Raw genomic sequence first — 225,387 nt, forward strand, 5'->3', positions numbered from 1 at the left:
TGAGGTCTCCCACCCTGTGAGGGGGTAAGGCTCCCGGTAGACGACCGGGTTGATAGGCCGGGTGTGGAAGCACGGTAACGTGTGGAGCTGACCGGTACTAATAGGCCGAGGACTTGACCACAAAGCATACTTTCTAGTTTTTGCTCGCGTCCACTAGGCAATTCTGAGGCAGCAAACGGTGGTTTGTTGTTTCGTGGGGTTACGGCGGTTATGGCGGGAAGGAAACACCCGGTTACATTCCGAACCCGGAAGTTAAGCTTCTCTGCGCCGATGGTACTGCACTCGGGAGGGTGTGGGAGAGTAGGTCACCGCCGGACAATCTTTGTGGAGGGGGTTCCGACGCCAAGCGCGTCGGGACCCCCTCTTTTTGTGTTGGGCCACCTCCGCGGCCAGGCCGCGTCGAAGGCGCTTTTTAAACGCTCAAACGCTCAACTGGTAGTCCGGTGGAGCGACGCCTTGAGTGGCATCTGCGGCATCCGCGACGGATAAGGGACCCGGGTGTGGTGGCGCGGGTCCCTTACGGCTGGTTCCGGGCGTTACTTGGGCAGGACCAGGAGAGCGTCGCCGATGCCGCGTTCAGAGCCGTCAGAGGGCCGGTTGACGACCTTGTTATCGACCACCATCGCCGTCGAGCCGCCCCCGTCCAGGTTGATGGCCTGCTTGGCGCCGAGCCAGCGCATGAACTGGGCTGCCTCCACGAAGTTCGCGCCGACGGTCACTCCGGGCTGCCGGCCGTCGATGGCGGCCAGAATGAGGCTGCCGTTCCTGGTGGTGCCGAGGAGCGTGCGCGGGTGGCGGCGGAGGATCATGTTCATCGAGTCATGGCCGTCACGCTTGGCGGTGATCCTGACCTCGCCGTTGCGCACCAGCCCGACGCCGCCCGCGATGACGTTCAGCTCGGGGGTCAGCTTGAGTGCCTTGTCGGTGCGCAGGTCGACGACCTTGGTGTCGATCTTCACCTTCCAGCCCTGCCAGGCATGCTCGTTGAGCCAGTCGGCGCCCACGCCGTTGCCGTGCAGCACCCGCATGCCCTTGGTGATCTTTTTGCCGGAGGCTCGCAGGCCGACGACCACGCCGTCGGCGTCGATCACGGCGTCGGTGCCGCCGGTGGGGGTCTTGGCGCCGTACTCCTCCGTGTAGAGGATCAGCTCGTCGGTGGCGGCGGCCTGGTTGACGCCGTTGACCTCGCTCTTCTCGCCGTCCTGCGAGATCGCGGTCACGGTCGTCCTCAGCTCGGTGATCTTGGCGGACCTGCCTCTGAGCACCACGGCCGAGCGGCCGGGGATGGCCTCGCTCAGGAGCTTGCCGTTCACCACGGACGCGCCGACGGGCTCGCCGCGCAGCGCCTTGGCGGTGTGGATGTTGAAGAAGCCGCCGTTGACGCCGACCAGCGCCTTGGCTGCCTTGGCCATCGACGAGACGGTTTCGCGCTTGGCCACGCTCTTGCCGAGCGAGGCCACGTACGAGCCGCGGAAGGTCTTTCTGTCGATCATGACGACTTTGACGTTCCAGGGGCCCGTGGTCTTGAGGCCGTCGTCGCCGAGGTAGTCGACCTTGACCTTCAGGTCGGCCTTCTTGAGTTGCTTGGCGGTCTTCTCGGCCTTCTTCTTGTCCTTGAAGGACCAGAGGCCGACCCGCACCATGTACACGGTCTGCGAGGGGGCGTCGGCGACGCCGGGCCTGATCACCTTCTGCAGGCTGGGGGTTTCTCCGGCGGCCTCCACCTCGGCCGCCTTGGCCTCGGCGGTAGGGAGGGTCCCGTAGTCGCGGCCTGACGGCATCAGCACGGTCACGGTGTAACCGTCGGTCGACGTGCCCGCCCGCACGTCGTACAGGTCGATGCCCTGTGCCACGGTCGTCATCTTCTTGGTCGCCGCGGGCCGGGTGCCCAGCGGGAACTTGGCCGACGGAAACCTGACCGACGCCTGCTCGGCCGCGACGGACACGACCGGCAGCGTGGTGAGGGTGAGTGCCGCGGCTATGGCCAGGCCGCCGGCAAGGGTGCGTCGAGACATGAATTCTCCAGAGGGCGGTAAAAGGACCGCACCATCCTGACGAGATCAAGGTCTCTAAGGGAGGCGAACACGCGAAAGAAGTGGAGAGGTTACGAGATCGACACCATCAGTGGATACAATTCGGATATGACACAGAGCGGCATGTGGTGGTGGCCCGTAGACGGCCACTGATTCCCCATGTCCGGGCCGTCTCGAGACGGCCCGGTTAACGTGCGGGTTCTCTCCGGGACGGCATAAATCCCAAAGGAGAGACACCATGAAAGACGTCGTGCTCACGGGTGACCGTCCGACGGGGCCGCTGCACCTGGGCCACTATTTCGGTTCGCTGGCCAATCGCGTCCGGCTGCAGGACGTCCATCCCATGTACGTCCTGATCGCCGACTATCAGGTGATCACCGACCGCGACCTGCCCGGCCGGATCCAGCGGAACATCACCGAGCTGCTGCTCGACTACCTGGCGGTCGGGCTCGACCCGGCCAAGGTCACGATCTTCCGGCACAGCGCGGTCCCCGAGCTGAACCAGTTGCTGCTGCCGTTCCTCAGCCTGGTTTCGGTGGCGGAGCTGCAGCGCAACCCCACGGTGAAGGACGAGATCGCGCACAGCTCCCAGCGGGCGGTCAGCGGCCTGATGTTCACCTATCCGGTGCACCAGGCGGCCGACATCCTGTTCTGCAAGGGCACGTTGGTGCCCGTCGGCAAGGACCAGCTTCCGCACGTGGAGATGACGCGGCTGGTGGCGCGCCGCTTCAACGAGCGGTACGGCGAGGTGTTCCCCCTGCCCGAGGCCATGATGGGGGAGCATCCGCTGCTGAGAGGCCTCGACGGCGGCAAGATGAGCAAAAGCCGGGGCAACGCGATCACCCTGTCGGCCACCGAGGACGAGACGGCCGCTCTCATCCGCAAGGCCCGCACCGACTCCGACCGGCTGATCACGTTCGACGAGACGCACCGCCCCGAGGTGGCGAATCTGCTCACGCTGGCGGCCCTCTGCCTGGGCCGGTCACCGCAGGACGTCGCGGAGGAGATCGGGTACGGTGGCGCCGCCGCGCTCAAACGCCTGGTCACGGAGGCGGTCAACGAGTTCCTGTGCCCGATCAGGAAGCGCAGGAAGGAGCACTCGGAGCAAGACGTGCGGCAGATCCTGGCCGACGGTGACGAGCGGGCGCGCGAACGGGCGGTCGTCACCCTCGACGAGGTGCGGGCCGCGATGGGGTTCTAGCGACGTGGAGCGGTGCCGCCCTCGACGGCGATCGTGGCGCGGCCCGACAGCACGACGAAGATCTTGTCGGTCTCCACGTCCGTCACCACGCCGGATGTGATGTCCCAGATGCCGCGGCCCCCGCCGAGCTCCAGTGAGGAGGCGGCGGGTGCGCCCGCCACGATCCGGCCGGGATCGAGCTCGTCCGGGGTCAGGCGCACGTCGTGGACGGGCACCGAGAAGGCTCCCGCGGTGGCGAGCATGCGGCCGAGATCGGCCAGATCGGGCATCAGCACATCAGACATATCGCCCATTCCAGCGCATCGGGAGGGTCACCGGCTCTCCCGGCGGAAGGACTCCAGGGCCAGCAGGGCCACATGGAGGGAAAGGCAGGACTCGACGTCGTCCAGATCGGTGTCCAGGATGCGTTCGAGGCGGCGCAGGCGGTCGTAGAAGGCGGGCCTGGACAGATGGGCCTTCTGTGCGGCGACCGCCTTGTTCCTGCCCGCGTCGAGATAGATGCGCAGGATGCGGGTGAGATCGCCGCCCCGCTGAGCGTCGTGGGCCAGCAGCGGGCCCAGCTCCCGCTCTGCGAACGTCTGCAGCCTCGCGTCGTCGCGCAGCAGGTGGAGCAGGCCGCGCAGGCGCAGGTCGGGCAGCCGGTAGAAGGCTCGGCCGTCCGGCTGGCGGACCGCCACGTCGGCCACCTGCTCGGCTTCGAGAAAGCTGCGGCGTACGTCCCTGATGGACTCCACCAGCGAGCCCGCCGCCAGCACGAACGCCGAGCCGGGCCGCCACAGCCCGCGCAGCCGGTCGGCCAGCGCGGTCAGCGCCGCCTCGGCCTCGGCACGCGGCGGCAGCGGCATCAGGACCCCGACGCGCTCCTGGTCGAGCGCTCCCACGAGAGCGGGCAGGCGCGCGTCGCGGCAGGCGGCGGCGGTCGCCTCGGCCAGCTCGCCGAGCAGCGCCTGGCCGTCCAGCGCCTGGTCCACCGGGTCGGTCGGCCTGATGACCACGCTGACCAGCTTGCGCCCGGTGAGCGGCACGCCGACCGCGCGGGCGCGGGCGGCGGCCTCTTCGGGATCGGCGTAGGCGTGGGTGAGGATGCCGGTGATGATCGTGCCATGCGCCTGGCGTTCGAGCGACTCCTGGTGGCGCTCCAGCAGGCGGCCCAGGGCGAGCGTGGTGGCGGCGCGCTCGGCCAGCACCATGTCGCGCGGGCTCGGCGAGGAGTCGCAGATGAGGATCAGCCGCCCCCAGTCCTGCCCGCGCGCGCCGACCGTGGTGACCAGCCATCCCGAGGCGGCGTCGTACGCGGTGCGTTCGGCCGGGGCCACCGCCCTGGACCGGCTCTCCCACCCCGCCAGCAGGGCGCCCGTGTCGCGGCCGGCGGACTCGCAGGCCAGCACCTGGTGGGCGAGGTTCTCCAGCAGCACGGGCCGGCCGGACAGCCTGGCCACCTGGGCCAGCACCTCGGCGGGCGAGGCGCCTTCGACCGACAGCTCGGTGAAGACCTCGTGCAGCTGCTCGGAGGCCCGCAGCTCCTCCAGCTGGATGTCGATGATCCGGGCGTGCACGGACTCGGTGATCTGGACGAACGGCGTCTCGCGGGTCAGCACGACGACCGGCAGGCCGTGCTCCTCGGCGGTCTTGACCACGGCGCGGGGCAACTCGCGGACGAACTTGCGGCCCAGCTCCACGATCAGGCCCGAGGCGCCCACAGAGGAGAGCTCGCCGATGTAGTCGGCGAGCTTCTCCGGGTCGTCGGGGAGCGCGACGCCTGTGGTGAGGACGAGCTCCCCGCCGCGCAGGAGATGAGCGATGTCGGCGATCTCACCGACGTGCACCCACCGCACCTTGGTGTCGAGCCGGTCGGCGCCCGCGACCACGCGCGGGTTGCCCCGGCGCACGGTCTCCAGGGCGAGGACGTCGGCGATGGTGGGCAACACGGGGCAGAGCCTAGCTGATCAGCCTGTAAGAACGGGTAAAGGGGGATTTACACTGTGAGTTCTTGTCATGGCGTCAGGTCCTCCTCGCGGAACTCGTGGCGAGGCTGGCGTACCCGCAGCTCAACCCGCCGGATCTTGCCGGAGATGGTCTTCGGCAGCTCGTCGAACTCCAGCCGCCGCACCCGCTTGAACGGCGCCAGCTCCCGGCGGCAGTGCTCGAAGATCGCCCGTGCGGTCGTCTCGTCCGGTTCGAAGCCGGGCGCGAGCGTCACGTAGGCCTTCGGCACGGCCAGCCGCACCGGGTCGGGGGCGGGGACCACGGCGGCCTCCGCCACGGCGGCGTGCTCCAGCAGAACGCTCTCCAGCTCGAACGGCGAGATGCGGTAGTCGGAGGCCTTGAAGACATCGTCGGTGCGGCCGACGTAGGTGATGTAGCCGTCCTGGTCGCGGGTGGCGACGTCGCCGGTGTGGTAGAAACCGTCGCGCATGGCTTCACTGGATCCACCGACATATCCGGACATGAGGCCTAGGGGGTGGCGATCGTCCAGCGGCAGGCAGATCTCACCGTCGTCTCCCTGCTCGCCCGAGACCGGGTCGATGAGCACCACCTCGTAGCCCGGCAGCGGCCGCCCCATCGAGCCAGGCCTGACCGGGTCGTCCGGCGCGTTGCCGATCTGCGCGGTGGTCTCGGTCTGCCCGTAGCCGTCCCTGATGGTGATGCCCCACGCCTTGGCCACCTGGTCGATGATCTCCGGGTTGAGCGGCTCGCCGGCGGCCACGGCCGTGCGCAGCGGCAGCCGCCAGGCCGCGAGGTCCTCCTGGATGAGCATCCGCCACACGGTCGGGGGCGCGCAGAACGTGGTGACCTGCTCGTCCCGCAGCACCTCCAGCAGGGCGCGGGCGGAGAAGCGCTGGTAGTCGTGGATCAGCACGGTGGCGCCGGCGTTCCAGGGGGCGAACACGTTGCTCCACGCGTGCTTGGCCCAGCCTGGGGACGACACGTTGAGGTGCACGTCGCCCGGCCGCAGGCCGATCCAGAACATGGTCGACAGGTGCCCGGCGGGATAGGAGGCGTGCGTGTGCTCGACCAGCTTCGGTTGCGAGGTCGTGCCGGAGGTGAAGTAGAGCAGGAGCGTGTCCTGTGCCCGGGTGGGCCCGTCGGGGACGAAGTGCTCGGGCGCTTCGTACGACTCGTGGTAGGCCAGCCAGGTGTAGGCGTCACCGACGGCGATCTTCGTGTATTCGCCGCCCGTGAACTTGCCCGCGTCGGCGGCGTTGGCGATCACGTGGGCGACGCCGCCGCGCTCGATGCGCTCCGTGATGTCCTTCGCGGTCAGCAGCGTGGTGGCGGGAATGATGACCGCGCCCAGCTTCGTGGCCGCCAGCAGCGACTCCCACAGCTCGGCCTGGTTGCCCAGCATGAGCAGGATCCGGTCGCCGCGCCGCACGCCCTGCTGGTGCAGCCAGTTGGCGACCTGGTTGGAGCGGGCCGACAACTCCGCGAAGGTGTAGGAGGCGCTGCTCGCGCCGACGATCTTCAGCGCGACGGCGCCGGGTGTCTCCGCGGCCAGCACCCCGTCGAACCAGTCGAGCGCCCAGTTGAACTCCGACGGCTCCGGCCAGCGGAAGTCGCGGCGCGCGGTGTCGGGGTCGGAGCCGAGAAGGAAGTCACGGGCGGCGCGGAAATCGCTCATGTCTCGGATCCTGCTACGTCGCCAGCCGCCGCTCAAGGCCGTCGAGCATCGACACGAGCCCGAAGTCGAAACTCATCTCCCGCATCGCCATCGGGTCGTCGTAGTCGTCCATGTTGATGCGCTCCAGCATGTCGGGGTGACCTGCGGCGGCCCTGGCGACCGCGGCGCGCATCTCGTCGGGGTCGTACTGGGCGCCCATCGTGGCGTTCCAGGCGGTCTCGGGGATCGTCATGCCGAACACGTAGGCGGTCAGCGTGGCGTTGGCGAAGTCGATGGCCGGCCCGGTGAACCCGGCCGCCTTGAACATCTTGCGCATGCGGTCGGCGACCTCCATCGCGTGCGGGCCGAGCGCGGGCAGGCGGCCGATGAGGTCGGCCGACCACGGGTGGCGCAGGACCACCTGGCGCATGCCGTGGGCCAGGGCCGAGGCGGAGTCGCGCCAGCCCACCCGGTCGGGATCGGGGACGGTCATCTCACCCCACACCTCGTCGTAGGCCAGCTCCAGCAGCTCGTCCTTGGTGGCGACGTACCAGTAGAGGCTGGTGGCGCCGGCGCTGAGCTTGGCGCCGAGCTTGCGCATGCTCAGCCCGCTGAGCCCCTCCTGGTCGAGCATCTCCACGGCGGCTCTGACGATCTCCTCCCGGCTGCGACCGGGAGTGGTCGCCTTGCGCGGCTCGCGGAGCCATACGGAGGTGAACTGCTTGCCGGTCATGCGCCCATGATAAAAGCACTCGCACACTGTACGAGGTTTGTCGTACGGTGTGCGAGTGAACTCGAACGCTGTACGAGACCCCCGTCGATGGTGGACTCTCGTCGTCCTGTGCCTCTCGCTGCTGGTGCTGACCGTGGACGGCACCGTGCTCAACCTGGCGATCCCGTCGCTGATCGAGGAGCTCGGCGCCACGTACTCCGACATCCAGTGGATTCTGGATGCCTACGTGCTCGTCTTCGCGGGCCTGCTGCTGACCGCGGGCAGCCTGTCCGACCGGTACGGGCGCAGAAGGTTCCTGGTCATCGGCCTGGCCTTCTTCGGCGGGGCGTCGCTGCTCGCGGTGCTGGCCAGCGAGCCGTGGCAGGTGATCGGCGCGCGGGCCCTGATGGGCGTCGGCGGATCGATCCTGATGCCCTCGACGCTGTCCATCCTCATGACCGTCTTCGCCGAGGACGAGCGGCGCAAGGCCATGGCCATCTGGGGCAGCGTCGCCATGCTCGGCGTGATCGCGGGGCCGACGCTGGGCGGCTTCATGCTGGAGCACTACTGGTGGGGCTCGGTCTTCCTGCTGAACATCCCGATCGCGGCGGTGGCCATCATCGCCGCCTACGTCCTGATGCCGGAGACCCGCAGCGGCGGGCGGAAGATCGATCCGGTCGGTGTGGTGCTGTCGATCGCCGGCCTGACCGCGGGCGTCTACGTCATCATCGAACGCGAGTGGAACCCGCTGATCATCGCCCTCGCCGTGGTCGCCCTGGCCGCCTTCGTGTTCTGGGAGCGCCGCTCCGAGCACCCGATGTTGCCGCTGGCGCTGTTCAGGAACCGCAACTTCGGCGGCGCCTCCTTCTCGATCCTGCTCATGTCGTTCGGCGCCGGCGCGGTCATGCTGATGCTGACGCAGTACCTGCAGTTCGTGCTGGGCTACGGCGAACTGCGGGCCGGGCTCGCGATGCTGCCGCAGGCCGCCGCCGCGGTGCTGTTCAACGGGATCGGCGCGGGGCTCGGGAAGAAGGTGAGCAACCGGATGCTGGTCTCGGGCGGTCTGCTCGTCATGGCCGCCGGCTTCGTGGTGATGGCGAGCACCACCGGCTACCTGCCGCTGATGTGCGCCCTCGTGCTGATGGGCGCGGGTGGAGGGCTGGCCGGGCCGTCGGCGTACGCGTCGCTGATGGGGGCGATCCCGCTGGAGCACGCCGGTGTCGGATCGGCGCTCAACGACACCGTCCAGCAGGTGGGCCTCGCCCTGAGCATCGCCGTCCTGGGCAGCGTGCTGGCCGGGGTGTTCACCTCGTCCATGCCCGACGGCGTGCCCGCGGCGGCTCGAGAGTCGATCGGCGAGGCGTTCAGGCTCGGCATGGTGGAGCCCGCCAGGGAGGCGTTCACCACCGCGATGCACGTCGGGTCGTGGGTGGGGGCCGGGTTCACCGTGGCCGCCGCGCTGCTCGCGTTCACGGTCTTGCGGCCCGCCGCCGGCCCGGCCTCCGACGCCGTCGAGGCACGCGAGCCCGCCGCCGAAGGGGTCTAGCGGAAACGCGACTCCCCGGCGATTTTCGGACAGAAGAGACAGGCCCGCTGGATGTCAGGGCCTGGCCTTCGGTGGCGCCGCGGCAGGAATTTCTTCGGCCCCGCCAAAGGAGAAAATCGGACAATATGTACGAACTCAACGCAATGATGCCTTTACATGCGGTTGACTATCATGACTAAACGGGAATACTGGTTTACCCGTTGACCGTCGTTCGACTGAGACCGAGGGTGCCATGTCGCTTGGCCTCGCCCTACCCCAGGCAGAGCCGCACCAGGCACGCAGTCGTGCCGACGTCGCGGAGAGGCGGGGTCCACACCGACATGGTCCATGCCGGACGTCGTGCTGATTCCGCCACGCGCCGCTAGCAGATTCTTCGGCGGTTGACATTTTCCGCCGGCTCTCCTCGACCTCAGGACTTGTCATGCCGCCAGACTCCTTCAGCGTCCCGATAACGCTCATCGCCCTTGGCCTCCTCATCGCCCTCGTGGGCGTCGTGCTCCTCCACCTGCGCGTACGCCGCGATCTCGCCCAGGCCCGCGGGCAGCTCGGTCAGGCCCGGCAGGAACACCGGCACCGGACGCACGAGACCAGCGCCGGCCAGCAGCGGCTGGCCCGGGCGGAGCGCCAGATCCAGGAGAGCGCGGAGCAGCTGCGCGAGGCGCGCGCGCAGCACGAACTCGTGCGCGCCGAGACCGAGCACCTGATCACGAGGCGGATTCCCGCCCTGCTGTCCCACCTGCGTACCCCCCACGTGGTCGTGCCCGGCGTGCAGGAGCCGGCACTCGCCGGCACCGACGTCGACAGGCAGCACAGCGCCCTGCTCGACGCGTTCGCCCGCGGCCTCAGAGAGGAAGGCGAGCGCATCGACGAAGCGGCCCAGGCGGTCATCAGAGGCGCGATGTCCCGCGTGCAGACCCAGGCGCTGCGCGGCCAGGACCTGCTCGCCGGCGTGCAACAGCGCTACAGCGGCGACGAGCACACCGCACTCCTGCGCGAGGTGCTGGGACTGGACATGTTCAACGAACTGATCATCCGTCGCGTGCAGGTGACCGGCATCGCGTGCGGCGCCACGCCCGGCCTGTCGCGTGACGACACGTATCTGGTGGACCTGGTGGTGGGCGCCATCTCCCGGGTGGAGAACTTCGAGCAGCGCATCGAAGGCCCGGCCAACCACCTGCGCCGCCGGATCGGGGTCGCCGCCCGCGCCGCGGAGTCGATCCTGTTCATCACCGCCGAGCTGCTGGCCAACGCGGTCCACCACTCCTACGGCACGCTCAAGGTGACCATCGCCGTGCACGAGACCAACAGCGGCGCCGCCATCGTCATCGACGACGCCGGTGTCGGCCTCAACGAGGAGCAGTACGCCCGCGCCACCCGCCTGCTGAGCGGCACCCAGCCGATCCGCCTGGTCGACCTCGGCAACCCTCCCCGAACCGGCTGGGCCGCCATCGGCCGCCAGGCCGCGCACTACGGCCTGCAGGTCACGGTCAAGAAGAGCGCCTTCGGCGGCGTACAGGCCGTGCTGACCGTCCCCGCCGCCCTGCTGGTGGAGATGCCGGAGAACACCCGGCCGTCGGTGCTGGCGCCCGAGCCGGTCCGCGCGTCGGTCCCGGCCGGCCAGCATGAGCCCCTGCCGGCGGCGTCGCGGCTGGAACCGGTCGGCTCCCCCGCGGGAACCGACTTCGTGACCGCGCCGCAACAACGGTCGGCGGAGGACCTGGCGCCGCTCCCGCAGCGCCGCCGCCAGCCGCCGCACGCCACGTCCGGCTCCGGGCGCGGTGGAGGCGGCTCCCAGGGCCATGAAAGCCGCACGCTCACCACCCCGGAGGAAGCCCAGAAGCGGTGGGGAGACTTCCAGATCGGAGCCGAAGCGGGCCGCCGTGAGGCGTATCCGACCGAGCCGCACGACGCCACCGAAGGGAATTGACCGTTCCATGGACGCTCACAGCGCTTCAAGCCGTGTTCCGACCAAGGGTCGCGCGTTGTCCCTCGACGTGTCCTGGGTCCTGTCACCTCTCCTGGCACTGCCCGGAGTCACGCGAGGTGTGGTGCTGAGCCGTGACGGGCTGATCCTCGGCGGCTCGGCCGATGTGACGACCGAGAGCGGCGAGCGCGCCGCCGCCATGACGAGCTCCGTCCTGGGGGCCGCCCGCGCCCTGTGCGAGGGCCTCAGCGGCGGCACCGACGAGGGGGTGGAGGACATCGTCATCTCCGCCGGCAGCGGCTACTACTACATCGCCCCGGCCGGCGACCGCGCCGCCATCGTGGTCGCCGCCACCGGAGCGGTCAACATCGGCGCGCTGGCCTACGAGGTGCAACTGCAGGTGCAGAAGCTGATCAAGGCCCTCGACGAAGCCAGCGCGGCCAGGGTGCCGGGCGTCCGGACGTGACCTCCGGACGGCAAAGGCGGCGGGTCGTCCCGGACTACATGGCCGCCGCGAGGCTGACCGTGCCCGAACACATCGATGTCGAGCGCACGACCCTGGTCTACATCGCACCCGACGCCGCCACCAACGGGCTGGACCCACCCGGGTCCCATCTGCTGGCCCTGCTGCAGGACGGGCCGCTGTCGGTGTACGAGTGCGCCGCGCACCTCGGCCTCCCGTACTGCGTGGTGCGGTTGCTGGTCGCCGGACTGGTCGGCAGCGGAACGCTGCTGGCCCGCAATCCGCCGGTGGCCACCAGCCTGCCCGACATCGAGATCTTGGAGTTGGTACTCAGTGGCCTCCGCGCTCTCTGACAGCCGTGTCAGTGCCGAGCACATCCCGGTCAAGCTGGTCATCGCAGGGCCGTTCGGCGTGGGCAAGACGACCATCGTCAGCGCGCTCTCGGAGATCAAACCCCTCAACACGGAGGAGGTGCTCACCCAGGCGGGCACGCTGGTGGACGACCTCACCGGCGTGAACGAGAAGACCACCACGACCACCGCGATCGACTTTGGGCGCCTCACCCTGCCCGGGGCCGTGCTCTACCTGTTCGGGGCGCCGGGACAGACCCGCTTCCAGGTCCTGTGGGACGAGCTCGTACGCGGCGCGCTCGGGGTCCTGGTGCTGGCGGACACCCGCCGGATCGACGAGAGCTTCGCCGTTCTCGACCTGGTGGAGAGCGCGGGCATCCGTTACGCGGTGGCCGTCAACCATTTCCCCGACTCGCCGGACTACCCGTTGGAGTCCGTGCGCAAGGCGCTCGACCTGGACCCGCGCACGCCGCTGATGGTGTGCGACGCCCGCGACCCCGCCTCCGCCCGTGCCTCGCTGATCGCACTGGTGGAGCACGTCAGAGAGCTGGTGTTGTCATGACCCTGCGCTACATGCCCGACGCCGGGCGCCTGTACGGGCCCGAGTACGCCAGAGACCCGCAGGCGATCTACGCCCAGCTGCGCGTGCGGCACGGCGCGGTCGCGCCCGTGGAGATAGCCCCGAGCATCGAGGCCCACCTGGTGATCGGTTACCGGGCCGCCCTGGACGTGCTCACCAACGTCGGCGGCGTTTGGAGCAAGAACTCCAGCGCCTGGCAGGAACGGCTCCCCGACACCCCGGAGGCCGCGGGGGCGATCGCCATGCTCGGCCGCCGGCCGAACGCGCTGTTCTCCGACGGCGCCGAGCACGCCCGCTACCGGAAGGTCATCTCCGACTGCTTCGAGCAGATCCAGCCGCACAAGCTGCGCCAGATGGTGAGCGAGGTGTCGGACTCGCTCATCAGCCAGTTCGCCGCGAAGGGCGAGGCCGACCTGGTCGCCGACTTCGCCCGGCTCATCCCGGTCCGCATCTTCAACCGGCTCTTCGGGCGGCCGGACGCGGACAGCGCCGGTCTGACCCAGGCCCTGTCGGACATGATGGAGGCCGACGGCGAGACGGGCGCGCGGGGCAGCGACGCGTTCGGCCGCTACATCGGCGAGCTGATCCAGACCAAGCACGCCCAGCGGGGCGAGGACCTGACCTCCTGGCTCATCGACCATCCGGCCGCGCTGCAGCCCGAGGAGCTGGGGGAGACCCTCGTGCTGGTGATGGCCGCCGCCTACGAGCCCACGGCCAATCTGATCTCCAACACGATCTCCCGGATGGTCAGCGACGACCGCTACTTCAGCTCGCTCACCAACGGCGCGCTCAGCACGTACGACGCCCTCATGGAGGCCCTGCGCGCCGAGCCCGCGATGTCGAACTACGGCCCGTACTTCGTGCGCCAGCCCGTGCACTTCCACGGCACCTGGATCCAGCCGGCCGAACTGGTCCTCGTCTCCTACGCCGCGGCCAACACCGAGCCCACCAACGTTCCCGAGGAGCTGCGCTCCGACGGCGGCGCGTACCTGGGCTTCGGCGCCGGGGCGCACCGCTGCCCGGCCAGCGACCCGGCCGTGCTCATCGCCATGACCGCGATCGAACGCCTGACCTCTCACCTGTGCGACCTCGAACTGACCGTGCCCCGCGAGGAGCTGCCGTGGCGCCCCGGCCCGTTCCATCGCGCGCTGGCGCACCTGCCGGTGAGCTTCACCCCGATCCGCCCCGACCAACCAGGAGATTCTCCGTGGGCAATGCAGCCCCTGTCGTCCTCGACCCCTTCGGCACCGACCTCTCCGGCGAGGTCCGTCGACTACGTGACCTCGGCCCCCTGGTCCTCGTAGAGCTCACCGGAGGCATCCCTGCCTGGGCGGTCACCCGGCACGACCTGCTCAAGCAGCTGATCCTCGATCCGCTGGTGAGCAAGGACAAGCGGCACTGGCGGTTGCTGCCCCAGGCGATGGAAGAGCCCGGCTGGAGGTGGATCATGACCTGGATCGGCGTGTCGAACATGCTCAGCGCCTATGGCGAGGAGCACCGGCGGCTGCGCAAGCTGATCGCCCCGAGCTTCACCGCGCGCCGTACCAAGGCCATGCAGCCGATCGTCGATGGCCTCGTCGCGGAGCTGCTGGACGCCATGGCCGCGCAGCCGCCGGGCCGCCCCGTCGACCTCCGCAGCGCCTACGCCCACCCGCTGCCGATGCGGGTGATCTGTGAGCTGTTCGGCGTCCCCGCGCACATGCGGGCGGAAATGGCCCAGATCATGGAAGCCATCATGGACACCACCCTCACGCCGGAGCAGGCGGAGGCCACGGCCGTCCAGATCGGCACCGTGCTCCCCGGCCTGGTCGCCTACAAGCGGGAGCACCCGGGCGACGACCTGACCACCGAGCTGATCAACGTTCGTGACAGCGGCGACTCGCTCAGCGACGACGAGTTGCGCGACACCCTGCTGCTCCTCATCGCGGCCGGGCACGAGACCACCGTCAACCTGATCGGCAACGCGGTGCACGCCCTGCTCACCCATCCGGACCACCTCAGGCGGGTCCTGTCGGGAGAGATCTCCTGGGAGGCGGTGATCGAGGAGACGCTGCGCTGGTCGCCGTCGATCGCCAACCTGCCGCTGCGGTTCGCCATCGAGCCGATCGAGATCGGCGGGGTACGGATCGAGGCGGGCGACGCGATCATCACCAGCTACATGGCGGCCGGGCACGACCCCGACCAGCACGGCCCGGACGCCGACCGGTTCGACCCGACCAAGGACCACGGTGAGCACCTGGCGTTCGGCATCGGCGTGCACCGCTGCATCGGGGCGCCGCTCGCCCGCCAGGAGGCGCTCGCCGCCCTGCCCGCGCTGTTCGCCCGGTTCCCGGACCTCCGCCTGGCCGTGCACGAGAGCGAGGTGCCCCACGTCCCGTCCTTCATCGCGCACGGCTGGGGCAGCCTGCCGCTCCTGCTGGGCCGCTGACGCGCGCGGAGGCAGGGGCCGGCCCGCTCCTGCCTCCATCACCTGCCCGCGGTTGCACTGTGTAACTCGATTCACTCCTACGCCGACACTCTGGAGATAGGAGGATGAGGGCGAAAAAGGAATACTCGGGAGCATGTCGGAGCTTCTCGCGCGCCATCGGGCAGTGATGCCTGCCTGGCTGGCGCTCAACTACACCGAGCCCATCGAGATCGTCAGCGGCAAGGGCAACCGCGTCATCGACGGCGACGGCAAGAGCTATCTCGACTTCTTCGCCGGCATCCTGACCAACATGATCGGGTACGACGTGCCCGAAGTGCGCGAAGCCGTCGAACGCCAGCTCGCCACGGGCGTGGTGCACACCAGCACCGCCTACCTGCTGCGCGGCCAGGTCGAGCTGGCCGAGAAGATCGCGCGGCTCTCCGGCATTCCCGACGCCAAGGTCTTCTTCACCAACTCCGGCACCGAGGCCAACGAGACCGCCCTCCTGCTGGCCACGTACGCGCGCAAGAGTGACCAGGTGTTCGCGATGCGCCAGAGCTACCACGGGCGCAGCTTCGGCGCGATCAGCGTCACCGCCAACCGGGCGTGGAAGAACAACTCGCTCTCCCCGCTCAACGTGCACTTCCTGCACGGCACCGACCGGCACCTCACCCAGTTCGCGGGCCTGTCGGACGCCGACTACGTCAAGGCGTGCGTCGACGACCTGCGCCACGTGCTGGCCACCTCCGTCTCCACCGACGTGGCCGCGCTGATCGCCGAGCCGATCCAGGGCGTGGGCGGGTTCACGATGGCCCCGGACGGGCTGTTCGCCGCGTACAAGGAGGTGCTCGACGAGCAGGGCATCCTGTTCGTCTCGGACGAGGTGCAGACCGGGTGGGGCCGCACCGGCAGCGCGTTCTTCGGCATCCAGAACCACGGCGTCACCCCCGACATGCTCACGTTCGCCAAGGGGCTGGGCAACGGCTTCGCCGTCGGCGGCGTCGTGGCGCGCGGCGACCTGATGGACGCTCCGCACGCGGTCGGCCTGTCGACGTTCGGCGGCAACCCGATCTCCATGGCCGCCGCCAACGCCACTCTCGACTTCGTGCTCGACCACGACCTGCAGGCCAACGCGGCGCGTACCGGCGCCATCATCATCAAGGGCCTCAAGGAGGCGGCCGAGCGGCTGCCCGTGGTCAAGGAGGTGCGGGGCAAGGGCCTGATGTTCGCCGTCGAGCTCGAAAGCCCCGCGCAGGCGTCGCGCTTCATGGAGGAGACCAAGAAGGCGGGCCTGCTGGCGGGCAAGGGCGGTTTGTACGGCAACGCCATCCGCATGGCGCCGCCCCTCACCCTCACGGTGGACGAGGCCGTCGAAGGGCTCGGCATCATCGTCACCGCACTGGAAACCATCAACGCGGAGGCAGCAGCTCAGTGAAGTCGGTCAAGCACTGGATCAACGGGGCGCTCGCGGACGGCGACGACCGTACCGCCGAGCTCTTCGACCCCGCCACCGGCGAGGTCAGCGGGCACGTGGCGCTGGCGTCGGCGGCCGACGTGGACACGGCCGTGGCGGCCGCCACGGCCGCGTTCCCCGCCTGGCGGGACGCGTCCCTGATGAAGCGGTCGCAGGTGTTGTTCCGCTTCCGCGAGCTCATGTACGCCCACCGCGACGAGCTGGCGGCGCTGATCTCGTCCGAGCACGGCAAGGTGCACTCCGACGCGCTCGGCGAGGTGGCGAGGGGCCTGGAGGTCGTGGAGTTCGCCTGCGGCATCCCGCACCTGCTCAAGGGCGGCTTCTCCGAGGGCGTCTCGACCCGGGTCGACTCCTACTCGATCCGCCAGCCGCTGGGCGTGGTGGCCGGGATCACGCCGTTCAACTTCCCCGCCATGGTGCCGATGTGGATGTACCCGATCGCGATCGCGTGCGGGAACACGTTCGTGCTCAAGCCGTCGGAGAAGGACCCCTCGGCGTCGCTGCTGATGGCCCGGCTCTGGCAGGAGGCGGGGCTGCCCGACGGCGCGTTCAACGTCGTGCAGGGCGACAAGGTCGCCGTGGACCGCCTGCTGGAGCACCCCGGCGTGCGCGGCGTCTCCTTCGTCGGCTCCACCCCGATCGCGCGCCACGTCTACGAGACGGGCACCGCGCACGGCAAGCGGGTGCAGGCGCTCGGCGGCGCCAAGAACCACATGCTCGTGCTCCCCGACGCCGACCTCGACCTGGTGGCCGACTCGGCGGTGTCGGCCGGGTTCGGCTCGGCGGGGGAACGCTGCATGGCGATCTCGGTCGTGCTGGCGGTCGACCCGGTCGGCGACGAGCTGGTGGAGAAGATCGTCGAACGGGTCGGCCGGCTGGTGATCGGCCCAGGCGACGACCCGAGGTCGCAGATGGGGCCGCTGGTCACCGAGGCGCACCGCGACAAGGTCGCCTCCTACCTCGACCTGGGGGTCGAGGAGGGCGCCAAGCTGGTCGTCGACGGCCGCGAGACGGCGGTGCTCGGCGGCGGCAAGGCCGCTGAGACACCCGGCTTCTGGCTCGGCCCGACGGTGCTCGACCACGTGCCTCCTGGCTCGCGTACGCACCACGACGAGATCTTCGGCCCGGTGTTGTCGATCGTGCGCGTCGGCTCGTACGAGGAGGGCCTGGAGCTGATCAACGGCGGCGAGTACGGCAACGGCACCGCGATCTTCACCAACGACGGCGGCGCCGCCCGGCGTTTCCAGAACGAGGTCGAGGTCGGCATGGTCGGCATCAACGTGCCCATCCCGGTGCCGATGGCCTTCTACAGCTTCGGCGGCTGGAAGTCCTCGCTGTTCGGCGACACGCACGTGCACGGCACCGAGGGCGTGCACTTCTACACCCGCGGCAAGGTCGTCACGTCCCGCTGGCTCGACCCGTCGCACGGCGGCGTGAACCTGGGCTTCCCCACGAACGGGTAACCCGCGATTCCGGACGGGAGGGATGCGCGTCCCTCCCGTCCCGCTCCCCGGTAAGCTCCCAGCAGACGGACAAGGGGGGACATCGTGGATCGTCGTCGCACTTATGCCTTGGCGATCGCCGCATCGGCGCTGGTCGTCGGCATGGGAGCGGCGAGGCCCACACCGGCGCCGAGCTCCTCGACGAGTCCGACCGCCAGCCCCACTGCCAGCCCGACGGCGACGCAGAGCGACGGCACGCTGCAGATCCTCACCTACCGGGGCTACGCCGAGTACGGCGGCACCAGCCCCAAGGTCAACTGGACGGGCGCGTTCGAGAAGGAGACCGGCTGCCGGATCGCCAAGCTCGACACCGTGCAGACCTCCGAGGAGATGGCCGAGAAGGTCACCCAGCGGCCCTACGACGTGATCTCCGCCGGGCCGGTGCTGGCGGCCGACCTGATCGCGAAGAAGCAGGTGCAGGCCGTCGATCCGGCCAAGGTCGCCGGGTACGACGACATCGACGAGCGCTTCCGCGACATGTCCACCGTGTCGGGCAAGGTCTACGGTGTGCCCTACCTGTGGGGATACCACGAGTTCATCTACGACTCGGGCCGGGTCGAGGGCGGCGACCTCGGGCAGGTGTTCGCCTCCGAGCGGGTCGCGCTCAGGGACACCCCGCTGACGATCGCCGACGCGGCCATGGCCGGTGACACGGCGGATGAGCCGTACGAGCTGACCGAGAAGCAGCTCGACGCGACGATGACGATGCTGGAACGCAACAAGGACCGGGTCTACTGGCGTAACCCGATCGACCTGGTCAAGGGGTTCGCCACCGGGTCCCTCGACTACGCCCAGGCCACCCCCTACTACCGGATGTTGCTGCAGAAGGCGGGAAAGCCGATCAAGGCCGTGCACACCCGCGAGACCACCGGATGGGTCGATTCCTGGATGCTCGGTGCGAACGTGCCCGACACCACCTGCGCCTACCGGTGGCTCAACTGGGTGACCGCGCCCGACGCGCAGCGCGACGCCGCCGCGTGGGTGGGGCTGGCGCCGGCCAACGACAAGGCGTGCAAGGGGCGGGCCAGGCAGATGTGCGAGGCCTACGGCGCCGGCGAGGACAAGAAGCTCGACCGCATCGCCTTCGCGGTACGGCCGCCGGCTTGCGGGGAATGTACGGACTATGACGCCTGGACCGAACGGTGGCGCGAGCTGGCCGAGTGAGGAGCGCAGGCGCCGGACCTGACCTGCCGTGCCGCGGGCGCGCCCCCTCCCCCGCTGGGCGTGACCTGCAGAGACGCCCTGGGCCTTCCCCCTCTGTCCCGGGGCGTCTCGCTGCCCGGCGACTGTTCAGGGGGACGGGAAGGCCACGACGGTGGCCGCGGGCGCGGGCAGGAGCGCTTCGGCGCAGTCGCCGCAGGCCAGGACGGGAGCGTCGTCGGGCAGCCGGCCGACCCTCATGCGCGGCCGAGGCCAGCGTTTGTGGCAGACGACGCAGGCGTCGCCGTCACGCTGAGCCCAGGTCAGTCCCTCAGGGTCGAATGTCACCATGCTCCGTGCCGCCGTTTTGGTGGAACCCCAGTTCATTACGCTTCCCGCAGCCATCGCCCATCCGTATACCGGAACCGTTATAACCCTGACCGCGGCTGTGATCGTCTAGCGGAGCGTCAAGTCAGAGTGATTTCTCTACCCGGTTGACGGCCGTTACACCAACAAATCGGGCATCCAGGAGCAAGCCGGATGCCCGATTCGGAAGGATTTGTTCTAAAGTTCGGCGATCGCCTTCTCCAGGATGCCGAGCCCCTCCTCGAGCAGGTGCTCGGGAATGACCAGCGGCGGCAGGAAGCGCAGCACGTTGCCGTACGTGCCCGCCGTGAGCACCAGCAGGCCCTCGGCGTGGCAGCGCCGGACGATCCCCTGGACGGCGGCCGGGTTCGGCTCCTTGGTGCCCGGCTCGACCAGCTCGATGGCGATCATCGCGCCTCGTCCGCGCACGTCGCCGATCACGTCGAAGCGCTCCTGGAGCGCCCTGAGCCGGGGCAGCATGATGTCGCCGATGCGGCGGGCCCTGGCGACCAGATCCTCCTCCTCGATGGTTTCCAGGACGCCCAGGGTGGCCTCGCAGGCGAGCGGGTTGCCGCCGTACGTGCCGCCGAGCCCGCCGGCGTGCACCTTGTCCATGATCTCCGCGCGCCCGGTCACGCCCGCCAGCGGCAGGCCGCCCGCGATGCCCTTGGCGGTGGTGATGATGTCGGGCACGATGCCCTCGTCCTCGCACGCGAACAGCGTGCCGGTGCGCGCGAACCCGGTCTGCACCTCGTCGGCCACGAACAGGATGCCGTTGGCCTTGCAGAACTCCGCGATGCGCGGCAGGAAACCCCTGGCGGGAACGATGAAGCCGCCCTCGCCCGCGATCGGCTCGATCACCACGGCGGCCACGTTGCCCGGGCCGACCTGCTTGGTGATCATGTCGATGGCCTGCTCGGCGGCCTCCTCGGCGCAGCTGTCCGGCCCGGACGGCCAGCGGAACGGGTACGCCAGCGGCACCCGGTAGACCTCAGGCGCGAACGGGCCGAACCCCTCCTTGTACGGCATGTTCTTGGCCGTCAGCGTCATCGTGAGCAGCGTGCGGCCGTGGTAACCGTGGTCGAACACCACGACGGCCGGTCTGCCGGTGGCGTGCCGGGCGATCTTGACGGCGTTCTCGACGGCCTCGGCGCCGGAGCTCACCAGCACGGTGCGCTTGTCGTGGTCGCCGGGGGTCAGCTCGTTGAGCTTCTCGCACACCCGCACGTACGACTCGTACGGGGTGACCATGAAACAGGTGTGGGTGAAGTCGGCGACCTGCCGCTGGACGCGTTCGACGACCTTGGGCGCGGCGTTGCCCACGCTGGTCACGGCGATGCCGGAGCCGAAGTCGATCAGCGAGTTCCCGTCGGCGTCCTGGAGCACGCCGCCGCCCGCGCGAGTGACGAAGACGGGCAGCGTCGTGCCGATGCCGGGCGGGACCGCGGCCTGCTTGCGGGCCAGCAACTCCTGCGACTTGGGGCCTGGGATCGCGGTCACGACGCGTCGCTCCTGGGGAATGCTCATGCCCCGACGCTACGGCGGCCTCTCACCTGCGCCGATATGTCGATATGTCAAACTGAAGGCGGTCGTATTCGCCAGAATGGACAAAAGCAACATGCCGCCTTCACTGCGGACCGTGGTGCGCCGCATGCACCTCCGGCCCCTCGCCGGCGCCACCCGCCCGCCCTCCGGCCGCGCACCCTCCGGCCGGCCGTCCTCCGGGCGGTCCGGCGCGGGTGCGCTGGACGTGCCGGTGCGGTGGGTGGCGGTCAGCGAGCTTGCGGACCCGACTCCGTACCTGGAGGGCGGGGAACTGCTGCTCACGACGGGGATGCGGATGGCGGGCGACCTATCCGGATATGTTGCCCGACTGGTCGCTCGGGGCGTGGCCGGCCTCGGCTTCGGCGTCGGGGTCTCGCACGAGGAGGTGCCCGCCGCCCTGATCGCCGCCGCGGAGGAGCACGGGCTGCCCCTGCTGGAGGTGCCGCGCGAGACCCCGTTCATCGCCGTCGGCAAGGCCGTCAGCGAGCTGCTGGCCGCCGAGCAGTACGAGGAGATCACCCGCGCCTTCGACGCCCAGGGACGGCTCACGCGGGCCGCGGTGCAACCGGAGGGCATGCACGCGGTCATCGACCGGCTCGCCAGGGAGGTCGGCGGCTGGGCCGCGCTGCTGGACGAGTCGGGCGAGGTACGGCACGCCACGCGCGGTGCCAGGACGGGCGCGGTGAGCGCCGAGCTCGGCCGCCTCCGCGGCACCCGCCACCAGGAGCCGTCCGCCACCCTCCAGCCGCCCGCCGGGTTTCCCGCCAGCCTGGCTCTGTCGGGGCCGGGCGAACACATCGTGGTGCAGCCGGTGGGCGGCGGGGTGCGGCCGCGCGGGTTCCTCGCCGTGGGGGCGGAGGGGGCGTACTCGCCCATCACCCACACGGTGATCAACGCGGCGGGCTCCCTGCTCACGCTGGCCATGGAGCAGGGCAGGTCCCAGCTGGAGGCCGAGCGCCGGGTGCACGCCGCGGTGCTGCGGTTGCTGCTGGAGGGCGCCAAGCAACAGGCGCGTGTGGTGGTGGAGCCGCTCGGCCGTCGGTTGCCAGAGGAGCCGCTGGTGGTGCTCGCGACGGGTCCCGAGGCTCTGGACGTGCTGGAGACGCACGCCTTCGCGGTCCTGCACGACGGCACGGACACGGGGGAGGGGGTGCGACGGCCAGGCGGGAGCCGCTCCCAGGCCCGGTCGGCACGCACCCGGGCGAAGGGGCAGATGGCCATCGCGCTGGTAGCGGCCGGAGGTGCGGACAGCGGTGTGGCCGGCGGTGCAGACGGCGGTGTGGACGGCCGGGCGGAAGGTTCGGCGGAGGGTCCGGGCGGTTCGGCGGGGGACGTCGCGGTGCGCACGGCGGAGAGGGTGGCCATGGAGGCCGACGTGCCCGTGGGGGTCAGCCTGCCTTGCGGTGATGACCCGGCGGCCCTGCGAAGCGCGCTCGACCAGGCGAGACGGGCTCTTGAGGCGGCCGAGGCAGGCTCAGGACCCGTCAGCGCCGGTAGGACCGGCGGCGGGGGTGGTTCGGAGGCCGGCGAAGGGGGCCGGGGACCGGGGACAGGGAGGGGGCGGGTGGTGCGGTTCGCGGAGCTGGCCGGGCAGGGCGTGCTCGGGCTGCTCGACCAGGCGGACGCCCAGGCGTTCTCCGCCGCGCTGCTGGCTCCGCTCGCCGGCTACGGCTCCCGGGCCGGCCTCGTCGAGTCCCTGCGCGCGTACCTGGAGAACAACGGCCACTGGGACGCGGCGGCGCAGCGGCTCGGCGTGCACCGGCACACGCTGCGCTACCGCATGAAACGCGTGGCCGAGCTGCTCGGCCGCGACCTCGACGATCCGGGCGTCCGCGCCGAGCTGTGGTTCGCGCTCGAAGCGGCCCGCCGTTGAGCCGGCGCCGGAGCCCGGCCGCCGTTGGGTGCTGGCGGCGGGGCCGGGCCGGTCAGGCCTGCTTGTCGACCTGGTAACAGCAGATGGTGGCCATGGTGACCGCCTCGAACGTGCGCCCGTCGCGCAGATGTCCGGCGCGCTCCAGGCTGATCGCCCCCTGGGCCGCCGCCCACAGCGCGTCCGCGATCTTGCGGGGCTGGGTCGGGACGAGGTAGCCGGCGGAGATGCAGTCGGCGATCACGCGGTCGAGGATGTTGAGTGCGGCGCGGGCGAGGGTCCTCGCGCGCTCGCTCGGTTCGAAGCCGGGGATCGCCCGCTCGAACATCAGGCTGTAGTAGCCGGGCTCGGACAGGCACGCCTGACGGTAGGCGGGCCCGAGAGCGGTCAGGTGCTCGAACGGGCTGCGTCGCTGCGGCACCGACTCCAGGTAGCGGCGGAAGCGCTCGAACCCCTCCAGATAGAGCGCCTCCGCCAGGCCCTCCCGGTTGCCGAACATCGTGTAGATGACGGTCGTCGTGCACCCTGCCTCCGCGGCGATCCTGCGCATGGTGAGGCTGTCGGGGCCATCGGTCTCGAGCAGGTTGACGGCCACGTCGAGGAGGTGGGAGCGGAGTTCGTCGTGGCTGGCGCGCTCGCCCTTGAGGTAAGCACCCTGGAGCCCCAACGGCGCCGAGGTCATGAGACCTCCTCAGCGGCCAAGGAGCTATGCGTCCTTGTGACCTCACGGTGTTCGGTCACGGGGCCCACGCCTTTCTGATCGGGGGCCCACCACGCTGTAGACCCGCATCCGATGACTTAGCCAGAGCGACGATTGCTCAAACCACTCCGCATGGTAAACATCCCGAATTGGGTCTAGTTCCGTTACATCATGGGTATACAACAGAGCTTGTACTTAACGGTGGGGTCCCGCGAGAGTCTTGTGCACCGTGGTGTAATCCCCGAACGTCCGCTTCGCATAACGTCTGAACTATGGACGTGCGTACCTTCTGGCTGGCCGGCCGCCCAGCGACCGGGGACTCCGAGCTCACTGTCACCAACCCCCACGACGGCCGCGAGGTCGGCAGGCATTCCGTGCCCACGGACGCGCAGGTCGAGGAGGCCGTCGCCGCGGCGCACGCGGTCGCGGACCAGGCCGCCGCGCTGCCCGTGCACGTGCGGGCCGAGGCGCTGGCCCACGTCTCGCGGCGCATCGAGGAGCGGGCCGACGAGATCGCCCGCCTGATCACCGCCGAGAACGGCAAGCCGATCTTCTGGGCGCGCGGCGAGGTCACGAGGGCCGTCGCCACGTTCCGCTTCGCCGCCGAGGAGACCCGCCGCTGGTCCGGCGAGGCGCAACGGCTCGACACCGAGCCGGCCGCGGCCGGGCGCCTGGCGTACGTGTCGCGGGTCCCGTACGGGCCCGTGCTGGCGATCACCCCGTTCAACTTCCCGCTGAACCTCGTCGCGCACAAGGTCGCCCCGGCCGTCGCCGTCGGCGCCCCCGTCATCGTCAAGCCCGCGCCCGCCACGCCGCTGTCATCGCTGTTGCTGGGCGAGATCCTGGCCGAGACCGACCTGCCCGCGGGCATGTTCTCGGTGCTGCCGGTCCCGAACGAGCGCGCCGCCGGCCTGGTGCAGGACGCGCGGCTGCCCGTGGTGTCGTTCACCGGCTCGGCGCCCGTCGGGTACGCCATCGCCGACCAGGTGCCGCGCAAGCACGTCACGCTGGAACTGGGCGGCAACGCGGCGGCCGTCGTGCTGGCCGACGCCGACCTCGACTGGGCGGCGCGGCGCATCGCCCTCTACTCCAACTACCAGGGCGGTCAGAGCTGCATCGCCGTGCAGCGGGTGATCGTGGAGCAGCCGGTGTACGACGCGTTCGTGGAGCGCCTGGTCCCGGCGGTCAAGGGGCTCGTCACCGGCGACCCCGCGGACGAGAAGACCCAGGTGGGCCCGCTCGTCTCCGAGGCCGCCGCCGAGCGCGTGGAGCAGTGGGTCGACGAGGCCGTAGCGGCCGGCGCCGAGGTGCTCGCGGGCGGCGTCCGCGAAGGGACGTCGTACGCCCCGACGGTATTGGCCGGCGTGCCCCACGACGCCAAGGTGGCCCGCGAGGAGGTCTTCGGGCCCGTCATGATCCTCCAGCCCGCCGCCTCCGCCGACGAGGCCTACGCGATGGTCAACGACTCCGCGTACGGCCTGCAGGCCGGGGTGTTCACGCGGTCGCTGGACGCCGCCTTCCTGGCCAACCGGGAGCTGAAGGTGGGCGGCGTGATCATCGGCGACGTGCCGTCGTACCGGGCCGACCAGATGCCGTACGGCGGGGTCAAGGACTCGGGCATCGGGCGTGAGGGGTTGCGCTCGGCGATGACGGACTACACGTACGAGAAGGTCATGGTGCTCACCGGGCTGCCACTCTGAGGGCCCGGGAAAAGGCGTTGCTCCGCCTGTCCGCACCCTGGTAGACGTGGCCGGTCAACTAATAGGGAGATCTCATGCTGACCGGAGACCGCGTGCGCCTGCGCGCCCTCGAACCCGCTGACAGCGAAGCCCTGTGGCGGTGGTATCACGATCCGGAGGTGGGACGGTGGATGGACGCCTCGCCGCCCATCTCCCTCGCCCAGAACATGGAGAAGGGCGCCAACCGGCCGCGCAACACCTTCGAGCAGATGGTGCTCGGCATCGAGACGCTCGACGGCGGGCGGCTGATCGGTTATGTCGCGCTCGGTGACACCGACTTCATCCAGGGCGAGGCCACCCTGCAGAGCATCGCCATCGGTGACCGTGATCACCAGGGAGGCGGTTACGCGACGGACGCGCTGCGCCTGATCTGCAGGTACGCCTTCGAGGAGATGGGTCTGCACCGGGTGATGCTCTGGGTGGTGGCCGACAACACGGCGGCGGTGCGGGCGTACACCAGGGTGGGGTTCGTCGAGGAGGGGCGGCGGCGCGAGTCGTTCCGCACCAGGGGGAAGCGGCACGACTTCCTCATGATGGGGCTGCTGGAGTCGGAGCTGAAATGAGCCGGCACGCCGGTCAGGCGCGTCCCGCCATGGTGTAGAGGGCCTTGGCGGCGTCGCCGAGGTAGGGGCCGTACATCGTGCGCTGGTCGTCGCTGTACTTGAAGCTGCTCAGCGAGGTGATCGTGCCCCTGCCGGTGGCGGCGTCGAACGAGGTCATCCAGGGGCCGCCGCTGGAGCCCGCGGTCATGGCGCAGCCGAGGCCCTGGTCGCGGGTCTGCTTGTGCGGGTCGTCCCGCAGCCGTCCCGCGCAGTAGACCAGGTGGCCGCCGTTGTACGGCGGGTCGGCGGGATAGCCGAAGCCGAACGCCTGGCCGCCGCGCGGCGCGTTGAAGGCGATCTCCTGGGTGCCGACCACGTCGGCCACGTGCCTGCCGCGTGACGTGGTCAGGGCGACCATGCCGACGTCGTAGTTGTCGTCGCCGCTGCGCGCCCACGGGCCGGCGACGAACATGCGGCGGGCGGCGTACTGCCCGAACGGCCCCCGCCCGCCGGCCCCGTAGCCCGGCACGAACGTCCAGTTCGCCGCCCACTCGCCGGCGCCGTCCTTGACGCAGTGGCCGGCGGTGACCACGAGGTCCTTGTTGCCGCTTTTGACCGTGCTGGCCGAGCAGACGAAGTCCGCGCCGGCCACGGTCAGGAACACGCGGCCCGTCGTCCTGGCGACGAGGCCGCCGGAAGCCCAGCGGGTGCCGACGGTGCTGGCGCTCGGTGCGGCGGCCGCGTGGTGGCGACGCACGACGGTGCCGGCCGTGCGGCCGGGAACGGCCTGACCGGCGGCCTGGCCGGTGAGGGCGGGCAGCGCCCGCCCGCCGGTCGGGCCGCTCAGCAGGCCCTTGTCGCGCGTGACGAGGCCGAGCAGCCCGATCGGCAGGGCCCTGGCCATGCGCTGCGGCGTCCAGTAGTCGAGCACGCGCTGCTGGTCGGCGGGCGTGCGCGCGGCCACGTGCTCGACGATCCCGCTCGGCCGCGCCTCGGAGGCCGGCCCAATGATGGACCCAGCGATGGACCCAGTGATGGACCTGCTGATGGACCCGGTGACGGGAGCGGTGACGGGGGGTGCGGCCTGCTGCGGTGCCGGGGCCGCGCCGACGAGCGCGGAGCCGATCAGCCCTGCGAGGAGCGGGGCCCCCGCGAGCATGGGGGTGCTCAGGGTCATGCCCCCCGAGTCTGCACCACGAGATGTGTTCTTGTGACTACTTTCGGTGAGTTGCTCAGAGGGCGTTGGTGTTTTGTGCCGCCTGGTAGACGGCCTGAGCCTCATTTCCGAAATATGGGCCGAACATCCAGTTCGGGGCGAAGTTGTATTTGAAGCTGTTGACCGAATTCTGCGTGCCGAGGCCGGTCGACTCGTTGAAGGTCAACATCCACGGACCGCCGCTCGAACCGCCGGTCATGTTGCAGGTCAGGCCGTGGTCCTTCGACATCGAGAAGTCGTCGAAGGTCCGGCCGCTGCAGTGGATGAGCTTCGAACCGTCGTACGGCGCCGCCGCCGGGTAGCCGAAGGCGTACATCTGCTGCCGTCTGGGCTGGTTGAAGGCCACGCCCTGGCCGCCCACGACGTCCACCAGCGTCTTGCCCTCCAGCGGCGCGACCACCGCGGCGGCGATGTCGAAGTTGATGTCCTCGCGGGCGTTCCACTGGGGTGTGGTCAGCAGCCGGGTGGCGGCCCAGGTGCCGAAGGGGCGCTTGCCGTTGTCGTAGCCGGGCACGAAGACCCAGTTGGTGTGGAAGGCGCCGTTCATCTTCACGCAGTGGCCGGCGGTCAGCACCACGCTCTTGTTCGCGCTGGTCACGGCCGAGCCCGAGCATGAGGCGTTGCGCCCCGCCGTGGTGAAGAAGACCCGGCCCGTGGTCTTCACGACGGCGCCGCCGCGCGTCCAGGGCGTGCCCGACGACCTGGACGCCTGCAACGCGGCGCCGTTCTTCCGCGCGCCGCTGGGCGGGGCGGTCCACGGGGTGCCTTCGCCGGGCTCCGCCATGGTCTTCTTCGCCCCGGCCTTGGGCCCGGGCGCGTTCAGCGGCGTGGCGGCCTCCATGCGCCGCTCCGTCCAGTACGTCAGGACCTGGCGCCGCTCGGACGCCGAATCCGCCGCCGCCTTCTGCGCGGGCGCGGGCTCCGGCCGCACCCGTACGTGGGCCTGCGCCCCGCTCGCCGGGAGCAGGGCGGCGCTTCCCGCGGCGAGGGCCAGGGCGGAAATCAGAGCAACTTTGCGGTGCATTACGTACCTCCCGAAACCGAACGTGAGCTTCGGAAGGTAGTGGCATCGATATCCCGTTTTCTCAAGATTTGCGCGATCCGATATGGCGATATTCCGGCACGAATCAACTGTGTTATCTCGCGTCACATAAGTAAGGCACTTTGCGGCTGATCGGGGTCTCGTGCCCGAGTACGCCGCGCAGCGGGGACAATGGACGGGTGCATGAACAGACCCTCCGCTCCGTCGTCGTGCTCGGCTCCACCGGCTCGGTCGGCACCCAGGCACTCGACGTCATCGCCGCCGACCCCGGCGGCTTCACGGTTTCAGGGCTGGCGGCGGGGGGTGGCAAAGTCGACCTGCTGGCCAGGCAGGCGGCCGAGTTCGGCGTCGAGGTCGTGGCGGTGGCCGACGCCTCGGCCGTGCCGGCGCTGAAGGAGGCGCTGGCCGCGCACGGCGCGCGGCCCACGGTGCTCGCAGGCCCCGAAGGCGTCGCCGAGGTGGCGGCGTGGCCGTGCGACACCGTGCTCAACGGCATCACCGGCGCGCTCGGCCTGACCTCCACGCTGGTCGCACTCGAGTCGGGCAGGACGCTCGCGCTGGCCAACAAGGAGTCCCTCATCATCGGCGGGCCCCTGGTCAAGCGGCTGGCCAAGCCGGGGCAGATCCTGCCGGTCGACTCCGAGCACTCGGCGCTGCAGCAGTGCCTGTGGGCCTCGGGCCCGGAGGGCTACGACCCCGCGCAGGTCAAGCAGCTCGTGGTCACCGCCAGCGGCGGGCCGTTCCGCGGGATGAAGCGCGCCGAGATGGCCGACGTAACCCCCGAGATGGCGCTGGCCCACCCGACCTGGTCGATGGGGCCGGTCATCACGATCAACTCCGCCACCCTGGTCAACAAGGGGCTGGAGGTCATCGAGGCGCACCTGCTGTTCGACCTCGGCTTCGACCGCATCGAGGTCGTGGTGCACCCGCAGTCGATCATCCACTCCATGGTCGAATACGTCGACGGCTCCACCATCGCCCAGGCCAGCCCGCCCGACATGCGGCTGCCCATCGCGCTGGCGCTCGGCCACCCGCACCGCATCCCCGGCGCGGCCCGGCCCATCGACTGGACCAGAGCGCACACGTGGACGTTCGAGCCGCTTGACGACGAGGCGTTCCCCTCCGTCGCGCTCGCCAGGCACGTCGGCGGCGCGGGCGGCACCGCGCCGGCCGTCTACAACGCCGCCAACGAAGCCTGCCTCGACGCGTTCATGCGCGGCGACCTGCCGTTCCCGGCGATCGTCGACACCGTCGCCCGGGTCGTCGAGGAGCACGACGTCACCCCGGCCGGCTCCGTCGACGAGGTGCTGGCGGCCGACGCCTGGGCCCGGGCCCGTGCGGCCGAACTCACAGCGGGGCAGTCCCGCTGACTACCTAGACTGAAAGCGTCGTCACAGTAAGGGTTGAAATGTCATCTGTAGCTCTCGGCATTCCGGCGGTGCGTCCCAAGCCGCTCGCCGAACGCCGCCACTCCCGCCAGCTCATGGTCGGCAGCGTGCCGGTGGGCGGCGACGCCCCCGTCTCGGTGCAGTCGATGACGACCACGGTGACCGCCGACGTCAACGCCACGCTGCAGCAGATCGCCGAGCTGACGGCCTCCGGCTGCCAGATCGTGCGTGTCGCGGTGCCGTCCCAGGACGACGCCGACGCGCTGCCCGTCATCGCCAGGAAGTCGCAGATCCCCGTCATCGCCGACATCCACTTCCAGCCGAAATACGTGTTCGCGGCCATCGAGGCGGGCTGCGCGGCCGTGCGCGTCAACCCGGGCAACATCAAGAAGTTCGACGACAAGGTCGGGGAGATCGCCAAGGCCGCGGCCGAGCACGGCGTGCCGATCAGGATCGGCGTCAACGCCGGTTCCCTCGACCCGCGGCTGCTGCAGAAATACGGCAAGGCCACGCCCGAGGCGCTGGTGGAGTCGGCCCTGTGGGAGTGCTCGCTGTTCGAGGAGCACGGGTTCAGAGACATCAAGATCTCGGTCAAGCACAACGACCCGGTCGTGATGATCAACGCGTACCGCCTGCTGGCCGCCCAGTGCGACTACCCGCTGCACCTGGGCGTCACGGAGGCGGGGCCGGCCTTCCAGGGCACGATCAAGTCCGCGGTCGCCTTCGGCGCGCTGCTGGCCGAGGGCATCGGCGACACGATCCGGGTGTCCCTGTCCGCGCCGCCGGTCGAAGAGGTCAAGGTGGGCGCCCAGATCCTGGAGTCGCTCGGGCTGCGCGAGCGCGGCCTCGAGATCGTGTCCTGCCCGTCGTGCGGGCGGGCCCAGGTCGACGTCTACACGCTGGCCGACCAGGTGCAGGCCGGGCTGGAGGGCATGAAGGTCCCGCTGCGGGTGGCCGTCATGGGCTGCGTCGTCAACGGGCCGGGAGAGGCCCGCGAGGCCGACCTCGGGGTGGCCTCAGGCAACGGCAAGGGCCAGATCTTCGTCAAGGGTGAGGTCATCAAGACCGTGCCCGAGTCGCAGATCGTCGAGACCCTGATCGAGGAGGCCATGCGGCTGGCCGAGGAGATGGGCGTCGAGATCGATCTCGACGACGACGCCGGCCCTCAGGTCACGGTCGGCTGACCTGCCCTTAGACGCACACGGAGACCCCGGGCCCGCCATCGGCCCGGGGTCTCCGGCGTCCGCGGGCCGCATGCCGCCCTTCACTCTTTGCAACCGATCCATTACATGATGGCAAGCATTTGCCCATACCCAGCGTCATGGCCCGGTCACGTACGGGAGCATCGCAAGGCCTATGACATGGGAGGGGACCGGGTGAAACGGGTAGTCGGGATTGTCGCCGGAACGGCGGTGCTCGTCGCCGGAATCGTCAGCGCGGACGGGGTGGCGGTGGCCAGCGGAGCGAGAGGCGCGCCGGCCGCGCCGATCGCGCCGGCCGCGCCGGACTGGGGGCCGTGTCCCCAGGTGTCGGGGAAGCCGGCGCCGGCCGGCCTGGAGTGCGCCACCGTGCGCGTGCCGCTCGACTACCGCGAGCCGCTCGGACATTCGATCAAGGTGGCGATCAACCGGATCAAGGCCAAGACGTCGCGGGACGCCGACCACCTGGGCACGCTCCTGGTGAACCCGGGCGGTCCTGGCGCGTCCGGCCGCAACCTCACCTCGTACGTCGCCAGGAACCTGCCAGGCGACCTGCGCGACCGCTACGACATCGTGGGCTTCGACCCCCGTGGCGTCGGCGCGAGCGAGCCGGCGATGCACTGCGTCGACCCCGACGCCTACTACAAGGCGCCGCGGCCGGACGCCGTGCCGCGCGGGCGGGCCGAGGAGCGGGTGCTGCTCAGCCGGGCGGCCTCGTACGCGAACGCGTGCGGCAACCGCTGGGCCTGGTTGCTGCCGCACCTCACCACCGAGAACTCCGCCAGGGACATGGACGCCATCCGCGCCGCCCTCGGCGAGCGGAAGATCAGCTACTTCGGCTACTCGTACGGCACCTACCTCGGCGCCGTCTACGCCACGCTCTTCCCGCAGCGGGTCAAGCGGCTGGTCCTGGACAGCGTCGTCGACCCCAACGCGGTGTGGTACGAGGCCAACCTCAGGCAGAACGGCGCATTCGAACGCCGCCACCGCCTCTTCCTCGGCTGGGTCGCCGAGCACAACTCCGTCTACACGCTCGGCGCCACCACGAAGCAGACGTCGTTCGCCTACTACGCGATGCGTGACAGGCTGCGGGATCGCCCGGCAGGCGGTGTCGTGGGGCCGAGCGAGCTCGACGACACGTTCACCATCACCGGCTACAGCGACAAGCTCTGGCCCGCGTTCGCCGCGGCCTGGTCCGCCTACGTCCGGAAGGGCGAGGTGAAGGGCCTGGTAGACCTCTACGACAAGCACGGCAAGGTCGACGCGGCGGACGAGAACAGCTACGCCGTCTACCTGGGCGTCCAGTGCCGCGACGCCCGCTGGCCGCGCGACTGGGACAGGTGGCGGGCCGACATGACCAGGTCGCACCGCAACGCGCCGTTCCTGACCTGGCCGAACGCGTGGTACAACGCCCCATGCGCGTTCTGGCACGTGCGCGGGGGTGAGCCGGTCAAGGTGCACGGGTCGCCGAAGTTGCCGCCGATCCTCATCCTGCAGTCCCGTGACGACGCCGCGACACCCTACCGGGGGGCGCTGACGGTGCACCGCCTCTTCCCGCGCTCCCGCCTGGTGGTCGAGCAGGGGGGCAACCACGGCGTGTCCCTGGGGGGCAACCAGTGCGTGGACGGGCACCTGGCCGCGTACCTGAGAGACGGCTCGCTGCCGGCGCGGGACGCCGGGTGCCGCGCGCTGCCCGAGCCGAACGCGTCCGCCCGCATGGCCGCGAACCCGCCGGAGCGGCACGATCTGCTGAGCGCTCTCGGGCTGCTGGGGCTGCTCGGCGGAGGATGACGTCAAGAATCGGTTACCGCGGGCATCACCCAATGAGCTAATCGGTAACCCTTCGCGTAGTCTGACCGTGTGATGCTGCGAACATCGGCGTCGCGCGTGCTCGATGACAGCGACCGGGACGAAGTCCTCGCCATGCTTGACTCCGACCCGGTCGCCAACGTCTTCGTCTCCTCCCGGGTGCGGGCCGTCGGACTCAATCCGGCGAGGCTGGGCGGGCAGATGTGGGGATTCGGGCCGCGCGGTGGCCTCGTGTCACTCTGTTACGCCGGGGCCAACATGGTGCCGGTCAACGCCGGTCCTGAGGCCGTGCACGCGTTCGCCGACCGCGCCCGCAAGCAGGGGCGCCGGTGTTCGTCCATCGTGGGTCCCGCCGACGCTGTCTCCTTGTTGTGGGAGCGGCTGGAGCCGCACTGGGGCCGGGCCCGCGCGATCCGCTGGGCGCAACCGGTCATGGCCACCTCGCACAGGGCGCCGGTGCCCGCCGACCCGCTCGTCCGCAGGGTGCGGCCGGAAGAGTTCGACATCCTGCTGCCCGCGTGCGTGGCCATGTTCACCGAAGAGGTCGGGGTGTCGCCGAACATCGGCGACGGCGGCGCCCTCTACCGCACCAGGGTCGCCGAGCTCATCAGGATCGGCCGCTCCTACGCCCGCATCGAGGACGGGCGGGTGGTGTTCAAGGCGGAGATCGGGGCGGTCACGCCGCACGCCTGCCAGATCCAGGGGGTCTGGGTCGCCCCCGAGCTGAGGGGGAGGGGCCACGCCGTGGCGGGCATGGCCGCGACGGTGGAGGCCGCCCTGAGCTGCTTCGCCCCCGTGGTCACGCTCTACGTCAACGACTACAACCGGTCGGCGCGCGCGGTCTATCGCAAGGTCGGCTTCCACGAGGTCGACACCTTCATGTCGGTGCTGTTCTAGCACGCGGGAGCCCGCCCCCGGTCAGAGGCGAACGAGCTTGTCGAAGAGCCTGGCCAGCTCGGTGTCAGGGTCGCTCGTGAGCCCCGCGTGCACCGGCCCGGCCTGCACGATCGTGCTGCGCGGGGCCGTCAGCCAGCGGAACCTGCCGCCGAGCGACTCGCCCTCCAGCGGACCGGCCTCCTCGCCGCAGGCCAGCTCGTACGCGCTCAGCGCCCGGCGTACGCCGTCGAGGTCGGCGCCGGGATCGACGGCCCTCAGCCGGACGGCGTCGAGCTCGACCCGCGCGCACAGGTAGGCGCGCGGCTGGCAGTAGAGCAGCACGCCCGCGTTGATCAGCTCGCCCCGCTCGACCCTGGGCACGACGCGGATCACCGCGTATTCGTAGACGTCCCTGGTCACCGGCCGCCTCCCCGCCAGAACTCGCCGACGGACCCCGGCCCCTGCCTGGGCGCCCTCTGCTCGGAGCGCACCAGCCAGTCGTGCGGCTCGCGCGCCCGCCGGAGCAGGTGATCGGCATAGGCCTCGCGGACGGCGCCGGCCGAGCCGAACCCGGGCTCGCCGTCGAGAAATTCGCCGGGCACCAGCGCCGTCACGGCCTCCAGCAGCTCGGGAGTGATCTTCGCGGCCAGCTCGGCGCCCGCCGCCGCGACGTCGCGGGCGAACGGCGCGAGCACGTGGTCGCCGGCGTCGAACGGTCGCCGCGGGTCGGCCGTCTTCCAGTTGTGGTGGAACCAGAGCGCCGCGCCGTGGTCGATCAGCCAGGTGTCGCCGTGCCAGACCAGCAGGTTGGGGTTGCGCCAGCTCCGGTCGATGTTGTGGATGAGGCCGTCGAACCACACCACCCTCGACGCGAACACCGGATCGGCCGACCAGGCCAGCGGGTCGAACCCGAGCGCGCCCGGCAGGAAGTCGACCGCCAGGTTGAGGCCGGTGCTGGCCTTGAGGAGGTCCTGCACCTCCTCGTCCGGCTCTCTGACGCCGAGCTGGGGGTCGAGGTCGATGAGCTTGAGCTCGGGTGTCCGCAGGCCCAGCCGGCGGCCCAGCTCGGCCGCGATGATCTCGGCGACGAGCACCCGCCGGCCCTGGCCCGCCTCGCGGAACTTCACGACGTAGGTGCCCAGGTCGTCGGCCTCGACGACGCCCGGCAGCGACCCGCCCTCGCGCAGCGGGGTCACGTAGCGCGTGGCCGCGATCCTTTCCAGCACGAGACGAGGCTATCGCCCTGCTCTGCCGCTTCGGGCCGGGCGGGTCAGAGCTTGGCGATGACCTCCTCGGCGAAGCGCTCCATGGTGGCGATCTTGAGCTCCAGGGTGTCCTCGCCGTACCGGGCCTTCTCTTCCGGAGTGGCCAGCCACCAGGGCGCGGCCAGCGTTCCCGTCACGCCCTTGGCGGCGAAGCGCCGGTACGTGCCCGCGTCCGGCAGCACCGCGAGCGGCGCGATGACGTCGAACGGCTGCCCGCTCCTGCCGTTGGCGTCGAGCTGCCGGCGGAGCGTGTCGAGCACGGGGTCGAGCTGCTCCTCGGTGTAGATGCGGTTGCCGATCCAGCCGTCGCCCAGCCGCGCCGCCCGGCGCAGGGCGGCCTCGCTGTCACCGCCCACGTGGACGGGGATGCGCCCGGCGGGGACCGGGCAGATCGACAGGGCGGGCAGGCTGTCCAGGGTGACGGTCTCGCCCGCCCACAACGAGCGCAGCACGGGCAGCATCTCGTCCAGCCGCCGCCCCCGCGTGTGGAAGTCCTGGCCGGTCGCGACGAACTCCTCCTTGCACCAGCCCACCCCCACCCCGAACGTCACCCGCCCCCGCGACAACACCGCCGCCGTGGACACCTGCTTGGCCACGGTGAACAGGTCGCGGACCGGGGCGATGTAGACGTTGGGGGCGAACCGCAGCGACGTGGTCACCGCCGCCATGGCACCGATCGTCACCCACACGTCCGGCCAGTGCGTCCGCGCGTTCCAGCGCGGCCGCCCCGACTTCGAGTACGGGTACGGCGTCTCGAAGTCGGCGTAGAAGAGATGGTCGGAGAGCGTCAGCGTGTCGAAGCCGCACCGTTCGGCGGCCCGCGCGAGCTCCACGAACTGGTCCGTGTCGGAGAACGAGGCCCCCAGCCACATCTTCATCGGAACTCCGGGGCGACCTTGGTGGCGAACATCTCCAGGTTGCGCTTGACCGTGTCGAGCGGCAGCACGCCCTGCTGGCCCTGCATGTAGAGGCCGAACCACTCCAGGTCAGGCATCCGGTCGAGCATGCGCTGGATGCCGCGCTTGACGTCGTCGGGGGTGCCGAAGAGCGCCATCTCCACGTCGTTCATGCGCCTGGCGTCGCCCTTCTCGGGGGAGATGGGCTGGTGTTTCTCGTCCTCCTTCTTCCGCAGCACCTCGAGGTAGCCGAACGGGCCGAAGAAGGCGGCGAAGTCCTTGGGGATGCTGCGGCCGAAGGTGTTGATGGCCTCCTCGGTGGTGTCGGCGATGCCGACGATCTTGAGGATGCCGGTGTGCTCGCCCAGCTTGTAGTGGCGGCCCTGCTTGGCGGACTCCTCCTGGTAGAGCCTGGCCTTCTGGGCGTGGTCGTCGGGGTTGGGGGTGAACATCCACGGCATGATGTCCTCCTGGGCGGCCCTGATGACCGACCGGTCGGAGATCGTGAACGGCTGCCACAGCTCGGGGTGCGGGTTCTGGTACGGCCTGGGGCAGACGGAGACGGCCCGCACCGTGCCGTCGTCGGCGAGCTCTCCGGGCGCGCCGAACGTCCTGGTCCACTCCTGCGCCGGCCAGCCCTCGATGCCCTCGTACGGGAAGGGCACCTGGTAGTCCAGCACGTCGGACTTGTAGCGCAGCGTTTCCTGCGTCCACGCCAGCTTCATGATCTTCAGCACCTCGCCGAAGACGTCGAAGTTGCGGGTGTCGGAGGCCGAGCCGTCCGAGCGGGCGGCGGCGGCGTGCCAGCGCTGGCCCAGCACGTTCATCCAGCGGTTCTGGTAGCCGCGGGCAACGCCGAGGCGCAGCCGTCCCTTGCAGAACTGGTCGAGCAGCGCCACGTCCTCGGCGGCTCTGATCGGGTCCCAGGCGGGCAGGACCAGGCCGAGCGGCGCCAGCAGGATGCGCTCGGTCCTGGCGGCCAGGTCGGTGAGGAACATGAGCGGGTTGACCGAGAACTCCATGCCCTCCGAGTGGAAATGGTGCTCGGTCATCATCAGCGCGTCGAACCCGACCTGGTCGGCGTGGACGGCTATCTCCCGCACCTCGTGCAGCAATCTCTGGTACGACTCCGTGTCACGCCCGATGGGCCGCCTGGCCTTGGCGTTGTCCTCGGCCGCGTAACCAGAGCCGGGAATCTGCGGATTCAGGAAGATAGAGAACTTCACCGTTGGGCCTCTCTCCGCGGATGGTCTTCTGCAAGGTACTCTGGAAATCTTAACCGAGCAATCGCTTGGTCACGACGGGAGGTCGCCATGAGGCTCGGGGTCACGATGTTCGCGACGGACCTGGCCATGCCGGTCCCCGACCTGGCCAGAGCGGCGGAGGAACGCGGCTTCTCCTCGCTCTACCTGCCCGAGCACACCCACATCCCCGTCTCGCGCCGCACCCCTCCCGCGGGCGGGCAGCGGGAACTGCCCGAGGAGTACAAGCGCACCCTCGACCCCCTCGTCGCCCTCTCCTTCGCCGCCGCCGCGACCGAGCGGCTGCGCCTGGGCACCGGCATCCTGCTCGCCGCCCAGCGCGACCCCATCGTGACCGCCAAGGCCGTCGCCACCCTCGACCACCTTTCCGGCGGGCGCGTGGTGGTCGGCGTCGGGTTCGGCTGGAACGTCGAGGAGATCGAGAACCACGGAGTCCCGTACGGCCGCCGCCGCGAGGTCGCCAGGCGCAACGTGCTGGCGATGCGGGCCCTGTGGCGCGACGAGGTGGCCGCGTTCGACGGGTTCGAGCCGTCCTGGTCCTGGCCCAAGCCGGTGCGGATCCCGCCCGTGTACGTGGGCGGCGCCGCCGGGCCGAAGGTGTTCGCGCACGTCGCCGAGTACGCCGACGGCTGGATGCCGATCGGCGGCCACGGGATCAAGGCGGCGCTGCCCGCGCTGCGCGAAGCGTGCGAAAAGGCCGGGCGGCCGATGGCCGAAGTGATACCGTTCGGGACACGGCCGACGAAGGAGAAGCTCGACTACTTCGCCGGTCTCGGCATCGAGGAAGCCGTGGCCGCACTGCCGAGCGGGTTCGCGGACGAGGTGCTGCGCTTTCTTGATCAGTACGCGGCCCTTCACTGATGACGGGCATAATGGCGGTATATGTCCGAGCTTCGTGCCGATGATCCGCGGCGACTTGGGCCGTACCGGCTGGCACGCAGGCTCGGCCAGGGCGGCCAGGGCGTCGTGTACCTCGGCGAATCTCCGCAAGGCGCCAAAGTCGCGATCAAGCTCCTGCGTGCCAGCCTGTCGAGCGCCCCCGACGTGCGGCGCAGGTTCCTCGGCGAGGTCGAGGCCGTGCGCCGGGTGGCGGCCTTCTGCACGGCCCAGCTGATCGAGGCCGACCTCGAAGGCGACCGGCCCTACCTGGTCAGCGAGTATGTCGAAGGCCCCTCGCTGCGCGAGCACATCGTCGCGGAGGGGCCCCGCCAGGGCGGCTCGCTCGACCGCCTGGCCATCGGCACCGCCACCGCCCTCGGCGCCATCCACCGCGCCGGAGTCGTGCACCGCGACTTCAAGCCGGGCAACGTGCTGCTCGGGCTCGACGGGCCGCGCGTGATCGACTTCGGCGTGTCCAGGCTCGTGAACACCGAGGCGACCACCGGCCACATCCCCGTGGGCACCCCGGCCTACATGGCGCCCGAGCGCATCCACGGAGAGCCCGCGGGGCCGCCCGCCGACCTGTGGGCGTGGGGGCTGACCGTCGCGTACACCGCCAGCGGCCGGCACGCGTTCACGGCGGAGACGCACCGGGAGGTGCTGGCCAGGATCCTGTACGGCAAGCCGGACCTCGGACCGCTGCGCGGGCCGCTGCGCGAGATCGTGCAGGCGTGCCTGGCCCCCGAGCCCGGGGACCGGCCGAGCGCCGAGGAGGTGCTGCTGCGGCTCCTGGGGCAGCAGGCGGCCGGCGAGCAGGACGTGCTGACGTCCGGCGCCATGGCCGCCGTCGCCGCCGCCGAGCAGGACGAGATCGTGATCACCGACCCTGACCCGACGACGAGCTTCCCCGTCGTACGCGTCCGCGAGACGGCCCCCACCTCCGGTGCGGCCGGGCCGGGAAGGACCGGAAGCACGTCCGGAGGCGCGGGCCGGGAGAGCGGCGGAAGCACGGCCGGCGAGGGCGCGGACGGTGACGGGCCGCTCCCAGGGACGCGGCCCGCGCGGAGGCGGGTGCGGCTCTGGCAGGCCGTCGTGGCGGTGACCGGGCTCGCCATGGGGGTGGCCGGGTTCGTGTTCTGGCTGCGCGGCGCCCAGGGTCCCGGCCTCGAAGGCACGTGGACCGGCTCGGCCGAGCACTTCACCGCCGAGCGCGTCTTCCCCATCGAACTGCACATGCACTCCGGCGGCGGTGCCATGCGATGGGGAGCGGATCTGCACTGTTCCGGACGGATCGGGCAGACCGGCACCCAGCTGGTGTTCACCCTCGATCAGGTTCAGGGCGAGGAGTGTTATTCGGGGACACTGCGGATGCTCCCGACCGCCGACACTAACCAGATGGCCATCAAGGTCACCCGCCACGGTGAGGACGACGTTACGTATTCGGGCAAGGTCGCCCGCACCTCCTGACCTGCTGTATCACGGTCAGGCAGCGATTGGCCTGCGCACGGTTGACTGCGGGCGGCCCGTTGCCTTCAGTAGGAAGCAGGCGGCGAGGGGAGGGTGCCCGTGCCAACGGCACAGCCGCTCAGGACGGGGGACCCGCAGCGGCTCGGGGAGTACACGCTCTCCGGGCGCCTGGGCGAGGGCGGTCAGGGTGCGGTGTTCCTCGGCACGAGGGGCGGGGAAAGATACGCGGTCAAGCTGCTGCATGGGCCGGTCGGCGACGAGCGGGGGGCGTTCCTGCGGGAAGTCGAGTTGGCCAAGCACGTGGCGCGGTTCTGCACGGCGCAGGTGGTCGACGCCGGGTTCGACGAGGGCCGGCCGTACATCGTGAGCGAATATGTCGAGGGGCCCTCGCTGCAGCGGGAGGTCGCGCTCACGGGGCCGCGGCGGGGCGGCGCACTGGAGCGGCTCGCGGTCGGCACCGCGACCGCGCTCGCGGCGATCCACCGGGCCGGGATCGTGCACCGCGACTTCAAGCCCCAGAACGTGCTGCTCGGCCCCGACGGGCCGCGCGTGATCGACTTCGGCCTGGCCAAGGCGCTGGACGCGGCGGCCACGGTGAGCGGCAGGGGCGTGGGGACACCTGCATACATGGCGCCCGAGCAGATCACCGCGTCGGCGGTCACCGGGGCGGCGGACGTGTTCTCGTGGGGCGCGACGATGTGCTTCGCGGCCAACGCGAGCGCGCCGTTCGGGCAGGACTCCGTCGCGCCGGTGCTGCACCGCATCCTGACCGCGGCGCCCGAACTCGGGCTGCTGGACGGCCACTTGCGCACGCTGGTGGAGTCGTGCCTGGACAAGGACGCCCGCAACCGGCCGACCAGCAGGGACCTGCTGCTCGCGCTGCTGGGTGACGCGGGCGCCGTGCCGGACGGCGTGCTGAGCTCGCCACCCGGCCCCATCCTGCGGGCCGTGCCGCCGCTGATCTCCGAGCCGCGACCCCCGATGGCCGAGCCTGAGGAGACGGGGGCGTCCGGCGGTTACGTGCTGCCCGAGTCGCGGGAGCCCGCGGGGTCCGGGTCCGCTCGTGGAGAGCCCGGCAGGGAGCAGGGCGCGTCCGGAGCTCCCGCCTCGGTGGATCTCCCCGCAGGGGCGGGTGGCGGGTCCGGGGCCACCGGGTGGGGGCGGGTGGGGCGCCCGCCCGAGACGTCGGGGCCCGGTCCTGGCACGCAGCTGACCCAGCCCCCGAGACGGGGCTGGCCGAGGGCCGCCGTCGCCGTCTGCGCGGCGCTCACGGTGACCGCCGCCGTGCTGCTCACGGTGCTCATCCCCACGTTCGACGACCAGCGGGGTGCGCAGGCGGGACCGCGGCTGCGCGACACGTACCCGCCCGTGATCACGCAGTCGCCGATCGGCGAGTCCACCCCGATCAGGACCAGGAAGGAGACGCAGGAGCAGCGCGAGCCCACCGCGAAGCCACCCCCGGTGACCCGCCCGGTCACCGTGCCGGTGCCTTCCCTGGTCGGGATGAGCAAGGGCGCGGCGACCAAGGCACTCAAGAAGGCCGGGCTGGCACTGGGCACGGTCACCGAGGCCGACTCGCCGGAGAAGATCGGCCAGGTGCTCGGCAGCGAGCCCGCCTCCGGCGCGGAGGCGGCCAAGGGCAGCAAGGTCGCGCTCCAGGTGTCGAAGGGGGTGGCGGTGCCCGCGGTCACGGGCGAGCCGCGCCGGGCCGCCGAGAACGCCCTGACCGGCGCGGGCCTCGAGGTCGGCACGATCAGCCACACCTGCTCCGCCCAGCCCGGCGGCCGGGTGCTCGGCAGCGACCCCGAAGCGGGCAGCCGCGTCTCCGGTGGCACCTCGGTGAACCTCACCCTGTCCCGCCACGGCACGGCTGTGCCGCCCGTCGTCGGCCGGACCAGGGTGGACGGGCGGGCGGCCCTGGAGGCCGCCGGCTTCAGGGTGCGCCAGCGCGGGCAGGTGGTGGAGGACGAGTCGCGGGCGGGCACGATCCTGCGCCAGAGCGTCCAGGCGGGCACCTGCGCCAAGCCGGGAGCCACGGTCGTGATCATCGTCGGCGTGGCCGGCCAGTCAGGCCCTCCCGACCCCGGCGACGAGCAGCCTTCGCCGACCCCGAGCGGCCAGGTCCCCGGCGAGTGACCGCCCGGGCGCCTCGCACGGACCTGTGCGTGCCGCGCCGTTCCCGGGGCAGGTGCAGCTCATGAAAAAGTTGTTCATGTTCTTCGCCGCGAAGTGGCTGACCCGGACGCCGCTCGCACTCGCCGTGCTAGGGCTGGGCTGGCTCCTGAGCCGGCGCCGCAGGCAGCGGCAGGAGGGCGCCCGGCCGCCGGAGCGGGGGCAGGCGGTTCATCGCCAGGTTCCGCGACTTCAGTAGATTCGGTGCGAACAAATGTGGACTTCCTGCTAAGGACATCGCACGCGATCCGGGGCAGCCTTGTCGGCACCGCCAGGGGAGGCATGGCACGTACTTCTTCTGGTCGGCGTCCGCGTCGTTGGTCACGGAAGGAGTTGTCATGAAGGGACTCATGCGGCGGGCGGGTGAGCGGCTCGTCGGGGCGGTCTTGCCGAGCGTGGAAGCCGGCGCCTGTGTGGCGGAACACGGCCAGTGCTGCAAGAAGGGCTACCGCTTCAACTGCATGGGCAGCTGCACCAGCAAGTCGTCCACCTGCAAGTGAACGCGTAATCACCCCGGCGGGGGACGCTGCCGCGTGCCCCGCCGCCGTGTCCACCCGGAGGGGCTGAGGTGCTTGACCTGTTCGCCCGCGCGTTACTCGCCGTTGTCTTCTCTGCGGCGGTCGTGGGGAAGGTGCGTTCCAGGCAAGGGCTGGCCGGGTTCCGTGACCTGGTCGCGGCGGTCGGGCCGCGGTGGCTGCCCGCCGGTCCGGTCGCCGGCGTGGTGGTGATGGGGGAGGCCGGCACCGTGGTGCTGCTGGCTGTCCCCGGCATGCGGCCGGCCGGCTACGCCATGGCGGCCGTGCTTCTCGTGATGTTCTGCGCTGGGATCGCGCGTGCGGTCCTGTCCAGGCAGCCGGTGCGTTGTCAGTGTTTCGGCGCGGGTGGCGGCCTGCTCGGGCCGCGGCATCTGGTCCGCAACGGTCTGCTGGTGGCCGTCGCCGTGGCAGGCGCGTTCGCCGGCGGCGTGCCCGCGTCCGCTCCGGGCGCGCTGGTCGCCGTGGTCGCCGGAGCGTTCGCCGGTCTGCTCACGATCCGCTGGGAGGATGTCGCGTTCCTCCTCGTTCCCGCAGGGAGAAACCGTTGACCGTGCTCGCCACCGCTGTCGTGCTGCTCGCTGCCGTGGTCGCGGTGCACCTGCTGTTCACCTTCGGGCTGGTGGCCAGGGTCCGCGAACTGCAGGAGCACGGCGGCGCGCCCGCTCGCCACACGAGCGTGCCGAGGCCCGGCACGGTCGTCGGCCCGTTCTCGGTGACCGGCGTGGACGGCGTCCCGATCTCCGAGGCCGATCTGGACGGCCCGGTCCAGGTCGGGTTCTTCCAGGTCGGTTGCGGGCCGTGCCGGATGTTGTCGGACGCGCTGGTCGCCGCTCCGCCGGAGGCGCGGTTCGTGTCCATGGTGCAAGGTGATCCGGATGCTCCTGAGGCGACGGAGCGGTTGGTCGCCAAGCTCGGCGTGCTGGGCCGGGTCGCGCTCATCGGGGTCGACGATCCCGTGCTGAGCGCGTTCGAGATCGTCGCGTTCCCGACGTTGCTGCACACGCACAGCGGCGTGGTGACCGCGTCCGGCACCCGGCTCGACGACTTCGCGCAGGCCACCGGCGCTCCGGCGAAGGTGGCATGACCCGGTCCGCCGCCCGTGCCGGCGTGGTGGCGCTCGCGTTGCCGTTCCGGTCCGCGCCGGTGACCGCCACCACCGCGCTGGGACTGACCGTGCTCGCGGGTGCCGCGCCCGCGAGCGCGGCATGGCTGACGATGCTGCTGGTCAACGAGCTCACCACGGGTACAGCGAACGCGGGCCGGGTGGTGTTCCTCGCCATCGCTTCGGCGCTCGCGGGAGGGCTGGCCATCGCTCTTCTGTATCTCGCCGGGTATCTCGGCGAGGTGGTCCAGCACCGGGTCACGCTGACCGTGGAGAGCCGGCTGTTCCAGCGGGTCGCCGCCCTGCCAGGGCTGCGACATCTCGAGGATCCCGCGTTCCACGACCGGTTGCGGCTCGCCGAGCAGGCCGCGCAGGAAGCGCCCGGCACGGTCTCGCAGTTCGCGCAAGAGCTGGTCCGCTCGGTGGTGCTGCTCACCAGCTTCGCGGGTGTGCTGCTGGCTGTGTGGCCGCCGATGACCCTGCTGCTGCTCGTGTCGGTGTTGACCGCCGTGCTCGCCAGGCTGGCGACCGCGCGGCGCGAGGCGGCCACCGAGGAGGCGTGGGTGGCCACGGACCGGCGCCGCCTGTTCTACCGGGCGCTGCTCACCGATGTGCGTGCCGCCAAGGAGATCAGGTTGTTCGGCATCGGCACGCTGCTGCACACCAGGATGATCGACTCGCTGGCGGCGGTCACGCACGCACGGCTGTCCGTGGCACGCCGCGGCGCACTGGCGCAGAGCGGGCTCGCGCTGCTCGGCGCCGCCGTCACCGGGATGGGCACGGTCGTGGTCGCCACGAACGTCGCCACCGGTGGCTCGCCGGTCGGCGACCTGGTGCTGTTCCTCGGTGCGGTGGCCGGCGTGCAGGCCGGGCTGTCCGGCGTGGTGCTCCAACTCGGCGAGGCCGTCCGCGCGGCGCGGCTGTTCGTGCACTACCTCGACGTCCTCGACACCGGTGACGACCTGCCGGACGGCACGGGCACGCCACCTCCGTCGGCGACCATCGAGGTGCGCGACGTCTGGTTCCGGTACGGCGAGGAAGGCCCGTGGGTGCTGCGCGGGGTGACCCTGACCGTTCCCGCCGGCGCCGCTGTGGGACTCGTCGGCGTCAACGGGGCGGGCAAGAGCACGCTGGTGAAACTGCTGTGCCGGTTCTACGACCCGCAGCGCGGCGCGATCACCTGGGGTGGTGTGGACATCCGCGAGCTGGACGTCGCGGCACTGCGCGCGCGGATCGGCGTGGTGTTCCAGGATTTCATGACCTACGACCTGACCGCGGCCGAGAACATCGGCATCGGGCAGGTCCAGCACCTCGGCGACCGGCCACGGATCGCCGCGGCCGCGCGGGCGGCAGGCGCCGACGACACCGTGGCGGCCCTGCCCAGCGGCTACGACACCGTCCTTTCCCGGACGCACACCGACGACGACGGCGAGCGGGCCGGCGTGACGCTGTCCGGCGGGCAGTGGCAGCGGATGGCCCTGGCCCGCTGCCTGATGCGCACCGACGCCGAGCTGATCGTGCTGGACGAGCCCACCTCGGGACTGGACGCCGAGGGCGAGCACCGTGTGCACACCACCGTGCGCCGGCACGCGCGGGGCCGTACCAGGCTGCTGATCTCCCACCGCATGTCCGCGCTACGCGGCGCCGACCTGATCGTCACCCTCGTCGACGGCCGGGTCGCCGAGCAGGGCAGCCACGACCAGCTGATGGACGCGGACGGCGAGTACGCCCGGCTGTTCCGCCTCCAGGCCGGCGGCTACCAGGACGCGAGGGTGCCATGATCGGCTGGATCAGAGTGACCGTGCGCGGCACCAGCATGGCGCCGACCCTGCACGACGGCCAGCACCTGCTCGCACGCCGGCTACGCCGCGACCCCCGGCGCAACGACATCATCGTCTTCCGGGTCGCGGACGAGCGCCTGCCGCACCGGATCAAGCGGGTCGCCGCCATCGCCGGCGACCCGCTGCCCGACTGGCTTGCCCCCTCGATGCCGGATGTGCCGCACGTGCCGGCCGGGCATGTCGCGGTGGCCGGGGACAACCCACGCTCCCAGGACTCCCGCCAGCTGGGGCTGGTCGACTGCCGCGACATCATCGGCACCGTCCCCTTCCCGGGCGGTGGCATGCTCACTTGAGCGCCCCTGCCGTCAGCCCCGCGACGATGCGGCGCTGGAAGAACAGCACCAGCAGCACCAGCGGGATCGTCACGAGCACGCCCGCCGCCATCTGCGTGCCGAACGGGGTGTCGAACTTGGCCGCGCCCGTGAACTGGGCGATCCGGACCGTGGCCGTCTGGCGGGACTGGTCGTTGACCATGGTGACGGCGATGATGAACTCGTTCCAGGTCGCGATGAAGGCCAGGATCGCCGTGGTGAAGACCCCCGGCGCCGCCAGGGGGAGGATGACGCGGCGGAAGGCGGCGAAGGCGGTGCAGCCGTCGATCATGGCGGCCTGCTCCAGCTCGTACGGCAGCTGCCGGAAGAACGTCGTCAGGTTCCAGATGGTCAGCGGCAGGGCGAAGGACATCGACGGGACGATCATCGCCTGGTAGGTGTTGATCCAGCCGATCGTCGTGAACAACTTGAGCAGCGGCACGATCAGCAGCGCGCCGGGGAACATGGACACGGCGATCACGAGGGCCAGGATGACGTTCTTGCCGCGGAAGGCCAGCCGGGCCAGCGCGTACGCGGCCATGGTGCCGACCAGGAGGGTGACCGCCGTGGTGGTGCCCGCGACGACGAGGCTGTTGACCAGCGACCGGCCGAAGCCCATGCCCTCGGCGAAGACCGCGTCGTAGCTCTCCAGCGACCACGGGGCGGGCAGCGGAGACTTGTCGTGGATGTCGGCGGTGCGGCGGAAACTCGACACCACCATCCAGTAGAACGGCACCAGGCAGTACAGCGCGATGCCGGTCATCGCGGCCCTACGCCACATGGCGGGCCGCCTTCCTGCGCGAGCGCACGTCGCTCAGCAGGTCGGCTCCGAGCAGCCTGACGAACACGAACGCGATCACCGCGATGTAGGCGAACAACGCCGTCCCGTACGCCGACGCGGGCCCGTAGTGCACCCGTGTCGCCTCGTCCCAGATGAGCCCCGACAACGTCTCCACCGACTGCTTGCGCGGTCCGACCAGCACGTACGGCAGGTCGAAGATGCGCAGCGCGTCCATCAGCCGGAACAGCACGGCCACCAGCAGGGCGGGTCTGACCAGGGGCAACGTGATCCGCCAGAACGTCTGCGAGGGGGTGGCGCCGTCGACCTTGGCGGCCTCGTACACGCTGGACGGGATGATCTGCAGCCCGGCCAGCACGAGCAGGCCGACGAAGGGGGCGGTCTTCCAGGTGTCGGCGACGATCACGGCGAGCTTGGCCCAGGGGCCGTCCGCGGTCCAGAGGATGTCGGTGCCGAGCAGGGCGTTCGCCACCCCGTCCGCCTGGAAGATCCACTTCCACATCAGGCCCGCGACCGCGGTCGGGACCGCCCATGGGATGAGGATGCTGGCCCGCAGGAACGCCTGCCCCCTGAAGGCCCGCCGCATGACCAGCGCCATGGCCACCCCGAGCACGACCTCCAGCGCCACCGTCACCACGGTGAACAGGGTGGTGTTGAACGCGGCGTTCACGAACCGCTGCTCCACCACGCCCGCGTAGTTGGCGAGCCCGGCGAACCACTCGCCCTCCACCACGAACCCGTCCGCGTCGAGCCGCTGCCCGCTCTCGTAGAACGACTCGCGCATGGCGGCGAGCAGCGGGTAGAGGACCACGAGCGCCAGCACGATCATGGTGGGCGACAGCATGGCCGCGGCCGTCCACGACTGGCCGCGCGGGGCCGCCGGGCGCACCCTCACGTGAGCAGCGGGCCGAGGGCCGACTGCAGCTCGGTCAGTGCCTGGTCGACGGGCTTGGCGCCGGTGACGATGGCGTACGCGGACTCCTGGACGGCGGCGGTCACGTCGCCGTACTTGACGGCCGCGGGGCGCGGCACGGCGGCGAGGATGCCCTCCTTGAGCGCCGGCAGGTACGGGTACTTCTTGACCAGCTCGGGATCCTCGTAGATCGCGGTCCGCGCCACCGGCATCGAGCTGGTCCGCGCGAACGCCTTGATCTGCGCGGCGCTGGTCATGAACGCGACGAAGTCCCTGGCGCTCTGCTTGTGCTTGGAGAAGGCGGAGACGGCCAGGTTGTTGCCGCCCAGCGTGCCCGCGCCCGGGCCGGTCAGCCCGGGGATGGGCGCCACGTCGAACTTGTCCACGACCTCGCTGGAGCCGTCGGTCTTCTGCGCGGCCTCGTAGCCGTAGGCCCAGTTGCGGTAGAAGAGCAGCTTGCCCTCCTGGAAGGCGACCCGTCCCTCTTCCTCCTTGTACGTGATCGCCTCCTTGGGGATCATGCCGCTGTCGAATCCGTCGGCGAGGAACCGCGCTGCCTGCTTCGCCGCCTCGCTGGTGACCTGGGGCTTGCCGGAGGCGTCGAGCAGCCGGCCGCCGGCGGAGGCGACGGCCTCGGCGAAGTTCACGGTCAGGCCCTCGTACTTGTCGAACTGGCCGGCGTAGCAGCTCATGCCCTTCTGCCCGGGCAGGACGTCCGCGCAGATCTTCTTCATCTCGTCCCAAGTCTTGGGCGGCTCCTTGACCAGGTCGGTGCGGTAGTAGAGCAGGCCGGTGCCGGTGAACAGCGGCATCGCATAGAGCTTGTCTCGATACTTCCCTGTTTCGATGGTGGTGGGGAGGAGGCCGGTCGTGTCCAGCTTCAGCTCGTCCACCCACCGGTTCGCGGCGAACTCGCTGGTCCACACCGCGTCGATGAGGATGACGTCGCCGGTGTCCGACTTGGTCTGCGCGCTCTGGATGAGCTTGCGGCGCTGCTCGTCGGCGCTCTCCGGGAGCAGCACGACGGTCGCCTTCTCGTCGGGGTGCGCGGCGTTCCAGGCGTCGACGATCTTCTGCACCGACTCGGCCTCGAACTTGCCGCCGAGGAACGTGATCGGCCCGCGCCCGCCGTTCTCCTGCGCGTCCGGCGCGCTCGCGGGGGTCGGCGAGCCGCAGCCGGCCAGTCCCGCGCCGAGCGCCAGCGCGGCGGCGATGTGGATTGCCTTCATCGGGGGGTTCCTTCCAGGGTTACGGTCTCGCCGCGCAGCCGCGACCGCTCGGCCGCCCAGGCGATGAGGTGGCTGTGCAGGCTCTCGCGGGGCGAGGAGAGGATCGGGGCGCGCTCTCTCGTGGCCACCGCGGTCAGGAACGCCTCGACCAGCGCCTGGTCGCCGCCGCCGTGGCCGCCCCTCGCCGTCGCGTCGCCGGTGGGGCGGGTGTCGACGGTCTCGGAGCGGCCGGTGACGAAGTCGGTCACGGTCAGGCGGTCGCCGTCGCCCTCGATGGAGCCGCGGGTGCCGAAGACGCGCGTCTGCCGGTGGAGCGCCGGGGTGAACGCCGTCATCGTGAACGACGCGGTCGCGCCTCCCTCGAACTCCAGGTTCACGACCTGGTGGTCGACCACGTCGTTGTCGCAGGCGTACACGCACCTGCCGTACGGGCCGGTCCTGAGCGCCTCCAGCACCCCCTGCTCGGAGACGTCGTCGGTGAGCACGGACAGCGGCCACTCGTCCCCGCCCGCCAGCGGCAGGTAGATGCGCCGGGCGGAGTAGGGGCAGTCGGGCTCGACCCGGCAGTCGAGGCAGCGGTCGGCGGCGCCCTCCGGCCGGTTCTCGGGGCGGAAGTGCTGGAGGCCGCCGAACGACGACACGCGGGTGACCTGCCGGCCCGTCAGGTGCACCAGCCAGTCGAGGTCGTGGCACGACTTGGCGAGCAGCATGAACGTGGACTCGTCGGCCCGCCGCCAGTTGCCCCGCACGTACGAGTGCGCCTGGTGCCACCAGCCGACCGGCTCCAGGTGCTGGATGTTGACGATTTCGCCGATCCGTCCCGCGTCGAGCAGCTCTTTCAGCACCCTGGTGTACGGCGTGTAGCGCAGCACGTGGCAGACGGCGAACATCGCGCCGGAGCGCTCGGCGGCGTTCACGATCGCGTGGCAGTCGTCCTCCGAGGCCGCCATGGGCTTCTCCAGCAGGATGTCGTAGCCCAGCTCGGCGAAGCGCACGGCCGGCTCGACGTGCTCGCGGTCCTGGGTGGCGATGACGACCGCGTCCGCCTGGCGGGGCAGCGCGGCCAGCTCGCGCCAGCCGGCGTACGGGGTCGCGTCGGGGAACCTGCCGCGGCGGCGGGCGAGCGGGTCGGCCACCGCGACCACGCGCGCCCGGCCGGTCTCGACGGCGTGGTCGGCGTAGGAGGCGCCCCGCGAGCCCGCGCCGACGATGGCGAGCGTGATCATAGCGCTCCTCACTTATGTAACCAATTCACGTATGTCGGCCGATGCTAAGATCCGGGCTGGTAGACGTCAATAGGGAAGTTATGGAGAAAGGTCTCATAAGTGACCGAGCTCCGGCCGGGTGACGCGTCGCTGCTGCGCAAGGTGAACACCCAGGCCACGCTCAGGGCCCTGCGCCGCGAGGGCGTGGCCACGCTGACGCAGCTCGGCCGCGTCACCGGGCTGTCCAGGCAGACGGTCGAGGCGGTCCTCGACGAGCTGGGCGAGCGCGGCTACGTCAAGGAGGTGCCGCCCGACGAGGGCGCGATGGGGCGGCCCGCGCGGCGGTTCGGGTTCCGCGCGGACGCCGGCTACGTGGTGGGCGTGGAGGTCGGCGGCGACACCATCGTGGCCGCGCTGGCCGACCTCGGCGGCGAGGTGATCGCCTGGGAGCGGGCCGAGGTCGACATCGAGGCCGCCGCCCACGAACGCCTGGCCGCCGCCCGCCGCACCTGCCTGGCCTGCGTGGACGGCGCGGGCGTGGCGCGCACCCGCGTGTGGGCCGTGGCGGCCGGCACCTCGGGCATCGTCGACCGCACCGGGCGCGTGTCGTTGTCGATCACGCTGCCCGGCTGGACGGGCGTCGACCTGGCGGGCCTGGCCGGAGACTGGTTCGGCTGCACGGCGCTGGCGGCCAACGACGCCAACCTCGCCGCGCTCGCCGAGCACTGGCGCGGCAGTGCCCAGCATGCATCCGACGTCGTGTACGTCATGATGGGCCGCCGGGTGGGCGCGGGCATCCTGATCGGCGGACGGCTGCATCCTGGGCGCGGCGGGGCCGCGGGCGAGATCGGCACGCTGCGCCAGGTCGGCTGGGAGGACGCCGCCCGCGACCTGGTCAAGGATGCCTCGGCGGCCGAGGTGTTCGAGGCGGCGCTGCGCGGCGACCGCGACGCCCGGCGGCGGATCGACGGTTACGCCGAGACCCTCGCCGTCGGCGCCTCGGCGCTCGCGCTGGCCATCGACCCCGACCTGCTGGTGCTGGGCGGCGGCTACGTGCGGGCCGGCGACGTGCTGCTCGAACCGGTCAGGCGGCACCTCGCCGAGCTGTGCGTGAGCGTGCCCGAGGTGGTGGCGTCCACCTTCGGGGACGAAGGGGTGGCGCTGGGCGCGGTACGTCTCGCGCTCTCCCACGTCGAGCGCGAGATCCTCGGCCTCTAGCCGCCTGGTGGGTCTTGCCAGATCGCCCTGGCCGACTCCAGCATGGCCACTCTGACCTGCTCCTCCGGCAGGTCCATGGTCTTGACCGTGCCCCACTGCAACGCGCCGAGCAGGGCCCAGCCCTTCAGCCGGGTCTCCGGGCCGGGGTCCTCGCCCACGAGCTTGGTGAAGATCTCGTCCCTATACGTCCTGATCACCGCGCGCTCCGAGCCGGGCGAGACGGGGGAGACGGAGTCATCGCCGGCCAGGTCCTCCATGAACAGGCGGATCACCGAGCGGTAGCGCACCGCGAACCCGACCAGGGCCTCGACGAACTCGTCCCGGCTCTCGTGGCCGGCGTCGAGCAGCGCCAGCATGTCGCCGGCCGCCGGCGAGAGCAGTTCGGCCGCCAGGCGGTCCTTGGGGTGGAAGTGGTAGGCGACGGCGGTCTTGGTCAGCCCGACGGCGGCGGCGATGTCGGCCAGCGACGTGGCCGCGTAGCCGCGCTCGGCGAACAGCTCGCGGGCGGCGGCCAGGATCCGGGTGCGGGTGTCGTCGGCTGTGGTCATCGTCTCAGTTCTCTCGAGGAGACAGCCTTCCCAATATTTCCCGTTTTATCGTATGTCCTGTACGACCGTACAGGACGGCCGTCGAGTGGGGGCTTTGCGATGACGCGGTTGCTGGGACGGCTGGGCGGCTGGTGCGCGCGCCACGGGCGGATCGTGCTGGTTCTCTGGGTGGTCGCGGCGGCCGCGCTGATGGGCGGCAGCCTCGTGTTCGCCGCCCCCACCAGCAACGACGCGAGCATCCCCGGGACCGACGCGCAACGCGCGCACGACCTGATGAAGACCGGCTTCGGGCCAGGCTACGCCGCGGGCGGCACGGTGCAGCTCGTCGTCTACTCCGCCGACGGCCCCCTCACCGAGGACGCGCCCAAGCGCGCCGTGGAGCGGGCCGTCGACCGGCTGCGGACCATGCCGCACGTCGTGCAGGTGGACTCGCCGTACCGCGTGGGCGGCATCGCCTCCAACCTGCAGATCGGGCTCATCGGCATCCGCATGGAGGGCCACGACAGCGACAAGATCGCCGCACTCACCCAGAGCCTGTCCAGGGCCGCGGACCCGGCGCGGGCCGCCGGGCTCGAGGTGGTGCCCGCGGACAGCTCCACGCCCGCCGACAAGGAGATCAAGACCGGGCCCAGCGAGATCATCGGCGTGCTCTGCGCGCTGCTCGTGCTGGTGTTCGCGTTCGGGACGCTGGTGGCCGCGCTCATCCCGATCTTCACCGCGCTGGTCAGCGTGGCCTCGGGGCTCGGCGTGATCGGCCTGCTCGGGTGGGTGGTCGACATGCCCAAGCAGGCCGGCATCATGGCCACGATGATCGGGCTCGGCGTGGGCATCGACTACGCGCTGTTCCTGCTGTCCCGCCACCGCCGGCTGCTGGCCGACGGGGTGCCGGTCGTGGAGTCCGTACGCCGCACCGTGTCGAGCTCGGGAGGAGCCGTCGTCTTCGCCGGCGGCACCGTGATCATCGCGTTGAGCGCGCTGATGCTGGCCGGCTTCCCGCTGCTGGCCACGCTCGGCTGGGTCACCGGCATCTCCGTCGTCGCCGCCGTGCTGACCTCCGTCACGCTCGTCCCCGCACTGCTCGGGCTGCTCGGCCACCGCGTCAACGCGCTCAAGGTGCCGTTCCTGAAGGGCGCCGGTGGGTCCGGCGCCGGATGGGCACGGCTCGGCTCGTGGGTCGCCCGCCGCCCGTGGCGGGTGTTGTTCGCCAGCGCCCTCGTGCTGGGAGCGCTGGCCGCGCCCGCGCTGGCACTGAAGCTCGGGCCCCTCGACGAGGGATACGGCACCCAGGGCTCCGAGTCGCGGCGGGCGTACGAGCTGACGGCCACCGGCTTCGGGCCCGGCGCCAACGGGCCGCTGATCGTGGTCGCCAAGCTGCCCTCGAAGGTCGCCGACCCGGGCGACCCGATCGTCGACCACCTCACCCGCGCGATCGACGACGTCGAAGGCACCGCACACGTGGCCGAGCCCAAGGTCAACACCTCGGGCCGGTCGGTCCTGCTCCAGGTCGTCACCGACTACGCCCCGAGCGACTCCCGGGCCGCCGACGTGGTCAGGGACATCAGGGAACTCGCGCTGCCGGGCGTGCAGGTGCATGTCGGCGGGAAGGTCGCGGGGCTCACCGACGCGGGAGACCGCATGGCCGAGCGCACCCCGCTGGTCATCGGCGTGGTCGTGCTGCTGAGCGCGCTGCTTCTGCTGCTCGCCTTCCGCGCGCCCATCGTCGCGATCAAGGCCGCGGTGATGAACCTCGTCTCGCTCGGGGCCGCGTTCGGGGCGCTGGCGCTGGTGTTCTCCATCGGGGTGGGCAGCGGGCTGGTGGGCATGGACCCGCCGGCCAGTTCGTCGTACGTGCAGACCATCTTCTTCTCGGTGCCGATCGAGAGCTACGTGCCGCTGATGCTGTTCGCGGTGCTGTTCGGGCTGTCGATGGACTACGAGGTGTTCCTGCTGACGGCGGTGCGGCAGGCGTACCACCGGCACCGGGGCAACGCGCGGTCGGTGGCGCAGGGACTCGGGTCGACGGGCCGCGTCATCACGTCGGCCGCCCTCATCATGGTGGCGGTGTTCGTGGCGTTCATCGCGTACCCGGATCCGATGGTCAAGACGTTCGGAGTCGGGCTGGCGGTGGCCATCGCGGTGGACGCCACGATCATCAGGGGCTTCCTCGTGCCCGCCACCATGGTGCTGCTGGGGCGGCTCAACTGGTGGTGCCCGCGCTGGCTCGACCGCGTCCTGCCCAATCTGTCGGTCGAGGGCCACGAGGAGGACGAGGCCCCGGCCGCGCCGCGCCGCGAGCCCGTCAAGGCCGGCGTGTGAAGACTCCTGGTCAGTCGGAGTCGGTCAGGTTGCAGGCGGGAACCCAGCCGACGACGCCGGTCGCCATGTTGCGGCCGTGGTGCCACAGGGTGCTCTCGAAGAAGTCGCAGCGGTAGAGGCCGTACTCGGCCGACCGGTCCGACTCGAACCCCTGGCCGGCGTAGCCGATCCCGGCACGGCCGGAACCGGCCCTGGGTTCGCTCCAGATGACCACGCCCAGGGCGCCGAAGTCGTGGACGTCTCCCGCCACGGCGGACTGGGCCTGCATCCCGGTCATGACCAGCCCGGTGAGCGCCCCGGCCATGGTGACGTTCTTCATGTGCACCGTCTCTCCTCCCCGTGGTGTCAGTAACACACGGTAAGAGACCGGTCACCCATCGTTCCAGCGGTTTTGCCGCACCTCGACCGGGGGCGTCGAAGTCAGACCATGTACTGGTCGTGGCGCAGGTACAGCTCCGTCCACTCCTCCGGGCTCAGCTGCCGGCCGGTGGTGGCGATGTCGGCGAGCTCCTCGAAGTACGCCTCGCGGGGGGCGCCCGGCGTGAACAGGATCAACATCGAGGCCGGTTCGCCCGACTCGTTCTTGAAAGCGTGCACACCGCCCTCGGGCAGGAACAGGAAGTCACCCGGCTTGCCGTCGGCCCACTCCTCGCCGTTGTAGAGGCGGATCGTGCCCGACAACACGTAGAACGACTCGGTCATGGTCCGGTGGAAGTGCGGATCGGGGCCGCTCGGGCGCGGGCCCATCTCCCACCGGTAGAGGCCGTACGCTCCGTTCGTGGAGCCGCCCGTCGCGAGGTAGTGCACCTGCGTGCCCCCCACCCCCATGGACAGGTCGGGCTCCCGGCCGGCCAGCTGGAAAGTGCCGCTGTGCTCGCCGGCCTCGCCGAAGTATCGGGGCTCGGGATAGGACATTCCGCCTCCTCTGATCTTCACGAGAAGTCTATGGATGCTCATGTCCGAACGCATCGGCACCTCCTCGGGTGCCACCGCCAAGCGCAGGCCAGGCAGGCGCCGGAGCAGCGCGGGAAGCGGACACTCGTGCGGCTGCAGGCTCGCGTATCAGCTTGCCCAGTTGGGACGAAGGGTTAGGTGCCTTCTCGTGGGCATCCGAGGAAAACGTGCGGGGCAAGCGTTGTCGCGCCGGACTCATCCCGAATGTCCTGACCGGAACCCGCCACCCGCCGCGGTCCGTGGGTAGTGTGGATCAGGGTCTCTGGGCGGCGTTGTCGCTTCGGTCCCTTTTGTTGTATGCGAAGTCGGAGGTGATCACGGTGCACCCGGTCTAGCGACGGCCCCAACCCGGGGCGTCACGGAGCCGAAAGGTGACCGTATGAGCAAGACCGACAAGACCCGGCCCTGGTGGGTGCGGATGGCCGACGCGCCGCCGATGACCGGCGTGCCCGTGCATGATCATCGTTTCGGGCCGTGCACGCTGCCGGACGAGATCACCGCCGACAGCGCGAACTGGCGCCGGGGCGGCTGTTACTGGGGCGCCCCCGGTTACCACGTGCTCGTCTGCGAAACCAAGGGTGGGAACCGGGAGTGGTACTACTTCCGTCGTGAGGAGCGCCGTCGCAGCCGGCACCAGGCGCGCCGTGAGCTGCGCGACTACCGCGCCTTCTCCGACGAGGACTGAGACGACCCGCGGGGCACCGCGGCCGGGCGGTCGTCAGAAGGTGATGACCGTGCGGGCGACGGTGCCCTGGCGGACGTGGTTCACGGCTTCGTTGATCTGGTCGAGGGGCAGGCGTTCCGTGATGAGGCCGTCGAGGTCGAGGCGGCCCCGGAGGTACTGCGCCGCCAGCATGGGCAGGTCGCGGTGCGGTGCGGAGTCTCCGCCCTGGGTGCCCATGAGGCGGCGGGAGGCGAACAGCAGGCCGGTGTCCACCTCGGCGTGGTGGCCCTGGGGCGGGCTGCCGACCATGACCGCCGTCCCGCCGGCACGGGTGGCGGCGAACGCACGGGAGAGCACCCCGGGCGCGCCGGTGGCGTCGAAGGCGTAGTCGACGCCACCCTTCACGAGTTCGCCCACTTGCCGGGGCAGGTCCGCGGCGAGGAGGGTGTGGGTGGCGCCGAAGCGTTCGGCCAGCTTGAGTTTCGGTTCGGCCGTGTCGGCGGCGACGATCGTGGTGGCGCCCGCGAGCACCGCCCCCTGGATGACATTGAGTCCGACGCCGCCGCAGCCCACGACGAGGACGGTGGCGCCGGGGGGCACCTTGGCGACGTTCGTGACGGCACCGACGCCGGTGACGACGCCGCAGGCCAGCAGGCACATGGCGGCGAAGGATGCGTCGGCGGTGATCCGTACGCACATCGCCTCGGAGACGACGGTGTACTCGGCGAACGAGCCGATGCCGATGAAGCGGCGGGTCTCCTGCCCGTCGAGGGTGACGCGCGGCGGGCCGCCCATGACGGTGGGGAGCCTGGCCGGGCCGGAGCACAGGTGGAACCGGCCCGCGCCGCACGGGCGGCACCGGCCGCAGGGGCCGTTCATGGCGATGATGACGTGGTCGCCGGGCTTGACGGTGGTCACGCCCGTGCCGACGCTCTCCACCACTCCGGCGCTTTCGTGTCCGAGGATGAACGGTGGCCGGCTCGCCACGGGGCTCTTGCCGTCGATGGCCTTGAGGTCGGAGCCGCACACGCCGGACGCCATGACGCGCACGCGTGCCTCGCCGGGGCCGGGGTCGGCGATCTCGACCTCGCGGATCTCCATGGGGGCGTGGAACCTGGTCAGGACCGCCGCGCGCATCAGCATGGGCCAAACGGTAACCCGGCGCCGAGGCTGTGAGCAAGCGGTTGCTCGGTGCTCCCGTTGACACCTCTCCCAGGCGAATTTACGCTCGGCGCAAATCAAGCGATCGCTAGGCCAAATCGAGGCCGAGCGAGGGACGCGTCAGGCTGGCCGGCCGGGACCTGACCGGCGTGTCACCGGTCAGGCGGGACAGGGCCGGGCTGCGCCGCACGTTCCAGCACACCCAGGTCTTCGGTCGGCTCACCGTGGCCGACAACGTGCTGGCCGCGCTCGACTGGCACGGCGGAGGCGGCGGCATCGCGGCCGACCTGGCCGGCTGGCCGGGCCGCCGCAGGCGCGAGCGCGAGCGCCGCGAGCGCGTCGCCGAGGTGCTGGAGTTGTGCGGGCTCACCCCGCTGCGCGACGCGTACGCCGCCGCGCTCCCCGTCGGCCGGCGCCGGCTCGTCGAGCTGGCCAGGGCGCTGGCCGACCGGCCCGAGCTGCTGCTGCTCGACGAGCCCACCTCCGGGCTGGACGGCGGGCAGACGGCCCGGCTGGGCGAGGTCGTCAGGACCCTGGACACGACCGTGCTGCTGGTCGAGCACGACATGGGGTTCGTCATGAACGTCTGCGACCGGATCATCGTGCTGGACCTCGGCAAGGTGATCGCCGTCGGCACGCCCGCCGAGATCAGGCAGGACCCGGTCGTCAGGGCCGCCTATCTGGGCTGAGCGTGGCGCTCGGTGAAGGACAGGATGCGCCTCCAGGCGTCCTGGCACGCCTCGGCCCACTCGCCGTAGGCGCGGTCGAAGAAGGAGTGCGGCGCGCCGTCGTAGACGTGCGTCTCGTGCTCCGTGCCCACCTGGTCGAGAGCGGCTTCGTACGCCTCGAACTCCTCCGGCGTCGAGACCGTGTCGGCCCCGCCTCTGAGCAGGAGGAGCGGCGCTCCCGGGCCTGACCGCGGCGGCTCGATGAAGCGCAGCGCGCCGTAGAAGCCGATGCCGCCGGACAGGCCGTTGCCCTCGGCGGCCAGCCGCCACGACTGGGAGCCGCCCATGCAGAAGCCCACCGTGAACACCGGCCCTCCGCCCGACAGCGCCTCGGCCGCCGCCCTCGCGTCGGCTCTGATCCCCTCGGGGGTGAGCTGGTTGACGTGCGGCATGAAGTCGAAGTCGTCGCCGCGATCGCCGCGGCCCGCCGTACGGCCGAAGTAGTCGATCGCGATCGTGGAGAATCCCGCCTCGGCGAAGCGTACGGCGAGGTCGCGGTAGAAGGGGTGCAGGCCGCGTACGTCGGGCAGGATCACCACGCTGCGGCCGTTGGGCTCGGTGGGCTCGGCCCGGTAGGCGAGGAAACGGTTGCCGTCGGCGGCGGTCAGCGCGATCAGCTCGTGTGAGGCCACCTCCCCCTGGACGGGCGGGGCGGGCGGTCTGCTGTCGGTGGAATGGCACATGCCGGACAGCATGCCCGGGGCGTTCGCGGATATCCCCGTGCTCGGATCCGAGCACGGGGGGTCGTGGCGGCGACGTTCGCGCGTGCCGGTGCGGTCGCTCCGGTGCCGGATGCCATGGCGCGTGAACCAAGCGTGCGCTAGGTTGGTAGTGTGGATCTCGACTTCTCCCCGGCCGAGTGGGACTTTCGAGCCGAGGTTCGTGACTGGCTGCGCGCGCACGTGCCGCGACCGCTCCCGCCCATGGACACCGCGGAGGGCTTCGCGGCGCACCGCGCCTGGGAGGCGCTGCTGGCCGGCGCGCGGCTCTCCGTCGTCTCCTGGCCCGAGCACCACGGCGGGCGCGGCGCCTCCCTCATCGAGTGGCTGATCTTCGAGGAGGAGTACTGGGCCGCCGGCGCCCCCGCCCGGGTGACGCAGAACGGCATCTTCCTGCTGGCGCCGTCGCTCATGAGGTTCGGCACCCCGGAACAACGCGACCGCTGGCTGCCGCGGATGGCCAGGGGCGACGACGTGTGGGCGCAGGCCTGGTCGGAGCCGGAGGCGGGCAGCGACCTGGCCGCGCTGACCTCCAGGGCCGAGCCCGCGCCCGGCGGCTGGCGGCTGTACGGCCACAAGACGTGGAGCTCGCGCGCCGCCTTCGCCACCCACGGGTTCGGCCTCTTCCGCACCTCCGGCACGCGCCACCACGGCCTCACGTACGTCATGTTCCCCATGGACGACGTCGCCGTCCGGCCGATCGCGCAGCTCGACGGGCTGCCCGGGTTCGCGGAGCTGCACTTCGACGGAGTGTTCGTGCCGGAGCCGATGGTGGTCGGGGAGCCGGGCGACGGATGGCGGATCGCGATGGCCACCACCTCGTCAGAACGCGGCCTGACCCTGCGCAGCCCGGGACGCTTCCTCGCCACCGCCGACCGGCTCGTCGAGCTCGCCCGCGACGCCGGCCCGGCCCTCGCCGACCGGGCCGCCCGCTGCTGGGCCGACGCGGAGGCGTACCGGCTGCACACGTACGCCACCGCGCTCCGGCTCATGACCGGCGAGGAGCTCGGGCCCGAGGCCAGCATGGGCAAGGTGTTCTGGTCCGAGCTGGACCTGCGCATGCACGCCCTCGCCATGGAACTGCTCGGAGACCGGGCGGGAGACACGGCCTGGCTGGACGGGTTCCTCTTCGCGCTGGCGGGCCCGATCTACGCGGGCACGAACGAGATCCAGCGCACCATCATCGCCGAACGCGTCCTCGGGCTGCCCAGGGCGGGGGTGCGGCGGCCGTGAACTTCGGCTTCACCCCCGACCAGCTCGCCCTGGGCGCGACCGTGCGCGACGTGCTGCGGGCCCACTGCCCACCGGCCGCACTGCGCACCGAGCGGCGGCCCGCCTGGAAGCAGCTCGCCGGCCTGGGCTTCTTCGGATCGCTGCTGCCCCCCGGGTCCGGCGGCCTGGGGTTGTCACCGGCCGACCTCCTGCCGGCGCTGGAGGAGACCGGGCGGGCATGCCTGCCGGGGCCGGTCGTCGAGACCGCCGTGGCGGCGGCGTACCTGCCGGCGAGCCTTCCCGGGCTGGCCTCCGGCGCGGTGTGCGTGAGCGTGCTGCCGCCGGGGCAGGCGTACGCGCCGGACGCCGACCTGGCCGACCTTCTGGTGGTGGCGCGGGCGGGCGGCTGGCACCTGGTCCGCAAGGAGTCCGTACGCCTCGCCCCCCGCCACGGCGTCGATCCGTGCCGGCCGCTGTTCGAGGTGGGCTTCGACGCGTCCGAGGACCTGGGCGCGGCCGCCGGACCGGCGGTGCTCGCGGCCACCGCCGCCACGGCGGCGCAGCTCATCGGGGTCGCCAGGGAGCTGCTCGCGGTCACCGTCGCGTACGCGCGGGCCAGGACGCAGTTCGGGGCGGCCGTCGGGTCGTTCCAGGCGGTCAAGCACCAGCTCGCGGACGTCGCCGTGGCCGTCGAGTTCGCCGCGCCCCTCGTACACCGGGCGGCCCTGTCGGTGGGCGGGCCCCGGAGCCGGCCGCTGCCCAGCGCCGGACGGGACGTCAGCGCCGCCAAGGCCGCCGCGGGGGAGGTCGCCGGCCTCGCGGCGCGGGTGGCGCTGCAGGTGCACGGCGCGATCGGGTACACCGAGGAGCTGGATCTGCGGTTCTGGCTAGCGCGGGCCTGGTCGCTCTCGTCCGCGTACGGCACCGCGGCCGCTCACCGCGAACGCCTGTGCGCCGCCATCGTCAACGGCGGCCCTGGACGGTATCCGTGAAGTTCGGCGTGCCGCTCGGGCTGCTGCATCCCGCCGCGTGGAAGGACGTGGCGGTGGCCGCGGACGAGCTGGGGTTCGAGTCGGTGTGGTTGCCCGAGCACCTGGTGTTCACCACCGACCTGTCGCTCGCCGCGTACCCGGGCGCCACCGGCCCGGGGATCAAGCCCGGCACGCCGCTGTTCGACGCGCCGGCGTACCTGTGCTGGCTCGCCGCCTTCACCACTCGCGTCAGGCTCGGCACGGCGGTGCAGCTCCTCGCTCTGCGCCACCCCTTCGTGTCGGCCCGCGCGTTCGCCACGCTGGACGTCGTCTCGTCGGGACGGGCCATCTGCGGGGTCGGCGCGGGCTGGTACCGGGGGGAGTGGGAGGCGGCGGGCATCCCGTTCGGCACGCGCGGGGCGCGGCTGGACGAGGCGATCGAGGTGGTCAGGCGGCTCTGGAGCGAGCCGGTGGTGGCCCATTCCGGGAGGTTCTACTCGTTCCCCGAGGTCGCGTTCGAGCCCAAGCCGGTGCAGCGACGGCTGCCCGTGCTGGCGGGCGGGGAGTCGGCCGCCGCGCTGCGCAGGGCGGCCCGGCTCTGCGACGGGTGGATCAGCATGCCGCACACGATCGAGTCGATCAGGCCGCAGCTCGACCGGCTCGGGCCTGGGGTTCCCGTGACGGTGCACGCCCACGCGCCGGCCTCCCCCGACGAGGTGGCCGCGTGGGAGGCGCTGGGCGTGGAACGGCTCATCGTACGGCCGTGGACGCGCGGACGGGACGCCGTCTCCCGGCTGGCCGCCTTCGCCGCCGAGCACGGGCTCGGCTAGAGCGCCCCTCCGAACGCCCTCGGCATCGCGCCCAAGGGTTCTGGGCCGGCCGGGCGTGGTGGGGCGAGGCCGGCGGGTCGCCGGTCGGGCGCGGTGGCGTCCCTCGGGACGAGCCGGGATACCGGTCAGGCGCGGTGGCGTCCCTTTCCTGGCCGGGTGGTGGCCGCGCCGGCGAGCTGGCGGCCGCCGTCGGGGCGGGTCGTCCTGCGGTGCCTGCGGCCCTGCAGCGGGAGGTCCTGGACGAACCCCTCGGCACCGCGCCCCTCGCCGGACCGCCTGGACTGCGCGCGTCCCGCGGGCTGTGCTGGCTCCTGGCGGCCGGCGTACGGTGCTCCGGCGGGTTGCGGCGCGTTGCCGGGGCGAGGCCCCTGGGCGTCAGGCGAGCCCGGCTGGGCGCGGCGGTGGCGGCGGCCGCGCGACGGCAGGTCGGACGCGAACGCGGGCTCTTCGGCCAGCCGTTCGTGCCGCCGCCGCCGTCCGCGATAGGGGCCGCCGGAGGCACGGCCAGGCACCCCGCCGGAGGCACGGCCAGGCACCCCGCCGGAGGTACGGCCAGGCACCCCGCCGGAGGCACGGCCAGGCACCCCGCCGGGGACACGGCCAGGCACGCCGCCGGAGGCACGGTCCGGTCTGTCGCCGGAGGTACGGCCCGGCCTGCCGCTTCGGGAAGGAGCGTCCGGCCGGCTACCGGGGAACCAGCCGTCGGCGGTGGGGCTGGCGAGCGGGCCGGATGCTCCGGAGGGGTGGTCGACGGTGACGAGCGGGCCGAAGGCGTCCGCGCCGGTGGTGCGGGTGGGGGCGAAGGCGTCGAAGCTGCTCGACGCGCCGGGGATGACGATGCGTTCGAACGGTCCTGTGTCCACGACGCGATCGAGCGGGCCGGTGTCGAGGACGATCTCCAGCGGCCCCGTCTCGGCGGGAGCCGTGTCGTCGAAGGCGGGCGCGAAGGGCCCGGTGCCCGCCGCGCGGCGGTCCCCGGCACTCGCGCGGCGGTGAGAGGGGTGGAGTTCGGCGGCGTCCGGCGATCGGAGCACGGTGGTGTCGCCGGACTGCCGGGGGGAGCGGAGCACGGTGGCGTCGGAGGTGTCCCGGGCGGAGCGGAGCACCGCGGCGTGGCGCGGGGAGCGGAGGACGGCGGTGTCCGTGGTGCGGAGTTCGGGGGCGTCGGTGGCGAGGTCGAAGGGCCGGGTGGCGAGCCGGCGCCGGGGCGCGGGGGCGGCGTTGCGGCGGCGGCCGGCGTTCGAGCGGGCCGGGCGGGCGCCCGTGCCGGCCCCGGAAGACGCGGAAGACGCGGCGGACGCGGCGGCCCGCATACGGCGGGTCTTGGCGACGGCGAGCAGCGCCAGCGCGGCCACCAGCGCCGAGCCGACCAGCGTCGGCGTCGACACGGCGGGCATCGGGGCGGTGGCCGCGGCGTCGATGTGGGTGGGGACCGGGTCGGCGGTCGCGGCCGTGGTGTCGGCGGTGGACGGCTTGGCGTGCTTGGCCTTCTTGGCGGGCTCCTTGCCGGTGGCGCTCGCGGAGGCGTGGACCGTGGCCTCCTGTTCGGCCTTCTTCGACGGAGCGGGGGCGGGTGCGTCGGCGTCGCGGCCGCCGGAGTGAGGGGCGCGGGCGGGCTCGTCGCGTTTGGCGCGGGGGATCATGCCGGACAGCGCCTCGTCCGCGGGAAGCTCGAGCACGCCGACGTCGTTGCCGGGCCTCGACGGCTCCTCCGCCCGCTCCTCGGCCTTCTTCCTGGCCTCCTTGGCCTGCTGGGCGGCCTCCTCGTCCAGGCGGGCCTTGATCTCCTCCGGGTAGCCGTAGCCGACGACCTTGCTCGTGTCGCGTTCCTTGCGCTTGGCGACGCCGCCGTCGATGTTGCCCTCGATCGTGTGGATCGTGTCGCCCTCGACCCGCGTCACGACGCCGACGTGGTCGATCCTGCTGATCTTGTTGGATCCGCTCCAGTCGTAGAAGACGATCGCGCCGGGCTTGGGCTTCTTCCCCCACGCGCCCTGCTCCTTGAACCACTTGGCGTGGGCGACCGTCCAGGCGAACTGGCCGATCCACTCCTCGTAGCCGAGCTTGTGCGCCGCCCAGGACAGCATCATGTCGCACCATGGGGCGGAGGTGTAGTCGGCGTCGAACTCGACGTTCTTGCCGTACCAGGAGCCGAACTTGGTGTACGCGCCGGCCTTCTCCGAGTAGCCGAGCTGGCGCTCGAGCAGCTCGATGAACTTCTGCATCTCTGGCGTCATGGAGGCGTGGGGAAACCTTCCGGGCAAGACCGGTTTGTCCACACAGATCTGGGTAAGGGACGCCCTGTGACTGGTGTGATGAAACCGGTGGCTTGTCATCTTCTGCGATGAGCGAGGTTACCGTTTGGTAACCCCAGGTCAAGCACGCCCCAAGAGAGAGTCGACTCTTCTTGGGAAAGAACCGCAGGTCAGGATGCTGCCAGAAATGTCCGATCCAGGTGGTTTAAACCCAAAAGATCTACCTTGGGGTGAGATCTTAGTATCCCGCCCCGGTCAGCAGCCCTCCGTCCACCGTGAACTCGCTGCCGGTGCAGTAGCTCGACCGGTCGGAGGCCAGGAACGCCACCACGTGCGACACCTCGACCGGCTTGGCGAACCGCTTGATGACCATGGACTTCACGAAGGTGTCCGCGTCCACCTCGTTCGCCATGTCGGGGTCCATGGCCATCGCGGTGTTGATCGCGCCAGGATGCACCGAGTTGACCCGGATCTTGAACCTGGCCAGCTCCCGCGCCGCCGACTTGGTGATCCCGCGCAGTCCGAACTTCGAGGCCGAGTACGCCGACAGCCCCTCGGCGCCGATGAAGCCCTCGATCGAGGAGATGTTCACGATGGCGCCGCGCCCGGCCGCCTTCATGGGGTCGATCACCGACTTGATCCCGAGCCAGGCTCCCTTGAGGTTGACGCCGATCACCTGGTCGAAGTCCTCGGGTGACATCTCGTGGATGCGCCGATATTTCAGGATCCCTGCGTTGTTGACCAGAACGTCGAGCTTGCCGTACAGATCGGTGGTCATCGACACCGCGCGCTCCCACTCCCGTGCGCTCGTCACGTCGTGCCGGACATAGACCGCGCCCGTCTCCTCCGCCAGCGCCTTGCCCTCGTCGTCCAGCACGTCGCCGAACACCACCCGCGCGCCCTCCTCCAGGAAGAGCCGCACGTGCGCCGCCCCCATGCCCCGGGCCCCGCCCGTGATCAACGCGACCCTGCCGTCAAGCAACCTCATGACGTCCTCCTCCGGCGACGGCCGCCGCGGCCGCCTCCATGGAGCGGTAGACGGGGACACCCGCAGCCGCCGCGATCCGTCGCACTTCGTCCTCGACGCCCTCGGGGGCGCAGTCGCCGTTCCTGGTGACGAGGGTGATCCGGGTGCCCGGCAGCGCGTCCTGGGCTCCCGCGACCGCCCCGGCGTAGGCGTAGAGGGGTTCCGCCGCGTCGCCGTACGTGAAGAAGGCCTGCACGTTGACGTGCGCCACGACGTCCCGGTACGGCCGCCGCGACAGGATCGTGGTGATCACCTCGGGCACGAGCCCGGCACGCCCGAGCGGCCCGACGGGCACCTCGAGCGGATTGCCCGCCGCGGCCACCCCGAGCCCGCGCAGCGCGTCGAGCGCGTCGTCAGGCAGCGGGTCGAGCCGCACGCCCGCGCCGTCGAACGCGTCGGCGGCAAGCACGCTCGCGCCTCCGCTCGGCCCCACCACCAGCACGCCGTCCCCGGAGGTGACCCGCGAGCCGTGCGCCTGGAAATACGCCAGGACCCCGATCAGGTCGTCCTGGCCGGACACCAGCGCCACGCCCGCCTGCTCGGCCACCGCCTCCCAGATCCGCCGGTCGCTCACCATGCCGCCCGTATGGGAGGCCGCCGCGCGCCGCCCCTGCCCGCTGCGCCCGCCGACGAGCAGCACCACGGGCAGGCGCGTCGCGCGCAGCGCCTCGTACAGCTCCCGCCCGCCGCGCGGATCCTCCAGGTACAGCCCGACCGCGCGCGTCTCCTCGTCACCGGAGAGCCAGCGCAGCAGCTCGGCCGGGGTCACGTCGGCCGCGTTGCCGACCGTGGCGACCCGGCTGAACGCCAGCCCGCGCCGTTCCCCCACCTTGATCACCTCGCCCGCCAGGCCGCCGCTCTGCGAGATCAGGGCCACGGATCCCGCGTGCCCGAGCCCGCCGCCGACGAAGGTCTGCCGGCCCCGCGGGCAGTAGACGCCCATGCAGTTGGGCCCCAGCAGCCGCGTGCCCGCCGCCCGGGCCGCCGCGACCAGCTCCCGCTCCAGCCCGTGCTGCCCGGCCTCCCCGAACCCGCCGCTCATCACCTGCACGAACGGGATCCCCGCCGCCTGCCGCACCACGTCGGCGCACCGCCCGGCCGGCACGGCGACCAGCGCGTAGTCCACCTCCGCCAGCGCGGGGGAGCGTACGGCCGGCACGCCCGACACCTCGTCCGCCTCGGGGTGCACCGCCACCAGCGGGACACCCGCCTCGCGGTAGAAGCCGAGGAACATGTTGCCGAAGTTCGGCCGGGTCGCGGACGCGCCGGCGACCGCCACCGCCCGGGGCTCGAAGAGCGGCAGGAAGTCCGCGGGCGGTCCCGCCGCCGCCCGCGCGGGAGCCGCGGCGGGCAGGTGGCGGGCGTCGACGGCCACCACGCCCGACGGTCCCGCGATGACCGGGTTCAGCTCGAACTCGCCCAGCTCCAGCCGCTCCCACAGCCCGCCGGGCCCGGCGACCGTCGCGAGCAGCTTGACCAGCGCGTCCACGTCCACCGGCGGGCCGCCGCGCCACCCGCGCAGGAGCGCGGCCCCGCGCAGCGAGGCCAGCATGCTCCGGGCGTCCTCCTCCGTGATCGGGCAGAGCCGCAGCGCCGTGTCACCCAGCGCCTCCGCCCACACCCCGCCGAGACCGGCCAGCACCACCGGCCCGAACCCAGGGTCGCGCACCAGACCCACGATGAGCTCGACCCCGGCCCGCGCCTGCTCCTCCACGAGGAACCCGGCGACGTCCAGCCGGGAGGCCATCGTGGCGGCCGACGCCGCGAGCTCGCCGTGCCGCAGGCCCAGCGCCACGGCCCCGGCCTCGGACTTGTGCACCAGCCCCGGCCCGAACGCCTTCAGCACCAACGGTTCGGCCAGCTCGCCGGCCGGGCCGAAGTCGCCGTCGCGCACCACCACCCCGCGCGGGACCGGCACTCCCGCCTCGCGCAGCAGCGCCTTGACCTCGTGCTCGTACGCGCTCACCCGTACAGCTCGCGGATCTTCCCGCGCAGCAGCTTGCCGGGGCCGCCGGAGGCGTCCTGCGCGTGCGGGAGCGCGGTGGCCACCACGATGTGGTCGGGGCGCTGGTGGGCGGGGAGCGTGTCGGCCAGCGACAGCGCGATCTTGGAGGGGTCCAGCGAGTGCCCGGCGCGCGGCACGACGGCCAGCAGGACCCGCTGGTCCGCCGCGCCCTCCGGCACGCCCACCGCGCCCGCCTCGGCCACGCCGTCGAGGGCGGAAACGGCCTCCTCGATCACGGCCGGCTGCGTCCAGACGCCACCCTTGATGATCGCGTCCTCCCGCCGGCCGAGCACGCGCAGCACGCCGTCGGCCGAGAGCGTCCCGAGGTCGCCCCCGACGTACCACTCGCCGCGCAGCACCTCCGCCGTGCGGTCCGGCAGGCCGTCGTAACCGGCCATCCGGTGCGGCCCGGCCAGGTTGATCTCGCCGACCTCGCCGGTCACGCGGTGGCCGCGCTGGTTCGTGATCCGCACCGCGTTGCCCGTGCGGGCGCGCCCTGACGATCCGAGCGGGATCGAGCCGTCGTCCACCCGCCCCATGCACGTGTACGGCGCCTCGGTCTGGCCGTAGTACGAGAACACCGCCGCCTGCGGCAGCCTGGCCCTGATCCGGTCGAGCATGGTCGCGGTCAGCGGCTCCCCGCCCAGCATGATCACCCGGATGGACGACAGGTCCACGCCCTCGTGGTCGGGCGAGCCCAGCAGGGCCGCGTAGAACGAGGGGATCTGCGACACGTGCGTGACCCGTTCGCGGGGGACGGCGCGCAGGAAGTTCGCCGGGCCCCAGTCCTGCTCCAGCACCAGCCGCATCCCGGCGTACAGGGCGGGCCCGGCGATGGCGGGGAAGCCGATGCCCCAGATGATCGCGCCCGTGCCGAACACCGCGTCGGGCCCGCGCGGCACGTCCAGCCAGATCCGCGCCGTGGCCAGCGACGACGCGTGCGTGTGCACGACGGCCTTGGGCAGCCCTGTCGTCCCCGAGGTGTAGTAGAGCGCCAGCGGATCGTCGTGGAACCCGCCGAGCGGCGGCTCGGCGTCCGAACCCTCCGCAGGCTCGCGTACGTCGATCCACGCGGTCACCGCCGGCAGCTCGCCCCTGATCTGCTCGACCGCTCCCTCGACCGTCGCGTCGTGCACCAGCGCCGTGCAGCCCGAGGCGGCCACCACGTCCCGCACCGTCTCCACCGGCCAGTACGGGTTCAGCGCCGCCGTCACCGCCCCGATCTTGGCCTGCGCGAGGTAGACCTCGGCCACCCGCAACGTCTCGTTGAGCAGCACCGCCACCCGCCGCCCCGGCGTGATCCCGGCGGCGATCAGGGCGTTCGCGCGGCGGTTGACGCTCCTGTTGAGCTCGTCGTAGGTGAAGCTCCGCTCGCCGCAGTACGTCAGCGCCACCCTGTCGGGCGTGCGCAGCGCTCCCGCGGTCAGGACCGCGTGGCCGTAGTTGCCGTAGGGTGATCGTGCCATCGGGGGTGCCTCCACATCAGAGGGGCGAATAGAGCACGAAGACGTTGCCTGAGGGATCGCGCAGCACGGCCCGCCTCTCGTGCGGCCCGTCCTCCGGCGCCCGCACCACCTCGGCGCCGCGTCCCTCCATCTCCCGCACGACCCGCGCCACGTCGTCCACCTTGTACGACGGCGCGGCCGAGGCGGTGACGTGCTCGGCGGGCCCGGCCAGCGCCACGGTGACCCCGCCCCCGTCGAGCGCCGCGAACCTGTCGCCGTCGCGGAACTTCACCGGCAGCCCGTAGAAGGCGATCGCCTCGTCCAGGTCGGCGACGGGAATCAGCACGTTGCCCAGCTTCACGCGGGCCTCCAATGGGGGAGATCGTCTATGAACGTCACGCGTACCGGCATGCCGACGCGTATCTCTTCCGGTGCGCACCCCACCACGTGCCCGAACACCCTGGGGCCTTCCCGCAGGTCCACCCAGGCCGCGGCGTAGGGCTCGCGCCCCTGGTAGCCGGGGGCGAAGGAGCGGTGCACGATCGTGAACGTGTGCACCACGCCCTCGCCGGAGACCGGCTCGGCGCGGAAGGCCCGGCCGCCGCACCTGGGGCAGGCCGGTTCCGGGAGGTGGCCGCGGTGGTCGCAGCCGGTGCAGCGCTGGATGACCAGTTCGCCGTGGGCGGCCCGGTGGGCACAGGTGTCACCGCTCATCGCTAGCCAAGCTAGCGCACGCTTGGTACCCCCACAAGACCTCGCCCGCCGGGCCCGTGACGGTTGTCGCTGAAGCGTACGGGATCGCCACGGCGGCGTGCGGTGAGGTCCTCCGGCGACAGCGCGGAATCTTCCTGGGCGAGCGGCGGCGAGGTGGACGATGCCGCGTCGGGGTCGGCGGCGGGAGGTGGTGTCACGCCGGGCTCCATGGCGGAAGTGGCGGCGTCGTGGTCGGGGGCGGGAGTGAGGCTCGTGACCGGATGTGGTGGCGCGAGGCGCGAGGATCCGTCGGTGGTGGAGGTCGGCGACGAGATGCGGGCGGGCGGGGACGAGGTGGTGCGGGCGGGGGAGGGGGCGGGGGTGGTGCGGGCCGAGGCGGTCGGCTCATGGGTGGGCGTCGGGACGGTGGGCCCGGACGAGGTCGGCGTCGGGGCGGCGCAGGAGGGCCCGTCCACGAGCACCTCGCTCACCTGCGGCCCGTTGTCCGCCGCCGGCTCCGTCATGACGAGGATCCCGACGTACGCCCGGCGCCCGCACGCCACGCCCCCGGGATCGTGCGTGACGGCGCTGGCGTAGGAGGTCCGGCCGCGCAGGGTGCGCAGCTCCTGGCGGACCGTCCTGGCCGCGCCGGAGTCCCCGTCCCTCCGCGTGTACGAGATCCGCAGCCGCACGGGCCCGGTGCCGTTCGCCGCCACCCTGATAGCGCCGGCCGTGCCGCTCCACCGCACGATGCCGACCGCCTGGACGGTGAGGGCCGGGGCGGAGGGCCGCCGGACGGCGGGGAGGGACCGTGAGGCGCTGCGCGCGGGAGGCGTGCGCGCCGGCTCGGCGGCCGTGCGCCGGGGTGTGGCGGCCGTCCCGGTCGGGCCGGGTGTGCCGGCGTCGGCCTGGGTCGGTTCCGTCACGCTCTGCGTCTCGGGCGGCGGCATGAGGATCGCCCCCGGTCCGGGGGGCAGCCGGCCGCCCGACATCATGAGCGAGATCGACACGGCGACCACCGTCGCGCCGGCCACCCACAGGTGCGGAGGCAGCCGGGGCACCCTCGGCATGCGGTCGCGGATGCGGGAGGCGGCCGTCGCGGCGTGGTCGGTCCTGGCCAGCGGGAAGCGGAGGGCGAGCAGCGTGGCCAGTTCCGCGAGGTGGCGGCGCCCGCGCTTCTCCCAGTCGGGGCCGTACGTGGCGACGGCGTCCTCCTCCAGTTCCGCCGCGAACTGCCGGGCGGAGGCGTACCGGAGCGCGGGGTCCTTGGCGAGCCCTCGCCTGAGCAGGTCGCGCAGCGTGTCGGGGGCGACCTCCACGGGCACCGGCTCCACCAGGTGCTGGTCGCGCAGCGCGGGCACGTCGAGCCCGCCGTCCCCGCCCTCCTTGTACGCCCGGTAGGGGGGCCGCCCTCTGGCCGCCTCGAACAGGACGCACGCGGCCGCGTACACGTCCGCGGGCGGGCCCGTCCTGCCCTGGGTCCACAGTTCGGGCGCCATGTACTCGGGACTGCCGGCGGGCACGCCCGGCTCCTCGGCGTGCACCACGACGCCGAAGTCCGCCAGTTTGGTGGTGCCGTCGGCCTGGACGAGGATGTTGTCCGGCTTGACGTCGCGGTGCGGCACGCCCCGCTCGTGGGCGGCGGCCAGGGCCAGCAGCGTGCTCTTCACCACGGCCAGGGCCGCCTCGGCGCTGATCCTGTGGTGCTCGGCCAGCAGGGCGCGCAGCGTGACGCCGTCCACCAGCTCCATGACGATGGCGGCCCTGCTCTGCGTCTCGACGTACTCGTAGAGCTTGACCACGTTCGGGTCGTCGATCTCGACGAGTTCGTGGGTGTCCGTCCGGTAGCGGTCCATGAACTCGGCGTCCCGGCGCAGCGTGGCGTTCAGGTATTTGATCGCGACGTAGGCGCCGGTCTGCTGGTAGGTGGCGAGGAACACGCGGCCGGTGCGGCCGGCGCCGAGCTGGCGTACTTCACGGTAACCAGGGACCAAGTCCTAACCCCCATCAGGCAGCCGTCTTCGATTGGACGGTCTCACCCGGGGTTCCGGTTGTCACGAGTCCAGAAATTTCGCCCAGCGTCCATCGGGGGATGGCCCCTGATGGCAGGTGTTATGCTGATCGACATTACCAAGCAAGCGCTCGGCTAAAGAGCATGCGGAGGTCGCCGGTGGAGCGGGTAGCCGTGCTGGTGATGGAGATGCAGCGGGGCGTCGTCGGCGATCTCACGAAATTTCCAGAACTGGTGGATGCGTGCGTCCGGCACGACGTCGTGGCCAACGCCGCCCGCGTCCTCCACGCGGCCAGGGCCGCCGCGATCCCCGTCATCCACTGCACGGCCGCCTTCCGCCCCGACCGGGCCGGCTCCCACACGGGCAACTGCCCGTTCATCATCTCGCTGCTCAATGATCCCGGCCACATGCTGGACGGCACGCCCGCCACCGAGGTCATCCCCGAGCTGCGGGACGGCGGCGACCTGGAGAGCCGGCGCTACCACGGCTTCTCCCCGTTCACCGGCACCTCGCTCGACATGACGCTGCGCTCGATGGGCGTCACCGCCGTCGTCGCGGCCGGGGTCTCGCTCAACCTGGGCATCCCCGGGCTGGCCCTGGAGGCGGTCAACCTGGGCTACCGGGTGACGGTGGTGAAGGACGCGGTGGCGGGCATCCCCGACGACTACGCGCGGGCCGTGCTGAAGCACACGATCGGCCTGCTCGCCACCCGCACCGCCGCCGCGGACCTGGCCCGCGCATGGACGAGACGGACACCTGCGTGATGGACGGGCTGCGCCTGGACGGGCGCGTGGCGGTCGTGACCGGGGGAGCGGGCGCGATCGGCGCGGCCATCGCCGCCGACCTGACCGCGCTCGGCGCCCGCGTGGTCATCGCCGACGTGGACCTGCCGAACGCCGGGAAGGTCGCCGCGGGCCTGCCCGGCGCGCGGGCGCTGGCCGTCGACCTGGCCGCGCCCCCGTCCGTCGAGGCGTTCGCCGGCGCCGTGGGGCCGGTGGACATCCTGGTGCACAACGCCGGGGTGTCGGTCGTGCGGCCGTTCATCGAGAGCGACCCGGCGAGCTGGGACCTCATGTGGCAGGTCAACCTGCGCGGGCCGATGCTGCTCACCAAGCTCCTGCTGCCCGGCATGCTGGAGCGAGGCCGGGGGCGGCTGGTGTTCGTCTCCTCCGACGGCGCCAGGGCCGGCTCGGGAGGCGAAGGCGCGTACGCGGCCACGAAGGCCGGGCTGTTCGGGCTGGCCAAGACGCTCGCCCGCGAGGCCGCCGGAGCCCGGGTCACCTCCAACGTCGTCTGCCCCGGACCCACCGACACACCCATGCTGCGCAGGGTGTCGGAGGCCGAGCCAGGGCTCGTCGGCAAGATCGCGCGCGGCATCCCGCTGCGCCGCCTCGGCACGCCCGCCGACGTGGCGGGCCTGGTCGCCTACCTGTGCACCGACCGCGCCGCCTACATCACCGGGCAGATCCTGTCGGTGAGCGGCGGCGTGACCATGCACTGAGCCCCGATGCGGTCACAGGGCCCGGTAGACGGCCTCCACCAGGCGGATGCCGCGCAGGTTGCCGGAGAGCGCGGCGGCCATCCTGTTCATGACGTAGCCGACGGCCAGACCGCGCTCGGGGTCGCCCAAACCGATGAAGCCGCCCATGCCGGTGTGGCCGAAGGCGGTTTCCGACGGCACGAAGAACGTCAGCGACGGCCGCATGAAGCCGAGCCCGAACGAGGTGTCAAGCAGCAGCACCCGGTCGGGGCCGCTCACGCGCGGGCGTACGGCCTCGCGCAGCGCGCCGGAAGACAGGAGCTCGCCGGCGATCAGCGCCCGGTAGAACCCGGCCAGCCCTCGCGCGGTGGCGACGGCCCCGGCCGCCGGCCATCCGGCGCGCAGGATGACCGGATGGTTCGCGCCGCCCTTGAGCAGGTGCATGCCGGGGTTGCCGAGGGCCCGGTTCATCAGGCTCTGCGGGTCCTGGGCCGCCCTGGCCACCTCGGCCAGCACGTCCCGCGCCCGCCCGACCTCAGGCGCGGCCTCGGCCTCGGTGGGGGCAGGAGGCCGGGCGCGTTCGCCGGCCTGGAGCCTGGCCGTACGCGCGATCACGGTGTCCGGCGCCCCCACCCAGAGCTCCAGCCCCAGCGGGCGGGCGATCTCGGCGGCGGCCAGCTCCCCGACGCTCTTGCCCGTCACCCGCCTGATCACCTCACCCAGCAGGAACCCGTAGGTCAGCGCGTGGTAACCGTGCGCCTTCCCCGGCTCCCAGAGGGGCGCCTGGGCGGCGAGCCTGGCCGCGATCGCCGCGTGGTCCTCGAACTCCTCCACCGGCACCGGCTCCTCGATCACCGGCAGCCCGCTCTGGTGGGTCAGCACCTGCTCGACGGTGATGGCCGCCTTGCCCTCGGCGGCGAACTCGGGCCACACGTCGGCGACCGGCGCGGTGAGGTCCACCTGGCCCCGCTCCGCCAGCTGCAGCAGCACGGCGGCGGTGACCGCCTTCGTGCAGGAGTAGACGAACGCGGGCGTGTCCTGCTGCCAGGGCCGCCCGGTGTGCCGGTCGGCGACCCCGCCCCACAGGTCGACGACCAGCTCGCCGTCCAGGTAGACGGCCAGGGCGCCGCCCAGCTCCTCGCCGTCGGAGAAGTGCCGTTCGAAGACCTCGCGTACGCCGGAGAACCGGGGATCGCAGTGCATCAGACCTCCGCGGAGAAAGGGAGCTCAGTGATAGACGAGCCTAACAACTGGGGACGATTCGGCCCAGATGATCAGCGTGGCACTCTCAACCTCCTCACCCCCGCCGTGGTGCTCGACGCGCTGCGCAGCGCCACCACGGGCGAGGTGCTGAGCCTGGCCATGCCGATCAGGGGCGCCACCTCCTCGCCCGCGCCCACGACCGTCCCGCACCTGCCCGGCCGCCCGCTGCCGCAGCACTTCATGTCCGTGGACGGCGGCGACTACGCGGCGGGGGCGCGGCCGATCGGCGAGGGCCTGCGGGTGGCCGACGACGCGCTGCTCGTGACCCACCACGGCACCACCACCCACATGGACGCGCTGTGCCACATGTGGTCGGGCGACGAGCTCTACAACGGACACCCCGCGGCCAGGGTGCGCTCCTACGGCGCGACCCGGTGCGGCATCGAGCGGGTGGGCGGGGTGGTCGCCAGGGGCGTGCTGTTCGACGTGCCCCGCCGCCTCGGCCTGGACCACCTGCCGGCCGATCACCGGATCTCGGCCGGCCTGCTGGCGGACATCGCCACCCCGCGGCCCGGGGACGTCGCGGTCATCCGTACGGGCTGGCCCCGGGTGTGGGAGCGCTCGCGCGAGCACTACTGGTCGGGCCAGCCGGGACTGTCGGCCGCGGCGGGCCGGTGGCTGGCCGCGCACGACGTCGCGGCGGTCGCCGCGGACAACGCCGCGATCGGCGGGCTCGACGCGCGCGGGCGCGCCGGCGAGAGCCTCGCCGACGACCTGCACCTCATCCTCCTCCACCGGCACGGCATCCACCTGATCGAGATGCTCTGGCTGGAGGAGCTGGGCGAGGAGCTGGACGCGGCCGGGCGCGCGGAGTTCGTGTTCGTGGCGGCGCCGCTCAGGATCGAGGGCGGCACGGGCAGCCCGCTGACCCCGCTGGCCGTTCTCTGACACGGCTGGAGGGCCGGGAGGCGGCCCGCGAGGAACGCCGCGGGCGTCACCGCCATCAGGGCGCGGAACTCGGCGGTCATGCGGGACTGGTCGGAGCATGCTCGCCTCCGGGCTCGATCACGCCTTCGTCAGACCCCTGTGGCCAGGTGACGGGCAGGCTCGTGACGCCGTACACGGTGGCGTCGGGCTTCAGCGGCACCGCGGACGCGGGGACGGCCAGCCGCAGCCCCGGGAAACGCTCGAACAGGGCGCGGTAGCCGATGCGCAGCTCGATCCTGGCGAGCTGCTGCCCGAGGCACTGGTGCACGCCGTGGCCGAACGCCAGGTGCCGGCGCGCGCCGCCGCGGTCGAGCCGGAGCGTCTCGGGGTCGTCGTGGACGGACGGGTCGCGGTTGACGACGGGCAGGGAGAGGACGACGGTCTCGCCCTTCCTGACCAGCTCGCCCGCGACCTCGACGTCCTCCAGCGCGGTACGGGCCGGCCCGCCCTGGTGCAGGATCGACAACCAGCGCAGCAGTTCCTCGACGGCGTCGTCCGAGACGGACTCCGGGGGCGTGCCCCGCTCCAGGAGCGCGAACACGCCGAGGGCCAGCATGTTGGCGGTGGTCTCGTGGCCGGCGACGAGCAGGAGCAGGGCGACGTTGGTCAGCTCCTCGTCCGTCAGGTCGGTGGTGAGATCGCTGATCAGGTCGTCGCCGGGCGCCTTGCGCCTGCACCGCACCTGCTCGTGCAGGTAGGCGGTCAGGTCGCCGACCGCCGCGGGGTCGCCGCCGGGGATGACGAGCTGGGAGCTGCGTTCCTGGAAGAACTCGTGGTCGGCGTACGGGACCCCGAGCAGCTCGCAGATGACCATGGACGGGATCGGCAGCGCGTACGCCGTCACGAGGTCGGCGGGCGGCCCGGCGGCGGCCATGGCGTCGAGCCGCTCGGCGGCGATCTGCTCGATGCGCGGCTCCAGCAGCCGCATCCCGCGCACGGTGAACCGGCCGGTGAGCAGCCGGCGGTATCGGGTGTGCTCAGGGGGGTCCATGGCGCCGAAGAAGCCCGGCGGTGCCGCCTGGCCGGGTCCGCCGGGACGTGAGGAGTGCGTGGCGACGTGCTTGATCTCCTGGCGGGCGCTGAACCTGGGGTCGCCGAGCACCGTGCGGGCCGCGGCGTCGGTGGTGGCCAGCCAGCCCAGGTGGCCGTCGGCGAACTCCAGGCGGCTCATCGCCGGCAGGCCGCGCAGACCGGCGGGCGGGTCGAAGGGGTGTCCGGGGTGACGTTCGATGGGAAGTCGCATAAATATGAGAGTAGACTATCAATTGCTAGTGCACTTACATGATCAGTCGCCCGGGTAGCCTCCGCCGCCGTGCGCGGCGTCCAGGGCGTCGTAGTCGGGGCCGGGGCCGCGCGTCGGGATCTCGTCCACGAAGACGACCTCCCGCGGCTTCTTGTACGACGCCAGCGACGCCTTGACGTGCTCGATCAGCTCCGCGGCCGTCGCCGTCCCGCCGGGGTGGAGCGCGACGACGGCCTTGACCGCCTGGTGCCAGACGGGGTCGGGCACCCCGATGACGGCGGCGCCGGCCACCGCTGGATGTGCCGCGAGCGCCCGTTCCACCTCGGCGGGGTAGACGTTCTCGGCCCCTGACTTGATCATGCGCAGCTTGGGCCCGATGAAGGTGATGGTGCCGTCGAGTTCGCGGCGGCCCAGGTCGCCGGTGTGGTGCCAGCCGTACGCCGACTTAACTGCATTTAAGTCGGGACGGGCGAAATATCCGGAAAAGAGGGTCTTGCCCCGCGCGCAGATCTCCCCCACCTCGCCCACCGGCACCTCGACCCCGTCCGGCGCCAGCAACCGTACCTGGACCAGCGGGTTCGGCCGCCCCGCGAACCCCGCGCCGCCCTCGGCCAGCCCCAGGAACGTGAGCATCCCGCCCACCTCCGTCTGCCCGTACCCGCCCATCTTCGACCGGCACCAGGGCGAGCCGTCCACGGTGATCATGTCGTCCCACTCGGCCGAGTGGGCGACGAAGCGCAGGGACGACAGGTCGTACGCGCCGTCCGCGTTCGCTTTCGTGACGGCGTCGATCATCGGCCCGAACAGGAACGCCTGCGTCACCCGCTCGGCGTCGACCAGCCGGCACACCTCCTCGGCGTCGAACGCGGGGGTGAAGACGTTCGTGCCGCCGATCTGGAACGTCGCCAGGCAGAACATCATCGTGCCCACGTGGTAGAGCGGGCCGCTGCTGAGGAAGGTGAAGCCCGGCTCCATCTGCCGGACGACGAGCAGCGAGGTCGCGTGGGCGACGAGCGCGGCGCTGCCGAGCAGGGCGGCGCACGGCCGGCCGCCGAACGCGGCGGTGTAGAGGGCCAGCACCGGCTCGGTGTCGGCCACCTGGGGGAACTCCCGGGGGCCGGCGTCCGCGATCAGCCGCTCGTACTCGTCGCCCGCCCGCACCCACGTCCCCGGGCCTGAGCCGCGCAGCGCGGCCGTCGTGTCCGACGGCTCCCAGACGACGACCGACGGGGTCAGGTCGGCCAGGACGAACCGCAGCTCGTCCTCCGACTGCCGCCAGTTGGCGGGGCAGCACACCGCGCCCAGGCGCGAGCAGGCCAGCAGCAGCTCCAGCACCGCGCAGGAGTTGCGGCCCACCCAGAGCACCCGGTCGCCGTCGCCCACCCCCAGCCCGGCCAGGGCGCCGGCCAGGCGGGTCACGCGGGCGTCGAGCTCCGGGTACGTCAGCCGCGTCGCGCCGTCCACCACCGCGGTGATCCCCGGGCGGCTGCGGGCGTGGTCGGCGAGGACGTCCGACAGGGACAGGCTGTGGATCACGAGGACCTCCGGAAGGCGGGCATCACTTCGGCGGCGAAGAAGCGCATGACCCGCTTCATCTCCTCCAGCGGCATCGGCCGGGTGCTGCCGAAGTCGCACAGCAGGTTCGTGAAGCCGGCGTCCCCGAGCAGCGCGATCTGCTCGATCACCCGTGCCGGATCCCCGATGACCTCCAGCTGCTCCCACCGGAAGCCGGCCGACACGGAGCCGCCCTTGAGGTAGCGGTCCTGGTAGTACTCGAAGCCCTGCGCGGCGCGGCCGGTCCTCGGGTCGACGGGGGCGCTGCGCTCGTTGAAGATGCGCGACCGGTCGAACGACGCCTCGAAGCGCTCCTGGTCCGCGCGGGCCTGTTCCAGGGTCGGGGCGACGTACACGCTGCGCGCCACCACCAGCTCGGCCCCGTCCGGGTGGCCGGCCCGCGCGGCCGTCTCCCGCCAGGTGCCTGCCGCCGCGCAGACCTTGCGGAACGTCGCCGCGGGGTCGGCCAGGATGGGCAGCCCGCGCTCTGCGTACATGGTGACGGTCTCAGGGGAGACGGCCGCGACGTGCAGCGGCGGGTGGGGCGTCTGCAGCGGCCTGGGCACGAGCGAGACCTCGGCGCCGGTCCGGTAGAACTTCCCCTCGTGCCGGTACGCCTCCCGCGTCCAGAGGCCGACGATCACCTCGAGCGCCTCGTTGAAGCGGTCGCGGGCCTCGGCCAGGTCGATCCCGAACCCTTCGAACTCGGCGCTCTGGTATCCGCGCCCGATGCCCAGGTCCAGCCGTCCTCCGGAGAGCACGTCCACCTGCGCGGCCTCCTCGGCCACGTGGATCGGGTCGTGCAGGGGCAGCACCACGACGCCGGTGCCCAGCCTGAGGCGGGTGGTGCGGGCGGCGGCGTGGGCGAGCATGGCGAACAGGTTCGGGACGACGCCGTAGTCGCGGAAGTGGTGCTCGGCCAGTCGCACCCCGTCGAACCCCAGCTCCTCGGCCAGCTCGATGAGCTCCAGGTGGTAGTCGTAGACGTCCTTGAAGCTCTGGCCGTCGAAGCGGTGGAAGAGGTGGAAGGTCGAGAACTTCATGCGGCGGCCCCTCAGCGATAAACCAAGCGCTCGCTTGGGAGCGTATACGCGAGAGCCCGCCCCAGTCCAGGCCGGGCCCCTTGGGCTCCCGTCAGCGGGCGCCGGGTCTCCTCACGGCGGGCCGGACGCGGACAGCGCCCGGCGCGCCCGTGACAACGTTTTCAGCACGGTCACGCCAGGGCGCTGACCAGGCCGATCGCCAGCGCCGTCCGGTCGGGGATGTGCTCCACCAGCACGTGCTCGTGCCGCGCGTGCGCCCCGTCGCCGATCGCCCCCATGCCGTCCAGCACCGGGCGCCCGAGCGCCGAGACGAAGTTGCCGTCGCTGGCGCCGCCGACCGCCGCCTCGTCCAGCAGCCATCCGAAGCCGGCCGCCACCTCCCGCGCCTCCTTGAACAGCTGCTGGGAGGCCGGGTTGGGCGTCATGGGCGGCCGGTTCCACTCGCCGGTCGACGAGATCGACACCCTCGGATCCGATGCCCTCAGCCGGAGGAACACCTCGTCGATCCGGTCCATCTCCGCGGGATCGCTCACGCGTACGTCCACGCCGCAGGTCGCCCGCCCCGCCGCGACGTTGCGGCCGGTGCCGCCGCCGATCAGGCCGACGTTGACGGTGGTGCCGCGCTCGGGCGAACCCGCCGCGGCCAGCGTGGTGACGACCTCGGCCAGCGCGTGGATCGCGCTCGCCCCCGCGTACGGGTCGAGCCCCGCGTGCGCCTCGACCCCGGCGGCGCTCACGTTGAACAGCCCCACGCCCTTGCGCGCGGTCTTGAGCGCGCCGTCCATGGACGCCTCGAAGACCAGCGTGGCCAGCGCGTCGATGCCGGCCGCCTCGATGTGCTCGCGCGAGGCCGGGCTGCCGATCTCCTCGTCCCCGTTGAACAGGTAGCGCACGCTCGGGTGCGGCAGGCCCAGCTCCCGCAGGCCGCGCAGCGTCCAGATCGACTGCACGAGCCCCGTCTTCATGTCGAACACGCCGGGCCCCGTGGCCTTGTCGTCCACCACCGCGAAAGGCCACGACCGCAGCGTCCCCGTCGGCCAGACGGTGTCGTAGTGGCAGAGCATGAGCACCGTGCCCGGGGCGGTGCCCTGGTAGGTGAGCTCCAGGATGTCGCCGTGCTGCCCGCCCTCGTGCAGGATCTCGTCGTCGGGCGTCCCGAGCCGCCCGACGGCTCTGGCCCTGATCTCGCGCAGACCCTTGACCAGCATGGCCTTGTCGTAGCTGTGGGTCTCCAGCTCGACCACGGCCTTCAGGTCGTCGAGCATGGCCGGGAGGGCCTGCCGGGTCCAGTCGATGATCAAAACAAAGGTCCTTCCGAGGGCTGCCGCATTACGGTCAACCATTACACGGGGTCACGACTCATCATGACAAGTCGACATTGCCGGTGATTTACCGCGTGCGCCGCATCCTCAGGCGTTTGCGGATGGCTCGGGGACCGCCGCGGGCTCGCGCAACGGCAGCCGTACCTCGAACCAGGTGTCACCCGGCTTCGAGCGCACCTTGATCTCCCCGCCGTGCCGCCCGGCCACGATCCGGTAGGAGATGTCGAGACCCAGCCCGGTGCCCTCGCCCACGGTCTTCGTGGTGAAGAACGGCTCGAAGATGCGGTCCCTGATCGCCTCGGGAACGCCCGGACCGGTGTCGCCGATCTCGACGATCGCCTCGTCCTCGTCGTGCGCGGTGCGGATGGTCAGCGTGCCCGACTCGCCCATGGCGTCGAGCGCGTTGTGCATCAGGTTGGTCCACACCTGGTTGAGCTCGCCCGCGTAGCAGGGGATCAGCGGCAGCGTGCGGTCGTAGTCGGTGACCACCGTGACGCCCGGCGCGATCTTGCCGCGGAAGATCGCGACCGTGCTGTCGAGCAGGTCGTGCACGTCGACCATCTGGAACGGGGCCCGGTCCATCTGGGAGTACTGCTTGGCCGAGCGGATCAGCGAGGTGATGCGCTCGGTCGCCTCGGTCACCTCGCTCAGCATCTGCGAGATCTCGATCGCGTCGGCCAGCCAGCGCAGCGCGGCCGGGGTGTGCTCCTCGCCCACCTTGCCGCGGATCTTCCTCAGGTCGTCGCCGGAGAACCCGGCGTTGACCAGCGCCGGCGCCAGGTCCCACGCGTCCTCGACGCCCGCCTCGTCCAGCTCCTCGCCGAGCGCGTCCTCGGCGTCGGAGATCTCCATCGGCGAGCGCTGCTGCCTGCCCAGGGCTTCGGTGCAGTGCTCCTGGACCTCGACCAGCGTGCGGAGCTTGTCGGGCGCGATGCCGTCCTGGGCGAGCTGGGCGAGCTGCAACCGCGAGGTCCGCAGCAGCGTGCGCAGCTCGCTGACCGCGCGTACGGCGGCCGCGGCCGGGTTGTTCAGCTCATGGGTGAGCCCGGCCGTGATCGTGCCGAGCGCGGTGAGCCGCTGCCGCCGGTCGATGATCTCCCGCTGCATCCTGCCGCCCGACAGCAGGCCGTCGAGCAGGTGCATCGCCATGGGGAACCACTCGGCCACGATGTAGGCGAACTTCTTGGCCGGCAGCATGAAGATCCGCGACGGGGCCGTGGCCCGCAGCGTGTGCTGGTAGGTCTGCGGCGCCCGCTCGCCGAGGTAGGCCGAGGTGGCGCCGCCGTAGACGCCGGGCTGCGAGGTGCGGGGCATGGCGACGGTGCCGGCGCTGACCGTCTCGCTGATCATCTGCACCTCGCCCTCGATCAGCACCGCGAAGCACTCCGCCGGCTCGCCCTGCCGCACGATGTCCTCGTCCTGCGCGTACGTCTGTACCGCGCCGCTGCCGGCGAGCTTGGTGAGCTGCTCGTCGGTCAGCCGCTCGAACAGGAAGAGTTTGCGCATCTCGTCGATGTCGATGCTCGTCTGCCGGCTCATTGCTTCTCCAGGTAGCGGTGCACGAGCGCGACGGCCATCGCGCCCTCCCCGACGGCGGAGGCCACTCTCTTGATCGACTCGGCGCGTACGTCGCCCGCGGCCAGCACCCCTGGCACGTTCGTCTCCAGGTAGTACGGCTCGCGCCGCAGCGGCCAGTTGCGCGGCCGCCGTCCCCCCTGCACCAGGTCGGGCCCGGTCAGCACGAATCCCCGCGCGTCCCGCTCGATCGTCTCCCCGAGCCAGGACGTGTACGGCTCGGCGCCGATGAACACGAACAACCACTGGGCGTCGACGTCGCGCTCCTCGCCCTTGGACGACAACCTCAGCCGCTCCAGGTGGTCGCTGCCGCCGCCGCCGACGACCTCCGTCTGGAGGTGCACCTCGACGTTGGGCAGCGCGGCGATCTGCTCGATGAGGTAGTGAGACATGGACTTCTCCAAACCATCACTCCTCACCAACAAGTGGACCTTGCTCGCGAATCCCGACAGGTAGACGGCCGCCTGCCCGGCCGAGTTGGCCGCGCCCACGATGTAGACCTCGGTGTCCTTGCACGACGGGGCCTCGGTCAGGGCCGCGCCGTAGAACACGCCCCGGCTCACGAACTCGTCGAGTCCCGGCGCCTCCAGCCGGCGGTAGGTGACGCCGGTCGCCAGGATCACCGCGTGGGCCGCGATCTCCCCGCCGTCCCTGAACCCGATCACCCGCGCCTGCCCGCGCGGCTCCAGCATGGTCACCTTCCGCGCGGTCAGCAGCTCCGCCCCGAACTTGAGCGCCTGCCTGCGCGCCCGGTCGGCCAGCTGCTGGCCGGAGACGCCGTCGGGGAACCCCAGGTAGTTCTCGATGCGGGAGCTCTGGCCGGCCTGGCCGCCCGACGAGTACGCCTCGACCATCACCGTGTTGAGCCCCTCCGACGCGCCGTAGACGGCCGCGCCGAGCCCGGCCGGCCCGCCGCCCACCACGATCAGGTCGTAGAAGTCGGTGGCCGGAGTGGTGGACAGCCCCACCGCCGTGGCCAGCTCGGACTGGTCGGGCGACTCCAGCGTGGTGCCGTCGGCGGTCACCACCAGCGGCAGGTGGCAGCCCTCGCCGGCCGCGCTCACCAACTGCGCGCCCTCCGGGTCCTCGGCCAGCATCCACTGGTACGGCACGTGGTTGCGGGCCAGGAAGTCGCGCACCTTGTAGGACGGCGCGGACCACCGGTCGCCCACCACGCGCAGCTCCGACCGCTCGATCCTGTCGGTGCGCAGCCAGGCGTCGAGCTGCCCGTCGATCACCGGGTAGAACTTCTCCTCCGGCGGATCCCACGGCTTGAGCAGGTAGTGGTCGAGGTCGACCACGTTGATCGCCTGGATCGCGGCGTCGGTGTCGGCGTAGGCCGTCAGCAACACCCGGCGCGCGTACGGGTACAGGTCCATCGCGGCCTCGAGGAACTGCACGCCGTTCATCTGCGGCATGCGGTAGTCGGCCAGGATGGCCGCCACCTCGACGCCGCGCAGCCGCATCTCCCTGACCGCCTCGATGCCGTCCCTGGCCGCTTCCGCGCGGACGACCCGGTAGTCCTGGCCATAGCGGCGTCTCAGGTCACGGGCGACTGCCCGCGAGACGCCCGGGTCGTCGTCCACCGTCACGATGACCGGCTTCTCCATGCCGTTACGCCCCTGCCTTATCGCACTCCGTCCCTTAAGGGAAGGATGTCATGTGCTGAGCGCTGCCTGAGTACCCGCTCCACCAGGTCCGCGTAAGGCCTTCGAGCAGGCCTTCCACAGCCACGGCAGTCAGGCGATGACGTGGCTCTCCCCGCCGTCGACCAGCAGCGAGACCCCGTTCACGAACGACGCCCGCTCGCCGGCCAGGAACGCCACCACGTCGCCGACCTCCTCGGCGCGCCCGATGCGGCCGACGGGCACGGACTCGCCCCGCTGCCGCAGCGCCTCCTCGCCGCCCGCCAGCTCCCGCAGCCGCTCGGTCTCGATCGGGCCCGGCATCACGTTGTTGACCAGCACGCCGTCACGGCCGACCTCGCGGGCGAGCGTGCGCACCACGCCGGCCACGGCCGAGCGGGTGGCGTTGGACAGCGCCAGGCCGTCGATCGCCTCCCGGGCCGACCTGCTGGTGACCGTGACGATCCGGCCCCAGCCGCGAGCGCGCATCTCCGGCAGGACGGCGTGGATCAGGCGTACGGTGCCGAGCAGGTTGCGCTGGATCGCGACGTCCCACTCCTCCAGCCCCACCTCGTCGAACCGGCCGGCTGGCGGGCCGCCCGCGTTGGCCACGAGGATGTCGATCGGGCCGAGCACGTCGCGGGTCTCCTCGACCACCCGCCTGGCGGTCGCCGGGTCCTCCACGTCGGCCAGCACGGCGTGCACGACCTTGCCGTATTCCTGCAGCTCCACCACCGCGTCCGCGAGCCGTTCCGGGCTGCGGGCGCTGACGCAGACGTCGCAGCCCTCGCGCGCGAGGCTCTTGGCCGCGGCGAGCCCGATGCCCGCGCTGCCTCCGGTGACGAGGGCGACCTTGCCCGAGATGCCGAGATCCATCAGAGCCTCCTAAGGGGACCGTCGCCTTCGGGCGATCGGGGAATCGGGAGCGGGAGGGCCGCCAGGGCTTGAGCGTGCAGTGGCAGATCCTCGGACATTGTCGCCACCTCCGGATAGGATCGAGCTTGCGCTTTCGGGCATCGGTCAGGGCTTGGCCGTCGTCTCCGGCGCAAGCGGGGCGAGAAGCCGCTCCCTTCAGGAAGCGGAGGAGTCACAGGCGTGACTATAGGTCGTGGGAGCGCCCGGACCGGCAAGGCCGGGCGTCACATCTTGTGCACGCGTACAAGCTTGTCCGGGTTGAGGATGGCGTAGATGTCCGTGATGCGGCCGTCGTGGACGTTCACCAGCACGATCTGGTCGCCTTCGTCTGAGCGCGTCCAGAACGCCGGGCTGCCGTTGACGTCCAGCAGCCGCACGTCCGTGAACGCGTAGCGGTGCACCAGCGCGGACAGGAAGGCCAGCACCTTGCGCCGGCCGGCGACCGGCCGCAGCGCCGCCTTGACCTTGCCGCCGCCGTCGTTCCACGAGACCACGTCCTCGTGCAACAGCTCGGTGAGCGCGTCCATGTCGCCGCCCTTCGCCGCCTCCATGAACTTCACCAGCAACTCGGTGTGGTCCGCCGTCGACGGCTGGAACCTGTCACGCCCTTCGGCGAGCCGCGTGGACGCCCGGTGGTGCAGCTGCCTGGCGTTGGCCACGGAGGATTCGGCGATCTCGGCGATCTCGGCGTACGGCAGCTCGAACGCCTCCCGCAACACGAACACCGCCCGCTCCGGCGGCGAGAGCCGCTCCATCATGTGCAGGGTGGCGAAAGAGACGGTGTCGCGCAGCTCGGCGGTGTCCAGCGGGCCGGCCTCCGACGTCAGCACCGGCTCGGGCAGCCACGGCCCGGTGTAGGCCTCGCGCTTGACCCGCGCGGAGCGGAGCTGGTCGAGGGCCAGCCGCGAGACCACGGTCACCAGGAACGCCCGCGGCTCCCTGATCGCGTCGTGGTCGGTGCCCTGCCAGCGCAGCCACGCCTCCTGCACGACGTCCTCGGCGTCCCACATGCTGCCGAGCAGGCGGTAGGCCAGCCCGAGCAGCATGGGCCGGTGCTCCTCGAAGTCCACGCTGGCATCATGCCCCGTCACCCCGGCGGGAGGTGCGCCGGGGGTGGCCGGTGCGGGGACGTGACGGTTCACGGGTGGTAATGCCGCGGCAAGCATGATGGGCTGGACGGGTGGCGAGAAATCTGATCCTCTCAGGGGGCCTGTTCCACGACTTCGCCGCCACGTCGGAGGCACTCGCCGGAGTGCTCTCCGAGGTCGGGGTCGAGTCGGAGATCACCGAGGACATCGCGGGAGCGCTGAGCGAGCCGTCGGAGGTCCAGCTCATCACCGTCAACGCGCTGCGCTGGCAGATGGGTCACGACCGTTTCGCCGACCAGCGGGCCGCCCGGGCCTTCTCGTTACCGGCCGAGGCCCGCACCACCCTGCTCGACCACCTCGACCGGGGCGGCGGGCTGCTGTGCATGCACACCGCGTCGATCTGCTTCGACGACTGGCAGGGCTGGCCGCGGGTCCTGGGCGGCTGCTGGAGCTGGCCCAAGTCCCACCATCCGCCGCTGGGGTGGACGGGGGTGCGGGTGCACGGCGGGCATCCCGTGGTCGAGGGCCTGCGCGACTTCGACGTGGTCGACGAGGTCTACAGCGACCTCGACGTGCTACCCGACGTCAGGCCGCTGGCCTCGTCGAACGGCCAGCCGCTCGTCTGGGCGCGGCCGGTCCGGCGTGGCCGGGTGCTCTACGACGCGCTGGGTCACGACACCAGGTCCTACGACAACGAGATCCACCGCACGCTGCTCCAGCGGGCGGCGTTGTGGCTGCTCAAACGGCCCGTCACGATCCGCGAGTGACATGTCCGGAAGCTACAAGACCAGGGGCGGCGATCCGGGCACGATGACGGTATGAACGTGAATCTCTCCGCGATCCCCGGCTTCCTGGCCGGGCACGCGCGTGTCCTTGACCGCCGCCGCTACGACCTGCTGACGGGCGAGGGCGACGCCGCCTCCGTGCTGGCCGCCCTCGACGCCTACCGCAATCCCGACGGCGGCTACGGCTGGGGCCTGGAGCCCGACCTGCGCACCCCCGAGAGCCAGCCGGGAGCGGCGCTGCACGCCTTCGCGGTGTTCGGGGACGTCGCCCCGCACGTCACGCCCCGCACCTCGCCGCACGCCGCGGCGTTGTGCGACTGGCTGGACTCGGTGACGCTGCCCGACGGCGGGCTGCCGTTCTCGTTGCCGCTCACGGTCTCCGAGGCCAGCGCGCCCTGGTGGCTGAGCGGCGACCCGGCCGTCTCGTCCCTGCAGATCACCTCCGTGACCGCGGCCGCGGCTCACCAGGTCGCCGCGTACGACCCGGCCGTCGCCGCGCATCCGTGGCTGGAGCGGGCCACCCGCTACTGCCTCGACGCGATCCAGCGGCTGGAGGGCATGCCGCACGCGTACGTGCTGCTGTTCTCCGTGCACTTCCTCGACGCCGTCCACGACAGCCGGCCGGAGGCGGCCGGGCTGCTCAAGCGGCTGGGCGGCCACATCCCCGCGGACGGGCGGGTGCCGGTCGAGGGCGGCACCGAGGACGAGGCGCTGCGGCCGCTCGACTTCGCGCCCCTCCCAGGGAGGCCGGCCCGCGGCCTGTTCGAGCCCGAGGTGATCGCCGCCGATCTCGTGCGGCTGGCGGGGGAGCAGCAGGACGACGGCGGGTGGGTCGTCGACTTCGCCCGCATCTCGCCCGCCGGGGCGCTCGACTGGCGCGGGGACGTCACGGTCGGCGCCGTGCGCACACTGCGGGCCAACGGCATGGTCTAGCCAGCATGGGGTTCGTCAGAATCCGGAGGGGCGTCCCGGCGCGAGATCGTGGTTCTCGTCCCCCTCGAGCGGAGGGGTGAACACGCAGATGAGCCGCATCCCGCCGGCCGAGGTCAGGCGGTGTTCCTCGCCCGGGTCCGGTGCGTAGAGCGTGCCCGGGGCGATGGTGAACAGCCCGCCGGCCGTCTCGACCCGGCCCTCGCCCTCGACGCAGTAGCAGGCTTCGAGATGCCGGTCGTAGCGGAGGAGGGTGGTCGTGCCCGGACGCACGCGGGTGTCGGTGAGCGTGTAGCCGCGTCCGTCGGCCGCGACGAGGAGGCGGCGGCTCGTGCCGTTGGTCCAGTCGACGTCCCGCGCGGATCCCAGCACGTCGTCGAGCGTCCGGATGAGCATCGTGACTCCCGTGCGGTCAGGGCCACACCACACCGTTGCGCACGGTGTCGATGCGGTGGTCGCTCACGTGTCCTTCGAACAGGCGCGTCCCGAGACCGTACGCCTGGGCCAGCGGATCGGCAGGGTCGCGCGCCACCTCCCCGCGCGAGTTGGCGACGCCGCGCACGACGCCGACCAGGTCGTGGTGGAGATAGCGGGCGAGCTCCTGCATCTGCGCGGTGACGCCGACCATCGAGCCCGGGTAGGTCTCCTCGGAGCTCACCACGACGGCCATCCGCTTGCCGACCAGGCGCCGCGTGACTTCAGCGCTGTCGGGGTAGCCGGCCTTGATGTAGCAGAAGAGGCGATCGATGAAGATCTTCAGCTGTCCCGCGACGCCGTACCAGTAGAGCGGGGTGGCGAGGATGAGCGCGTCGGCAGGAAGGACCTGCCGCCGCAGCAGCGTTTCGTAGCCGTCCCCGATCGAGCATGCTCCGTCAGCCTGCCGGCACGTGCGGCAGTCGCGCAGCGGCGCCGCGACCGCGTCGGTCAGGTCGGCGAGCTCGACCTCGTGCCCGCGGCTCGCCGCACCCTCGAGAACGGTCTCCGCCAGCAGGCGGGAGTTGCCGTCCTTGCGGGGGCTCGCGCTCAGGGCGAGGGCCTTCATGAGCTGTGCACCTCTTCCTCTTCTCGGTGTCTGTGCCCGGATCCCATCGTGCCGTCCGCGAACCGTGAAGACAATCAAATGATTACGGCCGGTAATGGTAAGTTGATGTGCATGGTTGATCCGGCTCGCCTGAAGGTGCTCGTGGCCCTGCACGAGCAGGGCACGCTCCAGGCCGCGGCCGCCACGCTGCACATCTCTCCGTCGGCCGCCTCGCAACAACTGGCGACGCTGACCCGCGAGGCGGGGGTGCCGCTCGCCGAGGCCGACGGCCGCAAGCTGCGCCTCACCGACGCCGGCCGCGTGCTCGTCGACCACGCCTATGCCATGCTCGCGCTTCTCGAGCGGGCGATGGGAGAGATCCAGTCCACCGTGGACGGCGAGCTGGGGCGGATCACGGTGGGCTCCTTCCCCTCGACGATCTCGTCCCTGCTCATTCCGGCGGCGCTCGTGATCCGCCACAGCCGTCCCCGGCTGCGGGTCGACATCCGCGAGGTCGCGGTGCCCGGCTGCCTCGACCAGCTCGCCGGCGGAGATCTCGACGTGGTCGTCGCGGTGGAGGCCGAGGGGGCGCCCTCCGGCGACGACGCGAGATACACCAGGGTGGAGCTGGGCACCGACGACTTCGACCTCGCTCTGCCGGTCGCGCACCCGTCGGCGCGCGCGCCGGCCGTCGCCCTGTCGCTGCTCCAAGGTGAGGAGTGGGTCAGCACCCTCGAAGGCGACGCCTGCGACCGCCTGCTGCACCTCGCCTGCGCCTCCGCCGGCTTCCGTCCCGAGGTGCGGCATCGTGCCGGCGACTGGACGGCGATCCTGGCCCTGGTCGAAGCGGGGATGGGCGTCGCCTTCATCCCCCGCGCCGCACGGCTGCCCATCCCTGCGGGGGTCGTCACCGTGGCCCCGACCGGGCACGACATCCGGCGGCACATCTACGCGGCGGTCCGGCGGGGGGCGGAGGCCCGGCCGGCGATCGCCGCGTATCTCGCGGCGCTCAAGGCCGTCGCGTCGCCGGCGCGGGGCTACGAGCCGAGGCGGGCGGCCGACTCCGACTCCTGAGCCATCCTGCGCAGGGCGTCGAACGCCCGGCCGTAGAGGACCGTGCCGAGCACCAGGGCCTCCACGGCGGCGTCGCGCGGGCCGTCGAACGGGATCTTGTCCATCTCCACCTCCGACACGAGCTTCCTGGCGGCCTCGACGTAGGGCGCCAGGTCCACGGCCACGCCGAGCTGGCGCATCCTGACCAGGGTCTGGGCCAGCTCGTCGCGGGCGGGGGCGTGGGACGTGACGTCCCAGCCGAGCTCCTCGACGAGGTGGTCGACCTCGTCGCGGGCCTGCTGCCAGTCCTCCCCGGGCTCCGGCTGGGCGCCGGGGCTCAGGGCGTAGTGGGCGGTGCCCAGCATCTCGTGAAAGGGCAGCGACGCGTCGTCGACGGCGGCGACGACCTTCTTGATGGAGGACACGGAGAGCCTGCCCACGTCGAGCAGGGCGCGGATCAGGCGGAGCCGGCGCAGGTGCGACTCGTCATATTCGGCCCGCGTCGCGGCTGTCTGCAGGCCCTGGTGGAGCATGCCCTCACGCAGGTAGTACTTGATCGTGGGGATGGCCACGCCGGAACTGGCGCTCAGTTCGGAGATGCGCATCGGTAGATAATACCGCTATCCAGATCGGGCCAGATGGCGGGCCGCGCTGACCAGCTCCTGCACGTCGGCCTGCCGGTTCCAGAGGAAGACGACTTCCAGGGGTGGGACGTCCTCCTTGATAGGGATGAATGCCAGCGCGTCAGGGATTTTCGTGCCTTCGTGGACGCAGAGGGCGTAGCCCGCGCCCGACTCCACCATGTCGATGACCAGGTCGTGCGTGGCCGCCGACGGGCCGAGGCGGGGGTGCAGGCGGTGGCGTACGAACCCTTCGAGGAAACGGCGGGCGCCCGCCACCGCGTCGGACTCCGGCATGAGCAGGGGCTCCGACGCCAGGTCCGCCAGCGACAGCGCCCCGGCGGCGGCCAGGGGATGGGCGCGCGGCAGCAGCGCGCGCACCGGGAAACGGTGGACGAGCATCCGGGCCACGCCTCTCGGCATGGAGCCGGGCGCGTAGCCGAGCCCCGCCTGCAGCGCGCCGTCGGCGATGGAGACGATCTGCTCGGCCGTCCCCATGGGGGCGACGCGCAGGTTGCCGTTCTGCAGCTGGGACAGCAGGCGGGCCACCACGTCGGTCAGCCCGTCGGCCACGCCCAGGCGCGCGACGTGGCCCTCGCTCCTCGCGGCGGTCACGGCCCGCTCGAAGGCGTCGACCGCGACGGTGGCCTGGGCCAGGAACGCCTCGCCCGCCTCGGTGAGCCGCACCCCGCTCGGCGAGCGGCTGAACAGCTCGACGCCGATCTCCTTCTCCAGCGCCCTGAGCTGCTCGGACAGTGTGGGCTGGGAGATGTGCAGTGCGGTGGCGGCCCGGCGCAGGGAGCCCGCGCGCGCGATCGCCAGTGCGTAGCGGACGTAGCGTAGATCCATCGCTCACCTCGGGCGTGATGATGATGGGCTATCGGTTGATCGAACCTCGGTATTACAAGCGGCGATAGCTTCCGTGAAGATACACAGTTATCCGCCGCCGCCGATCTTCCGGTGATGCGCGGTGATCCGCTGCTCAGGCGGCTGATCCCGGGGTTCGTACCGGTCCGGGGGCACGGGCTTCGGACGAGGGAGCCGGTCGTTACGGGTGTCCGTAAACCCGGGATGCGGCCTGTTGAGCAAGCGCTTGTCTCAGCGGGTGCGGCCGGTTAGCGTGATCGGCGAGGCGCTGACGGCATGGCTCCGCCGGCCTCGCCGGAGCGGATGGCGGCCCCTACCGGAGACGCCGGAGGAGGGAACATGCAGCCGTTCGCGGGGCGGGCGGCCGTGGCCGGGATCGGCATGACGGCCCTGACCAGGGAGTCCGGGCGCACCGAGGAGGAGCTCGCGGCCGAGGCGTGCCGGGCGGCCTGCGCGGACGCGGGGATCGCGCCGCGCGAGGTCGACGCGGTGCTCAGCTACCACATGAACGACTCAGCGCCGGCCGTGCGGGTGGCCAGGGCGCTCGGGATCGAGCGGCTCGGATGGCACAACGACATCGTCGGCGGGGGCACGCAGGCGGCGTCCATCCTGGGTGACGCTGCGATGCTGATCCAGGCCCGCCTCGCCCGCAACATCCTGATCTACCGGGCGCTCAACGGGCGTTCCGGCACGCGCATGAACACCGCCCCCACCGGCATCTCCACTGGCATCTCCACGTACGGCCTGGCGGGCCCGATCCCGCTGTTCGCCATGGCCGCCACCCGCTACCTGCACGACACCGGCCTCGCCGCCGAGCACCTGCACGCCGTCGTCGCCCAGTCCAGGCAGAACGCCGCGGCCAACCCCCGCGCCCTGCGCCGCGACCCGCTCACCCTCGACGCCTACCTGGCCAGACCGTACGTCTGCACCCCGCTGCGCACGGTCGACTGCTGCCAGGAGACCGACGGGGCGTGCGCGCTGCTGGTCAGCGCCGTGCTCGACGGGCCGCGCGTGCACGCCGCGGTGCGAGGGGGAGGGCCGGGCTGCTCGTCGATGGACCGCGCGCCCGACGCCGGCACGATCTTCTCCGCGTACGTGGCCCCGATGGTGTGGGACGCCTCCGGGATGCGGCCCGCGGACGTGGACGTGGCGCTGCTGTACGACGCCTATTCGTGGCTCGTGCCCAGGCAGCTGGAGGACTTCGGCTTCGCGGCGCGCGAGGAACTCGGGACGTACCTGATGGAGCGGCGGCACGCCTGGGTCAACCCGCACGGCGGCCTGCTCTCCGAGGGATACGTGCACGGGCTGAACAACGCCGCCCAGGCCGTCAGGGAATTGCGGGCCGGGCGATCCGTGGCGCTCGTGACGGGGTTCGGCGGGAGCTACGGGAGCGCCGCGCTGCTCGTGAGGTGAAAAATCAGCTGAAATCGCGGCGGACGTGGTCGCCGAGACCTTCGCCATCGCATGGCGCCGGATCGACGCCCTGCCGCCCGGCGGGCAGGCCTCGCTCTGGCTGTACGGAGTGGCCAGGAACGTGCGGCCAACCACCGCCGCGGCCAGGCCAGGCACCGGCACAGGAACGCGGAGCTCGACACCGAGATCGCCGACCTCTACGGCCACTCGCCCGAGAGCGGCGTCGAGCTCGGCACGATCGCGCGGGCCTTGCGCGAACTGCCCGACGACGACCGCGAGCTGATCTCGCTCGTCGCATGGGAGGGCCTGGACCACGGGGAGATCGCCAAGGTATTCGGCTGCTCGCGCAACGCCGCGCGCATCCGGCTCTACCGGGCGCGCAAGCGCCTGTCCAAGGCGCTGGCAGGTGCCGGCGTCTCCGTGGGCGGCGTCGTCATGGAGTCGTTGTGACTTCCGCCCGTACGGACTTCAGCGAAAGGAAACCTCGATGAAGATCTGCAGCAGCTCGCCAGGGTCAGCGACGAGGACCTCGCAGGACAGGCATCCGGCGCGGGGGCGCGGGCGCTCCTCGCCTCGATCACCGGCGAAGCTCTCGCCACCGTCGCGAGCGACGCGGCGGACGCTCACGCCACCAGGGGCCTGTTCCGAACCCGTACCCGCCGCCTGGCCGCGGGCGCCGTGGCCGTCGCGGGCCTCGCCGCCGCCGCCGTGATCGGCCCGGCCGTCCTCGGCGAGCACGGTCCCGCCACCTCCTACGCCAGCTCCGCCATCGACATCGAGCTGCGCGGCGAGCAGTACGTCGCCACCATCAAGGACCCGCTCGCCGAGTACGCCGAGTACACCAAGGGGTTCGCGGCGGTGGGCCTGAACGTGCGGCTGCAGCTCGTGCCCTCGTCGCCGTCCCAGGTGGGCAAGGTCACCGGCGTGCGCAGCGACGGCAGCCCCGCCGTCGGCCACCCCGACCGGTTCCCCATCGGTTCAGGCAGCGCGCCCGCGGGCTGCACGCTCGGCCGGGACGGCTGCTCGATGACCGTCACCGTGGGGAGCGACTTCACTGGTGACGCCGTCGTCAAGCTCGGCCGGCCGGCGCAGCCGGGGGAGAAGTACCAGAACTGGGGACCGGCGACGGCCGCGGGCGAGATGCTCGAAGGCTACGACCCCGCGGAGAAGACCGTCGGGGAGGTGCGCGCCGAAGCCCGCGACCGCGGCCTGAAGACGGTTTTCCAGGTCATCACCCCTGGCCCCGGCAACGTCGGTTACCGGATCGACCCCGAAAGCCGGCAGGCCGAGGTCGGCGACGGCTGGATCGTCTGGAAGGCGGAGTCGGAGCGGGCCGGCGTGCTGCGCCTGCTCGTCACCTGGGAACGCCTGCCTCGCAACCCCGCCGAGCCCGCCTGACCCGACCCGCGAGCCGGGCGCCGCGGCGCCTGACCGGGTCGTGAAACAGGGCGCGCCTAAGCGGGACGCGTGAAACGGGAATGGCGCGCCTCGGCCTCCCGCGGTCCCAGCAGGGGCCGCGCGGCCAGCCAGGCCGCCGCCCCCGCCGGATCTCCCGCCGTGACCGCACCCTCCAGAAGGCCTCGTACGGCGTCGCGTACGGGGCCTTCCGCCGTGAGCACGCCACCGGCCAGCACGAGGGGCAGACCGGGTTCGTGCACCCCGGAGGCGGTGCTCGCCAGCCTGGACGCGGCCTCGGCCACGATGGACACCGCCACCGGATCACCGCCCATGGCCGCCTCGCTCACCAGCGGCGCCAACTCGGCCAGCGCGAGGGGCGGCCGAGCATGGACCGCCGCCGCCAGCCGCGCCCCCGGATCGCCACCTGGGCCGCCGGGCAGCAGCCGCCCCAGAACCAGGTCCGCCAGCGACCCCGGCCCGGCCCGACCCCTCGTGGGCGAGGGGCGTGAGATGGTGAGGGCGCGGATGGTGGCGCGGGCGGCGGCGAGGCCGATCCAGAAGGCCGAGCCCTCGTCCCCGAGCAGCCAGCCGTACCCGTCGGCGGTGCCGGCGGGGGCGTGGTCGGTGATCCTGGCCGCGATCGCCCCCGTGCCGGAGATGAGCACGGTGCCCGACGGTGAGGGGGTGCCGGCGGCGAAGGCGGTCACGATGTCTCCCGTCACGCGTACCGGCGTGGCTCCGGGTACGCCCCGGTCGCCGGTGAAGTCCGCCCCGGGCAGAAGGGCGCCGAGGACGCGCTCGGTCAGCGTCGCGCACAGCGCGGGGTTGCCGGCCAAGCCCACGACCACGCCCACGACCACGCCCACGACCGTGCCCACGACCACGCCCACGACCGTGCCCGCGCCCGTGCCCGCGCCCGTGAGCGGGCCCGGGCGGTGGGCCGGTCCGGGGTCCGCCAGGGTTGCGCGCACGGCGGCGGTCAGGTTGGCGGCGGCGGTGTCCATGCCGAGCGCCCCCGGATTGGCGCCGCCCGCCTGCCCCCGCCGCACCAGCGTGCCGTCCAGCGTGAACAGCGTGGCCCGCGACGAGGTGCCGCCGGCGTCGACGCCCAGAACCAGGTGCATGTCAAAAATTATTGCCGAAACGCCTTGACGGCACCAGACGATGAGCATAATTATCACCGCGTGGAACTACTGAGCCGCATCAGGGCCGAGCAGCACGACATGCCCGAGGCGCTGCGCAAGGTCGCCGATGCGATTCTCGCCGCTCCGGCGGAGGCGGCCCGGCTGACCATCGTCGACCTGGCCGAGCGGAGCGCCACGTCCACGGCCACGATCACCCGATTCTGCCGCGCCCTCGGCTTCTCCGGCTACGCCGAGCTGCGGGTGGCCGTGGCCACCGAGACCGGCCGGGTGGCGCAGCAGACGTGGCAGACCGACATCGGCCGCGAGATCCTGCCCGACGACAGCCTCGATCGGGTGCTGAGCGTCGTGTCGGGCAACGACATCCGCCTGATCCAGGAGACCGGCGACCAGCTCGACCTGGCCGTGGTGGAGAAGGTCGCGCAGGCCGTGGCCAGGGCCGGGCGGGTGCTGTTGTTCGGGGTGTCGAGCAGCGCGGCCGTCGCCAGCGAGATGGAATACCGGTTGCAGCGCATGCGGGTGCCGACCTGGAGCAGGTCCGACGCCCACACCGCGCTGACCGACGCGGCGCTGCTCGGCCAGGGCGACGTGGCGATCGGCATCTCCCACAGCGGCCGGACGCGCGAGGTCATCGAGGTGCTCGCGGAGGCGGGCAGCCATGGCGCGATCACCGTGGCCGTCACCTCGCAGCCGAGGTCGCCGCTGGCCGAGGTGGCCGAGCTGGTGCTGACGACGGCGAGCCGCGCGACGAGCTACAGGTCCGAGGGTTTCGCCGCGATCCACTCGCAGCTGCTCGTCCTTGATGTCGTGTACGTGTCGGTCGCCCAGCGCACGTACGACCGGACGAAGCAGGCGTTCGACGTCACCGTACGGGCCGTGGCCGGACACCGGCTACCAGAACAGGGCCTGACAGGGCCAGGCTCACCAGAAGGGGACATATGACGGTCAATCAGCGAGTCGTCCCGCAGGCTTTCGCCGAGCACATCGCGCACCTCGTCCAGGTGATCCCGAAGGATCCGGAGATCTCGCGGGCGGCCGGCCTCTTCACCAGGGCGCTGACCGCGGGCGGCGTCATCCAGGCGTTCGGGTCGGGCCACTCGGAGGCGGTCGCCATGGAGATCGCCGGCCGCGCGGGCGGCCTCGTGCCCACCAACCGGCTCGCCCTGCGCGACATCGTCCTGTACGGCGACGCGCCCAGATCCGAGCTCGACCGCTACGACCTCGAACGCGACCCCGCCATCGCCCACACGATCCTCGACCTGGCACCCGTCCAGGAGCACGACCTGTTCGTCATCATCTCCAACTCGGGCGTCAACGGCGTGGTCGTCGAACTGGCCACGCTCGTCAAGGAGCGCGGTCACGACCTGATCGCGATCACCTCGCGCGCCCACAGCGAAGCCGTCGTGTCCCGCCATCCCTCGGGCCGCCGGCTAGCCGACCTGGCCGACGTCGTCCTCGACAACCACGCCCCCTACGGCGACGCCGTCCTGCCCCTGCCCGGCGGAGGCTCCACAGCGCCCGCGTCCATCGGAGGGGTCTCCACCATCACCTCGGCCCTGCTGGCCCAGCTCGTCGTGGCCCAGACCGTCAGCAACCTGCTCGATGCCGGTGAAGTGCCACCGGTCTACCTCTCGGCCAACGTCCCGGAGGGCGACGCGCACAACCTCCGCCTGGAGGCGCTGTACGCGGGCCGCATCCGCCGTACCGCCTGACCCGGCCGCACCCACGGCGGCGCCCGACCGGCGCCGCCCTCGTACCGGCGCCTGACCGCGCCGCAGCACCGCTGATCTTCGGTACCGCACGACAGTCGGGGGACCGCCCACTCAAGGAGAACCCCACTCATGTCCCGAAATTTCGGTAAAGTCCTGCTCTCCTTAGCCATCCCCGCTCTCCTCGTCGCCGTCTCCCTGGTCGCGCCCGCCAACGCCGACCAGGCCGTCCGCCTCCAATACCGGACCAGCGCACCCGGCGCCACCACGGCCCAGGCCGAGCCCTGGCTCCAGCTCTTCAACGACGGCACCACCACCATCCCGCTCAACCAGGTCAAGATCCGCTACTACCTCACCGGCGGCGAGACCTACCGCTTCGCCTGCTCGTGGGCGGTCGTGGGATGTTCGACGGTGACCGGCCAGTTCGTCCGCCAGGCGGGCGGCGACCAGTACCTGGAAGTGGGCTTCACCTCGGGCAGCCTGGCTCCAGGCCGGACCACCGGCGACATGCAGCTGCGCTTCTACCGCTCCGACTGGCAGACGTTCACGCAGAGCGACGACTACTCCTACGGCCCCCAGACCGCCTACTCGAACTGGGACAAGGTCACCGTCTACGTCAACGGCACGCTTTCCTGGGGGAAGCCCAACGGCAGCGACCCCGACCCCACCGTCACGCCCACCGTGCCGCCCGGGCCGGGCGGCGAGCTGTTCGACGACTTCACCTACACGGGCTCGAACGACCCGCGGCTGGCCCAGCGCGGCTGGACGGTCCGCTCCAGCTCGGGTGGCCCCGGCGTGCCCGGCGCCACCTGGTCGCCCGGCGCGATCTCGTTCCCCGGCGGCCTGCTGACGCTCGACTCCTCGACGAACGGCACCCCCTCGGGCACCGTGCAGACCGAGCTGTCCACCACCAACCGCAAGTTCCACGAGGGCACGTACGCCGCCCGCGTGCGCTTCAGCGACGCGCCGACCAGCGGCCCCGACGGCGAGCACGTGGTGCAGACGTTCTTCACCATCACCCCGCTGCGCTTCAACCTCGACCCCGACTACGGCGAGCTCGACTTCGAGTACCTGCCGAACGGCGGCTGGGGCGAGCCGGCCCACATCCTCTACGCCACGAGCTGGGAGACCTACCAGGGCGAGCCGTGGCAGGCGGTGAACACCCACACGGAGGAGCGCGCGAGCTTCGCCGGCTGGCACGACCTCGTCATCCAGGTCTCCGGCGGCCGGATGAAGTATTACGTGGACGGCCGCCTCTTCGCCGACCACGGTGACATCTACTACCCCGAGACCCCGATGTGGATCATGTTCAACCAGTGGTTCATCGACCTCCAGGGAGAGACGGGCACGCGTACGTACCGTCAGCAGGTCGACTACGTCTTCCACAGCAAGAACGAGGTTCTCTCGCCCGCCGAGGTGCAGAGCCGGGTCGGCTCGCTGCGCTCGTCCGGCACCGCGTTCAAGGACACCGTCCCCAACGTGTGATCGTGCCCCGCGCCCGCCCGGGCGGGCGCGGGCCCACCCCCCCAGCATCAGAAGGATCACTATGAAGTACCGCATCCTTGCCCTGGCGGCCGTGCTCGCGCTCGGCGCGTGCGGCACCGGCGCGGAGCCGGAGACCGGGGCGGCGGCGAGCGGCGCCCCCGCCAAGCTGACCGTCTGGATCATGGACGGCAGCGTCACGCAGGAGCTGTTGAAGAAGTTCGAGACCGAGCACGAGGCCGCGCACAAGGGTGTCGACCTCGACATCCAGATCCAGGCCTGGGACGGCATCGGCGAGCGCGTCACCGCGGCCCTGGCCAGCACCGACGCGCCCGACGTGATCGAGGTGGGCAACACCCAGGTCGCTCAGTACTCGGCCAGCGGCGGCGTCACGGACCTCACCGCGAAGATCGCCGACCTCAAGGGCGAGGACTGGCTGCCGGGGCTGGCCCAGCCGGGCAACATCGACGGCAAGCAGTACGGGATCCCCTGGTACGCCGCCAACCGCGTGGTCGTCTACAACAAGGACCTGTTCGCCGAGGCCGGCATCAAGGAGCCCCCGAAAACCCGCGACGAGTGGCTGGATATCACGACAAAGCTTAATAAAGGCGGCCACCAGGGCATCTATCTGACCGGCCAGACCTGGTACGCGCTTGCCGGATTCATCTGGGACGAGGGCGGCGACCTGGCCGTCCAGGAGGGCGGCCGGTGGAAGGGCGCCCTCGACACCCCGCAGGCCCGGGCCGGCATGGACTTCTACCAGCGGCTCCAGGCCCTCGGCAAGGGACCCAAGGACGCCGACGAGGCCAACCCGCCGCAGCACGAGGTGTTCGCGCAGGGCAAGGCCGCGCAGATCATCGCCGTCCCCGGCGTCGCCGCCCGCGTGCTGGAGGTGGACGACACGCTGAAGGACAAGATGGGCTTCTTCCCCATCCCGGGCAAGACCGCCGACAAACCCGGCACGGTCTTCACGGGCGGCTCCGACCTGATCATCCCGGTGGCCTCGCAACACCTGGACGAGGCGTACGAGCTGGTCAAGGCCCTGGCCGGGGAGAAGTTCCAGAAAGAGCTGGCCACGACGATGAGCTTCGTCCCCAACCGCACCTCGCTGGCCGGTGTGCTGTCGGGCGACGAGGGCACCGCCGCGATGGCGGTCGGCGCGGCCAACGGGCGGGCCACCCCGAACACCCCCAACTGGGCCGCGGTCGAGGCCACCTCGGTGATCAAGCAGTACATGACCGCCGTGCTCACCGGCGCCGACCCGGCGGCGGAGGCGAAGAAGGTCTCCGAGTCGATCACCACGACGCTGAACAGCGGATCCTGATGCGGGCTGGACACCGCTCGTTCTGGCCCTTCCTGCTCATCGCCCCCACGGTGGCAGGCGGGGCCTTCCTCCTGCTCTATCCCATGCTCAAGGCGGCGGTGATCTCGTTCCAGCACTTCCGCATGGGCGAGCTGATCAGGGGCGGCGCCACCCTCGCCGGCCTGGAGAACTACGCCGAACTGCTGGGCGGCGAGGAGTTCTGGCAGGTCGTGTGGCGCACGGTCGTGTGGACCGCGATCAACGTGGTGCTCATCGTGGTCCTGTCCACCGGCGTCGCCCTCATGCTCGTACGCCTGCGCCGCGGCCTGCGCCTGGCCCTGATGAGCGCCCTCGCCCTGGCCTGGGCCACCCCGATCATCGCGGCGACCACGATCTTCCAGTGGTTGTTCCAGTCGGAGCTGGGCGTGGTCAACTGGCTGCTGGTCACCCTCGGCCTCGACTCCTTCCAGGGCTACACCTGGTTCGCCGACGGCACGGCCACGTTCGCCGTGCTCGTGCTCCTGGTCGTGTGGCAGTCGGTCCCGTTCGCCGCGCTCACCCTGTACGCGGGTCTCACCACGATCCCCGCCGAGCTGTACGAGTCGGCGCGGATCGACGGCGGCAACGGCCGGCAGGTGTTCTGGAAGATCACCGTGCCGATGCTCAGGCAGCTGTTCGTGCTGATCACCTCGCTCGAGGTGATCTGGGTGGCCAAGTGTTTCCCGCAGATCTGGGTGCTCAGCCAGGGCGGCCCCGACGACGCCACCACCACCCTGCCGGTCTACGCGTTCAAGGTCGCCCGCGTGCTGCACCGCTACGACCTGGGTTCCGCGGTCGCCATGCTCACGGTCGTGATCCTCGCCGTCGCCCTGGTCAGCAACCTGCGAAGGATGGTCCGCCCGTGAAACGGCTCGCGCTCAACACGACGGCGGTCGCCGTGCTCGTGACGACGGTCTTCCCCGTCTACTGGATGTTCCTGACCGCGTTCAAGCCGACGCGGGACATCCAGGCGGCCACGCCGACGTTCTGGCCCGCCGATCCGACGCTCGACCACTTCGTCACCGCCGTCAGCGCGCCGGGGTTCTGGACCTACTGGCGCAACAGCCTGCTGGTGACGGTCGCGGCGGTGCTGATCGCGCTGGTGGTGGCGCTGCTGGCGGCGTTCGCGATGACGAGGATGCGCTGGCGGGGGCGGGGCGCGTTCGTGGTGGCGGTGTTCGCGGCGCAGATGGCGCCGTGGGAGGCGCTGCTGGTGCCGGTCTTCATCATCGCCAGGGACACCGACCTGCTCGACTCGCTGGCCATGCTGACCGGCGTCTACTTCATGATCACGCTGCCGTTCACGATCGTGACGCTGCGCGGGTTTCTCGCCGCCATCCCGCCGGAGCTGGAGGAGGCCGCGCAGGTGGACGGCTGCGGCCGGCTGGTGGCCTTCCGGCGGGTGGTCTTCCCGCTGCTGGCGCCGGGGCTGATGGCGACCTCGCTGTTCGGGTTCATCACGGCCTGGAACGAGTTCGCGTTCGTGAACGTGCTGATCATCAAGGACCAGGACAAACGCACGCTGCCGGTGTGGCTCTCGTCGTTCCGCGACGTGTTCGGCACCGACTGGGGCGCCACCATGGCCGCCGCCAGCCTGTTCGCGCTGCCCGCGCTGCTGCTCTTCCTCTTCCTGCAGCGCCGCGTCGGCACCGGGATGACGGCGGGCGCGGTCAAGGGTTGACGGGCCATCGCGCCGGATCGCACACGCAGGTTCCCCGGTGCGGCACCGTGACGACCCACCGCTGCTCCCGCAGCCGTGAGACGGCCAGCCGCGCCGTGACCTTGGCGACGCCGTACTGACGCATCAGCACCTGCTCGCTGGGGATCGCCCTGTTGGGGCGGAGTTCGCCGCGTCTGATGCGGGCAGCCAGGTCATCGGCGATGATCGCATACTTGGCCCTCGTCGGCTTCGCACGAGGCACGCCGGCAGGCCCGACGAAGGTGCCCTCGCCCCGGACGGTATGGACGAGCCGCCGCCGGCGAAGCTCCCGGGCCACGTTGCGCGCGGTGCTGCGGGCGATGTCGAACTCCGCCTCCAGGGCCGCCTCGCTCGGCACGGGTTCGCCGGTCCGCAGCTGCCCGCTGTCGATCCGCCGGTGAATCACGTCGGCGACCTGAACGTACAGCGGGACTGGGCCGTCGCGGTCGAGCATGCCCATATTCTAGACGTGTGGATACAAGTACCTAGGCAAAGTCAGTCCTGGGGCCACGACTCCTTCGGTGAGACGTAGCTGCCCCGCTGGGCGACGGTGTAGATCCATCCCTGTTCCCGCAACAGCGCCATGGCCCGCCGCACCGTCTCGCGCGCGACGTCATACTGCTTCACCAGTGCTGTCTCGCCCGGTATGGGGCGCCGGGGGAGGAATCTCCCCGCCTTGATCTGATCGCTGATGTCTGTCGCGATCTGCTGGTACAACGGCACTTTTCGCTGCTTGCGAGGTGCTTCCTCTGGTGCGCCGACGAAGGTCCCCTCGCCTTGCACGGTGTAGATGAGCCCTTCCTCGCGCAGTACGTGGACCGCCCGCCTGGCCGTGGTCCTGGCGACCCCGAACTCGTGCTGGATGTCGGCCTCGCTCGGCACCGGGTGCCCGGAGTCGAGCTTCGCGATCCGACCGCGGAGGATGTCGGCGATCTGGACGTAGACGTGAGTGTCGCCTTCGTAGTCGAGCACATAGGAAACATAGGCCAATGCGGGCAAGAGTTCACATATCGTTCTGTCTAAATAGACAGAGCTATCGCTACATGTAGACAAGAGAAGACGACCAGATCTATGGTTGCGGCATGTCGCAACCATCGTCGATGCCTGATGATCGGTTTCACTCTGCCCATGTGCCAGAGCATGGTCCCGGCTTCACCCGGCTGACGTGGGACCCCGTTTGGGCGGTGGAAAAACGTATACGTGTCTGCGACTACACGTGTGACTGCGTGCCGACGTACTACGAGCTGTGCCAGGCCGGCGGGCAGTACTTCATCCGCAGGACCCGCCGGGTCGGTGGAGAGGTCCTGGTCGACCAGTCCGCCCTCGGCGGGCGCGCCCAGACATTCCTCGTCTGGATCAAAGTGCTGACGGGGGTGGCAGGTTGATCAGGATGGGTGGTCTCAAGTACGGGACGCGGAGGTGAAGGCGGTGTGCAGGGCCTTGGTGTCGGGCTCCGGAAGCTGGTCGCGGGCCGCCAGCCAGGCCGCCGCGCTCGCCGCGTCGCCCGCCGTCGTGACCTGCTCGCCCGCGAGCAACTCCGTCACGGCCTGGCGTACCGGCCCGGGGTTGGTCAGCACGCTGCCGGCGAGCACCACGGGCCCCGAGGTGTGCACCCTTCTGAGCGTGGCCACCAGGTGGCCGGCCGCCTCGCGCACGATCCCGGCGGCCAGCGGGTCGCCTTCTGACGCGGCCCGGCTGACCAGCGCCGACAACGCCGCCAGGCGCATGTGGTCGGCCTGCGCCAGGCGTACGATGCGGTCGGCGACGGCGCGCGGCGCGGCGGGCCGCTCGTCCCCGAGGAAGTGCTCGCCGACGAGAGCGACGAGCAGGCCGCTGCCGGCTTCCGCGCCGCCCGCCCCAGAAGCGGGATCGCGGTCCGCTCCCGTGCCGGAAGCGGGATCCCGGTCCGGAACCGTGCGCTCCAGGGCCGTGCGGTCCAGGGCCGCGACCGGCAGGCCGCGGTCGAAGGCGTCGACCACCGCCTTGGCGGCCTCGCGGCCGATCCAGAAGCCCGAGCCCGCGTCGCCCAGCAACCATCCCAGCCCGTCGGCGACCGCGCCGAGCTCGAACCCGGCGATCTTGGCCGCGACCGCGCCCGTGCCCGACAGCAGCAGCGAACCGTCCGGCTCGGGCGACCCCGCGGCGTAGGCGATCGTCACGTCACCCATGTAGCGCGGCTCCGCGGTGATGCCGTGCCCGGCCCACACCTTGGCCAGGGCGGGCACCATCTCCTCGACGTGCCCCGCGACCCCGGCCAGCGAGGCGACCACCCGCGATCCGTCGAGGGACCCGAGCGCCTGCCCGAGCGCGGTCTCGATCGCCGAAACCGCCTTGGCCAGCCCGTGGGCGGTCGGATTGCCCGCGCCCGCCCGGGCATAGCCCACCCGCGTGCCGTCGAGCCGGTGAACGGCGACTCGCGTGGAGGTGGCTCCGGCATCGACACCGACGACTAGCGATTCCATCACGGACTGAGTCTGGGGCTTGACGTGGGCAGGAAGCAAGAATAATTTTCGCCAGAAGACCGAGTATTCGGAAGGAATATTCGTGACTTCAGGAGCGCTAGGGCGCGTCGAAACAGAGCTACCCGGTTTGCCGGAGGCGCTGCGCAGGGTGGGCGAGGTGATTCTCGGCGACCCGGCCGAGGCCGCGCGCTCGACCATCATCGCGCTGGCCGAGCGCGCCGGCAGCTCGCCCGCCACCGTGACCAGGTTCTGCCGGGCGTTCGGCTTCTCCGGCTACGCCGAGCTGCGCGTCGCCCTCGCCACCGAGACCGGGCGGGCGGCGCAGGCGGGCTGGGGAGCGGGCGTCGGCCACGAGATCGGCCCCGACGACCCGCTCGACGCGGCCATCGAGGTGATGGCCGCCGCCGACGTCCGGCTGATCCAGGACACCGCCGCCCAACTCGACCTCGACGTGGTCGCCCAGGTGGCCGCCGCCATCGTGGCCGCCCCGCGCGTCCTCCTGGTCGGCGTCTCCACCAGCGGTAACGTCGCCACCATGTTCGAAGGCCGGCTGCGCCGCATCGGCGTCCCCTGCTGGAGCGCGGGAGACGCCCACGTGGCGCTGTCGGAGGCGGCGCTGCTCAAGGACGGCGACGTGGCCGTCGGCATCAGCCACAGGGGCCGCACCCGCGAGGTCATGGAGGCGCTGGCCGAGGCCGGCAGCCACGGCGCGCTCACGGTCGCCGTCACCTCTTTCGCCCGTTCCCCGCTGGCCGAGCTGGCCGAGCTCGTGCTGACCACCGCCAGCAGGGAGACCACGTTCCGGCTCGGCGGGCTGGCCGCCGTGCACTCGCAGCTGTTCGTGCTGGACGCCGTCTACGTGGCGATCGCCCAGAGCACGTACGAACGGACCAACGAGGCGTTCGAGCGAACGATCAGCGCCGTGGAGAGCCATCGGGTGGAGAGAGGCTAGATGACGTACGCAGACAGGGTCCTCGATCTGGCGCGCCAGGTCGCGAAGAGCCAGACCGAGCAGGTGCGCAAGGCGGCGGAACTGCTCGTGACCTCGCTCAGGGCGGACGGCGTGGTCAACGCCTTCGGCTCGGGGCATTCCGAGGCCATCGCCATGGAGATCGCCGGACGGGCCGGCGGTCTCGTCCCGAGCAACCGCCTCACGCCGAGAGACCTCGTCCTGTACGGCGGGCAGCCGCCCGGCGTGCTGACCCCGGAGCTCGAGCGTGACCCGGCGGTCGCGCGGCAGATCTACGACCTGGCGCCGGTCGCGCCGCAGGACGTGTTCGTGCTGATCTCCAGCTCGGGCGTGAACGGCACGGTCGTCGAGCTGGCGAGGATCGTCAAGGACCAGGGCCATCCCCTGATCGCGTTGACCTCGGTCAAGCACAGCACCCAGATGACCTCGCGCCACCCGTCGGGCAGCAAGTTGCTCGACCTGGCCGACGTCGTGCTGGACAACGGCGCCCCCTACGGCGACGCCCTCCTCGAGCTGCCCGGAGGCGGCAGCTACGGCGCGGTGTCCACGATCACCTCCGCGCTGCTCGCGCAGATGGTGGTCACCGAGGCGGTGGACGAGCTCGTGGCGATGGGCGAGACGCCTCCCATCTACCTGTCGGCCAACGTGGCGGGCGGGGACGAGCACAACAAGGCGCTGGAGAGCCGCTACGCAGGGCGAATCCGGCGCGGAGCATGACAAGTCAGGAGCAGTAACCATGCCCAACACCCCCCATATCACCAGGCGTGAGCTTCTTCGCGGTGCCGCTCTCGTGCCCGTGGCGGGCGCGCTCGCCGCGTGCGCGACCCCCGCGGCCCAGCCCGCGCCCTCGTCGGCGGCGCCGGCCGCCACGAGCGCGGCCAACCCGTTCGGCGTGGGCGACAAGCCCCTCGAGGTGTGGATCTTCGACGGCGGCTTCGGCCAGGCCTACGCCACGGACATCCACCAGCCGCTGTTCAAGAGCAAGTACGCGAAGGTGGAGATCAAGCACAACTCCACCAAGGAGATCACCAAGGTCCTCCAGCCGCGCTTCGCCGGTGGGAACCCTCCCGAGGTGATCGACAACTCCGGCGCCAACGCCATGGACTTCGGCGCCCTGGCCCAGGACGGCCAGCTCCAGGACCTGACGCCGCTGCTCGACGCGCCCTCGTGGGACGACCCCAACGTCAAGGTGCGCGACCTGCTGGACCAGTCGGTGATCGACATCGGCACCTACGACGGCAAGTTCAGCGTGCTCGGTTACGTCAACTACATCCACGGCATCTGGTATTCGCAGAAGGTCTTCGAGGACAACGGCTGGGAGGTCCCGAAGACCTGGGACGCCTTCCTCGATCTGTGCGAGACCATCAAGAAGTCGGGCAAGATGGCGCCCTTCACCTACGCCGGCAAGCACCCGCAGTACCTGTACGAGCCGCTGCTCACCATGGCCGCGAAGATCGGCGGCAACGACGTGCTGGTCAACATCGACAACCTGGAGGACGGCGCCTGGACCGCCGAGCCCATGGTGACCGCCGCCGAGAAGTGGGCCGAGGTGGGTGCCAAATACCTCATGCAGGGCACGGCGGGCCTCGACCACGTGCAGACGCAGACCGCCCAGAACAAGTACCAGGTGGCCATGCTGCCCTGCGGTTCGTGGCTGGAGAACGAGCAGAAGACCACCACACCTGAGGACTTCGCGTACGCGATGTTCCCCATCCCCGACGTCACGAGCTCCGACGCGATGCCGTACGGCACCCTGGACACCCGGCCCGGCGAGAACTTCATCGTCTCGGCCAAGAGCGCCCACCCGCAGGCCGGCATGGAATACCTGCGGGCCATGTTGTCGAAGAAGGCCGCCGGCGACTTCAGCGAGCTGGTCACCACGGTCACGACGGTCAAGGGCGCGAGCGAGGGCCGCGACATCTCGCCGGGCGTCACCAGCGCCTCCAAGGCGGTCGCCGACGCGGGCGAGAACACCGTCTACTACCGCTGGCCGACGTGGTACGGCCCGCTCAACGACGAGGCCAAGGCCGCCACCGGAGAGCTCATGACCGGCGGCCTGACCCCGAAGGCCTACCTCGAGCGCGTCCAGAAGAAGGCCGACGAGATCAAGAACGACTCCTCCATCAAGAAGTACAAGCGCTGATGGTGCTGTTCAACAGGTATCGCCGCGGGCTGTTCATCACCTCGTTCCTGGCAGCCCCGGTGATTCTCTACCTGGTCTACGTGATCTCGCCCTACGTCCAGGCGTTCTACATCGCGATGACCGACTGGCGCGGCGTGACGGCCGCGCCGAACTTCATCGGGCTCGACAACTTCGAGCGGCTGCTGGGTGACAACGTCTTCTGGAAGGCGGTCACCCACAATGTCGCCCTGCTGGTGTTGCTGCCGGTGATCACGATCGTCATCGCGCTGTTCTTCGCCTTCCTGCTCAACGTGGGCGGGAAGCAGGGCGTGTCGGGCATTCGCGGGTCGGGCTTCTACCGGGTGGTCTTCTTCTTCCCTCAGGTCCTGGCCGTCACCATCGTGGCGGTGCTCTTCCAGCAGGTGTTCAGGCCCGACGGCAGCGGCATGCTGAACGGGCCGCTGATGGGGCTCGGGCAGGTGTTCGGGCCCGACGGCAGATGGCCGCTGACGGCGTTCGAGTTCGGCCCGGTCGGGTTCCTGTCCGACCCTGACGTCGCGTTCTGGTCGGTGCTCGGCGTCCTGGTGTGGCAGGCGGTCGGCTTCTACGTCGTGCTGTTCTCTGCCGGGCTGGCGAGCATCCCCAAGGACATGTTCGAGGCCGCCCAGATCGACGGCGCCAACCGGGTCACCCTGTTCTTCCGCGTCACGCTCCCGCTGTTGTGGGACACCGTCCAGGTCGCCTGGGTCTATCTGGGGATCCTCGCCATGGACGTCTTCGCGATCGTCTGGGTGATGACCGACCAGCAGGGCGGGCCCGACTGGTCGACCACGGTCATGGCGGCCGAGATCTACCGCAACGCCTTCGAATACTTCCGCTTCGGCTACGCCTCCGCCCTCGGCGTGGTGATGTTCTTCTTCACCGTCGGTTTCGCGGTCCTGTCACTGCGCCTGTCGCGGCGCGAACGAATCGAGTACTGAGAGATGGCAACGACGACTCCGGCGACCACAGGGACGCATTCGAGGAGCGCCCTCCGCGTGGAGCGGAGACGGCGGCTGGGGCCGATGGGCGTGTTGACGCACGCGGCGCTGGGCATCTGGACCCTCCTCGTGACGGTGCCGATCATCTGGACCTTCCTGGCCTCGGTCAAGAGCGAGGACGAGATCTTCGGCGACGCCTGGTCGCTGCCGGCCACGCTGCAGTGGGACAACTTCGCCAGGGCCTGGGAGCAGGCCCGCATCGGCCAGTACATGGTCAACAGCCTCGTCGTCGTGTCGTTCAGCACGTTCGGCACGATGCTGGTCGGCTCGATGGCGGCGTACGTGCTGGCGCGCTATCCCTTCCGCGGCAACCGGGCGATCTACATGTTGTTCGTCTCGGGCCTGGCCTTCCCGTTCTTCCTGGCGCTGACCCCGCTGTTCTTCGTGGTGCAGAACATGGGCAACGTGCCGGTGGTCGGGCCGTTCATCGGCCTGAACACGTACGCGGGCGCGGTGCTGGTCTACATCGCCTACTCCATGCCGTTCACCGTCTTCTTCCTGTCCGCCTTCTTCCGCACGCTGCCGACGGCGGTCGCGGAGGCCGCGATGGTGGACGGCGCGTCGCACACCAGGATCTTCTTCCAGATCATGTTGCCGATGGCCAAACCCGGCATCATCAGCATCACGATCTTCAACATCCTGGGCCAGTGGAACCAGTACCAGATCCCGCTGATCCTGCTCCAGGACCGCGAGAAGTGGGTGCTCACCCAGGGCATCGCGGACATCTCCACCGCCGCCGGATACGACGCGGACTGGGCGGCCCTGTTCGCCGCGCTCACCCTGGCCATCCTGCCCATGCTGGTCGTCTACACGGTCTTCCAGCGGCAGATCCAGTCCGGCCTGACCGCGGGGGCGCTCAAGTGACGCCGGCAGTGACGCAGGCGGGGCCGCGTACGGACGCGGCCCCGCCCGAGCGCGTCAGCAGCGGTTGATCCGGGAGTTCACCAGCTCGATGTTGCGGATGACGATGTTGTTCCCGCACGGGTTCTCGTTGATGGCGGAGTTGGTCAGCGTCAGGTTCTGCAGCGTGATGTCCGACGTCACGGGGAACTCGCTGCGGGCGGCGATGCGGATGTCGGAGCCGTTCACGGTGCCGCTCTGGGCGGCGATGGTGACGTTGTAGCAGTTCTCGATCAGGATCGAGTTGCTGCCGGTGCCGGAGATGTCCACGCGGTCGATGACGGCGCCGCCGCTCTCCGAGACGCAGAAGACGCCGCGTCCGCCGCCCCTGGCGATGACGGTGCCGACCCGGACGTTGGTCGGGTAGCCGCTGCCGATGCGGCCGTTGCGGTTGGCCATGCGGAAGGCCGCGTATCCGGTGCCGGTGCCGGCGCCCTGGGCGTCGACGGTGCCGACCGTGGCGTTGATCGTGTCGTTGAACAGCAGGCCGGACTCGCCGGTGTTCCTGGCCGTGACGGTGCCGATGGTGATGCCGTCCACGCCGTACGTCTCGACGCCGTGGCTGCTGCCGCCGGAGGCGTACACGCTGTCGATGCGCACGTTGCGGGTGCGGACGTTCCTGTTGGCGTGGTTGTCGATGCGGACGCCGAGCCCGGCCGACCCGAGCCGCAGGTCGAGCCGGCCGAGCGTGATGTTGGTGCCGTTGCGGACGAACACCCCGAAGTAGGGGTTGCCGGTCACGTTGAGGTGGGTGACCTCGACGTCGGTGACGTTCTGGGCGCGTACGGCCGCGCTGTTGGCGCTGATCGTGCCGGACACGTTGATCGTGCCGCACACCTCCAGGACGGTGTAGCTGGGCAGGTCGAGCGACTGGTTGGCGTTCATGGAGCCGGAGCCGCGGACGATCACCTTCTGCTTGGAGGTGCGCCCTGAGGTGAGGCTGCCGACGGCGCGGCGCATGGCCTCGATCATGCTGGCGCCGGTGTAGAGCGTGGTGCCGCCGTTCCTGGCCGTCCAGGTGCCGTTGCTGAGCACGGCCTCGGCGTCGAACGACCCGCTGCCGCAGTCGCCGGACCCGCCGCCGCCCATCTTGACGAGCTGCCACTGCTGGTTGGCGCCGCCGAGGTCGTCCCACTGGGAGATCCTGGCGCCGTCACCGGTGCCCCACTCCCACACCTCCAGCGCCTTGCCGCTGTTGCGGTTGATCAGCCGGACGTGGCCGCCGTCGGAGTCGGCCAGGCGGAACTGCTGGTTGGCGGCGTTCAGGTCGGCCCACTGGACGATCTGCGCGCCGCCCTCGGTCGACCACTCGTAGACGTCCAGCACCTTGCCGCTGTGGCGCGACTTGAGCCGGTAGTAGCCGTCGCCGGAGCTGACGAACTGCCACTGCTGCTGGTTGCCGTCGTTGCGGGCCCACTGCACGATGGGCGCGCCGTCGTTGGTCGCGAAGTCGTACAGGTCGAGGGCCTTGCCGCTGTGCCGGTTGACCAGCACGTACCAGGCGCTGGTGTCGACGCTCGCCGCGACGGCGGGCGGCGGCTGAGCGATGACGGCGCCGGCCAGGGCGAGGAACGCCGCCGTCAGGACGGCGAGCAGGCGCCGCCAGCCTCGTCCGGTGGCCTGAGGTAAGGATCTCACTGTCTGCTCCCATCCTGAAGGAAAGCGCTTTCCTGGGATCAGATCAGCGAGTGACGGAGCCTAAGTCAAGCGAGCAGGTACCGTCAGGCCCGCCTGCCTGCCCGAACCCGCTGAAACGTTCATCCGGGGAGCGGGCTCGCTCTGACGGGCTGCCCGGCCCTGACGTCGACGCCTGAGCCTCACAACTCGGCGCGCAGTTCGCGGGCGGCCGCGACCACGTTCGCCAGCGACGCCTCCACCTGCTCGTACGTCCGCGTCTTCAGCCCGCAGTCCGGGTTGACCCACACCCGCTCGGCGGGCAGCACCGCCAGCGTCCTGCGCAGCAGCTCCTCGACCTCCGCCGCGCCCGGCACGCGCGGCGAGTGGATGTCGTAGACGCCCGGCCCGAGCCCGCGCCCGAACGCCTCCACCGCCCCCAGGAGCCTGCCTCCCGACCGGGCCGACTCGATGGTGGTCACGTCTGCGTCCAGGCCGTCGATGGCGGCCAGGATCTGATCGGCGTCCGAATAGCACAGGTGCGTGTGGATCTGCGTGCGGTCGCTCGCCCCCGACGTGGCCCTCCGGTACGCCGCCACCGCCCACTCCAGGTAGTCGGCCTGCGCGGCCCGCCGCAGCGGCAGCAGCTCGCGCAGCGCCGGCTCGTCCACCTGGATGATCTTCACCCCGGCCGCCTCCAGGTCGCTCACCTCCTCGCGCACCGCGTCGGCAACCTGGAACACCACGTCGCGCAGCGGCAGGTCGTCGCGGACGAACGACCAGGCCACGATGGTGACGGGCCCGGTGAGCATGCCCTTCACCGGCTTGTCCGTGAGCGACTGCGCGTAAGCGGCCCACCGGACGGTGATCGGCGAAGGACGGCTGACGTCGCCGTGCAGGATGGGCGGCCGGGTGCAGCGCGACCCGTACGACTGGACCCAGCCGTTGGCGGTGACGGCGAAGCCGTCGAGGTGCTCGGCGAAATACTGCACCATGTCGTTGCGCTCGGGCTCGCCGTGCACGAGGACGTCGAGGCCGAGCCGCTCCTGCAGCCGGATGACCCGCTCGATCTCGGCCTCGACCCGCCGCTCGTAGTCCTCCTGCGGCAGCGTGCCCGCCGCGACCTCCGCCCTGGCCGCGCGGAGCTCGCCGGTCTGCGGGAACGACCCGATCGTGGTGGTCGGCAGCGGGGGCAGCCGCAGGTGCTCGGCCTGGGCCGCCGCGCGCTCCGCGTACGGGCCGCGCCCCTCCGCCGCCACGGGCGCGGGCAGCGCCACGGAAGGCCCGGCGGGGGCGGGGCCGTGGAAGGGCGAGCGGGAGAGCGCCACCACCTCAGCGACCTTCTGCTCGGCGAACGCCAGCCGCTCCTTCAACGCCGGATCCAGCCCGGGCTCGGCCGCCACGTCGTACGGCACGTGCAGCAGCGAGCACGAGGTGCTCACCGTCACCCGCCCGGCGCGTACGGCGGCCAGCGCCGCCAGCGCCCGCTCGGGCGAGGTGCGCCACACGTCGCGCCCGGACACGACGCCCGCGACCACGGTCTTGCCCGGCAGGTCGATCTCCGGCACGCCGCCCCTGACCAGGTCGACGCCGATGGCCTCCACCGGCGTGCCGGCCAGCACCGGCAGCGCCTCTCCCGCCGCGCCGAAGTACGTGGCCACGAACAACCCCGGCCGCGCGGCGGCGGCCCCCAGCCGCTCGTACGCGGTCCGTACGGCGGCCAGCTCCTCCGGCGTCCGGTCGGCCACCAGCGCTGGCTCGTCGAGCTGCACCCATGCGACGCCCTCCGCGGCGAGCGCGGCCAGCAGCTCCTCGTAGCAGCCGAGCACCTCGTCGAGCCGGTCGAGGGCCGAGGCCAGCAGCAGGAACGTCACCGGCCCCACCACCACGGGCCGCGTCTCGTACCCGAGTGCCCGCGCCTCCCGCACCTCGGACAGCGGCTTGGCCGCGTCGAGCTCGAACACCGTGTCGGGGCCGATCTCCGGCACGATGTAGTGGTAGTTCGTGTCGAACCACTTCGTCATCCGCAGCGGCGCGACCTCGTCGGTGCCTCTGGCCATCGCGAAATAGGGGTCGTCCGCGTCGCGGTAGCGCGCCGGCACCGCGCCCAGCAGCACGGCCGTGTCCAGCATCTGGTCGTACATCGAGAAGGTGTTGCTCGGCAGCCCTTCCAGCCCCAGCTCGGCCAGCCTGCGCCAGGTCCGCTCGCGGATCCGGGCGCCCGCCCGGTCCAGCTCGTCGCGGGTGGCGCGCCCGTCCCAGTAGGACTCCAGCGCCCGCTTCAGCTCTCTGCGCGGGCCGATCCGCGGGTAGCCGAGCACCGTGGACGTGGGAAATGGGGACATCTCGCAGGCTCCCTAGGACGTGGATCAGATCGCTGCGATCCTGCCGAGTACCCCGTGAGTCATGCACTATGTATTGGTGCTGCTTATGCTCAGGGAGATCCACTGCTTCACCAGGGTGGCGGAACGGCTCAGCTTCTCCAGGGCCGCCGCCGACCTGGGGATGTCGCAGCCCGCCATGAGCCAGGCCATCACCCGACTCGAACGCGCCACCGGCATCCAGCTCTTCCAGCGCACGGCCCGCGAGGTGCGGCTCACGGCGGAGGGCAAGGCGCTGCTCGCGCACGCGCGGCAGGTGATCGAGTCGGCCCGGGCGTTCACCGATGAGGCCGCGCGGCTTGCCCGGCCGACCATTCACCTCGCTTATCCACCGCTCGTCGGCACTCTCGCCGCGCGGATCGCCAGGCGGCTCGCGAGCCGCACCCCGTCACTCGGCGTGGAGCTCCGGCCCGCCGGGCGGGGCGCGGCGGCGCAGGCGCTGGCGAGCGGCGAGATCTCCGCGGCGATCCTCGCCACCCCCGCTCCCGCGCGGTTCGTCACGGCCGCCCGGTTCCACGTCACCGTCGACCACCTGGCCGTCCCCGTGAGCCACCGGCTGGCGCCCTCGGCCAGGGTCGCCCCGGCGGAGCTGGGCGGCCAGGTGCTGCTCACGCCGTTCAGCCGGCCGTGGTCAGGGTTGCCCGGCCGCGCGCGCATGGTGGCCGACGACGACTTCGCCGCCGCGCTCGACCTGGTGGCGGCGGGCGCCGGGCTGCTGCCGATCCCGCAGCTCCTGGCCAGGACCATCAAGCGGGACGACGTGCGCTTCGTGCCGCTCGACGCGGGCGACCTGCGCATCACCTACGCCCTGGCCTGGTCGAAGGACCATGTCACGCCGGAGCTGATGGCCCTGGTGCAGGCCGTTCAGGACGCCCTGTGGACCAGGTGAGCTACCACGGGAGCGTGCCCGAGACGTCGAAGTAGCCCCCGGTCGGGCCGCCGGGGCCCACCTGCGCCATCCGTACGATGATCTCGGCCCCCTCCTCCACGGTCTGCGTGCCCATGTGCCTGTTGAGGTCCGTCGCGGTGTAGCCGGGCTCCACCGCGTTGATCCGCATGCCGGGGAACGCCTTCGCGTACTGCACGGTGATCATGTTGACCGCGGACTTCGAGGCGGGGTAGGCGACCCCCGGGTAGGCGTGCGTCGGCGTGTCCGGAGTGGTGACCCTGGTCAGCGACGCCAGGCCGCTGCTGACGTTGACGATGACCGGGGCCGCCGAGCGCCGCAGCAGCGGCAGGAAGGCACGGGTGACGCGCACGAGGCCGACGACGTTGGTCTCGAACGTCGTGCGCATGATGTCGGCGGTCACGTCCGCGGGGCCGATGACGCCGCCGTCACGGGTGCGCTCCTCGATGCCTGCGTTGTTCACCAATACGTCGAGCCCCCCGCCGGCCTCGACGGTCTTGGCCGCGGCCGCGACCGAGTCGTCATCGGTGGCGTCGAGCTGGACGTACCGGGCGCCCAGCCGCTCGGCCGCGCGGCGCCCGCGTTCGGCGTCCCTGCTGCCCACGTACACGGTGTGACCTGCTTCGATGAGGCGGCGGGCGGTCTCGAAGCCCAGCCCCTTGTTCGCTCCGGTGATCAGTGTTGTCGTCATGCCCTCAAGCCTCTGGCGGGGCGGCGCGGGCGGCCAGCCGTCCGGTCTTCCTGGGACCGCCAGTACCAGGCGGGCACCCCGGTGTTGGGGGCAGACTGGTGGCATGACGGCGACGGAGTTCGGGCAGGCGGTGCGGCGCTGGCGCGACCGGGTCTCGCCCGCGACCGTCGGGCTGCCGGCCTCCGGGCAGCGGCGCGCGGCCGGGCTGCGCCGGGAGGAGCTCGCCCTGCTGGCCGGGATCTCCGCCGACTACATCACCCGCCTCGAACAGGGCCGGGCCGCCAACCCGTCGGCGCAGGTCGTCGAGGCGCTGGCGCGGGCGCTGCGGTTGTCGGCCGACGAGCGCGCCTACCTGTTCCGGATGGCCGGGCTCGAGCCGCCGGGGCCGGAGATGGTGCCCGGGTTCATCACCCCGAGCGTGCAGCGGCTGCTCGACAGGCTGGCCGGCACGCCCGTCGGGGTCTACGACGCGGCCTGGACGCTGCTCCTGGCCAACCCGATCTACGCGGCGCTGATGGGTGATCCGTCCGGATGGCGGGGCGACGAACGCAACGGCGTGTGGCGCAACTTCGCCGGGCCCGGCGGCCGGGTGCGCCACACGCCCGAGGCGCGGCGCGCGTTCGAGGCCGCGCTGGTCGCCGACCTGCGCGCCACCGCCGGGCGCTATCCCGCCGACCAGCAGGTGCGCCGCCTCGTCGCGCGGTTGCGCGCGAGCAGCGACCGGTTCGCCGAGCTGTGGGACTCCGGCATCGTCGGCCGGCACGAGGCGGCGCGCAAGACGATCGATCATCCGCAGGTGGGCGCCTTGACGCTCGACTGCGACGTGCTCAGCGTGGCGGGCAGCGACCTGCGCCTCATGGTCTACACCGCGGAGCCAGGCACCGACGACGCCGAACGCCTCGCGCTGCTGGCCGTCCTCGGCACCCAGGCGCTCATGGGCTAGCGAGCAGGTTCTTCAGCGCCTCGCGGCGGCTCAGACCCGAGATGCCCTTGGCGTTGACGTAGCGTACGACCTCGGCGGGGCTGGTCTTGGCGTATTCGCGTAACGCCCATCCGATGGCCTTGCGCGCGAAGAAGTCGTTGTCGGACAGGCTGGGCTCGATGCACGCGTAGAGCAGGGCCGTGTCGGTGCGCGCCTTGAAGCGGTTCTGGCAGAGGATCGCGGTGCGGCGCTTCCACAGGTCGGCGTCGTGCGCCCACTCCAGCATGAGCGGCCGCATGGTGTCGGGGAACGCGGCCAGCAGCCCGCCGACGCGGTGGGTGGCCAGCTCGTCGACCAGATCCCACCAGGCGCCGGTGACGATCATCTCTTCGTACATCGGCACGGTGTAGAGGGTCTGGAACTCGCGGTAGTAGTGGTGGCCGGACAGCTCGACGGCGGCGTAGCGCTCCTCGCGGTATTCGGCCTCCCGCCACAACGCCAGCACCGCCCGCCGCCACTCGGGCGCGGTCTCCAGCCGGTGCCCGGCGAACACCCGCCGCAGCGCCGCCCGCCTGGCCACGGCCTGGACGCCGAGGAACGGCAGCGCGGACTTCATGTACGCGCGCATCGCCTCGGCCTTGGCCGGCTCGGCGACCTCCTGCAGTGCCAGCCGCACCGCCTTGCCGAGGCTCATTTCCCGTGGGTGGTGCGCTCGCCCGTGGCGATCCCGTCGAACAGCACGGTGATGTAGTGCTCGGCCAGGCCGCTGGTGTTGAGCCTGCCGCCCGGCCGGAACCAGCGGACCGCGACCCAGATGGTGTCGCGGATCATACGGTAGGTCAGCTTGGGGTCGACGTCGGGCCGGAACAGACCGGCCGCCTGGCCGGCCTTGATCTGCGCCACCCACATCTGCTCGACCTCGTCCTCGGCCTTGACGAGGTAGTTGAACCGGGGGAACTGGCGCAGATAGTTCCAGTCGTTCTGCATGACGGTGATCGCGGCGCGGTGGGGCTCGAGCGTGCCGAAGCCGATGCGGACCATCTCCGACAGCACAGTGCGCGCGTCGCCTCCGGACTCGAGGGCGGCGCGGTAGCGGGCGATGAGGTCGTCGAGGAAGGTGGAGAGCACCTCGTCGACGATCGTCTCCTTGGAGTCGAAGTGGTGGTAGAGACTTCCGGAGAGGATGCCGGCCTCGTCGGCGATCTCGCGGACGGTCGTGGCCTGGAAGCCCTTGCGCGCGAAGAGCTCCGCGGCGAGCTTGACGAGGTGGTCGCGCCGCTCTGACGCCGACCCTGACGAGGTCGTGCGCTGGCGCTTGGCCGGGGTGGTCGCGGTGCCGGAGTTCTTTCGCGTGGTCACGTTCCCATTATGGAGCCTCAGACAATCGCTTGTTCACCCAACGTGCCCAGTTCATGCGGCATTCCGCGTGCGACCAAGCGCTTGCTACAATGCGATGATGAGCGAGGCCTACATCGTCGGAGCCGTCCGCACCCCCGTCGGGCGCAGGAACGGCGGACTGGCCGGAGCGCACCCCGCCGACCTCGGCGCCCACGTGCTCAAGGAGCTGATGCGCCGCACCGGCGCCGACCCCTCGGCGGTCGACGACGTGATCTTCGGCTGCGTCGACACCATCGGCCCCCAGGCCGGCGACGTCGCCCGCACCTGCTGGCTGGCCGCCGGCCTGCCCGAGGAGGTGCCGGGCGTCACGATCGACCGCCAGTGCGGCTCCTCCCAGCAGGCGCTGCACTTCGCCGCACAGGCCGTGCTCTCCGGCACGAACGACCTGGTGGTGGCCGCCGGCGTGCAGAACATGAGCATGGTCCCCATCTCGGCCGCGATGCTCGCGGGCCGACCGCTCGGGCACGAGACCCCCTTCGCGGGCTCCAAGGGCTGGGCCGAGCGGTACGGCACGCGGGAGGTCTCGCAGTTCGCCGGAGCCGAGCAGATCGCCGCCCGCTGGGAGATCACCCGCGAGGAGATGGAGCGGTACGCGTACACGTCGCACCGGCGGGCCCTGCACGCCATCGAGGCCGGTCGCTTCCGGCGCGAGATCGCCGCCTTCGAGGGCGTCACGGCGGACGAGGGCCCGCGCGCGGACACCTCGCCCGAGAAGATGGCCGGGCTCAAGCCCCTGACCGAGGGCGGCAGGCTCACGGCGGCCCTGGCCTCCCAGATCTCCGACGGCGCCGCCGCCCTGCTCGTCGCCTCGCCCAGAGCCGTACGCGAGCACGGCCTGACCCCGCGCGCCCGCGTACGCCACCTGTCGGCCCGCGGCGCCGACCCGATCATGATGCTCTCCGCTCCCATTCCCGCCACCGCCCACGCCCTCCGCGTGGCCGGCATGTCCATCGGCGACTTCGCGGCGATCGAGGTGAACGAGGCGTTCGCCTCCGTCGTGCTGGCCTGGATGAAGGAGACCGGCGCCGACCCCGCCAGGGTCAACCCGAACGGCGGCGCGATCGCGCTCGGCCATCCGCTCGGGGCGACCGGCGCGGTCCTGGCGGTGCGGCTGCTGCACGAGCTGGAGCGCACGGGCGGCACGTACGGCCTGCAGGTCATGTGCGAGGGTGGAGGTCAGGCGAATGTCGCCGTCATCGAACGGCTCGCCGGCGCGGGGGCGGCCTGACGTCAGAAAATGCCACTAGCAAATAGGAAACTTTCCTATTAGATTGCGGGTCATGCCCATGAGCGGTGACCTGCTGCGCCTTGCCGACGCCGTCCTGTTCCCCGGTTTCACCGGACACGAGCCACCCGACTGGCTCCGCCGCCGGCTCGGCGAAGGGCTGGCCGGGGTTGCGCTGTTCTCGCGCAACATCGCCGATCCTGCCCAGGTGGCCCGGCTGACCGCCGCCCTGCGCGCGGAGAACCCCTCGGTGCTCGTCGGCGTCGACGAGGAGTCAGGCGAGGTCACCCGGCTGGAGGCGGCCACCGGCAGCAGCCGCCCCGGAGCGTACGCGCTCGGCGTGGTCGACGACGTGGCCATGACCGAGACCCTGGCCGCGGACGTCGGCGCCGACCTGGCCCGCGCGGGCATCTCGATCGACTTCGCCCCCTCCGCCGACGTGAACTCCAACCCGGACAACCCGGTCATCGGCCTGCGCTCCTTCGGCGCCGACCCCGCGCTGGTCTCCCGGCATGCCAGGGCGTTCGTCCGCGGCCTGCAGTCCGCCGGAGTGGCCGCCTGCGTCAAACACTTCCCCGGCCACGGGGACACCACGGTCGACTCCCACCACGGCGTGCCCGAGATGGCCGCGGACGGCGTCGAGGACGCGCTGCTGCCGTTCGCCGACGCCGTCAGGGAGGGCGTCAGGGCGGTCATGACGGGCCACCTCCTCGTGCCCTCGTACGACGGCGAACTGCCCGCCACGCTCAGCCCCAAGGTGCTCACCGGGCTGCTGCGCGAGGAGCTGGGATTCCAAGGGATGATCATCACGGACGCCATCGAGATGGCCGCGGTGACGGCGGCGTACGGGATCGGCGGCGCGTCGGTCCGGGCCATCGCCGCCGGGGCCGACGCGATCTGCGTCGGCGGCGAGCACGCCGACGAGGCCACCGCCACGGGGATCCGCGACGCGATCGCCGCCGCGGTGACCCAGGGACTGCTGCCCGAGGACCGGCTGGCCGACGCCGCTCGCAGGGTCCGCGAGCTGGCGGCATGGACCGCGTCCTCGGGCAGCCCGGCGGGGGCCGGGGGCGAGGGCGGCGCGGGATCCGGCGCGCACGCCCACGCCGCGAACGACGGCGGCGCCGGGCTGGTGGCGGCCCGGCGGGCCGTCAGGGTCGTGCGGCGCTCCACCGAGCCGGAGCTGCCGCTGGCCGCGGCCCCGCACGTGGTGGAGCTGGCGCCGGAGATGAACCTGGCCATCGACCGGCACACCCCCTGGGGCGTGGGCGAGCCGCTGGCCGGGCTGCTGCCCGGCACCGCGGTCACGCGCATGACCGCGGGAGAGGCGGCCGGTCCCGCACTGGAGCGGCTGCTCGCCGCGGCGGCCGGCCGCCCGCTGGTCGTGGTGGCCCGGGACGCGCACCGCCACCCGTGGCAGGAGGAGGCGCTGAGGCACCTGCTGAGCGCCCGCAAGGACGCCGTGGTGGTCGAGATGGGCCTGCCCGCCCGCTCGGACCTCGGAGCCGTGCACATCGCCACGTACGGCTCCGCCCGGGTCTGCGGCCAGGCCGCCGCGGAGATCCTGGCCGGTAGTCTCTGAGACCGTGAACTTCGACGGCGAGGACCTCTCCCGCAAGGCGCTGTCCGAACGGCTCGATCCCGAAGAGAGCCACGTCTTCCGCGGATGCGACCTCACGGAGACCGACCTGTGGGGCGCCTCCCTGGCCGGGGCCCGCTTCGAGTCGTGCGTGCTGGATCAGACCGACTTCCGCAAGGCCGACCTCGACGGGGCGGTCTTCACCGGCGGGGGCGGGATGCGCACCCGCTTCAACGACGCCGACCTCATCGACGTGGCGTTCACCGACGTCGACCTGTCCTCGGCCCAGTTCGGCGGCGCGCTGCTCACCGACGTGTCGTTCACCGGCTGCCGCATGATCGGCGCCGCGCTGACCGCCTCGCGCGGCACCGGCTTCACGGTCACCCGCTCCAACCTGACGCTGGCCAACCTCGGGGGCTGCTCGCTGCGCGGCGAGCACATCGAGGGGGTCCGCTTCGACGACGCCGACCTGTCGGGCTGCGACTTCACCGAGGCCACGCTCAGCGACTGCCGCCTCATCGGCACGCGCCTGCTGGACACCACGTTCACGAAGGCCGACCTGCGGGGCGCCGACCTGGGTCAGCCCGACGACGCCAAGCTCCGGGCGTTCGCGGGCGCCGTCATCAACCAGGCGCAGGCCAACGCCATCCTCGCCGCCCGCGGCATCACGGTCCTCTGACCTCGCCGGGACGGAGGGCCGCACCGGATATCCGCCCGGGCGGGCTCAGCGCGTCGCCGGGCCGGCCATGGCGCGGTCTCGGCCGACGGGCTCAGCGCTCCGGCAGGCGGGCCAGAGTGGCCTCGGCCTCGGCCATGACGCGCTCGATCAGTTCCCGGCATGACGGCAGGTCCCCGATGACGCCCACCACCTGCCCGGACGCCATCACCCCGAGATCCGCCCGCCCGTCCACCATGGCCGCCCGCAGCAGCACCGGCGTGTTGGCCGCCTGCAGCACCTGGGCCCAGGTCAGCTCCCTGCCCCGCCGCATCCGCCGCCCTTCGCGGATCAGCCCGGCCCACGACAGCCCCGACAACCGCCGGAACCTGGCTCCGTTCACCACCGCCCGCACCAGCCGCGACCGTTCCAGCGAGGTCACGAACGGCGTCCGCAACACCCGGTGCGGAACCCCGTCCACCCTGGTGGTCACCACGGTCTCCCGCGCCGCCAGGTAGAGCTTCTTGACCTCGTCCGGCACGGGGGAGTCGCTGGTCAGCAGGAACCGGGTGCCCATGGCGATCCCGCAGGCGCCGTACGCCAGCGCCGCCACCAGCCCGCGCCCGTCGAAGAAGCCGCCGGCGGCGATCACCGGAATGTCCACGGCGTCCACGACCTGGGGCAGCAGCAGCGTCGTGGCGAGCGGCCCCGTGTGGCCGCCGCCCTCGCCTCCCTGCACGATCACCGCGTCGGCGCCCCACCCGGCCACCTTCTCCGCGTGCCGGAGCGCCCCGACCGACGGGATCGTGACCACGCCCGCGTCCTTGAGCCGGGCGATCAGCTCCCGCCTGGGCGCCATGGCGAACGACGCCACCCGCACGCCCTCGCGGACCATCACCCCGACCCGCTCGGCGGCGTCGCCCGCGTCGGAGCGGATGTTGACCCCGAACGGCGCGTCCGTGCGCTCCTTCACCCGCCTGATCGCGGCGGTCATCTCGGGCACGGACATGGTCGCCGCCCCGATCACGCCCAGGCCGCCCGCCCGGGAGGCGGCCGCCGCCAGCCGGGCGCCGGCGACGTACCCCATGCCGGTCTGCACGATCGGATGCCGGCAGCCGGTCAGCGAGGTCAGGGCGGTCCTCACGCGGCGACCTCCCGGTCGCGCGAGCGCGCGGGGTCGAGCCGGTCCAGGACGAGCAGCTCCTCCTCGGACGGTTCCCGCGTTCGCGGCACGTCCCGGGGAAGGTCGAGTGCGAACCCGGTCGCCGCCACCACCTCGTCCACGCTCACCCCCGGATGCACGGACACCAGCCGCAGCGAGCCGTCAGGGGCGCCGAAGTCCAGGACGGCCAGGTTCGTCACCACCCGCCGCAGCCCGAACGCCCCTCGGTCCGTGCCGAGCCCGCTGACCATGTCCACCTCGGGCACGAACACGCGGGGAGAGTGCCGGGGGATCCAGTAGCTCGTCGGGTCGCACCGCGTGTTGCCCGGCGCGCCCCGCACGCCCAGCAACTGCGCCTTGGGCCGGGCCCAGTCGCCGATGCAGGAGATGTTCGTGTTGCCGTACCGGTCGATCTGGCTCGCCCCGAGCATGACGTGGCGGCGGCCGTTCAGCACCAGCCACAGATGCTCGCGGAACGGCAGCCACCCCTCCACCGCCTCCGGCGCCTCGCCCAGCGCGGGCACGTCGCCGGTGAGCAGGCAGGTGCCGTCGTGCGTGAGCAGGCCCGGCTCGAACGTCAGCCGCGCCAGCCGCGCCGCCAGCACCGTGACCGGCCCGCCGATCCCGGCCGCCAGGATCTCCCCGTCGCCCCTGAACGCCTCCGCGCACGCGACCACGCACACGTCAGCCCTACCGTTCATGGGGCCGCTCATGGGGTCGCTCATCCCATTCCTCCCAGGGCGTTTCCGCGTAGCGCCGCTGGAGCGCCTCGTCACGCCCGTAGTCGGGCTCGCACGAGGTGAACCCGGCCCCGCCGGGCGCCACCACGACGCCCGTCACCATCGACCGGCTGATCAGCAACGACTGCAGCGGACCCTCCTTGAGGAGGTCGTCCACCACCCGCTCGCACGAGACGTAACAGCGCGCGGCAGCCTTGGCGTAGAGGTCGTCGAGGTACGGATCCGGACCCAGGTACTGCGCGTTGCCCCGCGCGTCCGCCCGGTTCACGTGCACCAGCGCCACGTCCATCGTCAGCGCCGGGACCGCGACCAGTTCCTCCCCGTCCGCGTACGGTGACCGGACCGTCCGCAACTCCGGGTTGACCCGCATCACGTCCGACCCCAGCCCTGCCCGCGTCGGCAGGAACGGCAGCCGGTGCGCCGCCGCCAGCAGCCCGAACATGAACATGCCCTCGTCGTACTCGGTGAACGCGATCGTCCCCGTCTGCCTGGCCCGGCGGAAGTGCGGCTCCAGCGGGATGGAGTCGAGCGTGACGAACGGGGCCACGACCCTGCGCGCCTTCCCCGCCGCGCAGAGCATGCCGACGTCGGGGCCGCCGTACGAGATGAGCGTGAGGTCGCGGACGGGGGAGCGGAGGATCGCGCGTACGAGGGCCATCGGCTTGCGGCGCGAACCCCAGCCGCCGATCCCGACCGTCATGCCGCTCTCCACCGAAGCGGCGACCTCCTCGGCCGTCATCACCTTCGTCATGCGAACCGCTCCCTGTGCCGCTCGCCCGCGCCCATCAGGTTCAGCTCGAAGGTGAAGCCCTGCTCGAAGCGGTAGCTGCGGTTGACGTCCACCGGGTCGATGCCGTTGAGCGACTCCTTGGCGCAGCGGATGACGTACGGGTCCTTCACGGCGATCTGTTCCGCCACCTGGGCCGCCGCGTCGCGCAGCCGGTCGCGCGGCACCACCTCCAGCACCGAGCCGAACGCGTGCAGCTCGGCCGCCGTGACGTTCCTGCACGTGTAGACCATGGCCCGCATCAGGTGCGGCGGCACGAGCCTGGCGAGGTGCGTGGCCGCGCCCAGCGCGCCCCGGTCGACCTCGGGCAGGCCGAAGTAGGCGTCGTCGCTCGCCACCACCACGTCGGCGTTGCCCGCCAGCCCGACGCCGCCGCCCAGGCAGTGCCCGTGGACGGCTGCGACCACCGGCACCGCGCACGCGTAGACCGCCGCGAACGCCGCATGACACGCCCGGTTGACCGCGACCAGCCGCGCGTGCCCGTCGGCGTCCCGCAGCTCCTTGATGTCGACTCCGGCGTTGAACCCGCGCCCCTCCGCACGCAGCACGACCACCCTGGTGCCCGGATCGCAGCCGGCCGTCCGTACGGCCTCGGCCAGTTCCTCCCAGGCCCGTACGGCCAGCGCGTTCACCGGCGGCACGTCCACGACGACCTCGGCGACCGGCCCGGCCCGCAGCGTGATCCCCAACCCGACTCCCTGGTTTCACCTAACGCTTGCTTGGTACGGTAGCACCCGTGACCGTGACTTACGACCACACGGGCAGGACCGTCCTGGTGACGGGCGGCACCAGGGGCATCGGCGCCGCCATCGCCAGGGCCTTCCACGACGCGGGCGCCACCGTCACCATCTGCGCCCGCACCCCACCCGCCGAAACGCCCACCCACCCCCGTGGGATCCGGTTCGTCCAGGCCGACGTGCGCGACCCCGAGGACGTCGACCGGCTCGTCTCCGGCTTCGACCGGCTCGACGTGGTGGTCAACAACGCGGGCGGGTCGCCGAACGCGCCGGTGGACGGCACCTCGCCGCGCCTGCACGCCCGCGTCATCGAGCTCAACCTGACGGCCCCGCTGCTCGTGTCGCAGCGCGCGTACCCGCTGCTCGCCGCCTCGTGCGGCGCGATCGTGATGATCGGCAGCGTCAGCGGCAGCCGCCCCTCGCCCGGCACCGCCGCGTACGGCGCCGCCAAGGCGGGCCTGCACCACCTGGCCCGCTGCCTGGCCGCCGAGTGGGCGCCACGCGTACGGGTCAACACGATCGTCGTCGGCCTGGCCGCCACGACCGGCGCCACCCCTCACTACGACCCCCGCCAGGGCGGCCCGGCGACCGACGGCCATGTCCTGGTGCGGGAGGGCGGGCCGGCGGGCACGGTTCCGCTGATCGCCGGCGCGCCGGGGCCCGATGAGACGGGCGCCGGACGGATCGGGGCGACCATCCCGGCGGGCCGGATGGCGGCGCCCGGCGACGTGGCCCAGGTGTGCCTGTGGCTGGCGGCGCCCGGCTACGTGACCGGCGCCGAGGTGCGGGTGGACGGCGGCGGCGAGACCCCGGCCTGGCGCCACCTGACCGCGAGATCCCGCTGAGCTCACCGGCGGGAGCCAGGGCTCATCGGTACGCCTCCTCGGGGGTTAGCGCGCACAGCTTCGACAGCGCGTAGTGGGTCTGGCTCTTCACGGTGCCGATGGAGACGCCCATGAGCTGTGCCGTCTCGCGTTCGGTGCGGTCCTCGAAGAAGCGCAGCACGATGACCGCCCGCTGCTTCGGCGTGAGCTGGGCGAGCGCGTGGCGCAGGGCCAGGCGGTGTCTCGTCGTGTGACTGCCCGATCTCGGGCGGTTCGGCTCCCGTGAGGGGCGCCGGGTTGGAAGCGTCAGCACAGCGCGTACGGGTCGTGAGGCGGTGTCGAAGCGGGCCGGACCCCCGCGGGTCACCGGCGCCTCGTGGCCGCGTCATGGCCGAACAAAGTTCTGATCACTCAGAGCTACTCATCGGCAACGTACGGTTATATGCTCGCACTGGCCTTGATCCGCTGAGGTCAACAAAGGTCAATGGGGCTGGTGGTGCGCCTTCGGGCCCACGGCGTCCGCTGCCTCCGGCGACTTCCATACCGGTGAAGGAGCAGAAGTGATCAAAAGGGTGTGCGCCGCGGCCGCGGTGTCGGCGGTCGCCGGCGGGCTGCTGTTCGCCGTCCCCGCTCACGCCGATGACGTGGCCGGGCCCTGGGATGGGCGCTCCTGGGCGGCCAACTGGAGCCGTAACAGCGACTCGACCCAATCCGGCAACAACTTCGCCGACGTCTTCGCCACCAACCGCGGCCAGGACCACTCGACGAACGTCAACAACGTCAACGGCATAGCCCCGACCGCCACCAACGGCGGCATCACGGTGATCTACATCTTCGACTGACCGGCTGACGTCCGACCAACCCGAACAGTGACCCGAACAGTGAAAGGACCTCACATGAAGAAGCTCTGCGTGTCCGGCATCGTCGTCGCCGCCGCGACCGGGATGGCCCTCATGTCGGCCCCCGCGTTCGCCGACACCAACGCCGGCAACGCAAGCCGCAACCGCAACGCCATCCAGTCGGGCAACAACTTCGGCAACGTCGTCAACAGCAACGTGAGCGGTCGCGGCGCGACCGGGGTCAACAACGTCAACGGCGTCGCCGTGACCGCGACCCACGGTGGCGACGTGGCCATCGACGACGTGCTCGACTAGTCCAGAGCCACGGCGCCGCGATCCGCCAGAACGCGCGCGCCACGAGCCCCGGGCCAGGCCGGACCCGCCGGGAAGGTGCTCGCCGCCGTCCCCGCACCCTTCCCAGTGACGGGGCCGGCCTGGCCCGGCTCTTTCAGCAGGAGATCCCGCCGTCCACCGGGATGACCGTTCCCGTCAGATACGCGCCCGCCCGCGACGACAGATAGATGGCCGCGCCCGCCATGTCCTCGGGGCGCCCGATGCGGCCCAGGGGCACGCTGGAGGCGATGCTCTCGCGGGTCTCGGGGTCGTTCAGGGCGAAGGCCATCATCTTGGAGTCGAACGGCCCGGGTGCGATGGCGTTGACCGTGATGTGCTCCACGGCCAGGTGCCTGGCCAGGTGCCGGGTGAGCATGTGCACGGCCGACTTCGTCGAGGAATAGGCATAGCTCGGCAGCGCCGGCACCCTGATCCCGTCGATCGAGCCCACGTTGATCACGCGCGCCGGGTCGTCCGCGCTCGCCGCCTCCCTGAGCCTCGGCAGGAACCGCTGGGTCAGGTAGAAGACCCCCTTGACGTTGATGTTCCAGAGCTTGTCGAAGGCGTGCTCCGGATATTCCTCCAGCGGCGCCCCCCAGGTGGCGCCCGCGTTGTTGACCAGCACGTGCAGCGGCCCGTCCACCGCCGACACCAGTGACTCAAGCCCTTCGGGCGTGGACAGGTCGGCTGGCACCGCGACGCAGCCCAGCTCGGCCGCCGTCTTCTCGACCTCGGCCGTCTTCCGGGCGGATATGTAGACGGACGCCCCCGCCTCCACGAACCCGGCGGCGATCATGCGCCCGATGCCGCGCGATCCGCCCGTGACGACGACTGTCTTGCCTTCCACCGAGAACAGAGTCATGTTCCGGAAGCATGCCATACCGAACGGTCGGTTGCTAGCTGCCGGTTTCAGACGCCGGGGAGCCGGCCGTTGCGGAACAGGTCGACGAACTTCTGGTGGTCCTCGCGGGCCTGGGCCCCGTACCGATGGGCGAAATCCACCAGCATGCCGATAAATCCGGACCTGTCGCTGCCGATCACGTCCACGATCGCCTCCTCCGTCGAGAAGTCGACGAGGTCGTGGCTGGACTCGTCGTCGGCCACCGAGTGCATGCGCGCCACCGCCCGTCCCAGGTCCTGGACGATCGAGCGCAGCTCGGCCGGTTCGTTCACGTCGTCCCAGTCCAGGTCCGCCGAGTACGGGGACACCTCCGCCACGAGCTGCCCCACCCCGTTGAGCGTGGTGTACCCGAGCCAGGGATCGGCGTAGTCCTGCAACGCCCGCTGGGACTCGGCCGTACGGTGCCCCTGGTGCTTGAAGTACGCCGACACCTTCTCGTCGGCGACGTGCCGCGCCACGGCGGGCGCCGCCGCCTGCTTCATGTAGAGGATCACGTCGTTCTCCAGCGCCTGCGACCGCCCTTCGAGCAGCAGGTTGTACGACGGCAGCCCCGCCGACCCGATGCCCACGCCCTTGCGCAGCGCCACGTCCTTGATCACCTGTTCGACCGGGTCCACCCGCACCGGCAGCGTGGTCAGGTAGTCGACGAACGCGCCCAGCACGGCCTGCCGGGTCGCCGCGTCCACCGGCTCCCGCCCGTCCACGAGCACGAAGCGCCGGTCATAGCCGTCGATCACGGTCTCGGCGTCCAGCAGCGCCACCCGCGTGCGCAGCCGGGCCGTCTGCAGCACGCGGTGCAGCACGCCGGTGGTGGTGTCCAGAGTGAGCGAGCCGATCGCGTCGTCGCCGTCCGCCGCGATGGCGGTCAGCTCGACCAGGTACGCCCCGGCGAAGTCGGTCACGAGCATGCTGATCGAGTCGTCGGACAGCGCCTTGGCGTACCCGAGCAGGGCCACGCTGGCGGCGAACCGCTTGAGGTCCCAGACGTAGGGGCCCACGTACGCCTCGTCGAAGTCGTTGACGTTGAAGACGAGCACCCCGGAGGCGTTCATGTACGTGCCGAAGTTCTCCGCGTGCAGGTCGCCGTGGATCCACACCCTGCTGGTCGGCCCGTCGAGGAAGGAGCCGTCCGCGTACTCGCCGGTCATGTCGGCGTAGAACAGGCAGGCACTGCCCCGGTAGAAGGCGAACGGCGAAGCCGCCATCTTCCGAAATTTCCGCCTGAACGCCGCAGGATCTGTCGTGATCGACTCGCCGAACTCCGTCATGAGGACATCGAGCAGGAACGAAGAGCGTGTGCCCATAGTGGGGACAGTAGGTCGCGACGCCCCTCCCGCCTACCCTGATCTTTCCCTGACCATCAGGGTCGCGTCCCTCGCACGAGAGTCACGGGTGTTGTGCGGAGACCGAGACCACCTCGCCCGTCATGTACGACGAGTAGTCGCTGGCCAGGAAGACGATCACGTTGGCCACCTCCCACGGCTCCGCCGACCGGCCGAACGCCTCCTTGGCCGCCAGCTCCGCCAGCAACTCCTCCCCGGTCACCTTCGCCAGATGCGGGTGGACCGCCAGCGACGGCGCCACGGCGTTCACCCGTACCCCGTGCTCGGCCGCCTCCAGGGCGACGCACCGGGTCAGGGCCATCACGCCGGCCTTGGCCGCCGCGTAGTGCGCCTGGCCCGGCTGGGCCCGCCAGCCGAGCACCGAGGCGTTGTTGACGATGACGCCCGAGCCCTGCGCGGTCATCTGCCTGAGCGCGGCCCTCGTGCAGCGCATGGTGCCGGTCAGGGTGACGTCGACGACCGTGTGCCACTGCTCGTCGGTCATCTCCGCGAGCGGGGCCGTGCCGCCGAGCCCGGCGTTGTTCACGACCACGTCCAGCCTGCCGTGCGCCTCGACCGCCGCGTCGAACAGCGCCAGCACCTGCGCCTCGGAGGTCACGTCGCACGGAACGGCCAGCGGCGTGACGCCGACGAGGTCGGTCAGCGCGTCGGCGGCGGCGGCCAGGCGGCGCTCGTGCCGGTCGGAGACGACGACCGTCGCGCCCTCCTCGGCGCAGCGCCTGGCCGTCGCGTATCCGATGCCGGCTCCCGCGGCCGCCGTGACCAGCGTCACCTTGCCGTCGAGCAGTCCGTGCGCCTTGGGGTAGGGCTGGGGCATGAGCAGTCCAATCAGCGGGCCGATCAGCGGGCCGATCAGCGGGCCGATCAGCGGGGGAGTCCGAGCGTGCGCTCGGCGATGATGTTCCGCTGGATCTCGCTGGATCCGGCATAGATCGTGTCCGCGCGGCTGAACAGGTAGAGGCGCTGCAGCTCGTTGAGCCCGCCGTCGGCCACCAGGCCGGCCCTGCCCTGTACGGCCTGCGCCAGCTCGCCCAGCCTGCGGTGCCACTCCGACCAGTAGAGCTTGGCGATCGACACCTCGGCGCCGGAGCCGGGGCGGAGCATCCTGAGCGCGTTGAGGCGCATGATCTCCAGCTCCAGCCACGATCTGACGAGCCGGTCGCGCAGCACGGGATCGTCCGCCGCGCCCGTCCGCCCGGCCGTCGCGATCACCTCGGCCAGCTCGCGCCGGAAGCCGATCTGCTGCCCGAGCGTGGACGCGCCCCGCTCGTAGCCGAGGGTGGCCATCGCCACCCGCCAGCCGTCGCCGGGCGCGCCGAGGACGTTGCCCGCCGCCGTCCGTGCCCCGTCGAAGAACACCTCGTTGAACTCGGACGTCCCGGTCAGCTGGACGATCGGCCGGACGACGACCCCGGGCTGGTCCATGGGGACGAGCAGGTACGACAGTCCGTTATGCCGCCGCGAGCCCTCCTCCGTACGGCACAGGGCGAAGCACCAGTCGGCCACGTGGGCCAGCGAGGTCCACACCTTCTGGCCGGTGACCACCCACGTGCCGCCCTCCAGGCGGGCCCTGGTCTGGACGTTGGCCAGGTCGGATCCGGCCTCCGGCTCGGAGTAGCCCTGGCACCACAACTCCTCACCGCGCTGGATCGGCGGGAGGAAGCGCTCCTTCTGCTCGCCGGTGCCGAACTCGAGGATGGTCGGGCCGATCAGCCCTTCGCCGATGTGGCCGACCCTGGCGGGGGCCCGCGCCCTGGCGTACTCCTCGTGGAAGGCCACCTGGTCCTCCAGGGAGGCGGCGCGGCCGCCGTACCGACGGGGCCAGCCGAGGCAGGTCCAGCCGGCCCTGCCGAGGTGGCGCTCCCACGCCAGCCGCTCCTCGTGCCTCTCGTGCTCGCGTCCCGGGCCGCCCAGCCCGCGCACACGGGCGAACTCGCCGCTCAGCGCCTCCTCCAGCCAGGCCCGCGCCTTCTCGCGAAAGCCGCCCGGCGTCCGCGGGTCAGGCAGGCGCAACGAAGCCGCCGTAGCCGCCGCGGAAGAACACCAGCGGGCCGCCGTCCGCGTGGGTGTCGAGCTGGAGCACCCGGGCCACCACGATCATGTGGTCGCCCGCCAGGTGCTCGGCCTCGACGGCGCAGTCGATCCAGGCCAGCGCGCCGTCGAGCACGGGGTTGCCGCCGGGGGAGCCGGTCCACGTCAGGCCGGCGAACTTGTCGCCGCCCTTGGCCGCCAGCTGGGCGCACACGGACTGCTGGTGCCCGGCCAGCACGTTCACCGTGACGACCTTGGCGCCGCGCACCCTGGGCCAGCTCGTGCTGGTGTGCGCGACGCAGAACGCCACGAGGGGCGGATCGAGCGAGACCGAGGTGAAGGAGTTGGCCGCCAGGCCACAGGGCTCCTCGCTGACCGGCTCGACCGCCGTGATGGCCACCACGCCGGTCGCGAACCTGCCGAGCACCTGGCGGAAGCGGAGGGTGTCGAGGTGGCCTTGTGAGGGGCCGGGCGGCATGGCGGCTCCGTTGCGGACTCTGCGCTGATGGGGCGTCGGAAGGCCGCGACAGCCGTCCGGCGCGATGAGCCGGGCAGCGTGTGTGCTCATGGTCCGCCTCCTCGTCCACCGGGGGCGCCTAATATTACCAAGCGCTTGCTTGGACGGTAGGGTGAACCCGGGAACAGTGTCAAGCCGGGCCACGGGAGGTGCGTTGACATGGGTGAAACGTCCTGTCTAACGTGACGGATGTGCCCAAGCGCTTGCTTGCTTTCTCTGATCTGACCGCGATCGCCGGGGTCGGCTACACCCCCTTCACCAAGAACTCGGGCGTCAGCACCCTGACGCTGGCCTGCCGTGCCGTGCTGGCCGCCCTGGAGGACGCCGGGCTGCCCGTGGACCAGGTGGACGGCCTGGCCACGCACCGTGTGGGAGACTCGGCCCCGCCGACCCTGGTCGGCCCCGCCCTCGGACTGGCGGACCTGGCCTGGCACCTGGACCAGTTCGGCGGGGGCAGCGTCTCGCACGCGGTCGTCGGCCAGGCGGCGCTGGCGGTCGCGACGGGCATGGCCGAGACGGTCGTCTGCTACCGGGCCGTCAACGCCCGTTCGGAGTTCCGTATGGGCGGCACGGGCCGGGGCGTGCCGGTGAGCCCGGAGGTGCAGTACCAGGCCCCGTACGGCTATGTCGCGCCACCGCAGCAGTACGCCATGTACGCCCGCGCCCACATGTTGAAATATGGGACAAAAGCCGAGCACTTCGGGCAGCTGGCCGTCATCCAGCGCGCGAACGCCGCCCGGAACCCCCGCGCCCTGATGCGCACCCCCATCACCCTGGACGACTACCTGGCGAGCCGGTGGATCGCCGAGCCGTTCCGCCTCCTGGACTGCTGCCTGGAGACGGACGGCGCCTGCGCCGTCGTCGTCACCACCGCCGAACGCGCCCGAGCCCTGCGCCGCCCTCCCGTGCTGATCTCCGCTACGGCCTGGGGCGGCGGCACCACCCACCTTTCGGGCCCCGGCGCCGACCCCACGGTGACCGCGGCCGCCGCCCTCGCCCCACGCCTGTACGCGCAGGCCCGTCTCGGGCCCGGCGACATCGACGTGGCCGAGCTGTACGACTGCTTCACGTACTCGGTGATCGTCCAGCTGGAGGACTACGGCTTCTGCGGCAAGGGCGAGGGCGGGCCGTACGTCGCCTCGGGCGCCACCGCGGCCGGCGGCCCGCTTCCGGTCAACACACACGGCGGTTTCCTGTCCGAGGGCTACGTGCACGGCATGAACCACATCGCCGAGGCGGTCTCCCAGCTGAGGGGCGACGCCGGCGAGCGCCAGGTGCCGGGCGCGGAGGTGGCGCTGTCCACGGCCCAGCCCGGCTACGTCCTTCCGGCCACCTCGGCCCTGATCCTGCGGAGGGCGTGATGGCGGGGTACCGGCCGGAGCCCGACCGGGATTCCCGGGAGTGGTGGGAGCGGGTCGGCAGGCGGGAGTTCGCGGTGCAGGTGTGCGACACCTGCGGCACGGCCCGCTTCCCGGCCAGGGCGTTCTGCGCGCGATGCCGTACGGAGGGCGCGCACTGGCGGGAGGTGGCGCCGGAGGGAACGGTGGAGAGCTGGATCGTCAACCACCAGCCCTTCGTGCCCGGCCTGCGGGAGCCGTACGTGGTGGTGATGGTCAGGCTGGTGGCGGTCCCCGGCTGCTTCGTGTACGGGAACTGGCGCGGCCGGCGGCCGCCGGAGCATGGCGAGCGGGTCACGGCTTCCTACACCCGGGTCGACGCGGACCTGACCCTGGTCGACTGGCGGCCAGAGCCCTAGACGATCGTCGGTCGCGGCGCAAGGTCTCGCGCTGGTCGATCTTGCGTCGCACATTCGATTGGTACCGGAAAACCCCACCAGCCCCGCCTTTCCCAAGCGGCTCACGGGTCCGGCCCCGAGGGTTGATGATGATGCGGTAGGCGTCGACGCGGACGGCTCGGTGGTGGCTGGCGTGAGAGGTTCTGGCGTGGTGACGGGCGCGACCGTGAGGTCGTGGGTCGTGATCCTGCCCGCCGGTGAGCCTGCCTTCGCGCCTGCCCGCGCCTGGCCGTGTCCGCCCAGCCTGGCCCGGGCGCCGCCTGACCGGAGCGAGCCTCGCAACGGGAGAAGAGGCTGCAGCCGGTCGAATTCCCGGGCAACTGGTCGGTCCTCGGAGGAAAACGCGTCCTGGCGGGCGTGGGGGACCCGCCAGGACGCGCTTCCTGCCCCGTGTGCGACGGCGCCAGGACTCCGGCGAGGGATGGAGTCCTAGGCCGTTAGTTCACACACGGAGTCGGTGGGGAGGGAGAAGGTTTGCGCTGCCGGCGACATGCGGCGATGTCTTGAGCTGGGTCAATCGGGTCATCGTCGGGGTGCGTGACGGGGGCGCCACCCTCCTCATTCCAGACAAAGGTTCCGTCTTCGCACCACACGGTCAGCTCAGTCAACGTCGATTGCACGGAGGTGCCATTGCTCTGGTAGGTGTGGGTGGACCCCTGGCGACACAACACGTAACGCAGTAAACGTGTTGTGTCGCGAGAGGCATGCCAGCGCGGGTATGGCATATCCGTGCGGTCCGGCAACACTGGCCTTCACCTCCTCACCGGCCTATAGATGGATTTGTACCAACGAATGGATGATGGGCCGGGCGAGGGGGTTTGGTCAAGGGGTTGTGGCCTGCTAGAACCAGATCGTCTAAATTGTTGGAACAAAAGGGGTGAAAGTGGCAAGGTCGGTGCTGTATCAGCAGGTGGCTTCGGAGTTGAGACGAGCCATCTACTCGGGTGTCCTCGGCCCCGGGGCGCAGCTGCCGACCGAGGCGCAGCTCATGGAAGACCATGGGGTGAGCAGGAACACCGTCAGGCTGGCCCTCGGCGAACTCGTCAACGAAGGGCTGGTCACGCGCACGCCGCGGCGCGGGACGGTGGTCCGGGACCGCAGACCGCTGCTGATCTATCCGCAGCGGGAGCTGGAGCCGCAACCCAGTGGGGAACTTCGGGAAGCCTTCGCCTACGCCGTGGCGCAGGAGGGCCGTGCCCCGAGCCAGTACATCGAGGTCCTGACGGTGTCTCCAGTCGAGGAGATCGCCAGCAGGCTGGAGTTGGCCGACGGGGAATTGGCGGTGGTGAGACGCCGTCTGCGGTTCGTGGACGGCCAGCCGTACAACACCAACGATTCCTACTTTCCACGTGATCTCGTCGCCGACTCCGAGATCGCCAGGCCCGGAGACATCGCGCGAGGGGCGAACCGGGTGCTGGAAGAGCTGGGGCATGCGCAGATACGCGTCGTCGACGACATCTGGGCCCGCATGCCCAACCAGGAGGAAGCCGAGCGCCTCCAGCTCGAACTCGGCACGCCAGTCATGGTCTATGTCCGCGTTGGTTTCGACGGGGCCGACATGCCCGTGCGTGTCGCGGTGTCGGTGCTGCCCGCCGACAAACATCTGATCAGATACGAGCTCGATCGCCGCTGAAGAGCTCGTTCGAAGGGGTGATCCCGCCGGCCGGGCGCAGCGAGAATTAGCCGCCTCGCTGGCCTCGGGGAGTCGTGCATACTCCCCCAAATCGCCATTTATCCATATATATCGGGTTAAGGCCCTTTTCGGCCACCGCGCACCATCGCGTCATCACGCTTTGTGCCAGCGCGGGCACCCGACGCAACGGGAGTTGTATTATGCACACGAACACGCTGCTTCATCCGCTCGCGCTCCGGCGCGCGGAACCCGCGGACCTTCCCGGCGTACTCACTCTCCTGGCGGACACCGCCGAGTGGCTCCATACGCAGGGTCTCAGGCAGTGGCCCCGCGGGGGTTTCGGTCCCGAGCGGATCGAACCGCTCATCGAGGAGCGGGTGCTCTTCCTGCTCGACGACGAGCTCAGATATCTCGACCCCGACGAAGCGGCACCACCGGTTGCCACCATAGCCCTCGACGACCACGCCGACCCGGAATTCTGGACACCCGCCGACGATCCGGGCGCGGCACTCTACATCCACAAGCTCGCCGTCGCCCGGCCGTGGTCGGGCAGCGGTCTCGGTGACGCCCTGCTCGACTGGGCCGGAGCCGCGGCCTGCTCCGCGGGGCTGCCCTGGCTGCGGCTCGACTGCGCCAAGGGCAATCCGCGCCTGCAGCGCTACTACCGCACCCGGGGGTTCCGGCACGTCCGTACGGTGGACCTGCCGCACCGGTCCTCCGGGGCCCTTTTCCAGCGCCCCTCGCTGGACCTTCCGGCCACGGCCTTCCGTGACCTGACGATGGCGGAGCTGATCAGCGCCTGACACTCCTGGCCCGGCCCCCGCGCGGGGGCCGGGCCCGCGTGTACGCCCCGTGGACCGGCGGACGCCGCCCGCCCGCGACCCCACCCGCAGCCCGCCGGTGCGCGGCCCCGCAGGAGGGCTCTCAGGCGGGCGGAGAGGCACTGTGAGGGTGTCATCCTGCCGCCTTTTGGGCTATGGCGGCAGAAGGGTGCAGAGCACCATATAGCCTCTCCTGCATGACCGGATCCCTGCTCGAGGTGATCGCGCTCAACGTGCGCGACGCCGTGGCCGCCGAACAGGGCGGAGCCGACCGGCTTGAGGTCGTCGCCGACATGGCGGCCGACGGGCTGACCCCCTCCCCGGAGACCGTGGCCGCGATCGCCGCGGAATGCCCCCTCCCCCAGATGGTGATGCTCCGGCGCGACGCCGGCTTCGCCGCCGACGCCGACGCGCTCGACCGGCTGGCCCGCGACGCCAAAGCACTGGCGCAGGCGGGGGCGGCGGGGTTCGTGTTCGGTTTCCTGGACGGGGCCGGCGCGGTCGACCTGGCGGCCACCGAGGCGCTCATCCACGCCGTCTCCCCGCTGCCCTGGACGTTCCACCGAGCCGTCGACCACGCCGCCGACGTGCAGGCGTCGTGGCGGGCCGTGCGGTTACTCCCCAACCTGGCCACCGTGCTCACCTCGGGCTCTCCCACGGGCGTGGGGAGCGGGCTGCCCGTGCTGAAGGCACGCGCCGGGGCGGGCGACGGCTCGATCATCCTGGCCGGTGGCGGCCTGCGGCCGGCGTACGTGCCCTCCCTGCTCGACTACGGCATCCGCGCCTTCCACGTCGGATCGGCGGTGCGGGCGAGCTGGTCGGACCCGGTCGAGTGGCGCCTGGTACGCCAGTGGCGCGCCCTGGTCGAACGCGACTGAGCCGCGGCCTTCACGGAAGGGTCAGGTCGGCGCGGCGGAGGGCGGCCGCGAGCGTGCGGATCGTGGCGGGCTCGTCCATGACGCCTCCGCCCGCCTGCCGCTGCTCCTCCCACGCGCTGACCCGCTCCCGGTAGGAGTCGTAGCGGGCCAGGTGGAAGGCGTAGACGGCGGCGAACCTGCTCACCAGGTGTGACGGGTGCATGTCCCAGCCCTGGTAGAAGCCGTGCCGCAACGAGTGCCTGACGAGCTCGGCGTGCCGGCGCCACAGCGCGTGCACGTCCTCCTTCCCGCCGGAGGCCGGCGAGGCGGCCAGCGAGCCGTCGGACAACTCCACCCCCGTGCCGGCGAACGCCGTCTGCATCACGTGCCTGGCGTGGTCGCAGGCCGGATGGTCGAGCCGCTGCTCGTGCGGCGGCAACCCGATGGCCGCCGTGTAGTCGAAGACCCCGAAATGCGCCGCCGCCAGCCGGCCGTCCAGCGACTCGGGCAGGTCACCGCGCAGGAAGTGCAGCGTCTGCGGCGCCTCCACCTGTATCTCGAACCGCAGCCGCGTCCCGAGCCCGCTCTCCAGCCGCGCCAGCACCCCGGCGAACTGCCCGAGGTAGGCCTCCATCAGCACCTTGGGGAAGGTCACCACGAACCCGCCGGGCAGTTCCCCGGCCCGCGCGACCACCCCCGTGACGAACCCGTCGAGCGTGCGCGCCGACCGCTCGGGGTCGCCGTCGGCGAACGACTTCACCCGCAGCCCCCACCGCCGCGGCAGCGCCCCGGCGGCGTGCAGCGCGGCCACCGCCTCGGCCGCCTGCTCCACGTGCCCGTCCTCGACCCCGTCAGGGCGTACGCCGTAGCCGTCCTCGAAGTCGACGCGCACGTCCTCGACGGGCGCGGACGCCAGCTTGCGCACCAGCCGCTCGTGGACGGCCGGCGCCAGCCCGCCGGGCACGCCGAACACCTCGGCCAGCTCGCCCGGGCCGGCCAGATGGGCCTCGACCAGGGACGCCGCCTGGTCGCCCCACGCCGAGACCGTGCCGGCCGTGAACCGGTCGGCGGGGACGTAGACGGTGTGGACGGGCTGCCACTCCAGCTCGCCGGCGGGATAGCGGGCCAGCTGGACCGTGTACGCCTGCGCGAAACCCCTAAGGCCGGCACGCACGGAGCATGGCCTCCAAGCCCACGAGCTTGACGCGCTCGCCCCTGCCGAGCGACCTGGCCAGCTCGGCCTCGGCCCGCTCGATCGCCAGCCACTCCTCGTACGTCACCGGCCGCACCCCGCGCTCGGCCAGCAGCGCGTCGACGGAGCCGCGGTGAGCCCGCTCGTGTCCCGCGAGGTCGGCGAGGAGCGTGCGCACGGTCTCCGCGGCGTCGGACTTGTTGGTGCCGATCACCCCGGTGGGCCCGCGTTTGAGCCAGCCGGCCACGTATTCGCGCTCGCGCACCCGGCCGGCCTCGTGCGGCACGGTCATGGTCGCCTCGGAGAACGGCACCCCGGGCAGCGGCACGCTCTGGTAGCCCACGGAACGCAGCACCATGCCGACGGGCAGCGTCTCGAACTCGCCCGTGCCGACCACGCGGCCCTCGTCCGACAGCCGGGTGCGTTCGAGCGTGATGCCCTCGACCCGCTCGGTGCCGAGGATCTCCACGGGCCGCAGCCAGAAGCGCACGTCGAGGCGGCGCGGCCGGCCCACCGGCTCGCGCCCGGCCCACGACTGCAGGACCTTGATGTTGCCCTGGACCTGGCGCGGGAAGTCGCCGCCCAGCACGACCGCCTCCTCCGGGCGGACGCAGACGTCGGCGTTGGCCAGCTCGCCGAGCTCGCGCAGCTCCTTCAGGGTGAACTTGGCGTGCTCGGGGCCACGGCGGCCGATCATGTGGATGGCCTTGACCTGGCTGTGCTGGAGGCGTTCGAGCACGTCATGGGGTACGTCGGTCGAGCGCAGCTCGTCGGACGTCTTGGCCAGCACCCTGACGACGTCGACGGCCACGTTGCCGACGCCGATCACCGCGACCTCGGAGGTGTCGAGCGTGAACCTGCCGGAGTCGACGTCGGGATGGCCGCAGTACCAGTTGACGAAGTCGGTCGCCGCCACGCTGCCCGGCAGGTCCTCACCGGGGATGCCGAGCTTCCTGTCGACCATCGCGCCCGTGCAGTAGACCACCGCGTCGTAGACGCCGAGCAGGTCCTCGACGGAAAGGTGCTCGCCCAGCGTGACGCCGCCGAGGAAGCGCACCTCCGGGAGTTCCAGCACCCTGCGCAGGTAGTTGGCGATCGACTTGATCGACGTGTGGTCGGGCGCGACGCCGTACCTGACCAGCCCGTACGGGGTCGGCAGGCGTTCGAGCACGTCGACATGGACAGGCTCTGACGACTGCTTGACCAGGGCCTCCGCCGTGTAGATCCCGGCGGGACCCGACCCGATGACCGCCACGTGCAACGCCACGCTGCCTCCTAAGACCCGGTCGCACGAGACATGTGTCCCCTTAAGTACAACCGGCCGGTGTGATCGATGTATCCCCGATCGCCGACCCGGATGAACGCGGCCGGTGAACGGCGCACAACCGGGCAGTGCCGGCGTGACCGCTCGTCCGGACCGCATATTCAGGCCGTTTCTCAGGCCGTTCTTTTCAGGCGCCGAGCCCACCGTAACCCGCCCGTCCCCTCCAGGGGACCCCTGAGGCTCACGGCAGCCGGTCGCGCAGGGCCTTTTTGTCGATCTTGCCGTTGGCGTTGGCGGGCAGGGCGTCGACCACGATGACGCGTCTGGGCACCTTGTGGCCGGACATGTTGTCCCTCGCCCAGGCGAGCAGGGCCTCGGGGTCGGGCGTCACGCCCGGCCGCGCGACCACGTACGCCAGGCCGGCCTCGCCCGCCACCGGGTCGGGCACGCCGATGACCGCGGCCTGCGCCAGCGAGCCCTCGCGCAGCAGCAGCGACTCGACCTCGGCAGGGGAGACGTTGAACCCGTTGACGATGTAGAGCTCCTTCTTGCGGTCCACGATGGCCAGGTTGCCGGCCTCGTCGAGCACGCCGACGTCGCCGGTGCGCAGCCAGCCGCCGGCGTCGACGGCCTCGGCCGTCCTGGCGGGCTCGTTCCAGTAGCCGCGCATCACGCCGTAGCCGCGCTGCAGGATCTCGCCGCGCTCGCCGGGAGCGACCTCCTCGCCGTCATCGTCGACGATCTTGACCTCGATGCCGGGCACGGGCCTGCCCGTGGTGTTCGCGATCACGTCGATGGGGTCGCCGGCCCTGGTCATGGAGACGACCGTGCCCTCCATCAGCCCGTACGCGTTGATCATCCGCTCGAGCCCGACCCGCTCGACCATCCTGGTGATCAGGGCGGACGGCACGGCGGCGGCCCCGCAGATGGCCACCCGCAGCGACGACACGTCCCACGAACCCCGGTCCAGCTCGTCGAGCAGCCGGTGGAACAGCGTGGGCGGGCCGGCGAGCACGCTCGCCCGCTCGGACGAGATCAGCGACATCAGGGCGTCGGGGGTGAAGAGCGGGACCGGCACCATCGTGGACCGGCGCAGCACGCACGCGACGAGCCCGGCGTTCAGCCCGAACCCGTGGCTGAACGGGGCGATCACCGGGTAGCGGTCGTGCTCGTCCAGGGTGACGATCTCGGACCAGTCCCAGTAGCCGCGCAGGATCTGGGCGTGGTCGAGCATGACGCCCTTGGGCGCGCCGGTGGTGCCCGACGTCGACATGATCTCGCACAGGTCGTCGGGGCGGACGGCGAGCGCCCGGTCATCGGCCTCCCCGGCGGAGACCTCCGCGCCCAGCGCCCGTAATCCGCCCGCCTCGGCGCTGACGACCCGCAGGCCGGGAAGCGGCGGCAGGAGGCCGGCGAGCGGGGCGTCCGCCGGGCCCGTGCCCGTGATCAGGACCTTCGCGCCCGTCTTCTCGATGAGCTGGGCCGCCTCGATGCCCTTGTACCGGGACGAGAGGGGCACGATGACCGCGCCCGCGTCCCAGATCCCGAAGGCGTGCACCACCCAGGACGCCGAGTTCACCCCCCACATCGCCACCCGGTCCCCCGGGCCGACTCCCAGGGCGATCAGGCCGCGGGCGATCCCGGCCGCCGCGGCCCGCAACCCGGACAACGTCACGCCGGCGCCGCCCCCGGCGACCACGGTGACGCCGGGGTGGTGCCCGGCCTGGTCGCGCAGCATGCGGGGGAGCGTCCCCCAGTCCGGCATCGGTGCCATCGGCTCGCGCCTCCCGTCGCCTCTCAGGTGATGAGCGCCCGGTCCCTGCCGAGGTGGTGGCCGCGCAGGTCGGTCACCGTCGCGGGGAAGGGCGCCTCCGAGACGTTCCCGGCGATCTCCACGGCGATCGAGACGGGGGTCAGCGCCCGGAGTGCCTGCTCGATCCGCGAGCGCCACATGGGGTTGCCCACCAGGCTCTCGCGGGTGAACGTCACCGTCAGCGCCGCCGCGTCCAGCGTCCCCGGGCGGCTGATCGCCAGCTCCCAGCCCGCCACGCCGTCGATCGTCGCCAGCGCCTTCTCGACGCGGGGCAGGGCCAGCCACACGCCCCTCACGAGGACGTGCTCGCCGGCCGTATGGGCGGGGGCGGGGACGCCGGGACCGTGCTGAGGACCGGTCCTGACCACCAGCCCGGTCCTCAGCACGGCGTCGCCGAACGTCGCGTGGCCGCGAGGGGTGAGGACGAGCTCGGCCAGCGGGCCGGGCGGCGCGGACCAGTCGTCCTTGGTCAGGGGAGCCGGGGCGATCAGGCCGCCGGCGAGCGGCGTGAGCGGGTCGTCCTCGGCCGCGCGCCAGGCCAGGGCCGTGCCGCCGAACGGGCTCGCCAGCACCTCCGTGACGCGTGCCCCGAACTCGCCCGCCAGATGGCCGATCGTGCGCTTCGAGGCGATCTCGCCGGTGAGCACGATGGTCCTGAGGCCCAGGTCCAGCGGGTCCAGCAGGAACTCCAGGTGCAGGCGGGCCAGGAGGTCCATCGCCCCCGTGGGGGTGATGACCAGCGTGGTGGCCATCAGCGCGGACAGCGTGTGGTGCAGCCGCATCCGGCCGCGCGGCCCGGTGCAGGCGGCGGCCGCGGCCACGTCGGCCGCAGCGGCGCTCCACAGCGCGCCCGCCGGCTCCGCCAGGGCCACCACGACGCGGTCGCGCTCGCCCACCCCCGCCGCGCGCAGCGCCGCGCCGGTCAGCGCGGACGCCGCCGCGCGGTCGTCCGGCCCCATCGGCAGGACGCTCGACGCGTCGGGGGAGACGAGGAGCAGGCCGGTGGCGGAGTGCCCGGCGGCCCCGAGGTCGTCACGGGTCAGCCAGGGACGGGTCACCGCGCCGCCTCGGTCATGAACAGCGTCATCGCGTCGCACACCCGGTCGTGCGCCAGGCCGCCGACCTGCGCCTGGATGATGAGGTCGGTGGCGCCCGCCTCGGCGATCCTGGCCAGGGCCTTGCGCGAGCCCGCCACGTCGTCCACCACCACCATCAGGTTCTCGCGCAGGGTGGCCATCGCCTCCTCGGGGGGCAGCCCGGCCGCCAGCTGGCCCAGCACGCGGTGCGTGGCGTGGCGGGCGTCGTAGTAGCCGGGCGGGGTGACGAGGTTGACCTGGCGGCGGATGTACCACAGCACGGCGTCGGCGGCCGTGGCGGTCGCCTCTTCGCGGGTGGGGGCGACGTACCAGGGGATCATCAGGGCGACGCGCCGGCTGGCCGGGTCGAAGCCGCTCTCGGCCAGGCAACTGCGATATCTCGTGATGTCGGCGGCCACGTCGTCGATGCCCTTGAGCATGGTCATGCCGAGCAGGTTGTACCCGTTCCGCGCCGCCGCCAGATAACCCTCCAGCGACGTGGAGGCCACCCACACCGGTGGATGCGGCTGCTGAGCCGGCCGGGGGTAGACGGCCACGTCGGGGATCTCGAAGAAGTCGTTCGACCTGCTGACCGGCGCGCCGTCGGCCCGCCAGATCGCCAGCGTCGCCTCCAGCGAGTCCTCCCAGATCCGCCGCGACTGCTCGAACGGCCGCTGGAACGCCTGGTACTCCAGCGGCGAGGCGCCTCGTCCCGTGCCGAACTCCACCCGCCCGCCGCTGAGCACGTCCAGCGTGGCGACGCGCTCGGCCGTGCGGATCGGGGACTGGAACGGCAGGAGCACCACGCCGAGCCCCAGTCGGATGCGTTCGGTGCGCTGGGAGATGGCGGCGAGGACCAGGTCGGGGGCGGAGGAGTGGGAGAAGCCCCTGGTGAAGTGGTGCTCCACGAACCACGCGGTGTCGTACCCCAGCCGATCGCCCAGCACGACCTGCTGGATCACGTTCCGGAACGCCTGTTGTTCGACGTCGCGGGTGCGACCGCGGACCTCCAGTTCGTATCCCAGGCTGATCCGTAGGGACGTCATCGCGCCTCCGGCAAGGTTGGTGACCAAGCGCTCGCTTGGTAGAGCGTATCAGCGGCAAAGACTTGCGGGAAGGGCGCGGTGACGATCAGAGTGATGCCCGTGAAGCGAAAGCGCGCGCCGCGGCGGCCCAAGGACGGCGCGCTCCCCGGCCCCGGTCCTGGCAGCGGCCCCGACGCAGGCGACGACGACCTCTCGCTCACGAGCGCCCGCGGCTACGAGGCGTTCGGCCGGGTGATGGCCGCGCTCGCGACCGAGGTCGACTTCATCGAGTCGTGCCGCGACCTGACCTGGTGGCGCGGAGCCGACCACAGCTGGCACATCGAGTGGCGCGACGGCCCGTACGCCTCGGAGGTGGCCGAGCTCCTCTCAGGTCATGTCCGCGCCTTCGGCGGCTCTCTCGTCACAGAGGCGGGCCCGGGCGGCGCGGGCTCGGCCATGCTCGACGTGATGGGCGTGCGGTTCGAGTTGCGCGCGATCGACCCGATGGGCCGGGCCACCCTGCGGGCGCGGTCCGGTTTCTGGCGGCTGTCCGAGGCCCTCGACACCACCCGCCGCACCAACACCCGTCATCCGTGGGAGGAATTGCTCGGAGGCTAGGCGCCCGCGAAGACGCGAGCCGCCAGGCGGGCGCGGTGGGCCTGCGGAGGCCCGAAGAGCTGCGCGTCCGAGGTGGCGCGCTTGAGATAGCGGTGCGCCGGGTGTTCCCAGGTGATCCCGATCCCCCCGTGGACCTGGATGTTCTCGCCGGCCGCCGCCAGATAGGCCTCCGTGCAGTACGAGCCCGCGATGGCCGCGGACACCTCGTCGCGGGCCGCGGCCTGCGCCGCCGAGCAAGCCGACTCCACCAGCAGGAGCAGATCGGCCAGCTTGTGCTTGATCGCCTGGAAGGACCCGATCGGCCGCCCGAACTGCCGCCGCGCCCTGGCGTGCTCGACGGCCATCTCCAGGCAGCGCCGCGCCCCGCCCGCCTGCTCGGCGGCCAGGGCCGCGATGCCGAGGTCGCGCACGCGGGTCCACGACCCGCCGTCGCCCAGCCGGCGTGCCGGGGCCTGGTGGAAGGCGAGCCGCTGCAACGGGCGGCTCTCGTCCATCGTCGCGTACGGCTCGCGCCGCGTCGGCACGGCCTCCACCAGCAGCCCGCCGGCATAGACGAGCACCACCTCGCCCGCCGGCGCGTACGGGACGTCGCCCGTGAGCAGGTCGCCCTCCAGCCGCAGGTCGCCGTCGCCCGGCAGCACCACGGTCGCGGTCGCCGAGCCGTCGGCGAGCGCGCTCAGCAGTTCCCCGGCCCCGCAGGCTTCGACCGCCGCGACGGCCATCACCGCCGACTGCAGGAACGGGTGGGGGGAAAGGACCCGGCCCAGCTCCCCGGCCACGGCCGCCATCTCGGCCGGGCCGCAGCCCGCGCCGCCGTGCTCCTGGGGAATGAGCAGTCCGGCGAGGCCGAGGTCGCGCGCGGCCTCCTGCCAGGACGCGCCGGGCCGGCCGGCGAGATAGGCGCGGACGGCGTCACGCAGTTCATCGGGAAGGCCCACGGACGCATCCTAACCAAGCGATTGCTCGATGATACACCGATGACCCAATTTTGCCCTTTTTGTACGATTTCATAGTCTGGCACTGGTCATCCCTGCAATCTGCCGGGAAAGGGATGACCTGGGATGGAGATGGACACAACCACACTCGACTACGGCGACTACGCCGAATACGACCGGCGTCAGCGCAACATCGAACACCACCTGCTGGCGGCCTTCCTCGGTGGCCTGGCCGTCGGCCCCATGGGCGTGCTCGTGACCGGCGAGGCCCCCGGATGGCTGGGCCAGATCTACGACCCGTACGTCTACTTCGCCCTCACCCTGGCGGTGGGCGCCACCGCCTCGGGATTCGGGTGGGCGCTGGTGACGACGTTCCTGGCGGGCCTGTCCACGCTGGTCTCGGCCATGGGCACGAGCGCCCTGCTCGGCGACGACGTCCTGGGCGCCGCCGGCGAGGCCGCCGGGGCCAACTGGACGCTCGTCCTGCTCGTCTGCCTGGGCCTGGCCGCCCACGTCACCCGCAGGGACGACGTGTGCGGCGACGTCGCGGCGGCCGCGGTCGGCGCGGCCCTCATCGCGGACGTGGCCGGCAGGGCGGTCCCCGGGCTCGTGGAGAGCGACGGCTCGTTCTGGCCGTATCCCGCGGCGGTGATCGGGCTGCTGTCCGTGGCGCTGGTGCTCGGGTTGCGCAGGAACGCGTGGGGACGGGTGCGCGCGCTGGCGATGTCGGCGGTGTTGTCGACCCTGCTCGCGGCCGGCCTGACCGGTTCGCTGGCGGGCCTGCTCCCGCTGCCGGTCTGACCGCGGGGACAACTAGCGCGGCGCGCCGCCGGAAGTCGATAGCCTGTAGTCCTTCAGAGCCGGGTTCGAGCAAGGAGTGGCCGTGTTGCTGCGCATGTCGTCGTTGTTTCTTCGCACCCTGCGGGACGACCCGGCAGACGCGGAAGTGCCGAGCCACAAGCTCCTCGTCCGCGCCGGCTACGTCCGCCGCGTGGCGCCCGGCATCTACTCCTGGCTCCCCCTCGGCAAGTTGGTGCTCGACAACATCACCAGGATCGTCCGCGAGGAGATGAACCGGATGGGCGGCCAGGAGGTGCTCTTCCCCGCCCTGCTGCCCCGCGACTACTACGAGGCGACCGGCCGCTGGACCGAATACGGTGACACGCTCTTCCGCCTGCAGGACCGCAAGGGCGCCGACTACCTGCTCGGCCCCACGCACGAGGAGCTCTTCACCGACATGGTCAAGGGCGAATACTCCTCCTACAAGGACTACCCGGTCATCCTCTACCAGATCCAGACCAAATACCGCGACGAGGCGCGGCCCAGGGCGGGCATCCTGCGCGGCCGCGAGTTCCTCATGAAGGACTCCTACTCCTTCGACCTCGACGATGACGGGCTCAAGCGCTCCTACGAGCAGCACCGCGAGACCTACATCCGCACGTTCGACCGCCTCGGCATCAACTACAAGATCGTCTTCGCGCAGTCGGGCGCGATGGGCGGCTCGGCCTCGGAGGAGTTCCTGGCGCCCACGCCCACCGGCGAGGACACGTTCGTGGCCTGCCGCGCCTGCGGCTACGCGGCCAACGCCGAGGCCGTCGTCACGCCCGCGCCCGCCGCCCGCTCCTTCGACGACGCCGCCGCGCTCCGGGTCATGGACACCCCCGACACCCCGACCATCGAGACGCTGGTCTCCTACGTCAACGAGCACCACGGCCTGTCCGTCACCGCCGCCGACACCCTCAAGAACGTCGTCGTCAAGGTGACCACGCCCGGCTCCGAGAAGGCCGAGACGCTGGTCATCGGCGTGCCCGGCGACCGCGAGGTCGACTTCAAGCGCCTGGAGGCCGCCCTGGCGCCCGGCGAGCCCGCCATCTTCGAGGCCGCCGACTTCGCCAGGCACCCGGGCCTCGTACGCGGCTACATCGGCCCGCAGGTCCTGCGCGAGCTCGGCATCCGCTACCTCGTCGACCCGCGTGTCGCCGTCGGCACGTCCTGGGTGACGGGCGCCAACGAGCCCGGCAAGCACGCCGCCGACGTGGTCGCGGGGCGCGACTTCGTCCCCGACGGCACGATCGAGGCCGCCGAGGTGCGCGCCGGCGACGACTGCCCCCGCTGCGGCTCCGAGCTGTCCATCGACCGCGGCATCGAGATCGGCCACATCTTCCAGCTCGGCCGCAAATACGCCGACGTGGCCGGGCTCGACGCGCTCGGCCCCGACGGCAAGCCCGTCCGCGTCACGATGGGCTCTTACGGCATCGGCGTCTCGCGTGCCGTGGCGGTCATCGCGGAGCAACTGCACGACTCGCTCGGGCTGGTGTGGCCGCGCGAGGTCGCGCCCGCCGACGTGCACATCGTCGGCACCGGCAAGGAGAACCAGGTCGAGGCCGCGCTCGCACTGGCCGCCGAGCTGGAGTCGCGCGGCCTGCGGGTGCTGGTCGACGACCGGGCGCAGGTCTCGCCGGGAGTGAAGTTCAAGGACGCCGAGCTGCTGGGGCTGCCGACGATCGTGGTGGTCGGGCGCGGCCTGGCGCAGGGCGTGGTCGAGCTGCGCGACCGCGTCTCCGGCGAGAAGTCGGAGATCCCGCTCGCCGAGGCCGCCGACCGCGTCGTCGCCGCCGCCTCCTCCTGAGGTTCCGCCGCGGCGCCCATCCGCTCGAGGGCGGGCGCCGCGACCTGCTGGCGGCACGACGTCATGGCGCCGTCAGGCGGACGGCACGGAGGCCCTGGCGCGCCGCCGTACGATCGCGGGCCCGATCAGGCACGCCGCCGCCACGAGCAGGATCGCCAGCGACACCGGCCGCGTGACGAACACCGAAGGGTCGCCCTCGCTGAACGCCAGCGCCCTCCTGAACTGCACCTCCATCAACGGCCCCAGCACCGCCCCCAGGATGAGCGGCGCCACCGGATACCGCGCCCGGTGCAGCACCCACCCCAGCAACCCGAACCCGTACGCCACCAGCACCTCGAACACGCTCTGCGAGATCGAGTAGACCCCCAGCGTGGCGAAGGTGAGGATGGCCGCCGTCAGCAGCGCGGCGGGCACGCTGAGCAGCTTCACCCACACCCGGATCAGCGGCAGGTTCAGCACGAGCAGCATCACGTTGCCGAGATAGAGGCTCGCGATCAGCGTCCACACCAGCACCGGCTGCTGGTCGAAGAGCCGCAGCCCCGGCTGCACGTCGTAGATCTGGAACGCGATCAACAGCACGCTCGCCGTGGCCGAGGTCGGGATGCCCAGCGTGAGCAGCGGCACCAGCACCCCGGAGAACGCCGCGTTGTTGGCGGCCTCGGGGCCGTCGAGTCCCCATCAGCGAGGTGACCGTCACGAAGGCGAGCACCATGGTGACTCCTCCGCTCCCTGAAGGAAGCGGCTTCTCGCCCCGCTTACGCGAGAGACGACGGCCAAGCCCTGACCGATGCCCGAAAGCACAAGCACCATCCTATCCGCAGGAGGCGACGGTGTCCGAGGTTCTGCCACTGAACGCCCGGGCCTTGGTGGCCCACCCGCTCCCGATTCCCCCATCGCCTGAAGGCGACGGTCCCCTCAGGAGGCTCTAATGGAGAGGTACTCGGCCGGCTGGATGAGCTTGGCGATGTTCGACATGCCGGGAGCCAGGAAGGTGATGACGACCGTGGAGATCGTGCCGGCCACGAACGACCCGACGGCCGCCGTCGCCAGCGCCGCCCCCACCCGGCCGCGCCTGGCCATGGGATAGCCCTCCAGCGTCGTGGGGATGGAGGCCGTCTCGCCGGGGATGTTGAGGAGGATGGCGGTGGTCGAGCCGCCGTACATGCCGCCGTAGTAGATGCCGGCGAACATCACGAACGCCCCGACCGGGTCGAACACGAACGTCAGCGGCAGCAGCAGCGCGATGGTCGTGGCGGGCCCGAGCCCCGGCAGCACGCCCACCAGCGTGCCGACGGTGACGCCGAGGACGGCGAGCAGCAGGTTCTGCAGGCTCAGCGCGTGAGCGAACCCGTCGAGCAGGTTGCCGAGCACGTCCATCTCAGATCGCCAATCTGACCAGGCCGGGCGGCAGCGTGATGCCGAGCAGCCGGTCGAACAGGAAGTACGTGGCCAGCGCCAGCACCAGCCCCACGAGCACGTCGCGCAGCGGCCTCCTGCTGCCCAGGACCCTGGCCACGACCGCGAAGAACACGGTCGTGGCCTGCCAGTAGCCGGCGGGGACCAGGGCCAGGGCGTAGCCCGCCAGCGCCGCCACCAGCAGGAGCACCGACGGCCAGTGCGTCTCCTCCTCGGCGTCCTGCGGGCCGGCCCTGAACGCCTGGACGACCCCGATCAAGGACACCACCGCCAGCCCGCCGCCGACCAGCAGCGGGAACGCCCGCGGCCCCACGGCCTGGTAACCCTCGCCCTGCGGGATCGCGAAGGCCTGGACCAGCACGACCACGGCCGCGAGCAGGAAGCCGGCGGAGACGATCCGCTGCGTCACGTGCCGAGCCCCAGCTCGCCCAGGATGGAGGTGACCTGCGTGCGCTGCTCGGCCAGCACCTTGCCGAACTCGTCGCCCGGCTTCCAGTCCTCGGTCCAGTTGTTGCGCTCCAGCACCTTCTTCCAGCACGAGGTCTTGCGCACCTCGTCGAGCAGGCCGATCACCTCCTGCTGCTGCTCCTCGGTCAGCCCGGCGGGCGCGAGCACGCCGGCCAGCGTGGAGACCGCCTCGTCGCCTAGGCCGAGCTCCTTCATCGTGGGCGCGTCGAGGCCGGGGACCCGCTGCTCGGCATCGACGGACAGCGCCCGCAGCTCGCCCGCCTCGATCTGCGCGCTCAGCTCCGCAACCGTGTCGATGCCGGCCGTCGCCGCCCCGCTGAGCAGCAGGTTCATGGACTCGCCGCCACCCGCGGTGGGCACGAAGTTGATCTCCTTGGCGGCGACGCCACGCTGCTTGGCCAGCCCCGCCACCGTCATCTGGCCGGGCCCGCCGAGCGAGCCGCCGGTCCACTTGACGCTGCGGGGCCTGGCCTCCATCGCGTCGAGCAGCGCCTCCAGATCCTTGTACGGCGACTTCGCCGGCACCACGATGGCGCTCGGGCCCCGGCTCAGCCCGGCCACGGGGGTGAGCTCGGACAGGTCCACCGGTGACTTGTTGCTCACGATGCCGCCCAGCATGGTCACGCTGTCCATGACCATGAGCTGGTACGGGTCGCCCTTGTGCTTGGCGAACTGCGCCAGCCCGATGGTGCCGCCCGCGCCGGGCACGTTCGTCACCGTGGCGTCCACGTCGGCCACCTCGCACTCGCCGAGCGCGCCGGCGATGCCGCGTGCCCGCGTGTCCCAGCCGCCGCCAGGACTGCCCGGCGCCATGATCGACAGGGCCTTGCTCGGATAGGCGGCCCCGGCGTCGGCGCTCTCGCCGCCCACGGCGCAGCCGCTGAGGGTCACGGCCGCCGCGACGGCGGCCAGCAGCTTGATCTTCATGATGACTCCCGGGGGGTGAGGATCGAGGCGAAGAAGTCCTTGACCGGTTCGAGCACGCGCATCGGCTGGTGGCCGACGCGAGGCACGACGTCGAACCGCACGCTGATGCCGTGGGCCTCGAAGTTGTCGCGCAGGGCCGTGAGCCGGTCGACGCGGGTGACGCCGTGGGCGTCGGCGCCGTCCATCCAGTTGCTGTCGCCCTGGTTGTTGATCTCCCAGGTCTCCACGTCTGCGCTGCCCACGACCATCTGCACCGGCACGTCGCGCAGTTCGTCCACCCTGGGCGGGCAGCCGAACTCCTCCTCGAACCCCTTCAGCCCGATCCACCAGGGGCTGGTGTGGTCGATGTACGTTATCCGCCCCGGCGCACCAATGGACAATCCGGACAGCCGGTCGGGATGCAGGTAGCCGAACCGGTGCACGAACTGGCCGCCACCGGAGAATCCATGCAGCAGGAACCGTTCCGCCGCCACGTTGAAGCGCTCGGCGACCTCGTCCACCATGGCCAGCAGGACGCGGTCGAAGCGGATGTCCCCGTACCGGATGAACTTGAAGGCATGCAGGTCGTGCGGGTCCTCGATGCCGGCGGGGAAGAGCGGGGCGAGCACCAGGCAGCCGTGCTCCTCGGCCCACCCGGCGAAGTTGTCGCGATACTGCGGGCCGCGCCGGCCGGTCCCGTGCTGCAGGACCACCATCGGCAGGGGAGCGCCGTCCGGGTCGTGCGCGGACGGCACGTACAGGCAGTACGAGAACCGCTGGTCGAACTTCGACGCGAACACGGTCGTGGCGCCCGCCGAGTAGAAGGCGGTCGGATGCTTGACCACATGCAATGCCTCAGTCATGAGGCGACAGCCTGGGTAAACGCCGGGTCACCCGCAAGGAGATTGACGCGTACGCGGTAATGTGCAGGGTGGCCGTCACGCTGTTCCTCGACTCATCCGCCACCGAATCCATCGTGGTGCGGCGCTCGCCACTGGCCGAGCTGTGCGCCTGCCTGCACGCGTTCGACGAGCCAGGGCACCATCCCGCCAGCGCCGCCTGGGTCGCCAGGGCGCACCGCGACCTGCCCGACGGGCTGCTTGCGGCGGCGGCCGCCTGGGCGCCGCTGTGGGGGGCCTTCCGCGCCCGCTACCTGCTGCCGCTGTCCGCCACGCCCAAGCGCACCCTGGACGGCGAGCTGCGGGAGGTGGCCGACCTGCCCATCGGCGACTTCACCGCGATGACCGTGCAGGCCCTGATCGGCAAGAACGACACCGAGCTGGTGCCGCTGCTCGGCGACGAGGAACTGAACCGGATGCGGCTGATCTCCACCAGCCGCGTGGAGATCGGCGCCAGGCTGCGCGCCGACCCCGAAGGGTTCCGTGAAGAACTGCTCGCCTTCCTCACCCGCTTCGCCGCCGCGGTGTTCGACGCCGAATGGCCGTCGCTGCGCCAGGCGATCGACCACGACGGCGCGCTGCGCACGCGTGATCTGCGCACGCACGGGCCGCTGGCCCTGGCCGACCTCCCGACCGCCACCGCGACCAGGACCGCGTCCGGGTCGTTGCGGATCGTGTTCGGCAAGCTCTACAGCGCCACCGCCCGGGTGGACGCCGGGCGTCCCTGCCTGATCGTGCCGACCGTCCACGGGCGGCCGCACCTCGTGATCAAGCACTTTCCCGGCCATCCCGTGGTCATCCAGTACAGCGCCGGCACCTCTCCCGCTCCGACCCTGGAGACGGCCAGGCGCCGGCTCGCCGCCCTGCAGGACCCGACGAGGCTGCGGCTCTGCTACGCGATCCTGCGCAACCCGGTCGCCACCGCCGAGCTGGCCACCCAGCTCGGCATGACCGCGCCGCAGGTCTCCAGGCACCTGCGCAGGCTCAGGGAGGCCGAGCTCGTCCACACCCACCGGCGCGGCTCGGTCGTCTACTACCAGCTCGACGCGGCCGCCGTCGAGCGACTCGGACCCGACCTACTCTCCGTCCTGTACCGGTGAGGACGAGGGCGACGGCGTCGCCGGCGGCGGCGCCGGCATGCCGGGGAACGCCGAGGGCTGGGCGGGGCGGAAGGCGTAGGAGCGGGTCACGGCCTCCTGCATGGCCAGCGCGGCGTAGCGGCGCAGCGCGTCGTCCTGCGCCGCGGCCAGTTCGAGGTAGGCGGCCGTGACGCCGCTCTCCAGGTGCACCGCCAGCTTGGCGGCCTGCGCGGCGTCGGACGGGACGAACGGCAGCGCGTAGGAGGCGTCGGGCTCGGCGGGCTTGCCGCCCCGGGAGATGATGTAGCCGCGCAACTGGTCGCGGCTCGCCCGGTGGGCCTTGAAGGCGGCGGTCATCCTGTCGCGCAACGACCCCGACGTGCGCGCGCCGAGCAGCCCGTACGCGAACAGCGCGGCGTGCTCGGCCGTCAGCGCCCTGCGCAGCTTCTCGATGTCGCCCGCGTTCACAACGACCTCGGCAGGGCGGCGGCGTGGGCCGCCTCGCAGGCGCCGATGCTGGCGATCAGCTGGGCCATCCCCGGTGACAGGCCGGCGAGCTGGCGGGCGCGCCGCGCCGCCGCCTTCCGCTCCAGCGAGCGCAGCCGGGACAGCGTGGGTTTCTCCGGCCTGGCACGTGCGGACGGCGACCCGCCCGGTGACTGGGCCGGTGACTGGCCCGGCGACTGGGCCGGTGACCCGCTCGGGGCCGCGGAGCCTGGAGGCACGTGCTTGCGCAGCGTGTCGACGTGCGCCTGATGCCGGTCGCGGAACGGCACGAGCTTCCGCGCGCCGTCGGCGATCAGCGACGAATAGAGCGCGATCGTGCCCTCCTTCTCCGCGATCAGCCCTTTCACCAGCACCGTCTCCGGCGAGTCGGACGGCGGCGCGGACGGTTGCGAAGGGCCGGAGGCGCTGCACGCGGTGAGAGCGGCCGCTCCGCCCGCCAGCAGGGCACGCCGGGAGAGCTGACGCGGGCGCACGACTTTGACCTCCCACTGTTCACGGAGCGGACGGACGAGAAACCTGCTCATCGGCCCGCCGCTCAACCGCCGTGCCGCGCTGATGCCGTGGCGGCAGCCCGCCTGGCGGCTTTCTCGTCGGTAGCATCGTACGGGCTGGCACCCGGGATCGTTGTCAGGCGACGCTCCGCCATTCGAGCACGACGAGTGGCGCTCTTTTCGTGCCTCCGTACGGATAGGGTGTCAACTGTCGCTGCTGGCCGAGCGGCCAGGCGGCGGAGAGCCAGGGGCGAGGTCCGCCCGGCTGAGACATGACAATAGGGGAGGTCGATATGGGCAGCGCATCATCCCGCGACCACCTGATGAAGCTCCTTGAGCCCGTGGTCAGCGCGGAGGGCCTCGATCTGGAGGACGTCACGATCACGCAGGCCGGCAAGAGACGGCTGCTGCGCGTGATCGTCGACCGCGACGGCGGGGTGAGCCTCGACGACGTCGCCGACGTGAGCCAGGCGGTCTCCGCGGCCCTGGACGACATCGACGCTATGGGCCAGGCCGCCTACACGCTCGAGGTCTCCTCGCCCGGCGTCGACCGCCCGCTCACCGAGCCGCGTCACTGGCGGCGCGCCGCCAAGCGGCTGGTGAAGGCCGAGATGAGAGACGGCTCCGTGGTGGAGGGCCGCATCCTGGCGGCAGACGCCGGCGGCGTCGACCTCGACGTCGCGGGCGCCGCGCGCCGGCTTGATTACGAAGACCTGGCCCGGGGACGGGTACAAGTGGAGTTCCGCCGGATCGACGACGTCGACGGCGACGAAGGCTAAGGGGGAGCCGTCGTGGACATCGACATGAGCGTCCTGCGCAGCCTCGAACGGGAGAAGGACATCTCCTTCGACCTGGTCGTCAAGGCGATCGAGGACGCGCTGCTGATCGCCTACTTCCGCACCGACGGCGCCGCCTCCAAGGCGCGTGCCGAGCTCGACAGGCAGAGCGGTCACGTCACGATCTGGGCCGGCGAGATCGACGATGAAGGCGAGATCGTCAGGGAATATGACGACACGCCCAGCAATTTCAGCAGGATCGCCGCCACCACCGCCAAGCAGGTCATCCTGCAGCAGCTGCGCGACGCCGAAGACGAGATCAACTTCGGCGAGTTCGCCAGCCGCGAGGGCGAGCTGGTCTCCGGCGTCATCCAGCAGGGCAAGGATCCGCGCGTGGTGCTGGTCGACCTCGGCAAGATCGAGGCCGTGCTGCCCCACGCCGAGCAGGTCCCCGGCGAGGAATACGTGCACGGCGAGCGCATCCGCGCCTACGTGGTGCAGGTGAAGAAGGGCCACAAGGGCCCGTCGGTCACCCTGTCGCGCACGCATCCCGGGCTGGTGAAGAAGCTGTTCGCGCTCGAGGTGCCGGAGATCGCCGACGGCACCGTGGAGATCGCCGCGGTGGCGCGCGAGGCAGGCCACCGTACGAAGATCGCGGTCAGGTCCCGCAAGCCCGGCGTCAACGCCAAGGGCGCGTGCATCGGCCCGATGGGGTCACGGGTCCGTAACGTGATGACCGAGCTTCACGGCGAGAAGATCGACATCATTGACTGGTCGGAGGATCCGGGCGAATTCGTGGGGAATGCCCTGTCTCCCGCACGCGTTTCCCACGTTGAAGTTCTCGATCTCGACGGGCGTGTGGCGCGTGTGACCGTTCCCGACTACCAGCTCTCGCTGGCCATCGGCAAAGAGGGGCAGAATGCCCGGCTTGCCGCGCGACTGACAGGATGGCGGATCGACATCCGTCCCGACACCCAAGCCGAGGATGCCGCCGGTTCCGTAGATGCGTCGACACGGTAAGCTGGAATATGGTGGCCTGGCCGCCCCACAGCGCACCTGTGTGGGCTGCAGGGTTCGCACGGCTAAGTCCGAGCTGCTCCGCCTGGTGCGGGTCGAGGACCACGTGGTTCCCGACCTGCGAGGACGGCTCCCCGGGCGTGGTGCATCGCTGCATCCGTCCGTGAGCTGTCTGGAGCTTGCCGAGCGTCGCCGAGCGTTTCCGCGCGCGTTCCGCGTGCCGGGACCGCTTGACGTCTCGCGCGTGCGGGCGCACCTGGAAGGAGAACCACGAAATGTCATGGAGGACGCCGAGTTGATGGGCGGAGTCAGATTGCTATGAGCGCCTGATGAGCACGCGGCGATGAAGACGTCAAGGTAGCGACGGTCCGGACGGCACAGCCAGCCTCCCGGGCCGAGTAAGGGAGTGCAGTGGCGAAGGTCCGGGTATACGAGCTCGCTAAGGAGTTCGGCGTAGAGAGCAAGGTCGTCATGGCCAAGCTCCAAGAGATGGGAGAGTTCGTCCGTTCGGCGTCCTCGACCATCGAAGCGCCGGTGGTCCGCAGGCTCACCGAAGCTCTGGGCGCATCCAAGGGTGGGCCCTCCAGAGGCGGCGGTCAGCCGTCCAGCAAACCGCAGCCCCCGAGGGCTGCCCCCCGGCCGGCCGAAGGCCAGGCCGGTAACGGCGCGCAGGCGCCGTCCCCCTCACCGCGTCCGGGTCCCAAGCCCGGTCCGCGTCCGGGCCCCGCGGGCGGCGCACAGCCGCGTCCGCCGGTGCCCATGCCGCACCAGCCGCAGCAGCCCGAGGCGGCGCGCGGCGAGTCCAGCGCACCGCAGGCACGTTTCGAGAGCGGCGCGCCCGCCCGTCCCGGCCCGCGGCCGGGTCCGGCGGCCCGCCCGGGTCCCAAGCCCGGTCCCGCGCCCCGTCCCGGGCCCGGAGGTGGCGGCTCCCCGCAGGCGCCGCGTCCAGGCGGTCAGTCCGGCGGCGGCCCGCGTCCCGGTCCGGGTCCCAAGCCCGGTCCGCGTGGTCCGCGTCCCGGCAACAACCCGTTCTCTTCCAACGCCAGCGGCATGGGCCAGTCCCGTCCGCCGCGTCCGGGAGGCAACCGCGACGGCGGCGGCCCCGGCCAGCGCGAGCGCCGTGACGGCCCGCCGCGCGACGGCGCGATCCCGCGTCCGCCGCAGGGCCGTGGCGGTGGCGAGGGCAGGCCCGGCGCCGCTGGCCCGCGTCCCGGTCCGCCCGCGGGCGGACCGCGTCCCGGTCCCGGTGCGGGCGGTCCCCGTCCTGGGGGTCCGCGCCCCAACCCGATGATGATGCCGCAGGGCCGTCCTGCCGGCCCCGGTGGTGGCGGCGGTGGCCGTCCCGGCGGTGGCGGCGGCGGTGGCGGCCGTCCGGGCGGCGGTGGCCGTCCCGGCGGTGGCGGCGGCGGTCGTCCCGGCGGCGGTGGCGGCGGCTACGCCGGCCGTCCCGGTGGCGGCGGTGCCGGTCCGCGCACCGGCACCGGCGGTCCCGGCGGCTTCGGCGGCCGGCCTGGTGGCGGCGGTCGCGGTCGTGGCGGCGGCACCGCGGGAGCCTTCGGGCGTCCCGGCGGCCGTCCTGCGCGTGGCCGCAAGTCCAAGCGGCAGAGGCGCCAGGAGTTCGACAACATGTCGGCGCCCGCGATCGGCGGCGTGCAGGTCGCTCGCGGCAACGGCGCGACGATCCGCCTGCCGCGGGGCGCGTCGCTGTCCGACTTCGCCGACCGCATCGGCGCCAACCCCGCCGCGCTCGTGCAGATCATGCTGCACCTCGGCGAGATGGTGACGGCGACGCAGTCGGTCAACGAGGAGACGCTGCAACTGCTCGGCGCCGAGCTCGACTACAACATCCAGGTCGTCAGCCCGGAGGAGGAGGACCGCGAGCTTCTCGAGGCCTTCGACATCGAGTTCGGCGAGGACGAGGGCGATGAGGCCGACCTGGCCGCGCGCCCGCCGGTCGTGACCGTCATGGGTCACGTCGACCACGGTAAGACGAAGCTGCTCGACGCCATCCGCAAGACCAACGTGGTGGCGCGCGAGGCGGGTGGCATCACCCAGCACATCGGCGCTTACCAGGTCTCCGCCGAGCACGAGGGTGAAGACCGCAAGATCACCTTCATCGACACCCCGGGTCACGAGGCGTTCACCGCCATGCGTGCCCGAGGCGCCAAGTCCACCGACATCGCGGTGCTGGTGGTCGCGGCCGACGACGGCGTGAAGCCGCAGACGATCGAGGCGCTCAACCACGCCCAAGCGGCCGAGGTGCCGGTCGTGGTCGCGGTCAACAAGGTCGACAAGGAGGGCGCCGACCCCAACAAGGTGCGCGCCCAGCTCACCGAATACGGCCTGGTGGCGGAGGAATACGGAGGCTCGACGCTCTTCGTCGACATTTCGGCGAAGAACGGCACGGGCATCGAGCAGCTCCTCGAGGCCATCCTGCTGACCGCGGACGCCGAGCTCGACCTGCGGGCCAACCCGTCGATGGACGCTCAGGGCATCGCGATCGAGGCGCACCTCGACCGTGGCCGTGGCCCCGTCGCGACCGTCCTGGTCCAGCGCGGCACGCTGCGGGTGGGCGACTCGATCGTGTGCGGCGAGGCCTTCGGCCGCGTCCGCGCCCTGCTCGACGACACCGGTGAGCCGGTCGAGGAGGCCACGCCGTCCCGTCCGGTCCTGGTGATGGGTCTGACGGCGGTGCCGAGCGCCGGTGACAACTTCATCGTCGTCACCGACGACCGGATGGCGCGGCAGATCGCCCAGCAGCGCGCGGCGCGCAAGCGCAGCGCCGACATGGCGAAGTCGAGCCGTCGCCGCAGCCTCGAGGACATCTTCAAGGACCTCGAGAAGGGCAGCGTCGACGAGCTCAAGCTCATCATCAAGGGCGACGTGTCCGGTTCGGTGGAGGCCCTGGAAGACGCCCTGCTCAAGATCGACGTCGGCGACGAGGTCAGGCTCCGTGTCCTGCACCGCGCGGTCGGCGCGATCACCGAGTACGACGTCAACCTGGCCGTCGCCGACGACAACGCGGTCATCATCGGCTTCAACGTCCGCCCCGAGCCCCGGGCGCGCGACCTGGCCGAGCGCGAGGGCGTCGACATCCGCTACTACTCGGTCATCTACCAGGCGATCGAGGAGATCGAAGCGGCGCTCAAGGGCATGCTCAAGCCCGAGTTCGAAGAGGCCCAGCTGGGCACCGCCGAGGTCCGCGAGATCTTCAAGGTGCCGAAGATCGGCAACATCGCCGGTTCGCTGGTCCGCTCCGGCGTGATCGTCCGCAACAGCAAGGCCAGGGTGATCCGCGATGGCGTCGTCATCGCCGACAACCTGACCGTCTCGTCCCTGCGTCGCTTCAAGGATGACGCGACCGAGGTCCGTGAGGGCTTCGAGTGCGGCATCGGGATCGGCTACAACGATCTGCGGGTCGACGACGTGATCGAGACGTTCGAGATGCGGGAGAAGCCGCGCGCGTGACGCACGGCCGGGCGCCCGGCGGGACATCCGCCGGGCGCTTCTCGCACGCCCTGGCCTGGTCCCCACCGCAGCAGGCCGGTCGTGCGTTCACCCCACCAGGACAAGCGGTGGTTGCCAACGATGTATGTGGGTGCCTTGACCCTGGACATCCTGCTCGGCGACGTGCGCTCGCTGAAGCAGAAGCGTTCCGCCGTACGCCCGTTGATCGCCGAGGTCCAGCGCCGTTATCCCGGCGTGGCGGTGGCTGAGACCGGCCATCTCGACCTGCACCGCAGGGCGGAAATCGGCATCGCGGTGGTCTCCGCCTCAGCGGGAAACTGCAACGAGGTGCTGGACGCCTGCGAGCGGTTGGTGGCCTTCCGCCCTGAGATCGAGCTGCTGTCGGCCCGGCACCGGCTCTACACCGACGAAGATTGAACGACTGCACGGCCAGGTCGTGCGTGAGGGGGAGCGAACCATGGTGGATGCCGCACGAGCGCGCAAGCTCGCCGACCGCATCCAGCAGATCGTCGCCGAGATGCTGGAGCGCCGGATCAAGGATCCGCGCCTGGGCTTCGTCACCGTGACCGACACGCGCATCACCGCTGACCTGCGTGAGGCGACGGTGTTCTACACGGTGTTCGGCTCGGAGGCCGAGCGGGCCGACAGCGCCGCGGCCCTCGAGAGCGCCAAGGGCATCATCCGCTCCGAGGTGGGACGCCAGACCGGCGTCCGCTTCACCCCCACGCTGACGTTCAAGCACGACCCGCTGCCCGACAGCGCGCGCCAGCTCGACGATCTCATCAACGCCGCCAGGGCGCGCGACGCCGAGGTGGCGCGGCAGGCCCAGAGCGCCACCTACGCGGGCGAGGCCGACCCCTACCGCAAGCCTGAAGAGGGCCAAGACGGGGGTGCTGCTGGCAGGGACGACCTGGCGTGACGCCCGACGTACGCGACAGGGCGGAGCCGCCCCGGGTCAACGGGCGGCCGCCGGACGAGTGCGCGGTCCCCGAGGCCGCGTGGAGCCGGGCGCTGCACCTGATCCGGGACGCCGACGAGGTGGCGATGGCCTGCCACGTGACCCCCGACGGCGACGCGCTCGGCTCGATGCTGGCCGTGGCGTTCACGCTGCGTTCGATGGGCAAGCGGGTGGTGACGTCGTTCGGCGACCACCATTTCGTGGTGCCGCGGCTGCTGCGGTTCCTGCCGGGGCAGGAGATGCTGGTGCCGCCGGAGGAGTTCCCCGAATCCCCCGATATGATGATCACGTTCGACTCGTCGACGTTCCAGCGGCTGGGGCTCCTGGGCGCCAGCACCGCCAGGGCCCGTGAGGTCATCGTGGTCGACCACCACCCCTCCAACGAGGGCGAGTTCGGCACGCTCAGCCTCATCGACTCCGCGGCCGCGGCCACGGCCATGCTGGCCGAGGAGCTGATCTACCGGCTCGGCGGGCAGCTCGACCGTGACATCGCCACCTGCCTGTACGCGGGTCTCGTGACCGACACCGGATCGTTCCGCTACTCCACGACCACGCCCGCCGTGCACCACATGGCGGCCAGGCTGGTCGCCACCGGGCTGCGCACCGACGAGATCGCCCGTGAGCTGTGGGACCGTTCCCCCTTCGGCTATCTCAAGGTGCTGGCGGGGGCGCTGGAGCGGGTGACGCTGGAGGACGGGCTCGTATGGACGTACGTGTCGCAGGTCGACCGGGCCGCGTACGGGCTGCCCTACTCCGAGCTCGAAGGCGTCATCGACATCCTGCGGCGCACCGACGAGGCCGAGGTCTCGGTGGTGCTCAAGGAGGACGACCAGGGCTACTGGCAGGTGTCCACCCGCTCCAAGGGCAATGTCGACGTGGCCGCCGTGTGCGCGGCGCTGGGCGGCGGCGGTCACCACAACGCGGCCGGCTATACCTCCCAGGACAGCGTTGAGGACACGATGGTGAAGTTCCGGCGAGAGCTGAGGAAGGCCTGATGGCCCAGAGCGGTCTGATCATCGTCGACAAGGCGGGCGGCTGGACCTCCCACGACGTGGTGGCAAAGATGCGGCGCGTCGCGGGCACCCGCCGCGTGGGGCACGCGGGCACGCTCGACCCGATGGCGACGGGCGTGCTGGTGGTCGGCGTGGAGAAGGCGACCAGGCTGCTCGGCCATCTGGCGCTGACGGAGAAGGTCTACGAAGCCACGATCAGGCTCGGCGTGAGCACCAACACCGACGACGCCGAGGGCGAGGTCACCGCCGCGGTCCCGGCCTCCGGCGTCACCGCGGCCGAGATCCACAAGGGCGTCGCGGCGCTGACGGGCGCGATCATGCAGATCCCGCCGCAGGTCAGTGCGATCAAGGTGGACGGGCAGCGGGCCTACAAGAAGGCGCGCGCGGGCGAGGCGGTCGAGCTGCAGGCCAGGCCGGTGACGGTGAGCGCGTTCGAGGTGCTGGACATCAGAGCAGGCGAGGAGGTCGTGGACGTCGACGCGGTCGTCACCTGCTCCAGCGGCACCTACATCCGCGCGCTGGCCCGCGACCTCGGGGCGGAGCTCGGCGTCGGAGGCCACCTGACGCGGTTGCGGCGCACCCGGGTGGGCCCCTACGACCTGTCGCTGGCCAGGACGGTCGAGCAGCTCGCCGAGGAGTGCGAGATCCTGCCGATCGGCGCGGCGGTCGCGGCAGCCTTCCCGCGCAGGGACGTCACCGCGGAGGAGGCACGCGTGATCGGGCACGGCGGCCGGCTGCCCGCCGCGGGGCTCGGCGCGGGCCCTATCGGCGTGTTCGGGCCGGACGGCGCGCTGCTCGCGCTCGTGGAGGAGCGGGGCGCGCTCGCCAAGCCGATCGCCGTCTTCGCGGGATGAGCGCGGTCAGCCGAATCGCCGTCTTCGCGGGGTGAGCCCGGTCAGCCGGCTCGCCGTCTTCACGGGGCGAGCGGGGTCAGCCGGGTTTGCGGGCGACGATGATGTCACGCACGATCGCCTGGTCGACCCAGTGCTCGAAGTCGGGATAGTCCATCACGTCCAGGCCGGCGCCGGCGAGGACCTTGGCCAGCTCGGCGCGCTTGCCACCGTAGGTGTTCCAGGCGATGCCCATCGCGCCGCCGGGGCGCAGCAGCTCGGCCCAGCCGGGCACGGCCCTGCTCAGCAGCTCCATGGGGCTGCGCGACAACCCGCCGCCGCCCTTGCTGCCGTGCTGGACGCCGTAGGGGGCGTCGGTCGCCACGACGTCGAACGAGCGCGGCTTGAAGAACTCGCGGCTCTTGAGGGTGTCGGCGTTGACCACGGTCAGGCGCTGTACGTCGCCGGCCTTGAACGCCTCTTTCGACAGGCCGAACGTGATGTTGAGCCGCCGCCCGGCCAGCGCCCGCTCGCGGCGCACCGGCACGGTCTCCGCGGTGTGCTTGAGCCGCTTGTTGCGCAGCCAGGTCTTGATGAAACCGGCGTAGGCCTCGAAGTCCTTGCCGTCGACGTCGAGGCCGTAGGCGTCGCAGCCGTACATGAGGGCCTGGTTGAGGGTCGTGCCGCGGCCGCACATCGGGTCGAACACCGCCAGCCGCTCGCCCAGCCCTTTGCTGGTGGCCAGTGCGGTGACGTTGAGCAGCAGCTTGGTGAAGTGTTCGTTGGTCTTGCCGGCGTATTTCTGGATGGTGATCAGGTCGCTGCTGAGCCGATCGAGCGGGCGCGCGGTCAGCGGCCTGAGCAACTCTCCCTCCACGCCGAACAGGGCGTAGCAGGAGGAGAGGTTCGACAGCAGCGAGAGGTGCGGCTCCGCCAGCGGCTCCGCCGTCTCGAACGTCACGTAGGGGACACCGCCGATGACGGTCTCGTCGCCGGCCGACACCTGGCCGCCGAGGCCGCGCGCGCCGAAGACGGCCAGCTCGTTGCGGGTCAGCCGGACAGAGCTCTCGGCGTAGACCCGGTTGAAGGCAGGCAGGATCAGGAGCGCGTAACGAGGCACGAGGCCCGATCCTATCCGCTGGCGGAGGAAGGACGCCGGGACGGATCGGCGCGGTTACCAACCCCCTGGGTTGCGGAGGACCGCGACGCGCATGGCAGGCTTGGGTGCGGTTGATCCGTGACGAGCGAATGGGGCCTGGCGTGCAGGGTTCGGGAAGGCTTGTCGTCACCATCGGCGTGTTCGACGGGGTGCACCGCGGGCACCGGCGGGTGATCGAGCGCGCGGTGGCCATCGCCCGCGAGCGAGGGCTGCGGAGCGTCGCCGTCACCTTCGAGCCGCATCCCGAGGAGGTCGTGCGACCGGGGTCGCACCCGCCCCGGCTCACCAGCCTGCGGCGCAGGGGTGAGCTGCTGGCCGGGCTGGGGATCGACGAGGTCGACGTGGTGGAGTTCACCCTCGAGCTGCAGCGGACCAGCCCCGACGACTTCGTCCAGAGCGTGGCGGCCGAGCGGCTGCGGGCCGCGGTCGTGGTCGTGGGGGAGGACTTCGTGTTCGGGCACGAAGCCAGCGGAGACGTTCAGACATTGCGGACGATGGGCGATAAATACGATTTCGAGGTGGAGGCCGTGCCCCTGCTCGACGGCGTCTCCTCGACCGCCATCCGCGAACTGCTCGTGACCGGCGACGTCGAGGGCGCGAGAGAGCGGCTCGGGCGGCCGCACCGCGTGGAGGGCGTGGTCGTGCGGGGCTACCAGCGGGGGCGGCAACTCGGTTTCCCGACCGCCAACGTGGAGACGCCTCCGCACACCGCGATCCCGGCCGACGGGGTCTACGCCGGCTGGCTGGAGTGCGTGCCCGTCGCCAACCTGCCCGCCCTCTACGAGGGCGAGCGGTGGCCGGCGGCGATCTCGGTCGGCACCAATCCGACGTTCGAGGGCGTGCCGCGCACCGTCGAGGCGTACGCGCTCGACCGCGACGACCTGGAGCTGTACGGCGCGCACGTCGCGGTCGAGTTCGCGGCGCGGTTGCGTGGCAACACCCGCTTCGAGTCGATCGAGACGCTGATCGCCCAGATCCACGCCGACGTCGAGGCCACCCGGAGGATCACCGGCTGACCTCTGACCCGGCCTCCGCATGTCCCGCGCCGCGTGTCCCGACGACCCTGCACAAGGTGGTAACCTTGCATGTCGGCTCTGTAGCGGCGGTGCTGCGCGCTGCCCATGAAGGCCTTCACGCGGCGACTGTAGGCACGCACGGTCGTTCGCACACTCACATCAATCGTGCGTGCCCGTAGCTCAAAGGAGAGCCGTGTCCCTCGACACCGCTGCCAAGAAGTCCATCATCAGTGAATATGCGACGGTCGAGGGCGACACCGGGTCGCCCGAGGTTCAGATCGCCCTGCTGAGCAAGCGCATCAGCGAGCTCACCGAGCACCTGAAGACGCACAAGCACGACCACCACAGCCGTCGTGGCCTGCTGCTGCTCGTCGGCCGCCGCCGCCGCCTGCTGAAATACCTGCAGAAGGTCGACATCCAGCGCTACCGTTCGCTCATCGAGCGGCTCGGCCTGCGCCGATAGCATGAAAGGGAGCGGCGTCCGCGCCGCTCCCTTCGCATATGGCCGCAGCCATATGTCCGGGCGCCTGGCGTCACACGCCTCCCGCGCCCGGCGTACAACTGAAGATCCGAGACACACAGCCCCCGCGTCCGCTCAGCACCATGCGACCCGCGACGCCTGCGGGCCGGTCCTCGGTAGTGGCTTCCGGTAGGAAAGACCGGGCGCTTCGATCGAAGACCGGCGCTGCACCTAACGAGGGTGCCGGTGAGAAAAGGGCGCGGGAGACCGACCACAAGGAGGTCCCCCGTGGAGGGTGTCCACACAGCTGAAGCCGTCATAGACAACGGTTCGTTCGGCACGCGCACGATCCGGTTCGAGACCGGTCGCATCGCACGCCAGGCGGCGGGTTCCGCCGTCGCCTACCTCGACAACGACACGATGGTGCTCTCGGCCACCACCGCGTCCAAGTCGCCCAAGGAGAACTTCGACTTCTTCCCGCTCACGGTCGACGTCGAAGAGCGCATGTACGCCGCGGGCCGCATCCCCGGCTCGTTCTTCCGCCGTGAGGGCCGTCCTTCCGAGGACGCCATCCTCACCTGCCGCCTGATCGACCGGCCGCTGCGCCCGTCCTTCGTCAAAGGGCTGCGCAACGAGATCCAGGTCGTCGCCACCGTGATGGCGCTCAACCCCGACCACCTCTACGACGTGGTGGCGATCAACGCCGCGTCGCTGTCCACCCAGCTCGCCGGCCTGCCGTTCTCCGGCCCGATCGGCGGCGTGCGCGTCGCGCTGATCGACGGCCAGTGGGTGGCGTTCCCGACCCACCACGAGCTGGAGCGGGCCACGTTCGACATGGTCGTGGCGGGCCGCGTGCTCGCCGACGGCGATGTCGCGATCATGATGGTCGAGGCCGAGTCCACGAAGGACACGCTCAAGCTGGTCGCCGAGGGTGCCGTGGCGCCGACCGAGGAGACCGTCGCCCAGGGCCTCGACGCCGCCAAGCCGTTCATCAAGGTGCTCTGCGAGGCGCAGTTGCGCATCGCGCGGGTCGCGGCCAAGGAGACCGCCGAATACCCGGTCTTCCTCGACTACCAGGACGACGTCTACGACGCGGTCGAGGCCGCGGTGAAGACCGAGCTGGCCGCCGCGCTGACCATCGCCGGCAAGCAGGAGCGCGAGAACGAGCTCGACAAGGTCAAGGCGCTGGCCGCCGAGAAGCTCCTGCCCGAGTTCGAGGGGCGCGAGAAGGAGATCTCCGCCGCGTTCCGCTCGGTGATGAAGAAGCTCATGCGCGAGCGGGTCATCAAGGAGGGCGTCCGCATCGACGGCCGCGGCACCAAGGACATCCGCGCCCTGTCGGCCGAGGTGCACGTGGTGCCCCGGGTGCACGGCTCGGCGCTGTTCGAGCGCGGCGAGACGCAGATCCTGGGCATCACCACGCTCAACATGCTGCGCATGGAGCAGGTCATCGACACGCTCAACCCCGAGCGGACCAAGCGCTACATGCACAACTACAACTTCCCCCCCTACTCCACCGGCGAGACCGGCCGCGTGGGCTCGCCCAAGCGCCGCGAGATCGGCCACGGCGCGCTCGCCGAGCGGGCGCTGATCCCCGTGCTGCCCACGCGCGAGGAGTTCCCGTACGCCATCCGCCAGGTCTCCGAGGCGCTCGGCTCCAACGGCTCCACCTCGATGGGCTCGGTCTGCGCCTCCACGATGGCGCTGCTCGACGCCGGCGTGCCGCTCAAGGAGATGGTCGCGGGCATCGCGATGGGCCTGATCGGCGAGGGTGACGCCTACGTCACGCTGACCGACATCCTCGGCGCGGAAGACGCCATGGGCGACATGGACTTCAAGGTCGCCGGCACCAAGGACGTCATCACCGCGCTCCAGCTCGACACCAAGCTCGACGGCATCCCCGCCTCGGTGCTGGCCGGCGCGCTCAAGCAGGCCAAGGGCGCCCGCCTGGCGATCCTCGACGTGATGCAGGAGGCGATCGACTCCCCGGCGGAGATGAACCCGACCGCGCCGCGCATCATCACCATCAAGGTCCCGGTCGACAAGATCGGCGAGGTCATCGGCCCGAAGGGCAAGATGATCAACCAGATCCAGGACGACACGGGCGCCGAGATCACCATCGAGGACGACGGCACCATCTACATCGGCGCCACCGACGGCCCGTCCGCCGAGGCGGCCCGTTCGGCGATCAACGCCATCGCCAACCCGCACATGCCGGAGGTGGGCGAGCGTTACCTGGGCACGGTCGTCAAGATCGCGGCCTTCGGCGCGTTCATCTCGCTGATGCCCGGCAAGGACGGCCTGCTGCACGTCTCCCAGATCCGCAAGCTGCACGGCGGCAAGCGCATCGAGAACGTCGAAGACGTGATGAGCGTCGGCGAGAAGATCCAGGTGGAGATCGCCGAGATCGACGGCCGGGGCAAGCTCTCCCTGGTGCCGGTCGAGGTCATCGAGCGGGAGGCCGCCGAGAAGGAGGCGAAGGCCGACTCCGGGTCCGCCGAGGGCGGCGACGCCGCTCCTGAGCAGCCCGCGCCGGCCGCCGACGAGCGGTCCGAGCGGCCCCGCCGCACCCGCACCCGCGTGCGCAGCAGCCGTACCGAGGGGGACGACCGCAACTCGTGAGCGAGCTCAGCCAGGCAACCATCGTCAACGGCGTCGTGCTCACGAAGGAGTCTCCGTGAGCACGACCACGTTGCACCCCGGCACAGACGGTGCCGGGGTGGTGAGGCGCACCGTCCTGCCGGGTGGGCTGCGCGTGGTGACCGAGACCATGCCGACCGTGCGCAGCGTCGCGGTCGGCATGTGGGTCGGCATCGGCTCGCGTGACGAGGCACTCGAACACATGGGCGCCACCCATTTCCTCGAACACCTGCTGTTCAAGGGCACTCCCACGCGTGACGCCATGGAGATCTCCGCCTCCATCGAGGGCATCGGCGGTGAGATCAACGCCTTCACCGCCAAGGAGTACACCTGCTACTACGCGCGCGTCCTCGACGAGGATCTGCCGATCGCGGTCGACGTGCTCGCCGACGTGGTGACCAGTTCGCTGGTGGCCGAGCAGGACGTCGAGTCGGAGCGCGGGGTGATCCTCGAAGAGATCGCCATGCACGACGACGACCCGTCCGACGTGGTGCACGAGCAGTTCGCCGCCGCACTCTACGGTGATTCGGCGATCGGGCGGCCCATCCTGGGCACGGTCGAGTCGATCAACACCCTGGGACGCGACCGGATCGCCGAGTACTACCGCCTCTACTACCGGCCCCGCCGCACGGTCGTGTCCGTCGCGGGCAACGTACGCCACGAAGAGGTCGTCGAGCTGGTCACCAGGGCCTACGAGCGGGCGGGCATGCTCGACGGCCCGGCCGAGTTCGCCCCGCCGCGCACCAGCGGACCCGGGGCCGAGACCCGCTCGGGCGTCACGGTGCTCGACCGGCCGACCGAGCAGGCCAACCTGGTGCTCGGCACGACCGGCATGGCCCGCACCGACGACCGCAGGTTCGCGCTCGGCGTGCTCAACGCCGCCCTGGGCGGCGGCATGTCGTCCCGGCTCTTCCAGGAGATCAGGGAGAAGCGCGGCCTGGCCTACTCCGCCTACAGCTACACCTCGGCCTACGCCGACACCGGCCAGTTCGGCATCTACGTGGGCTGCCTGCCCTCGAAGATCGACGACGTGCTCAAGATCTGCCGCGACGAGGTGTCCAGGGTGGTGGCCGAGGGCTTGACCGCCGACGAGATCATGCGCGGCAAGGGCCAGATGCGCGGCGGTCTCGTGCTCGGGCTTGAGGACACCGGCTCGCGCATGTCGCGCATCGGCAAGAACGAGCTGGTCTACGACGAGCTGATGTCCGTGGACGAGGTGCTGGCGCGCATCGAGGGCGTCACGCCCGACGAGATCGCCGAGGTGGCCGCCGACGTGCTCAACCGGCCGCTCACGCTCGCCGTGATCGGCCCGTACGGCGACAAGGATTTCACCGACGCCATCAGCTGACCTGCCGTCGCTCCGCGCAGGCCCCGGTCCTCCGGCCGGGGCCTGCGCGCGTGACCCGGTCGGGCGGCGCGGGCCGGGACGCCGGGAACGCGCCTGGGCAGGACGGTAGGGTTGTCGGTGTGATCAAGGTAGGAGTGCTCGGCGCCCGCGGTCGCGTGGGCGTTGAGGTGTGCACAGCGGTCGAGGCCGCCACCGACATGGAGCTGGTGGCCGCGCTCGACAAGGACGACGCCGTCGAAGGGCTCGCGGGCGCCGAGGTGGTCGTCGACTTCACCCATCCCGACGTGGTCATGGGCAACCTCGAGTGGGCCATCGGCCACGGCGTCCACCCGGTGGTGGGCACGACCGGGTTCGACGAGGGGCGGCTGGAGACCGTACGCGGATGGCTGGCGGCATCGCCGGGCACCAACTGCCTGATCGCCCCCAACTTCGGCATCGCTGCCGTGCTCATGATGCACTTCGCCCAGCGGGCGGCCCGCTATTTCGAGTCCGTCGAGATCGTCGAACTGCACCATCCCAACAAGGCCGACGCGCCGTCCGGCACCGCCCGGCGTACGGCTGAGATGGTCGCTGAGGCGCGCGCCGAGGCGGGGTCGGCCCGGATGCCCGACGCCACGACCACCGCGCTCGACGGCGCCCGAGGGGCCGACGTGGAGGGCGTCCACGTGCACGCCGTGCGCCTGTCGGGGCTGATCGCGCACCAGGAGGTGCTGCTCGGCGGCGACGGCGAGATCCTGACCATCCGGCACGACACGATGAGCAGGTCGGCGTTCACGCCTGGTGTGCTGCTCGGGGTGCGCAGGGTCCGCGAGCTGCCCGGCCTCACCGTGGGACTCGAGCCGCTGCTCGACCTCTGACCCCGCTCTTGGCCGCGCACACGACGTGCCCACCACCGGGCGGTCGTGGGCACGTCGTGAGGAGAGGGCCCCGGCTCCGCACAGCCGGGCCTACGATCACCAAGATTAATACCCGGGGCGAAGTCCGCCCGAGACATGAGATCGTGTCGTCGTGACTCCTCCGCGCACTGAAGGGAGCGGCTTCGTGCCCCGCTTGCGCGGGAGGCGACGGCCAAGCCCTGACCGATGCCCGAAGACACAGGCTCAAGACTGCCCGGAGGTGGCGGCGATGTCCGAGGTTCTGCCCCTGCACGCGGTCCGTGGCGGTCCTCCCGCCGCCGATTCCCCATCGCCGGAGGGCGACGGTCCCCTCAGGAGGTTCTGATGGTGCGATGGGCGGATGCGGGGGAGCTGGCGGGGCTGGCCGACGTCGAGCTGGCGGCCGACGGGATCTTCGCCGAGGTGGGGATCGTCTTCCCACCCGGCACGACCGTGATCGAAGAGGTCGACGACCCCGGGAGGGTCCTGGTGGAGGGCGAGCCGCCCGAGGGGTTCGCCCTGCTGGGCCGGGTCGACGGCAACGTGCATCTCGACCAGCTGGCCGTCCACCCGCGCAGCATGCGCAGGGGCATCGGCGGGCGGCTGATGGCCGCGGTGATCGACCACGCGCGGGCCTCCGGCGCGCCGGAGGTGACGCTGACGACCTACCGCGACGTGCCGTGGAACGCGCCGTGGTACACCCGGCACGGGTTCACGGCGCTGCCCGAGCCGGAGTGGGGGCCCGAGTTGCGCGCGCTGGTGGCGCACGAACGGGAGCTCGGCCTCGAGATCGCCCCCCGGGTGGTGATGCGCCGCCGGCCACTCTAAGGCAGGCGATGGGCGGCGAACCAGCGGGCGGCGTAGCCGACGGCGTCGGGCAGGGAGAAGAGCCGGGCAGGCGCCTGCCCGACCCGGCCGATGCGTACGACGCCCGTCCGCTCGAAGGCGGCGCCGACGACGGCGAAGTCGCTGTCGTCCAGCGCCACGTCCTCGAACGCGTACCACGTCCGGCCATCGCCGTCGTCCACCACGGCCCGGTAGGTGCGGCGCGGCGGGCGCCGGGTGTAGCGGTATTCGGCCAGGTGGAAGGCCGTGCATCTGTCGTAGCCGACGCCGAGCAGCAGCACCGTCGCGCCGGTGTCGTACAGCCTGGCCAGCGGGGAGCGCTCGCCCAGGAGGCAGTCGCGGGCGTGCCCGTCGATGATCTCGCCGGCCTGCGGGCCGACGGCGGCGAAGGAGGTCTGGGGGTGGGCGCTGCGCAGTGCCTCCCGCAGCGTCCGGACGTGCTCGGGGATGCGGCCCATGGCGTCGGTGGGGGTCGTCGCCGGGTCGTAGGGCGGCATGCGCGCGCGGTACGCGGCGACCTCGTCGGGTGACATCCCGGCGATCGTGGCGCGATGGTGGGCAGAGGTGTCGGAGTTGGCGGACGTGCCGGTGGGCACCACCAGGGTCCCGCCCGGCCCGAGCGCGCCGCGCAGCGCGGAGACGACCGCGCCCGCCCCGCCCTCGACATGGCCGATGGACCGCAGAGACGAGTGCACGAGCAGGACCTGCCCGTACTCCACTCCGAGCGCCGCGAGGTCGGCGATCAACCGGTCATTGGTCACCATAAGGCGCTGATCACCACGTGACTCCACCATGGGTCACATTATCCAACAGTGATGATCCGTGATACTTCATGCGACAAATGGGACAAGTCATCTGAAAGGGCCCGTATTTCGGACTGGCTGAAATGGAGATCGTTGTGTCGGCAGTGAAGATCATGTCGGCTATACTCCTGCGGTTTGCAGGTGCCAATCTTCTCCAAAATCTTCCCGTCCATTTGTCGGAAGCGGCTTGTCGCCAAGGCCTCCCTGTATTGATGGCAGAAGACACATGCGCCTGAGGGAAACGGCTGGGGCGGGGCGTGGAAGAGAAGTTCACCGTGAGGCGCGACTTTCCGCGCCGGACGAGGGCGACGGACTTCGCGCTCGTCTGGGCGGCTTCGGTCATCTCCGCGATCGGCACGCGCATGCTCGGTGTGGTCTACCCGCTCCTGGCCCTGGCGATGACGGACTCGCCGGCCGCAGCCGGGCTGACGGGGTTCGTCCTGACGATACCGATCTTGATTCTCTACGTTCCGGGCGGGGTTCTGGTCGACCGAATACCACCCCGTAGAGTTCTCCTTTTCGCGGAATCCGTGCGAGCGCTCACCGTGGTCAGCGTAGGCGTGGCACTCTCCGTCGGCGGCCCGTCCCTGGGGCACATCGTGCTGGCCGCGCTGCTGGAAGGCGGGATGTGGGTCCTCCATTCGCTGGCGGGCACCTCGCTGATGCCGTCGCTCGTACGACCGGACAAACTGCGTGGTGCGGTGGCCAAGACCGAGAGCACCAACCATCTGGCGTCACTCGCGGGCAGGCCGCTCGGGGGCTTGTTGTTCGGATTGGGGTTTTTTGTCCCTTTCGTAGTGAATGCTGTGCTTTTCACTCTTACCTATGTTTTGTCGCTCGGGCTGCGCACCCAACCCCGCAACGGCCCCGCGCCCCTACCGCTGCGCCGCAGCCTGCTGGAGGGGTTTCGCATCCTGGCGAGCCAGCCGTTCCTCCGTGCGTCGGTCGTGTTGATCACCATCACCAACCTGATGGTCAACGCCCTGATCATGCTCTTCGTCGCCGGCTCGGGCGACCTGACGCCGCTGACGGTCGGGATCGTGCTCGGGCTGGCCGGGGTGGGGGGAACCCTCGGAGGGCTTTCGGCCGCCTACATCAAGCCGAGACGGTTCATGCTCCTCATTCACATGTGGGTCTGGGTCATGGCACTGTCCACCGCCGCCGTAGGAGCGTTTCTGCTCCATGCCCGGCCGGCCTTCTTCGCCATGGCCCTGTTCATCACCGGCTTCGTCGGCGCATTGAGCAACGTGTCCATCAAGACCATGGAGGTGGAATGCGTCGCCCCTGACATGCTGGCCCGCGTGGTCGGGGCCGCTCGGCTGTCGTCCCACGGCGCCGTCTGTCTTTCCGCGCCTCTGGGAGGCCTCCTGGTGACATGGTGCGATGTGTCGGGCGGCTCGATCGTCCTGCTCGTCGCGATGACATGTGTGGCCGTGGCCGGCACGGCCATGAGGGGTTTCCGGAGAAGCCTCATACCGCCTCCCGCGCAGCAGCACGTCTGACGGCTCGGATCAGAAAGCGGCATCGACCAGCCGCCTGGCGTCCTTGGCCATGTGGTGGGGAAGAGCGGGGGCCTTCGCGGAGATCGCCCGTTGAGCCAGGTCGACCGCCGAGGAGCTCTCGCCCGCGAGTTGTTCGACTCTCGCCGCGTACAACAGCAGCGGCCCGTGCTCCATGTCCCCTTCCGCCAGAGCTTCGACCATCTCCTGCTGGGCCTCTTTGATGCTGTCGGTCTGGGCGAGCGCGAGCGCGTGCGCGACCTTGGCGAACGGCCATCGCAGCGGCCTCGCCCGTTCGAGGTCCTGCAGCGCGGCATGAGGACGTCCCATGCCGGCCAGGATCTGCCCGCGGCTGAGCAGCGCGTCGGTGTTGTTGCCCTCCCTGTCGAGAACGCTGTCGAGCACGCTCACGGCCGCGCCCGGATGGCCGCCATGCCACAGCGCCCACGCCAGCTCCGTCTGGATCGTGAGATCCCCGGGCACCCGGACCACCGCCGCGTGCAACTCGCGCACAGCGATCTCGGGTGACCCCTGAGCCAGCCGGAGCCGCCCGATGGCGGTGAGAAACGGCCCGACAGCGGTCACCGCTCCGGCGGTCTCGAGGCTCTTGGCGGCATTGCCGTAGTGGAGGATCGCGCCATCGAGATCCCCCCGCTCGTGCGCGATGTTGCCGAGCAGCGACTCGGCCCTGGCCCGCAGCCGGAGGTCGCCGTCGACGGACCCGGCCAGCGCCTCCTCGCAGAGTCCGGCCGCCAGCAGGAGATCGCCCTCGCGCACCGCGCTCTCCGCCTCGCAGAGGAGCTCCGCGGGTCCCGGCTGCGCCACGTGAAGGTGCGGTGTCAGGTCGTCCTGCTCGACGGGCTGGAGCATGCGGTCGTACGCGAGCCGGTACAGCCGTTCGCCCATGTCCTGGTCCGCCTGGAGGATGCGCCGCTTCACCAGCAGAGCGATCACGGTCCTGCCGATCCCCGCTGTCCTGATCGAGCTCTGCCTGACCGTTCTGCCGCCTCCCGCCGGATCGAGGAAGGTCAGCCGCAACCATGTCCTCAGCCGAGGGTCATCGCCGCTGAACCGCTCGGAGGCGATCTTCCGGAGCTCTCCCGCGTAGTGCCGCGACAGGGTCCTCTCGACGTGTCCGAACACGTCGCTCTTCGAGATCTCGGTGGTCTGCGCGGGCAGCGTGTTCCACAGCGCCTCGCAGACCACCTGGAGCTGGGCCGGGTCGGCACCCTCTGGCTGCGGGCGGCTGCTGGAGCGGGTCCTGACCGTGACGAGGTCGCGTACCAGCCGTTCGGCCGCGCCTTCCGAGAACGCGCGTCCCGTGCCCTGGACCGGCCGGCGCGCCGCCTCCAGCGCGGAGCCGAAGCTCAACGCCTCGAGAGCGAGACGTTCCGGGGCGGAGCCGTCCGCGGCCGGGGCGGCCCGGGTCAGCTCCGGCTCGTACTTCCGCAGGTCCGCCAGCCGATCCGCGCGGATCGACAGCAGCAGGCGGAGGCGCGGATCCTGGCGCAGCGCCTCCGCGAGCTGGCCGAAGAACCAGTCACGGTAGCGCTGATGTCGCCGGCCGCCGGAGAAGAGCTCTTCGAGCTGGTCGATGGCCATCAGGGTGAGCGTCGGATCTCCGTACGCGTCCCGCTTGACGGGCCGGTTGCGCAGGAACGCCGAGATCGTCATGCCGGCGAGCCGGGTGGGGGGAGCCAGCGGGGACCAGGACAACAACAGGGCGAGGACGTACGGATTATGGGCAGGCAACGCGGCCCGCGGAAAAGAGGATCCGTAGGACACCCGCCCGAGGGGGAGGACGTCGATCCTGTTCGGGCTGAGGAGAGGCATCACTCCCGCCAGGATCAGCGAGGTCTTCCCGATCCCCGACGAGCCGTAGAGGACGCTCAGCCGCTGGGTCCGCCAGAGGTCGCACATCTGATGGGATTCCGCGTCACGCCCGAAGAACCGGTGATGATCCTCGGCGCGGAAGGCACGTAAGCCCTGGTAGGGCGTCAGCTGTGAGTCTGTGCCGGCAATAACCATGTCGATCCCATCCGCAGCCGCGTTTCACCGCACATTCCTCCGTGGCGAAAGACGGAATACATCTTCGCGCACGTGGTGGCCGCGCGCACCTGTCCGCAATGATTCACCCGTCCTCCGTCGCGAGAAGCGCGGGCCCTCGTGTTCGGCTGCGGCAGGAGCGAAGAAATGTTTCAGATGGAACTGTCGAACCTCGCCAGTTGCTCCTTGTCGTCGTTCAGGCAGGAGATCACCGCTGCCCGGAGTGCGGCGCTCTCCATCTCGCCCAGGCTGCTCAGCGGGATGTCGGACACGTCGATCAGGCTGCGGGATGTGTACTGTCCGTCACGCATACGCACTCCGTCCATTTTGGCCACCCGAATATCAAACAACTTGCGAGCACTTATCAGGCGCCCGCCCGGCCGGTCTCGCAGCACGTTCAGACAAGTTCCTTATTATGATTCTGTGATAAGCGACTCCACTTATCAACCTCTAGGATGAGCCTACGGTTACCGGCTCTTCGGGCGTGAAGCGGAGGATCGACATGGCAGAGCATTCGCAGCCCATGGCGCCTGCACAGAAGATCTGGGAAAGAGTCCCGAAGCGCAATCCCAACTTCACCGGCCGCGCGGACCTGCTGACGGCCCTCAGGAAGAGCATCAACACCGTGACCGCGGTCGTGGCCCAGCCCCAGGCACTGCAGGGTCTCGGAGGCGTCGGCAAGACCCAGCTGGCGATCGAGTACGCGTGGCAATATCGCGACCACTACGACCTGGTCTGGTGGGTCTCCGCCGACCAGCCGTTGCTCGTTCCGTCGGTGCTGGCGGGAATGGCCCAGGCCCTGGGATTGCCGTCGGCGACCAGCACCGGGGTGGAGCAGGCCACGCAGTCTGTGCTACGCACGCTGGAGAGCGGGGCACCTTACAGGCGTTGGCTCCTGATCTTCGACAACGCCGAAGAGCCGGAATACATCAAGGACTTCATTCCCCGGGGCCCCGGGCACGTCCTCATCACGTCGCGGAACTCACGGTGGAGTGACCATGAGCCCACCATCGAGGTCGACGTCTTCAGGCGCGAGGAGAGCATCGCCTTCCTCGCGAGGCGTCTCGGCGATGCCATCGCTCAGCCGGAGGCGGACCTCCTGGCCGACAAGCTCGGGGACCTGCCGCTCGCGCTGGAGCAGGCCAGCGCCCTGCTGGCCAGGACCTTGATGTCGGTCGAGGAATACGTCTCGCTGCTGGACGAGCAGACCGGCCGGCTGCTCAGCCTGGAGAAGGCTCCGACCTATCCGCAGTCCATGACCGCCGCGTGGCAACTTTCCGTCGCCCAGCTGGAAGATCGAGTGCCCGCCGCGGTCGAGGTGCTGCGCTGTTGCGCGTTCTTCGGCCCCGAGCCCATCCCGAGGGACGTCTTCCGCCGCGGCAACCGAGCGGTCGGCCCTCGTCTCATGCCCATCCTGTCCGACCCGATCGAACTGACCAACGCCCTGAGCAACCTGGAACGCCTGGCGCTGGTCAAGGTCGAGCCGTCCGCGCGCACGCTGCAGGTGCACCGGCTCAACCAGGCGCTGCTACGCGACGAGACCAGTGAGAAGGACCGCACGGAGCTCCGCCACGAAGTGCACCTTCTCCTGGCGGGCAGCGCGCCCAGCGACCCCGACGACACGGCCAAGTGGGCCCAGTTCGACGAGCTCGCCGCCCATCTGGAGCCGTCGGGCCTGATCGACTGCAGGGCGCCGGTCTCGCGCAGGTTCGCCCTGAACCTCGTACGTTACCTGTACGTGCGCGGCAGTTACCGGCAGGCGCAGGCGCTGCTGAACCAGTACATCAAGCGATGGGCGGAGGCGAGCGGCGAACGGCACTCCGACGTGCTGGTGGCCCGCATTCACCTCGGTCTCGTTCAGCTGGCCCTGACCATGTACGGCAGCGCTGACCGGCTCATGGAGGAGACCGTCGACCAGATGATCGACGCTCTCGGTCCCGAGCACCCGGAAACGTTGTGGGGCATGAACAGCTACGCCGGGGCGCTGCGTGGCCGCGGCAACTTCCTTCGCGCCAGGGAGCTCGACGGGGAGGTCTACGAGGGCTACCGGGGGGTGCACGGCGAGACCGACAACAACACCCTCCGAGCTCGCAACAACCTCGCTCTCGACTTCGCCCTCACCAGCGACTACGCCGAGGCGCAGCAGATCTTCCAGGAGGTCTACCTCCACAGAAGCGTCACGGAGGGTGTCGGCCGGCGCGTTCTGCTCCTGACGTGGACCAATCTGAGCCGGGCCGTGCGGCTCAGCGGCAAGTTCCAGATCGCGACCGACATGGCCGAGGAAGCGTACACGTACGGGGTGTCGCATCTGGGAGACGACCATCCCATCACCCTGCGGGCGGCGAAGGACTTCGCCATCTCGCTGCGCAGGAGCGGGCGGCTGACCGAGGCCCTGGAACTGATGCGCGACACCCACACGCGCCTGGTCCGGCTGTACGGAGACGGCAACGCCGACACGATGGCGGCGGCCATCGCCCTGTCCAACGCGCTGCGGGCGGCCGGTGAGCTCGGAGAGGCGAGGGAGATGGCGCAGCGCGCGCTTCCGTACTACCCGGGGGTGTTCGGGGACGATCACCCGTTCACCCATGCGGCCCAGGTCAATCTGGCGCTGCTCATGCGCCTGGACGGGGAGGCCGCCGCGGCGCGGGAGCTCGACGAACGGGCCTTGGCCGCTCTCTCCGAGCGGATCGGCCGGGATCACGACTATTCCGTGACGTGCGCCATCAACCTGCAGAACGATCTGGCCGCGCTGGGGCTGCACGAGCAGGCCCGCCTGCTGGGCGAGGAGAACCACCGGCTGATCCAGGCCCGCTTCAACCCGGACCACTACCTCAGCCTGGTCTGCGCCGCCAACCTGGCCCAGGACCTGCAGGCGACGGGGATGAAGGGAGAGTCGGAGCGGCTGCTGACGGAGACCATGCAGCGGCTGGGCGCGGTCATGGGGCGTGACCACCCGGAGACTCTCGCCGTTCTCGCAGGCGAGCGGCTCAACTGCGACTTCGACCCGCCGCCCATCTGATGCCGGCCCGGGTCACGTGGGGGTGTCGGCCCAGGCCGCTCTGTGCTCGTCGGACCGCAGCCGGGCCTGGACGGCCGCGGCTGGCGTGACCGGCTCGGCCAGCCAGCGGGCGAGCGTGTCGCGCAGCGTGGCGACCAGGTGGGTGCCGGCCTCCGTCAGCGCGCCGCTGCCGAGCAGGGTGCCGGTGACCTGGTACGCGGCCTCGCGCCAGCGGGCGAACTCCACCTGCGCCCGCTGGGCGTGCTCCGGGTCGCCGGTGTGCCGCCGCCAGAATCTCGCGACGCCCGCGTGCGCGTACGCGCCGTGCAGCAGTCCGAAGGCCGGGCGCGGGTCGGGACGCCACGGCGCGTAGAAGCGGCGGCCGTCGTCGGGGGCGACCAGCTCCACCACCTCGCTCAGGGCGTTCAGCTTGGCGTGCTGGAGCTCGTGCGTCAGGGTGAGGGCCATGCCCATCCCGTCGATCGGGTCGGACAGCGCGATCGTGCCGAACGTGTCCCGCGCGGAGGCGCTGTGCTGTTCGAGCGACGTGGTGACGACGGGCGTGAGCACCGAGACCGCCGTCGCGAGCTCCCCGGCCACCTCCGGGTGGCGGGTCAGCAGCACCTGCCAGGCCTCGCGCAGGGCGGCCGCCCATCGTTGCCGCCGCTCGCCGGTCAGGCGGTCGCCGACGTCGTCGTCCGGCCAGCGGTAGGGGTCGAGGTCGTCGATGGTCATGCGCACGTCCGGTGAGACGCGGACGTGATGCAGGAGCTGCCAGCCTGGCCCGTCGTCCGACAGGCTCACCCGGTACGCGTGACCGCCGACGTGCAGCTCCGCCCCGTCCTGCGCGGGTTCGACGGTCGCCTGGACCACCTCGGGCAGGTCGCCGGGCAGGGCCAGCAGCCCGAGCGAGGGCAGCATGAGCTCGCCGCCGCGCACCGGCACCTCCAGGCGGCAGGCGCTGCGGGTGCGGATCGCCGCGGCCAGCGCGACCGCCGCGAGCCGCCCAGGGTCGCCGCCGCCGGCGGGCGACTCCCGGCAGGTGCGCAGCGCCCAGGCGCCCACCGCCGGGTGGCGCAGGCAGCGGCCCACCTCCTCAGGGAAGGCGGTCTCCACCTCGGACAGGGTCTCGTAGGCGCGCGACACGAGGGCCGCGTGCGGGTGTCCCGCCTGGCGTGCCTCTGCCACGAGCAGGCGTACGAGGAGCCGGTGTTTGCTCGCCTGGGCGGCGCACAGCTCGCCCACGGCCCGCGCGCCTCCCTCCCCCGCGGCCAGCGCGGCGAACGCTGCGCCGGACACGTGGTGGACGGCGCTCATCCGGCTCCCCGGAGCCGGGCCACATCACGCTCGCAGCGCGTCGCGATGTGCGCGATCAGCCGGTACAGGTCGGGACAGTAGACGGACGGCTCGGCGAAGCCGGTGACCGGGTGGTAGCGGTGGGCGTAGTGGCCGCCCCCGCAGACGGACATGAGATCACAGCGGTGGCACGTGGCGGAGAGCGCCTGCTCGCCGATCTGCCTGGCGACGATCGCGGGGTGCCGTAACGCCCTGTCGAGAGAGTCGCTGAGCACGTGGAGCCGGGTCTCGGTCGCGCCGTGATAGGCGCTCTTCAGGATGTCGGACTGCTCGATGCCGCCGTTGGTCTCGATCACGACCATGCGGACGGGCGACAGCCCGACCCGTTCCGCCCGGGAGGAGCCGCCCATGACCAGGCGCATGATCTCCCGGAAGAGCCGGACCTCGGTGTGCAGGACCGGGCTCTCGTACCAGCGGTCGAAGACGGGGATCAGCCAGTCGGCGTACGGCGTGGCCGGCGAGCCGGGCTCGCGGAAGGGCGGCGGCGCGGCCCAGTTGCCGTGCGGCAGCAGGAAGTCGATGGCCGGCGGGTCGTACTCCAGCAGCGCCTCGTACGTGCGCAACGGATCGTTGCGCACGTCGATCGTGCACAGGATGCCGCTGAACAGATGGTGGTAGGGTCCGGCGGTCAGCCGCCACAACGACTCGCTGACCTGGGCATGGCTGCCGCGGCCGTCGGCGAAGCGGCGGTGGCGGTCCTGTCCCTCGGCGTCGCCGTCCAGGCTCACCCCGACACGCACCTCCAGCGACTCGAACAGCCGCAGGTACGGCTCGTCGAGCCGCACCCCGTTGGTCTGGACGCTGACGTTGACCCTGGTGCCCGTGTCGACCGCGCCGCGCACGCCCTCGACCAGCCGGGTGATGAGCGCGGGGCCGGCGAGCAGCGGTTCGCCGCCGTGCAGGATGACGTCGATCTCCGGCAGGTCGTGGCGGGTGGCGTGCTCGGCGATCCGTTCGACCGTACGGTCGGCGATGGCGTCGGACATCCTGCGCGGCTGGTCGCGCCAGCTCTGGTCGGCCATCTCGTACACGTAGCAGTGGCGGCAGGACAGGTCGCAGCGGCTGTGGATTTTCACGATGAACTGCTGAAAGGCGAGCGGTTTCCACCCGGTCGCCAGCAGTGCCTCGACGTCGAGGAATTGCGGGAACCCCAGGGTGAGCAGCGGTCTCGATGCAGGGTTTCCTGACAACGGATACCTCTTCGCTCTCGCGCCCCAACTGGCCGTGGCTCATGGCGGAGTGCTGCGTTGGACCCCGGTCCTTATGTCTCATGACTCGGACGGCGCGTCAAGATTTATGGCGATTTAAGCGCTTTTCTTCTTGGTAATAGAGCAACTCCTCAAAAAACAGGAAGAGCTCATCGATTTCCGCGATGAGCGGCAGCCAGTCGTACGTGCCGAGTCCGCCGGGCTCCAGCGGCGACAGCAGGTGGGCGGTGGCCCTGAGGGCGCTCGGCGGGATCTCGATCGGCATGGTCCGCGCGTCGCCGTCGCGGAAGGCCAGGGCGAGCGGGTGCAGCAGCCCGCGTACGCCGAGCGCCTCGAGCGCGAGCTCGGCCGGCTGCCAGGGCATCGTGCTGTCGGCGGGCGTCGGCGTGCCCGCATTGACCAGAGCCACGAGGACGCGCAGTTCGGGAGGCAGATCGCGGAGAACGCGCGGCAACAGCTCCGACTCGGCGTGCCGCTGCCTGCGTGCCAGCAGGAGCAGCATCTCCGGGCACCCTTCGCGCAGCCCACGCAGCACGTCCGGCACGCACTGGGTGGGCGAGCGCTCAGAAACGGCCAGCCGGCGCCCGAGGGCCTGCCTGACGATCGCGAGCGGTTCGGCCAGCATGGCCTCCACCAGCCGCTGATAACCGTCGTCGGGGTCCTCGCGGAGCGCGTAGGCGTAACGTCCGACCGGGTCTGCGGCGCGCGTGCCCGCCTCGCGGGCCAGGCGGTCGAGGTCGCGCCTGGACTCCGCGCCCGCCACCGCGTGACGGACGTCCGACGCCGCCGGCGACCTCCAGAGCAGGGCCGCGGCGACGAGCGCGGCGACGCCGCCGGCGATCAGCGCCCACCGCAGGGGGAGCACGCCGGCCGCGGGCGCCGCGGCGAACAGGGCGGCCGCCGCGACGACGGCCAGGGCCAGCAGGGAGAGCAGTCTCGTCCGCCCGCGCACGGCGGCCGTGGCGGCCCTGCTGAACTCCAGCCAGTCGGCCGCGGCCCGCGCGTCCCTGGCCTCGGTGATGCGTTCCACCAGCTCCGCCCGGCGGGCCGGCCAGTCGGGGCGCCGCTGCCGCTCGCGCTCCAGCCGCTCGGCCACCTCGTCGAGCCTGCGCTGCAGTGCCAGCACCTCGCCCTGGCGCGCCGCGACCAGCTCGTCCATCCGCGTCCGCAGCTCCCGCAGAGCCTCGTCCCGCGGGAGCGGCTCGCCGGAGCCGGCCGGGATGGCGGCGAGCCGCTTGACGAGCTCGTCGAGCGCGCGCACGAAGCCTGGGGAGCCGTCGGCGACCAGGACCACGTGCATCGCCTCGCGCAGCACGGTGAGCACAGTAGGGCTGACGTACCCCGAGACCAGGAGTGCGGTGAACGCCGCCGGAGCGCCGGAGCGCCTGGTGAGCAGCTCGTCGGCGATGGCCGCCTCGTCGTCGAAGAACACGGCCTCGGACAACCTGATCACTGCTCTCGGCGCGGACCCACCGGGCAGCTCGAACGACGTCACGGTGCCGTTCTCCTCGACCCGCTCGGCGGCGATCCCGCAGGCGCGCAGCTCCCCCTCGACAAGTGTCACCAGGGCGGCGAAACCGGGCGCGCGCCCGTGCCGGGCGGCGGCGGCCGCGACCAGCCCGGCGTCGATGAGCCCCCCGGGAGCCGCGGCGTCGAAGCCGGCCCAGGCCAGCTGGAGCAGCAGGCGGAGGTTGCCGCCGCTGTGCCGCAGCAACTCCAGCACGCCCGCCTCGGTGAACGGCCAGATGTCGTCACCGTCCGACTGCCGGGCGGCGTTGATGTACGTGGCCAGCACCAGCGTCGCCTCGCCGGGAGTGAGCGGCAGCATATGGCAGGCGCCGGCGCCCAGCCGCTGGCGGAGATCCTGCGGCAGGCACTCCCAGCCCGCCCCGCTCGCCACGAGGACGAGCATCCCGCGGGCCCGGGGGACGGCCTCGACCAGACCGTGCAGGATCCCGATGTTCCCCGGCACCGGGTCGCCGTCGTCGAGCAGGAACTTCTCGCACTGGTCGAGCACCATCACGAACGGCCGCCCGCCCCTGGTCACCAGCCTGGTCAGCAGTTGCAGGCCGTAACGGCAGGTGAGGGGATCGTCGATCTGGGCGCTGACCCCGAGCGCCCTGGAGGACTCCGGGCTGATCGGCCGCCCGCACAACCAGTCATAGGCGTCCTCGGCGAACCCGGGCCGCGTCAGGTACGACAGCGCCCGCTGGAACTGCGGCCAGTCGCCGGCCACCGCGGCGATCTCCTTGGCCTGCTCCTCCAGCACCTCCCCGGACTCCACCGGATCTGGACCGAACGGGCCGGACTGCCGCGGCTCCCCGGCGGCCGGCCCCACCGCGCGCCCGGACAGGTCGTCCGCGAGCGTGTCGAGGTAGCTCAGGCTCAGCTCCGCCAGCAGGCTCAGCGGAAGCTGGGAGACCATGCGCCGGTACGCGGCGACGAAGTCGTCGTCCTGGAATCTCAGGTAGAGCTGAACGGCGTCGGGAGACTCCTCGTTGACGACCGCCATCATGGACCGCGCGGCGTGCGTCTTGCCGATCCCGTGGGCGCCGTACAGGCAGGACAGGCCGCCGTCGCCGTCGAACGCCGCCAGGTAGGCCCGGGCCTGGCGCACGACGTCGCGCACGCCCGGCAGGAGCGCGGTGGGCGTGGTGCGCGCCCAGTCGCTCAGGAAGCCCGGCAGGGACGTCTCCTCGGCGCTGGACGTGCCACGGGCGGGGAAGGGGTTGCGCGCGGGGTAGTCAGCCATCGATGCCTCCAAGCCCGTTCCATCTCTCGCGCTGGTACATGCGGTTCACCAGCCAGCTCTCGGGCATGTGCAGGTCGTCCGTGGGCCAGGGGTCGTCCTTGTCGTATTCGCGCAGCCGGAACTCCAGCAGCAGCTCCAGATGTTGCATGGCCCGGCCGACGGTGTACGGGCGCCCGCTGAAGGCGCTCTTCACGCCTTCCTCGTGGAAGGGGGAGGGCGGCCGGCCCGTCCAGCGGTCGCGCGCCAGGTGGGCCACCTGCTCCCCGGTCAGGGCGGCCAGGTCCACGACGCGCACGCGGGGCGCCAGCCGCTCGCGTTCCGCCCTGGTCAGCCGGAAGGTGTTGGCGTGGTCGTAGTCGTCGACCGTGAACACGACGACGGTACGGGTGCTCGCGAACACCTGGGTGGCCAGGGTGATCAGCTTCTTCGTCGGGACGCTCTCGTACCTGATGCCGAAGCCTCCCTTGGCCGCGGTGTAGGTCGAGCCCGTGAGCCCGGCGATCTCCTGCAGGTCGTACGCGTTCATCTGGTCGGTGTGCGCCCGCCTGCCCAGCTCGGTGAAGCGCTCGCGCAGCACCTCGGGGATGGCGATCGCCTGCTCGTTCATCTTGTTGCGCAGGGAGAGCAGCGTCGAGCACATCACCGGATAGGGGTCCTGGGTCATCTCCTCGGGCTCCGCGCAGTGGGTGGCGAAGCTCTCGCCGAGCCCGGCGGCGTCCCTGTAGAGGCTCATCACGTGGTTGGCCAGGGACGTCCTGCCGCTCTTGCTCACGCCGTTGATGAGGAAGAACACCGGGCGATTCCCGCTGACGGCCGTCTCGACGGCCTCCTTGATCGCCGCGAGCCGCACGAAGCCGGCCAGCTCCAGCAGGCGTGCGCGGTCGGCGTCGTCGGCGACGGCGTTCAGCGGCCGGCAGGTGTACGGGTTGCCGGACCGCAGGCCGTAGAGCTCGTAACGGGCGGTGGCGGGGGGCATCTCATCCGCCGATCATGGTCAGGTAGGCGGGCAGCTCGCCGGAGGACGCCTCGAACGCGGAGCCGGCGAACAACGGCGCCAGGAGGGCGTTCGTGTCGTGGTGGGCCTGGGTGAGGCGCTGCAGCTCGTCGGCCTGGGCGCCGAAGCGCGCCTGGAAGCCCTGGAGCACGTCGGTGACCAGTTTGTCCTGGTAGGCGAGTTCGAGCGCGACCAGCAGGGCCGGCTGCCGCACCACGTCCGCGAACAGCTCCGGGCTCTGCACCCGCAGCACCACCAGCCGCACTACCAGGTCGGTGTGCAGGCCGGCGAGGCCGGGGGTGTTGTCGATGACAGCCTCGGTCACGCGCAGCAGGTTGAGCACCCGCTTGATCTTGCGCGGGTTGGGCGCGACGATCCGTTCCAGCGTCTCCACATGCCTGGCGGCCATCTCGCCGGGGAGCGAATCGCGGATGAAGGCCCCCACCTCCGCTGGGCCGAGCGGGTAGAGGTGCAGCGGGAGCTGGATCATCTTGTCGAGGTAGTCGTCGGCGATGGTGGCGTGGTCGGAGAAGCCGAACGGCTGATATTTCACCGACACCCCGCGGTCGACCACGTCCTTGGCGAGCGCGATCACCACGAAGACGTTCCTGAGATCGAGGAACAACTTGATCGATTCGAGCACGTCGATGATCTGGTCGGGCTCGCACCTGTCGAGGTCGTCCACGAAAAAGATGATCTTCCTGCCCGTGGCGGCCAGGCGGTCGGCCTCCTGCTGCAGCAGCCCGCGCAGCCGGCCGGTCTGGCTGTCGACCTGGCCGCGGAGCTCGGCGTACTGCTGGGCCAGCCTGCCGATCTTCTCCACGCTCACGGAGCCCAGGTTGACTCTCTTCAACACCTCGTCGGCGGCGAGGTTCAGCATGATCGCGCCGAGCCGCCGTACGGTGCCGGCGAAACGGCGGCCGGGGTCGGCGTTGAGCGTGTCGTGCAGGGCGTTCAGCAGCGGAAGTAACATCTCGGGCTCTCGGCGGTGCACCCACGGGTTGAAATGCACCCGGACGAAAGCGTCGCCGTGCTGATCGAGCAGCCGCTCGTCGACCATGTGGAGCAGGGTGGATTTCCCGCTTCCCCACGCGCCGAAAACGCCGATGGTCAGAGGCGTCTGCGTGCGGGGATGGGTGATGACCGAAACGAGCGGATTAACGTAGCGCCGAAACTGGAGCAGATCTCCTCGCCAATCCACCGGCGCGTCCGAGAGCATCGCGAAATCGGGCATCGTCCCTCCAGCAAGAGCATGCCTCTTTTATTTCGCCGAATGCCTGTGGTTATCTAACTGTGATAACGCTGGACACGTCAACCCCGCGCGAGGTAGGAGTCCACCTCGGCGAGATAGGCGTCCTTGACGTGCCGCGGCAGCCAGGCGATCTCGAAAGCGTCGCGTTCGAGCCGGGCCAGCTCGTCCCTGGTGAGCTGGAGCGCGCCCTGCAGGGCCTCCAGGTTCTCCCCCACGTAGGCCCCGAAATAGGCAGGGTCGTCGGAGTTGATCGTCACCCGCACGCCCAGATCCATCAGCGTGCGGATGCCCTCGGCCTTCATCGAGTCGGTGACGTAGCCGTTGGAGATCGGGCAGCAGGTCAGCCCCATGCCGCGCTCCAGGACCACCTCCACCAGCCGCTGGTCCTCCAGGATGTTGACGCCGTGGTCGATCCGGTTGACGCCGATGTCCTCGACCGCCTGGCGGATGTGCTCGACCGCGTCGTCCTGGTCGACGTCGCAGTGCATCGTCAGGAGATAACCCTCCTGCCGGGCCCGCTCATAGACCGCCGCGAACTTGACCGGCGGGTTGCCCCGCTCGTCGGAGTCGAGCCCGACGCCGGCGATCCACTCCTTGTACGGCAACGACTCCAGCAGCGTGGCCATCGCGTATTCGGCCTGGAAGTCGCGCAGGAAGCACATGATGAGCTGCGCCCGCACCCCGAGCCGCGCCTCCGCGTCCATCAGCGCCCGCCGCAGCCCTCGGATCACCACGTCGAACGGCACCCCGCGCGAGGTGTGGGCCTGCGGGTCGAAGAAGATCTCGGCGTAGCGGACGTTCTGCTCGGCGGCCTTGCGGAGGTAGGCCATGGCCAGGTCGTAGAAGTCGGGCTCGGTGCGCAGCACCCGCATGCCCTCGTAGTAGATCCGCAGGAAGGACGGCAGGCTGTCGAAGGTGTAGGCGGCCCGCATCTGCTCGACGTCCGCGTAGGGCAGTCGCAGGCCGTTGCGCCTGGCCAGCTCGAACTTGAGCTCGGGCTCGAGGGTGCCCTCGATGTGCAGGTGGAGCTCGCACTTGGGCAGGCCGGCGATGAAGTCCTTCACCTGTCCACCCTAGAAGATGCCCGGCCACCTCAGAAGACGAACGCCAGCCCCACCGCGAAGAGCAGCCCGTACGCCATCTGCAGTTTCCCCGTCTGCTGCAGCACCGCGATCAGCGCGGGACCGACCGCCTTGCCCAGCACCGCTCTGATCGGCGAGACCGCCAGCGGCGCGGCGAGCAGTGCGAGCGCGGCCCACGGTGTGATCGGGATCATGGCCAGCGCCACCAGGAACGGCACCACCTGGCAGGCGACGTAGAGTGCGCGGGTGCGCTCGGCGCCCAGCAGCACGGCGAGCGTGCGCTTGCCCGCCTGGCCGTCCGTGCCGACGTCGCGCAGGTTGTTGACCACGAGCATCGAGCACGACAGCAGCCCCACGGGGACCGACGCGACGAGCGCCGCCCAGCTGAGCGACCCGGTCTGCACGAAGGCCGTGCCGACCACGGGCACCACCCCGAAGAACACGAACACGGCGACCTCGCCCAGCCCACGGTAGCCGTACGGGCGCTTGCCCCCGGTGTAGAACCAGCCGGCCGCGATGCACGCCGCCCCCACCAGCAGGATCCACCACGCCCGCGTGACGATGACCAGGACGAGCCCCAGCACCGCCGCCACGGCGAAACTGCCCAGCGCGGCGGTCAGCACCTGCCGCGGCGTGGCCGCCCGCGAGCCCACCAGCCGCATCGGGCCGACCCGATGGTCGTCGGTGCCGCGGACGCCGTCGCTGTAGTCGTTGGCGTAGTTGACGCCGATCTGCAGCGAGAGCGCCACGAGCAGCGCCAGGATCGCCCGCCACCACACGAAGCCGCCCTCGCCGATGGCCACGCCGGTGCCCACCATGACCGGCACGACGGCGTTGGGGAGCGTGCGCGGGCGGGCGCCCGCGATCCACTGACCGGAGGTTGCCATGTCGTCGACCCTCTAGCTGATGTCGGTGGTGAGCCGGACCATCCTGATCGGGCGGCCCATGTCGAGAACGCGTTCGGCGGTGTCCTCGCCCCAGCCGGCCGACTCGAGGAAGCCGAGCACCGCGTAGTTGTCGGCGAAAGCCCAGGTGACGATCTGCTGGAAGCCGTCTTCGCGCAGGTGGTCGACGGTGGCGTTGAGCAGGCGGCTGCCGTGGCCCCGCCGGACGAAATCGGGATCGACCAGCAGCGTCAGCATCTCGGCCACCACGCTGGGGTCGAGGTCGGGGTCTTCGGCGGGGGCATGGGAGGCCAGCCCCACCACGCGCTCGCCGCCGCGGGGAGTGGTCAGCGCGGCGCTGCCTCCCTTGCCGAGCGCGGGGAAGCCCTCGGTGTCGAGGATGGTCTCCACGGCCACCAGCACCCGATGCATGGGGGTGGGCGGGGCGACGATCGCCTCGTCCCACTGGCGCAACCACATCTTCTCCGCAGCCGCGCCGGTCATCTGCTCGAGTGGGCCCTCGGGGAGGAAATCCCGATAGCCGTAGCGCCAGGCGCGGATCTGCGTATTCGCAACCTGGAGCACATCCTCGCGCCGGGCCGCCCGGACGCCTACGTCTGCCATCTCGGCCCGCTCCTTCGACTGCCGTTCATGCCACAAGGCACGACTTACACCGTATCGGTGTTTGACCCTTGGAGATGACGCGAACCCTTCTTCCTCGCCCGGTAAGCCCGGGTCTTGGTGCGGTTACCGCATACCCTCATGGAACACCACGAGCGCGATCGGTTCTTCGACGCGTCGATGAACGCCCACTGGCAGGTGTCCTCCGCGCACACCTTGAGCCGGTCCCAGGACGCGGTCACGGCCGCCACGGCGATCGCCGCCAGCCCGCCCCGCACGCCGCCGCCGGCAGCGGCAGGCTCGGGACGCTCGCCCCGCCTCGCCCTGATCGTGAACGGCAACGCGGGCAGCTCGGCGGCCTCGCGTCTGAGCGCCGCCCTGAGGTTCTCGCGCAGGGCGGTCGCGGTGTGGAGGTCGTCGTCGGTGGCCCGGTCGCGCGGCCCGGACAGGCCGCGCTCGCGCAGCCACAGCGCCAGTTCGGCGGGGGAGGACAGCTCGTCCGCCTGCGCCTCGACGTCGTAGGTGTTCACGAAGTCGCGTACGAGCTCCGCAGGGCACGGCATGCCGGTCACTCTAACGGGCGTGGATCACTTTCAGGCGCGCTCTCCGGTGACCGTGTCCAGCGCCTGGGCGAGCCGGCGTACCCCTTCGTGCAGCTCGGCCAGGTGCGCGGCGGCCATGTGGGTCACCCGGATCCGCGGACCCGGCGGCTCGGACGGGTAGTAGATCCGGCCGGGGCTCACCAGAACGCCGTTCCGCCTGGCGGACTCCACCAGCGCGTTCTCGTCGACCTCGGCCGGCAGCCGCACCCACAGGTGCATCCCGCCGGCGGGCAGCAGGTGCGGCTCGGCCCGCGGCATCCGCGCGGCGAGCGCGGCGGCCAGCGCGTCGCGCCGGACCCCGATCTCCGCGTGCACGGCGGCCAGATGCCGCCGCCACGCCGGCGACTCCACGAACTCCAGCGCCGTCTCCTGCAGCGGCCGTGCCACGAAGAACGATTCGACGAGCTGGCTGGCCCGCAACCGGTGCGCGGCAGGCCCTCTGGCGATGACGGCCGCCACCCGCATGCTCGGCGACAGGATCTTCGTCAGCGAGCCCACGTGGACGACGGTGCCGTGCCGGTCCATGGACGCCAGCGACGGGGGCGCCTGGCCGGTCAGGTAGCGGGCGAAGTCGTCCTCGATGACGAACGCGCCCGCCGCCCTGGCCACGTCCAGCACCTGCGCCCGGCGGCCGGCCGGCAAGGTCGCGCCCGTCGGGTTGTGCAGGGTGGGCTGGCAGAGGAAGACCCGCGCGCCGGTGACGGCGAACGCCTCGGCCAGCAGATCGGGCTGTACGCCGTCGCGGTCCGTGGGCACCGCCGTGGGCCGCAGCCCCGCGGCCCTGGCCGCCACCAGCGCGCCCGGGTAGGTGGGCGTCTCGACCAGCACCGGCGTGCCGGGGGCGGCGAGCGCGCGGAACGCGTGCGTGAGCGCCGCCTGCCCGCCGCTCACGACGAGCGCGTCGGCGGCGGTCACGTCGCCTCCGGCCTGCGCCGCGAACCACCTGCGCAGTTCGGGCAGGCCGGGCAGCGGCGGCATGGCCCAGGCGCCGGGCCGCCGCACGGCCCGCGCCGCGGCGGCCGCCAACTGCCTGTCGGGCCGCAGTCCCGGACGCAGGTAGCCGCCGGTGAGCGGTACGACGCCTTCGGCGGCCACGCCCAGCAGCTCCGCGACGGGCCCTTCGTCGACCACCCGGTCGCCCAGGGCGACGGTCTGCCACGAGAAATCCGCCGGGTCCTCGCCCCTGGGCGCCGGGTGCGCCACGAACGCCCCGCTGCCGGGTCTCGTCACCACCCGCCCTTCGGCGGCCAGCTGCCCGATGGCCCGCGACACCGTGACGGGGCTGACGTTGTGCCTGCGCATGATCTCCCGGCTGGACGGCAGCCGCGCGCCAGGGCCGAGCCTGGCGGCCTCGCCACGCAGTATCGCGGCGATCTTGGCGATACTGCTATCGTTGTCCATGAGAATGGAGAATAGCGCTACTGTCACCGGTGGAGTAGCGGTCCCCGCCTCCGACCGCGGCCGGCGACGTCGCGGCACCGCCCTGGCATTCCTCGGCGTCCTGGCGTTCTCCGGCTCCTTTCCGGCCACCGTCTTCGCGCTGCGGGGCTTCGACCCGTGGCTGGTCGCGCTGGGCAGGGCCGCCGTGGCGGGCGTGGTGGCCCTGGTCTGCCTGAAGGCGGCGGGCCGCCCGCTGCTCCCGCCGCGCGACCAGTGGCGCCCCTACGCCCTGATCTCCCTGGGCGTGGTCTTCGGCTTCCCCGCCTTCAGCGGCCTGGCCCTGGACCTGGGCGCGAGCACGGCTCACGCCGCGGTGGTGACCGGCCTCCTCCCCGCCGCCACCGCCGCCTGCGCCGTCGTGTCGGCCGGCGAGCGCCCCCGCCCGCTCTTCTGGGCCGCCTGTACGGCCGGCGCCGCCGCCATCACCGCCTTCACCCTCACCCAGCACCAGGGCAGGCCGACCTGGCCCGACCTGCTCCTGGTCGGCGCGCTGCTGTCGGCGGCGGTCGGCTACACGGAGGGCGGCCGGCTGTCCAGGGGGACCCCCGGCTGGCAGGTCATCTCCCACGCGCTGGTCTTGTCCCTGCCCTTGACGGCCCCCATCACGGCGGCACTGGCACTGACCACCCCCATGGCGCCGGCCCCGCAGTCGGTGGCCGGTTTCGCCTACGTGGCTCTGGTCTCGATGTTCCTGGGCTTCTTCCCCTGGTACGCGGGCCTGGCCAAGGGCGGCATCGCCAGGGCGGGCCAGACCCAGCTCACCCAGCCCCTCCTGACCCTGGTCTGGGCGTGGTTCCTGATGGGCGAACGGTTCGGCCCGGTCACGGTCGTCGCGGCGCTGGCCGTCCTGGTCTGCGTGGCCGTCACCCAGCGCGCCCGTACTTGAAAGACGTGACGCCGACACGCAGGATGGGGGAGGAGGTGTCACACATGGCGGACCTCACGATTCCAGAGGGCGGTTTCTGGCCTGCACCGCAGATCCCGCAGCCCAACATCTATCCCATGGAATGGCGCGTCGAGACCGAGAAACTCGCGGCCATCTACGAGAAGTCCAAGCGCATGGTCTGGAACCCGGCCGACCTGCCCTGGGACGGTCTCCGGCCGGACGACTTCACCCGCGAGCAGCGCCTGGGCATCATGTACTGGTTCGCGGTCCTGGCGAACTTCGACGCCTCGGGGCCGGCGGTGTTCGCCCGCGCCACGATCCAGGCGTTCGAGAAACACGAGGAGGATCCGGTCAGGAAGTGCTTCTTCTCGATCACCCGTGACGAGATGAACCACGAGGAGTGCTGCCAGCGCGCCATCGCAAGGCTCTGGCCGGGCGGACCGCTCGACTGGACGCCCTCCGACGACCTCGAATCAGCCGCCCACAACAACATCGGCTGGCTCTACCACAACGGCGGCCGCTACTGGAACGGCTACAACTCGGCCGTGGGCAAATACTCGCTCCCGGTGTTGTTCACCAGCTTCATGATGGGCGAGATGGCCGCCTCCACGCTCTTCAGGGGCATGGCCTCGGGGACGCAGCACCCGGTCTTCGGCGAGATGTTCCAGCGCATCGGCAGGGACGAATCCCGACATCTACAGATTTGCATGACCATCCTGGAGAACGAGTGGCCCGGGCTCACCGAGGACACCAAGTCGCTGATCACGCGCCAGCTCAGGGCGGGCTTCGTCTTCCTCAGCATGATCCTCTGGGAGCCTCCTGAGGGCTTCTGGGAACTTCCGCCGTACTTCCTGGCCAACCACCGCGTCCTCATGGACCACGCCAGGGAGGCCGGGCTCGGCGTCCTGTCGTACGAGGAGCAGGCGGAGAACTGGCGCGTGGCCATGGCCAGGGTCCGGGCGATCGTGGAGCGCTGGGGGATCGCCTTCCCCGCCATTCCCGAGCTTGACCTGGAAGGGGTGCCGGTGGACTTCATCGATCCCGAGGAGATCATCCCGGTCTTCTGACATGGCGCCATGTGGCCGCGTATGGACGGGCTCCGGGTGCTGGAACTGGGGACCCCCGGCAGGGTGCGCACCCTGCTCACCGACCTCGTCCTGTCGGGAAAGAAAATCGCCACGGCGGGCGTGCTCACCCTCGACTACGAAGCCGAGGGTGAGGAAGTCGAACGGGTCGGAGAGCGCCTGGTCCTGGTCGACGACACCGGCGGCAGGGCCGGGGAGGTCGAGATCACGCGGGTGGAGCTGACGCCGTTCGCCTCGGTCACCTGGGAGTTCGCGGTGGCCGAGGGGGAGGGGTACCAGTCGGTCGACGACTGGCGGCAGACGCACCGCCGCTACTGGGCGGGCGTGGGTCATGAGGTGGACGACGCCACGACGATCGTCTGCGTGTGGTTCCGTCTCGGCCGGCGTTCGTAGCCGCCGCGGGAGGGGGTCTGGCGGGGCCGCTCACGGACTAAGAATCCCGATTTACGGGCCATTTCTCTGGGCTGTTCACATATGTGCCCCGATAAGGGACGGTGAAGACCCATCCCTGCTCTCGGAGATAGGCGACCGCCTGGCGTACGGTGACTTTGGCGACGCCGTACTGTCGCATCATCACCTTTTCGCCGGGGATGGCCCTGTTCGGCGGGATGTCGCCATTCCGGATATTTTCCGCGACTTCTCCGGCGATTTTTTGATAGAGCGGTATCGTTTTGGGCGATCGTGGCGCACCAGGCTGGCCGACGAACGTGCCCTCGCCCTGCACGGTGTACGCCAGGCCTTGCTCGCGCAGTTCGCGGGCCACCCGCCGGGCGGTCGTCCGTGCGATGTCATATTCCTTTTCGAGCGTGGCCTCGCTCGGCACCGGATCGCCTGCTTGGAGCTCGCCGCGTTCGATCTGATCGCGGACCAGGTCGGCGACCTGCCTGTAGACGGGCACGGGCCCTTCGCGATCTAGCACGTTCGGATTATAGACGAAACCGTACATGCGCGCTCAAAACAGACGTCTTGCGAGCCTATGGATACGTTAACTAGACCAATAGATACGTCGACCGTTATAGTGAGCGGCATGCGATGGGAAGAGGGAGACCTGCATGGCCGGCACGTTCGACCGGGCGCCGACGTACGCGGAGCCATCACATGGGACCCAGAGGTCCCGCGATCGCGGGTGCGGGTCAGGGACTGCACGTGTGAATGCATGCCGGTGGTCTACGAATTGTGCATGGCGGGCGGCCTGTCCTTCATTCGGAAAATCACCAGAGTGGGAGTCAACGTCAAGGTCGAGGAGTTCACCACCAGACCGAACTCTCGAGTGCACGATGTGTGGAACTCTCTGTTCGATCTACCGAAAAAGCTGGTTCGCGTCGACAACTCAGGACCGCAACCCGGTACGGAGCAGCCTCCGACCGGTGACGACGGTGGCCTCGCAAAAATGACCGGCCTGCTGGGGCTGCAGCGTAGCCTCTGGAAAGTCCTTCGCCCCTTGAGCTGGGTGGTCGCGCGTTCACCGGGCCCGCGGAGTCTGGCGTTCGACCGATCGACCTGCTTCTCGGACACGAGCTCGTCGTGGCCCTTGTAGTGGGAGGAGGCGTCCCCTGACAGGCATGGTCCGAGAGAGTGCTGATCCCCGCTTTCAGAGGGCGCAGGATGCCCGGATACGGGCGGCGCTCAGGTCGAGTCCCGCCGCGCAGCGCTGCTGGGGTAACGCCGCCATCAGCTTGGGCGAACGCGCCGACGCCACTGTCTCCTGCACATACCGCCACGCCGTGGTCGACACCCCGAAGCCAGCCCCGTGTGAGGGGTCGCCCTTGCGAAGGTAGACCAGGACAAGTGGCGTCTGCCGGCCATCGACCAGCATCCGCCCCGTGGTCGGCCTGCGCTTCACCAGGCGTTATCGCTTGCGTGGCCGGACCGATCTCGGAGCATCCATGACCAGCGTCTACGCTGGCGGCGAGCTACGCCTTCGACCGACCTCCGGTGCATCAGCGGATGCTCGCGTCGGTCCACCTTGAGCGTCCCGTGGGGCGCGCGCTAAATGTCGGATGCGGCGTGTCCACTGCGGCGCTCGCGCCTTTGGCCCATCGTGTCGTCGGCTTGGAGCCGGTCCCGGCGATGCTTGTCCACCGGCGATCCGTCGCGCCCTCCGCTCGATTCGTCATCGGCACAGCGGAGCGGCTGCCGTTCGCCGCGGCGTCGTTCGACCTCGTCGCCGCCGCTGGTTCGCTGAACTACACCGACCTCACCTCCGCCCTTGCCGAGGTGGTCCGCGTCCTGGCTCCGGACGGGCTATTCCTCGTGTACGACTTCTCGAAAGGCCGGTCCTCGCCGACAGGCGACGCGCTGGCGGCGTGGTTCGAGTCGTTCGAGCAGCGGTTTCCATCGCCGCCCGGATGGCGGCCGCTGGCCGTGCAGCAGTTGCCGCTCCTCGCGGAGGGGCTGCGCCTGCTCGACTACGCCGACGTTGAGATCGCCCTGCTGATGATATTGGGCGATTATTTGCGTTACGTACTGGGAGAGGTCGCCGTGGACAGCGCGATCGCGCGGGGGGACGACAGTGTGGAGAGGGCGAGCGACTGGTGCCGTCATACACTCGTGGAGGTGTTCCGGGGTGGGGATGTGACCGTGGTTTCCGAAAGTATCTAGCGACGCTGGCCCCGGCCGGCGGCGGACGATCCGCTGGATGACGTGCCGGAAGCTGGTGGAGCACTGGCGCCGTCGCGTCTCTCCGCCGTCGTTGGTACAACGTCGAGCAGCGGCCACCCACGGAAGGGAAAGCAAGGCCACAGCAGCCTCCGCCCACCGGCTGACGGTTTGCGGCTGTCGTGACCGCTGCCCGTCCAACCAGATCGAGCAGAGCCATGGCGTTGAAAGGCGAGGCACCAAATCGAACGGGCTTGCGCGGAAGGTGTTCCGCGCCGGTCCCCGGCGACGCGCCTGCCCAATCGCACGACGTAGACGATCGGACTTCGCCCGGGACCGGCGCGAAACCACGGACGTGGCGACGTGCCCTCCGGAGGCACAGAGCCACGCCATGGCGGGTGATGGCCGACTGACGTCCATAACGGCCTCCCGCGGCATTAGGTTCTCATGGTGGTCCCTTGGAAAACTGCAGTTCGTCGCTATGCAGGAGATCATGGTTTTTGCTGTTGGCTGGGCGAGAGTCGGCGGCGGATTGGGTTTATGTCGGGATACGTCGCCAGGCCTCATCGACGATGATCACGTGGTCGAGGAGGCGCACCCCGACGGTCTCGGCGGCCGCGAGGAGTTGGGTGGTGGCTTCCAGGTCGGCCACACTCGGCTCCAGGGAACCGCCCGGATGGTTGTGTGCCAGGCCGAACATCGCGCCGCCCGCGGTGAGCACTTCGGTGATCACCTCCCGGATCGGCACCGTCGTATGGTCGGCCCCGCCCTCGGAGAGCACAACGCGCCTGAGCACCCGGCCACGGATGTCGCACACGACCAGGACCAGCCGCTCCTGAGTACGATCTCGCAGCAGAGGGGCGCACGCGTGTGCCAGGTCGGACGTGTTGTTGATCCGCTCCCGCTCCGGCCAGGCGTCCGCCCGCCGTACGAGATGGAAGGCCGCGCTCACCCGCGCGGCCTTGGCCGGGCCGATGCCGGGCACGGTGAGCAGCCGGTGCGGCTCGGATCGGCTGAGCGTCTCCAGATCCCCGCAGCGCTGGATCACCTCGCTGGCCAGATCGAGAGCGCTCGACCCGCGAAACCCCGAGCCGAGCAGCACGGCCAGCAGCTCCCGGTCGGCGAGAGCGGCGGCACCGCTGGCCATGAGCCGCTCGCGGGGCCGGTCGCTTTTCGGTAGATCCTTGACTCGCATCGGCAACCTCCGCGACCGTTCTATCAACGCGTACCGACAATCTCTGACCTGCGCGTTTGCCGCGCATCCCAGACGTGGCCCCGTAGGTGAAATATCGAGATAACACGGTGCGCAGCCGGGGCGTTGGGGAGGGGATTGCCACCGGCTTCGTCCGGACCAGCGCCGTCGGCGGCTTCTCCAGCGGTCCTTGAGCAGCCGCAGAACATCCTGCCACGTTCTGCCACCCTGGCGGGGAAGGCGTCGCGCTTGTGGGCTGACGGCGTGCACACCGTCGGACCCGCCGGAGGCTGGGCGGGGCGAGGTCGTAAAGGTGACCCAGAACGGTGCCGAGGGCCGGTGACGCGTGCTTCCGGCTCACGGCGCCTGTCCGCTGTCCGCGCACCTGCCTGCCCCGGGATCCGCAGTGCGTGACCCGGTGCCGCCTGTCGACACGCATCGTGCGCCGAGAGCGTCCAGGAGATGCGCGGAATCGCGTCCTGCGAAGTGTGGTCGTGGCGGAAGAGCGGGCTCCGGGCGAGGAGGCGCTCGCCCGGAGCCAGAGCCTGCCTAGACGGGCATGCTGTACGTGATCCGGAAGCGGTCTCCCGGGATGACGATGTCGCTGGTCTCAACGGGACGATCGCCGGCCCAGTGAGTGCGCTCGATGTGCAGCACGTGAACGCCCGCCGCCAGGTCGAGCGCGTCGCTCTCCGCGGGGCGGGGAACGCGGGTGTGCACGCTCTCGACCACCTCGGTGATCTTGATGCCGTGGGCGTACATCCTCGCCACCAGGCCGCGCCGTTCCTCCTCCGAATGGGCGGCGAACTCCATCGGCTCGTACGAGGTGGCGAGCTGCAGCGGCTTGCCGTCGCCGCGATAGACGTAACGCGTCTTGCTCAGCGTGGTCGACTCGCTGAGGCGCAGCCGCCTGGCGATGTCAGGGCCCGCTTCGGCTGGTTCGCTGTGCCAGTCCCATGTCACGCGCCTGCCCTGAGACTGCAGGTCTGCCGCGAACGGGGCAGGGTGATCCAAGAACCGCCATCGATGCAACGCGGTGAGGTCGGGGCGTTCCCTGACGTAATGGCCCGATCCCACGCGGCCGATGATGAGGCCTTCACCCGCTAGTACGCGAAGGGCGTGACGGGCGGCGGTCTCGCCGACCTGATATTTACGGGTCAGCTGCGCCCGCGATGGAATGGGCGCGCCGGGGGGAAGGGCGCCGTCGGTGATCTGTCGCCGGATGTCTTCGACGACACGCAGGTAGACCGGATCTGAGGTGGCCACTAGTCCATCCCTGGGGGTTCGTGTGAGGCGTTGCCCTATGTTGCCGTATTCGGCAGGTAACCGACCGTCATCGACGACTGCTGGAGCCCCAACTTTGCGATGGCGGAAAATTATCGGAGAAACCCTGTAACGCGGATGTAAGGGACGCCGATTCTCCGATAGAGGTCGTCGATGTGTGTACCCCCGAGCACATATCGGCGACCTCTTCCATGCCCATACCTGCCGCTCCAGCGGCTCTGTGGATCGGGCGGACCGGTCGCGTCCGGCCCGCGGCATTCTGGCGGGGCGGCGCTGCGGCCAGGGACGTCGCTTCGACTGCCCGGGCGCGTCGCGCATGCCTACATCCTCGCAGTTCGGACAGTACGGCACACCGCTTGTACGGCCAAATGCCCCAGCAGCGGCGGAGGCCGACACCAGGGCCGCATCAGTCTCACTCCCGCATCGAGTAACACACTGGCCAGCCAGAACTGCCACGAACGCGGCCGCGTTGGCGGGGATGGCGTAGCGCCTGCAGGGAGGGCATGAGGGCGGCAGTTGCGGGGATGGCGGCGGTTGCGGAAGCCGGGAGGGTGGTGCGGTCATGAGGGTGGCGCGGTGGAGGGGCGCATGAGGGTGGCGCTTGCGGGGATGGGGATGGCGGCGGCGCTTGCGGAAACCGGGAGGGTGGTGCCTGCGGAGGTCATGAGGGTGGCGGTGGCGCTAGTGGAGGGGGACATGAGGGTGGCGCTTGCAGGACGGGGATGGCACGGCGCTGGGGCGGCGCCTGCGGGAGAGGCATGCGGGCGGCGCTTGAGGACGGGCATGAGGCGGCGCGTGCGGGCGACAGGGATGACGGTGGCGCATGCGCTGACCGGGATGACGGCGACAGCGAAAGAAGAGGTCCGGATCCGCGGAGACTTCCTGTTCCTGGGCTGGGAGCGCCATGCTCGGGGGAGAGCCTTGGGAGCGGGCCGGGGCCAGGGGATCGCGTGGTCCGGCGTTGGAGAGGTGAGCGATCGGCCAAGGGGATGTCGTGGGCCGCGGCGGTCCCGGGAGCCGGGGTGAGCGGCAGCGAGAGTGTTCCTGGGCGGAGGCCGTGGGCCTGCGACGAGGTCCGCGCGTAATGGCGGGTCGCAACGGCGGTGTGGCTGGAGGACTCAGCCGAAGGACCTATCGTTGGGTGAGCGGCCCACGACTGCTGTCGAAAGGGGGCAAAAGGCGGCTCCAGGCAGGCAAAGCGGGGTGGCGACGTCCAATGGATTTCTGAATCCAGGTAGCGTTCGCACTATGGCATCGCCAACTGGAACCACCGATGCGCCCTTCGGCCGGATGCTGACCGCGATGGTCACGCCGTTCACTTCTGACGGTGAGGTCGATTATGTGGCTGTGCGACGTCTTGCTGCCTATCTGGTAGACGAGCAGCGAAATGACGGCTTGATCGTCAACGGGACGACTGGTGAGTCGCCCACCACTTCGGACGAGGAGAAACAGCGCATCGTCAGTGCCGTCCTCGACGCGGTCGGTGACCGCGCGGCCGTGGTGGCGGGAGCGGGCTCCAACGACACCCGCCATAGTGTCGAGCTCGCGAAGCAGGCGGCACGTGACGGCGCACACGGCCTCCTGGTGGTGACGCCTTACTACAACAAGCCTCCGCAAGAGGGTTTGTATCGGCACTTCACCGCTGTCGCCGACGCGACCGACCTTCCCGTGATGCTCTATGACATCCCGGGGCGTAGCGGAGTGCCGATCAAAACTGAGACTCTGATCAGGCTGGCGCAACACGAACGGATTGTGGCCGTCAAGGACGCCAAGGGCGATCTGTTCGCTGCCAGTCAGGTGATGATCGCTACCGATCTTGTCTTCTATTCGGGAGACGACCTGCTCAACCTGGCCTGGCTCTCGCTCGGGGCGACCGGGTTCGTCAGCGTCGTCGGGCATGTGGTCGGCGCCGAGTTGGCGCGAATGATCCACCTGCACAAGAGCGGCGAGGTCGCTCAAGCGCTTGCCCTGCACAGTCAGGTGGCTCCCGTCGTGGACGGGATCATGCTGCGTGCGGGCGGCGCGATCATGGCAAAGGCGGCACTGAGCATGGTGGGCGTGCCGGTAGGGCCGGTACGGCTGCCGCTCGTGGACGCGACAGAGAAGCAAATCGCCGAGCTGCGTGCTTGCCTGGTAGCCGGCGGGGTGAAGTTGACAGACGCATAGGAACGGGGAGGAACCGGGAGTTTTGAGAACACGATCTGACCGTGGGGGCCGGGCATGAGCCATCCGCATCCTGAGCTTGGCCCCCCACCGGCGCTGCCTCACGGCGGCTTGCGCATCGTCGCGCTCGGCGGGCTGGGCGAGATCGGCAGAAACATGGCCGTCTTCGAATACGACGGCCGTCTGCTGATCGTCGACTGTGGGGTGTTGTTCCCCGAGCCTGACCAGCCGGGTGTCGACCTCATTCTGCCCGACTTCGAATACATCAGAGACCGGCTCGACGATGTCGAAGCCGTCGTACTGACGCACGCTCACGAAGACCACATCGGAGCTGTGCCCTATCTGCTGCGCGAGCGGCGCGATATTCCGCTCATCGGATCCAAGCTCACGCTTGCCCTGATCGAGGCCAAGCTCACCGAGCATCGGATCCAGCCGACCAAACGCGAGGTCGTCGAAGGCGAACGGCACGTCTTCGGACCCTTCGACTGCGAGTTTCTCGCGGTCAACCACTCGATCCCCGACGCGCTGGCCGTGGCTATCAGGACGCCCGCCGGCATCGTGCTGCACACCGGCGACTTCCGGATGGACCAGCTGCCGAGCGACGGCCGCCTCACCGATCTCGGAGGCTTCGCCAGGCTTGGCACCGAGGGCGTCGACCTGCTGATGTCCGACTCGACCAATGCCGAGGTGCCTGGGTTCGTCACCAGCGAGCGGGAGATCGCGCCGGTCATCGACGAGGTGATCCGCACCTCCGAGCAGCGGGTCATCGTGGCGAGCTTCGCCTCGCACGTCCACCGCATCCAGCAGGTCATGGACGCCGCCGCGCGGCACGGTCGTAAGGTCGCCCTGGTCGGACGATCGATGGTGCGTAACATGGGGGTGGCCCGCGACCTCGGCTATCTCAAGGTGCCGCCGGAGCTGATCGTCGACTCGCGCGACATCGAGGAGTGGCCGCCACAGGATGTGGTGCTGGTCTGCACCGGCTCCCAGGGCGAGCCGATGGCGGCGTTGTCGAGGATGGCCAACCGTGACCATCCGATCCGCATCGCCGAGGGCGACACCGTGCTCCTGGCTTCGTCGCTGGTGCCGGGTAACGAGACCGCGGTCAACAAGGTGATCAACGGTCTCACCCGGTGGGGCGCACGGGTCGTGCACAAGGGCAACGCCAAGGTGCACGTCTCCGGTCACGCGGCCGCCGGCGAGCTCCTCTACGTGCTCAACCTGACACGCCCGTCGAACTTCATGCCCGTGCACGGCGAGTGGCGGCACCTGCGAGCCCACGCCAAGCTGGCCGCCCTCACGGGCGTGCCGGACGATCACATCGTGATCGCCGAAGACGGCGTCGTGGTCGACCTGATCGACGGCCGCGCAAAGATCGCCGGTGCGGTGCACGCCGGATATGTCTACGTTGACGGTTCGTCGGTCGGTGAGATCACCGACACTTCGCTGAAGGACCGCAGGATCCTCGGAGACGAGGGATTCATCTCCGTGGTCGTCGTTGTCGACTCCAACACCGGCAAGCTCACCGCGGGTCCCGAGATTCACGCTCGAGGCTCGGGCATCGACCCTATGCAGTTCGACGAGTTCATTCCGCAGATCGAACGGGCCCTCGAGGAGAAGGCCGCGGAGGGGGTGGTCGACATGCAGGAGATTCGCCGGGTGGTCCGCCGCACGGTGGGTCGCTGGGTGAGCGACACCTACCGCCGCCGTCCGATGATCATCCCCGTGGTGCTCGAGGTCTGAGCTCACTGACGGCATGGCAGCCGGAACGCCTGATGGTACGGCAGGCGTTCCGGTCTTGCGCATCGCCGGACGATCACATGCCCGCTGCGGTCTCTTGACCTGCGGGTCGAGGGCTTTCATATGGGTCGGCGGCGACATGCCAGGATGCTTTGTGAGTATCGGCGCCCACATCTCAGGCGTTCCTCCTGCGCATCAGCCAGGCTGCGGCGAGCAGGGGGAGAGCTGCGTAGGCGACCAGCACGGCGGCGGCCACCGCGGGAGGCAAGAGCGAGCCGTAGACCGAGGTTGTGATCGTGTCGCCGGTGATCTCGCGGGGAAGCGCTCCGATCATCACGGATCCGAGGCGTTCGCTCCAAGGCTCGGGGATGTTGCCGATGATCATGGGGATGACGTAGACGAGACCGACGATGATGGCGATGGCACCGGCGCTCGAGCGCAGGAGCGCGCCGAGGCCGAGGCCGAGTAGTGCGAACACCGGCACCGAGACGCTGATGGCGATCAGGAGCGGAAGCCGGTCCGCGAACGCGCCGGAGTATGCACCCGAGAACCGGTCACCGAGGACCCATCGGGTGACGGCATAGGTGCCGAAGACCGCTGTCGCACCGGTGATCAGGCCCAGTGCCCCCACGACCGTGGACTTGGCGGCGAGCATCGGCCACCGGCGCGGGACGATGGTTAGGCTCGTTCTGATCATGCCGCTCGCGTATTCGGACGTGATGGCCAGCGTGCCCAGGATGCCTATGCAGAGCTGGGGCACGATCACGACCACTTCCTCGAGGTCCGCGATGCGAGCGCTCAAGCGTTGTTCGGGTGGGGCGTCGTCGTACATGCCGGCGGCCATCATGGCCAGCGCGTAGCCCAGCAGAACGGCGCTGACGCCGAGGGCGAGGATGAGGTGGGTCGAGCGAACAGAGCGGAGCTTGATCCACTCCGACGAGAGAACGCCCACGAACGAAGTCGTTCGGGTACGGGGACGCTGGTGACGGACACGAGGGGTGCTCGGTGCTCGAAGGGTTTCGGCTGGTGGCCTGCGCCGGCTGATCATCGGGCGGCTCCGAACTGCACGCTGGAGGCGGTCAGCGCCATGTAGGCGTCTTCGAGCGATGGGTAGGCCGCCGTCAGATCCGCGACCGTCGCCTCGGCGACCAGCTTGCCGCGGCCGATGATGACGATGCGCTCGGCGGTGAGGGCCATCTCGCTCATGAGATGGCTGGACAGGAGGATGGTCCTGCCCTCAGCGGCCAGCGAGCGCATGAGACCGCGGATCCACCGCACGCCATCGGGATCGAGTCCGTTGACAGGCTCGTCGAACATCAACACGTCGGGGTCGCCGAGCAGGGCGGCCGCGATGCCGAGCCGTTGTTTCATGCCGAGCGAGAAGCCGCCTACCCGTTTGCGGCTGACGTCCGCCAGGCCAACCTGCTCCAGCACCTCGGTCACCCGGGCTGGGCCGATGTCGTTGGTGCGAGCGAGGCAGAGCAGGTGGTTGTAGGCGCTGCGTCCGCCGTGGACAGCGCTCGCATCCAAGAGCGCGCCCACTTCGTGCATCGGCCTGCTGAACGATGGGTAAGGCCGGCCGTTGATGAGCGCGTGCCCGGAAGTGGCCGCGTCGATGCCGAGGATCAGGCGCAGGGTGGTGGACTTGCCGGCGCCGTTAGGGCCCAGAAATCCGGTCACGTGGCCGGGGCCGACCTTGAAGGACAGGTCGTCTACCGCGCATGTGTCGCCGTACCGTTTCGTGAGGCGGTGGAGTTCGATCACGCCGTAAAGGATGCGGTGCGGAGGGTCGGCGGCGCGTCGGACCACGGTTCGAATCTGAAGGTCAAACCCTGGGCTGACGTGCGCCAGCCGCTTCAGCCGCTACGGTTCAACGCGTGGACGACAGGCACCCCTTCTTCGCCCGGCGCTTGAGCCGCATCCAGCTGATCATGCTCGATCTGGCGGTGGGGCTGTGCTTCGGGTTCGTGGCCTTCACGATGGCGGTCAACGCCACGGCGCTGCCACCATGGCTGAGGTTCGCTCTGCCCTTCGGCCTCGGGCTGCTGCTGTCGGTGCGCAGACTGTGGCCGCTGCCTGTGTTCTGCCTGACGTCGGTGCTGGCCGTCTTCGCCGTCATGACCGATGCCATCGGGTTCGCCTACCTCGCACCTGCGTACGCCCTCTATATTGTCGCGCTGTCCGACAGGGCCGGCCCTCTGGTCCCTTCGTCCGCCATCGGCGGCTTAAGTCTGGTCACGTTGCTCGGGTTGACCCTGGCAGGTGCGCCACAGGAGAGTGCTCCCGACTGGCTGGTCCATTTCGACAAGCCGCTCATGGGGATCGCCGCCCTGGGCGGCTCATGGACGATCGGCCGTGCCGTGCACGAGCGCAGGCATTATGCGGCGCGCGAGGCCGAGCGGCTGGCGTCGCAAGCGGTGACCGATGAACGGCTGCGCATCGCTCGCGAGCTGCATGACGTGGTCACGCACAGCGTGGGGCTGATCGCGGTGAAGGCGGGCGTGGCCAATCATGTGATGTCGACCAGGCCGGAGGAAGCGCACGACGCTCTGCGGGTGATCGAGACAGCCAGCCGCAGCGCCCTGGTCGAGATGCGGCACCTGCTCGGCATGCTGAGGTCCACCGACGTGCCTGACCTCGTGCCCGCCCCGGGCATCGAAGGGCTCGAGGAGCTCGCGGCGCAGGCGCGGCTGGCCGGGGTTGACGTGGAGTTGCAGGTTCGCGCCGGTGGTGACGGTCGTGCTGGGCCGGTGTCTGGTGGTGATGCTCATGACTCACAGGGCCGGCTGCCTGAGGGGGTGGGGTTGTCGGTCTACCGGATCGTGCAGGAGGCGCTGACCAACGTTGCCAAGCACGCGGCGCCTGCCCGGTGCCGGGTCTCCGTCGTGGCCGACGGCAAGGACGTACGGATCGAAGTGATGGATGACGGACCGGGCAGACGCACGTTGCCTTCCGCCGGCACCGGGCACGGCCTGATCGGGATGCGGGAGCGGGTCATGATGTACGGCGGCACGTTCGAGGCGGGGAGCAGGCCTGGAAGCGGGTTTCGGGTGTTCGCTCGGCTGCCCTATCAGGAGGCGTCGTGATCCGGGTGGTCGTGGCCGACGATCAGGCGTTGCTCAGGGGAAGTTTCAGGGTGCTGGTCGACTCCGAGCCGGACCTTGGTGTGGTCGGGGAGGCGGCGACGGGCGCCGAAGCGGTCACCGTGGCCTTGGAGCAGCGGCCCGATGTCGTGTTGATGGACGTCCGGATGCCGGAGATGGACGGCATTGAGGCCACCCGCAGGATCAAGGATGTTTCCCGGGTGCTTGTGGTGACGATGTTCGATCTTGACGCATACGTTTACGACGCGCTTAGGGCTGGAGCGAGTGGATTCCTTCTCAAGGACACGCCCCCTGCGGATCTGCTCGCCGCCATCAGAGTGGTCGCGAGCGGGGAGGCACTTCTGGCGCCGACGGTGACGCGAAGGTTGATCGAAGAGTTCACACGCACCCCGGCGACGCCACGGGTGAGAGGGCTGGACGGGGTTACCGAGCGGGAAAGGGATGTGCTGACGCTGATTGCCCGTGGGCTGTCCAACGGTGAGATCGCGGAGCATCTTCAGGTGAGTCTGGCCACGGTGAAGACCCACATCACGCGGCTGCTGGCCAAGTTGGAGGCGCGTGACCGGGCGCAGCTCGTCATCGCCGCATACGAGAGTGGGCTGGTTTCCGCGGCGGGCTGATTCACGTCGTCCATTTCGTACGCCCAGCGATGCAGGTGATGGAGCCGTGACGTAGGTGCTGGTGGTGGTGTTGCGGCAGCGCCAGCTCAACGATCCGGCCCATCAGACGACCATGACGCCACGTCCGTCCGCGCAGGCCATCAGCCCGGTTGCTTGATGCTTTCGATGATCCGGGCGAAGCCTTCCTCCCCGTGGCCGGCGTCGATCTGCCGTTGGATGAGCCGCTGGACCATGGCGACGACATCGGTGCTGATGCCCTGGTCGGAGCTGGCGGCCAGGAGGTCATCGAGGTTGGAGAAGTGGAGGCTCTGTTGCCCTTCGACGGCGTAGTCCCCGCCGTCGATGACGGCGGCGAATTCCTGGAAGCCGCCGGTCATGGCGGTCAGCCAAGGTGTGGCCAGAGCAGCGAACTCGCCCGCCGTCACGCCGGCCGGCGCGACCATGGCGGCGCCGTGCATGAATCCGGCGAACATGACGTACATCCCCGCGAGTAGAGCAAGGTCGTACAGGGATGCCAGCCCAGCATCCGCACCGAGGTAGGTGCTGCTTCCCCACAGGTCGAGCAGCGGCTTGTGCTGATGGAAGGCATCGGCCGATCCGCTGTAGAGGATGGATGACCCAGGCTGGCCGATCATGTGCGGTACGGCCATGATGCCGCCGTCCAGATACGCGATCCCGGCATGGGCTGCCCAGGCGGCCAGCTCCTGCGACTGAGCCGGTGACGTCGTGGTTACGTTGATCAACGTTCGTCCGGCCAAGTCATGGGAGAGCGGATCGAGCACCTCATGAACCGACGCGTGGTCGAGCAGGCATACGATCATCAACCGGCTGGCCAGGACGGCGTCGCCGGCCGTCGAGGCAGCCTCCGCGCCCTGTGCGACGAGGTCGTCCGCCTTCTTCGGTGAACGGTTCCAGACGGTTGTCGCGTATCCAGCCTTCACCAGGGCGCCCGCGAGGACGCTGCCCATCGCTCCCAGGCCGAGAACACTTACCTGGATGCTGCTGTTCGTTGTCATTACTGGGTCCCCTCGTGTGTTCGTCGTTCGGCTGAATCCTCTCGGCTGCGGGTAGGTTTGACCAGTACGGACTATTTAGTCAGGTACTCACTCGTGGGTAAGTACGTATGGGAGGGACGGGTGGCAAGGTCAGCACGACGTGGTCCCTACTTCTGCGGCATCGACGCGGCTATGGACGTCGTCGCCGGCAAGTGGAAGTCGTTGATCCTCTGGGAGTTGCACCACTACGGAACTCGCAGGTTCGCTGAGCTTCGGCGTGGCCTGCCGGGCGTCAGCGAGAAAATGTTGATCCAACATCTGCGGCAGATGGAAGAAGACGGGCTCGTGCATCGTGAGGTTTACCGAGAGGTGCCACCGAAGGTCGAGTACTCCCTGACGGAGCACGGCGTTTCGCTCAATGCGGCTCTGAGCCAGTTGGGAGAATGGGGCACCGAACGCATGCGGCGGATCGGTGCCGAAAAGGTCTTTGTCCCCGATGCCGGGACAAAGCGGTGATAGAAAGCGTAGAAAGTTGATGAGTCGGGCAGCAGCAGCGCCACGTGACCTGCCCCATCCTGACGTGCCCGGGCATGACGATGTGCTGGCGGCGGATCATGGCAGTCGCACCCGCTCACCCCAGCCGCCGGACCTCAAAGTCCGCGGTATCATTGGACCACGAGACGAATCTCTGACCGAAACTGACTTTTCGCCAGGTCTTGCTACCGTTCGGTGAAAGCTGATCTCAGGTCGGCCGGGAAGTGGTCGAGAGGCGGCGCGCCCTATATACTGGGCGTGCCCGCTCGCGAAGTGAGCAGCAGGGAATTTCAGAGATTTACGGTCAAGCGACGATATGCGCCGACGTCGGTTTCTCCCATTTCGCTGAGATCAGCTTATGGTCAGCCACTGCATGTGTGCGCCACCGAACGGGCCCTTTCTCTCGCGTACCGCATCGAGGAGCCAGCGCGCGGTTGCCTCCGCTTGCGAGATCAACTCGGGTGGATAGTTCAGGAGCATCTGGTGCTCGGCGAACTCATCCTCGTCATCGAGGATGAGCCGGCCGTCACGCAGACGGATCACGTCCAGGTCAAGATCCAGCATGGTCACCTCACCGTCCCTCCACTCGGGGATGGTGGTGACATCGACATAGATTTCGCTTCTGTGGGGAGGGCTGTTGAACGACGCCGTCCACCAGTCGTTTCGGGGAAACAGCATGATCGCGGTGGACTCCCACGTGACGGGTGGCCCTACGCCCTTGCGGGCGACCGTGCCGCCGGGCACCTCCACCCAGACCCCGTGCTCGTCCTCCCCGAGCACGCGGCCCGGGTGGTTCCAGTGCAATGCTCCGCCGTACTTCCGAAACACGACTCGAACATCAGTCATAGAGGGAAACCTATCTGCCGCCGGGCGGCGGCGCTCGGACCCTCCCCTGGTCCGGCTCGTACGCTGGTGGCGACCCGGCAGGGCGTTGTGGCGCAGGCGCGAACCTCCGCCGGAACGCTGTGGAGTCAGGGGGCAGGCGGCGTGGTCGGGGAGGGCGAGCATGGCCGGGCGGCGCGTGAAATGCCTTGATGTCCAGTGAGTCGCAAAGGCTGTGCAGCGGGGCCGGGGGACGTCTGCGCGTTGCGGAGGGCCGTGGGTGGAGGGTGGCGGAAGCCGTGTGGGCGTCGCGGAAGCCCGCGTCCAGCAGGTCAGGGAGACCGGGTGATGTCCCTGACGAGTGGTGGATCGACGATCACGTGGTGCGTCACCTACCTGCCGGACATAGCTGGGCAGGTGAGAACGTTGCATGGCGTCGCCTACCTGCCGGACATGGCCGGGCAGGTGAGAAACCACCTCGCTCTGCGGGACGCCACCCGCGAGCGAGCGCACTAGCGATGGAGACGCAGGGCTTCTCTCATGGCTTTCAGGCGTTGCGGAGAGGCCAGACCGGCGTGGTAGAGGTGAAACTCGGACGCTCCTGCCTTGGCGTACGCGCTGAGCTGGTCGGCCAGTGCCTCCGCGTCGCCTGGGCGGGGTGGGAGGGCGAGGACGTAGGCGCCCACCCGCTGACCGGGGCCACACAGCTCCGTGAGGCGGGTGAGCCGGGCGGCGTCCGTGGCAGGGTCGCCCCAGCAGTTGGCCACCAGCACGTCCGCTCCCGGCTCGCCTGAGGGAAGGGGGGCGAAGGCGCCGGCGGCCCAGGGGTCCGGGTTGGCGTGCAGGGTGATGGTGACAGCGGGGGAGGCGCTCCTCGCGACGGTGATGAGCCGTTCGCGCAGGGAGGCGGACAGCTCGGTCCGGACGGCGCGCACCTCGTCGGCCAGCCGGTCCAGAGCCTCGTCGATGGTCCTGTGCGAGGTCTCGGCAGGAAGGGTGCGGTCGATGGCGGCGCGGACCCGGTCCCGGGCGTTCGGGGGATAGCGGTCGGCGCAGGCGGTGCAGAAGCAGAGTGACAGCAGGTCGATGTCCGCGGGGGTCCAGTCGGCGCCGGATGTCTTCTCGTGGACGCTCTGGTGGCCGAAGCCCATCGGGCCGCAGGCTTCCAGGATCAGCCCGTCGGGCTCGCCCACGGTGAGGATCTCCTGGACCAGGCGCTCGCAGTATTCGATGACGTCCTCGTGTGCGGGGCACAGGGCGTACGGGAAGGGGTCGCCGAAGGCGTTACGGACGGTCAGGTCCGGATGGGCAGTTCCCAGGTGGGAGTTGTGAGTCAGCACGGTCCAGGCGTGCACCTGCAGGCCGGCTGCCTTCAGGGCGTCCCGCGCCCGGAGGTAGGCGTCCTCGGGAGTCCAGGTGGGAGAGGCGGGAACGAGACGGGACCACGATGACGGGCGTACCGGGAGATAGAAGGCGGAGTGGGGCACGTCCAGGACGCGGTGTGCGGGGTGGTACGGCGTCGCGGCCCTGGTGGAGTGGTAGCTGGCCGCCAGCGCGACTGCCTCCACGCCCAGGCCGGCGAGGCGTTCGGGGGCGGAGGGGTCGCCGACGACGTCCCACGGGTAGACGTAGGCCACGTTCACCATCGGGGCCTCCTCGCGTTGAAGGCGGGCTCGAAGCGCCGCATGTATGTCGTGTCGTCGCGGGCGCGGATCCCGCATTTCTCGTACTGCTCGCTCATGAGGGCCAGGGCGTCGCGGTCCAGCTCGACGCCCAGGCCCGGGCCCGCGGGCACGGGGACGGCTCCGGCGGTGAAGCGCAGGGCGCCTGGTGCGACCACGTCCTGGCCGTTCTGCCAGGGGGTGTGGGTGTCGCAGGCGAAGGTGAGGTTCGGGGTGGCGGCGGCCAGATGGGTCATGGCGGCCAGGCTGATCCCGAGGTGGGAGTTGGAGTGCATGGACAGTTCCAGTCCGAACGTGTCGCAGAGGGAGGCGATGTGCGAGGAACGGACCAGGCCGCCCCAGTAGTGGTGGTCGAGCAGGAGCACGCCGATCGCGTGGGAGGCGATGGCGGGCGGGAGGTGTTCGGGGGTCACCACGCACATGTTCGTGGCGAGCGGCATGGGGACGGCGGCGGCCACCTCGGCCATGCCGGGAATGCCGGGAGTGGGGTCTTCGAGGTACTGGAGGGTGCCTTCGAGTTCCCGCCCCACGCGGATCGAGGTCTCCACCGTCCAGGCGGCGTTGGGGTCCAGGCGCAACGGCACCCCGGGGAACGCCTCATGCAGGGCGCGGATGGCGGCGATCTCCTGGTCCGGGGGGTAGACACCCCCTTTGAGCTTGATGGACGCGAAGCCGTACTCCTTGATGAGCAGCCTGGCCTGCTCGACGACACCCGCTTCGTCCAGGGCCGCCCCGAAGCGGTCCGGCTCCTCGTCCGGGTGGCCCGCCCACTTGTAGAAGAGGTACGCGCTGTAGGGGACGGCGTCTCTGACCCTGCCGCCGAGCAGATCCACAACCGGCACGCCGGCGGCCTTGCCGCGGATGTCCAGGCAGGCCACTTCGAAGGGAGAGAAGACCCGGTCGATGCTCTTCTCCTTCGTGGCGACACCGGTCAGGCCGTGCATGTCGCTGACGACGTCGCCGGTGATCGCGCTGATCCGGGCGTACATCGTGTTGGTGTCGTGCACGTCGAGGCCGACCAGGGCCTGCGCGCACTCGCGCACCTTGCCGAGGTGGCCGGAGTCCCCATAGGTCTCTCCCAACCCGGTCAGACCTTCGTCGGTGACGACCTCGACAATGGTACGGAGGGCCCACGGCTCGTGGACTCCAGCGGCGTTCAGAAGGGGCGGATCCCGGAAGGCGACAGGCGTTATGCGGATCTGCCTAATGATCATTACGACCGCCGTCCATATATGTGAACAATAGCCAGATTTGTGGACAAGTCGCCGCAACTGTAAGAATCAGGCTGAAGAAGTGTCAAGACTCCGAAGGGCCATTCGATGATCTACGGACACGATCCCAGGACAGGCGAGACCGTGGGTACCGCACTGCCCGAGACCGACAGCGCCGGGGTCGACGTGGCCGTCTCCGCCGCGGCCGCCGCTGGCGCCGCCTGGCGGGCCGCCTCCGCGGAGGAGCGGGCGCGCGCGCTCGAGGCCGTCTCCGACGCGCTCACCGCGCACGTGGACGAGCTGTGGCAACTCGCCGACCAGGAGACCGCACTCGGAGAGGTACGGCTGCGCGGTGAGGTGGCACGTGCGGCCGGGCAGTTCCGGCTGTTCGCCCAGGTGATCAGAGACGGCGGCTACCTGGAGGCCGTCATCGACCACGCCGATGGCTCCCTGACGCCGCCGAGGCCCGACGTACGCCGGATGAAGCACGCGCTGCAGGGCGTCGTCGCCGTCTTCTCGGCCAGCAACTTCCCGTTCGCGTTCTCGGTGGCCGGGGGCGACACCGCGTCCGCCCTGGCCGCCGGATGTCCGGTGGTCGTCAAGGCGCACCCCGGGCACCCGAACACCTCCGAGAGGGTCGCGAAGATCGTCCGCGAGGCGCTGCCGAACCCCGACCTGCTGGGGCTGGTGCAGGGCATGCAGGCGGGCGTCGACCTGGTCAAGCACCCCGAGGTGGTCGCGGCCGGATTCACCGGGTCGGTGGCCGGGGGCAAGGCGATCCAGAAACTGATCGACGAGCGGGAGGTGCCGATCCCGTTCTACGGCGAGCTGGGAAGCGTCAATCCCGTGGTCGTGCTGCCGTCGGCGCCCGCCAAGGAGGTGGCCACGGGATTCGCCGGGTCGCTGACGCTGGGCGTCGGACAGTTCTGTACGAATCCCGGGCTCATGTTCGTGCCGGACGACGACGAGCTGCGGCAGGCCCTCGTGGAGGCCGTTGAGGGGACCAGCGGCGGGACCATGCTGGCCGAGCGCATCAGGGACGGCTATCTCGGCGGGGCCGAGCGGCTGGGCGAGCTGCGGCTGCTGGCCGAGGGCAAGCCCGGTGAGGGGCATTGGGCGGTCACGCCCAAGGTGTTCACCACCGATCTCGACACGTTCGCGCAGAAGCTCCCGCACATCGCCGAGGAGTGCTTCGGGCCGGCGGCGATCGTGGTGACCTACCGGGACGTCTCCGATCTGCCGCCGGTGATCGAGCGGCTCGAAGGGTCGCTGACCGCGACCGTTCACAGCACCGATCCCGCCGAGGCGGGTGACGTCGCCGAGGTGCTCGGCAAGAAGGCGGGCCGGCTCATCTGGAACGGGTGGCCGACCGGGGTGGCCGTGTGCTGGGCGATGCATCACGGTGGTCCGTGGCCCGCGTCGACGTCGGCGTTCACGTCCGTCGGCGCCACGGCCATCGATCGGTGGCTGGCGCCCACGGCGTACCAGGACTGGCCGGAGGCGCTGCTGCCGGACGAGCTCAAGGACGCCAACCCGCTGTCCATTTCACGCCGGGTGGACGGTCGGTTGCAGGGGTGAGTCCTCGGAGGTGACCCAGGACGTGGGGCGGCCGCTGGTCGTCGCGGGACCGCCTCACGCCGGGGAGCCCCTGCCCTCGGCCGGCTTTCGGGCTCGGCAAGCCCTCGAAGGGCAACGCGATGACGTCGGTGCGAGGGCCGTTGACCTCGCCGCGCCCTACCTGCTCGGCCGGCACTTCGGCCTCGTGGACGGCGGGCGGCGGCTGGAGGTGGGGTGCGCGAGGGACCGGGTGCCCGAGGGATCGGGTGCGGGCTCGGGTTGAGTGTGCGAGGGATCGGGTGCGGGCTCTGATCGGGTGCGGGTATGCGCGGGCGTGGCGGTTCTGGTGGCGCGGGTATGCGCGGGCGTGGCGATTCGGATCGCGGATTCCGATGGGGCGGGCGTGCGCGGGCCTGTGGCGGTTCGGGTCGGGCTGGCGCGTGCTGGTTGGGGCGTTTCGGGTCGGGCGGGCGTGTGCTGGTTGTGGCGGGCATGCGGGGGGCGTGAGAGGTCGAGCGGGCAAGTGTCGAGCGCGAAGGCGCCCCCAGAGGCAGGGGGGCGCGGGTGGTCAGGCGCCGGCGATGTGCAGGCCGGTCGTGATGAGGCGCTCCAGCGTCGCCACATGCTCGGGTGAGGGATCCACCAGCGGCGGCCGTACGCCTCCGGCCTCCAGGCCCCGGATCCGCACACCCGCCTTGACCAGCGAGACCGCATAGCCGGGCACGAGGTCGCGCAGCTCGACCAGCGGCAGGTAGAAGTGGGTGAGCAGCCGCTGCACCAGCACCTCGTCCCCGCCCGTCACCGCCTTGTAGAAGGCCAGCGAGATCTCGGGCGCGAAGGCGAACACGGCGCTCGAGTACAGGTTCACCCCGAGCCCTCGATAGGCGGGCACGGTCAGCTCGGCGGTCGGCAGCCCGTTGAAGAACGTGAAGGGCTTGTCGGTCGATTGCCGCACGGTCAGGATGATCCGCTGGAGCAGGTCGAAGTCGCCTAGCCCGTCCTTGAAACCGATGACGTGGGGCACCTGGGCCAGTTCGGCGACGGCCTCGGGGGTGAAGCGGGCGGTGCCGCGCTGGTAGATGATCACGGGGAGGTCGCCGGCCTCGGCGACCTCGCGGGCGTACCGGACAAGGCCGCCTGCGGGACCGGTGACCAGGTAGGGAGGCATGAGCAGCAGCCCGTCGGCGCCCTGGGCGGCCGCAGCCCGGGCGATGGCCTTGGCGGCGGGCAGGGGGCCGCCGGCGCCGCCGAAGACGGGCACGCGCCCCTTGGCGGCCCTGACGGAAACGGCCATGACCCTGGTGTACTCGTCGAGGTCGAGGGCGCTGAACTCGCCGGTGCCGCACGCGGTGAACACTCCTCCCGCCCCGGCCGCGACCCCGGCGGCGACGTGCCGGGCCAGCGCGGGCTCGGCGAGGTCGCCGTCGGCGCCGAAGGGAGTCACCGGGAAGAAGAGAACACCATCTAGCCGCATCAACGGTCCTTTCTAGCGGATGCCCTCCCTGCGAAGAGTGGCAGCCAGCTTGCGGGTGTGTTTGATCACCGCGTCGATGATCTGGTCGACGTCGGCGGGTCCGAGTTCGGCGGGCATGGAGCAGCTGATCGCGTCGGTGGCCGGGATGCGGTAGTCGACCGCGACGGCCACGCAGGCCACGCCGGGCGTGCCCTGCTCGCGTTCGTACGACCAGCCCCGCGTGCGAACCTGGTCGAGTTCGCCGGTCAGTTTGGTCATGTCGGTGATCGTCTGGTGGGTCAGCCCCACCAGCGGCTCCGGCAGGAGTGTCATGACCTCGTCGTCGGTGAGCTGGGCGATCAGCACCTGTCCGAGCGCCGTGACGTGCGCGGGCAGCCGCCGCCCCACCCGGGGGATCACGTGATCGGCGTCGCGTGACTCCCTGGTCGCCAGGTAGAGCACGTGCGCGCCGTCCCGCCGGGCGAAGTGCACGGTCTGCCCGATCTCGTCCCGGAGGTCCTCCAGCGTCTCCTGCGCGTAGGGCAGCGCGGGGTCCTTGTCGAGGTACGCGGTGCCGGTCAAGAGCGCGTGCGGCCCGATCCCGAAGGCCGACCTGGCGGAGTCGGTCTCCACCCAGTTGAGCTCGACCAGCGTCCGCATGAGGGCGTGGAGGCTGCTGCGGGGGAATCCGGTGCGCTGCTGGAGCTCCGACAATGTCATGCTGTGGTGCGAGTCGGCCAGGGCTTCGAGGATGCGTACCGTCCGCTCGGCGGACTTGACCAGCTGGGGCTCCATACTCATCCCATCTCGTATCCTTCGGCGGCTTTAAACATCCAGGATATGGGATACCGTCCATGTATGTGGACGCCTAACCCTTGACCGCGCCGCTGGTCAGGCCACGCATGAACTGCCGCTGGAAAGCCAGGAACGCGATGATCGACGGGAGCAGCGCCAGCAGGGAGGCGGCGAGCAGCACACCGATCCCCACCTCCTCGTCGGAGCGGAGCGAGCGCAGCGCGATGGGCAGTGTCCACATGTCGGACGCCGGTGCGACGATCAGCGGCAGCAGATACTGGTCCCAGATCATGGTGAAGCCGAAGACGCCGATCACGCCCAGGGCGGGGCGGCACAGCGGCACGATGATCGTGGCGAAGATGCGCAACTCGCCCGCGCCGTCGATGCGCGCGGCCTCCTCCAGCTCGACCGGCACCTCCTTCATGAACTCCGTCATCACGAGAATGGAGAAGCCCCAGGCGCCGACGGGCAGGATCATGCCCGCGTAGGTGCCGATGAGGTTGAGGTTCAGCAGTGGCATGTCGGCCAGGACGAGCGAGAGGGGGATCGCGATGATCTCCTCGGGGAGCATCATCGTGGCGAGCATGAGCAGCATCACGAACGTCATGCCGCGAAACTTCTTGCGCGCCAGGGCGTAGGCGGCGAAGACGCTGACCAGCATCTGCAACAACAGCCCGAAGCCCACGACCACGAACGAGTTGAGCAGGTAGAGATAGACGTTCTTCTCCCCGGCCTGGACGAAGTTCTCCAGGGTGAACTCGTCGGGCCACAGGGAGAAGGACGTCGGGTCGAGGGTCTTGCTGAAGGAGCTCATCAGCAGCGCGACCAGTGGCCCGGTGAAAACCACCACCATAAGGCCATAAATCAGAGTCTTTCCGGCGATGGCCAGGGGGCCCTTGCGCGACTCCAGGCCCAGAGCGCTGTCGAACCTCATGTCGTCTGCCTCCTGCGCAACATCTGCACGACCACCGTGAGCGCCAGCGTGGCGACGAACAACACGATCCCGCCCGCCGAGGCGACGCCCAGCTCGTTCTTCTGGAAGCCGAGCTTGTAGATCAGGGTCATGAGCACCTCGGAGGAGCCGTTCGGGCCGCCGTTGGTGAGCACGTACACCTCGACGAACACCCGCAGCCCGCGGATGGCCGCCAGCGTGAAGAGGATCCAGAACACCGGACGCAGCGCCGGCAGCGTGATGTGCCGCAGCCGGTGCCAGGTGGAGGCCCCGTCGACGGCCGCCGCCTCGTAGAGCGTGCGGTCCACGCCGACCAGCCCGGCCAGGAAGATCATCATGTCGTACGGCGTGCCCCGCCAGATGCTCATGATCATGATCGACCAGAGCGAGGAGTCCTCGCTGGCCAGCCAGGGCTGCGGATCGACCCCCGCCCAGCCGATGATGATGTTGAGCATGCCGCTGTCGGCCGGGTGGAACATGATCCGCCAGACCTCGGCCACGGCCGCCATCGTGGTGACGACCGGCAGGAACGCGGCCGTCCTGACGAACCAGAGGTATCGCGCCGGCCCTTCGATGAGCAGCGCGAGACCGAGCCCCAGCACGATCGAGCCGACCGTGGTGCCGAGCGCCAGCACGATGCTGTGCCAGATGGCCGAGGCGAACTCGTCGTCGGAGATGATCGTCTGGTAGTTCTGCAGGCCGACCCATTCGTCACCGAGGAACGTCTGGACCTTGAACAGGCTCTTCCACAGGCCCACGAACATCGGGATGAACTTGAAGTACAGGAAGAGCACCAGAGCGGGCGCCAGGAACAACCACGCGATCACCGGCCCTCGCCACCGCACCGCCCTGGTGCGGCGGTGCGGTGGCGCCGCCGAGCTCCGCGCCGGCGTGAGTGTGGAGGTCATGACGCTTTCTGGCTCTGCAGTTCCTGGGTGAGCTTGGTGTTCAGCTCCTCCATCTTGGCTTTGACGTCGGCGCCGCAGTCGGCCCAGACGGCGTTGATGGAGTCGGCGGAGTCCTGGCGGATCGGGGCCCAGTTGGTCACCGGCGGGGCGTAGACGGCGTGCTCGTACGACTCCTGGAACACCTTCCACCGCGGGTCCTGCCGCTCGGCGGCCATGTCGACCTGGGTGTTGACGGGCAGCCGGACGATGGCGCCGTTGGCGTCCTTGTTCATGCCGATCCGCTGGCCTTCGGCGGAGATGGCGAACTCGGCGAACTTCTTCTGCGCCTCCTGGTGCTCGGAACCGGCCATGAGGTAGACGTTCTCGCCCTCGCCGAGCGTGCCGGGGCCGCCGGACGGGCCCTTGGGCACCGGGACGACCTCGATCTTGTCGGTGCCGATGCTCTCGACGAACCTGGCCAGCACGTAAGGGCCGGTCAGGTAGATGCCGCCCTGTCCCTTCTCGAAGACCTCGTGCGTGACGGTCGTGTCGTTGCTGACCGCGCCGGGGTTGACGGTCTTGGTCGTGCAGAACTGGTCCTGCAGGTACTGGACGGCTTCGACGGTCTTGGGGTCGTTCATCGTGGCGGTGAACGTGCCGGGGCCGTTGGCCTTGACGAAGTCGCCGCCGTTGGCGTAGATCAGCGAGGAGGCGTACCACGAGGCGTAGCCGCGCTTGGTGCCGGCGGGGATGACGAAGCCGCTGGTGTCCTTCTTGCCGTTGCCGTCGGGGTCCTTCTCGGTGAAGGCGGTGGCGAGCTTGGCCAGGTCCTCCCACGTCTCGGGCGGCTCCATGCCGACCTTCTCGCGCCAGTCCTTGCGGATGAACAGTGCGAACGCCTGGCCGGAGAACGGGGCCGCGTAGGTCTTGCCGTCGCTGGCCGTGGCGGCCTTCCACGCCAGCTCCGACACTTGGTCGCCGCCGGCGAGTGAGGCTTTGTCGACCTCCTGGAGCCAGCCCTGCGACTGCATGGTGCCGATCTGGGCGGTGTCGTTGATGACGATGTCGGGAAGCTGCTTCTGCGCCGCCTGCTGGTTCAGCTTGGTCTCGAAGTCGTCGAATATCGCGACGACTTTCGTGGGCGTGCCGCTGGCCTTGGTAAATGCGTCGGCGAGCTTCTGTGCGGTCTTGGCAGAGTCGGAATCAGCCGCTTGCCTGATCCAGATTTCCAAGGTGTTGTCTTCTGAGCTTGATCCCCCGGAGCCGCAGCCTGTCAGCGTTACGGCCAGGGACGCGATGATCGCGGTCCCGAGCAGACGTCGTGACATCAGACCGCCTCCCGTTCACATACGTGGACATGAGTCGTACACATGGATATGTGCCTGTGACCGTAATCACTCATCCCGTTCACGGTCAATATTCAAGGATGTGAATTTCTGCCAGAATCGTGTACACCAAGGGACATGCGCATTCTGATGACAGGAGCCGCGGGAAAAGTCGGCACGCTGCTCCGCCCGCGACTCGCCCGCGAGGGACGCACGCTGCGGCTCTCCGACCTGCATCCCGTCGAGCCGGGGCCGGGAGAGGAGTGGGTGGCGGCCGATCTCGCCGACCCGGCCGCCGTGGCCGAGGCCATGAAGGGTGTGGACGCGGTGCTCCACATGGGAGGCCAGAGCAGGGAGCGGCCCTGGGCCGACATCGTGCGGGCCAACATCGAGGGCATGCACGTGCTGATGGAGGCGGCGCGCAACGAGGGCGTCGAGCACCTCGTGCTCATGGGCAGCCACCACGCGGCGGGATACCACACCAGGCCTGCCGGCGGCGCCGACCTGCCCGACTACGCCTTCCCCCGGCCCGACACCTATTACGGCGTGAGCAAGGTCGTCATGGAGGCGCTGGGAAGCCTCTACCACGACCGGTTCGGCATGAACGTGACCGTGATCAGGCTCGGCACCTGCAACGAGGCATCGGCCGACACGCGCGGGCTGGCAACCTGGATCTCGCCCGACGACCTGACCCGCCTGGTCGAGGCCGGGCTCACCGCGCCCGGCTACCACGTGGTCTGGGGCGTCTCCGACAACACCCGCCGCTGGTGGTCGCTGGAGGAGGCCAAGGCCATCGGGTACGTCTCCCACGACGACTCCGAGGCCCAGGCCGCCGCGCTCGTCGCCGAGCAGGGCGAGCCCGACCTGTCGCAGCCGCTGCATGACCGGGCCGGCGGCGTGTTCACGCTCAACGAACTCGGCGGCATCTGGTGAATCCCGCTCAGCCTCAGCAACCGGTTGCAAGAACCTTGACGGCTACTGGCGCGAAGGTCAAGGTTTAGTCTGGCAACCGTTTGCAAGGGAGGACGGCGATGGCGGCGACGATCAAGGACGTGGCCCGCGCCTGCGGCGTCCACGTGTCCACCGTGTCGCGCACGTTCTCCGCGCCCCACCTGGTCAACCCCGCCACCCGGAGCCGCGTGCTGGCCGTCGCCGACGACCTCGGCTACCGGCCCAACCGCGCGGCCAGGGCGCTGACGACCGGCCGCACGTTCAACATGGGCCTCATTGTCGCCGACATCGCCAACCCGTTCTTCCCCCCGCTCATCAAGGCCGCCCAGGCGCAGGCCAGGGGGCGTGACTACCACGTGTTCGTGGCCGACACCGACGAGGACCCGCGGGTCGAGGAGGAACTGATCAGGACGTTCACCAAGCAGGTGGACGGTGTCCTGCTGTGCAGCCCCCGGCTGTCGAACCGGATGATCGAGCGCCTGGCCGAGGACGTGCCGTTCGTGGTGGTGAACCGGCGCATCAAGGGCATGACCGCCGTGCTCATGAACGTCGCCCAGGGCGCCAAGCACGCGCTGGAGCACCTCACCGGGCTCGGCCACCGCAGGATCGCCCTCGTGTCCGGCCCGATCGGCTCGTGGACCAGCAACGAGATGCAGGGCGTGGCCGCCGAGGCGCCAGGTCTGGACCTGATCTTCTTCGGCCCCAACCAGCCGACGGAGGCCGGCGGCCTGGCCGTGGCCGCCGACGTGGCCGCCTGCGGGGCGACCGCGGTGCTGGCCTACAACGATCTCGTCGCGCTTGGCCTCATAGAGGGACTGTCGGCGATGGAGATAGGGGTACCAGACCAGGTAAGTGTGATCGGGTTCGACGACATCCTTCCCGGCCGGCTCAACAGGCCCAAGCTGACCACGGTGGCCATGCCGGCGGCGGCGGCCGGGAGGATGGCAGTCGATCTGCTGCTCCAATCGGGGGGCGAGGGCGCGACCGTGACCCTCGACACCGCCCTCATCGTCCGCGAGTCCACGGGAAGGGCCCAGTGAAAATGGTTTTCGGAACGCTGCCGTCAGGCGAGCAGGTCGAGCGCGTGGAGCTGTCATCGGGGCGGTTGCGCGCCGAGGTGCTCACCTACGGCGCCATCCTGCGTTCCCTGGAGGTGTCCGGGGTGAACGTCGTGCTCGGGCTGGACACGCTGGACGACTACCTCACCCGCAGCCGCTACTTCGGCGCCGTCGTCGGCCGCTACGGCAACCGCATCGCGAACGGACGCTTCACCCTGGACGGCGTCGACCATCACCTGCCGATCAACAACGGCGCCCACAGCCTGCACGGCGGCACCGACGGCTTCGACCGCAGGGTGTGGACCGTCGCCGGCCGCACCGACTCGTCGGTGATGCTCGCGCTGACGAGCCCCGACGGTGACCAGGGCTACCCGGGCACGCTGACCGCCACGGTCACGTACACGCTGGCCGACGACGCGATCCGGATCGACTACTCCATGAAGACCGACGCGCCGACCGTGGTCAACCTGACCAATCACTCCTACTTCAACCTCAAGGGCAGCGGCGACGTGCTCGACCACGTCATCCAGATGGAGGCGGAGCATTACCTGCCGGTCGACGAGGGCAAGATCCCCACGGGGGAGCTCGCGCCGGTCAAGGGCACGCCGTTCGACTTCAGCGAGCCGCACGCCGTGGGGGAGCGCTACGACGGCGCGTACGACCACTGCTTCGTGCTCGACGGCGACATCAGGGTGACCGCCGGCGGGCTCACCATGGAGGTCACCACCACGGAGCCCGGCGTGCAGTTCTACAGCGGCAGCATGCTGGACGGCGTGGAGACGCCGTACGGGCCGTTCGCCGGGTTGTGCCTGGAGACCCAGCACTTCCCCGACTCGCCCAACCAGCCGCGCTTCCCCTCCACCGTGCTGCGGCCGGACGAGATCCGCACGTCGTCCACCACCTACCGATTCGACTGACCGGGCGCGGGGCGGCGGCGGCCCTGCTCACCGGCCCTGATCACCAGCAGGGCCACGTCGTCCTGCGACGGCTCGGAGGCGAACGTCTCGACCACGTGCCGCACCCGTTCGGCCACCGCGTGGGCGCTCAACCCCCGGCACTGCGCGAGCAGCACGCCCAGCCCGTTGCCGTCGTCCAGCAGCCGGGAGCCGTCGCGCCGCTCGGTCACGCCGTCGGTCACGCACAGGAGCACCTCCTCGGGCGCCAGCTCGAACGTCTCGACGTAGAACCTGGCGCCGGCCTCGATGCCCAGCAGCAGCTGGGGGGTCGCCACAGTCTCGACCGCGCCGTCCGCGCGCAGCACCAGCGGCGGCGGATGCCCCGCCGAGGCGATCGTGCACAACGCGCCGCCCTGCGGGAGCGGGGTCAGCTCGCCGCACAGCAGGCTGAGGAACCTGCCCTCGTCGTCCTCCTCCAGCAGCGCCTGGTTGAGCCGGTCGAAGATGTCGGCCACCGTGTAGTGCTCCTTGGCCAGCAGGCGTACGGCGTGGCGGGCCAGCCCGGTCACCGCGGCCGCCTCCGGGCCGCTGCCGCACACGTCGCCCAGCGCGAAGCACCAGTGGTCGCCCACCGTGAACAGGTCGTAGAAGTCGCCGCCGACGTCCGCGCCCTCTTCGGCGGGCTCGTAGACGACGGCGCTCTCCAGGCCGGGCATGGGCGCCACGCGCATCGGCAGCAGGCTGCGCTGCAGCACCCGCGACGTGGTGGCCTGCCGGGCGTAGAGCATCGCGGTGTGCAGGTTGAGGGCCACCAGGCGGCAAAGGTCGGCCAGCAGGTCGGCCACCTCCAGCGGCAGTGTCGGCTCCGCGCGGCCGATCACCAGCGCGCCGTGCGACCTGCCCTGGGTGAGCAGCGGGAACGCCAGCACCGCCTCAGGACCGGCGGGCCAGCTCACCTCGTCGAGCGCGGTGCGGGGGATGGCGGGCAACGACTTGCGCAGGTCGGCGTTGTGGCGTTCCTCGCTGTGCCAGACGTGGGCGAGCCTGGTCATGCCCGCGAGGTCGGTCAGGTAGACGGCCGCCCAGGTCGCGATCTTGGGGACGACGAGCTGCGCGGTCAGCGCCGCGATGAGCTCCTCGTCGTGCACGCCCGCCAGCAGCTCGCCCGCCTCGGCCAGGAAAGACAGCCGGCCCCGGTGCGCGCGGTCCTGCTCGGCCAGCCGCGCGCGCTGCACCGGCATCGCGACCTGGTCGGCGATGTGCTGCAGGCTCACCGTGAGCTCCTGGTCGAAGTGGCCGGGCTGCTGAGCCGTCACGGCGAGGTAGCCGGTCACCTCGCCGGCGAGGAGCAGCGGCGCGCACGCCAGCGAGCGGGCGCGCAGCTGGTCGGCCAGCTCGACGTCACCGGCCAGCAGGTCCTCGATCATCGTGGGCGTCTTGCGCTCGGCGCCGAACACGCCGGTGGCCAGCACCCCCACCAGCCCCGCCGCCGCGCCCGCGCCCGCCGCCACGCCGAACCTGCTGCCGCCCTCCGTGGGAAGCAACACGTACGCGGCGTCGCCGCCGCTGGACATCTGCACGATCCCGGCGATCGTGTCGAGCAGCTCCGGGAACGGCATGTCCTGGTCGAGGAGGTCCTTGATACGCCGGCCCGCCTCCCTGCGCGGCGCGGGCGGCGGCGTCAGGACGTAGCGGTGGTCGCCTGCCACCACCATCCAGATCGACCGGCGATCCCGCGCATGCCCGTCGGTGCGCAGGTGGGAGACGTAGACGGGCACCAGCCTGCCGTCGGCGTGCCGCATGCGCGCCTCGCCCCGCCAGCGGCCCAGGCCGAGCGTGTCGGTCAGCGACAGCGCGTACGGGCCGTGGCCGCGCCAGGCCACCAGATCGGCCAGCGGGTGGCCGACCGCCTGCTCGGGACGCCAGCCGAGCAGCTGCCGGGCCTCGGAGTTCCACGACCGCACCAGCCCGTCGCCGTCGGTGACCACCACGCCGACGTGCAGGGTGTCGACGGCGGCGGGGGCAGGGACCGGCGGGCCGGTCCCGGTCTCCTGCCCGTCGCCGCCGTCCGCGAGCTCGAGGCGCACCCAGACGCGCTTGGCGGTCCTCGTGTACGTGACGCCCCAGGCGTCGGCCAGCATGCTCGCGAGCGCGAGGCCACGGCCGGACGGCCGCACCTCGTCCGTGAGGGTCACTGCGGGCATGACGCCGGCCTCGTCGATCGTCCGCTCGGGCAGATGGTCGTCGACTTCGATCTCCAGCTTCGCCGGGCCGGTGTCCGCGTCGAGACGGCACGTCAGCTCGATCCCGGTGCCCGCGTGCACGACGGCGTTGGTGACGAGCTCGCTGGTCAGCAGCACGGCGTCCTCGGCGAGGTGGCTCAGCTGCCACTCGCCCAGGACCTGACGGACGAACTTGCGCGCGTGGGCCGGAGCATGGGGCGTGCCGTCGAAGGTCGTGCTCGACACCCGGGTCGTGTCCACTCTGCGTCCTAGAACATCACTCGATGTGGCACCTTGGTCACTCACAGAGTGGCAGACCGGAGGCGTCGCCACCTCCGGTTGTCGATGATCCCCATGCGAGGGAACGACTCTGCCGGCTTTGAGGTGCCGGAATGTCACGACACCGGCGCGTCTCCGCGCGTTCCGCGGTGTCTCCGACGTACCTTTGGCATCATGGCCACCCGTACGCCGAAAAGCGCATCGAAGGGGCCGGCGAAGCGGTCGACCTCGTCTCGCTCGACCTCCGCCAAGCGCGGGGGCTCGTCGGCGGGACGGTCCAGGGCTAAGGGATCCGCCACCGGCCGTAAGCCTTCCGTGACCCACCAGGACCCGATCAGCTGGGTCTTCACGATGATCGGCAAGCTGATCGTCGGGTTGTGGATGCTGGTCGCCAACGGCATCGGCAGCACCGCCCGCGCGCTGGGCAAGAACGCCCGCGAGCTCGATCCGGCGCACCGGCGCGACGGGGTGGGGCTGGCGGTGCTCGCGGCCGCCATCGTGGTCGCGGCCATGACGTGGCGCAACTCCGACGGCGCGGTCTCCGGCGTGGTGAACGCGGCCGCGCGCGGCGTGTTCGGCTCGCTGGCCTGGGCGCTGCCGCTGCTGCTCGGCCTGCTGGCCTGGCGCTACCTGCGCCATCCCGACCAGAACGCCGACACCGGGCGCATGGTGATCGGGTGGGCCGCCCTCCTGATCGGCGTGCTCGGCGTCATCCATGTGGCCAACGGCACCCCCTACCCGGCGGGCGAGGGCCAGGGCATGGACAAGGTGTCGCAGGCCGGGGGCATGGTCGGGTTCATCGTGGCGGCGCCGCCGATGAGCATCCTGCCGCCGTGGATCACGATCCCGCTGCTGCTGATCCTGTCGGGGTTCGGCGTGCTGGTGATCACCGCCACCCCCGTGCACCGCGTTCCCGAGCGGCTGGCCGAGCTCAAACACCTGCTGTTCGAGCGGCAGGCCGACGCCGAGCCCAAGGGTTCCACGTCCAGGACGCCCGCCAGGAAGCGGTCCAAGCCCAAGAAGGCGGAGGACGGCGAGGGCGGCGACCTCGTCAAGCCGTACGACACGCCCGTGCTGGCCGAGAAGGACAAGCACACCGACCACTCCCCGGAGATCGTGCCGGGCCTGACGGATGAGGAGCCGGCGCCCGCGCCAGACCTGGAACGCAAGCCGGAGCCTCCCGAGCCGACGCCGGCGCCGCGCAAGGTGGAGCAGCTCGTGCTGTCGCCGCAGGCGGGTCCTTACAGCCTGCCCGACCTGCAGCACCTCAAGCCGGGCACGGCGCCGAAACCGCAGACCAAGGCCAACACGACCGTGGTCAACGCGTTGACCAGCGTGCTGGAGCAGTTCGGCATCGACGCGCAGGTCATCGGGTTCACCCGGGGGCCGACCGTGACCCGCTACGAGATCGAGCTGGGGCCCGCGGTCAAGGTGGAGAAGGTCACGGCGCTCACCAAGAACATCGCGTACGCCGTTAAATCTGCAGATGTCAGGATTTTGTCCCCTATCCCCGGCAAGTCGGCGATCGGGGTCGAGATCCCGAACGCCGACAAGGACCTGGTGGCGCTGGGCGACGTGCTGCGCTCGCAGGTGGCGCAGGCCGACCACCACCCGATGATCGTCGGCCTGGGCAAAGACGTCGAGGGCCGTACCATCGTCGCCAACCTCGCCAAGATGCCCCACCTGCTCATCGCGGGCGCGACCGGCGCCGGCAAGTCGGTCTGCGTCAACGGGCTGATCACCAGCGTCCTGATGCGGGCCACGCCCGACGAGGTGCGCATGGTGCTGGTCGACCCCAAGCGGGTCGAGCTGAGCGTCTACGAGGGCATCCCTCACCTCATCACGCCGATCATCACCAACCCGAAGAAGGCCGCCGAAGCCCTCGAATGGGTGGTCGGCGAGATGGACCGGCGCTACGACGACTTGGCCGCGTCGGGGTTCCGGCACGTCGACGAGTTCAACAAGGCCGTGCGGGCGGGCAAGTTGCAGCCGCCTCCGGGGAGCGAGCGGGTCTACCAGCCCTACCCGTACCTGCTGGTGATCGTGGACGAGCTGGCCGACCTGATGATGGTGGCCCCGCGCGACGTCGAGGACTCGATCGTGCGCATCACCCAGCTCGCCCGTGCGGCGGGCATCCACCTGGTGATCGCCACGCAGCGGCCGTCGGTCGACGTGGTCACCGGCCTCATCAAGGCGAACGTGCCGTCCAGGCTGGCGTTCGCGGTGTCGAGCCTCACCGACTCGCGGGTCATCCTCGACCAGCCCGGCGCCGACAAGCTGGTCGGCCAGGGTGACGCGCTGTTCCTGCCGATGGGCGCGAGCAAGCCGATCCGCATCCAGAACGCGTTCGTCTCGGAGAAGGAGATCGCCGAGGTCGTCGCGTACTGCAAGGCGCAGATGCAGGCCGAATACCGCGAGGACGTCGCCGCGGCGCCGGTCAAGCGGGAGATCGACGAGGACATCGGCGACGACCTCGACCTGCTGATCCAGGCCGCCGAGCTGATCGTCACCACCCAGTTCGGCTCCACCTCGATGTTGCAGCGCAAGCTACGCGTCGGGTTCGCCAAGGCCGGGCGGCTGATGGACCTGCTCGAGAGCCGCAACGTGGTCGGCCCGAGTGAAGGATCCAAGGCGCGGGAAGTGCTGGTGAAACCGGATGATCTGCCGGGATTGCTGGCCGACCTGCGTGGCGAATGACCCCAATGCGTGCATGCCCAGCGGTAACTGGTTGAATATGAACCACTACGCAACGTCGTGGTGGTTAGTCCAGGCGCCATGGGGAGGCGTTCGCTGTGCAGGATCAGAGCATCGGGGCCGTGCTGACGGCCGCAAGGCAGTCAGCTGGGTTGACGGTCGCGCAGGTCAGCGCGGCCACCAATATTCGCGAGACGATCATCCATCGCATGGAGCAGGATGACTACGGCCAATGCGGCGGTGACTTCTACGCCAGGGGGCACATCAGGGCCGTGGCCCAGGCGGTGGGGCTCGACCCCGAGTCCACCGTCCACCTTTTCGACCAGCAGCACGGCGGCGCGCCCGAGCCGGTGGCCGCGTCGGCCGTGTTCCAGGCCGACCGCAAGATCAACCTGCCGGAGCGGCGGGGGCCCAACTGGACGGCGGCGCTGGGGGTGGCGCTGGCGATCGTGATGGTGTTCGGCCTGATGCGGGTGCTGGGGGACGCGAGCGACCAGATGCGCACGGCCGACGTGCGCGCGGCGTCGGCCAAGCCCAGCGTTCCGCCCAACACGCCCATCACCGAGACGCCGCGCGTCAGGGCCGCCAAGAAGGGCATGGTGACGCTCCGGATCAAAGCCATTCGGTCGTCGTACGTGAACGTGCGCGACGCCGAGGGCCGCAAGCTGTTCGCGGGGACGCTGAAAGCGGGAAAGACGTCGACCTGGCGGTCCGAGGGCAAGGTGAACGTGCTGATCGCCGACGCGGGGGCTGTGTCGGTGCAGGTCAACGGCAAGAAAGTGACAGGGCTCGGCGACACGGGGGAGACGGTGCGGCGTTCGTTCGGCCCGCCGAAAACCCAGGCGCGATAGTCACGCGTGAGTCACCTGGGGGAGCCAGTGCATCGGGTGGTGGCCAACTCCCGATACCGTAGTGTTCACCATGTCATCCCGCCGAACCGCATCGCTGATCACTCTGGGCTGCGCGCGCAACGAGGTCGACTCCGAGGAGCTGGCCGCGCGACTCGAGGCTGCCGGTTGGCAGCTGGGCGACGACGACCCCGATGTCGTCGTCGTCAACACCTGTGGCTTCATCGAGTCGGCCAAGAAAGACTCCATCGACACGCTGCTGGCCGCCGCCGACTCCGGTGCGAAGGTGGTGGCGGCGGGCTGCATGGCCGAGCGCTACGGAGGCGAGCTGGCCGACGCGCTGCCCGAGGCCAGCGCGGTGATCTCTTTCGACGACTACGCCGAGATCGGCGACCGCCTCGACGACGTGGTCGCCGGCCGGTCGCTCAAGCCGCACACACCACGCGACCGCCGCACCCTGCTACCCATCTCGCCGGTGGACCGTGCCAGCGCGCCCAGGGCCAACATCCCCGGCCACGGCGACCTGCCCGCGGGCCTGGCGCCCGCGAGCGGCCCGCGCGTGCTGCGCAAGCGGCTCGACGAGAGCCCTGTCGGCTCGCTCAAGCTGGCCTCCGGTTGTGACCGGCGCTGCACGTTCTGCGCCATCCCCGCCTTCCGCGGCTCCTACGTCTCGCGCAAGCCGGAGGACCTGCTGGCCGAGGCCGACTGGCTGGCCCACCGGGGCGTGCGCGAGCTCGTCCTGGTCAGCGAGAACTCCACGTCCTACGGCAAGGATCTGGGCGACCTGCGGGCGCTGGAGAAGCTGCTGCCCGAGCTCGCGGCCGTCGAGGGCGTCGAGCGGGTGCGGGTCAGCTATCTCCAGCCGGCGGAGCTCCGTCCCGGCCTGATCGACGTGATCACCGGCACCGACGGCGTCGCCGCCTACTTCGACCTGTCCTTCCAGCACGCAAGCGGCTCCGTCCTGCGCCGCATGCGCCGCTTCGGCGATCGCCAGCGCTTCCTCGGGCTGCTGGAGACCGTCCGTGAGCGCGCCCCTGAGGCGGGTGTGCGCTCCAACTTCATCGTGGGCTTCCCCGGCGAGACCGAGGAGGAGTTCGGCGAGCTGGTCGCCTTCCTGGAGGCCGCCAGGCTCGACGTGATCGGCGTGTTCGGCTATTCCGACGAAGACGGCACCGAGGCGGCCGAGCTGCCGGGCAAGCTTCCCCAGGAGGTCGTCGACGAGCGCGTGCGGGCGCTCACCGAGCTGGCCGAGGAGCTGACCGCGCAACGCGCCGAGGAGCGCATCGGCACCGAGGTCGACGTGCTGATCGACGACGACCTCGGCGACGGCGGCTACGAGGGCCGGGCCGCCCACCAGGGCCCCGAGGTCGACGGCTCGGTCACGGTGCAGGGCATCGGCCTGGTCCGGGGAGAGATCGTGCGCGCGGTCGTGGTCGACGCCGAGGGGGTCGATCTGATCGCGCGCATCAAGGCCAGTCCATGAAAAGGGACGAGCGCCGCGTGGTAAGCCCGTGGAACATCGCCAACGTCCTCACGGTCCTCCGGTTGGTGCTCGTCCCCTTCTTCGTCGTCTGCCTGTTCCTGCCGGGCACGGGCTGGCGGATCGCCGCGCTGGCGGTCTTCGCGGTCGCTTCGATCACCGACCATCTCGACGGCGAGCTGGCCCGGCGCTACGGCCTCATCACCGACTTCGGCAAGATCGCCGACCCGATCGCCGACAAGGCGCTCACCGGCGCGGCCCTGGTGTGCCTGTCGATCCTCGGCGAGCTGCCGTGGTGGGTCACGGTCGTGATCCTCGGCAGGGAGCTGGGCATCACGGCGCTCAGGTTCGTGCTGCTGCGGCACGCCGTCATCCCGGCCAGCTACGGTGGCAAGGTCAAGACCGTGCTGCAGATCGCCGCCATCGTGCTCTATCTGCTGCCGTTCGTGCCCGATCCCGTCCGATGGGTGGTGATGGGGGCGGCGGTGGTCGTCACCGTGGGCACGGGCGTCGACTATGTCGTCAGGGCGATCCGGCTGCGCACGGTGGCCGAGCGAGCGCGCGGGGAGTGATCGACCGATGGCGGACGCGGCCGAGGTCCTGAGATTGCTGGTGGCCCAGAATGCCACGGTCGCCGTGGCCGAGTCGCTGACCGGCGGGCTCATCGGGGCCACCATCACGGCCGTCTCGGGCGCCTCAGAGGCGTTCGTGGGCGGGGTGATCTCCTACGCCACCGATCTCAAGCGGGAGTTGCTGGGCGTGCCCGGCGATCTGCTGCGCCGTGAGGGGGCCGTGCATCCCGAGGTGGCAGCGGCCATGGCGGCGGGGGTCGCGAGGGTGTGCGGGGCCACGTACGGGGTGGCGGCGACCGGGGTGGCGGGGCCCGAGCCCCAGGACGGGCGGCCCGTCGGCACCGTCCACGTGGCCGTCTGCGGGCCCGGCGGGCAGATTTCGGCCCGGACGTTGACCCTGCGGGGGTCGCGCGAACGTATCAGGGTAGAGACGGTGGACGAGGCGGTTGATCTCCTGGCAGGTGTGCTGAAGGCGAACATAGGGGAACATTCCGGGTGATTACTGTGTTACGTCCCGAGCGAACATCCGACGCACGGTCTGACGCTGTGTCGGTGGATACGGGTACGGTGGAGCTGTGAGTGAGGTCCGTGAGCCAACTGCAAGCACCGAGCGCCCGGCAGGCGGGCCCGATGAGTCGAGCGACGCGCCACGAGCGGCGGTCCCTGGCCGGCCGCGCCCAGTGATGACGGCGAGGAGTATGTACGAAGCGAAGAAGACCAATGTTCGGCACGAACCGATCGCGCGGGGCGTGGTGAAGACATCCGCGCCGGGGAGGGAGCGACAGATGATTCTGCTGCGTCAGCTGCTCGGCGACGTGCTGAGGCGGTTGCGGGTGCGGCAGGGACGCACGCTGCGCGAGGTGTCCACCCTCGCACGTGTTTCGCTCGGCTACTTGTCCGAGGTGGAGCGCGGGCAGAAGGAGGCCTCGTCCGAGCTGCTCGCATCCATTTGCGGCGCACTCGGCGTGCCCCTTTCGCAGGTGTTGCGTGAAGTTTCCGATCAGTTCGCGCTGGCGGAGCTCCAGGCTGCCCCCGTGCTTGCCGACGTGCCCGAGCACGAGCGTCTGCCCCTGTCGGAGTCGGTCCCCGGATCGATCCCCGAGTCCGTGTTCCCCGAAGTCAAGGACATGGTGGCCGCCTAACGCGGTTGGCAGCCGGCACACCACAGGATCAGCCGTTCCTGTGGGCCTGCCCCCAGTTCCCCGCGGCTGATGCGGGTGCCGCATCGGCGACAGGGCCTCCCCGCCCTGCCGTAGACCCATGTCCGGTTCGCCGGGCGGCGGTCACCTGTGGTCACCGTGCCCGCAGGAGATCGATGATGCGCGTTGGCGGCCATGATCCGCTGCGCCAGTGACACGAGCCCTTCCAGATCCTCGACCTCCCCGACCGTTCGCCACGGCCAGATCCCGCGCAGGAACAGGGTCTCGGCTCGATAGATCGTGCCTATCCCGGCCAGGTTGCGCTGATCGAGCAGCGCCTCCCCGATGGGTCTGCCGGGCTCCGCTCGCAGTCTCCGTGCGGCCTCATCCGGATCCCAGTCGGGCCCCAGCAGGTCCGGGCCGAGGTGCCCGACCAGACGTGCCTCCTCATCCGTCCTGACGAGATCCACCATGCCGAGCCTGAGCCCCACAGCCTGCCAGCGCTCGTTGGCCAGAACCAGCCTGACCAGGTCGCCGGGCGGGGTGCGCCGCCCCGCCGG

212 protein-coding genes, 2 rRNA genes and 3 pseudogenes (1 of these 217 only partly in view) are annotated in these 225,387 nt (G+C 70.8%); 112 read left to right on the forward strand and 105 right to left on the reverse strand.

Annotated elements, in window-relative coordinates:
- Together ACTWPV_RS00005 and rrf are read left to right on the forward strand one after the other, a co-directional pair.
- A 23S ribosomal RNA gene (locus tag ACTWPV_RS00005) occupies window positions 1-121 on the forward strand; the annotation flags it as partial.
- A gap of 79 nt (window positions 122-200) precedes the next feature.
- Window positions 201-317: ribosomal RNA gene (gene rrf / locus ACTWPV_RS00010) — 5S ribosomal RNA — on the forward strand.
- 219 nt (window positions 318-536) lie between these two features.
- Here rrf and ACTWPV_RS00015 read toward each other — a convergent pair.
- Window positions 537-2,015: a phosphodiester glycosidase family protein gene (locus tag ACTWPV_RS00015; protein ID WP_443150080.1), complete on the reverse strand. Its 1,479-nt coding sequence runs from the start codon at window positions 2,013-2,015 to the stop codon at window positions 537-539.
- Between the two features lie 256 nt (window positions 2,016-2,271).
- Here ACTWPV_RS00015 and trpS point away from each other — a divergent pair, with 256 nt between their 5' ends.
- Complete coding sequence (trpS, locus tag ACTWPV_RS00020) at window positions 2,272-3,234, forward strand: tryptophan--tRNA ligase (RefSeq protein WP_443150081.1); 963 nt, start codon at window positions 2,272-2,274, stop codon at window positions 3,232-3,234.
- Here the strand turns inward: trpS and ACTWPV_RS00025 are convergent.
- From ACTWPV_RS00025 to ACTWPV_RS00040, 4 genes are all read right to left on the reverse strand, one after another.
- Window positions 3,231-3,518 (reverse strand): hypothetical protein, encoded by a 288-nt coding sequence (locus ACTWPV_RS00025; protein ID WP_443150082.1) that lies wholly within the window; start codon window positions 3,516-3,518, stop codon window positions 3,231-3,233. The genes trpS and ACTWPV_RS00025 overlap by 4 nt on opposite strands.
- 27 nt (window positions 3,519-3,545) lie before the next feature.
- Complete coding sequence (locus ACTWPV_RS00030; protein ID WP_347641402.1) at window positions 3,546-5,162, reverse strand: PucR family transcriptional regulator; 1,617 nt, start codon at window positions 5,160-5,162, stop codon at window positions 3,546-3,548.
- 65 nt (window positions 5,163-5,227) lie between these two features.
- Window positions 5,228-6,856 carry an AMP-binding protein gene (locus tag ACTWPV_RS00035; RefSeq protein ID WP_443150083.1) on the reverse strand — a complete coding sequence of 543 codons (1,629 nt, stop codon included), beginning with the start codon at window positions 6,854-6,856 and terminating at the stop codon, window positions 5,228-5,230.
- A 13-nt stretch (window positions 6,857-6,869) separates the two neighbouring features.
- On the reverse strand, window positions 6,870-7,568 hold the full coding sequence (locus ACTWPV_RS00040; RefSeq protein ID WP_443150084.1) for a TetR/AcrR family transcriptional regulator: 699 nt from the start codon (window positions 7,566-7,568) through the stop codon (window positions 6,870-6,872).
- 55 nt (window positions 7,569-7,623) lie between these two features.
- Between ACTWPV_RS00040 and ACTWPV_RS00045 the strand changes: the two genes are divergently transcribed.
- From ACTWPV_RS00045 to ACTWPV_RS00090, 10 genes are all read left to right on the forward strand, one after another.
- On the forward strand, window positions 7,624-9,093 hold the full coding sequence (locus ACTWPV_RS00045) for an MFS transporter (protein WP_443150085.1): 1,470 nt from the start codon (window positions 7,624-7,626) through the stop codon (window positions 9,091-9,093).
- Window positions 9,094-9,514: 421 nt separating this feature from the next.
- Window positions 9,515-11,020, forward strand: a complete 1,506-nt coding sequence (locus tag ACTWPV_RS00050) for an ATP-binding protein (protein WP_347641406.1) — start codon at window positions 9,515-9,517, stop codon at window positions 11,018-11,020.
- Window positions 11,021-11,075: 55 nt separating this feature from the next.
- Window positions 11,076-11,483, forward strand: a complete 408-nt coding sequence (locus ACTWPV_RS00055) for a roadblock/LC7 domain-containing protein (RefSeq protein WP_347641407.1) — start codon at window positions 11,076-11,078, stop codon at window positions 11,481-11,483.
- Window positions 11,480-11,833: a DUF742 domain-containing protein gene (locus ACTWPV_RS00060; protein WP_347641408.1), complete on the forward strand. Its 354-nt coding sequence runs from the start codon at window positions 11,480-11,482 to the stop codon at window positions 11,831-11,833. The genes ACTWPV_RS00055 and ACTWPV_RS00060 overlap by 4 nt, the downstream gene beginning before the upstream one ends.
- A complete protein-coding gene (locus ACTWPV_RS00065) occupies window positions 11,814-12,392 on the forward strand; it encodes a GTP-binding protein (RefSeq protein ID WP_347641409.1) in 579 nt (192 codons plus the stop codon). Before ACTWPV_RS00060 ends, ACTWPV_RS00065 begins: the two co-directional genes overlap by 20 nt.
- Window positions 12,389-13,714: a cytochrome P450 gene (locus ACTWPV_RS00070; protein WP_443150086.1), complete on the forward strand. Its 1,326-nt coding sequence runs from the start codon at window positions 12,389-12,391 to the stop codon at window positions 13,712-13,714. The genes ACTWPV_RS00065 and ACTWPV_RS00070 overlap by 4 nt, the downstream gene beginning before the upstream one ends.
- Complete coding sequence (locus tag ACTWPV_RS00075; protein ID WP_443150087.1) at window positions 13,618-14,838, forward strand: cytochrome P450 family protein; 1,221 nt, start codon at window positions 13,618-13,620, stop codon at window positions 14,836-14,838. Before ACTWPV_RS00070 ends, ACTWPV_RS00075 begins: the two co-directional genes overlap by 97 nt.
- 133 nt (window positions 14,839-14,971) lie before the next feature.
- Entirely contained in the window at window positions 14,972-16,252 is a 1,281-nt protein-coding gene (locus tag ACTWPV_RS00080) for an aspartate aminotransferase family protein (protein WP_443150088.1), read from the forward strand.
- Window positions 16,249-17,754 (forward strand): CoA-acylating methylmalonate-semialdehyde dehydrogenase, encoded by a 1,506-nt coding sequence (locus ACTWPV_RS00085; protein ID WP_443150089.1) that lies wholly within the window; start codon window positions 16,249-16,251, stop codon window positions 17,752-17,754. The genes ACTWPV_RS00080 and ACTWPV_RS00085 overlap by 4 nt, the downstream gene beginning before the upstream one ends.
- 108 nt (window positions 17,755-17,862) lie before the next feature.
- Window positions 17,863-18,957: an extracellular solute-binding protein gene (locus ACTWPV_RS00090; RefSeq protein WP_443150090.1), complete on the forward strand. Its 1,095-nt coding sequence runs from the start codon at window positions 17,863-17,865 to the stop codon at window positions 18,955-18,957.
- A 126-nt stretch (window positions 18,958-19,083) separates the two neighbouring features.
- Here the strand turns inward: ACTWPV_RS00090 and ACTWPV_RS00095 are convergent, their stop codons facing one another.
- A complete protein-coding gene (locus ACTWPV_RS00095) occupies window positions 19,084-19,284 on the reverse strand; it encodes a hypothetical protein (protein ID WP_443150091.1) in 201 nt (66 codons plus the stop codon).
- A gap of 213 nt (window positions 19,285-19,497) precedes the next feature.
- Entirely contained in the window at window positions 19,498-20,826 is a 1,329-nt protein-coding gene (gene gabT, locus ACTWPV_RS00100; RefSeq protein ID WP_443150092.1) for a 4-aminobutyrate--2-oxoglutarate transaminase, read from the reverse strand.
- Between the two features lie 91 nt (window positions 20,827-20,917).
- Between gabT and ACTWPV_RS00105 the strand changes: the two genes are divergently transcribed.
- Window positions 20,918-22,717, forward strand: coding sequence for a PucR family transcriptional regulator (locus ACTWPV_RS00105; protein WP_443150093.1), 1,800 nt, complete (start codon window positions 20,918-20,920; stop codon window positions 22,715-22,717).
- 52 nt (window positions 22,718-22,769) lie between these two features.
- Here the strand turns inward: ACTWPV_RS00105 and ACTWPV_RS00110 are convergent, their stop codons facing one another.
- Window positions 22,770-23,396: a TetR/AcrR family transcriptional regulator gene (locus ACTWPV_RS00110; protein WP_443150094.1), complete on the reverse strand. Its 627-nt coding sequence runs from the start codon at window positions 23,394-23,396 to the stop codon at window positions 22,770-22,772.
- Window positions 23,397-23,686: 290 nt separating this feature from the next.
- Here ACTWPV_RS00110 and ACTWPV_RS00115 point away from each other — a divergent pair, with 290 nt between their 5' ends.
- On the forward strand, window positions 23,687-25,114 hold the full coding sequence (locus ACTWPV_RS00115) for an aldehyde dehydrogenase family protein (protein ID WP_443150095.1): 1,428 nt from the start codon (window positions 23,687-23,689) through the stop codon (window positions 25,112-25,114).
- Window positions 25,115-25,188: 74 nt separating this feature from the next.
- Entirely contained in the window at window positions 25,189-25,716 is a 528-nt protein-coding gene (locus tag ACTWPV_RS00120) for a GNAT family N-acetyltransferase (protein ID WP_443150096.1), read from the forward strand.
- Window positions 25,717-25,729: 13 nt separating this feature from the next.
- Here the strand turns inward: ACTWPV_RS00120 and ACTWPV_RS00125 are convergent, their stop codons facing one another.
- Both ACTWPV_RS00125 and ACTWPV_RS00130 read right to left on the reverse strand, forming a co-directional pair.
- Window positions 25,730-26,872: a trypsin-like serine peptidase gene (locus tag ACTWPV_RS00125; protein ID WP_443150097.1), complete on the reverse strand. Its 1,143-nt coding sequence runs from the start codon at window positions 26,870-26,872 to the stop codon at window positions 25,730-25,732.
- A gap of 55 nt (window positions 26,873-26,927) precedes the next feature.
- Window positions 26,928-27,935 (reverse strand): trypsin-like serine peptidase, encoded by a 1,008-nt coding sequence (locus ACTWPV_RS00130; RefSeq protein WP_443150098.1) that lies wholly within the window; start codon window positions 27,933-27,935, stop codon window positions 26,928-26,930.
- Window positions 27,936-28,132: 197 nt separating this feature from the next.
- On the opposite strand from ACTWPV_RS00130, the gene dxr reads away from it, so the two are divergent.
- The 4 genes from dxr (at window position 28,133) to ACTWPV_RS00150 (ending at window position 33,246) form a co-directional block, all read left to right on the forward strand.
- Window positions 28,133-29,323, forward strand: coding sequence for a 1-deoxy-D-xylulose-5-phosphate reductoisomerase (gene dxr, locus ACTWPV_RS00135; RefSeq protein WP_347641423.1), 1,191 nt, complete (start codon window positions 28,133-28,135; stop codon window positions 29,321-29,323).
- 38 nt (window positions 29,324-29,361) lie between these two features.
- On the forward strand, window positions 29,362-30,525 hold the full coding sequence (gene ispG / locus ACTWPV_RS00140; protein ID WP_347641424.1) for a flavodoxin-dependent (E)-4-hydroxy-3-methylbut-2-enyl-diphosphate synthase: 1,164 nt from the start codon (window positions 29,362-29,364) through the stop codon (window positions 30,523-30,525).
- 192 nt (window positions 30,526-30,717) lie between these two features.
- Complete coding sequence (locus ACTWPV_RS00145; RefSeq protein WP_443150099.1) at window positions 30,718-32,331, forward strand: alpha/beta hydrolase; 1,614 nt, start codon at window positions 30,718-30,720, stop codon at window positions 32,329-32,331.
- 72 nt (window positions 32,332-32,403) lie between these two features.
- On the forward strand, window positions 32,404-33,246 hold the full coding sequence (locus tag ACTWPV_RS00150; protein ID WP_347643096.1) for a GNAT family N-acetyltransferase: 843 nt from the start codon (window positions 32,404-32,406) through the stop codon (window positions 33,244-33,246).
- Between the two features lie 21 nt (window positions 33,247-33,267).
- Here the strand turns inward: ACTWPV_RS00150 and ACTWPV_RS00155 are convergent, their stop codons facing one another.
- The 4 genes from ACTWPV_RS00155 to ACTWPV_RS00170 are packed head-to-tail and all read right to left on the reverse strand — an operon-like array spanning window position 33,268 to window position 36,612.
- Window positions 33,268-33,645: a DUF3037 domain-containing protein gene (locus tag ACTWPV_RS00155; protein WP_347641426.1), complete on the reverse strand. Its 378-nt coding sequence runs from the start codon at window positions 33,643-33,645 to the stop codon at window positions 33,268-33,270.
- On the reverse strand, window positions 33,642-34,451 hold the full coding sequence (locus ACTWPV_RS00160; RefSeq protein WP_443150100.1) for a HipA family kinase: 810 nt from the start codon (window positions 34,449-34,451) through the stop codon (window positions 33,642-33,644). The genes ACTWPV_RS00155 and ACTWPV_RS00160 overlap by 4 nt, the downstream gene beginning before the upstream one ends.
- A gap of 44 nt (window positions 34,452-34,495) precedes the next feature.
- A complete protein-coding gene (locus ACTWPV_RS00165) occupies window positions 34,496-35,368 on the reverse strand; it encodes a TIGR03619 family F420-dependent LLM class oxidoreductase (protein ID WP_443150101.1) in 873 nt (290 codons plus the stop codon).
- A complete protein-coding gene (locus tag ACTWPV_RS00170; protein WP_443150102.1) occupies window positions 35,365-36,612 on the reverse strand; it encodes an LLM class flavin-dependent oxidoreductase in 1,248 nt (415 codons plus the stop codon). Before ACTWPV_RS00170 ends, ACTWPV_RS00165 begins: the two co-directional genes overlap by 4 nt.
- Before the next feature lie 87 nt (window positions 36,613-36,699).
- Between ACTWPV_RS00170 and ACTWPV_RS00175 the strand changes: the two genes are divergently transcribed.
- The 9 genes from ACTWPV_RS00175 to lepB all read left to right on the forward strand — a co-directional run bounded on the left by ACTWPV_RS00175 (window position 36,700) and on the right by lepB (window position 44,938).
- Window positions 36,700-37,509, forward strand: coding sequence for a TIGR03619 family F420-dependent LLM class oxidoreductase (locus ACTWPV_RS00175; protein ID WP_443150103.1), 810 nt, complete (start codon window positions 36,700-36,702; stop codon window positions 37,507-37,509).
- Window positions 37,510-37,530: 21 nt separating this feature from the next.
- Window positions 37,531-38,994, forward strand: coding sequence for a serine/threonine-protein kinase (locus ACTWPV_RS00180; protein ID WP_443150104.1), 1,464 nt, complete (start codon window positions 37,531-37,533; stop codon window positions 38,992-38,994).
- Window positions 38,995-39,093: 99 nt separating this feature from the next.
- The gene (locus tag ACTWPV_RS00185; RefSeq protein ID WP_443150105.1) at window positions 39,094-41,130 is read left to right on the forward strand and encodes a PASTA domain-containing protein; all 2,037 of its coding nucleotides are present in this window, start codon (window positions 39,094-39,096) and stop codon (window positions 41,128-41,130) included.
- Between the two features lie 61 nt (window positions 41,131-41,191).
- Complete coding sequence (locus tag ACTWPV_RS00190) at window positions 41,192-41,365, forward strand: DUF6203 family protein (protein WP_443150106.1); 174 nt, start codon at window positions 41,192-41,194, stop codon at window positions 41,363-41,365.
- A gap of 139 nt (window positions 41,366-41,504) precedes the next feature.
- Window positions 41,505-41,666, forward strand: coding sequence for a hypothetical protein (locus ACTWPV_RS00195; RefSeq protein ID WP_347641434.1), 162 nt, complete (start codon window positions 41,505-41,507; stop codon window positions 41,664-41,666).
- A 68-nt stretch (window positions 41,667-41,734) separates the two neighbouring features.
- The gene (locus ACTWPV_RS00200; protein ID WP_443150107.1) at window positions 41,735-42,250 is read left to right on the forward strand and encodes a MauE/DoxX family redox-associated membrane protein; all 516 of its coding nucleotides are present in this window, start codon (window positions 41,735-41,737) and stop codon (window positions 42,248-42,250) included.
- A complete protein-coding gene (locus ACTWPV_RS00205; protein ID WP_443150108.1) occupies window positions 42,247-42,786 on the forward strand; it encodes a TlpA family protein disulfide reductase in 540 nt (179 codons plus the stop codon). The genes ACTWPV_RS00200 and ACTWPV_RS00205 overlap by 4 nt, the downstream gene beginning before the upstream one ends.
- Complete coding sequence (locus tag ACTWPV_RS00210) at window positions 42,783-44,585, forward strand: ABC transporter ATP-binding protein (protein WP_443150109.1); 1,803 nt, start codon at window positions 42,783-42,785, stop codon at window positions 44,583-44,585. The genes ACTWPV_RS00205 and ACTWPV_RS00210 overlap by 4 nt, the downstream gene beginning before the upstream one ends.
- Complete coding sequence (gene lepB / locus ACTWPV_RS00215) at window positions 44,582-44,938, forward strand: signal peptidase I (protein ID WP_347641438.1); 357 nt, start codon at window positions 44,582-44,584, stop codon at window positions 44,936-44,938. The genes ACTWPV_RS00210 and lepB overlap by 4 nt, the downstream gene beginning before the upstream one ends.
- On the opposite strand, the gene ACTWPV_RS00220 is transcribed toward lepB, so the two are convergent.
- From ACTWPV_RS00220 to ACTWPV_RS00235, 4 genes are read right to left on the reverse strand one after another with little or no spacing between them, the layout of a single operon-like run.
- Entirely contained in the window at window positions 44,931-45,737 is an 807-nt protein-coding gene (locus ACTWPV_RS00220; protein ID WP_443150110.1) for a carbohydrate ABC transporter permease, read from the reverse strand. The genes lepB and ACTWPV_RS00220 overlap by 8 nt on opposite strands.
- Window positions 45,727-46,650: a carbohydrate ABC transporter permease gene (locus ACTWPV_RS00225; protein ID WP_443150111.1), complete on the reverse strand. Its 924-nt coding sequence runs from the start codon at window positions 46,648-46,650 to the stop codon at window positions 45,727-45,729. The genes ACTWPV_RS00220 and ACTWPV_RS00225 overlap by 11 nt, the downstream gene beginning before the upstream one ends.
- On the reverse strand, window positions 46,647-47,897 hold the full coding sequence (locus ACTWPV_RS00230; RefSeq protein ID WP_443150112.1) for an ABC transporter substrate-binding protein: 1,251 nt from the start codon (window positions 47,895-47,897) through the stop codon (window positions 46,647-46,649). Before ACTWPV_RS00230 ends, ACTWPV_RS00225 begins: the two co-directional genes overlap by 4 nt.
- Entirely contained in the window at window positions 47,894-49,123 is a 1,230-nt protein-coding gene (locus tag ACTWPV_RS00235; protein ID WP_443150113.1) for a Gfo/Idh/MocA family protein, read from the reverse strand. Before ACTWPV_RS00235 ends, ACTWPV_RS00230 begins: the two co-directional genes overlap by 4 nt.
- 99 nt (window positions 49,124-49,222) lie before the next feature.
- Between ACTWPV_RS00235 and ACTWPV_RS00240 the strand changes: the two genes are divergently transcribed.
- Window positions 49,223-50,320, forward strand: a complete 1,098-nt coding sequence (locus ACTWPV_RS00240) for an ROK family transcriptional regulator (protein WP_443150114.1) — start codon at window positions 49,223-49,225, stop codon at window positions 50,318-50,320.
- Here ACTWPV_RS00240 and ACTWPV_RS00245 read toward each other — a convergent pair.
- Window positions 50,317-50,868 carry a TetR/AcrR family transcriptional regulator gene (locus ACTWPV_RS00245; protein WP_443150115.1) on the reverse strand — a complete coding sequence of 184 codons (552 nt, stop codon included), beginning with the start codon at window positions 50,866-50,868 and terminating at the stop codon, window positions 50,317-50,319. The two genes, ACTWPV_RS00240 and ACTWPV_RS00245, sit on opposite strands and share 4 nt — an antisense overlap.
- Window positions 50,869-50,967: 99 nt before the next feature.
- Here ACTWPV_RS00245 and ACTWPV_RS00250 point away from each other — a divergent pair, with 99 nt between their 5' ends.
- A complete protein-coding gene (locus tag ACTWPV_RS00250; protein ID WP_443150116.1) occupies window positions 50,968-53,184 on the forward strand; it encodes an MMPL family transporter in 2,217 nt (738 codons plus the stop codon).
- Window positions 53,185-53,194: 10 nt separating this feature from the next.
- Here the strand turns inward: ACTWPV_RS00250 and ACTWPV_RS00255 are convergent, their stop codons facing one another.
- Entirely contained in the window at window positions 53,195-53,503 is a 309-nt protein-coding gene (locus tag ACTWPV_RS00255; protein ID WP_347641446.1) for a hypothetical protein, read from the reverse strand.
- A gap of 101 nt (window positions 53,504-53,604) precedes the next feature.
- Window positions 53,605-54,099: a cupin domain-containing protein gene (locus ACTWPV_RS00260; protein WP_347641447.1), complete on the reverse strand. Its 495-nt coding sequence runs from the start codon at window positions 54,097-54,099 to the stop codon at window positions 53,605-53,607.
- A gap of 418 nt (window positions 54,100-54,517) precedes the next feature.
- Here ACTWPV_RS00260 and ACTWPV_RS00265 point away from each other — a divergent pair, with 418 nt between their 5' ends.
- A complete protein-coding gene (locus ACTWPV_RS00265; protein WP_443150117.1) occupies window positions 54,518-54,823 on the forward strand; it encodes a hypothetical protein in 306 nt (101 codons plus the stop codon).
- 33 nt (window positions 54,824-54,856) lie between these two features.
- Here ACTWPV_RS00265 and ACTWPV_RS00270 read toward each other — a convergent pair whose 3' ends face one another.
- On the reverse strand, window positions 54,857-55,945 hold the full coding sequence (locus tag ACTWPV_RS00270; protein WP_347641449.1) for an alcohol dehydrogenase catalytic domain-containing protein: 1,089 nt from the start codon (window positions 55,943-55,945) through the stop codon (window positions 54,857-54,859).
- A gap of 128 nt (window positions 55,946-56,073) precedes the next feature.
- Here ACTWPV_RS00270 and ACTWPV_RS00275 point away from each other — a divergent pair.
- Both ACTWPV_RS00275 and ACTWPV_RS00280 read left to right on the forward strand, forming a co-directional pair.
- Window positions 56,074-56,436 (forward strand): annotated as a pseudogene (locus tag ACTWPV_RS00275) (ATP-binding cassette domain-containing protein); the annotation flags it as partial.
- 105 nt (window positions 56,437-56,541) lie between these two features.
- The gene (locus tag ACTWPV_RS00280; RefSeq protein WP_443150874.1) at window positions 56,542-56,652 is read left to right on the forward strand and encodes a hypothetical protein; all 111 of its coding nucleotides are present in this window, start codon (window positions 56,542-56,544) and stop codon (window positions 56,650-56,652) included.
- Here the strand turns inward: ACTWPV_RS00280 and ACTWPV_RS00285 are convergent.
- Window positions 56,640-57,374 (reverse strand): dienelactone hydrolase family protein, encoded by a 735-nt coding sequence (locus ACTWPV_RS00285; RefSeq protein WP_443150118.1) that lies wholly within the window; start codon window positions 57,372-57,374, stop codon window positions 56,640-56,642. The two genes, ACTWPV_RS00280 and ACTWPV_RS00285, sit on opposite strands and share 13 nt — an antisense overlap.
- 150 nt (window positions 57,375-57,524) lie before the next feature.
- On the opposite strand from ACTWPV_RS00285, the gene ACTWPV_RS00290 reads away from it, so the two are divergent.
- The 3 genes from ACTWPV_RS00290 to ACTWPV_RS00300 are packed head-to-tail and all read left to right on the forward strand — an operon-like array spanning window position 57,525 to window position 60,423.
- Window positions 57,525-58,643: an acyl-CoA dehydrogenase family protein gene (locus ACTWPV_RS00290; RefSeq protein ID WP_443150119.1), complete on the forward strand. Its 1,119-nt coding sequence runs from the start codon at window positions 57,525-57,527 to the stop codon at window positions 58,641-58,643.
- A complete protein-coding gene (locus ACTWPV_RS00295) occupies window positions 58,640-59,614 on the forward strand; it encodes an acyl-CoA dehydrogenase family protein (protein WP_443150120.1) in 975 nt (324 codons plus the stop codon). Before ACTWPV_RS00290 ends, ACTWPV_RS00295 begins: the two co-directional genes overlap by 4 nt.
- Window positions 59,611-60,423, forward strand: a complete 813-nt coding sequence (locus ACTWPV_RS00300) for a TIGR03619 family F420-dependent LLM class oxidoreductase (protein WP_443150121.1) — start codon at window positions 59,611-59,613, stop codon at window positions 60,421-60,423. Before ACTWPV_RS00295 ends, ACTWPV_RS00300 begins: the two co-directional genes overlap by 4 nt.
- A gap of 125 nt (window positions 60,424-60,548) precedes the next feature.
- Here the strand turns inward: ACTWPV_RS00300 and ACTWPV_RS00305 are convergent, their stop codons facing one another.
- From ACTWPV_RS00305 to ACTWPV_RS00335, 7 genes are all read right to left on the reverse strand, one after another.
- Window positions 60,549-62,660: a CHAP domain-containing protein gene (locus ACTWPV_RS00305; protein ID WP_443150122.1), complete on the reverse strand. Its 2,112-nt coding sequence runs from the start codon at window positions 62,658-62,660 to the stop codon at window positions 60,549-60,551.
- Window positions 62,661-62,916: 256 nt separating this feature from the next.
- Complete coding sequence (locus tag ACTWPV_RS00310) at window positions 62,917-63,666, reverse strand: glucose 1-dehydrogenase (protein ID WP_443150123.1); 750 nt, start codon at window positions 63,664-63,666, stop codon at window positions 62,917-62,919.
- Complete coding sequence (locus ACTWPV_RS00315; RefSeq protein ID WP_443150124.1) at window positions 63,653-65,671, reverse strand: acetate--CoA ligase family protein; 2,019 nt, start codon at window positions 65,669-65,671, stop codon at window positions 63,653-63,655. The genes ACTWPV_RS00310 and ACTWPV_RS00315 overlap by 14 nt, the downstream gene beginning before the upstream one ends.
- Window positions 65,668-67,176: a class I adenylate-forming enzyme family protein gene (locus tag ACTWPV_RS00320; protein WP_443150125.1), complete on the reverse strand. Its 1,509-nt coding sequence runs from the start codon at window positions 67,174-67,176 to the stop codon at window positions 65,668-65,670. Before ACTWPV_RS00320 ends, ACTWPV_RS00315 begins: the two co-directional genes overlap by 4 nt.
- Before the next feature lie 16 nt (window positions 67,177-67,192).
- Window positions 67,193-67,516, reverse strand: a complete 324-nt coding sequence (locus tag ACTWPV_RS00325) for a VOC family protein (RefSeq protein ID WP_347641458.1) — start codon at window positions 67,514-67,516, stop codon at window positions 67,193-67,195.
- Window positions 67,513-67,869 (reverse strand): Zn-ribbon domain-containing OB-fold protein, encoded by a 357-nt coding sequence (locus ACTWPV_RS00330; protein ID WP_443150126.1) that lies wholly within the window; start codon window positions 67,867-67,869, stop codon window positions 67,513-67,515. The genes ACTWPV_RS00325 and ACTWPV_RS00330 overlap by 4 nt, the downstream gene beginning before the upstream one ends.
- Before the next feature lie 11 nt (window positions 67,870-67,880).
- Window positions 67,881-69,842, reverse strand: coding sequence for a protein kinase domain-containing protein (locus ACTWPV_RS00335; RefSeq protein WP_443150127.1), 1,962 nt, complete (start codon window positions 69,840-69,842; stop codon window positions 67,881-67,883).
- Window positions 69,843-70,003: 161 nt separating this feature from the next.
- Between ACTWPV_RS00335 and ACTWPV_RS00340 the strand changes: the two genes are divergently transcribed.
- Both ACTWPV_RS00340 and ACTWPV_RS00345 read left to right on the forward strand, forming a co-directional pair.
- The gene (locus ACTWPV_RS00340) at window positions 70,004-70,624 is read left to right on the forward strand and encodes an isochorismatase family cysteine hydrolase (RefSeq protein ID WP_443150128.1); all 621 of its coding nucleotides are present in this window, start codon (window positions 70,004-70,006) and stop codon (window positions 70,622-70,624) included.
- Window positions 70,624-71,361 (forward strand): SDR family NAD(P)-dependent oxidoreductase, encoded by a 738-nt coding sequence (locus tag ACTWPV_RS00345; RefSeq protein ID WP_347643097.1) that lies wholly within the window; start codon window positions 70,624-70,626, stop codon window positions 71,359-71,361. The genes ACTWPV_RS00340 and ACTWPV_RS00345 overlap by 1 nt, the downstream gene beginning before the upstream one ends.
- A 12-nt stretch (window positions 71,362-71,373) precedes the next feature.
- Here the strand turns inward: ACTWPV_RS00345 and ACTWPV_RS00350 are convergent, their stop codons facing one another.
- The gene (locus ACTWPV_RS00350; RefSeq protein WP_443150129.1) at window positions 71,374-72,543 is read right to left on the reverse strand and encodes a serine hydrolase domain-containing protein; all 1,170 of its coding nucleotides are present in this window, start codon (window positions 72,541-72,543) and stop codon (window positions 71,374-71,376) included.
- Between the two features lie 27 nt (window positions 72,544-72,570).
- Here ACTWPV_RS00350 and ACTWPV_RS00355 point away from each other — a divergent pair, with 27 nt between their 5' ends.
- Window positions 72,571-73,491, forward strand: coding sequence for a cyclase family protein (locus ACTWPV_RS00355; RefSeq protein WP_443150130.1), 921 nt, complete (start codon window positions 72,571-72,573; stop codon window positions 73,489-73,491).
- Between the two features lie 76 nt (window positions 73,492-73,567).
- Here ACTWPV_RS00355 and ACTWPV_RS00360 read toward each other — a convergent pair whose 3' ends face one another.
- From ACTWPV_RS00360 to ACTWPV_RS00395, 8 genes are all read right to left on the reverse strand, one after another.
- Window positions 73,568-74,773, reverse strand: coding sequence for a cytochrome P450 (locus tag ACTWPV_RS00360; protein WP_443150131.1), 1,206 nt, complete (start codon window positions 74,771-74,773; stop codon window positions 73,568-73,570).
- Between the two features lie 42 nt (window positions 74,774-74,815).
- A complete protein-coding gene (locus ACTWPV_RS00365; protein ID WP_443150132.1) occupies window positions 74,816-76,309 on the reverse strand; it encodes an AMP-binding protein in 1,494 nt (497 codons plus the stop codon).
- Window positions 76,306-77,370 (reverse strand): LLM class flavin-dependent oxidoreductase, encoded by a 1,065-nt coding sequence (locus ACTWPV_RS00370; RefSeq protein WP_443150133.1) that lies wholly within the window; start codon window positions 77,368-77,370, stop codon window positions 76,306-76,308. The genes ACTWPV_RS00365 and ACTWPV_RS00370 overlap by 4 nt, the downstream gene beginning before the upstream one ends.
- A 170-nt stretch (window positions 77,371-77,540) precedes the next feature.
- Complete coding sequence (locus ACTWPV_RS00375) at window positions 77,541-78,671, reverse strand: M20 family metallopeptidase (RefSeq protein WP_443150134.1); 1,131 nt, start codon at window positions 78,669-78,671, stop codon at window positions 77,541-77,543.
- A 108-nt stretch (window positions 78,672-78,779) separates the two neighbouring features.
- Window positions 78,780-80,231, reverse strand: coding sequence for an ATP-binding protein (locus ACTWPV_RS00380; RefSeq protein WP_347641468.1), 1,452 nt, complete (start codon window positions 80,229-80,231; stop codon window positions 78,780-78,782).
- Window positions 80,228-81,877, reverse strand: a complete 1,650-nt coding sequence (locus ACTWPV_RS00385) for an FAD-dependent oxidoreductase (RefSeq protein WP_443150135.1) — start codon at window positions 81,875-81,877, stop codon at window positions 80,228-80,230. The genes ACTWPV_RS00380 and ACTWPV_RS00385 overlap by 4 nt, the downstream gene beginning before the upstream one ends.
- Before the next feature lie 129 nt (window positions 81,878-82,006).
- Window positions 82,007-82,768 (reverse strand): SDR family NAD(P)-dependent oxidoreductase, encoded by a 762-nt coding sequence (locus tag ACTWPV_RS00390; protein WP_347641470.1) that lies wholly within the window; start codon window positions 82,766-82,768, stop codon window positions 82,007-82,009.
- Window positions 82,769-83,031: 263 nt separating this feature from the next.
- A complete protein-coding gene (locus ACTWPV_RS00395; protein WP_443150136.1) occupies window positions 83,032-83,877 on the reverse strand; it encodes an RNA polymerase sigma-70 factor in 846 nt (281 codons plus the stop codon).
- A 110-nt stretch (window positions 83,878-83,987) separates the two neighbouring features.
- Between ACTWPV_RS00395 and ACTWPV_RS00400 the strand changes: the two genes are divergently transcribed.
- Both ACTWPV_RS00400 and ACTWPV_RS00405 read left to right on the forward strand, forming a co-directional pair.
- Window positions 83,988-84,662 (forward strand): ThuA domain-containing protein, encoded by a 675-nt coding sequence (locus ACTWPV_RS00400; RefSeq protein WP_443150137.1) that lies wholly within the window; start codon window positions 83,988-83,990, stop codon window positions 84,660-84,662.
- A 51-nt stretch (window positions 84,663-84,713) separates the two neighbouring features.
- Window positions 84,714-85,613: a hypothetical protein gene (locus ACTWPV_RS00405; RefSeq protein WP_443150138.1), complete on the forward strand. Its 900-nt coding sequence runs from the start codon at window positions 84,714-84,716 to the stop codon at window positions 85,611-85,613.
- A gap of 15 nt (window positions 85,614-85,628) precedes the next feature.
- On the opposite strand, the gene ACTWPV_RS00410 is transcribed toward ACTWPV_RS00405, so the two are convergent.
- Window positions 85,629-86,006, reverse strand: a complete 378-nt coding sequence (locus tag ACTWPV_RS00410; RefSeq protein WP_443150139.1) for an ectoine synthase — start codon at window positions 86,004-86,006, stop codon at window positions 85,629-85,631.
- 16 nt (window positions 86,007-86,022) lie between these two features.
- Entirely contained in the window at window positions 86,023-86,652 is a 630-nt protein-coding gene (locus ACTWPV_RS00415) for a flavodoxin family protein (RefSeq protein WP_443150140.1), read from the reverse strand.
- A gap of 111 nt (window positions 86,653-86,763) precedes the next feature.
- Here ACTWPV_RS00415 and ACTWPV_RS00420 point away from each other — a divergent pair, with 111 nt between their 5' ends.
- On the forward strand, window positions 86,764-87,705 hold the full coding sequence (locus ACTWPV_RS00420) for a LysR family transcriptional regulator (RefSeq protein WP_443150141.1): 942 nt from the start codon (window positions 86,764-86,766) through the stop codon (window positions 87,703-87,705).
- Here ACTWPV_RS00420 and ACTWPV_RS00425 read toward each other — a convergent pair.
- Window positions 87,669-88,289, reverse strand: a complete 621-nt coding sequence (locus ACTWPV_RS00425; RefSeq protein WP_347641477.1) for a MerR family transcriptional regulator — start codon at window positions 88,287-88,289, stop codon at window positions 87,669-87,671. The genes ACTWPV_RS00420 and ACTWPV_RS00425 overlap by 37 nt on opposite strands.
- A gap of 15 nt (window positions 88,290-88,304) precedes the next feature.
- Entirely contained in the window at window positions 88,305-89,153 is an 849-nt protein-coding gene (locus ACTWPV_RS00430; protein WP_443150142.1) for a LysR family transcriptional regulator, read from the reverse strand.
- Between the two features lie 357 nt (window positions 89,154-89,510).
- On the opposite strand from ACTWPV_RS00430, the gene ACTWPV_RS00435 reads away from it, so the two are divergent.
- From ACTWPV_RS00435 to ACTWPV_RS00445, 3 genes are all read left to right on the forward strand, one after another.
- A complete protein-coding gene (locus ACTWPV_RS00435) occupies window positions 89,511-90,584 on the forward strand; it encodes a thiolase C-terminal domain-containing protein (RefSeq protein WP_443150143.1) in 1,074 nt (357 codons plus the stop codon).
- Between the two features lie 51 nt (window positions 90,585-90,635).
- Window positions 90,636-91,034, forward strand: coding sequence for an RNA polymerase sigma factor (locus tag ACTWPV_RS00440; protein ID WP_443150144.1), 399 nt, complete (start codon window positions 90,636-90,638; stop codon window positions 91,032-91,034).
- Between the two features lie 228 nt (window positions 91,035-91,262).
- Window positions 91,263-91,982: a hypothetical protein gene (locus tag ACTWPV_RS00445; protein ID WP_443150145.1), complete on the forward strand. Its 720-nt coding sequence runs from the start codon at window positions 91,263-91,265 to the stop codon at window positions 91,980-91,982.
- 56 nt (window positions 91,983-92,038) lie between these two features.
- On the opposite strand, the gene ACTWPV_RS00450 is transcribed toward ACTWPV_RS00445, so the two are convergent.
- Window positions 92,039-93,106: an N-acetylglucosamine kinase gene (locus ACTWPV_RS00450; RefSeq protein WP_443150146.1), complete on the reverse strand. Its 1,068-nt coding sequence runs from the start codon at window positions 93,104-93,106 to the stop codon at window positions 92,039-92,041.
- Between the two features lie 60 nt (window positions 93,107-93,166).
- Between ACTWPV_RS00450 and ACTWPV_RS00455 the strand changes: the two genes are divergently transcribed.
- The 6 genes from ACTWPV_RS00455 (at window position 93,167) to ACTWPV_RS00480 (ending at window position 99,338) form a co-directional block, all read left to right on the forward strand.
- Window positions 93,167-94,066, forward strand: a complete 900-nt coding sequence (locus ACTWPV_RS00455) for a MurR/RpiR family transcriptional regulator (RefSeq protein ID WP_443150147.1) — start codon at window positions 93,167-93,169, stop codon at window positions 94,064-94,066.
- A complete protein-coding gene (locus tag ACTWPV_RS00460; RefSeq protein WP_443150148.1) occupies window positions 94,063-94,836 on the forward strand; it encodes a sugar isomerase domain-containing protein in 774 nt (257 codons plus the stop codon). The genes ACTWPV_RS00455 and ACTWPV_RS00460 overlap by 4 nt, the downstream gene beginning before the upstream one ends.
- Before the next feature lie 129 nt (window positions 94,837-94,965).
- Complete coding sequence (locus tag ACTWPV_RS00465) at window positions 94,966-96,318, forward strand: cellulose binding domain-containing protein (RefSeq protein ID WP_443150149.1); 1,353 nt, start codon at window positions 94,966-94,968, stop codon at window positions 96,316-96,318.
- A 61-nt stretch (window positions 96,319-96,379) separates the two neighbouring features.
- On the forward strand, window positions 96,380-97,639 hold the full coding sequence (locus ACTWPV_RS00470) for an extracellular solute-binding protein (protein WP_443150150.1): 1,260 nt from the start codon (window positions 96,380-96,382) through the stop codon (window positions 97,637-97,639).
- Window positions 97,639-98,523, forward strand: a complete 885-nt coding sequence (locus ACTWPV_RS00475; protein ID WP_443150151.1) for a carbohydrate ABC transporter permease — start codon at window positions 97,639-97,641, stop codon at window positions 98,521-98,523. Before ACTWPV_RS00470 ends, ACTWPV_RS00475 begins: the two co-directional genes overlap by 1 nt.
- Window positions 98,520-99,338: a carbohydrate ABC transporter permease gene (locus ACTWPV_RS00480; RefSeq protein WP_443150152.1), complete on the forward strand. Its 819-nt coding sequence runs from the start codon at window positions 98,520-98,522 to the stop codon at window positions 99,336-99,338. The genes ACTWPV_RS00475 and ACTWPV_RS00480 overlap by 4 nt, the downstream gene beginning before the upstream one ends.
- On the opposite strand, the gene ACTWPV_RS00485 is transcribed toward ACTWPV_RS00480, so the two are convergent.
- Both ACTWPV_RS00485 and ACTWPV_RS00490 read right to left on the reverse strand, forming a co-directional pair.
- Window positions 99,328-99,810, reverse strand: coding sequence for a GntR family transcriptional regulator (locus ACTWPV_RS00485; protein WP_443150153.1), 483 nt, complete (start codon window positions 99,808-99,810; stop codon window positions 99,328-99,330). The two genes, ACTWPV_RS00480 and ACTWPV_RS00485, sit on opposite strands and share 11 nt — an antisense overlap.
- 41 nt (window positions 99,811-99,851) lie before the next feature.
- Window positions 99,852-100,328 carry a GntR family transcriptional regulator gene (locus tag ACTWPV_RS00490; protein ID WP_443150154.1) on the reverse strand — a complete coding sequence of 159 codons (477 nt, stop codon included), beginning with the start codon at window positions 100,326-100,328 and terminating at the stop codon, window positions 99,852-99,854.
- Between the two features lie 212 nt (window positions 100,329-100,540).
- On the opposite strand from ACTWPV_RS00490, the gene ACTWPV_RS00495 reads away from it, so the two are divergent.
- Window positions 100,541-100,741 (forward strand): hypothetical protein, encoded by a 201-nt coding sequence (locus tag ACTWPV_RS00495; RefSeq protein ID WP_443150155.1) that lies wholly within the window; start codon window positions 100,541-100,543, stop codon window positions 100,739-100,741.
- A 15-nt stretch (window positions 100,742-100,756) separates the two neighbouring features.
- Here the strand turns inward: ACTWPV_RS00495 and ACTWPV_RS00500 are convergent, their stop codons facing one another.
- Window positions 100,757-101,818 (reverse strand): N-acetylglucosamine kinase, encoded by a 1,062-nt coding sequence (locus tag ACTWPV_RS00500; protein ID WP_443150875.1) that lies wholly within the window; start codon window positions 101,816-101,818, stop codon window positions 100,757-100,759.
- A gap of 82 nt (window positions 101,819-101,900) precedes the next feature.
- On the opposite strand from ACTWPV_RS00500, the gene ACTWPV_RS00505 reads away from it, so the two are divergent.
- Genes ACTWPV_RS00505 through ACTWPV_RS00525 form a run of 5 tightly spaced genes read left to right on the forward strand, consistent with a single transcriptional unit; the run spans window position 101,901 to window position 106,814 of the window.
- Window positions 101,901-102,770: a MurR/RpiR family transcriptional regulator gene (locus ACTWPV_RS00505; protein ID WP_347641490.1), complete on the forward strand. Its 870-nt coding sequence runs from the start codon at window positions 101,901-101,903 to the stop codon at window positions 102,768-102,770.
- Window positions 102,771-103,505, forward strand: coding sequence for a sugar isomerase domain-containing protein (locus ACTWPV_RS00510; protein WP_443150156.1), 735 nt, complete (start codon window positions 102,771-102,773; stop codon window positions 103,503-103,505). It abuts the gene before it with no gap.
- A 19-nt stretch (window positions 103,506-103,524) separates the two neighbouring features.
- Window positions 103,525-104,931, forward strand: coding sequence for an N-acetylglucosamine/diacetylchitobiose ABC transporter substrate-binding protein (gene ngcE, locus ACTWPV_RS00515; RefSeq protein WP_347641492.1), 1,407 nt, complete (start codon window positions 103,525-103,527; stop codon window positions 104,929-104,931).
- Complete coding sequence (locus ACTWPV_RS00520) at window positions 104,931-105,890, forward strand: carbohydrate ABC transporter permease (protein ID WP_443150157.1); 960 nt, start codon at window positions 104,931-104,933, stop codon at window positions 105,888-105,890. The genes ngcE and ACTWPV_RS00520 overlap by 1 nt, the downstream gene beginning before the upstream one ends.
- 57 nt (window positions 105,891-105,947) lie before the next feature.
- On the forward strand, window positions 105,948-106,814 hold the full coding sequence (locus ACTWPV_RS00525; protein WP_443150158.1) for a carbohydrate ABC transporter permease: 867 nt from the start codon (window positions 105,948-105,950) through the stop codon (window positions 106,812-106,814).
- 54 nt (window positions 106,815-106,868) lie between these two features.
- Here ACTWPV_RS00525 and ACTWPV_RS00530 read toward each other — a convergent pair whose 3' ends face one another.
- Together ACTWPV_RS00530 and metE are read right to left on the reverse strand one after the other, a co-directional pair.
- Window positions 106,869-108,446, reverse strand: a complete 1,578-nt coding sequence (locus ACTWPV_RS00530; RefSeq protein WP_443150876.1) for an RICIN domain-containing protein — start codon at window positions 108,444-108,446, stop codon at window positions 106,869-106,871.
- Window positions 108,447-108,667: 221 nt separating this feature from the next.
- Entirely contained in the window at window positions 108,668-110,809 is a 2,142-nt protein-coding gene (gene metE, locus ACTWPV_RS00535; RefSeq protein WP_443150159.1) for a 5-methyltetrahydropteroyltriglutamate--homocysteine S-methyltransferase, read from the reverse strand.
- Between the two features lie 85 nt (window positions 110,810-110,894).
- Between metE and ACTWPV_RS00540 the strand changes: the two genes are divergently transcribed.
- On the forward strand, window positions 110,895-111,734 hold the full coding sequence (locus tag ACTWPV_RS00540) for a LysR family transcriptional regulator (RefSeq protein WP_443150877.1): 840 nt from the start codon (window positions 110,895-110,897) through the stop codon (window positions 111,732-111,734).
- 1 nt (window position 111,735) lies between these two features.
- On the opposite strand, the gene ACTWPV_RS00545 is transcribed toward ACTWPV_RS00540, so the two are convergent.
- Window positions 111,736-112,443 (reverse strand): SDR family NAD(P)-dependent oxidoreductase, encoded by a 708-nt coding sequence (locus ACTWPV_RS00545; RefSeq protein ID WP_347641497.1) that lies wholly within the window; start codon window positions 112,441-112,443, stop codon window positions 111,736-111,738.
- A 103-nt stretch (window positions 112,444-112,546) separates the two neighbouring features.
- Between ACTWPV_RS00545 and ACTWPV_RS00550 the strand changes: the two genes are divergently transcribed.
- Window positions 112,547-113,386, forward strand: coding sequence for a helix-turn-helix domain-containing protein (locus ACTWPV_RS00550; RefSeq protein WP_347641498.1), 840 nt, complete (start codon window positions 112,547-112,549; stop codon window positions 113,384-113,386).
- Here the strand turns inward: ACTWPV_RS00550 and ACTWPV_RS00555 are convergent.
- Both ACTWPV_RS00555 and ACTWPV_RS00560 read right to left on the reverse strand, forming a co-directional pair.
- Entirely contained in the window at window positions 113,376-114,059 is a 684-nt protein-coding gene (locus ACTWPV_RS00555) for a DNA alkylation repair protein (protein ID WP_443150160.1), read from the reverse strand. The genes ACTWPV_RS00550 and ACTWPV_RS00555 overlap by 11 nt on opposite strands.
- Window positions 114,056-114,724 carry a TetR/AcrR family transcriptional regulator gene (locus ACTWPV_RS00560; protein WP_347641500.1) on the reverse strand — a complete coding sequence of 223 codons (669 nt, stop codon included), beginning with the start codon at window positions 114,722-114,724 and terminating at the stop codon, window positions 114,056-114,058. The genes ACTWPV_RS00555 and ACTWPV_RS00560 overlap by 4 nt, the downstream gene beginning before the upstream one ends.
- A 97-nt stretch (window positions 114,725-114,821) precedes the next feature.
- On the opposite strand from ACTWPV_RS00560, the gene ACTWPV_RS00565 reads away from it, so the two are divergent.
- Genes ACTWPV_RS00565 through ACTWPV_RS00575 form a run of 3 tightly spaced genes read left to right on the forward strand, consistent with a single transcriptional unit; the run spans window position 114,822 to window position 118,246 of the window.
- Window positions 114,822-115,991 (forward strand): acetyl-CoA C-acetyltransferase, encoded by a 1,170-nt coding sequence (locus ACTWPV_RS00565; protein WP_443150161.1) that lies wholly within the window; start codon window positions 114,822-114,824, stop codon window positions 115,989-115,991.
- Window positions 115,992-116,043: 52 nt separating this feature from the next.
- Window positions 116,044-117,570: a glycoside hydrolase family 3 protein gene (locus ACTWPV_RS00570; protein ID WP_347641502.1), complete on the forward strand. Its 1,527-nt coding sequence runs from the start codon at window positions 116,044-116,046 to the stop codon at window positions 117,568-117,570.
- Window positions 117,571-117,574: 4 nt separating this feature from the next.
- Window positions 117,575-118,246: a pentapeptide repeat-containing protein gene (locus ACTWPV_RS00575; protein ID WP_347641503.1), complete on the forward strand. Its 672-nt coding sequence runs from the start codon at window positions 117,575-117,577 to the stop codon at window positions 118,244-118,246.
- Between the two features lie 91 nt (window positions 118,247-118,337).
- Here the strand turns inward: ACTWPV_RS00575 and ACTWPV_RS00580 are convergent, their stop codons facing one another.
- From ACTWPV_RS00580 to ACTWPV_RS00595, 4 genes are read right to left on the reverse strand one after another with little or no spacing between them, the layout of a single operon-like run.
- Window positions 118,338-119,366, reverse strand: coding sequence for an NAD(P)H-dependent flavin oxidoreductase (locus tag ACTWPV_RS00580; protein WP_443150162.1), 1,029 nt, complete (start codon window positions 119,364-119,366; stop codon window positions 118,338-118,340).
- Window positions 119,363-120,085, reverse strand: coding sequence for a CoA-transferase subunit beta (locus ACTWPV_RS00585; protein ID WP_443150163.1), 723 nt, complete (start codon window positions 120,083-120,085; stop codon window positions 119,363-119,365). The genes ACTWPV_RS00580 and ACTWPV_RS00585 overlap by 4 nt, the downstream gene beginning before the upstream one ends.
- Window positions 120,075-120,875: a CoA transferase subunit A gene (locus ACTWPV_RS00590; RefSeq protein ID WP_443150164.1), complete on the reverse strand. Its 801-nt coding sequence runs from the start codon at window positions 120,873-120,875 to the stop codon at window positions 120,075-120,077. The genes ACTWPV_RS00585 and ACTWPV_RS00590 overlap by 11 nt, the downstream gene beginning before the upstream one ends.
- Window positions 120,872-121,600, reverse strand: a complete 729-nt coding sequence (locus ACTWPV_RS00595; RefSeq protein ID WP_443150165.1) for an enoyl-CoA hydratase family protein — start codon at window positions 121,598-121,600, stop codon at window positions 120,872-120,874. Before ACTWPV_RS00595 ends, ACTWPV_RS00590 begins: the two co-directional genes overlap by 4 nt.
- A 47-nt stretch (window positions 121,601-121,647) precedes the next feature.
- Here ACTWPV_RS00595 and ACTWPV_RS00600 point away from each other — a divergent pair, with 47 nt between their 5' ends.
- On the forward strand, window positions 121,648-122,493 hold the full coding sequence (locus ACTWPV_RS00600) for an SDR family oxidoreductase (RefSeq protein WP_443150166.1): 846 nt from the start codon (window positions 121,648-121,650) through the stop codon (window positions 122,491-122,493).
- Window positions 122,494-122,515: 22 nt separating this feature from the next.
- Here the strand turns inward: ACTWPV_RS00600 and ACTWPV_RS00605 are convergent, their stop codons facing one another.
- The gene (locus tag ACTWPV_RS00605) at window positions 122,516-122,785 is read right to left on the reverse strand and encodes a sigma-70 family RNA polymerase sigma factor (protein ID WP_443150167.1); all 270 of its coding nucleotides are present in this window, start codon (window positions 122,783-122,785) and stop codon (window positions 122,516-122,518) included.
- A gap of 247 nt (window positions 122,786-123,032) precedes the next feature.
- Here ACTWPV_RS00605 and ACTWPV_RS00610 point away from each other — a divergent pair, with 247 nt between their 5' ends.
- Window positions 123,033-123,314, forward strand: coding sequence for a hypothetical protein (locus ACTWPV_RS00610; protein ID WP_347641510.1), 282 nt, complete (start codon window positions 123,033-123,035; stop codon window positions 123,312-123,314).
- A 54-nt stretch (window positions 123,315-123,368) separates the two neighbouring features.
- A complete protein-coding gene (locus tag ACTWPV_RS00615; RefSeq protein ID WP_132507351.1) occupies window positions 123,369-123,626 on the forward strand; it encodes a hypothetical protein in 258 nt (85 codons plus the stop codon).
- A gap of 133 nt (window positions 123,627-123,759) precedes the next feature.
- Here ACTWPV_RS00615 and ACTWPV_RS00620 read toward each other — a convergent pair whose 3' ends face one another.
- From ACTWPV_RS00620 to ACTWPV_RS00640, 5 genes are all read right to left on the reverse strand, one after another.
- Window positions 123,760-124,491, reverse strand: a complete 732-nt coding sequence (locus ACTWPV_RS00620; RefSeq protein WP_347641511.1) for an SDR family oxidoreductase — start codon at window positions 124,489-124,491, stop codon at window positions 123,760-123,762.
- 62 nt (window positions 124,492-124,553) lie between these two features.
- Entirely contained in the window at window positions 124,554-125,849 is a 1,296-nt protein-coding gene (locus tag ACTWPV_RS00625) for a DUF2252 domain-containing protein (RefSeq protein WP_347641512.1), read from the reverse strand.
- Window positions 125,850-125,931: 82 nt separating this feature from the next.
- A complete protein-coding gene (locus ACTWPV_RS00630; RefSeq protein ID WP_347641513.1) occupies window positions 125,932-126,705 on the reverse strand; it encodes an SDR family oxidoreductase in 774 nt (257 codons plus the stop codon).
- A 47-nt stretch (window positions 126,706-126,752) separates the two neighbouring features.
- The gene (locus tag ACTWPV_RS00635; protein ID WP_443150168.1) at window positions 126,753-127,901 is read right to left on the reverse strand and encodes an acyl-CoA dehydrogenase family protein; all 1,149 of its coding nucleotides are present in this window, start codon (window positions 127,899-127,901) and stop codon (window positions 126,753-126,755) included.
- Window positions 127,888-128,487, reverse strand: coding sequence for a flavin reductase family protein (locus ACTWPV_RS00640; protein WP_443150169.1), 600 nt, complete (start codon window positions 128,485-128,487; stop codon window positions 127,888-127,890). The genes ACTWPV_RS00635 and ACTWPV_RS00640 overlap by 14 nt, the downstream gene beginning before the upstream one ends.
- 140 nt (window positions 128,488-128,627) lie before the next feature.
- On the opposite strand from ACTWPV_RS00640, the gene ACTWPV_RS00645 reads away from it, so the two are divergent.
- The 5 genes from ACTWPV_RS00645 (at window position 128,628) to ACTWPV_RS00665 (ending at window position 133,563) form a co-directional block, all read left to right on the forward strand.
- A complete protein-coding gene (locus ACTWPV_RS00645) occupies window positions 128,628-129,797 on the forward strand; it encodes a thiolase C-terminal domain-containing protein (RefSeq protein WP_347641516.1) in 1,170 nt (389 codons plus the stop codon).
- The gene (locus ACTWPV_RS00650; RefSeq protein WP_347641517.1) at window positions 129,797-130,192 is read left to right on the forward strand and encodes a Zn-ribbon domain-containing OB-fold protein; all 396 of its coding nucleotides are present in this window, start codon (window positions 129,797-129,799) and stop codon (window positions 130,190-130,192) included. The genes ACTWPV_RS00645 and ACTWPV_RS00650 overlap by 1 nt, the downstream gene beginning before the upstream one ends.
- Window positions 130,193-131,114: 922 nt before the next feature.
- Entirely contained in the window at window positions 131,115-131,864 is a 750-nt protein-coding gene (locus ACTWPV_RS00655; RefSeq protein WP_347620337.1) for a GntR family transcriptional regulator, read from the forward strand.
- 200 nt (window positions 131,865-132,064) lie between these two features.
- Complete coding sequence (locus ACTWPV_RS00660; RefSeq protein ID WP_347641518.1) at window positions 132,065-132,667, forward strand: GNAT family N-acetyltransferase; 603 nt, start codon at window positions 132,065-132,067, stop codon at window positions 132,665-132,667.
- 215 nt (window positions 132,668-132,882) lie between these two features.
- The gene (locus ACTWPV_RS00665) at window positions 132,883-133,563 is read left to right on the forward strand and encodes a copper homeostasis protein CutC (RefSeq protein ID WP_347641519.1); all 681 of its coding nucleotides are present in this window, start codon (window positions 132,883-132,885) and stop codon (window positions 133,561-133,563) included.
- A gap of 10 nt (window positions 133,564-133,573) precedes the next feature.
- Here ACTWPV_RS00665 and ACTWPV_RS00670 read toward each other — a convergent pair whose 3' ends face one another.
- From ACTWPV_RS00670 to ACTWPV_RS00690, 5 genes are all read right to left on the reverse strand, one after another.
- Window positions 133,574-134,716, reverse strand: a complete 1,143-nt coding sequence (locus ACTWPV_RS00670) for a DUF6986 family protein (RefSeq protein ID WP_347641520.1) — start codon at window positions 134,714-134,716, stop codon at window positions 133,574-133,576.
- Window positions 134,700-136,001 (reverse strand): FAD-dependent oxidoreductase, encoded by a 1,302-nt coding sequence (locus ACTWPV_RS00675; protein WP_443150170.1) that lies wholly within the window; start codon window positions 135,999-136,001, stop codon window positions 134,700-134,702. The genes ACTWPV_RS00670 and ACTWPV_RS00675 overlap by 17 nt, the downstream gene beginning before the upstream one ends.
- A gap of 238 nt (window positions 136,002-136,239) precedes the next feature.
- Complete coding sequence (locus tag ACTWPV_RS00680) at window positions 136,240-137,772, reverse strand: AMP-binding protein (protein ID WP_443150171.1); 1,533 nt, start codon at window positions 137,770-137,772, stop codon at window positions 136,240-136,242.
- Window positions 137,773-137,795: 23 nt separating this feature from the next.
- Entirely contained in the window at window positions 137,796-138,869 is a 1,074-nt protein-coding gene (locus ACTWPV_RS00685; RefSeq protein WP_443150172.1) for a hypothetical protein, read from the reverse strand.
- Entirely contained in the window at window positions 138,866-139,933 is a 1,068-nt protein-coding gene (locus ACTWPV_RS00690; RefSeq protein ID WP_443150173.1) for an LLM class flavin-dependent oxidoreductase, read from the reverse strand. Before ACTWPV_RS00690 ends, ACTWPV_RS00685 begins: the two co-directional genes overlap by 4 nt.
- A gap of 93 nt (window positions 139,934-140,026) precedes the next feature.
- On the opposite strand from ACTWPV_RS00690, the gene ACTWPV_RS00695 reads away from it, so the two are divergent.
- The gene (locus tag ACTWPV_RS00695; protein WP_443150174.1) at window positions 140,027-140,530 is read left to right on the forward strand and encodes a hypothetical protein; all 504 of its coding nucleotides are present in this window, start codon (window positions 140,027-140,029) and stop codon (window positions 140,528-140,530) included.
- On the opposite strand, the gene ACTWPV_RS00700 is transcribed toward ACTWPV_RS00695, so the two are convergent.
- Window positions 140,527-141,468, reverse strand: coding sequence for an acyl-CoA dehydrogenase family protein (locus ACTWPV_RS00700; protein ID WP_443150175.1), 942 nt, complete (start codon window positions 141,466-141,468; stop codon window positions 140,527-140,529). The two genes, ACTWPV_RS00695 and ACTWPV_RS00700, sit on opposite strands and share 4 nt — an antisense overlap.
- Window positions 141,469-141,597: 129 nt before the next feature.
- Between ACTWPV_RS00700 and ACTWPV_RS00705 the strand changes: the two genes are divergently transcribed.
- Both ACTWPV_RS00705 and ACTWPV_RS00710 read left to right on the forward strand, forming a co-directional pair.
- Window positions 141,598-142,266: a hypothetical protein gene (locus ACTWPV_RS00705; protein WP_443150176.1), complete on the forward strand. Its 669-nt coding sequence runs from the start codon at window positions 141,598-141,600 to the stop codon at window positions 142,264-142,266.
- Between the two features lie 82 nt (window positions 142,267-142,348).
- Window positions 142,349-144,094 (forward strand): proline--tRNA ligase, encoded by a 1,746-nt coding sequence (locus tag ACTWPV_RS00710; RefSeq protein WP_443150177.1) that lies wholly within the window; start codon window positions 142,349-142,351, stop codon window positions 144,092-144,094.
- A 72-nt stretch (window positions 144,095-144,166) separates the two neighbouring features.
- Here the strand turns inward: ACTWPV_RS00710 and ACTWPV_RS00715 are convergent.
- From ACTWPV_RS00715 to ACTWPV_RS00735, 5 genes and pseudogenes are all read right to left on the reverse strand, one after another.
- A pseudogene (locus ACTWPV_RS00715) lies at window positions 144,167-144,751 on the reverse strand (tripartite tricarboxylate transporter permease); the annotation flags it as partial.
- A 258-nt stretch (window positions 144,752-145,009) separates the two neighbouring features.
- Entirely contained in the window at window positions 145,010-145,471 is a 462-nt protein-coding gene (locus tag ACTWPV_RS00720; RefSeq protein ID WP_443150178.1) for a tripartite tricarboxylate transporter permease, read from the reverse strand.
- 1 nt (window position 145,472) lies between these two features.
- Entirely contained in the window at window positions 145,473-145,919 is a 447-nt protein-coding gene (locus ACTWPV_RS00725; protein ID WP_347641530.1) for a tripartite tricarboxylate transporter TctB family protein, read from the reverse strand.
- Entirely contained in the window at window positions 145,916-146,905 is a 990-nt protein-coding gene (locus ACTWPV_RS00730) for a Bug family tripartite tricarboxylate transporter substrate binding protein (protein ID WP_443150179.1), read from the reverse strand. Before ACTWPV_RS00730 ends, ACTWPV_RS00725 begins: the two co-directional genes overlap by 4 nt.
- The gene (locus tag ACTWPV_RS00735; protein ID WP_443150180.1) at window positions 146,902-147,747 is read right to left on the reverse strand and encodes a hypothetical protein; all 846 of its coding nucleotides are present in this window, start codon (window positions 147,745-147,747) and stop codon (window positions 146,902-146,904) included. Before ACTWPV_RS00735 ends, ACTWPV_RS00730 begins: the two co-directional genes overlap by 4 nt.
- A gap of 68 nt (window positions 147,748-147,815) precedes the next feature.
- On the opposite strand from ACTWPV_RS00735, the gene ACTWPV_RS00740 reads away from it, so the two are divergent.
- Window positions 147,816-148,883 (forward strand): DUF5937 family protein, encoded by a 1,068-nt coding sequence (locus tag ACTWPV_RS00740; protein ID WP_443150181.1) that lies wholly within the window; start codon window positions 147,816-147,818, stop codon window positions 148,881-148,883.
- Here the strand turns inward: ACTWPV_RS00740 and ACTWPV_RS00745 are convergent.
- Both ACTWPV_RS00745 and ACTWPV_RS00750 read right to left on the reverse strand, forming a co-directional pair.
- Complete coding sequence (locus tag ACTWPV_RS00745) at window positions 148,860-149,330, reverse strand: ferritin-like domain-containing protein (protein WP_347641534.1); 471 nt, start codon at window positions 149,328-149,330, stop codon at window positions 148,860-148,862. The two genes, ACTWPV_RS00740 and ACTWPV_RS00745, sit on opposite strands and share 24 nt — an antisense overlap.
- Complete coding sequence (locus ACTWPV_RS00750) at window positions 149,327-149,842, reverse strand: hypothetical protein (RefSeq protein ID WP_443150182.1); 516 nt, start codon at window positions 149,840-149,842, stop codon at window positions 149,327-149,329. Before ACTWPV_RS00750 ends, ACTWPV_RS00745 begins: the two co-directional genes overlap by 4 nt.
- Before the next feature lie 311 nt (window positions 149,843-150,153).
- Between ACTWPV_RS00750 and rimP the strand changes: the two genes are divergently transcribed.
- From rimP to truB, 8 genes are all read left to right on the forward strand, one after another.
- Window positions 150,154-150,639: a ribosome maturation factor RimP gene (gene rimP / locus ACTWPV_RS00755; RefSeq protein WP_347641536.1), complete on the forward strand. Its 486-nt coding sequence runs from the start codon at window positions 150,154-150,156 to the stop codon at window positions 150,637-150,639.
- Window positions 150,640-150,663: 24 nt separating this feature from the next.
- Window positions 150,664-151,656: a transcription termination factor NusA gene (gene nusA, locus ACTWPV_RS00760; protein WP_347643102.1), complete on the forward strand. Its 993-nt coding sequence runs from the start codon at window positions 150,664-150,666 to the stop codon at window positions 151,654-151,656.
- Window positions 151,640-151,975 carry a YlxR family protein gene (locus tag ACTWPV_RS00765; RefSeq protein ID WP_347641537.1) on the forward strand — a complete coding sequence of 112 codons (336 nt, stop codon included), beginning with the start codon at window positions 151,640-151,642 and terminating at the stop codon, window positions 151,973-151,975. Before nusA ends, ACTWPV_RS00765 begins: the two co-directional genes overlap by 17 nt.
- 89 nt (window positions 151,976-152,064) lie before the next feature.
- A complete protein-coding gene (gene infB / locus ACTWPV_RS00770) occupies window positions 152,065-155,121 on the forward strand; it encodes a translation initiation factor IF-2 (RefSeq protein ID WP_347641538.1) in 3,057 nt (1,018 codons plus the stop codon).
- 120 nt (window positions 155,122-155,241) lie between these two features.
- On the forward strand, window positions 155,242-155,538 hold the full coding sequence (locus ACTWPV_RS00775; RefSeq protein ID WP_347620320.1) for a DUF503 domain-containing protein: 297 nt from the start codon (window positions 155,242-155,244) through the stop codon (window positions 155,536-155,538).
- Between the two features lie 40 nt (window positions 155,539-155,578).
- Window positions 155,579-156,040 (forward strand): 30S ribosome-binding factor RbfA, encoded by a 462-nt coding sequence (gene rbfA / locus ACTWPV_RS00780; RefSeq protein ID WP_347641539.1) that lies wholly within the window; start codon window positions 155,579-155,581, stop codon window positions 156,038-156,040.
- Window positions 156,037-157,074, forward strand: a complete 1,038-nt coding sequence (locus ACTWPV_RS00785) for a DHH family phosphoesterase (protein WP_443150183.1) — start codon at window positions 156,037-156,039, stop codon at window positions 157,072-157,074. Before rbfA ends, ACTWPV_RS00785 begins: the two co-directional genes overlap by 4 nt.
- Window positions 157,074-157,946: a tRNA pseudouridine(55) synthase TruB gene (gene truB / locus ACTWPV_RS00790; RefSeq protein WP_347641541.1), complete on the forward strand. Its 873-nt coding sequence runs from the start codon at window positions 157,074-157,076 to the stop codon at window positions 157,944-157,946. The genes ACTWPV_RS00785 and truB overlap by 1 nt, the downstream gene beginning before the upstream one ends.
- Window positions 157,947-158,022: 76 nt before the next feature.
- On the opposite strand, the gene ACTWPV_RS00795 is transcribed toward truB, so the two are convergent.
- Window positions 158,023-159,042 (reverse strand): TRM11 family SAM-dependent methyltransferase, encoded by a 1,020-nt coding sequence (locus tag ACTWPV_RS00795; RefSeq protein ID WP_347641542.1) that lies wholly within the window; start codon window positions 159,040-159,042, stop codon window positions 158,023-158,025.
- 128 nt (window positions 159,043-159,170) lie between these two features.
- Here ACTWPV_RS00795 and ACTWPV_RS00800 point away from each other — a divergent pair, with 128 nt between their 5' ends.
- From ACTWPV_RS00800 to ACTWPV_RS00825, 6 genes are all read left to right on the forward strand, one after another.
- Window positions 159,171-160,097 carry a bifunctional riboflavin kinase/FAD synthetase gene (locus ACTWPV_RS00800; RefSeq protein WP_347643103.1) on the forward strand — a complete coding sequence of 309 codons (927 nt, stop codon included), beginning with the start codon at window positions 159,171-159,173 and terminating at the stop codon, window positions 160,095-160,097.
- Between the two features lie 193 nt (window positions 160,098-160,290).
- A complete protein-coding gene (gene rpsO, locus ACTWPV_RS00805; protein ID WP_111180641.1) occupies window positions 160,291-160,560 on the forward strand; it encodes a 30S ribosomal protein S15 in 270 nt (89 codons plus the stop codon).
- Window positions 160,561-160,845: 285 nt separating this feature from the next.
- Entirely contained in the window at window positions 160,846-163,179 is a 2,334-nt protein-coding gene (locus ACTWPV_RS00810; RefSeq protein ID WP_443150184.1) for a polyribonucleotide nucleotidyltransferase, read from the forward strand.
- Between the two features lie 55 nt (window positions 163,180-163,234).
- A complete protein-coding gene (locus ACTWPV_RS00815) occupies window positions 163,235-164,545 on the forward strand; it encodes a M16 family metallopeptidase (protein WP_347641544.1) in 1,311 nt (436 codons plus the stop codon).
- A gap of 119 nt (window positions 164,546-164,664) precedes the next feature.
- A complete protein-coding gene (dapB, locus tag ACTWPV_RS00820) occupies window positions 164,665-165,402 on the forward strand; it encodes a 4-hydroxy-tetrahydrodipicolinate reductase (RefSeq protein WP_347641545.1) in 738 nt (245 codons plus the stop codon).
- A 363-nt stretch (window positions 165,403-165,765) separates the two neighbouring features.
- Window positions 165,766-166,248, forward strand: coding sequence for a GNAT family N-acetyltransferase (locus tag ACTWPV_RS00825; RefSeq protein ID WP_347641546.1), 483 nt, complete (start codon window positions 165,766-165,768; stop codon window positions 166,246-166,248).
- Here ACTWPV_RS00825 and ACTWPV_RS00830 read toward each other — a convergent pair.
- A complete protein-coding gene (locus tag ACTWPV_RS00830; RefSeq protein WP_443150185.1) occupies window positions 166,245-167,030 on the reverse strand; it encodes an aminoglycoside N(3)-acetyltransferase in 786 nt (261 codons plus the stop codon). The genes ACTWPV_RS00825 and ACTWPV_RS00830 overlap by 4 nt on opposite strands.
- A gap of 296 nt (window positions 167,031-167,326) precedes the next feature.
- Between ACTWPV_RS00830 and ACTWPV_RS00835 the strand changes: the two genes are divergently transcribed.
- Entirely contained in the window at window positions 167,327-168,571 is a 1,245-nt protein-coding gene (locus ACTWPV_RS00835; RefSeq protein WP_347641548.1) for an MFS transporter, read from the forward strand.
- A gap of 9 nt (window positions 168,572-168,580) precedes the next feature.
- On the opposite strand, the gene ACTWPV_RS00840 is transcribed toward ACTWPV_RS00835, so the two are convergent.
- On the reverse strand, window positions 168,581-170,596 hold the full coding sequence (locus ACTWPV_RS00840; protein ID WP_347641549.1) for a tetratricopeptide repeat protein: 2,016 nt from the start codon (window positions 170,594-170,596) through the stop codon (window positions 168,581-168,583).
- Window positions 170,597-170,766: 170 nt separating this feature from the next.
- Window positions 170,767-170,925 (reverse strand): hypothetical protein, encoded by a 159-nt coding sequence (locus ACTWPV_RS00845; RefSeq protein WP_347620308.1) that lies wholly within the window; start codon window positions 170,923-170,925, stop codon window positions 170,767-170,769.
- Between the two features lie 191 nt (window positions 170,926-171,116).
- On the opposite strand from ACTWPV_RS00845, the gene fxsT reads away from it, so the two are divergent.
- The gene (gene fxsT / locus ACTWPV_RS00850) at window positions 171,117-173,633 is read left to right on the forward strand and encodes an FxSxx-COOH system tetratricopeptide repeat protein (protein WP_443150186.1); all 2,517 of its coding nucleotides are present in this window, start codon (window positions 171,117-171,119) and stop codon (window positions 173,631-173,633) included.
- A gap of 12 nt (window positions 173,634-173,645) precedes the next feature.
- On the opposite strand, the gene ACTWPV_RS00855 is transcribed toward fxsT, so the two are convergent.
- From ACTWPV_RS00855 to ACTWPV_RS00900, 10 genes are all read right to left on the reverse strand, one after another.
- Window positions 173,646-174,929 (reverse strand): HEXXH motif domain-containing protein, encoded by a 1,284-nt coding sequence (locus ACTWPV_RS00855; RefSeq protein ID WP_443150187.1) that lies wholly within the window; start codon window positions 174,927-174,929, stop codon window positions 173,646-173,648.
- Complete coding sequence (locus ACTWPV_RS00860; RefSeq protein WP_347641552.1) at window positions 174,926-176,158, reverse strand: FxsB family cyclophane-forming radical SAM/SPASM peptide maturase; 1,233 nt, start codon at window positions 176,156-176,158, stop codon at window positions 174,926-174,928. Before ACTWPV_RS00860 ends, ACTWPV_RS00855 begins: the two co-directional genes overlap by 4 nt.
- A gap of 97 nt (window positions 176,159-176,255) precedes the next feature.
- Entirely contained in the window at window positions 176,256-178,928 is a 2,673-nt protein-coding gene (locus ACTWPV_RS00865) for a hypothetical protein (RefSeq protein WP_443150188.1), read from the reverse strand.
- The gene (locus tag ACTWPV_RS00870) at window positions 178,921-179,904 is read right to left on the reverse strand and encodes a hypothetical protein (RefSeq protein ID WP_443150189.1); all 984 of its coding nucleotides are present in this window, start codon (window positions 179,902-179,904) and stop codon (window positions 178,921-178,923) included. The genes ACTWPV_RS00865 and ACTWPV_RS00870 overlap by 8 nt, the downstream gene beginning before the upstream one ends.
- Before the next feature lies 1 nt (window position 179,905).
- The gene (locus tag ACTWPV_RS00875; RefSeq protein ID WP_443150190.1) at window positions 179,906-181,156 is read right to left on the reverse strand and encodes a KAP family P-loop NTPase fold protein; all 1,251 of its coding nucleotides are present in this window, start codon (window positions 181,154-181,156) and stop codon (window positions 179,906-179,908) included.
- A 77-nt stretch (window positions 181,157-181,233) separates the two neighbouring features.
- Window positions 181,234-182,238: an adenosine deaminase gene (locus tag ACTWPV_RS00880; protein ID WP_443150191.1), complete on the reverse strand. Its 1,005-nt coding sequence runs from the start codon at window positions 182,236-182,238 to the stop codon at window positions 181,234-181,236.
- A 29-nt stretch (window positions 182,239-182,267) separates the two neighbouring features.
- Window positions 182,268-183,143 (reverse strand): 1,4-dihydroxy-2-naphthoate polyprenyltransferase, encoded by an 876-nt coding sequence (locus ACTWPV_RS00885; protein ID WP_347641557.1) that lies wholly within the window; start codon window positions 183,141-183,143, stop codon window positions 182,268-182,270.
- A gap of 12 nt (window positions 183,144-183,155) precedes the next feature.
- Window positions 183,156-183,764, reverse strand: coding sequence for a GNAT family N-acetyltransferase (locus ACTWPV_RS00890; protein ID WP_347641558.1), 609 nt, complete (start codon window positions 183,762-183,764; stop codon window positions 183,156-183,158).
- Between the two features lie 44 nt (window positions 183,765-183,808).
- Entirely contained in the window at window positions 183,809-184,324 is a 516-nt protein-coding gene (locus ACTWPV_RS00895) for a CGNR zinc finger domain-containing protein (protein WP_443150192.1), read from the reverse strand.
- A 30-nt stretch (window positions 184,325-184,354) separates the two neighbouring features.
- Window positions 184,355-185,764, reverse strand: a complete 1,410-nt coding sequence (locus tag ACTWPV_RS00900) for an aminotransferase-like domain-containing protein (RefSeq protein ID WP_443150193.1) — start codon at window positions 185,762-185,764, stop codon at window positions 184,355-184,357.
- Here ACTWPV_RS00900 and ACTWPV_RS00905 point away from each other — a divergent pair.
- The 3 genes from ACTWPV_RS00905 to ACTWPV_RS00915 are packed head-to-tail and all read left to right on the forward strand — an operon-like array spanning window position 185,763 to window position 188,167.
- Complete coding sequence (locus tag ACTWPV_RS00905) at window positions 185,763-186,689, forward strand: DMT family transporter (RefSeq protein WP_347641561.1); 927 nt, start codon at window positions 185,763-185,765, stop codon at window positions 186,687-186,689. The genes ACTWPV_RS00900 and ACTWPV_RS00905 overlap by 2 nt on opposite strands.
- Before the next feature lie 44 nt (window positions 186,690-186,733).
- On the forward strand, window positions 186,734-187,756 hold the full coding sequence (locus ACTWPV_RS00910; protein WP_347641562.1) for a hypothetical protein: 1,023 nt from the start codon (window positions 186,734-186,736) through the stop codon (window positions 187,754-187,756).
- Between the two features lie 9 nt (window positions 187,757-187,765).
- Complete coding sequence (locus tag ACTWPV_RS00915; protein WP_443150194.1) at window positions 187,766-188,167, forward strand: ASCH domain-containing protein; 402 nt, start codon at window positions 187,766-187,768, stop codon at window positions 188,165-188,167.
- Between the two features lie 37 nt (window positions 188,168-188,204).
- On the opposite strand, the gene ACTWPV_RS00920 is transcribed toward ACTWPV_RS00915, so the two are convergent.
- Entirely contained in the window at window positions 188,205-188,720 is a 516-nt protein-coding gene (locus ACTWPV_RS00920; RefSeq protein ID WP_347641564.1) for a GntR family transcriptional regulator, read from the reverse strand.
- 1,001 nt (window positions 188,721-189,721) lie between these two features.
- Between ACTWPV_RS00920 and ACTWPV_RS00925 the strand changes: the two genes are divergently transcribed.
- Window positions 189,722-190,375, forward strand: coding sequence for a class I SAM-dependent methyltransferase (locus ACTWPV_RS00925; RefSeq protein WP_443150195.1), 654 nt, complete (start codon window positions 189,722-189,724; stop codon window positions 190,373-190,375).
- 535 nt (window positions 190,376-190,910) lie between these two features.
- On the opposite strand, the gene ACTWPV_RS00930 is transcribed toward ACTWPV_RS00925, so the two are convergent.
- Both ACTWPV_RS00930 and ACTWPV_RS00935 read right to left on the reverse strand, forming a co-directional pair.
- Window positions 190,911-191,567 (reverse strand): JAB domain-containing protein, encoded by a 657-nt coding sequence (locus tag ACTWPV_RS00930; protein WP_443150196.1) that lies wholly within the window; start codon window positions 191,565-191,567, stop codon window positions 190,911-190,913.
- Window positions 191,568-192,113: 546 nt separating this feature from the next.
- Entirely contained in the window at window positions 192,114-192,830 is a 717-nt protein-coding gene (locus ACTWPV_RS00935; protein WP_443150197.1) for a GntR family transcriptional regulator, read from the reverse strand.
- A 1,266-nt stretch (window positions 192,831-194,096) separates the two neighbouring features.
- Here ACTWPV_RS00935 and dapA point away from each other — a divergent pair.
- Window positions 194,097-195,014 (forward strand): 4-hydroxy-tetrahydrodipicolinate synthase, encoded by a 918-nt coding sequence (gene dapA, locus ACTWPV_RS00940; RefSeq protein WP_443150198.1) that lies wholly within the window; start codon window positions 194,097-194,099, stop codon window positions 195,012-195,014.
- A 54-nt stretch (window positions 195,015-195,068) separates the two neighbouring features.
- A complete protein-coding gene (locus tag ACTWPV_RS00945) occupies window positions 195,069-196,754 on the forward strand; it encodes a ribonuclease J (RefSeq protein WP_347641569.1) in 1,686 nt (561 codons plus the stop codon).
- A 172-nt stretch (window positions 196,755-196,926) separates the two neighbouring features.
- Here ACTWPV_RS00945 and ACTWPV_RS00950 read toward each other — a convergent pair whose 3' ends face one another.
- Both ACTWPV_RS00950 and ACTWPV_RS00955 read right to left on the reverse strand, forming a co-directional pair.
- Complete coding sequence (locus tag ACTWPV_RS00950; RefSeq protein ID WP_443150199.1) at window positions 196,927-197,703, reverse strand: ABC transporter permease; 777 nt, start codon at window positions 197,701-197,703, stop codon at window positions 196,927-196,929.
- A 170-nt stretch (window positions 197,704-197,873) separates the two neighbouring features.
- A pseudogene (locus ACTWPV_RS00955) lies at window positions 197,874-198,515 on the reverse strand (ABC transporter ATP-binding protein); the annotation flags it as partial.
- Between the two features lie 113 nt (window positions 198,516-198,628).
- On the opposite strand from ACTWPV_RS00955, the gene ACTWPV_RS00960 reads away from it, so the two are divergent.
- Together ACTWPV_RS00960 and ACTWPV_RS00965 are read left to right on the forward strand one after the other, a co-directional pair.
- The gene (locus tag ACTWPV_RS00960; RefSeq protein WP_443150200.1) at window positions 198,629-199,837 is read left to right on the forward strand and encodes a histidine kinase; all 1,209 of its coding nucleotides are present in this window, start codon (window positions 198,629-198,631) and stop codon (window positions 199,835-199,837) included.
- Complete coding sequence (locus ACTWPV_RS00965; RefSeq protein ID WP_443150201.1) at window positions 199,834-200,475, forward strand: response regulator; 642 nt, start codon at window positions 199,834-199,836, stop codon at window positions 200,473-200,475. Before ACTWPV_RS00960 ends, ACTWPV_RS00965 begins: the two co-directional genes overlap by 4 nt.
- 140 nt (window positions 200,476-200,615) lie before the next feature.
- Here ACTWPV_RS00965 and ACTWPV_RS00970 read toward each other — a convergent pair whose 3' ends face one another.
- Complete coding sequence (locus ACTWPV_RS00970; protein WP_443150202.1) at window positions 200,616-201,491, reverse strand: NAD(P)-dependent oxidoreductase; 876 nt, start codon at window positions 201,489-201,491, stop codon at window positions 200,616-200,618.
- Between the two features lie 171 nt (window positions 201,492-201,662).
- Between ACTWPV_RS00970 and ACTWPV_RS00975 the strand changes: the two genes are divergently transcribed.
- Window positions 201,663-201,986 (forward strand): winged helix-turn-helix transcriptional regulator, encoded by a 324-nt coding sequence (locus ACTWPV_RS00975; protein ID WP_443150203.1) that lies wholly within the window; start codon window positions 201,663-201,665, stop codon window positions 201,984-201,986.
- 369 nt (window positions 201,987-202,355) lie between these two features.
- On the opposite strand, the gene ACTWPV_RS00980 is transcribed toward ACTWPV_RS00975, so the two are convergent.
- The gene (locus ACTWPV_RS00980) at window positions 202,356-202,850 is read right to left on the reverse strand and encodes a DUF402 domain-containing protein (RefSeq protein ID WP_443150204.1); all 495 of its coding nucleotides are present in this window, start codon (window positions 202,848-202,850) and stop codon (window positions 202,356-202,358) included.
- Window positions 202,851-203,174: 324 nt separating this feature from the next.
- Between ACTWPV_RS00980 and ACTWPV_RS00985 the strand changes: the two genes are divergently transcribed.
- Window positions 203,175-203,342, forward strand: coding sequence for a hypothetical protein (locus ACTWPV_RS00985; RefSeq protein ID WP_443150205.1), 168 nt, complete (start codon window positions 203,175-203,177; stop codon window positions 203,340-203,342).
- Here ACTWPV_RS00985 and ACTWPV_RS00990 read toward each other — a convergent pair.
- Together ACTWPV_RS00990 and ACTWPV_RS00995 are read right to left on the reverse strand one after the other, a co-directional pair.
- The gene (locus ACTWPV_RS00990) at window positions 203,339-204,472 is read right to left on the reverse strand and encodes a hypothetical protein (protein WP_347641577.1); all 1,134 of its coding nucleotides are present in this window, start codon (window positions 204,470-204,472) and stop codon (window positions 203,339-203,341) included. The two genes, ACTWPV_RS00985 and ACTWPV_RS00990, sit on opposite strands and share 4 nt — an antisense overlap.
- On the reverse strand, window positions 204,466-205,722 hold the full coding sequence (locus tag ACTWPV_RS00995) for a glucarate dehydratase family protein (RefSeq protein ID WP_443150206.1): 1,257 nt from the start codon (window positions 205,720-205,722) through the stop codon (window positions 204,466-204,468). Before ACTWPV_RS00995 ends, ACTWPV_RS00990 begins: the two co-directional genes overlap by 7 nt.
- A 105-nt stretch (window positions 205,723-205,827) precedes the next feature.
- Here ACTWPV_RS00995 and ACTWPV_RS01000 point away from each other — a divergent pair, with 105 nt between their 5' ends.
- Window positions 205,828-207,297, forward strand: a complete 1,470-nt coding sequence (locus ACTWPV_RS01000; protein WP_347641579.1) for an aldehyde dehydrogenase (NADP(+)) — start codon at window positions 205,828-205,830, stop codon at window positions 207,295-207,297.
- A 10-nt stretch (window positions 207,298-207,307) separates the two neighbouring features.
- Window positions 207,308-207,559 (forward strand): hypothetical protein, encoded by a 252-nt coding sequence (locus ACTWPV_RS01005; RefSeq protein ID WP_347641580.1) that lies wholly within the window; start codon window positions 207,308-207,310, stop codon window positions 207,557-207,559.
- A 285-nt stretch (window positions 207,560-207,844) separates the two neighbouring features.
- On the opposite strand, the gene ACTWPV_RS01010 is transcribed toward ACTWPV_RS01005, so the two are convergent.
- The 5 genes from ACTWPV_RS01010 to ACTWPV_RS01030 all read right to left on the reverse strand — a co-directional run bounded on the left by ACTWPV_RS01010 (window position 207,845) and on the right by ACTWPV_RS01030 (window position 212,595).
- A complete protein-coding gene (locus tag ACTWPV_RS01010; protein WP_443150207.1) occupies window positions 207,845-208,750 on the reverse strand; it encodes a 5-dehydro-4-deoxyglucarate dehydratase in 906 nt (301 codons plus the stop codon).
- A gap of 12 nt (window positions 208,751-208,762) precedes the next feature.
- Window positions 208,763-209,530 (reverse strand): IclR family transcriptional regulator, encoded by a 768-nt coding sequence (locus ACTWPV_RS01015; protein WP_443150208.1) that lies wholly within the window; start codon window positions 209,528-209,530, stop codon window positions 208,763-208,765.
- 67 nt (window positions 209,531-209,597) lie between these two features.
- On the reverse strand, window positions 209,598-210,458 hold the full coding sequence (locus ACTWPV_RS01020) for a carbohydrate ABC transporter permease (RefSeq protein WP_132596086.1): 861 nt from the start codon (window positions 210,456-210,458) through the stop codon (window positions 209,598-209,600).
- Window positions 210,455-211,384 (reverse strand): carbohydrate ABC transporter permease, encoded by a 930-nt coding sequence (locus tag ACTWPV_RS01025; protein ID WP_347641583.1) that lies wholly within the window; start codon window positions 211,382-211,384, stop codon window positions 210,455-210,457. Before ACTWPV_RS01025 ends, ACTWPV_RS01020 begins: the two co-directional genes overlap by 4 nt.
- Window positions 211,381-212,595 carry an ABC transporter substrate-binding protein gene (locus tag ACTWPV_RS01030; RefSeq protein ID WP_443150209.1) on the reverse strand — a complete coding sequence of 405 codons (1,215 nt, stop codon included), beginning with the start codon at window positions 212,593-212,595 and terminating at the stop codon, window positions 211,381-211,383. The genes ACTWPV_RS01025 and ACTWPV_RS01030 overlap by 4 nt, the downstream gene beginning before the upstream one ends.
- Window positions 212,596-212,826: 231 nt before the next feature.
- Here ACTWPV_RS01030 and ACTWPV_RS01035 point away from each other — a divergent pair, with 231 nt between their 5' ends.
- From ACTWPV_RS01035 to ACTWPV_RS01045, 3 genes are all read left to right on the forward strand, one after another.
- Window positions 212,827-213,621, forward strand: a complete 795-nt coding sequence (locus ACTWPV_RS01035; RefSeq protein ID WP_443150210.1) for an NAD-dependent epimerase/dehydratase family protein — start codon at window positions 212,827-212,829, stop codon at window positions 213,619-213,621.
- 98 nt (window positions 213,622-213,719) lie between these two features.
- The gene (locus ACTWPV_RS01040; RefSeq protein WP_347641586.1) at window positions 213,720-214,679 is read left to right on the forward strand and encodes a LacI family DNA-binding transcriptional regulator; all 960 of its coding nucleotides are present in this window, start codon (window positions 213,720-213,722) and stop codon (window positions 214,677-214,679) included.
- Window positions 214,680-214,681: 2 nt separating this feature from the next.
- Complete coding sequence (locus ACTWPV_RS01045) at window positions 214,682-215,614, forward strand: aldose epimerase family protein (RefSeq protein ID WP_347641587.1); 933 nt, start codon at window positions 214,682-214,684, stop codon at window positions 215,612-215,614.
- Here the strand turns inward: ACTWPV_RS01045 and ACTWPV_RS01050 are convergent.
- Window positions 215,599-218,076 (reverse strand): SpoIIE family protein phosphatase, encoded by a 2,478-nt coding sequence (locus ACTWPV_RS01050; RefSeq protein WP_443150211.1) that lies wholly within the window; start codon window positions 218,074-218,076, stop codon window positions 215,599-215,601. The two genes, ACTWPV_RS01045 and ACTWPV_RS01050, sit on opposite strands and share 16 nt — an antisense overlap.
- Before the next feature lie 192 nt (window positions 218,077-218,268).
- On the opposite strand from ACTWPV_RS01050, the gene ACTWPV_RS01055 reads away from it, so the two are divergent.
- The 6 genes from ACTWPV_RS01055 to ACTWPV_RS01080 all read left to right on the forward strand — a co-directional run bounded on the left by ACTWPV_RS01055 (window position 218,269) and on the right by ACTWPV_RS01080 (window position 224,830).
- The gene (locus tag ACTWPV_RS01055) at window positions 218,269-220,791 is read left to right on the forward strand and encodes a DNA translocase FtsK (protein ID WP_443150212.1); all 2,523 of its coding nucleotides are present in this window, start codon (window positions 218,269-218,271) and stop codon (window positions 220,789-220,791) included.
- Between the two features lie 119 nt (window positions 220,792-220,910).
- Window positions 220,911-221,639 (forward strand): helix-turn-helix domain-containing protein, encoded by a 729-nt coding sequence (locus tag ACTWPV_RS01060; RefSeq protein WP_443150213.1) that lies wholly within the window; start codon window positions 220,911-220,913, stop codon window positions 221,637-221,639.
- A 70-nt stretch (window positions 221,640-221,709) separates the two neighbouring features.
- Window positions 221,710-223,119 carry a 30S ribosomal protein S12 methylthiotransferase RimO gene (rimO, locus tag ACTWPV_RS01065; RefSeq protein ID WP_443150214.1) on the forward strand — a complete coding sequence of 470 codons (1,410 nt, stop codon included), beginning with the start codon at window positions 221,710-221,712 and terminating at the stop codon, window positions 223,117-223,119.
- Window positions 223,116-223,688 carry a CDP-diacylglycerol--glycerol-3-phosphate 3-phosphatidyltransferase gene (pgsA, locus tag ACTWPV_RS01070; RefSeq protein ID WP_347641593.1) on the forward strand — a complete coding sequence of 191 codons (573 nt, stop codon included), beginning with the start codon at window positions 223,116-223,118 and terminating at the stop codon, window positions 223,686-223,688. The genes rimO and pgsA overlap by 4 nt, the downstream gene beginning before the upstream one ends.
- Window positions 223,689-223,695: 7 nt before the next feature.
- The gene (locus ACTWPV_RS01075; RefSeq protein WP_443150215.1) at window positions 223,696-224,187 is read left to right on the forward strand and encodes a CinA family protein; all 492 of its coding nucleotides are present in this window, start codon (window positions 223,696-223,698) and stop codon (window positions 224,185-224,187) included.
- 286 nt (window positions 224,188-224,473) lie between these two features.
- Complete coding sequence (locus ACTWPV_RS01080) at window positions 224,474-224,830, forward strand: helix-turn-helix domain-containing protein (RefSeq protein WP_132333609.1); 357 nt, start codon at window positions 224,474-224,476, stop codon at window positions 224,828-224,830.
- Here the strand turns inward: ACTWPV_RS01080 and ACTWPV_RS01085 are convergent.
- Window positions 224,827-225,387, reverse strand: partial view of a DNA-formamidopyrimidine glycosylase family protein gene (locus ACTWPV_RS01085; protein ID WP_443150216.1) — the 3' portion only. It continues 228 nt past the right edge of the window; the window shows 561 of its 789 coding nt (coding positions 229-789); its start codon lies beyond the right edge, outside the window — the gene reads right to left on this strand; the stop codon is at window positions 224,827-224,829. The genes ACTWPV_RS01080 and ACTWPV_RS01085 overlap by 4 nt on opposite strands.

It is taken from the genome of Nonomuraea sp. KM88 (genome assembly GCF_052245635.1).
Lineage (GTDB): Bacteria > Actinomycetota > Actinomycetes > Streptosporangiales > Streptosporangiaceae > Nonomuraea.

Bases quoted from the DNA above. Each gene is read 5' to 3' on its own strand.
- ACTWPV_RS00425 (WP_347641477.1), bottom strand. From the start codon at position 88,289: ATGCGCATCTCCGAACTGAGCGCCAGTTCCGGCGTGGCCATCCCCACG.
- ACTWPV_RS00510 (WP_443150156.1), top strand. From the start codon at position 102,771: ATGACGTACGCAGACAGGGTCCTCGATCTGGCGCGCCAGGTCGCGAAG.
- ACTWPV_RS01000 (WP_347641579.1), top strand. From the start codon at position 205,828: ATGATCTACGGACACGATCCCAGGACAGGCGAGACCGTGGGTACCGCA.
- rimP (WP_347641536.1), top strand. From the start codon at position 150,154: ATGGGCAGCGCATCATCCCGCGACCACCTGATGAAGCTCCTTGAGCCC.
- ACTWPV_RS00825 (WP_347641546.1), top strand. From the start codon at position 165,766: ATGGTGCGATGGGCGGATGCGGGGGAGCTGGCGGGGCTGGCCGACGTC.
- ACTWPV_RS00985 (WP_443150205.1), top strand. From the start codon at position 203,175: ATGTCCCTGACGAGTGGTGGATCGACGATCACGTGGTGCGTCACCTAC.
- ACTWPV_RS00420 (WP_443150141.1), top strand. From the start codon at position 86,764: ATGGTTGATCCGGCTCGCCTGAAGGTGCTCGTGGCCCTGCACGAGCAG.
- ACTWPV_RS00800 (WP_347643103.1), top strand. From the start codon at position 159,171: ATGGGGCCTGGCGTGCAGGGTTCGGGAAGGCTTGTCGTCACCATCGGC.
- ACTWPV_RS01075 (WP_443150215.1), top strand. From the start codon at position 223,696: ATGGCGGACGCGGCCGAGGTCCTGAGATTGCTGGTGGCCCAGAATGCC.
- dapA (WP_443150198.1), top strand. From the start codon at position 194,097: ATGGCATCGCCAACTGGAACCACCGATGCGCCCTTCGGCCGGATGCTG.
- ACTWPV_RS00440 (WP_443150144.1), top strand. From the start codon at position 90,636: ATGGCGCCGGATCGACGCCCTGCCGCCCGGCGGGCAGGCCTCGCTCTG.
- ACTWPV_RS00910 (WP_347641562.1), top strand. From the start codon at position 186,734: ATGGCGGACCTCACGATTCCAGAGGGCGGTTTCTGGCCTGCACCGCAG.
- ACTWPV_RS00775 (WP_347620320.1), top strand. From the start codon at position 155,242: ATGTATGTGGGTGCCTTGACCCTGGACATCCTGCTCGGCGACGTGCGC.
- ACTWPV_RS00195 (WP_347641434.1), top strand. From the start codon at position 41,505: ATGAAGGGACTCATGCGGCGGGCGGGTGAGCGGCTCGTCGGGGCGGTC.
- ACTWPV_RS00845 (WP_347620308.1), bottom strand. From the start codon at position 170,925: ATGCGTGACGGACAGTACACATCCCGCAGCCTGATCGACGTGTCCGAC.
- ACTWPV_RS00035 (WP_443150083.1), bottom strand. From the start codon at position 6,856: ATGAGCGATTTCCGCGCCGCCCGTGACTTCCTTCTCGGCTCCGACCCC.
- ACTWPV_RS00380 (WP_347641468.1), bottom strand. From the start codon at position 80,231: ATGAGCCGGCAGACGAGCATCGACATCGACGAGATGCGCAAACTCTTC.
- ACTWPV_RS00175 (WP_443150103.1), top strand. From the start codon at position 36,700: ATGAGGCTCGGGGTCACGATGTTCGCGACGGACCTGGCCATGCCGGTC.
- ACTWPV_RS00485 (WP_443150153.1), bottom strand. From the start codon at position 99,810: ATGCTCGACCGCGACGGCCCAGTCCCGCTGTACGTTCAGGTCGCCGAC.
- ACTWPV_RS00450 (WP_443150146.1), bottom strand. From the start codon at position 93,106: ATGCACCTGGTTCTGGGCGTCGACGCCGGCGGCACCTCGTCGCGGGCC.
- lepB (WP_347641438.1), top strand. From the start codon at position 44,582: ATGATCGGCTGGATCAGAGTGACCGTGCGCGGCACCAGCATGGCGCCG.
- ACTWPV_RS00040 (WP_443150084.1), bottom strand. From the start codon at position 7,568: ATGACCGGCAAGCAGTTCACCTCCGTATGGCTCCGCGAGCCGCGCAAG.
- ACTWPV_RS00570 (WP_347641502.1), top strand. From the start codon at position 116,044: ATGCCCATGAGCGGTGACCTGCTGCGCCTTGCCGACGCCGTCCTGTTC.
- ACTWPV_RS00830 (WP_443150185.1), bottom strand. From the start codon at position 167,030: ATGGTGACCAATGACCGGTTGATCGCCGACCTCGCGGCGCTCGGAGTG.
- ACTWPV_RS00080 (WP_443150088.1), top strand. From the start codon at position 14,972: ATGTCGGAGCTTCTCGCGCGCCATCGGGCAGTGATGCCTGCCTGGCTG.
- ACTWPV_RS00945 (WP_347641569.1), top strand. From the start codon at position 195,069: ATGAGCCATCCGCATCCTGAGCTTGGCCCCCCACCGGCGCTGCCTCAC.
- ACTWPV_RS00095 (WP_443150091.1), bottom strand. From the start codon at position 19,284: ATGGTGACATTCGACCCTGAGGGACTGACCTGGGCTCAGCGTGACGGC.
- ACTWPV_RS00210 (WP_443150109.1), top strand. From the start codon at position 42,783: ATGACCCGGTCCGCCGCCCGTGCCGGCGTGGTGGCGCTCGCGTTGCCG.
- ACTWPV_RS00555 (WP_443150160.1), bottom strand. From the start codon at position 114,059: ATGAGCCTCGGCAAGGCGGTGCGGCTGGCACTGCAGGAGGTCGCCGAG.
- ispG (WP_347641424.1), top strand. From the start codon at position 29,362: ATGTCATCTGTAGCTCTCGGCATTCCGGCGGTGCGTCCCAAGCCGCTC.
- rbfA (WP_347641539.1), top strand. From the start codon at position 155,579: ATGGTGGATGCCGCACGAGCGCGCAAGCTCGCCGACCGCATCCAGCAG.
- ACTWPV_RS00190 (WP_443150106.1), top strand. From the start codon at position 41,192: ATGAAAAAGTTGTTCATGTTCTTCGCCGCGAAGTGGCTGACCCGGACG.
- ACTWPV_RS00110 (WP_443150094.1), bottom strand. From the start codon at position 23,396: ATGACCTCGGCGCCGTTGGGGCTCCAGGGTGCTTACCTCAAGGGCGAG.
- ACTWPV_RS00390 (WP_347641470.1), bottom strand. From the start codon at position 82,768: ATGGATCTCGGCATCTCGGGCAAGGTCGCCCTCGTCACCGGAGGCAGC.
- ACTWPV_RS00915 (WP_443150194.1), top strand. From the start codon at position 187,766: ATGTGGCCGCGTATGGACGGGCTCCGGGTGCTGGAACTGGGGACCCCC.
- fxsT (WP_443150186.1), top strand. From the start codon at position 171,117: ATGGCAGAGCATTCGCAGCCCATGGCGCCTGCACAGAAGATCTGGGAA.
- ACTWPV_RS00980 (WP_443150204.1), bottom strand. From the start codon at position 202,850: ATGACTGATGTTCGAGTCGTGTTTCGGAAGTACGGCGGAGCATTGCAC.
- ACTWPV_RS00640 (WP_443150169.1), bottom strand. From the start codon at position 128,487: ATGAGCACACACGCTGCCCGGCTCATCGCGCCGGACGGCTGTCGCGGC.
- ACTWPV_RS00385 (WP_443150135.1), bottom strand. From the start codon at position 81,877: ATGGAGAAGCCGGTCATCGTGACGGTGGACGACGACCCGGGCGTCTCG.
- ACTWPV_RS00875 (WP_443150190.1), bottom strand. From the start codon at position 181,156: ATGCCCGATTTCGCGATGCTCTCGGACGCGCCGGTGGATTGGCGAGGA.
- ACTWPV_RS00465 (WP_443150149.1), top strand. From the start codon at position 94,966: ATGTCCCGAAATTTCGGTAAAGTCCTGCTCTCCTTAGCCATCCCCGCT.
- ACTWPV_RS00855 (WP_443150187.1), bottom strand. From the start codon at position 174,929: ATGAGCGCCGTCCACCACGTGTCCGGCGCAGCGTTCGCCGCGCTGGCC.
- ACTWPV_RS00245 (WP_443150115.1), bottom strand. From the start codon at position 50,868: ATGACCACAGCCGACGACACCCGCACCCGGATCCTGGCCGCCGCCCGC.
- ACTWPV_RS00050 (WP_347641406.1), top strand. From the start codon at position 9,515: ATGCCGCCAGACTCCTTCAGCGTCCCGATAACGCTCATCGCCCTTGGC.
- ACTWPV_RS01015 (WP_443150208.1), bottom strand. From the start codon at position 209,530: ATGAGTATGGAGCCCCAGCTGGTCAAGTCCGCCGAGCGGACGGTACGC.
- ACTWPV_RS00150 (WP_347643096.1), top strand. From the start codon at position 32,404: ATGCTGCGAACATCGGCGTCGCGCGTGCTCGATGACAGCGACCGGGAC.
- ACTWPV_RS01035 (WP_443150210.1), top strand. From the start codon at position 212,827: ATGCGCATTCTGATGACAGGAGCCGCGGGAAAAGTCGGCACGCTGCTC.
- ACTWPV_RS00920 (WP_347641564.1), bottom strand. From the start codon at position 188,720: ATGTACGGTTTCGTCTATAATCCGAACGTGCTAGATCGCGAAGGGCCC.
- ACTWPV_RS00260 (WP_347641447.1), bottom strand. From the start codon at position 54,099: ATGTCCTATCCCGAGCCCCGATACTTCGGCGAGGCCGGCGAGCACAGC.
- ACTWPV_RS00895 (WP_443150192.1), bottom strand. From the start codon at position 184,324: ATGCCGTGCCCTGCGGAGCTCGTACGCGACTTCGTGAACACCTACGAC.
- ACTWPV_RS00890 (WP_347641558.1), bottom strand. From the start codon at position 183,764: ATGGCAGACGTAGGCGTCCGGGCGGCCCGGCGCGAGGATGTGCTCCAG.
- ACTWPV_RS00115 (WP_443150095.1), top strand. From the start codon at position 23,687: ATGGACGTGCGTACCTTCTGGCTGGCCGGCCGCCCAGCGACCGGGGAC.
- rimO (WP_443150214.1), top strand. From the start codon at position 221,710: ATGTCATCCCGCCGAACCGCATCGCTGATCACTCTGGGCTGCGCGCGC.
- ACTWPV_RS01045 (WP_347641587.1), top strand. From the start codon at position 214,682: ATGGTTTTCGGAACGCTGCCGTCAGGCGAGCAGGTCGAGCGCGTGGAG.
- ACTWPV_RS00680 (WP_443150171.1), bottom strand. From the start codon at position 137,772: ATGGCACCGATGCCGGACTGGGGGACGCTCCCCCGCATGCTGCGCGAC.
- ACTWPV_RS00900 (WP_443150193.1), bottom strand. From the start codon at position 185,764: ATGGACAACGATAGCAGTATCGCCAAGATCGCCGCGATACTGCGTGGC.
- ACTWPV_RS00865 (WP_443150188.1), bottom strand. From the start codon at position 178,928: ATGGCTGACTACCCCGCGCGCAACCCCTTCCCCGCCCGTGGCACGTCC.
- ACTWPV_RS00665 (WP_347641519.1), top strand. From the start codon at position 132,883: ATGACCGGATCCCTGCTCGAGGTGATCGCGCTCAACGTGCGCGACGCC.
- ACTWPV_RS00180 (WP_443150104.1), top strand. From the start codon at position 37,531: ATGTCCGAGCTTCGTGCCGATGATCCGCGGCGACTTGGGCCGTACCGG.
- ACTWPV_RS00230 (WP_443150112.1), bottom strand. From the start codon at position 47,897: ATGAAGGCAATCCACATCGCCGCCGCGCTGGCGCTCGGCGCGGGACTG.
- ACTWPV_RS00995 (WP_443150206.1), bottom strand. From the start codon at position 205,722: ATGATCATTAGGCAGATCCGCATAACGCCTGTCGCCTTCCGGGATCCG.
- ACTWPV_RS00905 (WP_347641561.1), top strand. From the start codon at position 185,763: ATGAGAATGGAGAATAGCGCTACTGTCACCGGTGGAGTAGCGGTCCCC.
- ACTWPV_RS00130 (WP_443150098.1), bottom strand. From the start codon at position 27,935: ATGCACCGCAAAGTTGCTCTGATTTCCGCCCTGGCCCTCGCCGCGGGA.
- ACTWPV_RS00590 (WP_443150164.1), bottom strand. From the start codon at position 120,875: ATGACGAAGGTGATGACGGCCGAGGAGGTCGCCGCTTCGGTGGAGAGC.
- ACTWPV_RS00270 (WP_347641449.1), bottom strand. From the start codon at position 55,945: ATGCTGATGCGCGCGGCGGTCCTGACCAGGTTCCACGCCCCCATGGAG.
- ACTWPV_RS00690 (WP_443150173.1), bottom strand. From the start codon at position 139,933: ATGACGTCCCTACGGATCAGCCTGGGATACGAACTGGAGGTCCGCGGT.
- ACTWPV_RS00585 (WP_443150163.1), bottom strand. From the start codon at position 120,085: ATGAACGGTAGGGCTGACGTGTGCGTGGTCGCGTGCGCGGAGGCGTTC.
- ACTWPV_RS00405 (WP_443150138.1), top strand. From the start codon at position 84,714: ATGAACGTGAATCTCTCCGCGATCCCCGGCTTCCTGGCCGGGCACGCG.
- ACTWPV_RS00430 (WP_443150142.1), bottom strand. From the start codon at position 89,153: ATGGATCTACGCTACGTCCGCTACGCACTGGCGATCGCGCGCGCGGGC.
- ACTWPV_RS00340 (WP_443150128.1), top strand. From the start codon at position 70,004: ATGCGGAGGTCGCCGGTGGAGCGGGTAGCCGTGCTGGTGATGGAGATG.
- ACTWPV_RS00925 (WP_443150195.1), top strand. From the start codon at position 189,722: ATGCTCGCGTCGGTCCACCTTGAGCGTCCCGTGGGGCGCGCGCTAAAT.
- ACTWPV_RS00125 (WP_443150097.1), bottom strand. From the start codon at position 26,872: ATGACCCTGAGCACCCCCATGCTCGCGGGGGCCCCGCTCCTCGCAGGG.
- ACTWPV_RS00565 (WP_443150161.1), top strand. From the start codon at position 114,822: ATGAGCGAGGCCTACATCGTCGGAGCCGTCCGCACCCCCGTCGGGCGC.
- ACTWPV_RS00550 (WP_347641498.1), top strand. From the start codon at position 112,547: ATGACGGCGACGGAGTTCGGGCAGGCGGTGCGGCGCTGGCGCGACCGG.
- ACTWPV_RS00990 (WP_347641577.1), bottom strand. From the start codon at position 204,472: ATGGTGAACGTGGCCTACGTCTACCCGTGGGACGTCGTCGGCGACCCC.
- ACTWPV_RS00520 (WP_443150157.1), top strand. From the start codon at position 104,931: ATGGTGCTGTTCAACAGGTATCGCCGCGGGCTGTTCATCACCTCGTTC.
- ACTWPV_RS00970 (WP_443150202.1), bottom strand. From the start codon at position 201,491: ATGACAACGAACAGCAGCATCCAGGTAAGTGTTCTCGGCCTGGGAGCG.
- ACTWPV_RS00320 (WP_443150125.1), bottom strand. From the start codon at position 67,176: ATGGCACGATCACCCTACGGCAACTACGGCCACGCGGTCCTGACCGCG.
- ACTWPV_RS00370 (WP_443150133.1), bottom strand. From the start codon at position 77,370: ATGAAGTTCTCGACCTTCCACCTCTTCCACCGCTTCGACGGCCAGAGC.
- trpS (WP_443150081.1), top strand. From the start codon at position 2,272: ATGAAAGACGTCGTGCTCACGGGTGACCGTCCGACGGGGCCGCTGCAC.
- ACTWPV_RS00695 (WP_443150174.1), top strand. From the start codon at position 140,027: ATGCCCGTGAAGCGAAAGCGCGCGCCGCGGCGGCCCAAGGACGGCGCG.
- ACTWPV_RS00410 (WP_443150139.1), bottom strand. From the start codon at position 86,006: ATGCTCATCCGGACGCTCGACGACGTGCTGGGATCCGCGCGGGACGTC.
- ACTWPV_RS00545 (WP_347641497.1), bottom strand. From the start codon at position 112,443: ATGACGACAACACTGATCACCGGAGCGAACAAGGGGCTGGGCTTCGAG.
- ACTWPV_RS01080 (WP_132333609.1), top strand. From the start codon at position 224,474: ATGATTCTGCTGCGTCAGCTGCTCGGCGACGTGCTGAGGCGGTTGCGG.
- ACTWPV_RS00015 (WP_443150080.1), bottom strand. From the start codon at position 2,015: ATGTCTCGACGCACCCTTGCCGGCGGCCTGGCCATAGCCGCGGCACTC.
- ngcE (WP_347641492.1), top strand. From the start codon at position 103,525: ATGCCCAACACCCCCCATATCACCAGGCGTGAGCTTCTTCGCGGTGCC.
- nusA (WP_347643102.1), top strand. From the start codon at position 150,664: ATGAGCGTCCTGCGCAGCCTCGAACGGGAGAAGGACATCTCCTTCGAC.
- ACTWPV_RS00840 (WP_347641549.1), bottom strand. From the start codon at position 170,596: ATGGTTATTGCCGGCACAGACTCACAGCTGACGCCCTACCAGGGCTTA.
- ACTWPV_RS00885 (WP_347641557.1), bottom strand. From the start codon at position 183,143: ATGGCAACCTCCGGTCAGTGGATCGCGGGCGCCCGCCCGCGCACGCTC.
- metE (WP_443150159.1), bottom strand. From the start codon at position 110,809: ATGTCCCCATTTCCCACGTCCACGGTGCTCGGCTACCCGCGGATCGGC.
- ACTWPV_RS00350 (WP_443150129.1), bottom strand. From the start codon at position 72,543: ATGCACTGCGATCCCCGGTTCTCCGGCGTACGCGAGGTCTTCGAACGG.
- ACTWPV_RS01010 (WP_443150207.1), bottom strand. From the start codon at position 208,750: ATGCGGCTAGATGGTGTTCTCTTCTTCCCGGTGACTCCCTTCGGCGCC.
- ACTWPV_RS00285 (WP_443150118.1), bottom strand. From the start codon at position 57,374: ATGTGCCATTCCACCGACAGCAGACCGCCCGCCCCGCCCGTCCAGGGG.
- ACTWPV_RS00025 (WP_443150082.1), bottom strand. From the start codon at position 3,518: ATGTCTGATGTGCTGATGCCCGATCTGGCCGATCTCGGCCGCATGCTC.
- ACTWPV_RS00280 (WP_443150874.1), top strand. From the start codon at position 56,542: ATGAACGTCTGCGACCGGATCATCGTGCTGGACCTCGGCAAGGTGATC.
- ACTWPV_RS00305 (WP_443150122.1), bottom strand. From the start codon at position 62,660: ATGACGCCAGAGATGCAGAAGTTCATCGAGCTGCTCGAGCGCCAGCTC.
- gabT (WP_443150092.1), bottom strand. From the start codon at position 20,826: ATGAGCATTCCCCAGGAGCGACGCGTCGTGACCGCGATCCCAGGCCCC.
- ACTWPV_RS00625 (WP_347641512.1), bottom strand. From the start codon at position 125,849: ATGGGCACACGCTCTTCGTTCCTGCTCGATGTCCTCATGACGGAGTTC.
- ACTWPV_RS00265 (WP_443150117.1), top strand. From the start codon at position 54,518: ATGAGCAAGACCGACAAGACCCGGCCCTGGTGGGTGCGGATGGCCGAC.
- ACTWPV_RS01055 (WP_443150212.1), top strand. From the start codon at position 218,269: ATGGCCACCCGTACGCCGAAAAGCGCATCGAAGGGGCCGGCGAAGCGG.
- ACTWPV_RS00310 (WP_443150123.1), bottom strand. From the start codon at position 63,666: ATGAGGTTGCTTGACGGCAGGGTCGCGTTGATCACGGGCGGGGCCCGG.
- ACTWPV_RS00765 (WP_347641537.1), top strand. From the start codon at position 151,640: ATGCGTCGACACGGTAAGCTGGAATATGGTGGCCTGGCCGCCCCACAG.
- ACTWPV_RS00975 (WP_443150203.1), top strand. From the start codon at position 201,663: ATGGACGTCGTCGCCGGCAAGTGGAAGTCGTTGATCCTCTGGGAGTTG.
- ACTWPV_RS00460 (WP_443150148.1), top strand. From the start codon at position 94,063: ATGACGGTCAATCAGCGAGTCGTCCCGCAGGCTTTCGCCGAGCACATC.
- ACTWPV_RS00735 (WP_443150180.1), bottom strand. From the start codon at position 147,747: ATGACTGAGGCATTGCATGTGGTCAAGCATCCGACCGCCTTCTACTCG.
- ACTWPV_RS00105 (WP_443150093.1), top strand. From the start codon at position 20,918: ATGCCGCCTTCACTGCGGACCGTGGTGCGCCGCATGCACCTCCGGCCC.
- ACTWPV_RS00360 (WP_443150131.1), bottom strand. From the start codon at position 74,773: ATGCGACTTCCCATCGAACGTCACCCCGGACACCCCTTCGACCCGCCC.
- ACTWPV_RS00540 (WP_443150877.1), top strand. From the start codon at position 110,895: ATGCTCAGGGAGATCCACTGCTTCACCAGGGTGGCGGAACGGCTCAGC.
- truB (WP_347641541.1), top strand. From the start codon at position 157,074: ATGGCCCAGAGCGGTCTGATCATCGTCGACAAGGCGGGCGGCTGGACC.
- ACTWPV_RS00235 (WP_443150113.1), bottom strand. From the start codon at position 49,123: ATGATCACGCTCGCCATCGTCGGCGCGGGCTCGCGGGGCGCCTCCTAC.
- ACTWPV_RS01025 (WP_347641583.1), bottom strand. From the start codon at position 211,384: ATGACCTCCACACTCACGCCGGCGCGGAGCTCGGCGGCGCCACCGCAC.
- ACTWPV_RS00615 (WP_132507351.1), top strand. From the start codon at position 123,369: ATGAAGAAGCTCTGCGTGTCCGGCATCGTCGTCGCCGCCGCGACCGGG.
- ACTWPV_RS00475 (WP_443150151.1), top strand. From the start codon at position 97,639: ATGCGGGCTGGACACCGCTCGTTCTGGCCCTTCCTGCTCATCGCCCCC.
- ACTWPV_RS00660 (WP_347641518.1), top strand. From the start codon at position 132,065: ATGCACACGAACACGCTGCTTCATCCGCTCGCGCTCCGGCGCGCGGAA.
- ACTWPV_RS00345 (WP_347643097.1), top strand. From the start codon at position 70,624: ATGGACGGGCTGCGCCTGGACGGGCGCGTGGCGGTCGTGACCGGGGGA.
- ACTWPV_RS00650 (WP_347641517.1), top strand. From the start codon at position 129,797: ATGGCGGGGTACCGGCCGGAGCCCGACCGGGATTCCCGGGAGTGGTGG.
- ACTWPV_RS00120 (WP_443150096.1), top strand. From the start codon at position 25,189: ATGCTGACCGGAGACCGCGTGCGCCTGCGCGCCCTCGAACCCGCTGAC.
- ACTWPV_RS00930 (WP_443150196.1), bottom strand. From the start codon at position 191,567: ATGCGAGTCAAGGATCTACCGAAAAGCGACCGGCCCCGCGAGCGGCTC.
- ACTWPV_RS00720 (WP_443150178.1), bottom strand. From the start codon at position 145,471: ATGGACGTGCTCGGCAACCTGCTCGACGGGTTCGCTCACGCGCTGAGC.
- ACTWPV_RS00220 (WP_443150110.1), bottom strand. From the start codon at position 45,737: ATGTGGCGTAGGGCCGCGATGACCGGCATCGCGCTGTACTGCCTGGTG.
- ACTWPV_RS00255 (WP_347641446.1), bottom strand. From the start codon at position 53,503: ATGAAGAACGTCACCATGGCCGGGGCGCTCACCGGGCTGGTCATGACC.
- ACTWPV_RS01040 (WP_347641586.1), top strand. From the start codon at position 213,720: ATGGCGGCGACGATCAAGGACGTGGCCCGCGCCTGCGGCGTCCACGTG.
- ACTWPV_RS00165 (WP_443150101.1), bottom strand. From the start codon at position 35,368: ATGAAGATGTGGCTGGGGGCCTCGTTCTCCGACACGGACCAGTTCGTG.
- ACTWPV_RS00870 (WP_443150189.1), bottom strand. From the start codon at position 179,904: ATGCCCCCCGCCACCGCCCGTTACGAGCTCTACGGCCTGCGGTCCGGC.
- ACTWPV_RS00435 (WP_443150143.1), top strand. From the start codon at position 89,511: ATGCAGCCGTTCGCGGGGCGGGCGGCCGTGGCCGGGATCGGCATGACG.
- ACTWPV_RS00330 (WP_443150126.1), bottom strand. From the start codon at position 67,869: ATGAGCGGTGACACCTGTGCCCACCGGGCCGCCCACGGCGAACTGGTC.
- ACTWPV_RS00250 (WP_443150116.1), top strand. From the start codon at position 50,968: ATGACGCGGTTGCTGGGACGGCTGGGCGGCTGGTGCGCGCGCCACGGG.
- ACTWPV_RS00630 (WP_347641513.1), bottom strand. From the start codon at position 126,705: ATGCCCCAGCCCTACCCCAAGGCGCACGGACTGCTCGACGGCAAGGTG.
- ACTWPV_RS00730 (WP_443150179.1), bottom strand. From the start codon at position 146,905: ATGAAGATCAAGCTGCTGGCCGCCGTCGCGGCGGCCGTGACCCTCAGC.
- ACTWPV_RS01020 (WP_132596086.1), bottom strand. From the start codon at position 210,458: ATGAGGTTCGACAGCGCTCTGGGCCTGGAGTCGCGCAAGGGCCCCCTG.
- ACTWPV_RS00705 (WP_443150176.1), top strand. From the start codon at position 141,598: ATGGACACAACCACACTCGACTACGGCGACTACGCCGAATACGACCGG.
- ACTWPV_RS00500 (WP_443150875.1), bottom strand. From the start codon at position 101,818: ATGGAATCGCTAGTCGTCGGTGTCGATGCCGGAGCCACCTCCACGCGA.
- ACTWPV_RS00070 (WP_443150086.1), top strand. From the start codon at position 12,389: ATGACCCTGCGCTACATGCCCGACGCCGGGCGCCTGTACGGGCCCGAG.
- ACTWPV_RS00470 (WP_443150150.1), top strand. From the start codon at position 96,380: ATGAAGTACCGCATCCTTGCCCTGGCGGCCGTGCTCGCGCTCGGCGCG.
- pgsA (WP_347641593.1), top strand. From the start codon at position 223,116: ATGAAAAGGGACGAGCGCCGCGTGGTAAGCCCGTGGAACATCGCCAAC.
- ACTWPV_RS00415 (WP_443150140.1), bottom strand. From the start codon at position 86,652: ATGAAGGCCCTCGCCCTGAGCGCGAGCCCCCGCAAGGACGGCAACTCC.